This is a genomic window from Streptomyces sp. B21-105, from assembly GCF_036898465.1.
Classification (GTDB): Bacteria; Actinomycetota; Actinomycetes; order Streptomycetales; family Streptomycetaceae; genus Streptomyces.
On the sequence record NZ_JARUMJ010000001.1, the window covers coordinates 8,533,731 to 8,764,416 of the forward strand.

Annotated in this window: 180 protein-coding genes, 5 pseudogenes and 1 riboswitch (2 of these 186 only partly in view); of the genes and pseudogenes, 98 read left to right on the plus strand and 87 right to left on the minus strand. The window is 72.7% G+C overall.

From position 1 onward, the window contains the following. Window positions 1-361, plus strand: the 3' end of a protein-coding gene (locus QA802_RS38235; protein WP_334532850.1) for an aldehyde dehydrogenase family protein. The gene continues 1,094 nt to the left of window position 1, outside the view; 361 of the gene's 1,455 nt are visible here — the last part of the coding sequence; its start codon lies beyond the left edge, outside the window; its stop codon occupies window positions 359-361. A gap of 30 nt (window positions 362-391) precedes the next feature. Continuing rightward, window positions 392-1,510 (plus strand): NAD(P)-dependent alcohol dehydrogenase, encoded by a 1,119-nt coding sequence (locus QA802_RS38240; RefSeq protein WP_334532852.1) that lies wholly within the window; start codon window positions 392-394, stop codon window positions 1,508-1,510. An 84-nt stretch (window positions 1,511-1,594) separates the two neighbouring features. Here the strand turns inward: QA802_RS38240 and QA802_RS38245 are convergent, their stop codons facing one another. After that, a complete protein-coding gene (locus QA802_RS38245; RefSeq protein ID WP_334532854.1) occupies window positions 1,595-2,545 on the minus strand; it encodes an NADP-dependent oxidoreductase in 951 nt (316 codons plus the stop codon). 71 nt (window positions 2,546-2,616) lie between these two features. Between QA802_RS38245 and QA802_RS38250 the strand changes: the two genes are divergently transcribed. After that, window positions 2,617-3,570: a GlxA family transcriptional regulator gene (locus tag QA802_RS38250; RefSeq protein WP_334532856.1), complete on the plus strand. Its 954-nt coding sequence runs from the start codon at window positions 2,617-2,619 to the stop codon at window positions 3,568-3,570. A gap of 132 nt (window positions 3,571-3,702) precedes the next feature. Here QA802_RS38250 and QA802_RS38255 read toward each other — a convergent pair whose 3' ends face one another. Next, entirely contained in the window at window positions 3,703-4,266 is a 564-nt protein-coding gene (locus QA802_RS38255) for a TetR/AcrR family transcriptional regulator (RefSeq protein WP_334532859.1), read from the minus strand. Continuing rightward, window positions 4,263-4,625, minus strand: coding sequence for a DUF1304 domain-containing protein (locus QA802_RS38260; RefSeq protein ID WP_334532861.1), 363 nt, complete (start codon window positions 4,623-4,625; stop codon window positions 4,263-4,265). Before QA802_RS38260 ends, QA802_RS38255 begins: the two co-directional genes overlap by 4 nt. Window positions 4,626-4,788: 163 nt before the next feature. Here QA802_RS38260 and QA802_RS38265 point away from each other — a divergent pair, with 163 nt between their 5' ends. Then, window positions 4,789-5,181, plus strand: coding sequence for a VOC family protein (locus tag QA802_RS38265; RefSeq protein WP_334532864.1), 393 nt, complete (start codon window positions 4,789-4,791; stop codon window positions 5,179-5,181). 189 nt (window positions 5,182-5,370) lie between these two features. Here the strand turns inward: QA802_RS38265 and QA802_RS38270 are convergent, their stop codons facing one another. Then, entirely contained in the window at window positions 5,371-5,667 is a 297-nt protein-coding gene (locus QA802_RS38270) for a DUF4235 domain-containing protein (RefSeq protein ID WP_319169014.1), read from the minus strand. Window positions 5,668-5,675: 8 nt separating this feature from the next. Beyond that, entirely contained in the window at window positions 5,676-6,728 is a 1,053-nt protein-coding gene (locus QA802_RS38275; RefSeq protein WP_319169013.1) for a glutathione S-transferase family protein, read from the minus strand. 266 nt (window positions 6,729-6,994) lie between these two features. On the opposite strand from QA802_RS38275, the gene QA802_RS38280 reads away from it, so the two are divergent. Further along, complete coding sequence (locus QA802_RS38280) at window positions 6,995-7,912, plus strand: cation diffusion facilitator family transporter (protein ID WP_334532868.1); 918 nt, start codon at window positions 6,995-6,997, stop codon at window positions 7,910-7,912. A gap of 112 nt (window positions 7,913-8,024) precedes the next feature. Here QA802_RS38280 and QA802_RS38285 read toward each other — a convergent pair whose 3' ends face one another. The 3 genes from QA802_RS38285 to QA802_RS38295 form a co-directional block, all read right to left on the minus strand. Then, the gene (locus QA802_RS38285) at window positions 8,025-8,474 is read right to left on the minus strand and encodes a nitroreductase family deazaflavin-dependent oxidoreductase (RefSeq protein ID WP_334532872.1); all 450 of its coding nucleotides are present in this window, start codon (window positions 8,472-8,474) and stop codon (window positions 8,025-8,027) included. A gap of 161 nt (window positions 8,475-8,635) precedes the next feature. Next, window positions 8,636-9,259: a LysE family transporter gene (locus tag QA802_RS38290; RefSeq protein ID WP_334532875.1), complete on the minus strand. Its 624-nt coding sequence runs from the start codon at window positions 9,257-9,259 to the stop codon at window positions 8,636-8,638. Between the two features lie 169 nt (window positions 9,260-9,428). After that, the gene (locus tag QA802_RS38295; RefSeq protein WP_334532878.1) at window positions 9,429-10,253 is read right to left on the minus strand and encodes a phytanoyl-CoA dioxygenase family protein; all 825 of its coding nucleotides are present in this window, start codon (window positions 10,251-10,253) and stop codon (window positions 9,429-9,431) included. A gap of 494 nt (window positions 10,254-10,747) precedes the next feature. On the opposite strand from QA802_RS38295, the gene QA802_RS38300 reads away from it, so the two are divergent. Further along, the gene (locus QA802_RS38300) at window positions 10,748-12,841 is read left to right on the plus strand and encodes a ricin-type beta-trefoil lectin domain protein (protein WP_334532881.1); all 2,094 of its coding nucleotides are present in this window, start codon (window positions 10,748-10,750) and stop codon (window positions 12,839-12,841) included. 9 nt (window positions 12,842-12,850) lie between these two features. Here QA802_RS38300 and QA802_RS38305 read toward each other — a convergent pair whose 3' ends face one another. Together QA802_RS38305 and QA802_RS38310 are read right to left on the minus strand one after the other, a co-directional pair. Continuing rightward, window positions 12,851-14,107 carry an SLC13 family permease gene (locus QA802_RS38305; RefSeq protein ID WP_334535157.1) on the minus strand — a complete coding sequence of 419 codons (1,257 nt, stop codon included), beginning with the start codon at window positions 14,105-14,107 and terminating at the stop codon, window positions 12,851-12,853. A gap of 205 nt (window positions 14,108-14,312) precedes the next feature. Further along, window positions 14,313-16,679 carry a SpoIIE family protein phosphatase gene (locus tag QA802_RS38310; protein WP_334532883.1) on the minus strand — a complete coding sequence of 789 codons (2,367 nt, stop codon included), beginning with the start codon at window positions 16,677-16,679 and terminating at the stop codon, window positions 14,313-14,315. 339 nt (window positions 16,680-17,018) lie between these two features. Here QA802_RS38310 and QA802_RS38315 point away from each other — a divergent pair, with 339 nt between their 5' ends. Further along, window positions 17,019-20,132: a glycoside hydrolase family 2 TIM barrel-domain containing protein gene (locus QA802_RS38315; protein WP_334532886.1), complete on the plus strand. Its 3,114-nt coding sequence runs from the start codon at window positions 17,019-17,021 to the stop codon at window positions 20,130-20,132. Between the two features lie 109 nt (window positions 20,133-20,241). Here the strand turns inward: QA802_RS38315 and QA802_RS38320 are convergent, their stop codons facing one another. Continuing rightward, on the minus strand, window positions 20,242-20,808 hold the full coding sequence (locus tag QA802_RS38320) for a cysteine hydrolase family protein (protein WP_334532889.1): 567 nt from the start codon (window positions 20,806-20,808) through the stop codon (window positions 20,242-20,244). 212 nt (window positions 20,809-21,020) lie between these two features. On the opposite strand from QA802_RS38320, the gene QA802_RS38325 reads away from it, so the two are divergent. From QA802_RS38325 to QA802_RS38340, 4 genes are all read left to right on the plus strand, one after another. Beyond that, entirely contained in the window at window positions 21,021-23,261 is a 2,241-nt protein-coding gene (locus tag QA802_RS38325; protein WP_334532892.1) for a glycoside hydrolase family 9 protein, read from the plus strand. A gap of 111 nt (window positions 23,262-23,372) precedes the next feature. Beyond that, window positions 23,373-23,618: a hypothetical protein gene (locus QA802_RS38330; RefSeq protein ID WP_334532895.1), complete on the plus strand. Its 246-nt coding sequence runs from the start codon at window positions 23,373-23,375 to the stop codon at window positions 23,616-23,618. 3 nt (window positions 23,619-23,621) lie between these two features. Further along, complete coding sequence (locus QA802_RS38335; RefSeq protein ID WP_057577480.1) at window positions 23,622-23,999, plus strand: hypothetical protein; 378 nt, start codon at window positions 23,622-23,624, stop codon at window positions 23,997-23,999. 482 nt (window positions 24,000-24,481) lie between these two features. Beyond that, window positions 24,482-26,113, plus strand: coding sequence for an RICIN domain-containing protein (locus QA802_RS38340; protein WP_334532898.1), 1,632 nt, complete (start codon window positions 24,482-24,484; stop codon window positions 26,111-26,113). 127 nt (window positions 26,114-26,240) lie between these two features. On the opposite strand, the gene QA802_RS38345 is transcribed toward QA802_RS38340, so the two are convergent. Continuing rightward, on the minus strand, window positions 26,241-27,410 hold the full coding sequence (locus tag QA802_RS38345; RefSeq protein ID WP_334535159.1) for a lactate 2-monooxygenase: 1,170 nt from the start codon (window positions 27,408-27,410) through the stop codon (window positions 26,241-26,243). A gap of 421 nt (window positions 27,411-27,831) precedes the next feature. Between QA802_RS38345 and QA802_RS38350 the strand changes: the two genes are divergently transcribed. Further along, entirely contained in the window at window positions 27,832-28,266 is a 435-nt protein-coding gene (locus QA802_RS38350; RefSeq protein ID WP_334532901.1) for a subtilase-type protease inhibitor, read from the plus strand. Window positions 28,267-28,466: 200 nt separating this feature from the next. Here the strand turns inward: QA802_RS38350 and QA802_RS38355 are convergent, their stop codons facing one another. From QA802_RS38355 to QA802_RS38385, 7 genes are all read right to left on the minus strand, one after another. Next, complete coding sequence (locus tag QA802_RS38355) at window positions 28,467-28,670, minus strand: CDGSH iron-sulfur domain-containing protein (RefSeq protein WP_334532903.1); 204 nt, start codon at window positions 28,668-28,670, stop codon at window positions 28,467-28,469. 112 nt (window positions 28,671-28,782) lie between these two features. Beyond that, entirely contained in the window at window positions 28,783-29,799 is a 1,017-nt protein-coding gene (locus tag QA802_RS38360; RefSeq protein WP_334532906.1) for an iron-containing redox enzyme family protein, read from the minus strand. 185 nt (window positions 29,800-29,984) lie between these two features. Continuing rightward, on the minus strand, window positions 29,985-31,487 hold the full coding sequence (locus QA802_RS38365; RefSeq protein ID WP_334532909.1) for an MFS transporter: 1,503 nt from the start codon (window positions 31,485-31,487) through the stop codon (window positions 29,985-29,987). A gap of 205 nt (window positions 31,488-31,692) precedes the next feature. Next, window positions 31,693-34,515 carry an NHLP bacteriocin export ABC transporter permease/ATPase subunit gene (locus QA802_RS38370; RefSeq protein ID WP_334532912.1) on the minus strand — a complete coding sequence of 941 codons (2,823 nt, stop codon included), beginning with the start codon at window positions 34,513-34,515 and terminating at the stop codon, window positions 31,693-31,695. 58 nt (window positions 34,516-34,573) lie between these two features. Continuing rightward, the gene (locus QA802_RS38375; RefSeq protein ID WP_334535161.1) at window positions 34,574-36,796 is read right to left on the minus strand and encodes an NHLP family bacteriocin export ABC transporter peptidase/permease/ATPase subunit; all 2,223 of its coding nucleotides are present in this window, start codon (window positions 36,794-36,796) and stop codon (window positions 34,574-34,576) included. Beyond that, window positions 36,793-37,599 (minus strand): HlyD family efflux transporter periplasmic adaptor subunit, encoded by an 807-nt coding sequence (locus QA802_RS38380; RefSeq protein WP_334532915.1) that lies wholly within the window; start codon window positions 37,597-37,599, stop codon window positions 36,793-36,795. Before QA802_RS38380 ends, QA802_RS38375 begins: the two co-directional genes overlap by 4 nt. 84 nt (window positions 37,600-37,683) lie before the next feature. Next, window positions 37,684-37,899: a type A2 lantipeptide gene (locus QA802_RS38385; protein ID WP_319168994.1), complete on the minus strand. Its 216-nt coding sequence runs from the start codon at window positions 37,897-37,899 to the stop codon at window positions 37,684-37,686. Between the two features lie 969 nt (window positions 37,900-38,868). Between QA802_RS38385 and QA802_RS38390 the strand changes: the two genes are divergently transcribed. Continuing rightward, window positions 38,869-40,365: a S1 family peptidase gene (locus tag QA802_RS38390; RefSeq protein WP_334532917.1), complete on the plus strand. Its 1,497-nt coding sequence runs from the start codon at window positions 38,869-38,871 to the stop codon at window positions 40,363-40,365. Window positions 40,366-40,500: 135 nt separating this feature from the next. On the opposite strand, the gene QA802_RS38395 is transcribed toward QA802_RS38390, so the two are convergent. Then, window positions 40,501-42,651 (minus strand): SpoIIE family protein phosphatase, encoded by a 2,151-nt coding sequence (locus QA802_RS38395; RefSeq protein WP_334535163.1) that lies wholly within the window; start codon window positions 42,649-42,651, stop codon window positions 40,501-40,503. Between the two features lie 234 nt (window positions 42,652-42,885). Between QA802_RS38395 and QA802_RS38400 the strand changes: the two genes are divergently transcribed. The 3 genes from QA802_RS38400 to QA802_RS38410 all read left to right on the plus strand — a co-directional run bounded on the left by QA802_RS38400 (window position 42,886) and on the right by QA802_RS38410 (window position 46,024). After that, window positions 42,886-45,336 carry a SpoIIE family protein phosphatase gene (locus tag QA802_RS38400; RefSeq protein ID WP_334532919.1) on the plus strand — a complete coding sequence of 817 codons (2,451 nt, stop codon included), beginning with the start codon at window positions 42,886-42,888 and terminating at the stop codon, window positions 45,334-45,336. Between the two features lie 81 nt (window positions 45,337-45,417). After that, the gene (locus QA802_RS38405) at window positions 45,418-45,789 is read left to right on the plus strand and encodes a DUF6479 family protein (RefSeq protein WP_334532922.1); all 372 of its coding nucleotides are present in this window, start codon (window positions 45,418-45,420) and stop codon (window positions 45,787-45,789) included. A gap of 61 nt (window positions 45,790-45,850) precedes the next feature. Further along, a complete protein-coding gene (locus QA802_RS38410; RefSeq protein WP_334532925.1) occupies window positions 45,851-46,024 on the plus strand; it encodes a hypothetical protein in 174 nt (57 codons plus the stop codon). 413 nt (window positions 46,025-46,437) lie between these two features. On the opposite strand, the gene QA802_RS38415 is transcribed toward QA802_RS38410, so the two are convergent. Further along, on the minus strand, window positions 46,438-48,378 hold the full coding sequence (locus tag QA802_RS38415; RefSeq protein WP_334532928.1) for a glycosyltransferase family 2 protein: 1,941 nt from the start codon (window positions 48,376-48,378) through the stop codon (window positions 46,438-46,440). Between the two features lie 194 nt (window positions 48,379-48,572). Here QA802_RS38415 and QA802_RS38420 point away from each other — a divergent pair, with 194 nt between their 5' ends. Next, the gene (locus QA802_RS38420) at window positions 48,573-49,073 is read left to right on the plus strand and encodes a metallophosphoesterase family protein (RefSeq protein WP_334532931.1); all 501 of its coding nucleotides are present in this window, start codon (window positions 48,573-48,575) and stop codon (window positions 49,071-49,073) included. Between the two features lie 270 nt (window positions 49,074-49,343). Here the strand turns inward: QA802_RS38420 and QA802_RS38425 are convergent, their stop codons facing one another. Further along, window positions 49,344-50,492: an XdhC family protein gene (locus tag QA802_RS38425; RefSeq protein ID WP_334532934.1), complete on the minus strand. Its 1,149-nt coding sequence runs from the start codon at window positions 50,490-50,492 to the stop codon at window positions 49,344-49,346. 339 nt (window positions 50,493-50,831) lie between these two features. Between QA802_RS38425 and QA802_RS38430 the strand changes: the two genes are divergently transcribed. Next, complete coding sequence (locus QA802_RS38430; protein ID WP_334532937.1) at window positions 50,832-52,703, plus strand: cellulase family glycosylhydrolase; 1,872 nt, start codon at window positions 50,832-50,834, stop codon at window positions 52,701-52,703. A gap of 68 nt (window positions 52,704-52,771) precedes the next feature. Here QA802_RS38430 and QA802_RS38435 read toward each other — a convergent pair whose 3' ends face one another. Further along, window positions 52,772-54,055: a YncE family protein gene (locus QA802_RS38435; protein WP_334532940.1), complete on the minus strand. Its 1,284-nt coding sequence runs from the start codon at window positions 54,053-54,055 to the stop codon at window positions 52,772-52,774. A gap of 189 nt (window positions 54,056-54,244) precedes the next feature. Between QA802_RS38435 and QA802_RS38440 the strand changes: the two genes are divergently transcribed. After that, window positions 54,245-54,919, plus strand: a complete 675-nt coding sequence (locus tag QA802_RS38440) for a TetR/AcrR family transcriptional regulator (protein WP_319171972.1) — start codon at window positions 54,245-54,247, stop codon at window positions 54,917-54,919. 273 nt (window positions 54,920-55,192) lie between these two features. Next, window positions 55,193-57,151 (plus strand): RICIN domain-containing protein, encoded by a 1,959-nt coding sequence (locus QA802_RS38445; RefSeq protein WP_334532947.1) that lies wholly within the window; start codon window positions 55,193-55,195, stop codon window positions 57,149-57,151. 305 nt (window positions 57,152-57,456) lie between these two features. On the opposite strand, the gene QA802_RS38450 is transcribed toward QA802_RS38445, so the two are convergent. Then, entirely contained in the window at window positions 57,457-57,822 is a 366-nt protein-coding gene (locus tag QA802_RS38450) for a nuclear transport factor 2 family protein (RefSeq protein ID WP_319171975.1), read from the minus strand. Window positions 57,823-57,991: 169 nt separating this feature from the next. Here QA802_RS38450 and QA802_RS38455 point away from each other — a divergent pair, with 169 nt between their 5' ends. The 5 genes from QA802_RS38455 (at window position 57,992) to QA802_RS38475 (ending at window position 61,670) form a co-directional block, all read left to right on the plus strand. Next, window positions 57,992-58,279: a hypothetical protein gene (locus tag QA802_RS38455; protein WP_334532950.1), complete on the plus strand. Its 288-nt coding sequence runs from the start codon at window positions 57,992-57,994 to the stop codon at window positions 58,277-58,279. 175 nt (window positions 58,280-58,454) lie between these two features. Further along, a complete protein-coding gene (locus tag QA802_RS38460; protein ID WP_334532953.1) occupies window positions 58,455-59,540 on the plus strand; it encodes an S-(hydroxymethyl)mycothiol dehydrogenase in 1,086 nt (361 codons plus the stop codon). Further along, window positions 59,540-60,169 (plus strand): MBL fold metallo-hydrolase, encoded by a 630-nt coding sequence (locus QA802_RS38465; protein ID WP_334532956.1) that lies wholly within the window; start codon window positions 59,540-59,542, stop codon window positions 60,167-60,169. Before QA802_RS38460 ends, QA802_RS38465 begins: the two co-directional genes overlap by 1 nt. A gap of 47 nt (window positions 60,170-60,216) precedes the next feature. Beyond that, window positions 60,217-60,591 (plus strand): DUF4180 domain-containing protein, encoded by a 375-nt coding sequence (locus QA802_RS38470; RefSeq protein ID WP_334532958.1) that lies wholly within the window; start codon window positions 60,217-60,219, stop codon window positions 60,589-60,591. Window positions 60,592-60,755: 164 nt separating this feature from the next. Then, entirely contained in the window at window positions 60,756-61,670 is a 915-nt protein-coding gene (locus tag QA802_RS38475) for an SDR family oxidoreductase (RefSeq protein WP_334532960.1), read from the plus strand. Between the two features lie 4 nt (window positions 61,671-61,674). Here QA802_RS38475 and QA802_RS38480 read toward each other — a convergent pair whose 3' ends face one another. Next, on the minus strand, window positions 61,675-62,229 hold the full coding sequence (locus tag QA802_RS38480; RefSeq protein ID WP_334532963.1) for a hypothetical protein: 555 nt from the start codon (window positions 62,227-62,229) through the stop codon (window positions 61,675-61,677). Between the two features lie 191 nt (window positions 62,230-62,420). Between QA802_RS38480 and QA802_RS38485 the strand changes: the two genes are divergently transcribed. Both QA802_RS38485 and QA802_RS38490 read left to right on the plus strand, forming a co-directional pair. Then, window positions 62,421-63,116: a L,D-transpeptidase family protein gene (locus QA802_RS38485; protein WP_334532966.1), complete on the plus strand. Its 696-nt coding sequence runs from the start codon at window positions 62,421-62,423 to the stop codon at window positions 63,114-63,116. A 189-nt stretch (window positions 63,117-63,305) separates the two neighbouring features. Continuing rightward, entirely contained in the window at window positions 63,306-63,467 is a 162-nt protein-coding gene (locus tag QA802_RS38490) for a hypothetical protein (RefSeq protein WP_334532968.1), read from the plus strand. Window positions 63,468-63,684: 217 nt separating this feature from the next. On the opposite strand, the gene QA802_RS38495 is transcribed toward QA802_RS38490, so the two are convergent. Together QA802_RS38495 and QA802_RS38500 are read right to left on the minus strand one after the other, a co-directional pair. Next, a complete protein-coding gene (locus QA802_RS38495; RefSeq protein ID WP_334532971.1) occupies window positions 63,685-65,079 on the minus strand; it encodes a S1 family peptidase in 1,395 nt (464 codons plus the stop codon). Between the two features lie 189 nt (window positions 65,080-65,268). Beyond that, window positions 65,269-66,309, minus strand: a complete 1,041-nt coding sequence (locus QA802_RS38500) for a hypothetical protein (protein WP_334532974.1) — start codon at window positions 66,307-66,309, stop codon at window positions 65,269-65,271. A 39-nt stretch (window positions 66,310-66,348) separates the two neighbouring features. Here QA802_RS38500 and QA802_RS38505 point away from each other — a divergent pair, with 39 nt between their 5' ends. After that, the gene (locus QA802_RS38505; RefSeq protein WP_334532977.1) at window positions 66,349-67,527 is read left to right on the plus strand and encodes a MalY/PatB family protein; all 1,179 of its coding nucleotides are present in this window, start codon (window positions 66,349-66,351) and stop codon (window positions 67,525-67,527) included. An 85-nt stretch (window positions 67,528-67,612) separates the two neighbouring features. Further along, window positions 67,613-67,993, plus strand: a complete 381-nt coding sequence (locus tag QA802_RS38510) for a PPOX class F420-dependent oxidoreductase (RefSeq protein WP_334532980.1) — start codon at window positions 67,613-67,615, stop codon at window positions 67,991-67,993. Between the two features lie 39 nt (window positions 67,994-68,032). Here the strand turns inward: QA802_RS38510 and QA802_RS38515 are convergent, their stop codons facing one another. From QA802_RS38515 to QA802_RS38525, 3 genes are all read right to left on the minus strand, one after another. Further along, the gene (locus QA802_RS38515) at window positions 68,033-68,446 is read right to left on the minus strand and encodes a Zn-ribbon domain-containing OB-fold protein (RefSeq protein WP_334532983.1); all 414 of its coding nucleotides are present in this window, start codon (window positions 68,444-68,446) and stop codon (window positions 68,033-68,035) included. Between the two features lie 135 nt (window positions 68,447-68,581). After that, a complete protein-coding gene (locus QA802_RS38520) occupies window positions 68,582-69,298 on the minus strand; it encodes a TetR family transcriptional regulator (protein ID WP_443042320.1) in 717 nt (238 codons plus the stop codon). Between the two features lie 132 nt (window positions 69,299-69,430). After that, entirely contained in the window at window positions 69,431-70,279 is an 849-nt protein-coding gene (locus QA802_RS38525) for a bifunctional methylenetetrahydrofolate dehydrogenase/methenyltetrahydrofolate cyclohydrolase (protein WP_334532989.1), read from the minus strand. A gap of 169 nt (window positions 70,280-70,448) precedes the next feature. Between QA802_RS38525 and QA802_RS38530 the strand changes: the two genes are divergently transcribed. The 3 genes from QA802_RS38530 to QA802_RS41810 all read left to right on the plus strand — a co-directional run bounded on the left by QA802_RS38530 (window position 70,449) and on the right by QA802_RS41810 (window position 72,203). Then, the gene (locus tag QA802_RS38530) at window positions 70,449-71,276 is read left to right on the plus strand and encodes an ATP-grasp domain-containing protein (RefSeq protein ID WP_334532992.1); all 828 of its coding nucleotides are present in this window, start codon (window positions 70,449-70,451) and stop codon (window positions 71,274-71,276) included. A gap of 148 nt (window positions 71,277-71,424) precedes the next feature. Beyond that, on the plus strand, window positions 71,425-72,003 hold the full coding sequence (locus QA802_RS38535; RefSeq protein ID WP_443042236.1) for a peptidoglycan-binding protein: 579 nt from the start codon (window positions 71,425-71,427) through the stop codon (window positions 72,001-72,003). Then, window positions 72,000-72,203, plus strand: a complete 204-nt coding sequence (locus QA802_RS41810) for a peptidoglycan-binding domain-containing protein (RefSeq protein ID WP_443042237.1) — start codon at window positions 72,000-72,002, stop codon at window positions 72,201-72,203. Before QA802_RS38535 ends, QA802_RS41810 begins: the two co-directional genes overlap by 4 nt. Window positions 72,204-72,276: 73 nt before the next feature. On the opposite strand, the gene QA802_RS38540 is transcribed toward QA802_RS41810, so the two are convergent. The 5 genes from QA802_RS38540 to QA802_RS38560 all read right to left on the minus strand — a co-directional run bounded on the left by QA802_RS38540 (window position 72,277) and on the right by QA802_RS38560 (window position 80,141). Beyond that, the gene (locus QA802_RS38540) at window positions 72,277-74,607 is read right to left on the minus strand and encodes a SpoIIE family protein phosphatase (RefSeq protein ID WP_334535164.1); all 2,331 of its coding nucleotides are present in this window, start codon (window positions 74,605-74,607) and stop codon (window positions 72,277-72,279) included. Between the two features lie 148 nt (window positions 74,608-74,755). Next, window positions 74,756-75,136: a hypothetical protein gene (locus tag QA802_RS38545; RefSeq protein WP_173985727.1), complete on the minus strand. Its 381-nt coding sequence runs from the start codon at window positions 75,134-75,136 to the stop codon at window positions 74,756-74,758. A gap of 305 nt (window positions 75,137-75,441) precedes the next feature. Then, on the minus strand, window positions 75,442-76,386 hold the full coding sequence (locus tag QA802_RS38550; protein WP_266716517.1) for a MurR/RpiR family transcriptional regulator: 945 nt from the start codon (window positions 76,384-76,386) through the stop codon (window positions 75,442-75,444). Window positions 76,387-77,124: 738 nt separating this feature from the next. Continuing rightward, window positions 77,125-79,041 (minus strand): phosphatase PAP2 family protein, encoded by a 1,917-nt coding sequence (locus QA802_RS38555; protein WP_334532998.1) that lies wholly within the window; start codon window positions 79,039-79,041, stop codon window positions 77,125-77,127. Window positions 79,042-79,232: 191 nt separating this feature from the next. Beyond that, the gene (locus tag QA802_RS38560) at window positions 79,233-80,141 is read right to left on the minus strand and encodes a BadF/BadG/BcrA/BcrD ATPase family protein (RefSeq protein ID WP_334533001.1); all 909 of its coding nucleotides are present in this window, start codon (window positions 80,139-80,141) and stop codon (window positions 79,233-79,235) included. 323 nt (window positions 80,142-80,464) lie between these two features. On the opposite strand from QA802_RS38560, the gene QA802_RS38565 reads away from it, so the two are divergent. The 5 genes from QA802_RS38565 (at window position 80,465) to QA802_RS38585 (ending at window position 86,869) form a co-directional block, all read left to right on the plus strand. Next, window positions 80,465-81,598 carry an ROK family protein gene (locus tag QA802_RS38565; RefSeq protein ID WP_443042321.1) on the plus strand — a complete coding sequence of 378 codons (1,134 nt, stop codon included), beginning with the start codon at window positions 80,465-80,467 and terminating at the stop codon, window positions 81,596-81,598. A gap of 274 nt (window positions 81,599-81,872) precedes the next feature. Next, the gene (locus tag QA802_RS38570; protein WP_334533004.1) at window positions 81,873-83,201 is read left to right on the plus strand and encodes an ABC transporter substrate-binding protein; all 1,329 of its coding nucleotides are present in this window, start codon (window positions 81,873-81,875) and stop codon (window positions 83,199-83,201) included. A gap of 118 nt (window positions 83,202-83,319) precedes the next feature. After that, window positions 83,320-84,231, plus strand: a complete 912-nt coding sequence (locus tag QA802_RS38575) for a carbohydrate ABC transporter permease (RefSeq protein WP_334533007.1) — start codon at window positions 83,320-83,322, stop codon at window positions 84,229-84,231. An 11-nt stretch (window positions 84,232-84,242) separates the two neighbouring features. Further along, on the plus strand, window positions 84,243-85,148 hold the full coding sequence (locus QA802_RS38580; RefSeq protein ID WP_443042322.1) for a carbohydrate ABC transporter permease: 906 nt from the start codon (window positions 84,243-84,245) through the stop codon (window positions 85,146-85,148). 2 nt (window positions 85,149-85,150) lie between these two features. Beyond that, entirely contained in the window at window positions 85,151-86,869 is a 1,719-nt protein-coding gene (locus QA802_RS38585; protein WP_334533013.1) for a hypothetical protein, read from the plus strand. Window positions 86,870-86,997: 128 nt separating this feature from the next. On the opposite strand, the gene QA802_RS38590 is transcribed toward QA802_RS38585, so the two are convergent. Next, window positions 86,998-87,594: a hypothetical protein gene (locus QA802_RS38590; protein ID WP_334533016.1), complete on the minus strand. Its 597-nt coding sequence runs from the start codon at window positions 87,592-87,594 to the stop codon at window positions 86,998-87,000. Then, entirely contained in the window at window positions 87,584-88,237 is a 654-nt protein-coding gene (locus QA802_RS38595) for a nucleoside/nucleotide kinase family protein (RefSeq protein ID WP_334533018.1), read from the minus strand. The genes QA802_RS38590 and QA802_RS38595 overlap by 11 nt, the downstream gene beginning before the upstream one ends. 56 nt (window positions 88,238-88,293) lie before the next feature. Between QA802_RS38595 and QA802_RS38600 the strand changes: the two genes are divergently transcribed. The 3 genes from QA802_RS38600 (at window position 88,294) to QA802_RS38610 (ending at window position 91,882) form a co-directional block, all read left to right on the plus strand. Beyond that, complete coding sequence (locus tag QA802_RS38600) at window positions 88,294-88,689, plus strand: YybH family protein (protein WP_334533020.1); 396 nt, start codon at window positions 88,294-88,296, stop codon at window positions 88,687-88,689. Window positions 88,690-88,793: 104 nt separating this feature from the next. Next, window positions 88,794-89,543, plus strand: a complete 750-nt coding sequence (locus QA802_RS38605) for an HAD family hydrolase (protein ID WP_334533023.1) — start codon at window positions 88,794-88,796, stop codon at window positions 89,541-89,543. Further along, complete coding sequence (locus QA802_RS38610; protein ID WP_334533027.1) at window positions 89,540-91,882, plus strand: glycoside hydrolase family 65 protein; 2,343 nt, start codon at window positions 89,540-89,542, stop codon at window positions 91,880-91,882. Before QA802_RS38605 ends, QA802_RS38610 begins: the two co-directional genes overlap by 4 nt. A gap of 12 nt (window positions 91,883-91,894) precedes the next feature. On the opposite strand, the gene QA802_RS38615 is transcribed toward QA802_RS38610, so the two are convergent. Together QA802_RS38615 and QA802_RS38620 are read right to left on the minus strand one after the other, a co-directional pair. Next, a complete protein-coding gene (locus QA802_RS38615; protein ID WP_334533030.1) occupies window positions 91,895-92,854 on the minus strand; it encodes a hypothetical protein in 960 nt (319 codons plus the stop codon). Between the two features lie 11 nt (window positions 92,855-92,865). Next, entirely contained in the window at window positions 92,866-94,338 is a 1,473-nt protein-coding gene (locus tag QA802_RS38620) for an APC family permease (protein ID WP_334533033.1), read from the minus strand. Window positions 94,339-94,679: 341 nt separating this feature from the next. On the opposite strand from QA802_RS38620, the gene QA802_RS38625 reads away from it, so the two are divergent. Then, on the plus strand, window positions 94,680-95,141 hold the full coding sequence (locus QA802_RS38625) for a DUF5709 domain-containing protein (RefSeq protein ID WP_334533036.1): 462 nt from the start codon (window positions 94,680-94,682) through the stop codon (window positions 95,139-95,141). A 35-nt stretch (window positions 95,142-95,176) separates the two neighbouring features. Here the strand turns inward: QA802_RS38625 and sthA are convergent, their stop codons facing one another. Together sthA and QA802_RS38635 are read right to left on the minus strand one after the other, a co-directional pair. Beyond that, window positions 95,177-96,580, minus strand: coding sequence for a Si-specific NAD(P)(+) transhydrogenase (gene sthA / locus QA802_RS38630; protein ID WP_334533039.1), 1,404 nt, complete (start codon window positions 96,578-96,580; stop codon window positions 95,177-95,179). 98 nt (window positions 96,581-96,678) lie between these two features. Further along, window positions 96,679-96,885, minus strand: a complete 207-nt coding sequence (locus QA802_RS38635) for a hypothetical protein (RefSeq protein ID WP_057581840.1) — start codon at window positions 96,883-96,885, stop codon at window positions 96,679-96,681. Window positions 96,886-97,063: 178 nt separating this feature from the next. Between QA802_RS38635 and QA802_RS38640 the strand changes: the two genes are divergently transcribed. Then, window positions 97,064-99,310, plus strand: coding sequence for an MMPL family transporter (locus QA802_RS38640; RefSeq protein ID WP_334533041.1), 2,247 nt, complete (start codon window positions 97,064-97,066; stop codon window positions 99,308-99,310). On the opposite strand, the gene QA802_RS38645 is transcribed toward QA802_RS38640, so the two are convergent. After that, a complete protein-coding gene (locus QA802_RS38645) occupies window positions 99,267-100,358 on the minus strand; it encodes a PP2C family protein-serine/threonine phosphatase (RefSeq protein ID WP_334533043.1) in 1,092 nt (363 codons plus the stop codon). The two genes, QA802_RS38640 and QA802_RS38645, sit on opposite strands and share 44 nt — an antisense overlap. A gap of 229 nt (window positions 100,359-100,587) precedes the next feature. Between QA802_RS38645 and QA802_RS38650 the strand changes: the two genes are divergently transcribed. Then, window positions 100,588-101,475, plus strand: a complete 888-nt coding sequence (locus QA802_RS38650; protein WP_334533046.1) for a GNAT family N-acetyltransferase — start codon at window positions 100,588-100,590, stop codon at window positions 101,473-101,475. A 107-nt stretch (window positions 101,476-101,582) separates the two neighbouring features. Here QA802_RS38650 and QA802_RS38655 read toward each other — a convergent pair whose 3' ends face one another. Beyond that, entirely contained in the window at window positions 101,583-101,801 is a 219-nt protein-coding gene (locus QA802_RS38655) for a hypothetical protein (RefSeq protein WP_334533049.1), read from the minus strand. A gap of 101 nt (window positions 101,802-101,902) precedes the next feature. Continuing rightward, complete coding sequence (locus QA802_RS38660) at window positions 101,903-103,258, minus strand: type III PLP-dependent enzyme domain-containing protein (RefSeq protein WP_334533052.1); 1,356 nt, start codon at window positions 103,256-103,258, stop codon at window positions 101,903-101,905. Window positions 103,259-103,537: 279 nt separating this feature from the next. On the opposite strand from QA802_RS38660, the gene QA802_RS38665 reads away from it, so the two are divergent. From QA802_RS38665 to QA802_RS38695, 7 genes are all read left to right on the plus strand, one after another. Further along, complete coding sequence (locus QA802_RS38665) at window positions 103,538-104,920, plus strand: PucR family transcriptional regulator (protein WP_334533055.1); 1,383 nt, start codon at window positions 103,538-103,540, stop codon at window positions 104,918-104,920. A 484-nt stretch (window positions 104,921-105,404) separates the two neighbouring features. Next, on the plus strand, window positions 105,405-106,187 hold the full coding sequence (locus QA802_RS38670) for an ABC transporter ATP-binding protein (RefSeq protein ID WP_334533058.1): 783 nt from the start codon (window positions 105,405-105,407) through the stop codon (window positions 106,185-106,187). After that, window positions 106,184-107,008, plus strand: coding sequence for an ABC transporter ATP-binding protein (locus tag QA802_RS38675; RefSeq protein ID WP_443042238.1), 825 nt, complete (start codon window positions 106,184-106,186; stop codon window positions 107,006-107,008). The genes QA802_RS38670 and QA802_RS38675 overlap by 4 nt, the downstream gene beginning before the upstream one ends. Next, on the plus strand, window positions 107,005-107,901 hold the full coding sequence (locus QA802_RS38680) for a branched-chain amino acid ABC transporter permease (protein ID WP_057581849.1): 897 nt from the start codon (window positions 107,005-107,007) through the stop codon (window positions 107,899-107,901). The genes QA802_RS38675 and QA802_RS38680 overlap by 4 nt, the downstream gene beginning before the upstream one ends. Window positions 107,902-107,953: 52 nt before the next feature. After that, a complete protein-coding gene (locus tag QA802_RS38685) occupies window positions 107,954-109,060 on the plus strand; it encodes a branched-chain amino acid ABC transporter permease (protein WP_334535170.1) in 1,107 nt (368 codons plus the stop codon). Then, entirely contained in the window at window positions 109,057-110,340 is a 1,284-nt protein-coding gene (locus QA802_RS38690; RefSeq protein WP_334533060.1) for an ABC transporter substrate-binding protein, read from the plus strand. The genes QA802_RS38685 and QA802_RS38690 overlap by 4 nt, the downstream gene beginning before the upstream one ends. Window positions 110,341-110,445: 105 nt before the next feature. Beyond that, window positions 110,446-110,694 carry a DUF5133 domain-containing protein gene (locus QA802_RS38695; RefSeq protein ID WP_334533062.1) on the plus strand — a complete coding sequence of 83 codons (249 nt, stop codon included), beginning with the start codon at window positions 110,446-110,448 and terminating at the stop codon, window positions 110,692-110,694. Window positions 110,695-110,755: 61 nt separating this feature from the next. Here QA802_RS38695 and tgmB read toward each other — a convergent pair whose 3' ends face one another. From tgmB to QA802_RS38715, 4 genes are all read right to left on the minus strand, one after another. Next, window positions 110,756-111,742: an ATP-grasp ribosomal peptide maturase gene (gene tgmB, locus QA802_RS38700; RefSeq protein WP_334533064.1), complete on the minus strand. Its 987-nt coding sequence runs from the start codon at window positions 111,740-111,742 to the stop codon at window positions 110,756-110,758. A 16-nt stretch (window positions 111,743-111,758) separates the two neighbouring features. Next, complete coding sequence (tgmA, locus tag QA802_RS38705) at window positions 111,759-111,950, minus strand: putative ATP-grasp-modified RiPP (RefSeq protein ID WP_107445626.1); 192 nt, start codon at window positions 111,948-111,950, stop codon at window positions 111,759-111,761. 222 nt (window positions 111,951-112,172) lie between these two features. Continuing rightward, complete coding sequence (locus tag QA802_RS38710; RefSeq protein WP_334533069.1) at window positions 112,173-112,472, minus strand: YkvA family protein; 300 nt, start codon at window positions 112,470-112,472, stop codon at window positions 112,173-112,175. A 368-nt stretch (window positions 112,473-112,840) separates the two neighbouring features. Then, window positions 112,841-114,025: a hypothetical protein gene (locus QA802_RS38715; RefSeq protein WP_334533072.1), complete on the minus strand. Its 1,185-nt coding sequence runs from the start codon at window positions 114,023-114,025 to the stop codon at window positions 112,841-112,843. Between the two features lie 744 nt (window positions 114,026-114,769). Here QA802_RS38715 and QA802_RS38720 point away from each other — a divergent pair. Beyond that, window positions 114,770-115,258 carry a roadblock/LC7 domain-containing protein gene (locus QA802_RS38720; RefSeq protein ID WP_334533075.1) on the plus strand — a complete coding sequence of 163 codons (489 nt, stop codon included), beginning with the start codon at window positions 114,770-114,772 and terminating at the stop codon, window positions 115,256-115,258. A 28-nt stretch (window positions 115,259-115,286) separates the two neighbouring features. Here the strand turns inward: QA802_RS38720 and QA802_RS38725 are convergent, their stop codons facing one another. Then, window positions 115,287-115,961, minus strand: coding sequence for a hypothetical protein (locus QA802_RS38725; protein WP_334533078.1), 675 nt, complete (start codon window positions 115,959-115,961; stop codon window positions 115,287-115,289). A 190-nt stretch (window positions 115,962-116,151) separates the two neighbouring features. On the opposite strand from QA802_RS38725, the gene QA802_RS38730 reads away from it, so the two are divergent. The 3 genes from QA802_RS38730 to QA802_RS38740 all read left to right on the plus strand — a co-directional run bounded on the left by QA802_RS38730 (window position 116,152) and on the right by QA802_RS38740 (window position 119,313). Next, entirely contained in the window at window positions 116,152-117,843 is a 1,692-nt protein-coding gene (locus tag QA802_RS38730) for a serine/threonine-protein kinase (protein WP_334533081.1), read from the plus strand. A gap of 88 nt (window positions 117,844-117,931) precedes the next feature. Continuing rightward, the gene (locus tag QA802_RS38735) at window positions 117,932-118,300 is read left to right on the plus strand and encodes a PadR family transcriptional regulator (RefSeq protein ID WP_334535172.1); all 369 of its coding nucleotides are present in this window, start codon (window positions 117,932-117,934) and stop codon (window positions 118,298-118,300) included. Window positions 118,301-118,386: 86 nt separating this feature from the next. Further along, complete coding sequence (locus QA802_RS38740; protein WP_334533084.1) at window positions 118,387-119,313, plus strand: hypothetical protein; 927 nt, start codon at window positions 118,387-118,389, stop codon at window positions 119,311-119,313. A 183-nt stretch (window positions 119,314-119,496) separates the two neighbouring features. On the opposite strand, the gene QA802_RS38745 is transcribed toward QA802_RS38740, so the two are convergent. The 7 genes from QA802_RS38745 to QA802_RS38775 all read right to left on the minus strand — a co-directional run bounded on the left by QA802_RS38745 (window position 119,497) and on the right by QA802_RS38775 (window position 130,527). Beyond that, window positions 119,497-120,462 carry a DUF1152 domain-containing protein gene (locus tag QA802_RS38745; protein WP_334533087.1) on the minus strand — a complete coding sequence of 322 codons (966 nt, stop codon included), beginning with the start codon at window positions 120,460-120,462 and terminating at the stop codon, window positions 119,497-119,499. Between the two features lie 131 nt (window positions 120,463-120,593). Beyond that, window positions 120,594-121,958 carry an FAD-dependent oxidoreductase gene (locus tag QA802_RS38750; RefSeq protein WP_334533090.1) on the minus strand — a complete coding sequence of 455 codons (1,365 nt, stop codon included), beginning with the start codon at window positions 121,956-121,958 and terminating at the stop codon, window positions 120,594-120,596. A 200-nt stretch (window positions 121,959-122,158) separates the two neighbouring features. Continuing rightward, window positions 122,159-124,855, minus strand: a complete 2,697-nt coding sequence (locus QA802_RS38755) for a SpoIIE family protein phosphatase (protein WP_443042239.1) — start codon at window positions 124,853-124,855, stop codon at window positions 122,159-122,161. Window positions 124,856-125,010: 155 nt separating this feature from the next. After that, a complete protein-coding gene (locus tag QA802_RS38760; protein ID WP_334533096.1) occupies window positions 125,011-125,955 on the minus strand; it encodes a C45 family autoproteolytic acyltransferase/hydrolase in 945 nt (314 codons plus the stop codon). Between the two features lie 83 nt (window positions 125,956-126,038). Beyond that, window positions 126,039-126,755 (minus strand): Clp protease N-terminal domain-containing protein, encoded by a 717-nt coding sequence (locus QA802_RS38765; RefSeq protein WP_334533099.1) that lies wholly within the window; start codon window positions 126,753-126,755, stop codon window positions 126,039-126,041. 117 nt (window positions 126,756-126,872) lie between these two features. Next, a complete protein-coding gene (locus QA802_RS38770; RefSeq protein WP_334533102.1) occupies window positions 126,873-129,566 on the minus strand; it encodes a PP2C family protein-serine/threonine phosphatase in 2,694 nt (897 codons plus the stop codon). Between the two features lie 274 nt (window positions 129,567-129,840). After that, entirely contained in the window at window positions 129,841-130,527 is a 687-nt protein-coding gene (locus QA802_RS38775; protein WP_334533105.1) for a lipoprotein, read from the minus strand. 198 nt (window positions 130,528-130,725) lie between these two features. On the opposite strand from QA802_RS38775, the gene QA802_RS38780 reads away from it, so the two are divergent. Further along, window positions 130,726-131,262, plus strand: coding sequence for a cysteine hydrolase family protein (locus QA802_RS38780; protein ID WP_334533107.1), 537 nt, complete (start codon window positions 130,726-130,728; stop codon window positions 131,260-131,262). A gap of 346 nt (window positions 131,263-131,608) precedes the next feature. Here QA802_RS38780 and QA802_RS38785 read toward each other — a convergent pair whose 3' ends face one another. Continuing rightward, a complete protein-coding gene (locus tag QA802_RS38785; protein ID WP_334533109.1) occupies window positions 131,609-132,109 on the minus strand; it encodes a cupin domain-containing protein in 501 nt (166 codons plus the stop codon). A gap of 277 nt (window positions 132,110-132,386) precedes the next feature. Between QA802_RS38785 and QA802_RS38790 the strand changes: the two genes are divergently transcribed. The 4 genes from QA802_RS38790 (at window position 132,387) to QA802_RS38805 (ending at window position 137,668) form a co-directional block, all read left to right on the plus strand. Continuing rightward, on the plus strand, window positions 132,387-133,190 hold the full coding sequence (locus QA802_RS38790) for a hypothetical protein (RefSeq protein ID WP_334535174.1): 804 nt from the start codon (window positions 132,387-132,389) through the stop codon (window positions 133,188-133,190). Between the two features lie 218 nt (window positions 133,191-133,408). Further along, window positions 133,409-135,493, plus strand: a complete 2,085-nt coding sequence (locus QA802_RS38795; RefSeq protein ID WP_334533112.1) for a DUF1996 domain-containing protein — start codon at window positions 133,409-133,411, stop codon at window positions 135,491-135,493. Window positions 135,494-135,711: 218 nt separating this feature from the next. Next, window positions 135,712-137,103: a diacylglycerol/lipid kinase family protein gene (locus tag QA802_RS38800; protein ID WP_443042240.1), complete on the plus strand. Its 1,392-nt coding sequence runs from the start codon at window positions 135,712-135,714 to the stop codon at window positions 137,101-137,103. Further along, entirely contained in the window at window positions 137,096-137,668 is a 573-nt protein-coding gene (locus QA802_RS38805; protein WP_334533115.1) for a phosphatase PAP2 family protein, read from the plus strand. The genes QA802_RS38800 and QA802_RS38805 overlap by 8 nt, the downstream gene beginning before the upstream one ends. Window positions 137,669-137,703: 35 nt before the next feature. Here the strand turns inward: QA802_RS38805 and QA802_RS38810 are convergent, their stop codons facing one another. Then, window positions 137,704-138,339, minus strand: a complete 636-nt coding sequence (locus QA802_RS38810) for a class I SAM-dependent methyltransferase (RefSeq protein ID WP_334533118.1) — start codon at window positions 138,337-138,339, stop codon at window positions 137,704-137,706. 202 nt (window positions 138,340-138,541) lie between these two features. Here QA802_RS38810 and QA802_RS38815 point away from each other — a divergent pair, with 202 nt between their 5' ends. Next, entirely contained in the window at window positions 138,542-138,715 is a 174-nt protein-coding gene (locus QA802_RS38815) for a hypothetical protein (protein ID WP_334533121.1), read from the plus strand. A gap of 41 nt (window positions 138,716-138,756) precedes the next feature. Here QA802_RS38815 and QA802_RS41815 read toward each other — a convergent pair whose 3' ends face one another. Together QA802_RS41815 and QA802_RS38825 are read right to left on the minus strand one after the other, a co-directional pair. Further along, entirely contained in the window at window positions 138,757-140,574 is a 1,818-nt protein-coding gene (locus tag QA802_RS41815; protein ID WP_443042241.1) for a C40 family peptidase, read from the minus strand. Window positions 140,575-140,870: 296 nt separating this feature from the next. Then, on the minus strand, window positions 140,871-141,191 hold the full coding sequence (locus tag QA802_RS38825) for a helix-turn-helix transcriptional regulator (RefSeq protein ID WP_334533123.1): 321 nt from the start codon (window positions 141,189-141,191) through the stop codon (window positions 140,871-140,873). A gap of 126 nt (window positions 141,192-141,317) precedes the next feature. On the opposite strand from QA802_RS38825, the gene QA802_RS38830 reads away from it, so the two are divergent. The 3 genes from QA802_RS38830 (at window position 141,318) to QA802_RS38840 (ending at window position 143,182) form a co-directional block, all read left to right on the plus strand. Further along, on the plus strand, window positions 141,318-142,070 hold the full coding sequence (locus tag QA802_RS38830; protein WP_334533125.1) for an anti-sigma factor antagonist: 753 nt from the start codon (window positions 141,318-141,320) through the stop codon (window positions 142,068-142,070). Window positions 142,071-142,198: 128 nt separating this feature from the next. Continuing rightward, window positions 142,199-142,804: a flavin reductase family protein gene (locus QA802_RS38835; RefSeq protein WP_334533128.1), complete on the plus strand. Its 606-nt coding sequence runs from the start codon at window positions 142,199-142,201 to the stop codon at window positions 142,802-142,804. Between the two features lie 24 nt (window positions 142,805-142,828). After that, complete coding sequence (locus QA802_RS38840; protein WP_334533130.1) at window positions 142,829-143,182, plus strand: hypothetical protein; 354 nt, start codon at window positions 142,829-142,831, stop codon at window positions 143,180-143,182. Window position 143,183: 1 nt separating this feature from the next. Here the strand turns inward: QA802_RS38840 and QA802_RS38845 are convergent, their stop codons facing one another. Together QA802_RS38845 and QA802_RS38850 are read right to left on the minus strand one after the other, a co-directional pair. Beyond that, window positions 143,184-144,158, minus strand: coding sequence for a helix-turn-helix domain-containing protein (locus QA802_RS38845; protein WP_334533132.1), 975 nt, complete (start codon window positions 144,156-144,158; stop codon window positions 143,184-143,186). 358 nt (window positions 144,159-144,516) lie between these two features. Beyond that, the gene (locus QA802_RS38850; RefSeq protein WP_334533134.1) at window positions 144,517-146,772 is read right to left on the minus strand and encodes an ATP-binding protein; all 2,256 of its coding nucleotides are present in this window, start codon (window positions 146,770-146,772) and stop codon (window positions 144,517-144,519) included. A gap of 288 nt (window positions 146,773-147,060) precedes the next feature. Here QA802_RS38850 and QA802_RS38855 point away from each other — a divergent pair. The 5 genes and pseudogenes from QA802_RS38855 to QA802_RS38875 form a co-directional block, all read left to right on the plus strand. Further along, a pseudogene (locus tag QA802_RS38855) lies at window positions 147,061-147,525 on the plus strand (hypothetical protein); the annotation flags it as partial. 111 nt (window positions 147,526-147,636) lie between these two features. Continuing rightward, window positions 147,637-148,977 carry a hypothetical protein gene (locus QA802_RS38860; RefSeq protein WP_334535176.1) on the plus strand — a complete coding sequence of 447 codons (1,341 nt, stop codon included), beginning with the start codon at window positions 147,637-147,639 and terminating at the stop codon, window positions 148,975-148,977. An 8-nt stretch (window positions 148,978-148,985) separates the two neighbouring features. Further along, window positions 148,986-150,584 carry a VWA domain-containing protein gene (locus QA802_RS38865; RefSeq protein WP_443042323.1) on the plus strand — a complete coding sequence of 533 codons (1,599 nt, stop codon included), beginning with the start codon at window positions 148,986-148,988 and terminating at the stop codon, window positions 150,582-150,584. After that, window positions 150,581-151,705, plus strand: coding sequence for an ATP-binding protein (locus tag QA802_RS38870; protein ID WP_334533140.1), 1,125 nt, complete (start codon window positions 150,581-150,583; stop codon window positions 151,703-151,705). The genes QA802_RS38865 and QA802_RS38870 overlap by 4 nt, the downstream gene beginning before the upstream one ends. Further along, a pseudogene (locus tag QA802_RS38875) lies at window positions 151,702-154,541 on the plus strand (DUF5682 family protein). Before QA802_RS38870 ends, QA802_RS38875 begins: the two are co-directional and overlap by 4 nt. Here QA802_RS38875 and QA802_RS38880 read toward each other — a convergent pair. Then, complete coding sequence (locus tag QA802_RS38880; protein ID WP_334533143.1) at window positions 154,534-155,166, minus strand: hypothetical protein; 633 nt, start codon at window positions 155,164-155,166, stop codon at window positions 154,534-154,536. The pseudogene QA802_RS38875 and the gene QA802_RS38880 overlap by 8 nt on opposite strands. Before the next feature lie 53 nt (window positions 155,167-155,219). Between QA802_RS38880 and QA802_RS38885 the strand changes: the two genes are divergently transcribed. Further along, a complete protein-coding gene (locus QA802_RS38885; protein WP_334533146.1) occupies window positions 155,220-155,699 on the plus strand; it encodes a hypothetical protein in 480 nt (159 codons plus the stop codon). A gap of 548 nt (window positions 155,700-156,247) precedes the next feature. On the opposite strand, the gene QA802_RS38890 is transcribed toward QA802_RS38885, so the two are convergent. Further along, on the minus strand, window positions 156,248-161,425 hold the full coding sequence (locus QA802_RS38890) for a family 43 glycosylhydrolase (protein ID WP_334533149.1): 5,178 nt from the start codon (window positions 161,423-161,425) through the stop codon (window positions 156,248-156,250). 700 nt (window positions 161,426-162,125) lie between these two features. Here QA802_RS38890 and QA802_RS38895 point away from each other — a divergent pair. Continuing rightward, a complete protein-coding gene (locus tag QA802_RS38895) occupies window positions 162,126-165,500 on the plus strand; it encodes a pyruvate carboxylase (RefSeq protein WP_334533151.1) in 3,375 nt (1,124 codons plus the stop codon). 151 nt (window positions 165,501-165,651) lie between these two features. On the opposite strand, the gene QA802_RS38900 is transcribed toward QA802_RS38895, so the two are convergent. Then, window positions 165,652-166,578, minus strand: coding sequence for a GNAT family N-acetyltransferase (locus QA802_RS38900; protein ID WP_334533153.1), 927 nt, complete (start codon window positions 166,576-166,578; stop codon window positions 165,652-165,654). Between the two features lie 176 nt (window positions 166,579-166,754). On the opposite strand from QA802_RS38900, the gene QA802_RS38905 reads away from it, so the two are divergent. Then, window positions 166,755-167,492: an FAD binding domain-containing protein gene (locus QA802_RS38905; protein ID WP_334533156.1), complete on the plus strand. Its 738-nt coding sequence runs from the start codon at window positions 166,755-166,757 to the stop codon at window positions 167,490-167,492. Between the two features lie 223 nt (window positions 167,493-167,715). Next, window positions 167,716-167,856: pseudogene (locus tag QA802_RS38910) on the plus strand (STM4011 family radical SAM protein); the annotation flags it as partial. A gap of 116 nt (window positions 167,857-167,972) precedes the next feature. On the opposite strand, the gene QA802_RS38915 reads toward QA802_RS38910, so the two are convergent. From QA802_RS38915 to QA802_RS38935, 5 genes are all read right to left on the minus strand, one after another. Next, a complete protein-coding gene (locus QA802_RS38915; RefSeq protein WP_334533159.1) occupies window positions 167,973-170,000 on the minus strand; it encodes a glycoside hydrolase in 2,028 nt (675 codons plus the stop codon). A 221-nt stretch (window positions 170,001-170,221) separates the two neighbouring features. Further along, the gene (locus QA802_RS38920) at window positions 170,222-172,267 is read right to left on the minus strand and encodes a beta-galactosidase (protein ID WP_334533161.1); all 2,046 of its coding nucleotides are present in this window, start codon (window positions 172,265-172,267) and stop codon (window positions 170,222-170,224) included. 148 nt (window positions 172,268-172,415) lie between these two features. Beyond that, window positions 172,416-173,753, minus strand: coding sequence for an ABC transporter substrate-binding protein (locus QA802_RS38925; RefSeq protein WP_334533164.1), 1,338 nt, complete (start codon window positions 173,751-173,753; stop codon window positions 172,416-172,418). Window positions 173,754-173,842: 89 nt separating this feature from the next. Beyond that, on the minus strand, window positions 173,843-174,766 hold the full coding sequence (locus QA802_RS38930) for a carbohydrate ABC transporter permease (RefSeq protein WP_334533167.1): 924 nt from the start codon (window positions 174,764-174,766) through the stop codon (window positions 173,843-173,845). A gap of 4 nt (window positions 174,767-174,770) precedes the next feature. Beyond that, on the minus strand, window positions 174,771-175,697 hold the full coding sequence (locus tag QA802_RS38935) for a carbohydrate ABC transporter permease (RefSeq protein ID WP_334533169.1): 927 nt from the start codon (window positions 175,695-175,697) through the stop codon (window positions 174,771-174,773). A 292-nt stretch (window positions 175,698-175,989) separates the two neighbouring features. On the opposite strand from QA802_RS38935, the gene QA802_RS38940 reads away from it, so the two are divergent. After that, window positions 175,990-176,982 (plus strand): LacI family DNA-binding transcriptional regulator, encoded by a 993-nt coding sequence (locus QA802_RS38940; RefSeq protein ID WP_443042242.1) that lies wholly within the window; start codon window positions 175,990-175,992, stop codon window positions 176,980-176,982. Window positions 176,983-177,163: 181 nt separating this feature from the next. On the opposite strand, the gene QA802_RS38945 is transcribed toward QA802_RS38940, so the two are convergent. Beyond that, window positions 177,164-177,817, minus strand: coding sequence for a lysophospholipid acyltransferase family protein (locus QA802_RS38945; protein WP_334533173.1), 654 nt, complete (start codon window positions 177,815-177,817; stop codon window positions 177,164-177,166). A gap of 233 nt (window positions 177,818-178,050) precedes the next feature. Between QA802_RS38945 and QA802_RS38950 the strand changes: the two genes are divergently transcribed. From QA802_RS38950 to QA802_RS38970, 5 genes are all read left to right on the plus strand, one after another. Continuing rightward, the gene (locus tag QA802_RS38950) at window positions 178,051-178,227 is read left to right on the plus strand and encodes a hypothetical protein (RefSeq protein ID WP_334533175.1); all 177 of its coding nucleotides are present in this window, start codon (window positions 178,051-178,053) and stop codon (window positions 178,225-178,227) included. Between the two features lie 113 nt (window positions 178,228-178,340). Then, on the plus strand, window positions 178,341-179,981 hold the full coding sequence (gene pgm / locus QA802_RS38955; protein ID WP_334533177.1) for a phosphoglucomutase (alpha-D-glucose-1,6-bisphosphate-dependent): 1,641 nt from the start codon (window positions 178,341-178,343) through the stop codon (window positions 179,979-179,981). Window positions 179,982-180,409: 428 nt separating this feature from the next. Beyond that, entirely contained in the window at window positions 180,410-181,258 is an 849-nt protein-coding gene (locus QA802_RS38960) for a PP2C family protein-serine/threonine phosphatase (protein WP_334533180.1), read from the plus strand. Between the two features lie 88 nt (window positions 181,259-181,346). Continuing rightward, window positions 181,347-182,327, plus strand: a complete 981-nt coding sequence (locus QA802_RS38965; protein ID WP_334533183.1) for an MASE1 domain-containing protein — start codon at window positions 181,347-181,349, stop codon at window positions 182,325-182,327. A gap of 121 nt (window positions 182,328-182,448) precedes the next feature. Further along, a complete protein-coding gene (locus tag QA802_RS38970; RefSeq protein ID WP_334533186.1) occupies window positions 182,449-183,903 on the plus strand; it encodes a WGR domain-containing protein in 1,455 nt (484 codons plus the stop codon). A 98-nt stretch (window positions 183,904-184,001) separates the two neighbouring features. On the opposite strand, the gene QA802_RS38975 is transcribed toward QA802_RS38970, so the two are convergent. The 5 genes from QA802_RS38975 to QA802_RS38995 form a co-directional block, all read right to left on the minus strand. After that, window positions 184,002-184,817, minus strand: coding sequence for an SAM-dependent methyltransferase (locus tag QA802_RS38975; RefSeq protein WP_334533189.1), 816 nt, complete (start codon window positions 184,815-184,817; stop codon window positions 184,002-184,004). Between the two features lie 161 nt (window positions 184,818-184,978). After that, on the minus strand, window positions 184,979-186,013 hold the full coding sequence (locus tag QA802_RS38980; RefSeq protein WP_334533192.1) for a phosphotransferase enzyme family protein: 1,035 nt from the start codon (window positions 186,011-186,013) through the stop codon (window positions 184,979-184,981). A 61-nt stretch (window positions 186,014-186,074) separates the two neighbouring features. Next, the gene (locus QA802_RS38985; RefSeq protein WP_334533195.1) at window positions 186,075-186,881 is read right to left on the minus strand and encodes an SAM-dependent methyltransferase; all 807 of its coding nucleotides are present in this window, start codon (window positions 186,879-186,881) and stop codon (window positions 186,075-186,077) included. Window positions 186,882-186,965: 84 nt separating this feature from the next. After that, complete coding sequence (locus QA802_RS38990; protein WP_334533198.1) at window positions 186,966-187,238, minus strand: DUF397 domain-containing protein; 273 nt, start codon at window positions 187,236-187,238, stop codon at window positions 186,966-186,968. Continuing rightward, on the minus strand, window positions 187,235-188,110 hold the full coding sequence (locus QA802_RS38995) for a Sco1979 family transcriptional regulator (RefSeq protein ID WP_334533201.1): 876 nt from the start codon (window positions 188,108-188,110) through the stop codon (window positions 187,235-187,237). The genes QA802_RS38990 and QA802_RS38995 overlap by 4 nt, the downstream gene beginning before the upstream one ends. Window positions 188,111-188,419: 309 nt before the next feature. On the opposite strand from QA802_RS38995, the gene QA802_RS39000 reads away from it, so the two are divergent. The 4 genes from QA802_RS39000 (at window position 188,420) to QA802_RS39015 (ending at window position 192,446) form a co-directional block, all read left to right on the plus strand. After that, window positions 188,420-188,857 (plus strand): ATP-binding protein, encoded by a 438-nt coding sequence (locus QA802_RS39000; protein ID WP_334533204.1) that lies wholly within the window; start codon window positions 188,420-188,422, stop codon window positions 188,855-188,857. A 92-nt stretch (window positions 188,858-188,949) separates the two neighbouring features. Next, window positions 188,950-191,115, plus strand: a complete 2,166-nt coding sequence (ligA, locus tag QA802_RS39005; protein ID WP_334533207.1) for an NAD-dependent DNA ligase LigA — start codon at window positions 188,950-188,952, stop codon at window positions 191,113-191,115. A gap of 330 nt (window positions 191,116-191,445) precedes the next feature. Next, complete coding sequence (locus QA802_RS39010) at window positions 191,446-191,667, plus strand: CbtB domain-containing protein (protein ID WP_057576756.1); 222 nt, start codon at window positions 191,446-191,448, stop codon at window positions 191,665-191,667. Window positions 191,668-191,687: 20 nt separating this feature from the next. Further along, complete coding sequence (locus tag QA802_RS39015; RefSeq protein WP_334533210.1) at window positions 191,688-192,446, plus strand: CbtA family protein; 759 nt, start codon at window positions 191,688-191,690, stop codon at window positions 192,444-192,446. 48 nt (window positions 192,447-192,494) lie between these two features. Here the strand turns inward: QA802_RS39015 and QA802_RS39020 are convergent, their stop codons facing one another. From QA802_RS39020 to QA802_RS39035, 4 genes are all read right to left on the minus strand, one after another. Next, the gene (locus QA802_RS39020) at window positions 192,495-193,076 is read right to left on the minus strand and encodes a histidine phosphatase family protein (RefSeq protein WP_334533213.1); all 582 of its coding nucleotides are present in this window, start codon (window positions 193,074-193,076) and stop codon (window positions 192,495-192,497) included. 237 nt (window positions 193,077-193,313) lie between these two features. Beyond that, complete coding sequence (locus QA802_RS39025) at window positions 193,314-194,171, minus strand: ABC transporter ATP-binding protein (RefSeq protein ID WP_334533216.1); 858 nt, start codon at window positions 194,169-194,171, stop codon at window positions 193,314-193,316. Then, on the minus strand, window positions 194,168-195,241 hold the full coding sequence (locus QA802_RS39030; protein WP_334533219.1) for a FecCD family ABC transporter permease: 1,074 nt from the start codon (window positions 195,239-195,241) through the stop codon (window positions 194,168-194,170). The genes QA802_RS39025 and QA802_RS39030 overlap by 4 nt, the downstream gene beginning before the upstream one ends. Beyond that, entirely contained in the window at window positions 195,238-196,296 is a 1,059-nt protein-coding gene (locus tag QA802_RS39035) for an ABC transporter substrate-binding protein (protein ID WP_334533222.1), read from the minus strand. The genes QA802_RS39030 and QA802_RS39035 overlap by 4 nt, the downstream gene beginning before the upstream one ends. A gap of 90 nt (window positions 196,297-196,386) precedes the next feature. After that, window positions 196,387-196,517, minus strand: a riboswitch (cobalamin riboswitch). Window positions 196,518-196,901: 384 nt separating this feature from the next. Here QA802_RS39035 and QA802_RS39040 point away from each other — a divergent pair. Both QA802_RS39040 and QA802_RS39045 read left to right on the plus strand, forming a co-directional pair. Further along, window positions 196,902-199,655, plus strand: a complete 2,754-nt coding sequence (locus QA802_RS39040; protein ID WP_334533225.1) for a protein kinase domain-containing protein — start codon at window positions 196,902-196,904, stop codon at window positions 199,653-199,655. Window positions 199,656-199,797: 142 nt separating this feature from the next. Beyond that, window positions 199,798-200,591 (plus strand): annotated as a pseudogene (locus tag QA802_RS39045) (VOC family protein). Window positions 200,592-200,600: 9 nt separating this feature from the next. Here QA802_RS39045 and QA802_RS39050 read toward each other — a convergent pair. Next, window positions 200,601-201,320: a FadR/GntR family transcriptional regulator gene (locus tag QA802_RS39050; RefSeq protein ID WP_334533228.1), complete on the minus strand. Its 720-nt coding sequence runs from the start codon at window positions 201,318-201,320 to the stop codon at window positions 200,601-200,603. A gap of 141 nt (window positions 201,321-201,461) precedes the next feature. Further along, entirely contained in the window at window positions 201,462-201,785 is a 324-nt protein-coding gene (locus QA802_RS39055; protein ID WP_319169233.1) for an antibiotic biosynthesis monooxygenase family protein, read from the minus strand. A gap of 200 nt (window positions 201,786-201,985) precedes the next feature. On the opposite strand from QA802_RS39055, the gene QA802_RS39060 reads away from it, so the two are divergent. The 4 genes and pseudogenes from QA802_RS39060 to QA802_RS39075 all read left to right on the plus strand — a co-directional run bounded on the left by QA802_RS39060 (window position 201,986) and on the right by QA802_RS39075 (window position 207,275). Next, entirely contained in the window at window positions 201,986-204,166 is a 2,181-nt protein-coding gene (locus QA802_RS39060) for an ATP-binding SpoIIE family protein phosphatase (RefSeq protein WP_334533232.1), read from the plus strand. Window positions 204,167-204,356: 190 nt separating this feature from the next. Beyond that, a complete protein-coding gene (locus QA802_RS39065) occupies window positions 204,357-205,115 on the plus strand; it encodes an IclR family transcriptional regulator (RefSeq protein WP_334533235.1) in 759 nt (252 codons plus the stop codon). A gap of 113 nt (window positions 205,116-205,228) precedes the next feature. Next, window positions 205,229-206,386 (plus strand): PP2C family protein-serine/threonine phosphatase, encoded by a 1,158-nt coding sequence (locus QA802_RS39070; protein ID WP_334533238.1) that lies wholly within the window; start codon window positions 205,229-205,231, stop codon window positions 206,384-206,386. A 57-nt stretch (window positions 206,387-206,443) separates the two neighbouring features. Beyond that, window positions 206,444-207,275, plus strand: a pseudogene (locus QA802_RS39075) (hypothetical protein). Window positions 207,276-207,398: 123 nt separating this feature from the next. Here the strand turns inward: QA802_RS39075 and QA802_RS39080 are convergent. The 4 genes from QA802_RS39080 to QA802_RS39095 all read right to left on the minus strand — a co-directional run bounded on the left by QA802_RS39080 (window position 207,399) and on the right by QA802_RS39095 (window position 214,638). Next, a complete protein-coding gene (locus QA802_RS39080) occupies window positions 207,399-208,559 on the minus strand; it encodes an RICIN domain-containing protein (protein ID WP_334533241.1) in 1,161 nt (386 codons plus the stop codon). A gap of 4 nt (window positions 208,560-208,563) precedes the next feature. After that, window positions 208,564-210,066 (minus strand): family 43 glycosylhydrolase, encoded by a 1,503-nt coding sequence (locus QA802_RS39085; RefSeq protein WP_334533244.1) that lies wholly within the window; start codon window positions 210,064-210,066, stop codon window positions 208,564-208,566. Further along, a complete protein-coding gene (locus tag QA802_RS39090; RefSeq protein ID WP_334533247.1) occupies window positions 210,063-213,329 on the minus strand; it encodes a discoidin domain-containing protein in 3,267 nt (1,088 codons plus the stop codon). Before QA802_RS39090 ends, QA802_RS39085 begins: the two co-directional genes overlap by 4 nt. A gap of 280 nt (window positions 213,330-213,609) precedes the next feature. Beyond that, window positions 213,610-214,638, minus strand: coding sequence for a LacI family DNA-binding transcriptional regulator (locus QA802_RS39095; protein ID WP_334533250.1), 1,029 nt, complete (start codon window positions 214,636-214,638; stop codon window positions 213,610-213,612). Window positions 214,639-214,842: 204 nt separating this feature from the next. Here QA802_RS39095 and QA802_RS39100 point away from each other — a divergent pair, with 204 nt between their 5' ends. The 6 genes from QA802_RS39100 to QA802_RS39125 all read left to right on the plus strand — a co-directional run bounded on the left by QA802_RS39100 (window position 214,843) and on the right by QA802_RS39125 (window position 224,176). After that, window positions 214,843-216,156 carry an ABC transporter substrate-binding protein gene (locus QA802_RS39100; RefSeq protein WP_334533253.1) on the plus strand — a complete coding sequence of 438 codons (1,314 nt, stop codon included), beginning with the start codon at window positions 214,843-214,845 and terminating at the stop codon, window positions 216,154-216,156. A 301-nt stretch (window positions 216,157-216,457) separates the two neighbouring features. Next, on the plus strand, window positions 216,458-217,420 hold the full coding sequence (locus QA802_RS39105; protein WP_334533256.1) for a carbohydrate ABC transporter permease: 963 nt from the start codon (window positions 216,458-216,460) through the stop codon (window positions 217,418-217,420). A 29-nt stretch (window positions 217,421-217,449) separates the two neighbouring features. After that, complete coding sequence (locus QA802_RS39110; protein WP_319169323.1) at window positions 217,450-218,271, plus strand: carbohydrate ABC transporter permease; 822 nt, start codon at window positions 217,450-217,452, stop codon at window positions 218,269-218,271. A 63-nt stretch (window positions 218,272-218,334) separates the two neighbouring features. Then, window positions 218,335-220,419, plus strand: coding sequence for a glycoside hydrolase family 127 protein (locus QA802_RS39115; RefSeq protein ID WP_334533259.1), 2,085 nt, complete (start codon window positions 218,335-218,337; stop codon window positions 220,417-220,419). A 184-nt stretch (window positions 220,420-220,603) separates the two neighbouring features. Then, window positions 220,604-222,802, plus strand: coding sequence for a beta-L-arabinofuranosidase domain-containing protein (locus QA802_RS39120; RefSeq protein WP_334533261.1), 2,199 nt, complete (start codon window positions 220,604-220,606; stop codon window positions 222,800-222,802). Window positions 222,803-223,069: 267 nt separating this feature from the next. Beyond that, entirely contained in the window at window positions 223,070-224,176 is a 1,107-nt protein-coding gene (locus QA802_RS39125; RefSeq protein ID WP_334533263.1) for an NAD(P)/FAD-dependent oxidoreductase, read from the plus strand. Between the two features lie 37 nt (window positions 224,177-224,213). On the opposite strand, the gene QA802_RS39130 is transcribed toward QA802_RS39125, so the two are convergent. Further along, the gene (locus QA802_RS39130) at window positions 224,214-226,109 is read right to left on the minus strand and encodes an acyl-CoA dehydrogenase family protein (protein WP_334533265.1); all 1,896 of its coding nucleotides are present in this window, start codon (window positions 226,107-226,109) and stop codon (window positions 224,214-224,216) included. Between the two features lie 339 nt (window positions 226,110-226,448). On the opposite strand from QA802_RS39130, the gene QA802_RS39135 reads away from it, so the two are divergent. From QA802_RS39135 to QA802_RS39150, 4 genes are all read left to right on the plus strand, one after another. Beyond that, entirely contained in the window at window positions 226,449-227,132 is a 684-nt protein-coding gene (locus QA802_RS39135) for a ScbR family autoregulator-binding transcription factor (protein ID WP_319169218.1), read from the plus strand. A gap of 235 nt (window positions 227,133-227,367) precedes the next feature. Continuing rightward, window positions 227,368-228,603: a cytochrome P450 family protein gene (locus tag QA802_RS39140; RefSeq protein WP_334533268.1), complete on the plus strand. Its 1,236-nt coding sequence runs from the start codon at window positions 227,368-227,370 to the stop codon at window positions 228,601-228,603. 174 nt (window positions 228,604-228,777) lie between these two features. Continuing rightward, the gene (locus QA802_RS39145) at window positions 228,778-229,413 is read left to right on the plus strand and encodes a ScbR family autoregulator-binding transcription factor (RefSeq protein ID WP_334533270.1); all 636 of its coding nucleotides are present in this window, start codon (window positions 228,778-228,780) and stop codon (window positions 229,411-229,413) included. 756 nt (window positions 229,414-230,169) lie between these two features. After that, window positions 230,170-230,686 carry the beginning of a cation:proton antiporter gene (locus tag QA802_RS39150; protein ID WP_334533272.1) on the plus strand. The gene runs 746 nt beyond the window's last position, so 517 of the gene's 1,263 nt are visible here — the first part of the coding sequence; its start codon is at window positions 230,170-230,172; its stop codon lies off the right edge, out of view.

The window sequence follows — 230,686 nt, forward strand, 5'->3', positions numbered from 1 at the left end:
CGGCTACTACTACCGGCCGACCGTCATCGCCGACCTCGCCAACGACTCCCGTCTCGTGCAGGAGGAGATCTTCGGCCCGGTCCTCACCGTCCAGCCCTTCGACGACGAGGACGAGGCCGTCGCGCTCGCCAACTCCACGCCGTACGGCCTGGCTTCGGGCGTCCAGACCGGCAACCTGGCCCGCGCGCACCGCGTCGCCGACCGCCTCCAGGCCGGCATTGTCTGGGTCAACGACTGGGCGATGCTCGACCCGGCCGTCCCCTTCGGCGGCGTCAAGGACTCCGGCTTCGGCCGCGAGTACGGCCCCGAGGCGCTCGAGTCGTACACCAGGGTCAAGTCCGTCGTCGTCTCGCTCGACTGAACACGCCGCGAAACACAGGGAGCCGTACCCATGACCATCACCACACGCGCCGCCGTCGTCGAGTCCGCCGGAGCGCCCTTCACCCTCTCCGAGGTCGTCCTCGAGGACCCCGCTCCGCACGAGGCGGTCGTCCGGCTGGTGGCGGCCGGGCTGTGCCACACCGACCTCGGCGTGGCGAGCGGCGGACTGCCCTTCCCGCTGCCCGGAGTCCTCGGCCACGAGGGCGCGGGGATCGTCGAGGCGGTCGGCGCGGCCGTCACCGGCGTCGCCCCCGGCGACCATGTCGTGCTGTCCTTCACCTCCTGCGGGGACTGCCGCAACTGCGACGGCGGCCACCCCGCCTACTGCGCCTCCTGGCTGCCGCTGAACCTCCTCGGCGGCCGCCGCGCGGACGGCACCAGCACGCTCAGCCGGGGCGGCGAGCCGCTCGGCGGCCACTTCTTCGGCCAGTCCTCGTTCGCCGAGCGGGCCCTGGTCGACGAGCGCAGCCTCGTCAAGGTCGACCCCGACGTACCGCTGGCGTCGATCGCCCCCCTGGGCTGTGGCGTGCAGACGGGGGTCGGCGCGGTGTGGAACGTGCTCCGGCCCACGACGGGCAGCACCGTCGTCGTCCTCGGGGCCGGAGCCGTCGGCCTGTCGGCGGTCATGGCGGCCGCCCTCACCCCGGCCACCACGATCGTCGCCGTCGACCGGGTCGTCGAACGCCTGGAACTGGCCATGGAGTTGGGCGCCACGCACACCGTCGACGCCGGCCGGGACGCCCTCGGCGACGCCCTCGGCGACGCCCTCGCGGAGATCACCGGCGGCCAGGGCGCCGACGGCATCGTGGAGACCACGGGCAACACGGCAGTGCTGCGCCAGGGCGTCGACGCGCTCGCCGCCCGCGGCACCCTGGTGGTGGTCGGCGCACCGCCCTTCGGCAGTGAAGTCGCCCTGGACGTCAACGGGTTGCTCGGCGGCAAGCGGGTCGTGGGCCTCACCCTCGGCGACAGCGAGACGCAGAGCTTCATCCCGGCTCTGGTCGAACTGGTCAAGGCGGGGCGGCTGCCGCTGGACCGTCTGATCGGCACGTACCCTTTCGCGGACATCGACCGGGCGGTCCAGGACATGACCTCGGGCAAGACCATCAAGCCGGTCCTGACGTTCTGACCCACAGGCCCATCCACCCACAAAATCCTCTACACCCGCAAAATCCTCTTAAGAACCCGCTCCCACCCGTGTCCTGACGTCTCGTCAGTCGAGCGTCAGGACCAGCTTCCCGGTGGTCCGGCCGGTGTCGCCGAGCCTGTGCGCCTCGGCGGTGTCGGCCAGCGAGAACGTCCCCGCGATCGTGGCGCGCAACTGCCCCGCCTCGACCAGCCGGGCGATCTCCCGCATCCCCGCCCGATCGGCGTCCACCAGCATCCGCACCACCCGGACGCCGAGACGCCCGGCCTCGGCGTACAGTTCCCCGGAACCGACCGGCAGGATCGACACGACGATCCCGCCCGGGCGCAGGACGCGCAGGGAGTCGACTGAGGTGTCCCCGCCCAGGGTGTCCAGGACGACGTCGACGTCCTTCACCGTTTCGGTGAAGTCGGTCTCCCGGTAGTCGATCGTCTCGTCGGCGCCGAGTTCCCGCAGGAAGCCGTGCTTGCCCGCGCTGGCCGTGCCGATCACGTACGCCCCGCGCGCCTTGGCGATCTGCACCGCCACGTGCCCGACGCCGCCCGCGGCCGCGTGGATCAGCACCCGCTGCCCGGCTTCCAGACCGGCGGTCTCCACCAGCGCCTGCCAGGCGGTCAGCGAGACCAACGGCAGCGCGCCGGCCTGGACGTGGTCGATACCGGCCGGCTTGTGCCACAGGGCGCGGACCGGCGCGACGGCGTACTCGGCGTGCGAGCCGTGGCCGTAGGGGTACGGCAGCATGCCGAAGACCTCGTCCCCGGGGACGAAGGCGGCCACGCCGATGCCGACCGCCTCGACCGTTCCGGAGAGGTCCCAGCCCAGGACGAACGGCGGCTCGCCCAGGAAGCCGCCCGTGGCGCGGTGCTTCCAGTCGGTCGGGTTGACGCCCGCGGCGCGCACCCGCACCAGTACCTGGTTCGGACCCGGCGCGGGCCGCTCCACTTCCTCTTCCCTCAGGACCTCGGGACCGCCGAGGACGCTCTGACCGATGACGCGCATGGTGTTCACAGTGCTCATGATGAACCAGCCTGCCGGGCCGTGACCGGCCGGGAAATGGCACGATTGCCAACTTCCGATAGAATCGTGCCATGCATGCGAAGCACCGTGTCGTCGTCCTCGCCCTCGACGGCGTCTACCCCTTCGAACTCGGCATCCCGAGCCGTGTGTTCGGCGCGGCCGACGGCCACTACGAGGTGCTGACCTGCACGGTCGACGGCCGGCCGGTGCACACCAACGCCGACTTCACGGTCGGTGTCGAGCACGGTCCCGAGCTGCTGGAGACGGCCGACACGGTGGTGATCGCCCCGGTCGCACCCGACCGGATGACCGACCACCTGCCCGACGCGGTCGCCGCGGCCCTCGCCCGGATCCGTCCCGACGCGCGCCTGGTCTCCATCTGCACCGCCGCGTTCGTGCTCGCCGCCGCGGGCCTCCTCGACGGCCGCCGGGCCACCACCCACTGGTGCGTCGCGGAGGAGTTCCGCCGCAGGTACCCGCGCGTCGAGCTCGACCCGGACGTCCTCTTCGTCGACGAGGACCGTGTGCTGACCTCGGCGGGAGCCGCTTCCGGCGTCGACGTCTGCCTGCACCTCGTCCGCAAGGACCACGGCAGCGAACTCGCCAACAAGGTGGCCCGCCGATGTGTCGTCCCGCCCTTCCGGGACGGCGGCCAGGCCCAGTACATCGAGCAGCCGGTTCCCGAGGCCGGCGCGGCGAGCACGGCGGACACCCGAGCCTGGGCCCTGCGGCGGCTCGGCGAGCCGCTCACCCTGGCCGAGCTCGCCGCGCACGCCCGGATGAGTCTGCGTACCTTCGCCCGCCGGTTCCACGACGAGACGGGGATCAGTCCCGGCCGCTGGCTGATCCAGCAGCGCGTCGCGCACGCCCGGCGTCTGCTGGAGGCCAGCGACCTCTCCGTGGACCAGATCGCCGGCCGCGTCGGCTTCGCCACGGGCGCCTCGCTGCGTCAGCACCTGCACGCGGCCATCGGTGTCTCCCCGCAGGCGTACCGCAGGACGTTCCAGACGACGCCGCACCGCTGAACGACCCGTGCCGCTTGCCGCGGCTCTCGGCTGTTCGCTCGCCGCTCGTGCCGGCCCCTTTCCGGCTGCCGCTCGCCGCATGTCGCTCGGTGTCGGCTCGTCGCTCGGCGGGAGGCGTTCGGTCGGGCCTGCTCAGCGGCTCGCGTGCAGTGCGACCAGCAACTGCCACACCTGGTCGGCGATCTCGGCGGGTGAGCCGTCCAGGTCGCCGTGCAGCCAGTCCGCCAGGACGCCGGCGAAGGTCGCGGCTACGGCCGAGGCGACCAGGGGCGCGTCCGTCGCGCCCGCCCGCTGCCGCTCCCGCAGGCTGTAGGCGCGCAGGTCACGGTGGAGCACCCGGCCGAGCGGCCCGCCGCCGCCCGGCGTCAGCAGTGTGCGGTAGAGCGCGGTGTGCGGGGTCAGCGACGCGAAGAACCCCGCCAGAGCGGCCGGTGCCCGTACCGGGTCGGGGCGGCCCTGCCAGGCGTGCAACGCCACCACGGCTTCCCGCACGACGTCGGCGCAGGCGTCGACGGCGAGGGCCTGCAGATCCGGATAGTGCACATAGAAGGTGGCACGGCCGACACCCGCCCGCCGCACCAGGGCGGCCACGCCCACCTCCTCCAGCGGCCGCTCGGCGCACTCGGCGAGCAGCGCCGAACGCAGCCGCGCACGGGTGCGGGCCGCCCGCGGGTCCTCGGGCTCCGCGCGGGTCACTGCGCGACGAGGACGGCCACCAGGGCGAGGGCGCCCGGCAGGGCCTGCGCGAACAGGATCCGGCGGTTCGCGGTGAGCGCTCCGTACACGCCCGCGACGATCACGCAGGACAGGAAGAACACCTGGGCGCGGAAGCCGGTGGGGTCGGCCGCGATCAGCCCCCACACCAGGCCCGCCGCGAGGAAACCGTTGTAGAGCCCCTGGTTGGCGGCCATCGCGGCGGTCTTCTTCGCCATCTCGGCGTCGAAGCCGTGGAACGACAGCCCGGGCTTCTTCTGCCACAGGAACATCTCCATCACCAGGATGTAGAGATGCAGCGCGGCCACCAGGGCGACCAGAACGTTCGCCAGGATTTCCATGGTCTCCCTCAACTTCTTGGACAGGTGTCCACTATAGCGGGACACCTGTCCAAGAAGTCCAGGGGTGGTCGACCCGGCCCCGTGCGCGGCCGAAACGCGGGTATCCGCAGGGTTCGGAGGCGGGGCGCTCCGCCCGGCCGGATCTCGTGGAGGAGACGACGACATGGCACTGGTGAAAGCGGGCGTCGTGGTGCTCGACTGTGCCGAGCCCGAGAAGCTCGCCGAGTTCTACAAGGGGCTGCTGGAAGCCGAGGAGATCGACCGGACCGCGAACCGCGTGGAGATCAGGAGCGACGACGGCACCCGTCTGGCCTTCCGGCGCGACGTGAACGCGACCCCGCCGAGCTGGCCCCGCCCCGAGAACTCGCTCCAGGCCCACCTGGACTTCCTGGTCGACGACCTCGACGAGGTGGAGCGCAGGGTGGTCGGCCTGGGAGGTCGCCCCCTGGAGACCAAGGGCGCCCCCGGCCCTCACGAGGAACGGGGCTACGCCGATCCGGCGGGCCACTCCTTCACTCTCCGCCTGGCGCCTTCGGCCGCCCCGAAGCAGGGCTGACGCCCCGAGGCAGGGTTGACGCCCCGAGGCCGGACCGACCCGGCGCACGCCCGGAGCGCGGGCCCCGCCCATGGGCAGGCGCCCGGCGCTCCGGAGGGGAACCGGGCTCCCGTGTCACCGTGCCACCGCGACCGCTGAGCCCCCGCGCACCGCGCATGCGCGCCCTCGGTCCGTGACGGCGGGCGGGCGTCAGTCGCGGCCGCCCTTCTCCTTGGCCGGCCAGACACCGGTGGAGCGCTCGATCGCCTTGGCGCCGGTGCGGTCGGCGGCGCTGCGGACGGCCGCGAAGATGGCGCCCTGCACCGCGGCGGCCAGCAGGACCTCGCCCCAGCCGCGGTCCTGGTCGAGGGCGTCCGGGGCGTCGTCCTCGTGCCGGATCATTTTCCACGCCTTGCGGAACGCGAGCCCCGCCAGGGCGCCGCTCGCCCAGCCCAGCGCGAATCCGACGGGCTGGTAGACAAGGGGGAGTTTCCTCTTCTTGGCCATGGATCTCTTCACTCCTTCTCTGTCATGGGGGAGGGGCGGCGGGCCCGGCCGGCTGCCGGTACCTCCTCACCGGCCGGCACCGGGCCGGGCGGTGTGCCGTCGCCGAACGGGCGACCGCCGAGCTCCTCCCGGCGGTGCGGGGAGTGCCACCCGGCCAGGTCCGGACCGAGCGGGACGATCCCCGTCGGGTTGATGCCGGTGTGCACCCGGTAGTAGTGCCGCTTGATGTGGTCGAAGTCGACGGTGTCGCCGAAGCCGGGCGTCTGGAAGAGATCGCGGGCGTAGGCCCACAGGACCTGATTCTCCGTCAGCTTCCAGCGGTTGCACTTGAAGTGACCGTGATAGACGGCGTCGAAACGCACCAGCGTGGTGAACAGCCGGATGTCCGCCTCGGTCAGGGTGTCGCCCACCAGGTACCGCTGCCGCGCCAGCCGGGGCGTCAGCAGCTCCAGCCGGCGGAAGACTCCCGCGCACGCCTCCTCGTACACGTCCTGGCCGTCGGCGAACCCCGCCCGGTACACCCCGTTGTTGACGTCCTCGTACACGTCGGCCATGACCGCGTCGATCTCGTCGCGGAGCCGGTCCGGGTACAGGTCGGGCGCGCCGGCGCGGTGCAGGGCCGTCCACTCGGTGGCGAGGTCGAGGGTGAGCCGCTGGTAGTCGTTCGTCACCAGCTTCCCGCTCGGCACGTCGACGATCGCGGGCACACTGACCCCGCCCGGGTGACCGGGCTCGCGCCGCTCGTACGCCTCGGCGAGGTACCGGATGCCGAGGACGGGGTCGCGGCCGCCGGGGTCGAGGCCGAACCGCCAGCTGCGGTCGTCCTGGACCGGATCGGTGATCGCCATCGACAGCGGGCCCTCCAGACCGAGGAGCCGCCGGGAGATCACGGCCCGGCTCGCCCAGGGGCAGGCGCGGCTGACCACCAGCCGGTAGCGGTCCGCCGCCACGGGCCAGCCGTCCCGGCCGTCCGCGGTGATCCGGTCCGTGAAATGGCTCCTGGCGCGCTTGAAGGCCGTGTGCCCGTACGCGCTGTTGCCGTCGCCGCCCCCGTCGCCCATGGTTTCCTCCCGGTGGTGTCGCCTCTCCTGTTCCCCGCCTTCCCCCTTTTCGGCCGACGGCACGGTGTGATCGCGATCCGCGGGGGAATGCGGCGAAGGTGAGCACGACACCTTCAGAACGGAACGCGGATCAGCCGGCCGATACGAAGGCCCGAGCCAGTCAGGGGGCGGACGATTCCGGCACCGGCCGGACAGCGGGACAGACGGGTGAACGAGCAGGCCGGCCGAGCACATCCGGCGCAGCCGATCGCCGGACACGCGTCACCGTGCTCGTGGCGCTGGCCGCCAACCTGGTCATCGCCGTCGCCAAGGGGCTGGGCGGCGTCCTCGCCGGGTCGCCGGCGCTGCTGTCGGAGGCCGCCCACTCCGTGGCCGACAGCCTGAACGAGGTGTTCCTGCTCGCCGCCCTGCGCCGCAGCCGTCGCCCGGCCGACCGCCGGCATCCCTTCGGCTACGGCAAGGAGCGTTTCTTCTGGTCGCTCCTGGCAGCCGTCGGGATCTTCGTGATGGGCGGTTGCTTCTCCTTCTTCCAGGGCGTCGAGGCGCTGCGGACGGGAGCCGACGAGAAGCTCAGCGGCTATGTGGCGGGCCTGATCGTGCTCGGCGTCTCCTTCCTCGCCGAGGGCGCCTCACTGGCGCGGGCCCTGCACCAGGTGCGCCGGCAGGGCGGCAGCGCGGGCCTGCGGGACCCCGCCCTGCGCACGGTCGTAGCGGAGGACGGCACGGCGGTGCTGGGCGTCACCCTGGCCGTGATCGGCATGGCCCTGCACATGGTCACCGGGCAGGTCGTCTGGGAGGCCTCCGCGTCGCTGGCGATCGGCGTGCTGCTCGTCTACGTCGCCTTCCGGCTGGGCCGCGACGCCCGCGACCAGCTCATCGGCGAGGCCGCGGACCCCGAGACCGGTGCGCGGATCCGCGCGCTCCTCGACGCCCAGCCGGAGATCGACAGCGTGGAAGCGGTGTTCACGATGCAGATGGGACTGGACGCGGTCCTGGTGGCGGCCCGTGTGGATCTCATGCCGGGCCTGGACAGCGAGCGCGTCGAGGAGGTCGCCGTCCGCATCAAGCGGTCGATCGCCTCGACGATCCCCGAGGCGGGCCAGATCTTCCTCGACGTGACCGACCGGCCCGCGGGGGAGACGGCGGAAAGCCCCGCCGCGACGGGGGAGCGCGGCGGGGCCTGACGGTCGGATGCCCGGCGGGAACGCGCTCATGCGTTCCCGCCGCGGATTCTCTGCCCGGCTTCCCTGCCGGCTCTTCCCGGCAGGGGGCGCCGCCCGAGTGATCCCAAAGGGGTCAGCGGCTCCCGTCCGGTTCCACGACGAACACCGGGATCTCCCGGTCCGTCTTCGTCTGGTAATCCGCGTACGGCGGATACGCGGCGACGGCTCGGTCCCACCACTCGGCCTTCTCCGCGCCGGTGACCTCTCGGGCCGTCATGTCCTGTTTGACCGGCCCGTCCTGGAGCTCGACCTGGGGGAGAGCCTTGATGTTGTGGTACCAGACGGGGTGTTTGGGCGCCCCGCCCTGGGACGCGACCAGGGCGTACCGGCCGTCGTGCTCGACGCGCATCAGCGGGGTCTTGCGGATCCGGCCGCTCTTCGCTCCCAGGGTGGTCAGCAGGATGACGGGCAGGCCCGTGTCCCGAAGGGTCGTCCCCTCGGTACCGCCGGAGCTTTCGTAGAGCTCCACCTGTTCGCGCACCCACTGTGTCGGGCTGGGTTCGTACTCGCCTTTGAGAGGCATCTCTTCCGTCCCCTTCGTCATGTCGCTGTACCGTCATGCCGTCGCTCCGTCCGCGTGGTTCGCGTGGTTCGCGTCCGGCCCGCACAGAGCTGCAACACCGATGGCCGCGTGTTTCATCCGCACGTCCGACCGACTGCATCACCAGCGGGAGGTCCGGCCGCCTACGTCACCATCCGGACGGCGAGCACGGTCATCACCCCGCTCGACACGAGGGCCGTGACCAGGCGCCCACGGTGGCCGGTGAGCGCGCGGCCCAGCAGGGCGCCGCCACCGGCGAGCAGCACCTGCCAGCTCGCCGAGGCGACGAACGCCGCCAGCACGAACACGCCCTGCTCCAGGGGCCGTACCGGGTCGGCGCGGCCGGCGCCCAGGACCAGCGCGGCGAAGTAGACCACGGTCGTCGGGTTGAGGAGGGTGATGCCGAGGAAGCTCAGATAGGCCCGGGCCGGACCGGGCGGAGGCGGTGCGGACCGGGTGGCGAGCCGGCGCGCCCGGTACGTGCGTACGGCGCTCCGTGCACCCCGGACCGCCAGCACCAGCAGGACCAGGGCCGACGCCCAGCGCAGGGGCGTCAGCACCGGCCGCAGCACGGCCGCGACGGCGGAGCCGCCCACGGCCGCGACCAGGGCGTAGAGCCCGTCCGCGGTGGCGACGCCGAGCGCGGCGCACACCCCGGTGCGCAGGGAGGTGCGGGCGGTGAGCGAGACGAGGTAGGTCGCGACCGCGCCGACGGGCACGGCGATGCCGTAACCCGCGACCAGGCCCGCGACGAGCGCGGCCGTCACCGTCGGACGGCGTCGCGCCTCCGGGGACGGCCGGACTGCTGCTGGACCGGTGCCGTGGGAGCGGCGGCGGACGTCGGCGGCAGAGAGGCATCGAAAGTGAGCATGGCTGGATCCTGCGGGTGAGGAGCGCCCGAGGGCAACCGGATTTCACGCGCCCCCGAACCGAGGGTCAGTGCGGGCCCTGCGGCGCGAACTCCGTGCCGCAGGGCCCCGCCCCCTCGCTCACCGGCAGAGTCAGCCGCTCGCCGTTCATCGTCAGCGTCCGGTAGAACTCGCCGATCCGTTCCGTCGAGCGCCCGACGTAGTGCCCGATGAACGACCGGCGGAACCGGTCGCCGCTGCCGTTGGGCTGTGATCCGTGCACCAGACTGCCGTTGAAGAACAGCACGTCGCCCGCGGCCATGTCGACCGGCGTCGTCGTGAGTCCGGGCGGCGGCGGCACGTACTCCCGCGCGAACGACACCTGGGCGTCGGCCGTTTCCGGGCAGAACAGGTCCATCCGGTGCGTGCCGGGCACGACTTCCAGACCGCCGTTCTCACGGTCGATCTCGTCGCAGGCCAGCCAGGCGGCCACGCATGTGCCCGGTTCGACCCGTAGATAGAAGTTGTCCTGGTGCAGCGCCTGGCCCCGGGCGCCCGGCGGCTTGAAATAGAACATGCTCTGCGCGGCCAGCACCTCCTCGCCGAGCAACTGTTCCAGCACGCTCCGCAGTCGGGCGTCGAGGAGCACCCGGCGGGCGAGCGGACTGATCTCGTGAGGGTGCATCACTCTCGGATACACCGCGAGGGGGTCCACGGCGCCGGGGCGCGGCTCGAAATGCCCGGGCACCGGCCGCCCCGCCGCGTGCAGCGCTTCGAACTCGGCGCACAGCCGGTCGACTTCGTCCTGTGTGAACAGCCCGCGCACGACGGTGAAACCGTCCTCCCGGAACTGCCGCAGTCCCGCCTCGCCCGGGCGGGCAGCCCCGGCGCCGTCGATGTCCGTGACTGTCATGTGTGGCCTCCTCGGTCCCCGTGCCGCCTCGATCCGCTGCCGCCTCGGTCCGCTGCCGCGACTGGCACCGTAACCGCGGGCGGGGCGATGCGAAAGGCGGGGCACGAGGGGGTGCCGCGGGGTGAGGGAATGGCCCGCCATTTACGTCCGGAAAGGCGCCTCGAAAGGGCGTCAAAAGGGACTTGTGTACCGCGACCGCCCCACAGGGCGATGTCGTGTTGACATTTCGTCAATAAGTGGCGGCCGGTGCCCGTGTACGAAACCGTGTGATCTCTTGTTCGTCCTGGTCCGGTTGTGCGAAGGTGTGCCTTGTCGGCGCGCGGACAACGATTTTCCCATCGTGCGCACGAGACGCCTCCCGTCACACCTCCCATGCTTCACGAGAGCCGTCCCCCGCGGACGTCAGAGGCGTCGAACCCTGTGCGAGTCGTCCCGCCGCGCGGCGGAACCGCAAACCCGATGGTATGGACGTTATGCCGCATGCCCCGGAAGGAATGCAGCCCGTGAATGACGCAGGCCTGTCGAATTCCCCTTCGGCGCGCCGCTTCGACGCGACGGACGAACAGCTCAGCGCGGAGCTGAAGAAATGGACGGGGGCGTCGCCCGCGCTGCATCCCGTCGGTGAGCTGCTCGACCGGCACTGGGGGGCCGCCTTCACCTACGCCCGGCTGTGCACCGACGACGAGCGCGCGGCCGGCATGCTCACCACGGCCGCGTTCACCCGGCTGTTCGGTGAGACCCTGCGGCAGAACGGTCCGACCGCCGCCTGGCGGCCCCATCTGCTGGTCACCGTCCGCCGTATCGCGGCCGAGTGGGACACCGACGGCCGCCGCGATCTGCTGCATCCCACGCTGCGCTCCGAGGACGCCGGCGACGGCGCGGTCGCCGGCCGTGCGGACGCCCTCATGCTGCCGCCCGTGAACCGGCGCATGCTGTCCCGGGCGTTCCAGCGGCTGCCCGAGGCGGCTCGTTGCCTGCTCTGGCACGTCGAGGTCGAGGCCGAGCCCCTGGCGGTCCCGGCGGGCCTGCTCGGCCTCGAGGAGGACGGCGCCCGCGGCGAGTTGAGCCGGTCCCGCGAGCGGCTGCGGGAGGAGTGCCTCCAGGTCCACCGCGAACTCGCCACCGACGACGAGTGCCACCGCTACCACCGACTGCTGGACGTCACCTGCCGACGCGGCGGCGGCGACCTCGACCCCGACCTGCGCACCCACCTGGACGGCTGCCGGCACTGCACCCACACCGCCGATCAGTTGCTGCAGTTCGAGGGACTGCTCGGCACCGCCCTGGCCGACGGCATCCTGGGCTGGGCGGCCGCGGCCTACGTGGAGATCAGGGTGGCGGGCCACGGCGAGTCCGCCGACGCGCCCGGGGAGAAGTTCCGCGGCTACGCGGGCGAAGCCTTCACGGACGGGTCCTCCGCGACCGCCTCGGCCGAGGCCGCGGCCCGACCCGTGACCCGCGGCCGCCCGCGGTCCGGCCTGGCCTCCCGGATCGGAGCCCGCTTCGGCGACCTCTCCGCGGCCGCCACCGCCCAGGCCGGCCCCCGGGGAGGATCCGCGGCAGGGTCCGCGCCCGGCTTCGAGGCCGACGCACACCTCCGCCCCGGCTCCGCGGCCGACACCGACTCCCGCCCCGGCGCGAGCCGTTCGGCGCAGAAGGCGGCCCGTCGCGCCGCCCGTCGGCGCAACCTCGCCGCCGCGGTGGTGACCGTGAGCGGGCTCGTCGTCCTGCCGCTGCTGGTGTGGGCCGCCATCGACTCCGGCGACGGAGCCGCCCCGGCGGCGGGCAGCGGGGCCGCGGAGTCCGACGCCCCGGGCACGGACAGGGCCACCGGCGACCCGTCCTGGACCGGCGCGGACGCCGCCGCCCAGGGCACCGTGCGCGGCCGTCTGCACAACGTCGCCTCCGGGCTGTGCATCGCCGTCGAGGGGGCCAAGCCGGTCAGCGGCACCGAGGCCCGGCTCGCCGCCTGCACCTCCGCCGCAGGCCAGCAGTGGGCGTACGACCCGAACGGACTGCTGCGCAGCGCCGCGGCCCCCGACCTCTGCCTCGACTCCCGGCTCGGCTACTCGGTGCGGCTCGCCCCGTGCATCGGCGCCGCCCAGCCGGACGTCAAGAACGTCCAGTACGACTTCACCCTGCAGGGCACGCTCGTCCCGCGCTCGGGCCAGAACCTCGCTCTGGCGCCCGCCGCAACCGACGGCTCGGGCGCGCTCGTCCTGAAGAACCGGGTGGACGGCGCCGCCCAGCGGTGGGTCATCGACACCTCGCAGCCCGACCCGCAGATGCAGTTCGTCAACTGGGGCGCCTACAGCGACCCGTCCGACAGCCCGGCCCCGTCCGCCACGCCGAAGGCGGCGAAGCCGGCCCCGACACCGTCGCCCACGTCGACGCCGTCCGCCGCCCCGACGGCGTCCGGGGGCGCGTCCCCGAGTCCGGGCGACACGTCCTGCTGGTACGGGAACCCCTGCTCCGGCGGCCGGCCCGGCTCGCCCGGCGGCTACGGAAACGGCTCCGGCGGATATGGCTACGGCTACGGAGGGTACGGCGGTTACGGCTACGGGGGTTACGGCGGCGGGCAGCGCTGAACCGGGCGGTCAGGCGCCGATCACCTGGAGCGAGGCCCACAGCGCCACCACGGCCGGGATCAGCGCGGCCGGCACCGTCAGCAGGCCGAGCCGGGTGAACTCGCCGACCTCGACCTGCTCGTCGCGCTCCTGCACCACACGCCGCCACAGCAGCGTGGCGAGGGAACCGGCGTAGGTCAGGTTCGGGCCGATGTTCACCCCGAGCAGCACCGCGAGCACCGCCCCGGTCCCGGCCGGGGCGGCCAGCGGCACCAGGACCAGCACCGCGGGCAGGTTGTTGATCAGGTTCGCGAGGACGGCGGCCACCGCGGCGACGGCCAGCAGAGCGAGGAGACCCGAACCGCCGGGCAGCGCGTGCCGCAGCGCGGCGGCGAGACCGTTGTCGACCACCGCGCGCACCACGATCCCGAGCGCCAGCACGAACGCGAGGAACCCCAAAGTGGCCGCCCGCACCACGGCGAGGGGCGTCACGCGCCGGCGCGCCAGCGCGCGCCCGGCCATCACCAGGGCCCCGGCCAGCGCGGCCCAGGCCGGTTCGACCCCGAGGGCGGAGGCGACCACGAACCCCGCCAGCGTGCAGGCCACGGTGACCAGCGCGAACAGCGGCAGTTCGGGCTCCGGGCCGTCGTCGGCGGTGGGCTCGGCGGCGGGCAGGTCGGCGGCGAAGAACCGTCGCAGGACCAGGTACTCGGCACCGATCGCGACCACCCACGGCAGCGCCATCAGGGCGGCGAAGCGGGTGAAGGTCAGCCCGCTCGCGGTGAACGCCAGCAGGTTGGTGAGGTTGGAGACCGGCAGCAGCAGCGAGGCGGTGTTCGACAGGTGCGCGCACGCGTAGACGTGCGGCCTCGAGCGCACCCCCATCCGGGCGGCGGTGGCGAACACCACCGGCGTCAGCAGCACCACCGTGGCGTCCAGACTGAGCGCCGCCGTGACGGCCGACGCCAGCACGAACACCGCGACCAGCAGGCGCCGGGGCCGGCCGGCCGCCCGGCGGGCCATCCACGCGCCGCACGCGGTGAACAGCCCCTCGACGTCGCACAGGTGCGCCAGCACCAGCACCGCGGCGAGGAAGCCGACGACCGGCCCGAGCCGCTCGGCCTCCGTCAGGGCGTGCTCCGGCGACACCGCCCCCAGGGCGATCACCACCGCCGCCGCGGGGACGGCCACCAGGGCCTCCGACCGTCCGGCGGGACGCAGCACGGCCCACCCGAGAGCGGCGGCGAGCAGGAGGACGGACAGGCTTTCGGCGAGCGGGGTGTTCAGGGCGGATCTCCGGGACGGTGCAGGACGGGGAGCTGCCCGCGCATCGAGGGATCCGGGAGCCCGTCCATGAAAACATGTTCGGGTAAGAGCCCCGTGCGGCCGGGTCGGCGGGAGGAGCGCTTCACGCCTTCCGGAACAGCAGAACCGCCTCACGCCCAAGCGAACAGCAGAACCGCTTCACGCCTTCCGGAACAGCAGAACCGACTCACTCCTCCTCGAGGAGCGCCAGCTCCGCCCAGATCGTCTTGCCCTCGGTGGTGTGCCGGGTGCCCCAGCGCTGGGTGAGCTGGGCGACCAGGAGCAGGCCGCGGCCGCCCTCGTCCCAGGTCTTCGCCCGGCGCAGGTGCGGGGCGGTGTGGCTGTGGTCGGAGACCTCGCAGATCAGCGTCGTCGCGTCGTGGATGAGCCGGAGCCGGATCGGGCGGGAGCCGTACCGGATCGCGTTGGTGACGAGCTCGCTCACCACCAGCTCCGTGGTGAACGACGCGTCGCTCAGCTCCCAGCGCGACAGCTGCTCGACGGCCTGCTTGCGGATCGGCGCGACCAGCGACGGGTCGGCGGGGATGTCCCAGGTCGCGACCTGGGAGGCGGGCAGGCCCCGGGTGCGCGCGAGCAGCAGGGCCACGTCGTCGGCGGCGCCGCCGGCCGGCAGCAGGGTCTGCAGGATCCGGTCGCAGGTCTCGTCCAGGGAGTCCGACGGGTCCGCCAGCGCCGCCCTGAGCAGCCGCTGACCGGCGTCCGCGGCCCGTTCGCGGGACTCGACCAGGCCGTCGGTGTAGAAGGCGAACACACTGCCCTCGGCCACCTCAAGCTCGGCGGACTCGAACGGCAGCCCGCCCACGCCCAGCGGGGGGCCGGCGGGCAGCTCGATCCGCCGGGGCGCGCCGTCCGGCCGGAGCAGCACCGGCGGGGGATGCCCGGCGCGCGCCAGGGTGCAGCGCCGCGACACCGGGTCGTACACCGCGTACAGGCAGGTCGCGCCGACCTCACCGGGGCTGCCCTCGCCGCCGGCCTCCTCCGACAGCCGGACGACCAGGTCGTCCAGGTGGGTGAGCAGCTCGTCGGGGGCGAGGTCGATGTCGGCGAGGGTGCGCACGGCGGTGCGCAGCCGGCCCATCGTGGCCGAGGCCTGGACGCCGTGTCCGACGACGTCCCCGACGACCATGGCCACGCGCATTCCGGACAGCGGGATGACGTCGAACCAGTCGCCGCCGACCCCGGCGCGGGCGGCCGGCAGATAGCGGGAGGCGGCCTCGACGGCGGCCGTGCGCGGCAGGGTGCGCGGCAGCAGGCTGCGCTGCAGGGCGAGGGCCGTCTCGCGTTCGCGGGAGTAGCGGCGGGCGTTGTCGATGCAGACGGCGGCGCGGGTCGTGACCTCCTCCGCCAGCAGCACGTCGTCGGGGGAGAAGGGCTCGGGCCGCCGGAACCGGGTGAGGACGGCGACGCCGAGGGTGACGCCCCGCGCCTGGATCGGCACGGACATCGTGGAGTGGATGCCGATCTCCCGCACCCGGGCGGCGCGCGCCGGGTCCCAGGCCAGCCAGGAGTCCAGTCCGCCGTCGGCCACCGTGCCGACGACGGTGCGGCCCGCGGCCAGCGAGTCGGCCTGCGGCGAACCGGCCGGGTAGTCCTGCGCCTCGCCGGGCTTGGCCACCGCCTCGGGGCTGCCGGGGTTGACCGAATGGTGCGCCGCGCGCCGCAGGCTCACCGGCGGGACGAACCGGGCCGGGGGTTCGCCGTCCTGCGGGTCGAGCAGGTCGACGCTGACGAAGTCGGCGAGCGCGGGGACGCACACCTCGGCCAGTTCCTGGGCCGTGCGGGTCACGTCGAGGGTGCTGCCGATGCGCACGCTCGCCTCGTTGACCAGCTGGAGCCGCTCACGGGAGCGGTGGTTCTCGGTGAGGTCGTGGGCGGCCAGGCACACGCCCCGGATCCGGCCGGCCGGGTCGGTGACCGGCGCCATCCGGGCCAGCCAGGCGTGCGCGTGGTCCTCCCCGCCGGTCCGCATGAACGTCTCCACGTCCCGGGCCCGGCCGCTGTGGAGCACCCGCAGCATGTGCCGTTCCAGCTCGGCGCTCTGCGGGCGGCCGCCGATCTCGGAGAGCCGCAGTCCCTTGACGCGCTCCTCGGGGAGCCCGATCACCTCGCTCATCGCGTCGTTGATCCGGCGCAGCCGCAGCTGTTCGTCGTAGATCGCCACGGCGCAGGGGGACTGGACCAGCCCCGCCGCGGCGAGCAGGTCGTCCGAGCGGGCGGGGCCGCTCCCGGCGAGCGGGGTGACGACGAGCCACTGCCCGGGCCGGCCGTCCTCGGACCGGCTGTGGTGGGCGAGCAGCCAGGTGGACACCGGACGGCCGTCACGGTGGCGCAAAGTGACCGTTCCGTCCCAGCGGGAACCGGTGGGGAGGGGCAGGATTCCGGTCAGGAGTTCTGCCGCGGGCCGGCCCACGACCTCGTCCTGCGACCAGCCGAGGAGGGCACGGGCGCCCTCGTTCCACCCGATGAGCGTGCCGACGTCGTCGACGACGGCCCGGGCCGTCGCGGCCTCGTCGAACGGATACTCCGGGCTCATCTCGCCACTCCAACGCACCACTCACAGTGAACAGGCAGGTCACTTCCGTTCCAGCCTAGTGCGTTCCGCACGAGCGCGGACCGCAACCCCCGGGGGGTGGGGGATCAGCGGGCGGCCGCCGGCGTCAAGAGGCGGAACCGGCCGATCTTGCCGAAGGGTGTGCCAGGGGCTTCGGGAGGCCGCAGGGCACTTCCGCACCCTTGACGGGCAGGAGTGGCCCGTCGTCAGATTCTGTTAGTTAACGATGAGTTGTGAGCGCTTCTGGTTTTCGATGTCTACCTATGCCCGTTTCGTATCTGTCTTATGTCCGTCTGAAGTCCAGCTGAGGGAGAGTCGCCCATGACGGTCACGCGCAGATCGGTCCTCGCCGCCGCCTCCGCCGCCTCCGCCGCACCGGCCGCCGGAGCAGTCCTCGGCGGCGCCCCGCCGGCGCAGGCCGCCGCGCACTCCGCAGCACACGCCCCCGCCGCACCGGGGCGCCGTACGGTCCCGCTGCGCGACGGCTGGCGCTTCGCGCTGGTCGACCCCGGCGGGCTCACCGACCCGACCGGCCGGTACGCGGACGCCGCAGACCCCGGCCACGACGACTCGGCCTGGCGCGCGGTGGCGGTCCCGCACGACTGGAGCATCGAAGCGGCCCCCACCACGCAGTACGGCACGACCAGCGGCACCGGGTTCTTCCCCGGCGGCCTCGGCTGGTACCGGCTCGCCTTCACCCTGCCGCCCGCGCACACCGGCAAGCGGATCTCGGTGGAGTTCGACGGCGTCTACATGGACTCCACCGTCTACTGCAACGGCGTCGAGGTCGGCCGCCACCCGTACGGCTACACCGGGTTCGCCTTCGACCTCACCGACCTGCTGCACACGGACGGCGCCACCGACAACGTGATCGCGGTCAGGGTCCAGAACCAGCTCCCGAGCAGCCGCTGGTACTCCGGCAGCGGCATCTACCGCGAGGCCCGCCTGGTCGTCACGGAGCCGGTGCACGTGACCCGCTGGGGCACGCACGTCACCACCCCGGAGGTCACCGGGAAGCGGGCCGTGGTCCGGGTCGCCACCACCGTGGCTAACGCGTCCGGCGCGGGCGCGGACGTCGAGATCGTCTCGCGGGTCCGCGCCCCGAACGGCCGCACGGTCGCCCGTACGTCCTCCACGGTCGCCGTGACCGACCGGACCACCGAGACCCACGAGCTCTCCGTGGCCCGTCCTCGGCTGTGGGACTTCGCGACCCCCCAGCACCGCTACACCCTGGAGACCGAACTGCGCGTCGGCGGCCGGGTCGTCGACTCCTGCAGCACCCCGTTCGGCATCCGCACCTTCCGCTTCGACCCGGACGAGGGCTTCCACCTCAACGGCGTGCACGCCAAGATCAAGGGCGTCGACCTCCACCACGACCTCGGCGCGCTCGGTGCCGCCGTCAGCGTAGACGCGATCCGCAGACAGATGACGATCATGAAGTCGATGGGCGTCAACGCGTTCCGCACCTCGCACAACCCGCCCGCGCCGGAGATGATCCGGGTCTGCGAGGAACTCGGCATCGTGATGCTGGTCGAGGCGTTCGACTGCTGGAAGACCGGCAAGACGCGCTACGACTACGGCCGGTTCTTCGACGAGTGGTGCGAGCGGGACGCCACCGAGATGGTGCTCGCGGCCCGCAACTCGCCGGCCGTCGTGCTGTGGTCCATCGGCAACGAGATCCCCGACTCCACCTCCACCGCCGGTCTCGCCATGGCCGACCGGATCATCGCCGCGATCAGGGCAGCGGACGACACCCGCCCGCTCGTCATCGGCTCGGACAAGTACCGCAGACCGCCCGCCAGGGGCACCGCCGCCGACCTGATGCTGGCCAAGCTGGACGGCCTCGGCCTCAACTACAACACCGCCCAGTCCGTGGACGCCCTGCACGCCGCCTATCCGCACCTGTTCCTCTTCGAGTCGGAGTCGTCCTCGGAGACCTCGACCCGGGGCGCCTACCAGGAGCCCGAGCACCTCAACACCGGCGAGAACCACACCCCGGGCGGACGGGCCACCTCGTCCTACGACAACAACCTCGCCTCCTGGACGATGAGCGGCGAGTACGGGCACAAGAAGGACCGGGACCGGAAGTGGTTCACCGGGCAGTTCCTGTGGTCCGGCATCGACTACATCGGCGAGCCCACGCCGTACGACGTGTTCCCGGTCAAGGCGTCCTTCTTCGGAGCGGTCGACACGGCCGGCTTCCCCAAGGACATGTACCACCTGTTCCGCAGCCAGTGGGTCGACGAGCCCATGGTCCACCTGCTGCCCATGACCTGGAACCACGAGCCGGGCGACACGGTCGAGGTGTGGGCGTACTCCAACGTCGACACCGTCGAGCTCTACCTCGACGGAAAGTCCCTGGGCGTGCGCAGGTTCGACGCGAAGAGGACCGTCGACGGCCGTCCCTACCTGGAGACCACCGAGGCGACCGGCGACGACAAGACCTTCACCACCGGGCCCTACCCCGGCAGCTACACCAGCCCGGGCGGCAGCGCGGGCAAGCTGCACCTGACGTGGCGGGTGCCGTTCGCGCCGGGCGAGCTGAAGGCGGTGGCCCGCAGGAAGGGCAGGACGGTCGCCACCGACGTCCTGCGCACGGCGGGCGCCCCGCACGCCGTGCGCCTCACCGCCGACCGCGGGTCCCTCCCGGCGGACGGGCGGTCGCTGGTCTTCGTGACCGCCGACGTCGTCGACGCGCGCGGGACCGTGGTGCCCGACGCCGAGCACCTCATCTCCTTCGAGGTGCGCGGCGGTTCCCTCGCGGGCCTCGACAACGGCCGGCAGGAGAGCGCCGAGCGTTACCAGGCCAGTACCCGCACCGCCTTCCACGGCAAGGCGCTCGCCGTCGTGCGCTCCGGTGTCGAGGCCGGCGCGCTGAAGGTGACCGCACGGGCGGAGGGCCTGCGCAGGGGCACCGTCACGGTGCGCGCCACGCCTGCCCGCCCGGTCGCGACCACCCCGACCGCCGTCTTCACCGCGGACCTCCCCGCGCCGGTGAGCCACCCCTGGCCGGACGCCAGTTATTCCGGCCGCCCGGACACCCTGCCGGCCGCGATGCTGGACGGCGACCCGGCCACCGGGTGGTCCAACGCGTTCGTCAAGGCGGCCACCGCCCTGCTGCCCGCCTTCAGCGGGGCCAGGCCGAAGGACTGGGTGTCGGTGGACTACGGACGCGTCAGGGACTTCGACCGGGTGGAGGTGTCCTTCACCGTCGACGCCGCGCACAGCCTGCCCGCCTCGGTTACCGCCGAAGTCTGGGACGGTCGGCGCTACGTGCCGGTCACCGGGGCCGCCGTCGACTGGGCCACCGCCTCGAACACACCCACGGCGCTCACCTTCGATCCCGTGCGCGGCTCGAAGCTCCGGCTGCACCTCACCAGCGGCGCACCCGGCACGGCCCGCGGCGCGCTCCGCATCACCAGATGGGAGGCCTGACCGCCTGACCGGCCGGCCGACGGGCGGGGCGCCCCGGCGGGGACCCGCCGGTCGGGGCGCCACCGCGCGCCGGCCCCCTCGCGTGCGCGTCGCCCTCCCCGGAAGCGCCTCAGCCCGCGTCGGCCCCCTCGAACGTCACCTTCGCCGTGTCCACCGTGGCCGCGCTGCGGCCGGGCGCGCTCTGCCACGACCAGTACAGATTGGTGTGGGCGATGACCTCCTCAGGGGCGGGCGCACCGTACTCTCTGAGGTCCTCGGTGGTGTGCGCGTCGCCGACCAGCGTCACGTCGTAGCCCCGCACGAACGCGCCGTGCAGGGTCGAGCGGATGCACGCGTCCGTCTGCGCTCCCGTGACGACGACCCGGCCCACCCCTTGTTCGGCGAGCACCGACTCCAGCTCCGTGTCCTCGAAGGAGTCGAAGTACCTCTTGTGCACGAGCGGCTCCGGGTCGAGGCGGACCAGCTCCTCGACGTACTGCCAGTTTTCGCTGCCGCGCACCAGCTCGCCGTCCGAGTGCTGTACCCAGACGACCGGCACCTCCTGCGCGCGGGCGGTGTCGATCAGGGCGCCGATGTTGGCGATCACCTCATCGCGCCGGGGCGTGCCCGCCACCACGCCCTTCTGGACGTCGATGACGAGCAGGGCCGTACGCGACCGGTCGGGCAGAGTGGTCATGGATCCCCCCGTTCTCGAAGTTCTCGAACTGCTTCGCCGTGACGTCCACATTAGGACGCCCCACTGACAACGGCCCCGAGGGCATTTCGTCCGCACCGTTGACGGGGTGTCATGACTGCAACAAGCATGTCCTTCGACCCCTCCCTGGGAGCGCTCCCATCGGCCGGCCCGGTCCCGTGCGGAGCGTCCCGCGTCTTCCGAGGAGCCCGGACGTGAAACCACGCAGCACCGCCCTGTTGTCCCTCGCGGCCCTGCTGGGCGCGGCGCTCACCGCGCTGCCCGCCCAGCAGGCCGGCGCCGAGGAGGCCGAGCAGGTCAGGAACGGCACCTTCGACACGACCGCGGATCCGTGGTGGACCAGCAACGTCACCGCGGGCCTCGCCGACGGCCGGCTCTGCGCGGACGTGCCCGGCGGCACCGTCAACCGCTGGGACTCCGCCGTCGGCCAGAACGACATCACCCTGGAGAAGGGATCGACGTACCGGTTCTCCTTCAGTGCCTCCGGCGTCCCCGAGGGGCATGTGGTGCGCGCCGTCGTGGGCCTCGGGGCCGCGCCCTACGACACCTGGCACGAGGCGACGCCGGTGCTGAGCGCGTCGGGGGAGTCGTACACGTACACCTTCACCGCCCCCGTCGACAGCGCCCAGGGACAGGTCGCCTTCCAGGTCGGCGGCAGCGCCGACCCCTGGCGGTTCTGTCTCGACGACGTGTCGCTGCTGGGCGGGGTGCCGCCCGAGGTGTACGAGCCCGACACCGGACCGCGGGTGCGCGTCAACCAGGTCGCCTACCTGCCCGCCGGGCCGAAGAACGCCACGCTGGTGACGGACGCCGCCGGCAAGTTGCCCTGGCAGCTGAGGAACGCCGCCGGGGCGACGGTCGCGAGGGGCTGGAGCGTGCCGCGCGGCCTCGACGCCTCGTCCGGGCAGCGCGTGCACTCCATCGATTTCGGCGCTTTCCGCAAGGGCGGCACCGGCTTCACCCTGGTCGCCGACGGCGAGACCAGCCGCCCCTTCGACATCGGCACGGCCGCCTACCGGCGGCTGCGCGTCGACGCGGCGAAGTACTACTACACGCAGCGCAGCGGCATCGCGATCCGTGACGACCTGCGGCCCGGATACGGCCGTGCCGCCGGACACGTGGGCGTCGCGCCCAACCAGGGCGACGCGTCGGTGCCCTGTCAGCATGGGGTGTGCGACTACACCCTCGACGTCTCCGGCGGCTGGTACGACGCCGGGGACCACGGCAAGTACGTCGTCAACGGGGGCATCGCGGTCTGGGAGCTGATGAGCACCTACGAGCGTTCCCTGCACGCCCGCACCGGCCACCCGGCCGCGCTCGGCGACGGCACGCTCGCCCTGCCCGAGAGCGGCAACAAGACGCCGGACATCCTCGACGAGGCCCGCTGGGAGCTGGACTTCCTGCTGAGGATGCAGGTGCCGGCCGGACAGCCGTTTGCGGGCATGGCCCACCACAAGGTCCACGACGAGCAGTGGACGGGCCTGCCGCTGTTGCCGGACGACGACCCGCAAAAGCGCGAGCTGCACCCGCCGACGACCACCGCGACCCTCAACCTGGCCGCTGCCGCCGCCCAGGCGGCCCGGCTCTACAAGCCCTACGACAAGGCGTTCGCGGCGAAGGCGCTGCAGGCGGCGCGCACCGCCTGGGCGGCCGCCGTGGCGCACCCGAAGGTGTACGCCGACCCGGCCGACGCCACCGGCGGCGGCGCCTACAACGACGACGACGCGACCGACGAGTTCTACTGGGCGGCGGCCGAGCTGTACCTGACCACGGGGGAGAAGCAGTACGCCGACTTCGTCGCCGGCTCGCCCGTGCACACCGCCGACGTGTTCGTCCCCTACGGATTCGACTGGTCGCGCACGGCCGCCGCGGGGCGGCTCGACCTCGCCCTCGTGCCCAGCAAGCTGCCGGGACGGGACAAGGTGCGCCGGTCGGTGGTGCGCGGCGCGGACACGTATCTGGCCGCCCTGGCGGCACAGCCGTACGGCATGCCCTACGCACCCGACGGCAACCGCTACGACTGGGGCTCCAGTCACCAGGTCCTGAACAACGCCGTGGTCATCGCCACCGCCTACGACCTGACCGGCGCGTCCAAGTACCGTGACGGGGCCGTCGAGAGCATGGACTACGTCCTCGGCCGCAACGCCCTGAACATGTCGTACGTCACCGGCTACGGCGAGGTGAACTCCCACCGCCAGCACAGCCGTTGGTACGCCCACCAGCTCGACCCGAACCTGCCGGACCCGCCGGCCGGAACGCTTGCGGGCGGACCGAACTCGAGCATTCAGGACCCCTACGCGCAGGGCAAGCTCCAGGGGTGCGTCGGGCAGTTCTGCTACATCGACGACATTCAGTCCTGGTCGACGAACGAGACCGCGATCAACTGGAATGCGGCGCTGGCCCGGATGGCGTCCTTCGTGGCGGATCAGCAATAGGACGCGACCGGTCGGGAGCGAGCACGGACCGAACATCTTCTGGTACCGCGCGGTCGCCAGTTTGACCTGGGAATATTTACGAGTAAGTACCCGCGCGGTACCGTGAAGGACATGCCAGCCCTCAATGTGGAGTTCAGCGATCGCGAGCTGGAGGACCTGCGGCAGATCGCCAAGGAACGCGGTACGTCGATGAAGGCACTCGTGCGGGAGGCGGCCGCGGCCGACATCGCGCGGCACCGGGCGCTGCAGGAGGGCGCGGAGGAATTCCGCAGGTTCTTCGCGTCCCACGCCGACGAGTTCGCGGCCGCCTTCCCCGACGACGAGCGTGCCGCGACGAGCGTGGGGCGGGTCGCCTGACCGATGACAGCCGTCATCCACATCGACGTGCCCTGGCTGCTCCAGCGCCATGAAGAGGTCCTGCCCGAGCAGCCCACCGTCAACGACTTCTCGGCCCTCGTCGCCGCCGTCGCCCGGCACCGGGTCGATCCGCCCAAACTGGGCGTGGACTCCGACCCCGCCTGGCGGGCGGCAGCGCTGCTGCACACGCTCACCCTGCTCAGGCCACTGCCCTCGGCCAACGCCCGCTTCGCCTGTGCGACGGCGGTGGCGTACATGTTCACCAGCGGCGTCGGCATCGATCCGCCGTACGGCGCGCTCGTCGACCTCGCCCGGGATCTCCTCGACGGGAAGACCGACGTCTACGGCGCGGCCGACCGGCTGCGCTCCTGGCAGATATAGCGCGGGTCGCCACGGGACGCCTGGGACCCGTCCTGAGGAAGACCTTCCGGGCCGCCGGCCGAGGGCGGGAGGAACAGGGCCGGCGGCCGTTTCGCGCAGGAGAGCCGCCGTCCTGCGCGGGGCCTTTCGAGGAAGTGGCCGGTTCCAGCCAACTACCGGGGCCGGTGCGGCGGGAGCGTGCGCACGGCCCCGCCGCGTGCGCGCGTTTCGCACGGGGCGCAAGAAGGGATTCCGGCCGGGACGCCCGACTTCTCAAAAAGGCCGCCGTACGAGGTGGGAGCGAGGTGGGAGCCGCTTTTCGCTTATCGACTTTTCATCAACAAAGGGCCCTCCCGGCCTTCGCCTTGTTGTGCGCGACTTAGTTGTGCAATGGTGAACCACCCGTGCGGGTGGTCATGGCCGGACCCCCTGCGTTCGTCGGCGGAGGCGAATTGGCGCTCCCTGCCCGCACCGAACAGGTACGTACCAAAGGAACTCGCTCAGTGCCCACCCCTCAGCCTCCGCTTCCGCCTTACCCCCCGCCGGGCCAGGGCCCCGGAGAGTCCGACGAATCCCTCGCCGCCGGAATACGCGGCGGCGCGGACAGTGAGGTCGCCCAGTACACGGCGCTGCTGATCGCCCGGCACTGGCGGCCGGTGCACGAGTACGCGGTCATCTGCCTGGCCTCCTCCGGAAGCGTCGCGTCGATGATCACCGCCGCCGCCTTCCACCAGGTCTTCGACCGGCTCAAGCTGGGCGAGCCGGGCACCGCGCTGCGCCCCCGACTGCTGGTGACCGTACGGGACATGGCACGGCTGTGGTCCGCCGACGAGCAGCTGTCGGGCGTCCTGCCGGTGCTGCGCAAACCGGCCGGGGCCCGGGGCATGCGCACCGCGAAGTCCATGACGCCGGAGAACCGGGTACTGGCGGAACGCTCGTTCCAGGGCCTCCCCGCGGTCGCCCGCTGCGTGCTGTGGCACGTGGAGGTCGAGGCCGAACAGGTCACCGTCGCGGCCGGACTGCTCGGCATGGACACCGAGACCGTGTCCGCGGCCCTCGAACAGGCCCGCGACAAGCTCCGCGAGGGCGTCGTGCGCGCCCACCGGGAACTCGCGCCGAGCAAGGACTGCGGCTTCTACAACCGACTGCTGGACGTGCCGATCCGGCGCGGCGGCGAACTCCTGCCCGACGTGCGCAAGCATCTGGACGAGTGCCGCTACTGCCGTTCCGCGGCCGAACAGCTCGGCGGCTTCGAGAACGGCCTCGGCCTGCTGCTCGCCGAGGCCGTGCTCGGCTGGGGCGCCCGCCGCTACCACGACACCCGGCCGGGCCGGTCGCGTCAGCAGACCGTCCGTCTCAAGGGCTCGGCGCGGCACCGCGGCGGCGGAACCCGAGGCAGGGGCGGCGCCCTGCTCTCGAAAATCCCCTCGCCGCGCCGGCGCGCGTCCGACGGCCCGCGCTCACCGCGCAGGCTGTTCGCCGGCGTCGGACTGGCCTCGGCCGGCCTGGTGACCACCCTGCTCGCGGCCGGTCTGTGGACGGACGGCGGCAGCGCCGACCCCGCCTCTTCCACCAGCGGTGCTCCTGGCACCGACTCGCAGGCCGCCACCGCCTCGCCGACCGCCCCCGGCACCGCCCGCATGCCCGCCACGCCCCGGCAGACCAGGCTGCGCAACGCCGCCGCGGACCTGTGTCTGGACGTCCGCGGCGAGGCGAAGGCGGGCGCGTCGGTCGAGCTGGCGGGCTGCTCGTCCGAGGCGACCCAGCAGTGGTCGTACGACGACGACGGTCAGCTGCGCAGCGTGGCTCAGCCCGACCTGTGCGTGGACTCGCACGTGGACGCCGGCGTGGTCATCCTCGGCGGATGCGTCGACGCCACCGACGCCCGCGGTGAGGACGTCCGCTACGACCTCACCGTGCAGGGCGAGTTGCTGCCCCGCTGGGACGAGGCGCTCGCTCTCGCCCCGGCCGGTGAGAGCGCTGGCAGCGACCTGGTGGTGAAGGTGCGCGACCACTCGACGGGCCAGCGCTGGCTGACCGACGTCCCCGCGGCGAGCCCGGGCTCCCTCGCGGTCACCGGGACCGACGCGCCGCCCTCGGCCCGCCCCGTCGACCTGACGGACGGGGCCGTCTGAGGCTCGGTCCGTCCGAGGTTCGGTCCGTCCACGGCCAGGTCCGGTCTGGTCCCGTCTGTCCGGCCTCATGCCCTGCCGGCCCTGCCCGGTCGGTCCGGTCCGGGTCCGGGCGGGTGCGCGCGGGCCGTCAGCCGGAGTCCTCGACGAGGTCGTCGGGGCCGACGGTCGACGGGCGGCGGTGGCCGCAGAGAGCCAGTGTGAGGTCGAACTCGGCGAGCAGGCAGCGGATCACGTGCTCGACACCGGACTGCCCGTCCAGGCCGAGCCCGTAGACGTAGGGCCGGCCGAGCAGAACCGCCTGTGCGCCGAGGGCGAGGGCCTTGAAGACGTCGTCGCCGGTGCGCACCCCGCTGTCGAACAGCACGCTCAGCCGGTCGCCGACCGCCCGCGCCACCCGGGGCAGCGCGTCGGCGGCCGCCACCGAGCCGGCCACCTGCCGGCCGCCGTGGTTGGAGACCACCACGCCGTCCATCCCGGCGTCCGCCGCCAGCCGGGCGTCGTCCGGGTGCAGCACACCCTTGAGGACGATCGGGCCGTCCCAGTTCTCCCGCAGGAACGCCAGGTCCGGCCAGGTCTTGCCGGGGTCTGCGAACAGGTTCACGAAGTGCAGCACAGCCGCGTTGGGGTCCTCGTGCACGGGCTTGGCGAGGCCCGCGGTGAAGGCGGCGTCGGTGAAGTAGTTGGCCGTGCCCACGCCGTGCAGGAACGGCAGATAGGCCTGGTCGAGGTCGCGGGGCCGCCAGGCCAGCATCGGGGTGTCGAGGGTGACGACCAGCACCGTGAAGCCGCTCGCCCTCGCCCGGCTCAGAAAGCTGCGGGTGACCTCACGGTCCTTGGACCAGTACAGCTGGAACCAGCGCTCGGCGTCCCCCATCGCCTCGGCCACCTGCTCGATCGGCGTGCTGGACGCCGACGACAGGATGTACGGGACGCCGTGAGCCGCCGCCGCCCGGGCCGCAGCGGACTCCGCCTCCGGATGCATGATCGACAGCACGCCGACAGGCGCCAGCGCCAGCGGGGCGGGCAGTGCGCGGCCCAGCACCTCGACCGAGAGGTCCCGCTCGTGCACGTCGCGCAGCATGCGCGGCACGATCCGGCGGCGCTCCAGGGCCGTCCGGTTCGCCCGCGCCGTGCTGCCGTCGCCCGCGCTGCCCGCGACATAGCCGACCGGCCCCGGCCCCAGCCGCTGCTCGGTGAGCTCCTCCAGCCGGGTCAGGTCGGTGGGCAGCCGGGGGACCGCGCCGGTCATCCCGTTGAGATAGATCTCGTACTGGAAGTCCCCCCAGTGCTTGCCCATCCGTCCGTCCCGTCTCTCGTCGTCCCGTTGCGCGGGGTGTGGTGGTGCGCGGGTGCGGTGGTGCCGCAGGGGCGACCATACCGGCGGGTCGGTGCCGTGGTCCGGCCCGTGACGGCTCATGACGGCTCGCTTCGAAGAGATCGTCGGGCCCGTGAGGGCGTTAGCGGAATGTTTCAGGCCGATTAACGAAGCTATGAGAACCGGTCATCGAACCGATCGAAGGGATCATGAAGCGCTTGTTTTCGGCGTTGGAACGTTCGAAGTTGGTGACTTCGCGCCACTGATTCAATACGCAAGGTTACTGAAACCCATGGGGTCGATGTGAGTTTCGGCAGCGGACTCGGCAGACTCGCGCTCGCCGCGTTCGGCACCGACCGAGTCGGACCGGCACACCCCCGAATCGAGCGGAAGGATGCACACAATGCGGAACACCGCGCGCTGGGCAGCGACCCTCGGCCTCACGGCCGCAACCGTCTGCGGATCCCTCACCGGATCCGCGCTCGCCGCCCCGGCCGCAGCGCCGACCTCCCTGTACGCCCCGTCGGCACTCGTGCTGACCGTGGGGCACGGAGAGACCGCCGCCACCGCCGACGCGGCCCGGGCCGTCACCCTGAGCTGCGCTCCGACGCCCTCCGGCACGCACCCGGCCGCCGCCCTGGCCTGCGCCGAACTGCGCTCGGCCGGCGGCGACCCGGAGCTCCTGGCGGGCCCGGGCCATGCCGTGTGCACCCGGCAGTACGACCCGGTGGTCGTCACCGTGGACGGCGTGTGGCAGGGCAAGCGCGTCGTCTTCGCGCACACCTTCGCCAACGAGTGCGTGAAGAACGCTGCCGAGAGCAGCCTCTTCGCGTTCTGAGGACCGGGATCACGTGGTCCCCGTGGACACCGAGGCAGGCTCGTGAAGTGGGGAGTGCGAGCCCCTGACGCGGGACCGCCGTGATCTCGTACCCGGAGGCCGGACCGGTGGTGTGGGGCTGCCGCCGGCCTCCGGGCTTTCTCGTGCACCACCCGGCCGCACCCGCCTGCGCGGGTGCGGCCCTCGCACGCCATGACCTGTCAGGAACGCTCGCGGTCCCGGTGGCTGGTGTCGCACCAGGGATAGCGGCGGCTGCGCCGACAGGTGCACAGGGCCACCCGGAAGCGGTCGGAGGAGACGGTGGTGCCGTCCTCCAGTTCCACCTCCACCGGGCCCTCGACGAGCAGGGGCCCGCTGCGTCGGACGCTGATCCGGCAGGGCCTGTCGGCGGGGGAGTTCGACACGGGCGACCACCAGCTCCTCGTTCTCGTCGTTTGTCGTTGCTCCTCGTCGTTTCCCGTCCTCGGCTCCCGACGCCTCTCGACGCATCTCGTCGTCGTGGGGCGGCGGGGCCGGTCAGGAGACGCGGGCGGTCCCCCGCTCGGGCAGCGGGATCCGCAGGGAGGACCCGCCCGAGCGCCAGGCGGCCAGCAGCCGGTCGCCGAGGCGGTCCTCCAGCATCCCGGTCGCGTCGACGCCGAAGGCGATGTCGGCCGCGAGGTGGGGCTCCTCCTCGAGGAGGCCGGCGATGACCTCGTGGCGCACGACCTGTTCGTGGACGGCGTCCGCCTCGACGTGCTCGTCGTAGAAGTGCACGGCGGCGGGGCCGGCGTCCGCGCGGCGCATCGCCCGGGCGAGCCGCCGCGAGCCGGGCGAGGAGGTGATCTCCACCGCCGCGAAGTGTCCGACGAGTGCGCCCCGCAGGGACCTGTGCAGGCCGAACAGGGACATCATGTTGACCACGGCCAGTGTCTGCGCGCACGCCGCGTCCAGATAGCGGCCGTAGCCGGTGTCCAGCCCCAGGTCCGCCATCAGGTCCGCGAAGAGCCGGGCGTGCACGCGCTCGGGCCGGCCGCCGCCGTACTCGTCGAACTCCACCGCGGCCATGGCGGCCTTGGCCCGGCCCCACAGCCGAGGCAGCACCCACGCGTGCGGGTCCGCCTCCTTGAGGTGGTACAGGGAGCGCTGCGCCGCGTACTCGCGCAGCTGCCAGGCCTCGCCCTCGGCGGCCAGGAAGTGGCTGACCCCCGTGCCCTCGACGGGCTCCACGAGGATCTCCGCCAGCGCTTCGTCGAGGGAGGCGTGGACCGGTGTGTCCGTGCGCAGGGCGGTCAGGAAGCGGTGTTCCAGCGCGGCCCGGACCCGCAGCAGGGCCGGGTCCCACTCGAGGTCCGGGGACACCCCGGCGAAACCGCGGTAGTGCAGCTCGTAGCAGAGGTACAGGGCCAGCTGGAGGTCGTCGCCGTACGGGGAGGCGGACGCCGCCGCCTCGGTCGCCGGGAGGGGGCCCGCGTCCTCCAGGTACGCGCGGACGGCCGTGGAGAGCGGGCCTCGGGGGGCCGGCAGCGGCGGTCCGGCAAGGTCGTGTGCCATGCGGGCCGGGTACCCCGCGGGCGACGGAACACCCCCTCGGCCTGCGGTGGGACGGCGGTGGGTCCGCCCGGGGAATCCGGCACGGGGAGGGGCATCGGCACAGGGAAAGACGGGGGAGGCCGCCGTCCGGTGCGGACGGCGGCCTCCTCTCCCCGGTGGGCGGCTCCCGCGCCCGATACGGCACGTCACATGTGGATCACCGGCGCGGCGTCCGCGTCCTGCTCCGGCACTCCGCGGCGGAAGAGCGCGAAGGCGACGACCGCGCCCGCGGCGAAGAAGCCGGCCGACCACCAGAACGCGGTGGTGTAGCTCTCGATGGTGGCCTGCGCCTGGACCAGCTTGTCCGCCGGGTTCTTGCCGGCCAGGTAGTCCGTCGCGGCGCTCGTGGCGAGGGTGTTCAGAAGGGCCGTCCCGATCGATCCGCCCACCTGCTGCATCGCGTTGACGGTGGCCGAGGCCACGCCCGCGTCCTCGGCGGCGACCCCGCCGGTGGCCAGCTGCATGGCGGGCGGCATGACCAGACCGAGGCCGATGCCGATGACGACCAGCTGCGGCAGGACGGCGCTCAGGTAGTGCGAGCCGACGCCGATCCCGGTCAGCCAGGCCATGCCTGCCGCGGCGACGGCGAAGCCCAGCGGGATGACCGCCTTCGGGCCCAGCCGCGGCACCAGGGCCGTCGTGCCGAGCTGCGCCGCGATCATGAGCGCGGCGACCATCGGCAGGAACGCCACACCCGTCTTCGTCGGGCTGAAGCCGAGGTTCAGCTGCAGGTAGTAGGTGAGGAAGAGGAACACGCCGAACATGCCGGCGCCGGAGATCAGCACGGCGAAGAACGAGGCCGCGCGGTTGCGGTCGAGCAGGATGCGCAGCGGCAGCAGCGGGTGCGCGGCGCGGGTCTGCCACCAGGTGAAGGCGGCCAGCAGCAGGCCGCCCGCGATCAGGAAGCCCCAGGTCAGCGGCGAGGCCCAGTCGTGGGTCTCCGCGTTGGAGAAGCCGTAGACCAGGGCGAACAGACCGGTGGCCACCAGGACGGTGCCGGGCACGTCCAGCTTGGAGTTCGCGGCGTCGCGGTGGTGGGTGAGCAGGAGCCAGCCGCCCGCGAAGGCGAGGACGGCGATGACGACGTTGACATAGAGCGTCCAGCGCCAGTCGAACGCGTCGGTCAGGACGCCGCCGAGCAGCAGGCCCACCGCGCCGCCCGCGCCGGCGATGGCGCCGTAGACGCTGAACGCCCTGGCCCGCTCCTTGGCGTCGGTGAACGTGGTGTTGAGGAGGGAGAGCGCGGCCGGGGCGAGGAGCGCGCCGAAGGCGCCCTGCAGCGCGCGGGCGGTGACCAGCATCTCGAAGTTGGTGGCGGCGCCGCCGAGCGCCGAGACGGCGGCGAAGCCGACGACGCCGATCAGGAAGGCCGTCTTGCGGCCGAAGAGGTCGGCTATGCGGCCGCCGAGCAGCAGCAGCGAGGCGAACGCCAGGGCGTACGCGGTGACGATCCACTGCCGGCTGCCGTCGGAGAAACCGAGGTCGGCCTGGGCGGAGGGCAGGGCGATGTTCACGATGGTGGCGTCCAGCACCACCATCAGCTGGGCGAGGGCGACCACCGCGAGGATCCACCACTTCTTGGCGGAGGCCGCGGACGGATCCTGCTCGGCGCCCGTGCGGGCGTCTTCCGTCAAAGTTTTGGAGGCCATGGGGAACCACTCCAGGGACGTCGGCGAAGAACACGTAAACGAAACTGTTTCGTACACCTGGAGGCTAGACCAGTTTCTGCGAAACGGCAAAGTTTCGTTAGTGGGTATCGGATCGCTGGTCCCGGATCGCTGGTGCCGGGTGCCGGGTGCCGGGTAGTGGGGGTGAGCGGGGGGCGATCAGCCCGCCGGGCGCGTCCGGCGGGCTCTACGCCAGCTGTCGTCGCAACAGCTCGTGCAGTCGGCCGCCGGTGTCCGCGAGGAGCCGGGCCGGCGGACCCTGCTGGGTGATCCTGCCGTTCTCCATCACGACCACCCGGTCGGCGTCCATCACCGTCGACAGCCGGTGCGCGATGACCACGCGCGTCGCGTTGAGCTTGCGGGTGCTCTCGATGACCGTGCGCTGCGTCTCGTTGTCGAGGGCGCTGGTCGCCTCGTCGAAGAACAGGATGCGCGGCCGCCGGATCAGCGCCTGCGCGATCATCAGCCGCTGACGCTGACCGCCCGAGACGGACCCGCTGCCGGAGACGATCGTGTGCAGCCCCATCGGCATGCGTCTGACGTCCTCCGCGAGCCCCGCCAGTTCGGCCGCCGCCATCGCCTCCTCCGGCGTGTAGGCCCCCGTCCCGCAGATGACGTCCAGCAGCGAGCCGGTGAACGGCTGGGCGTGCTGGAGCACCACCCCGCACTGCCGGCGCACCGCCGCCTGGTCCAGCGCCGCCAGGTCCTGGCCGTCGTACAGCACACTGCCCGAGAGGGGCCTGTCGAAGCCGATTAGCAGCCGCAGCAGGGTCGACTTGCCGCACCCGCTCGGGCCGACGACCGCCACGAACTCGCCCGGCCGCACCTCGAAGGAGACGTCGTCGAGAACGAGGGGACCGTCGTCGGAGTAGCGGAACGAGAGCCGACGGGCCTCGAGCGCGCCGGTCAGCGGGCCGGGGCGGATGTTCGCGCTGCGCACCTCCGGGGTGGCCTCCAGCACCGGCCGGATCTCCTCGAACAGCGGCAGCGCGGCCACCGCCGAGACGAACGCGCCGGTCAACGAGGTGACCGAGGTGAGCAGCATCGTCATGGAGGTGTTGAAGGTGAGGAAGTCCGCCGCCGACAGCGCGCCCCGTGCGGGGCCGGCCAGCAGCATGAACATCAGCAGCGAGCACAGCGGCAGGTACACCGAGCCCAGCACCGCGCTGAGGTTCTTGATCCGGCCGAGCCGCTGCTGGAGCTCACGGCTGCGCGCGAACTGCGCCGCCCAGGCCGCGTACGCGTAGTTCTCGGCCGCCGCCACCCGCAGCTTCGGCAGCCCGCGCAACGTCTGGAACGCCTGGTTGTTCAGCTTGTTGGAGAGCACGACGAGCCGCCGCTGCCAGCGCACCTGCCACAGCCCGAGCGCCAGGAACACCGACGCGATCACGACCAGCATGCCGATCGCGGCCAACGCCATCGGCACGCTGTACCAGAGCAGCAGCCCCAGGTTCATCGCGCCGACCGTGACGGACTGGGCGACCGACGGACCGAGCCCCGCCAGCAGCCGGCGGATCGCGCTGACCCCCATCGCGGCACTGGCCAGCTCGCCCGTCGACCGCTCGGCGAAGAACGTCGTCGGCAGCCTGAGCAGCCGGTCCCACACCGCCGGCTGGAGCGTCGCCTCGACCCGGCCCTCCAGCCGCAGGATGGTCAGGTTCTGCAGCAGTGTGAACGCCGCCGCGACCACGCCGGCGACCATCACGGACAGGCACACCTGCACGATGAGCCCCTGCTGGGCCTTCGGCACGTACTCGCCCAGCACCTTGCCGGTGGCGATCGGCACCAGCGCCCCGATCGCCACCGTCACCAACCCGCTGAGCAGCAGGTTCGTCAGGTCCCCCGTGGTGCCGCGCATACAGAACCGCAGCAGACCGAGGGGGCTGAGCCGCCGCTCCGGCAACGGCCGGTAGAACATGACGGCCCGCGGCTCGAACTCCTCCGCGCCCGCCTTCTCCACCGGCGTCTCCCGACCGGTCGCCGGGTGCACGGCGACATAGCCGCCGCGCCGCCACAGCAGCGCGACCGGCGCCCCGGACAGCGCCCGGCGCCCGACCAGCGGCCCCACGTCGTCGCGCCACCAGCGCCCGTCGAGGCGGACGGCCCGGGCCCGTACCCGGGAGGCGAGGGCGACCCGCTCGACCGGGTCCAGCCGGTCGTCGTCGGGGCCCGTCCGGGCGGGCTCGGCAAGGGTGATCCCGGCGGCCCGCGCGACCAGGCGGCAGGCGGCGAAGGTCGCGTCGGCGTCGGCGGCCGTCGCACGCCGCCCGGACTTCCCGCCGATCGACGCGAGGAGCGTGCGGTCGGCCTCGGCGCGCACCGCCTCGCCGGCCTTGATCCCGGCTGCCGTACGCGTCTCATGGGTGCGTTCCAGCTGCTCGATCCAGCGGTCCAGGGTGGTCAGCAGCCGGTACTGCTGGTCGACCATGGACTGCCACACCGCAGGGTCCATCAGCAGGTCGGCGGCCGCCTCCGCGCCGTACAGCGAGCCGTACTGCACACTGCCCGGCGGGACCTGCATCCAGAACACGTCGTCGTCCTGGACCTGGGCGGACCCTTCCGTGGCCATCGGCGCCTGGAAGAGGACCGACAGACCGCGGCCGACGCCGAGGGCGAGCGCGTACTCCAGCGGGCTCGAAGTCGGCGGCACGTAAAGGGGGTTGCCGTACTCGTCGTACGACCAGGTCCGGGTGTCCGCGGGCTGGTACAGCTCGCGCAGCCCGACGCGGTGCACCACGCAGTCGCGCAACGGGCGCGCCACAAGGGTGTGCTGAGGCCCGGCGACCGGGCCCAGCAGCAGGGAACCCGCCTCCAGACGGCCCAAGTGATGCCAGTGGCCCTGCTGTTCGGCGTCCACCGCGAACAGGTCCAGCGCACCCGCCGCGACCAGCCACAGCACCTGCGGGCCCTCCAGATCGAGGCGGCCCGAACCCGCGCAGTCGATCCTCGAGCCCATCCGCCCCAGCGCGGCGAGAACGACGTCGAGCTCGCCCTCGGACACCGCAGTCATCTCATCGCTCCCTGACCAGCTCATCGCTTCCTGACCAGCTCATCGCGCCCCGAACAGTTCATCGCTCCCTGACCAGCGCCGCGTACGCGCCGCCGCGCGCCACCAGTTCCCCGTGCCGTCCGCGCTCCACGACCGAACCGTGCCGGAGCACGACGATCTCGTCGCTGTCGCGCACCGTGCTCAGCCGGTGGGCGATCACCACGCACGCGCAGCCGCGCCGGCGCAGGTTGTCCATCACCGTCTGCTCGGTCTCCGCGTCCAGCGCGCTGGTCACCTCGTCCAGCACCAGGATGCTGGGCCGGCGCACCAGCGCCCGCGCGATCTCGAGCCGCTGCCGCTGCCCGCCGGAGAAGTTGCGGCCGTCCTGCTCCACCCGGCTGCGGATGCCGCCGGGCCTGCCCAGGACGACGTCGAGGAGCGCCGCGTCGCGCAGCGCGTCCTCGACGGCGTCGTCCGGGATCGACGGGTCCCACAGCGCCACGTTGTCGCGGACCGACCCCTCGAACAGGAACACCTCCTGGTCGACGAAGGAGACGGACGCGGCCAGCGCCCCCCGCGGAATGTCCTCCAGCCGCTGCCCGTCGATCCGGATCACGCCCTCCCAGGGCGCGTACAGGCCCGAGATCAGCCGCGACACCGTCGACTTGCCGCTGCCCGAGCCGCCCACCAGCGCCACCTGCCGCCCCGGGCCGACGGTCAGGTCGAAGCCGGTCAGCAGCGGCTTGTCCAGCGGGCTGTAGCCGAACGAGATGTTCTCCAGCTCGACGTGACCGCGCAGCCGGCGCGTGGAGTCGGCGCCCTCACGGCGGTCGTAGAGCGGGTCGGCGCGGAAGTTCTCCACGTCCTTCAGCCGGGCCACGTCGGCCGCGAAGTCCTGGATGCGGCCCGCCACGCCGTTGAGCCGGGTCAGCGGCGCGGTGAAGCGGGCGACCAGGGCCTGGAAGGCGACCAGCAGACCCACCGAGACATGGCCCTCGATCGCGCGCATCCCGCCGATCCACAGGATCAGCGCGCTGTTGAACGTCGCCAGCGTCGGCGCCACCACGCCCAGCCAGGCGCTCGGCACCCCGAGCCGCTGCTGCTCCTCCAGGGTGGTCGCGTGCTGCCCGGCCCACTTGCGGAAATAGCCGTCCTCGCCGCCGGTCGCCTTCATCGTCTCGATCAACTGCAGCCCGGTGTACGCCGTGTTGGTGAGCCGCGCGTTGTCCGCGCGCAGCTTCGCCGTCCGGGTGGCCCGCATCCGGACGACGATCCGCATGGCGACGATGTTCAGCAGCGCCACCCCGACACCGACGTACGTCAACTGAGGGTCGTAGGTGTAGAGGAGGAAGGCGTACAGGACGACGACCACCGCGTCCACGCCCGCCGACGCCAGGTCGCGGGCCAGGGTCTCGGCGACGGCGTCGTTCGACTGCAGACGCTGGACCAGGTCGGCCGGGCTGCGCTGGGAGAAGAACGTCACCGGCAGCCGCAGCAGATGCCGCAGGAAGCGGGCGCTGGACAGCGTCGAGGAGATGATCCGGCCGTGGAGCAGGTTGGCCTGCTGGAGCCAGGTCAGCGCGACCGTGAGCGCCACGCATGTGCCCATCGACGCGAACAGCACGCCCAGCAGCGAGGTCTGACCGCCGATCAGGAACGTGTCGATCCAGGTCCGGCTCAACGCCGGCACCGCCGCCCCGACCAGCACCAGCAGCAGACTCGCCAGCACGGCGGCCGGCAGAGTCCCCGCGGTGCCGCGCAGCCGGGCCGGCATCGCGCCCAGCACCCCGGGGCTGCGCCCGCCCCGCTCGAAGTCCGCACCCGGCTCCAGCACCAGCACCACGCCGGTGAAGCTGCCGTCGAAGTCCTCCATGGGCACGAACCGGCGGCCCTTGCCGGGGTCGTTGACGTACACGCCGCGGCGGCCGAGGCGTCGGCCCAGGCCCTCGTAGACGACGTAGTGGTTGAACTCCCAGAAGAGGATCGCCGGCGTGCCGACCCCGGCGAGCGCGGCCAGGTCCATCTGCATGCCCTTGGCCGTCAGCCCGTAACCGCGGGCCGCCTTCAGCAGGTTGCTCGCGCGTGAGCCGTCCCGGGAGACCCCGCACGCGATGCGCAGCTCCTCCAGCGGGACGTGCCGGCCGTAGTGGGCGAGGACCATGGCGAGGGAGGCGGCCCCGCACTCCACGGCCTCCATCTGCAGCACCGTGGGCGTGCGGACGGTCTTCACCCGGCTCTTGGGGACCGGGCACCGGGGCGGCGCGGCGCGCCGTCGGCCACGGGTCTGCGCGGCGGCGGTCACGGGAGCAGCCAATCGACGGGATGCTGGTCGGCCAGCCGGATAGAGCCCGTGGCCAGGGTCATGGAGGAGAGCCCGTACGGCGGGCCGCTCGCGGACGACCACCGGTAGCCGCTCCGGGTCGCCGAGGACTTCTCGAGGCGGACCAGGACCGCCACCGGGCGGCCCTCCTCGGTGAACTGCTCGCCCAGTTGGCTGTCGCCGAGGAACGCGGCGATCTGCTGCGCCGACCGGGCGGTGCGGTCCACCGACTTCACCCGACCGCGCAGCACGCCGTACTGCTGCGACGGCACGGTCTGCACGGTGAGGTCGACGGCCGCGTCCTGCCGGATCGAGGCCGCGTTCGCCGCCGGGACGTACACCGTCGCGTACAGCGGATCGTCGGCTCCGGCGATCTTCTCGACGGCGGCCACGTTCGCGCCGGTGGAGATGATCTGCCCGATGGAGGCGGCGAGCGCGGTGATCCGGCCCGCGGCGACCGTCCGCACCACGGTGACGCCGTCGGCCGTGCGCACCTTCAGCACGGGGGCGTCGGCGGGCAGCCGCTCGCCCTCCTTCGCGAGGACGGCGACGACCTGGCCGGCGGCGGGGCTCTGCAGGAGGTAGCTGCCCTCGCCGTGGGTGAGGACGGCGGGTGCGTCCACCGTGGACGTGACCGAACCGGTCACCGCCCACACGGACGCGGCCGCCAGGACGACCACCGTCACGGACAGCACCAGCCAGCCCTGAGGGCGCGCGAAACGCACCGGCAGGTCGAGTTCCTCCGGTGACTGGAGCTTGGCGAGGGCCTGTTGGCGGAACTGCACAGGACTTCCCTGGGGTGTCTCGGCGCACCGACGAGTCCCGGAGCCGGGTGACGGCTCCGGGACTCAAAGGTCACAAGGGCGCGATCAGAGACCGGCGACCGTGTTGGTGAGCGGGGCGGTGTGCAGGCCGGTGAGGCCCTCGAGGTTGCCGACGACCGTGTCGACCAGGGGCGACACCGGGGCGACGCCGTCCACCAGCTCGGTGACCGTGCTGAGGGTGTTCAGCGACAGACCGCCGGAGACGTTGTCCAGCTCGGCGTCGGAGATCTCGACGGTCTCGACCTGGGGGGTGGAGTTCATGGGGGGACTTCCCTTCACATGGGTGTTCATCAGGGGGGAGCGGCCCCCTCTGAGGGACAGACGACGGCCGCGAACGCCGGCGCCGGGCCCCCGTCTCCGGGGACCGCGGCGGCCTGCGGTGCGTTGGACTAAAGCAGGTCCACGGCTCGGACATCCAATCAATCACCGCTCTCACCTGGGCACTTGCGTCACAGGAGCGTCAAACCGTGCAGGCTCGGCCACGCCTTGGAGCCGACTTCTTCACACCTCGGACGGGGTGCGCTCGGATGAGCGTTTCGCACCCTCGCGGCGAATCCGACACTCCGGCCCCAATGGACCGGGTGGAGCCGCCGAGATGTGCAGAACCCGCCCCGACGGTGACTCGCTTGGGCGTGCGCTGTGCAGATTTCCTGAAGCGGGGATTCCGCATCCACTTCTCGACGGAGAGTCGCCGGGCGACTACGGAAAGCCCGGTCGTCGGCGAGGCATCGGAATCGGCCACAGCGCGCGGATCCGGCCGACGTCCCGCAGCGCCTGACGCGCCGTCGGTCACCGGATCGCACCGCCCGGCCGGCCTCCCCGAAGGCCGCCGCCCCGATCGTCGGCCCCCGGCACGCGGCAACCGTGACGCCCGCCGCCGCGGCGCCCCGAAGTCCGGCACGCGCCGTTGACCAGTGCGGAAGCGGAACGGGTCGGTCCCTGTCCGGGGCCGGGACGGGCGGAACCGCGGCGAGTGCCGAGGGCGTGAACCCGCCGGAAAGGATCTTGTCGGCTTCGGCGGTCGTCATCGCCATATGGGCGATTGCTCCCCGACCCGCCGGACCGGACCCGGGTCATGGCCGATTCAGCGTTTCGCAAAGGAAGTTGGCAATCGCGATTGAACGCCCGGCGTGACGGCTGCGTACCCATGGCCAACCAGGCGCCGCTCTACGGATGTACGCAGCTGCCGACACGGCAGCCAGACCCCGTCCCCCCAGGAGGTCGAGTTTTTTGAGTCACAAGCGAGTTACGAAGCGCAAGGCCATCATCGCAGCAGGCGGTGTCGCGGCGCTCGGAGCAGCGGCCATCCTGCTGCCGCAGGCCAACGCCTCCCAGGACGGCGGCGCAGGCAATGCCGCCTCGGTGAAGACCCTGAAGGCGGGCGACGCCTCGGGACTCGCGTCCCAGCTCGAGAAGCTGCTCGGTGACGCCTTCGCCGGCGCCTACTACGACGACGCCGGCAAGCAGCTGGTCGTCAACGTCGTGAACGTCTCCGGCGACAAGAACAACGTGGTCGTGCAGGCCGAGAAGGCGGGCGCCAAGGTCCGCGAGGTGGAGAACAGCACGGCCGAACTCGAGGCGGCCGCGAAGACGCTGAAGACGAAGGCGACGGTCCCGGGCACCTCCTGGGCCGTCGACCCCAGGACGAACAAGATCCTCGTCACCGCCGACTCCACCGTCACCGGCAAGAAGTGGGACCGGGTCGAGTCCACCGTGCAGACACTCGGCTCGGGCATGGCGACCATCAGGAAGTCGGCCGGCACCCTCAAGCCCCTCGTCTCCGGCGGAGACGCGATATTCGGCGGCGGGGCGCGCTGCTCCCTCGGCTTCAACGTGACGGCGGGCGACGGCTCCCCGGCGTTCCTGACCGCCGGTCACTGCGGCGTCGCGGCCGAGCAGTGGGCCGACTCCGAGAACGGCGAGCCGATCGCCACCGTCGACCAGGCGACCTTCCCGGGCGACGGCGACTTCGCGCTTGTGAAGTACGACGACCCGAACACCCAGGCCCCCAGCGACGTCAACACCGGTCAGCAGAAGGTCGCGATCAGCCAGGCGGCCGAGGCGACCGTCGGCACGCAGGTCTTCCGGATGGGCAGCACCACCGGCCTCAAGGACGGTCAGGTGCTCGGCCTCGACGCCACGGTCAACTACCCCGAGGGCACCGTCACCGGCCTCATCCAGACCGACGTCTGCGCCGAGCCCGGCGACAGCGGCGGCTCGCTCTTCACCCAGGACGGACAGGCGATCGGTCTGACGTCGGGCGGCAGCGGTGACTGCACGGTCGGCGGCGAGACCTTCTTCCAGCCGGTGACCACCGCCCTGGCGGCGGTCGGCGCGACGCTCGGTGACGGCGGCGCAGGTGCCGGCGGCGCGGGTGCGGGCGCCGGTGCGGTGGACGAGAACGGTGACGGCATCGACGACAACACCGGTGAGGCCATCCAGGGCGGCGGCGGCGCGGGTGCCGGTGCCGGTGCGGTGGACGAGAACGGTGACGGCATCGACGACAACACCGGTGAGGCCATCCAGGGCGGCGGCGGCGCGGGTGCGGGCGCCGGTGCGGTGGACGAGAACGGTGACGGCATCGACGACAACACCGGTGAGGCCATCCAGGGCGGCGACCAGAACCAGAACGGCGGCCAGCAGAACGGCGGCAAGCAGAACGGCCGCCAGAACCAGAACCAGAACGACGACGGCCAGGACGGCTCGGGCGTGACCGAGTCGCACTGACCACAGCGACACCGCAACACCGCAACACCGCAACACCGCGGCCCAGCGACACCGCGTCATCCGAACGGTCCGGTCCTCCAGTGAGGGCCGGACCGTTCGCGTCCGCCCCCGGTGACGGATCCTCCCCGGTCCCCCTCAGCCGTCCTCGCGGGCCCGCAACAGCAGCAGGGCCACGTCGTCGATCCGGTCCTCGGCCTCCGCGTAGCGCCCCACCAGCTCGTCCGCCAGTTGCTCCAGCGGACGGTCCCCGTGCTCGGCGAGCCGCCGTCCCAGCTCGGCCACCGCGTCCTCGATGTCCACGCCGGGCTTCTCGATGAGCCCGTCCGTGTAGAGGGCGAGGACACAGCCGGGGGAGAGCTCCACCTCCGTCGTCGGGTACGTCGCCGAGGCGTCGATGCCCAGCAGCGGCCCGCCCGCCAGGTCCAGGACCCGGACACGGCCGTCCGCCCGGCGCAGCAGCGGCGGGGGATGGCCGGCCCGGGCCATCACCGCCCGGCCGCCGGCCGGGTCGAGCCGCAGGTACAGACAGCTCGCCAGCAGTTCGGAGCCGAGGTCGATCAGCAGCCGGTTGGTGCTGCGCATGACCTCCGCCGGCCCCTGGCCCACCGTCGTGTAGGCCCGGACGGCGGTGCGCAGCTGCCCCATCAGACCGGCCGCCGTCACGTTGTGCCCCTGCACGTCGCCGATCACGGCCGCGGCGAGCGGCGGCGAGGGCACCAGGTCGTAGAAGTCCCCGCCGATCTCCATGCCCCGCGTGGCGGGCAGATAGCGGGCGGTCGCCTCGACGCCGGCCAGCCGCGGCAGGGAGGGCGGCAGCAGCGCCGCCTGCAGTCCGTGCGCCAGCCGGTGCTTGGTGTCGTACAGCAGGGCACGGTCCAGGGCCTGCGCGATCAGCCCGGCCAGGCTGGACAGCACCGCGCGCTCATGGGTGGAGAACGGGTGCGGCTCGGCGTAGGCCAGCACACAGGCGCCCACCGGGCGGCCGGAGGCGATCAACGGCAGGTAGGCCCACGAGCCGAAGCCGTCGGGGGGGCCGGGCCGGGCCGGGTACAGGTGCTGCAACTGCTGCGGGGAGTCGAAGAACGCCGGCACGCTGTGGGAGACGGCGCGCGCCCCCGGCGTCGGAGCGGTCAGCGGCATCCCGTCGAACTGTTCCACCGCCCCAGGGTCGGGATAACCGTGGTGCCCGAGCACATGCAGCCGGCCGGCCCGCGCGCCCAGCAGCGCCAGCGCCCGGCTGCCCACCGCGGGCGCGATCTCGTCCGCGACCATCCCCACCACGTCCTGCACGCTCACCGTCTCGGTGAGCGCCCCGGCCAGGCTCAGCGCCTGCGACATCGACACCAGCCGGGTCGGCGCGTCCCCGGAGCGGGCCTCGGACGGCCCCATCTGCGACACGGACCTGGCCCGGCTGATCCGCACGCTGATGCCGGTGGTGCTCGGATACAGCCGGAACGACAGCCACTCGGAGGGCGGGCGCAGCGCGACGAAGGAGGTGGCGTCCTGGCCGATCAGCGCGGCCCGGTAGCGCTCCTCGTACATCGGGTCGTTGAGCCACGGCACGGCCGCCCACAACTGCGAGCCCAGCAGCCCGCTCACCGGTACGCCGAGCATCTCGGCCGCGGAGCCGTTCGCGAACCCCACCCGCCCGGACAGATCCAGCGAGCACATCCCGTACGGCAGCCGGGCCACCATCCGCGCCGCCTCCACCGTGCCCAGCGTGTCGGAGACGCCGCCCAGCGGTCCTGCGTTCAGCACATCGGCCTCGGTCCGCACCGCGCGGTGGTGCGCCGCCGCGCGCTCCAGTCGCAGCGCGAGCCGCTCGCAGGCCGACGTCAGCTCCTGCCGCTCCCGTTCGGACAGCTCCGGCGGGTGGGATCCGGGCCAGGTGACGAAGACCGCGCCGTACGCCCGGGTCGCGGTCGCCACCGGCAGCGCGGCCAGGGCGAAAGGGTACGGCAGGACGACCGCGATGCGCGGATACCGGCGGGCCATCTCCTCCTCGCCGCCCACCCACACCAGCCGGCGTTCGCGCACCGCTTCGGCGACCGGGATCGGCGCGCTCAGCCCGACGCGCTCCCAGGGCGCGGCGAAGGACCGGGGCAGCCCCGCCATCACCGCCATCTCCAGGACCGTCCCGTCACCGGGCCGCAGGTACACGGCGCCGGAGTGCGCGCCGACGGCGTCCATCATCGAGGTCAGCGCGAGGGAGAGCAGCGGGCGGCCGTCGGACGCCCAGTCGGCCGCCGGCGCCTGGCCGGACGTCTGCTCGGGCACGGCGACCACCTCCTCGCCCGGCGTCGCGCGGGTGTCCGGCTCCAAATCTGCCCTCTGACGGCGCGACGCGCACGGCGAACGGTCCCGCCGGGAGATCACCGCCCCGTACCCCGCCGAGCCGGACCCATGCCCTCGCGGGGGCAGCACGCGACGGCGTACGACTGTCCCCGGGTGCGCCCTCGTGGGGTCCGCGAATCGGTCCAGGGGCTGCGCGCGGCCCTCAATAGCGCTGTAATTGCGGACGTGGTCAGTGAGGGTGCCGCGGAGCGCAGAACGGGACCCCTGCGCGTCGAGACGGCCCTCAGGACCGTCACCGCCGATCCCGTCTCGCCCCACCGCGTGCGCCGCACCCTCGAACTGGCGCTCGTCTTCGCCGGTGCGGCCCTCGCCGCCGTCTACACGCCCGAACCGGAGGCCGGTCTGCTCTGCCTGGCCGAGTCGGCGGGCGTGCCGAGGACCCTGTACGGACTGCGCGAGAGCTATCCCCTCGACGGCGGCTCGCCGGCCGCGGACGCCCACCGCACCGGGCGGCCGGTCTGGCTCCGCCCGCAGGAGGTCGCCGAGGGCGCGGAAGCGCGGCGGATGCCCGCCCGAGACGTCCACCTGGCGGCGCTGCCCGTCCGGGACGGCGCGGGCGGCTGTCTGCTCGCCGTCAGCGAGCGTCCCGGCGGTTTCGACGCCGAGGACCGCGCCTGCCTGGAACTGGTCGCCGACGCCGTCGCCCTGCCCGCCCCGACCGCCCGCGCCGCGGGCGAGGAGCTCCTCGCGGGCGGCTTCAGCCTGGCCATGGACACCGGACGGGTCGAGGTGGGCGACGCGATCCTGGAGCTGTTCGCGATGGACCGGGCCGAGTTCGACGGCCGGGTGGAGACGCTGCTCGGGCTCACCGTCCCCGAGGACCTGCCCTCGCTGATGTCCGTCGTCGAGGCCGACCACATGTCGATCGGCGACCGCGAGCTGGAGTTCCGGGTGCTCCAGCCCACCGGGCCGCCGAAATGGCTCCGGCTCAACGGCCGGCTGCTGCCCGGCGGCGACGGCCGCCCCGCCCGGCTGGAGGGCACCGTCGCCGACGCCTCCACGCTGCGCGCCGAGATCACCGACGTCGCCCGCGTCCAGCGCCTGGCCGCCGCGCTCGCCACCGCCGGCACGGTCCGCGACGTCAGCCAGGCCGTTGTCGCCGCGCTGCGGGGGCCGCTGCGGGCCGACCGGATCGCCCTCGCCGAGCTGGAGAACGAGCGCCTCGTGGTCACCGTCCTCGATCCGCCCGAACCCGGCTCCTGGCCCGAGCTGTGGCAGCTGGAGTGGCGCGGCGAATGGCCCGACGCGCCCGTGCGCGCCATGCCCACGCTCGCCGCCGCGCTGCGCGAGGGCCGGGCCCGGATCTGGCCCGCCGGCACCGCCCTGGAACCGGCCCTCGCCGAGGTCGGCCCCGGCGGCCTGGCCGTCCTGCCGCTGTCCGCCGGCGGCCGGACGGCCGGCGCCTGTCTCATCGGCTGGGACGAGCCGCACCACTTCGGCCCCGACGAGCGCGCCCTGCTCACCGCCTCCGCCGGCCTCGCCGGACAGGCCCTGATGCGCGCCCACGCCTTCGACGCCGAGCATGAGCTCGTCGGCATGCTCCAGCGCCAGCTGCTCCCGCGCCGGCTGCCCGACCTTCCCGGAGGGTTCGCGGTCGCCCGCTACCTGCCCGCGACAGCGGGCCTGGAGGTCGGCGGCGACTGGTACGACGTGATCCCGATGCCCGACCACCACGTCGCCCTCGTCATCGGCGACGTCCAGGGCCACAGCGCGGCCGCCGCCACCCTCATGGGTCAGATGCGCACGGCCCTGCGCGCCTACGCGGCCGAGGGCCACCCGCCGGACGTGGTGGTCTCGCACGCCAACCGGCTGCTGATGGAGCTGGAGACCGACCTCTTCGTGACCTGCTGCTACGTCGAGGTCGACATGGAGGACGGCACCGCCTGGTGCGTACGGGCCGGGCACCCGCCGCCCGTCCTGCGCCACCCGGACGGCCCGGCCGAGGTCGCCGACGCGGACGGCGGCCCGCCCCTCGGGGTCCTGACGCAGGCCGAGTTCCCGATGACGTCGCTGCGGCTCACGCCGGGGGCTGTCCTCGCCCTCACCACGGACGGTCTCGTGGAGTCCGCCGACCTCGACATCGGGGCCGGCCTGGACCGCCTCGCCCGCGAACTGTCCGCCGCCGACCCCGCCCAGCTGGGCCTCGTCGCCGACGCACTGCTCGACGGCGCCCACCGCGGCGACGACATCGCCCTGCTCCTGCTGCGCTACGACGGCATGGCCGTCAAACCCCGGCGCGAGGGCTGGACGGTGTGGCGGGTGCCCGAGGCGGCCCGGCACGCCCGCCGCTTCACCCGCCGCAGCCTGCGGGCCTGGGGCGTCGCCGACACCGCCATGGACGCGGTGCTGCTCGTCGTCTCCGAGCTCGTCACCAACGCGCTGGTGCACACCGACGGGCCGGTCCGTCTCGACCTGACCCTCATCGACCGCCGGCTCCGTGCCGCCGTCACCGACGCCTCGCCCCGCACGCCCGTCAAACCGACCGACCCCGGCTGGGAGGCCACCGGGGGGCGCGGCATCCTCCTGGTGGAGGCCGTGTCCGACACCTGGGGGACGGTGCCGGTCAGCGGCGGCAAACAGGTCTGGAGCGAGCTGCTGCTGCAGGAGCAGCGCTGAACAGCCGGACGGCCACGTGTCCGGACCCACGTGTCCGGGGCGGCGACGTGTCCGGGGCGGCGGGTAGGGTACCCGCCGCTCATGGACACCTTCGCCTCCGCATTCCTCGCGGCATCCGGAAGGTCCGCACTGGCCTCCGTAGCGTTCATCGTCGTCGGGCTCGTCCTGGTCGGCGGGCTGATCTTCGCTTTCCGGCTCGGGTTCAAGATCCGCAGCCAGGAGCCCGCACCGCCGCAGCCGCACGAACAGCCCCGGATGCCCGCGTCGGGCCCGACCCACGAGAGCCGTTCGCGTGAACCCAACGAGATGCCCCGTGCGGCCGACGGCGAGCGCCTGACCCCGCACGAGCTGCGGCCCACCGGCAGCCGGGACAGCGGCGGCGGCGGCAGGCTGCGCTGGGACGAGGGCACGGGCGGCTCGTCGTTCGGCAGCGGCGGCCCAGGCGCGCGCTGACCGGCTCTCGGGGGCGATCGTGCCCTTCGGGGCGACCGTGACAGAAGGGTGATGAACCGTCGTGACCTCGCAGCTCGAGGACAAACCCGTGATCCGCCGGCCCGAGACGGGCTGGGCCCGGGCGCGCCGCACACGTCGCGGCTCCGCCGCACCGCGCACCTGCCTGCCGGCGGTGGCCGCGCCCGGCACGCCGCCGTCCGGCCCGGAGGGGAACATCGTCCGAGGCGACGACTGACCGCCGACCGTCGCGCAGGACCCACATCGCCGGCCACCGGCCCGTCCGTACGACCGCGTCGTCGGTCACCGGCCTGTTCCGTACGACCGCGTCGTCGGTCACCGGCCCGCGCGTCGCTCACCGGCCGTCGCGGACGGCCCGGTTTGCCGGCCGCCGGCCGCCCGCCGTTCCGTACGGCCCGCGCCGTCGGCCAGGGGGTTCCTGACCGCCGTCGGCCGTGGCGACGGCCCGCCCGCGGATCCGAGCCGTCGCGCTCGCCTTCGCACAACCTCGAGCCGCCCCACATCGGCGACGTCGGCGTGCCCTCCTCTCCGGGAGGCCCCCGGGCGGAACCGAGACCCTCCGGACCACCACCGTCGGGCCCCACAGGAGGGGGCTCCGAGCTCGGGTGCCTGCCTCCTGGGGGCGCGCCGTCACTTCCCGCGTACGGTCAGCCGGCCGAGGGCCCGGTATGCGGCCCGGCGCGCCCGGCGGGCGGTGCGGCGCAGGCCGCCGGGCTGCGGGGCCGGCACCACGAGGACGCCGTCCGGCCCCACATGCAGGGCGAAGGGCAGCGGATGGAACCGTGCCCCGTCCGCGTCCGGCGTCAGGCACACCGTCGTGAGCCAGGTCCGGCCCCCCAGATCGCCCACCGGCAGGACGGCGTCGAGCCGACCGCCCGGAGCGAGCGTCCCGAAGATCTCGTGGGAGCTCCCCGACTTCGCCTCCGTCAGCCGCAGCAGCACCGCGGCGGCCTCGGGCACGTGGAGCGGCAGGATCACATGGAACCGCTCCCCGCGGTCCCCGCCGAGGGTGACGTCACCGGCCGCCACCCGGCCCAGGCCCAGCCGCTCGCTCGCGTGGCCGACGTCCAGCGCCAGGCCGGCGTGCCGGTCGGTCCAGTAGGGCAGCACCACCCGGTCCGCGACGACCCCCGCGGGCGGGGCGGGGCTGCCGTGCCGAGGCGCGGGACCCAGCCGATGCTCCTTCGTCCAGCCGCCGAGACCCACCCTCACCCACACGTCCCACAGGCCCTCGGGGGGCGGACTGCCGCTGACCGCGGTGGCGGGATCGACGACGGCCGTGCCGTGCAGCACCAGACGGACCCGGTTCCCGTCGGCGGACGCGATCCGCTCCCGCTCCGTCCGCACCGGCTGGAAGTACCGCGCCGCGCCGCCCCGCTCCCGCAGCAGCAGGTCCGGCGAGGCCCGGTCGAAGCGTTCCGCGGTGTCCAGGCCGAGCCAGCGCACCGCCTCGGCGACGTCCCGCGGCGGCCACTGCGGACGGTCCCCGGCGGCGGGGAAGGCCATCGGCCCGCCGTCGTGCGTCAGCTCCGCCGCGAAGACGATCCGCAGCAGCCCGCCCCGCCACTCGACGTCCCGCGGCTCGACGGCGAGCCCGACGCCCGCCTCCCACCGCGCGAACGCGACGACGTCGTCGTAACGCCCGTCCGCCACCAGCGCCGCCACCACCCGCTGGGTGGGCTGCAGCGCCGCCGCCACGCCCGGCCCGAACCGTTCGACGACGAGTGTGCGGATCTCCTCGAACAGCTCCCGGCGGTAGTCCTCGGGCAGGTCCAGAAAGCGCGTCCCGCGCAGCCGCTCGACCATCTCCACCCGCAGCCAGCGCCGGAACAGCCGGTCGCGCAGGGGGCCAGGCTCGGTGTACCGCTCGACGACGTCGAGCGCCTCGCGGAGATTCTTGAAGTAGCCGACCGGGTCGAACCGCTGGAGGCTCACGTTCGCGGCATCGTCGCGCCGGACGTGGTAGTAGCAGACGTAGTCGCTGAGCACGGAGACGTTGTCCGCGCGCAGATACGCCTCGATGACGAAGACGTGGTCCTCGAGGCGGCGGCGCCCCTCGGGGAAACGCAGACCGGTGCGGTCCAGGAACGCCCGCCGGACCATCTTGTGCGGGGTGAGACTGTCGATGAGCGGCGCGTTCTCGACCGTGGCGCGCGGGCGGTTCGTGCGGAACAGCTCCACCGGCACGGCGCCCCCCTTGCCGGCCATCCTGCCGACGACGATGTCCGCGTCGTTGGCGACGCCGTAGTCGTACATCCGCTCCAGGGCCTCGGCGCCGAGCTGGTCGTCGGCGTCCACGAACATCACGTACTCGCCCCGGGCGGCCTCGATGCCGACGTTGCGCGGCTTGCCGGGCCAGCCGGAGTTCTCCTGGTGGACGACACGGACCCGGGGGTCCTCCGCGGCGAGCGCGTCGAGGAGCGCCGGGGTGGCGTCGGTGCAGCCGTCGTCGACGAAGACGATCTCGTAGGCGTCCGGCGGGAGCGACTGCCCGAGCAGCGAGGCGACGCAGTCCTCGATGTAGCGGCCGGGGTCGTAGACCGGGACGATGACGCTGACCTTGATCGGCATCGGGCTCCTGGCCCCCTCGTCGGATCGCCCGACGTGCGGACACGTGCGGACGGCGTGCGGACGGCGGGTGGACGGCGGGTGGGCGGTGTGCGGACGGCGGGCGCCCGGCGGGTGCGTGCAGCCCGATGCTAACCCCGCCGCCGTCGCCCCACCTGTCCTGATTCATCCCGATCCGGATTCTGTACGCTGACGCTGTGCGCCTGCTGCTGATGTCCGACACCCACCTGCCCAAGCGCGCCAGGGCGCTCCCCGCCCCGCTGCTCGACGCGATCCCGGAGGCGGACCTGGTCGTCCACGCGGGCGACTGGGTCGACGCGGCCACCCTCGACCTGCTGGAGAGCCGCAGCCGCCGGCTGCTCGCCGTGTACGGCAACAACGACGGGCCCGAGCTGCGCGCCCGGTTGCCCGAGGTCGCCCGCGCCGAACTGGGCGGACTGCGGTTCGGCGTGATCCATGAGACGGGTGCGGCCCAGGGGCGGGAGGCGCGCTGCGCGGCCCGCTTCCCCGACCTGGACGTCCTGGTCTTCGGTCACAGCCACATTCCCTGGGACACCGTGGCGCCCGGCGGCCTGCGCCTGCTCAACCCGGGCTCCCCGACGGACCGCCGACGGCAGCCGTACTGCACCTACCTGACGGCCACCGCCGCGGGCGGGCGGCTCACGGACGTCGCCTTGCACCGGCTGCCGCCGCGCTGAGCGTGCTCGCGCACGCGGCGGGGGAGCGGAGGGCGGTGAGCACGGGGCGGGGGAGCGCGGGGTGGGACGGACGAACCGGGCCGCTTCCGGCCGATGAGGTCGGAGGCGGCCCGGAACTTGCGAGTGTGCGTTGCGTCAAAGGGGCCTCCTTCCACCGTGAGACGACGGGGGACATGCATGCGTGTCCGTTATGGACGCGTACCCCGTGCCGAGCCTCCCTACACACCGCCGGTCCGGTGATTCCGCCGGACGCCTCGCGCGCCGGCCGGACTATCCGGCGGGCGGGGCCGTACCGTCGGCCGGTGGGCGGATCGCGTCGGTCGTCGGCGGGTGGATCGCACCGGTCGTCGCCGTCAGCGGGGCGCCGCTGCCGCCCCACCGCAGCGCGACGATCTCGGCCGCCACCGACACGGCGACCTCCTCGGGCGTACGGGCTCCCAGGTCAAGCCCCACCGGCGAGCGCAGCCGGGACAGCTCGGCGTCGGTGACCCCGGCCTCCAGCAGCAGCGCACGGCGTTCGTCGTGGGTGCGGCGGCTGCCCATGGCTCCGATGTACGCGGCAGGCCGGCGCAGGGCCGCCGCCAGCAGCGGCACGTCGAACTTCGGGTCGTGGGTGAGCACGCAGATCACCGTGCGCCCGTCGGTCCGCGTGCCGTCGAGGTACCGGTGCGGCCAGTCCACGACCACGTCGACGCCCGACGGGAAGCGTGTAGGCGTGGCGAAGGCCGGACGGGCGTCGCAGACGGTGACCCGGTAGCCGAGGAAGTCGCCGATGCGGGCCACGGCGGCGGCGTAGTCGATCGCGCCGAAGACCAGCATGCGGGGCGGCGGGGCGAAAGACTGCAGGAACACCGAGACGGCGCCCTCCCGCCGTCGGCCGTCCGGGCCGTAGTGCCGCAGCCCGGTGGCGCCCCGCGCCAGTTCTCCGCGCGCGTCGGCGGTGACGGCCGCGTCCAGTCCCCCGGAGCCCAGCGTGCCGGCGGTCCGGTCCGGCCAGACGGCGAGCACGGCCCCGAGGGGTGCGGGGCCGTCGGCGACCGTGGCCACGGTCACCGGTTCGCCCGCGGCGACCGTCCGGGCGACCGCCCCGAACGACGGGTCGAGGTCCGGTGTCACCGGACGCACCAGCAGGGTGAGCTCTCCGCCGCAGGTCAGCCCCACCGCGAAGGCGTCGTCGTCGCTGTATCCGAAGGTCGCGGGCCGGGCCGTCCCGTCCGCGAGGACCTCCTGGGTCAGTTCGCACACCGCGCTCTCCACGCAGCCCCCGGACACACTGCCCACGACCTCGCCGCCCGGGCCCACCGCCATGGCGGCGCCCGGACCGCGCGGCGCGCTGCCGCGGACGGCGACCACGGTCGCGAGCCCGAACGGCGCACCGGCCTCGTACCACCCGTTCAGCACCGGGAGAATTTCACGCACGGTTGCACGGTAATCCGTCGCCGCCGCGCCTGCCGGGCGTCTCGGCCGCGCCTGCCGCGCCTGCCGCGCCTGCCGGGCGCCCTGTGCCCGCTGTGCCCGCTGTGCCCGTCGTGCCCCCTGTGCCCGTGTCGTGCCCGCGCGCTGATCCACCCCGGTGCTATCCGGTGCTCCCTGGTCTGGTCCTCCCGAGCGCCTCCGCACGGACGGTAAACCGCCGAACCGGCGGGAGTACCTGGTGCGCATGGCCGACAGGGTGGCCAACTGGGTTGACTGTGCAGGAACTTACTCGGGGGTCAGAAGGTATTGACGGTGTACGGAAATCACCGGACTGTAGTGGACATGCCGAATATCCGGGCTCGTCTGCTCGCTGTTCTGGTGGTCCTCTGCGGACTCTGCGGCTTCCTGACGGCGGCGGGCGCCTCGCCCGCTGCCGCGGACGCCACGCTTCCCGGCTCGCTCCCCTTCGACGGCACGGCGCTCACCGTGTCGAACGGCCGCTTCGTCGACGGCAACGGCCGCGAGGTCGTGCTGCGCGGTTACAACGTCTCCGGCGAGACCAAGCTCGACGAGAACAAGGGCCTGCCCTTCGCCTCCGTCGCCGACGCCAGGAAGTCGGCGAACGCGCTGCGCGCCCTCGGCGGCGGCAACTCCATCCGCTTCCTGCTCTCCTGGGCCTACGCCGAGCCCGTGCGCGGTCAGGTCGACACCGGCTACCTCGCCGCTGCCACCGAGCAGATACGCGCTTTCCTCGACGCCGGCATCCGCGTCTACCCCGACTTCCACCAGGACCTCTACTCCCGCCACCTGTTCAACCAGGGCAGCTGGTACACCGGTGACGGCGCCCCCAAGTGGGCGGTGGACCTGGGCGGTTACCCCGCCGAGTCCTGCGGCATCTGCTTCTTCTGGGGCCAGAACATCACCCAGAACGGGGCGGTGAAGGCCGCCCAGTACGACTTCTGGCACAACGCCCACGGCGTCCAGGACAACTTCCTCGCCACCGCTCAGCAGACCATGGCGTACGTCAAGCAGCACCTGAGCGCCGAGGAGTTCGCCGGCGTCCTCGGCTTGGACCCCTACAACGAGCCCTACGCCGGGACCTACGACTCCGGCCAGACCAGCCGCACCTGGGAACGCGACCTCCTGTGGCCCTTCTACGTGAAGTTCCGGGCCCGGATGGACGCGGCGGGCTGGCAGGACAAGCCCGCCTTCGTCGAGCCGAACATGTTCTGGAACGGCAACATCGACTCCCAGCGGCAGGAGGGCGGACTCCTCGACGTGGGCACGCTCGGCTCCCGTTACGTCTTCAACACCCACTTCTACGACCAGAAGGCCATCTCCGGCATCCTGATGTGGGGCAAGGCGGCGGACGGCCAGTACGTCACCGACTTCGGCACCGTCCGCGACCGGGCCGCGGCGACCGGGACCACGGCGATCGTCAGCGAGTTCGGCCATCCGCTGGCCGGCAACGTCTCCGACAAGGCGCCGACCGTCCTCAAGGCCATGTACCAGGCCCTCGACTCCCGGGTGAAGGGCGCCAGTTGGTGGACCACCCCGGCCGCCTCCGGCCCGGTCCTCTCCGGCAGCCAGTGGCAGTGGGACATCTACTGGGGCCGCCACCACGAGCTGATGAACGGCAACCCCGACAAGGTGCTCACCGGCGGCGACGCCTGGAACGACGAGGACCTGTCGGCCGTGCGCCTCGACGACGCCGGCAACGCCACGCTCCGGCAGGACGCGCGGCTCCTCGACCGGGTCTACCCGAGCGCCACCTCCGGCACGACCGTCGCCTTCACCTACGAGGACCGCTCCCGCGACGGCTCCACCACCCTCACCTGGAACCCGGTCCCCGCCTCCCTGCCCACCACGAAGCAGCTCGTCGGCTCCGGCCAGTACGCGCTGCTCGTGTGGCGCTCGACAGGCGGCGAGGCCCCCACTGAAATGCACCTGCCCGCCTCCTTCCCGACCGCCACGACCACCGTCGTCTCCGACCTCGGCGCCGTGTACGGGCCCCCCGCGTACACGGCCGGCACGAAGATCGCGGCGGCCGTCGAACCGGGCGGCACGGGCAGCCGGCGCCTGCTGCTCAGCACGTCCGACTCGGGCACGGTGCACTACGCACTGGTCACCAACGGGGCGAGCGCGCCGTCCGCGACCCAGCTGGCCGCGGCCCGCACCGAACTGTCGACGTGGGTGGCCCAGAAGGCGGGCTAGCAAGACCGGCACGACGAAGGGGTGGGCGGCGGTCACCGTCACCCACCCCTGGTACCGGGACGCCCCCGTCAGCTGCCGGTGCCGGTCCAGCCCGCCGCCACATGGCCGAGCCGGACCCGCTGCGGATGGTCGCCCACGGGAACCGACACGACCTTCTGTCCGGTGGCGAAGTCGATCGCGGTCACCTGGTCGGAGCCGCTCTCGGAGATCACGCAGTCCTTGCCGTCGCCGCTGACCGTGGCCCAGTAGGGCTTGGAGGCGGTGACCAGCGGGCCCTCCTCGAGGGTGGCGCGGTTGACGACCGTCGCGTAGTCGTCCATGGTGCCCGCGACGCACAGCTTGCTGCCGTCCGGACTCATCGACAGGCCGTGGTGGCGCGAGTCGTTGACGTACGAGCTGCGTTCGTCGCTGGTCGCGGGGTTCTTCGGCAGGGTCTTCGTCCGGGTGATCTTGTCCGTGGCGAGGTCGTACTCGAAGAAGCCGTTGAAGAACGACACCTGGAAGTACAGCTTGGACTCGTCCGGAGAGAATACCGCGGGGCGCACGGCGTCCGAGTAGTCCTTGAGGCCGATCGCGTCCAGCCGCTGCCGCATGTCGATGATCTTGACCTGCTGGTACGTGTTCGCGTCGACGACGGTGATGCGCCGGTCGCCCTTCGTGAAGTCCTGCCACGGGGCGTCCTGGGACGTGTTCACGTCGCCGATCGCCATGTTGTAGATGTACTTGCCGTCCTTGGTGAAGATGTTCTCGTGCGGCTTGTCGCCGGTCTTGAACGAACCCACCTGCTTGCCGGTGGCGATGTCCAACACGTGCACGGTGTTCGAGATCGACGCGGAGACCGCCACCCGCTTGCCGTCGGGGGAGACGGCCATGTGGTCGGAGCGGTAACCCGACACCGGGAAACGCCAGTTGATGTTCCCGGTGGACAGGTCGATGGAGACGACGTCGGCGAAGCTCGGCCGGGAGACGACCACCGAGGCGCCGTCCGGCGTGGTGTACATGTCGTCGACGAACTGGTCGTGCCCCTCGCCGACGCCGTTGCGGATGGCCATGAAGTAGATCCACTTGATCAGGTCGCCGTTGATCTCCTTCATCCGGGCGTCCTTGTCGGGGATCACGTTGATGCGGCCGATCTTCGCGTAGTCGCCGCTGGACTTGATGACGTCCGCCGTGCCCTCCCAGTTGTTGCCGACGAAGAGCACCTCGCGCAGTGCGGCGGCGGCCCGGGAGTCCGCGGAGGTCGAGGAGTCCGAAGCGGCCGAGGCGGCGGTCGCGACGGCGGCGGGGGCGGTGACGGTCAGGGCGACGGCGGCGGCGATGGAGCAAAGGTGCCTGGATCGGAAGGCAGGCATGGCTGCTCTCTCCTCTGGGGGGCGGAAGGTCAGGGGCAGGGGTGTGAAGGCGGGTGAACCCCGCCGGAAAACTGAACACGGGCCCGTTCAGAATGTGCTTACTGGAAAGTAAGGAAGGGGTGGCCTTCGCCACAAGAGTCGTACACGACAAAATTGAACGTGGAGGACACCGAGAGACGAGGGAGGGTCATGGCGGGCAGACTCAAGGCGCCGACCGGCCGCTACGGCGGCAAGTCCGCCGAGCAGCGGCAGGCCGAGCGACGCGACAGGTTCCTGGACGCGGCGCTGCGGCTGTTCGGGGGCGCGCCCGGCTACCGGGGCACCACCGTCGCCTCGCTCAGCGAGGCGGCCGGCCTGTCGACCCGCCAGTTCTACGAGGAGTTCCGCACCCTCGAGGACGTCCTGGCGGAGCTGCACCTCCAGGTGAACGCCTGGGCCGAGGAGGCGGTCGTGGCCGCCGCCGTCGCCGCCGAGGGCAGACCGCTCGCCGAACGTGCCACCGCGATCTTCCGCGCCTACGCCGCCAACGTCACCTCCGACCCCTGCCGTATCCGGATCACCTTCGTCGAGATCGTCGGCGTCAGTCCCCGTCTGGACGAGCAGCGGCTGGCCCGCCGGGCCCGCTGGATCGACCTGATCTGCGCCGAGGCGACGGCGGCCGCCGTCCGTGGCGAGGGCGCCCCGCGTGACTACCGCCTCGCGGCCACGGCGTTCATCGGCAGCGTCAACGGCCTTCTGCACGACTGGAGCGCCGGCTGGGTGGACGCGACCCTGGACGAGGTGGTCGACGAACTGGTCCGGCAGCTGCTGTCCATACTGCGGCCGACGCAATGGGAGCCCGGCGGGCCCGGGAGTGAGCGGTAGGCGGCCACCTTTCGATGTGTCCGCCCGTCGTCCGGCCGCCCTTCGCCCCGTCCGCCCTCCGTCCGGCCCACCTTTCGCCCTTCGTCGCGAGTCACCGGCCGTGGGTGAAGGACCGTGTGTTACGGCCGGTCCTCTCTTGAGAACGGTCACAAAACTTCTGTCGCAGCCGTTGACTTCACTCCCGGGGGGTTCTACTTTCGGCGCGCAATACGTTCGGTTTGCCGACCCGTATTCGATATATCGAACCTTGTCATCCGAAGGTGGAGCCGCCGTATGTTTCCCTCAACCCCCGAGTACCTCGCCCGGCGCGGGAGATCCGTCGCCGCGCGGGTGCTCGCCCTGCTGCTGACGGTCACCGCCGCGCTGCTGTTCGTCCAGCCCGGTGGCGCCCAGGCCGCGACCTCGCGTCAGATCGCCGTGCCGGCCGCCCCGATGGGCTGGGCCTCCTGGAACAGCTTCGCGGCCAAGATCGACTACAACGTCATCAAGCAGCAGGTCGACGCGTTCGTCGCCGCGGGCCTGCCGGCGGCCGGATACCAGTACATCAACATCGACGAGGGCTGGTGGCAGGGCACCCGTGACGGCGCGGGCAACATCACCGTGGACGAGTCGGAGTGGCCCGGCGGCATGAAGGCCATCGCCGACTACATCCACGGCAAGGGCCTCAAGGCCGGCATCTACACCGACGCCGGCAAGGACGGCTGCGGCTACTACTTCCCGACCGGCCGCCCCGCCGCCCCGGGCAGCGGCAGCGAAGGCCACTACGACCAGGACATGCTCCAGTTCTCCCGGTGGGGCTTCGACTTCGTGAAGGTCGACTGGTGCGGCGGCGACAAGGAGGGCCTCGACGCGAAGACGACGTACCAGGCCGTCAGCGACGCCATCGCGACGGCCACGGCGACGACCGGCCGTCCGATGACCCTGTCGCTGTGCAACTGGGGCCGGCAGAACCCGTGGAACTGGGCGCCGGGGCAGGGCGCGATGTGGCGGACCAACGACGACATCATCCTGTTCGGCAACAACCCGTCCATGACCAATCTGCTGACCAACTACGACCGCAACGTGCACCCCACCGCCCAGCACACCGGCTACTACAACGACGCGGACATGCTGATGGTCGGCATGAACGGCTTCACCGCCGCCCAGAACCGCACCCACATGAACCTGTGGGCCGTCTCCGGCGCACCGCTCCTCGCCGGCAACAACCTGGCCACCATGACGACGGAGACGGCGAACATCCTCAAGAACCCCGAGGTCATCGCCGTCGACCAGGACCCGCGCGGGCTGCAGGGCGTCAAGGTCGCCGAGGACGGCAGCGGGCTGCAGGTGTACGGCAAGGTCCTCGCCGGCAGCGGCAAGCGCGCCGTCGTCCTGCTCAACCGGACCTCCGCCGCCGCGAACATCACCGCCCGCTGGGCCGACCTGGGCCTGACCGGCGCCTCCGCGACCGTGCGCGACCCGTGGGCCCGCGCCGACCTCGGAGCGTTCGCCACCGGCTACACCGCGAACGTCCCGGCGGGCGGCTCGGTCATGCTCACCGTCAGCGGCGGCACCGAAGCGGCCGGCAGCACCTACACCGGCACGTCGAGCTTCTCCGGCGTGGTCGCCGGCAACACCGGCCTGAAGGTCGTCGACGTCGCCTACACCAACACCGCCGCCACCGCCCGCACCGCGACCCTCAAGGTCAACGGGCAGACCGCGACGACCGTCTCCTTCCCGCCGACGGGCTCCACGCAGGGCACGATCACCCTTCAGGTCGCCCTGTCGAAGGGCTCCGCCAACACCCTCGCCTTCACGGGCGCCCCGAGCCTCGCGGACATCACGGTCAGGCCCCTGCCCGGCGCGAACGGCAGCCTCGTCGTGGGCAAGCAGTCCGGCCGCTGCCTGGACATGTTCGACTCCACCATCTCCAACGGCACCCAAGCGGAGCTCTGGGACTGCAACGGCGGCTCCAACCAGGCCTGGACGTACACCTCCCGCAAGGAACTCGTGGTGTACGGCAACAAGTGCCTGGACGCCTACAACCACGGCACCGCCAACGGCACCAAGGTCGTGATCTGGGACTGCACCGGCCAGAACAACCAGAAGTGGAACGTCAACAGCGACGGCACCGTCACCAACGTCAACGCGGGCCTGTGCCTGGACGCGTACGGCGCGGCCACGGCCAACCGCACCCCGATCGTGCTGTGGTCGTGCGGCACCGGGGACAACCAGAAATGGACCCTGAACTGACGTGACGCACCAGGGGGCCTGACATGACGTCAGGCCCCCTGCTCACCGGCGCCGCCCGTGGTGTCGCGCGGGGCGCCGCCCGTGTCGTCGGCGGGCCGTGGCGGGCGCCGGTGAAGCCGGCGGCAGCGGACGCGGCCGGGCCGCGCCCAGCGCCGTCCGCAGCAGAGCGAAGGTCACCCGTCGGCCCACCGCGAAGACCGGCTCCGACAGCACGGGGCGGGCCGCCCGCGACCGGCCCGCCCCGGCCCGGACCGAAAAGGTCCAGGTCAACCGGGAGGTGACCTGGACCCCGGCGGTCTTCCTCCCTACTCGTCCCATGCCTGGATCATCGTCTGCTCGACGATCTTGCCGTCGCGCAGGGTGATCATCGACTCGGAGAGCACGCGCACGCCGTCGGCGTACCGGCAGGACTCGCTGTACGCGGCACGGTCGCCCTGGACGACGCACTCCTCCAGCTTGTGGGTCATGTCCCGGCTGTAGACGTCGTCGAGCAGCTGGGCGATCTCGTCCCGGCCGTGCAGCACACGAGGCTTGCTCGGCTGGGTGTTGTGGTCGACGAGCCGCAGTTCCGCGTCGTCGGCGTAGAGCGACAGAAGCGTCGCCGGGGTCTGTCCTTCCACGCCCCGGCGCAGCGTCTCGGTGGTGAATGCGGAGCCTGCCGCAGTGCCCATGGTGACCTCCTCGGAGGGCAGCGGCCGAGGGGAGAGGCGCCGCCGGGCCCTCACCTTCGAGGCTCCTCCGCCCGGCCGGGCTCGGCAAGCGCAGCCGCCCGCTCCACCCGTCGGGTGAGGGCGCCCGCCCGCCCGTGTCCGCCGGACCGGTCAGGGCGTTCCTGAGGGCATGATCTCCACTCGACGCATCGCCGCCATCGCCGTTCTCGCCGCCGGGGTCACGGGCCTCGCGGCGCCCATGGCGATCGCGGCCGACGCCCCCACCGCCGGCCGGATCAACCCGATGACCGCGCTGGACTCGCTCGCGACCTCCCAGATCCCGGCGGAGCACCGCTCCGAGCTCCCGCCCGTCTCCCGGCAGCTGGGCGAGCTCAACAAGGTGACCCGGCTCCAGCCGTTGAACGCACTGCACCAGGTCACCGACCTCGTCGCTCCCGTCACCGGACTGCTGGGCTGAGCACCGCGTCTCTCCCCGCGGGGGCCGTCCGGACGACCGGGCGGCCCCCGCACCCGTTCTCGCCGTTCCCGCCGTCCCGCCGTTCCGCCCGCTCCCGGCGCCCGTGCCCTGCGACGATCAGTCGAGCGTAGGGTCGGCACAGGGACGGACGACCGCCGAGGAAAGGGGCAGCTCCATGCCGCAGGAAGTACGCGCAGTGATCGCACCGGGCCGGGACGAGCCGGTGCGTGTGGAGACGATCGTGATCCCGGACCCGGGGCCGGGCGAGGCGGTGGTGCAGATCCAGGCCTGCGGGGTGTGTCACACCGACCTGCACTACAAGCAGGGCGGCATCAACGACGAGTTCCCGTTCCTGCTCGGGCACGAGGCGGCGGGCGTCGTCGAGTCGGTCGGCGAGGGCGTCACGGACGTCGCGCCGGGCGACTTCGTGATCCTGAACTGGCGGGCGGTGTGCGGCCAGTGCCGGGCCTGCCTGCGGGGCCGCCCGTGGTACTGCTTCGCCACGCACAACGCGACACAGCGGATGACCCTGCTGGACGGCAGGGAGCTGTCGCCGGCCCTCGGGATCGGCGCCTTCGCCGAGAAGACGCTGGTGGCGGCCGGCCAGTGCACCAAGGTGGACGCCTCGGTGTCGGCGTCCGTGGCGGGGCTGCTCGGCTGCGGGGTGATGGCGGGCATCGGCGCGGCGATCAACACCGGCAACGTCGGGCGCGGTGACAGCGTGGCCGTCATCGGATGCGGCGGGGTCGGCGACGCGGCGGTCGCCGGGTCGCGGCTGGCCGGCGCGGCGAGGATCATCGCGGTGGACATCGACGACCGCAAGCTGGCCAAGGCCCGTGAGATGGGCGCCACTCACACCGTGAACTCCAAGGAGACCGACCCGGTCGAGGCGATCCGGGAGCTGACCGGTGGCTTCGGCGCCGACGTCGTCATCGAGGCGGTCGGCCGCCCGGAGACGTACAAGCAGGCCTTCTACGCCCGCGACCTGGCCGGCACGGTCGTCCTCGTCGGCGTCCCCACCCCCGAGATGAAACTCGAACTCCCGCTGCTGGACGTGTTCGGCCGCGGCGGGGCGCTGAAGTCGTCCTGGTACGGCGACTGTCTGCCCTCGCGTGACTTCCCGATGCTGATCGACCTGCATCTGCAGGGCCGCCTGGACCTGGGCGCGTTCGTCACCGAGACCATCCGACTGGACGAGGTGGAGAAGGCGTTCGAGCGGATGCACCACGGTGACGTCCTGCGTTCGGTGGTGGTGCTGTGATGGCCGCGCGCATCGAACACCTCGTCACGTCCGGTCGGTTCAGCCTCGACGGCGGTACCTGGGACGTCGACAACAACGTGTGGATCGTCGGCGACGACCACGAGGCGATCGTCATCGACGCCGCACACGACGCCGACGCGATCCTCGCCGCGCTCGGCGGGCGGCGGCTGACGGGCATCGTGTGCACCCACGCCCACAACGACCACGTCTCCGCCGCGCCGGCCCTCGCCGACGCGACCGGCGCCACGATCTGGCTGCACCCCGACGACCTGCCGCTGTGGAAGCTCACCCACCCGGACCGCGAGCCGGACGCCCATCTGACCGACGGCCAGGTCATCGAGGCCGCCGGCGCCGACCTCACCGTGCTGCACACCCCCGGGCACGCACCCGGCGCGGTCTGCCTCCACGACCCGGGACTGGGCGTGCTGTTCACCGGCGACACCCTCTTCCAGGGCGGTCCCGGCGCCACCGGCCGTTCCTACTCCCACTTCCCGACGATCATCGCCTCCATCAGGGACCGGCTGCTCTCCCTCCCGCCCGAGACGAAGGTGCTGACCGGGCACGGCGACGCGACCACCATCGGCGCCGAGGCGCCCCACCTCCAGGAGTGGATCGCCCGGGGCCACTGACGCGAAAGGCCGGGCGCCGCCGCGCGGACGGCCGTACGCTCACGGTCATGACCGGCACCCTCCTGAACCTGCACGGCACCCGCGTCCTGCGGTGCGCCCCCGACGGCCCGCCGCTCGACGGGGAACGCGCCGCACTGGACCTGATCGGCGACGCGTACGGCCACGACGCCCAGCTCGTGGCCGTGCCCGCGGAACGGATCGGGGACGACTTCTTCCGGCTGCGGTCCGGGGTGGCCGGCGACGTCGTGCAGAAGTTCGTGAACTACCGGGTACGGCTGGCCGTCGTCGGAGACGTCTCGCGGCAGCTCGCTGAGAGCTCCGCGCTGCGGGACTTCGTGCGTGAGGCGAACCGCGGCAGCCAGCTGTGGTTCCTCGCGGACGACGGCGAACTGGACGACCGGCTGAAGCCGGCCGCCGGTTGAGCACGGGCACTGGTCGAACCCGGGCACCGGCGGAGCGCCATCACCGGCCGGCGCCTGTCCGCTGAGTCCGGTCGGGTGAGGTTCGCCGAAAGGCGACAGAAGACGTCCGGATTTCCCGAGATCCTCGTAGTGACACCCCACACCGAGGAGCCGGGAGGCAGGACATGTCAGGACCGCTGGAGGGCAGGGTCGCTCTGGTCGCGGGAGCGACCCGGGGCGCCGGACGGGGCATCGCCGTCGAGCTGGGCGCGGCCGGCGCCACCGTCTACGTGACCGGGCGCACCACCCGCGACCGGCGCTCCGAGTACGACCGCGCCGAGACCGTGGAGGACACCGCCGACCTGGTCACCGAGGCCGGCGGGCGGGGCGTCGCCGTGCCCACCGATCACCTCGACCAGGCGCAGGTGCGGGCCCTCGTCGAACGCATCGCGGACGAGCAGGGCCGCCTCGACGTCCTGGTCAACGACATCTGGGGCGGCGAGAAGCTCTTCGAGTGGGACACCCCCGTCTGGGAGCACGACCTCGACAACGGACTGCGGCTGCTGCGGCTCGCCGTGGAGACCCACGCCGTCACCAGCCACCACGCTCTGCCGCTGCTGTTGCGCACGCCGGGCGGACTGGTCGTCGAGATGACCGACGGCACCGCCGAGTACAACCGCGACACCTACCGCGTGAACTTCTTCTACGACCTCGCCAAGGCCTCCGTCCTGCGCATGGCCTTCGCTCTCGCCCACGAGATCGGGCCCCGGGGGGCCACCGCCGTGGCGCTCACCCCGGGCTGGATGCGCTCGGAGCTGATGCTCGAGCAGTTCGGCGTCCGCGAGGACAACTGGCGCGACGCCCTCGACCGGGTCCCGCACTTCGCCATCTCGGAGACGCCCCGCTACGTCGGCCGGGCCGTCGCCGCGCTCGCCGCCGACCCGGACGTCGCCCGTCGCAACGGACAGTCGCTCTCCAGCGGCGGCCTCGCCCCGGAGTACGGCTTCACCGACCTCGACGGCAGCCGTCCGGACGCCTGGCGGTACCTCGTCGAGGTGCAGGACGCGGGCAAGCCGGCCGACACGACCGGCTACCGCTGAGCCGTCACGCCGACGGCGGCGCAGGCACCGTCGGCGCAGGCATCGTCGACCAGCGCGCCGGGTGCCCCGGGGGCAGGTCGAGGTCCTCGCGCACGGCCGCGTAGTAGCCCTCGCGGCCGGCGCGCTGCCGCTCCAGCAGCCCCTGCCAGGCCTGCGGATCGTGGGTTCCCTCCCGTAGGAAGGCCTCCATGTCCATCACCACGGTCACCCACGTCCGCGCCCGTTCCACCACGTCGCGGCTGCCCAGCATGACCAGCGCCTCCCCGGCCGGGTCGCGTGCGTCGGTGGCCTGCGCCAGCTGAGGCTCCGCCTCCTGCGGGGACAGCGGGTAGGGGTGCGGGTCGTTGCCCAGGTGTGAGGCGACGCGGTACGTCAGGTTGACCGACCGCTTGACCGCCCTCGCGTACTCGGCGTACACCGCCAGCCGCCGTTCCTCCCACCGTGCCGACCGCTCGCGCGCGAACCGGGCCCGGTCGCTGCGCGCCAGGGCGAGATACGAGCCGAGGGCGCCGACGACAACGCCCAGAAGGGCGGGAAGTTGCTGGAGGAACGCGGACATATCCGCACGAGATCCTTCCTGGTGATGCGGTGGCGCGGTGACGCTCAACGGACCGTCAGATCATTTCATTTGATCTGACGGTCCGGAAGTTCACTGTTTCGTCACAGACCGGTGCTCACCACAACCGCGGCCCCCGTCGGCGGGTCTACCTTGACGACATCGCGAGAACAGTGGCAGGGAGAGGTCAGGTCATGGGGGACATACGCAGACGAGGGGCGGTCGCGCTCGGGATCACCGGGCTCATCGCGCCGTTGACGCTCGCGTTGGGCGCGGCGCCGGCCCAGGCCGCGAGTTGCACGACGTCGGCCGGGCCGTACCAGAAGCAGGTGGAGAAGTTCCTCGGCCGGCCCGTCGACGGCAAGCAGTCGAGCGCCGACTGCTCGGCGATCCGGGCGTTCCAGACCAAGCACGGCATCACGCCGAACATCGGTTACGCCGGGCCCGTCACCTGGGGCGTGATGGACCTGATGAACAAGCAGAAGGCGGTGGGCAACAAGCCCAACAAGGCGGGCAAGTGCCCGACCAACAAGGGCCGCATCGCCTGTGTCGACCTGACCCTCCAGATCAGCTGGATCCAGGACGGGAGCAAGCTGGTCTACGGGCCGGTCCCGGTCCGTACCGGCCGCAACGGCTACGAGACCCGCACGGGTCTGAAGAAGATCTACTGGCGGCACATCGACCACGTGTCGACCATCTACAACGTGCCCATGCCCTACAGCCAGTTCTTCGACGGCGGCCAGGCGTTCCACTCGGTCGGCGTCAGCATGTGGAACCCGCCGGGCTCGCACGGCTGCGTCAACATGACGAAGACGGCCGCCAAGACGTACTGGTCGCTGCTGAAGAACGGCGACGACGTCTTCGTGTACGGGCGCAAGCCGGGCACGTGAGCCGTGAGGCGGGCGTCGTGAGCTGCGCCTGAGCCGTGCCGTGTGACGCGGCTCAGGCGACCGTGTCGGTGATCCGCTCGGTTTCCAGGAGCGTTGACAGAAGGACGTGATCAGTAACACGTCCGGTATGTCTGGTTCGTTCGCGGTGACTCACGCGGCCTTCACCTCGGACGCCGTAAGATTCACACCATGTCCACCACTGTTGAAACCCTCTCCGAGCGATCGGCCGCGGAGGTCAACGAGGAGATCAGGGCCCTGTGGCTCCGGTCCGGCGGGACACTGAGCGGCGAGCAGCGTGAGGAGTACCAGCGGCTCGTCCTGGAGTGGGCCGCCGCACCGCAGCCCGTCTGAGCGACCTGACCGCCTCCCGACCGCGAGGCCGTCCCCGCCCGAGCGCCCGGCTTCCCGGCGCCCGCCGGCGCACTGGCGTCCTTCGTGCACCGGCGTCCCGCGTGTGTCGGCCTCGCCCGCAATTTCACCGTCTCAGCGCCCCCCGGCTCGGACTCCGTCCGAGCCGGGGGGCGCCCCTGTGACCGGGGGGCGCCCTTTGCGGCGCTCGGCGGCCTGGTCATCCCCAGGTCGCCGAGTAGTACCGCTGATAGGCCTTGCGGTCCTGTTCGGCGCGGATGTACCGGGTCGCGACCAGGGCGACCATGCTGCCCGCCAGGACCAGCAGACCGGGGCCGATGTTCTTCGGGTCGGTGAGCCGGGAGGCGAGGGTCGCACTGTCGCCGACACCGGTCACCGGGGCGGTCGAGCCCGGCGAGGCGGAACCCGGGGAGGCCGCCGCCGTGTTGGAGGCGGCCGGCGCGGGCTCGGAGGACGAGGTGGGCGTCCCGCCCTGGGCGTTGTCGGAAGGCGCCGCCACGATCAGCTGGACGCCCAGCTGGGCCAGCGCGTTGTCCACCGGCTGGAAGAACGTCGTACCGCCGGTCCTGCAGTCGCCGCTGCCGCCCGAGGTGATGCCGAGGGCGATCCCCTCGGAGAACATCGGGCCGCCGCTGTCGCCGGGTTCGGCGCACACGGTCGTCTCGATGAGTCCGCCGACCGTGCCCTCCGGGTAGTTCACCGTCGCGTCCAGGCCGGTCACCTCGCCTTCACGCAGTCCGCTGGTGCTGCCGCTGCGGAACACCCGCTGGCCCACGGCCGCGTCGCCCGTGCCCGTGATCCGCACCCCGTTGCCGTTGCCGATGGCGACCACGTCGGCGCTCGCCCCCGCCTTGCCGCTCGCGTACTGCACCAGCGAGAAGTCGTTTCCGGGGAAGGAGGAGTTGACGGTCTGGCCCACCTGCTGCTTGGCCTGGTTGTCGGCGAACCAGGTCGACCCGGTGGGGCCGCAGTGCCCGGCGGTGAGGATGAAGTCGCTGGTCCCGTTGGTCACGTTGAAGCCGGCCGAACAGCGCCCGCCGGTCGACAGGATGGGCTGCGCCCCGTTGATCCGGGTGGTGAACGCGCCGGTGGTGCGCTCCATGCGCACAAAGCCGCCGATACCGCCGGCCGTGCGCGTCAGCCTCGACCAGTCCGCGGACGACACGGTGCTGTCGCCCTGCACGACGATCTGGTTGGACCGGTAGTCCATCACCCACGCCGTGCCGGCCACCCGCGGAGCCGAACGCAGCGCCGCCGTGGCCGACTTGAGCTCGTTCATGCTGTGCGACACGACCTTGGCGACGGCGCCCGCCGCCCGTACGGCCTCGGCGGTCTTCTCGTCGGTGACCCCGACGACCGGTCGTCCCTCGGAGTCCAGCCAGGTGCCGGCGGTGCGCGCGGTGCCGAACCTCTCGACGAGCGCCGCCCCCGGGTTCGTCACGACCGACTCCGCCGCGCTGCGCGGAACCGCCGCCGTGCCGGGCGGCTCGCTCGCCATGGCGGCCTGCGCGACCATGGCTCCTCCCAGGAGAAGTCCGCCGACCGCCGCCAGCCGTGTCACTCGCCGGACGGTCCGTCGTCGTACGTGCCTCATGCCTGGCTCCCGAAACCCTGAACGCGCGGACTCAACACCGCGGGGCCCTCCGGTCGTTGAGCACCCTCACCTCCATACGCGCCGCAGCCCGCAAGTGTTCAGCCGCCGCGCGTACGGAAGTGAGCGCGGCGGGGATCCGCGCGCCGGGGAGGCAGTGCGTCACACCGGGACGTGTGCGGGGACGTCCGCCTACGAAAGGCCCGGGATGCGGGAGTCGACCGGAGTGGACGGTCCACCGGGTTCCCGCGCGGGCCCCAGCCGCGCCCAACTACGCTCGTCGCCCCACACGGCCGCAGCGCCGGTGTACGGGCGCAGCAGCGCGGAGAGGGCGGGGTCGCCGTGGCCGCCCAGCTCGTCCGAGGCGATGCGGCGGGCGATGCCGGCGAGGAAGTCGGCGAGCTGCACCCGGGCGTCGAACCGCGAGACGACCAGCCGGAGCCCGGCGAGCCCGATGCCGCGTCGCCGCGCCTCGCCCTCGATCCAGGCGATCCGCTGCGGGGTGAGCATGTTCTGGCGGTCGTGCGCCAACCGGACCGGACGTCCGCCGTCGCTCCAGTGTGCCGCGGTGTGCAGGATCGAGGGGAGCAGCGGATTGAGGACCGGGGCGAGCACGAACGGCCCGTCCTGAATTCCGGCGCGATAGGAAAGGGCGCGCGGGCGTTCCTCCGAGAGCCGCGCCAGAACGTCCGCCGCAGGCGTTCCCGGATGCCGCCGCCGCAGGGTGTCGACCAGGTGGAAGAAGTGCGCCACAGGCGCGTGCGGCGTGTCCGGCGGCTCGTCGTGACGCACCCACAGCAAGTGGTTGGCCGCCTCCAGGAACGACGTCCATTCCTCCCCGGTGAACGTCCGCCGCCCTTCCCCGAAGAGGGCGACGGCCGCCGCGGGATCGTCCAGCAACAGATCGACGGCCCGGTCCACGATGTAGAAGGGCTTCTCCACCAGATGCACATGGGCACGTCCGTACAGCGGCCCCGACGGCGAGAGCAGCCATTCCAGAACGGCCCGGTGCTTCTCCCGGAGCAGATGGTTCGCCTTGTACTCCTCCGCGGGCGAACGGATCCGGTCGCGGATCTCCTGTACGTGCCCGGCGGCGGATTCGACCGACAGCAGCACACTGGCGTGCGCGAACACATCCGTGTTGCCGCCGGTGAGGTTCTCGCCGTCCGAGCCGGATTCGTCGCAGGCGATCTCCCGGACGCCCGCCGCGTCCGCCACGACTGTCCCGTTCACACGATCCCACGTCACACCACGACCCCCTATCTTGTGCCCATGACCAGCATCCCGCACGACGCGCCAGGTGAACCGAATCCGCTGAACGCGCTCACTCTCGATCTGCTGCGCCGCCGCACGAGCATGAAGTGGCGCACCTATCCGGCCGATGTCCTGCCGCTGTGGGTCGCCGAGATGGACGTGCCGCTCGCCGAGCCGGTCGTCCACGCGGTGACGCGGGCCCTCACGCTCGGCGACACCGGCTATCCGACGGGCACGGCGTATGCGCAGGCACTGGTCGAGTTCGCCGCCAAGCGCTGGGGCTGGGACGGGCTCGCGGTCGAGCGGACGGCGATCGTGCCGGACGTGATGCTGGGCGTCGTCGAGATGCTGAAGCTGGTGACCGCCCCCGGCGACGCCGTGGTGGTCAACCCGCCGGTCTACCCGCCGTTCTTCGCGTTCGTCGCGCACATGGACCGGCGCATCGCCGAGGCGCCCCTCGGTGCCGACGGCCGACTCGACCTCGAGGTGCTGGAGCAGGCCTACCGGCGGGCCGTCGCGGACGGCGGGCGCGCCGCACACCTGCTGTGCAGCCCGCACAATCCGACCGGGACCGTGCACACGGCCCGGGAACTGGCCGCCGTAGCCGCGCTCGCCGACCGGTACGGCGTACGGGTGGTCGCCGACGAGATCCACGCACCGCTCGCCGCGCCGGACGGCGGCTTCGTGCCCTACCTCGCCGTCCCGGGCACACAGAACGGTCTGTCGCTGATGTCGGCCTCGAAGGGCTGGAACCTGGCCGGCCTCAAGGCGGCCCTGGCCGTCGCGGGCCCCGACGCGGCAGCCGACCTCGCCCGGATGCCGGAGGAGGTCGGCCACGGGCCGAGCCATGTCGGCGTCCTCGCCCACACCGCCGCCCTGTCCGAGGGCACGGACTGGCTGGACGCCCTGCTCGCCGGCCTCGACGACAACCGCCGTCTGCTCACCGCTCTCCTCGCCGAGCACCTGCCCGGCGTCGGGTACCGGCCGGGCGAGGCGACCTACCTGGCCTGGCTCGACTGCCGGGCCGTGGACCTCGGGGACGATCCGGCCGCGGTCTTCCTGGAGCGGGGCAGGGTGGCTCTCAGCCCCGGAACCGACTTCGGCACGGGCGGAGCCGGGCACGTACGGCTGAATCTGGCCACCTCGCCGGAGATCCTCACCGAGGGGGTGCGGCGGATGGCCGCCGCCGTCCGCTGAGCCCGGTCCGGCGCGGGCCCGCGACGGGCCGTCCCGCGCGAACCGCCTGGGTGGCGAACGGGCCGGGATGCCTAGACTGCGGGACATGGATGACAAGTCGCTCGACCGGCTGGCAGCGGGAAAGTATCTGCTGATCACCAGCTACCGCAAGAACGGGACGCCGGTCGCCACCCCCGTGTGGGTGGTGCGCGACGGCGACGCGCTCGGGGCCTGGTCGGCCGCCGACGCCTGGAAGGTGAAGCGCATCAGAGCACGCGGGGACGTCCTAGTCGGCCCGTGCGACGTGCGGGGCAATCCGACCGGCGACCAGATCCCGGCCACCGCCGAGATCTGCGACGCGCAGACCACCGCCCGCTATCGCACGCTGCTCGCCCGCAAGTACGGCGTCCTCGGCCGGCTCACCCTGCTGGGCAGCCGGCTGCGCCGGGGACTGGACGGGACCGTGGGCATCCGCATCACGCTGTGAGCGGATGCGGGCGGCGCGTCCACGACTCGCGTGCGGTGTTCAGTGCCAGGCGCGGTACGGCTCGTCGAGTAGCTGGAACACCGGCTCGCCGCGCACCGGGTCCTCGGCCGTGGACAGCCGGACGCGGGCGCCGCTGTGGATGCCGATGAGCGGGCCCATGACCCGGCCGCGCACGACGAACCCCTCGGCCATCTCGACCAGCGACACATTGCGCGCGGCCGGGGTGTTGCGGTGCACGACCGTGGCGTGACGGACCGTCCCGGTGCCCTCGCTGCGCTCGGTGCGCAGGTCGCTGCCCTGGCACACCGGACAGAGCAGCCGGTGGTACATGGCGGTGGCGCACCAGGTGCAGCGCTGGAAGAGGATCGTGTCACCGTCGGCGCGGGGGCGCTCGAGGACGCCCGCCGCGGAGCGGACGGACTGCTGTACGGCGGTTCCTGAGTGGTGGTACACGCGGGTCAACTCCCTGCACTCGGCCGGAATCCACGTGCGCGGTTCACCCGTGCACGCACGTGCCCGGTCGACCGTGCCGCCGTGCACGGCCACAGCGTATGGCACTCAGTGTCACTGGTAAAGGCACTGCGTACCCTAATCTCCCCGGGTCCGGTCAGCCTCGAGCGTCGTCTCGATCTCCCGCACCACACGCCACAGGGGCGCCCCGCGCCGGGCGACCACCACCACGACGTCCTCCGGGCCCTCGACGGCGGGCGACGGGGCCGGGGCCGGAGTCGAGGTCGGGGCAGGGGCCGGGGGAGCGCCGAAGGCCGACTGCACGAAGCCGAGGGCGTGGTCCACGGTCGCGGTCGCGTCGCCCCGGCCGTCCGAACGCAGCCAGGAGCGCAGGGCGTTGTTGTGGGCGGCCACCACCGCGGCCGCGATGACGTCGGCGTGCAGGGCGCCGTGCGTCCGGTCGGTGAAACGGCCGCGCAGATAATCGGCGAGGGCCCGCTCGTAACGCCAGACCACCGACAACTCGTACGCCCGCAGCCCGGGGACCTGCTTGGTGAGCCGGTAGCGCTGCACGGAGAAGGAGGGGTTCTCCGCGTACATCAGCAGGACCAGCCGGGCGGCCTCGCAGACGCGTCGTACCGGCTCGTGCCGATCGCCGCTCGCCGCGAGGAAGGCGGTCAGGTCGGCCAGGCACCGCTCGTGGTCGGGGAAGACCACGTCCTCCTTGGAAGGGAAGTAGCGGAAGAAGGACCGCCGGCCGACCCCCGCGAGCGCCACGATGTCGTCGACGGTGGTCTGTTCGTAGCCGCGCTCCAGGAACAGCCGGAAGGCCGCCGCGACCAGCGCGTCCCGCATGGGCGGCTTGGCCTGCGCCTTGTCAGTCGCGCTCATGGACGGGAACGTAACACCTGGGCCGCGCCCATGGCACTCGGTTCCCTCGTACGGGGAACCGAGTGCCATGCGAGTGCCGGGCGGGTGCCGGGCGGGTCAGAGCCGCTCCGCCGCCTCGACGACGTTGGTGAGCAGCATCGCCCGCGTCATCGGTCCGACACCGCCGATCGGCGGCGCGAAGGAGCCGGCCACGTCGCTCACGTCGGGGTGGACGTCGCCGAGGATGCCCTCTACCGTGCGCGTGAGGCCCACGGACAGCACAGTGGCACCCGGCTTGATCCAGTCGGGACGGACCATGTGGGCCACTCCGGCCGCGGCCACCACCACGTCCGCCTCGCGGGCGTGCGCGGCCGTGTCCTGGGTGGCCTCGTGGCACAGGGTCACGGTGGCGTGCTCGGTGGCGCGGGTCAGCATCAGACCCAGCGGCCGGCCCACGGTGACACCGCAGCCGATCACACAGAACTGCTGGCCCGTGATCTCCACGCGGTTGCGGCGCAGCAGGTCGATGATGCCGCGCGGGGTGCAGGGCAGTGGGCCCGGGATGCCCAGCACCAGCCGGCCCAGGTTCGTCGGGTGCAGACCGTCGGCGTCCTTGACCGGGTCGATCAGCTCCAGCACCGCGTGGGTGTCGATGTGGGCGGGGAGCGGGAGCTGCACGATGAACCCGGTGCACGCCGGATCGGCGTTCAGCCGGAGCACGGCGGCCTCCACGTCGGCCTGGGAGGCGTCGGCGGGCAGCTCCACCCGGATCGAGGCGATGCCGACCTGGGCGCAGTCGCGGTGCTTGCCGCCCACGTAGGAACGGCTGCCCGCGTCGTCGCCGACGAGGATCGTACCCAGCCCGGGAGTGACCCCGCGTTCCTTCAGCGCCTGGACGCGCAGGGCGAGTTCGCTCTTGATGTCGGCCGCGGCGGCCTTGCCGTCGAGAAGTGTTGCGGTGGTCACGGGATCGGCGAGCCCTTCAGGAGAAAGAACGACGGTCCTGTCATCGTACGACCCCTTCGTCCGTCGCCGACCACGAGTCCCGCCCGTCGCAGCCGTACCGCCAGGTCAGCCGCAGTTTCGCTGACGTAACCTTTGCGCACCGCTTCGCCGCCCATCGGGGAGACCTCGCATGCCCGCCGCCCGACCCCGTCTCCTCTACGTCACCGACCTGGCCTACCCGGCCCGCGGGCGCCGCTACGGCGACGAGGACGTCTTCCTCTCCTCCCGGCTGCGCGCGGACTTCGATCTCGCCCTGTGCCATCCGCTGGACGCGACGGCGCTGATGCACTCCTTCGACGCCGTCGTCGTCCGCAACAGCGGACCCGTCCTCGGCTACCCGGCGCAGTACCAGGCCTTCCGGGAGCACGCGCTGCACGACGGCGTGCGCGTCTACAACCCGCTCACCGGCCGCGCCGACATGGCGGGCAAGCAGTACCTCCTCGAGCTGAGCGCCGAGGGCTTCCCGGTGATCCCCACCGTCGACCGCGCCGAGGACCTGCACCGGCTGCCCGAGGCCGAGCGGTACGTCGTCAAGCCCCGGCTCGGCGCCGACTCGCTGGGCCTGCGGATCGTCGCGCCCGACGCCGTGCCCGCCCTCGCCGACGGCTCGCTCCTCCTGCAGCCGTGCGTCGACTTCGTCCACGAGGTCTCCTTCTACTACGTCGACCACGACTTCCAGTACGCCCTGTACGCCCCGCGCCCCGACCGCCGCTGGGAGCTCGAGCCGTACCGGCCCACCGTGCGGGACCTGGAGTTCGCCCACCGCTTCGTCGACTGGAACGGCCTCGCGCACGGCATCCAGCGCGTCGACGCGTGCCGCACCCCGGACGGCGAGCTGCTGCTGGTGGAACTGGAGGACCTCAACCCCTACCTCTCCCTGGACGCCCTCGACGAGGACGCACGGGACGCCTTCGTCGCCGCGACGACCCGCTCCCTGCACCACTTCCTCGCCGCGTAGCCCTGCTCGCGGGGCGCCTTCCTTGCTGTGCGGCCCCGCCCGCGGCCCGTGTGGCCCCGCCCGCGCCGGCCACGCGCGGCGGGGCGCCGGTGAACCAGGCGGGCCGCGCGCCCGTATCCCTTCCGGGGACCCACGGGAGGGAGACCAGGTGCCGACACCGGAGGAACCCGGACAACCGCACGACCGCCAGGTCCTGGAGCCCATCCGGGTCCTGCGGCCACGCAACACCGACGCCCTCGCGGAGCTGTTCCGCGAGCTGACCGAGGACGCCGCCGACGACTACGAGGCCGTTCCGCTGCCGGGGAGGGCACCGGGCGACGAGGCGCAGACCCGGGAACTGCCCCCGGCGCCCGCCGTCGGCGCGCGCGCCCGGCGCACCCGCGGGCCGGCCCCCGGGCGCGAGGCCAGGCCGGCCCCTCGAACGGCCCCCGGCCGTGCCGTGCGGCCCGCGCCCGGCCGAGCCGTCCGGCCCGCCCCCGGCCGTGCCGTGCGGCCCGCGCCCCGCCGGGCCGACGGGCCGCCCCGCGCCGCGGTCGCCGTCGTCGCCGTGCTCGCGGCTGCGCTGCTCGGCTTCGCCGGCGCGCTGTTCCTGCCCGGCCGCGACGGTGGGGCCGCCGCCGCGGCGCAGCCGCCCGCTTCTGCTCCCACGCCGACCGCCGCCGCGAGCGCGTCCGCCGATCCCGACGGCGCGGGCACCCTCAGGGAAGGGGACAGCGGCCCGGGGTGACCGAGCTCCAGCAGCGTCTGCTGAGGATTCCGAACGTCTACGACAACGGCCCCACCGACGGCCGCTACAGCGGCGTCCTCACCGAGGCCGTGGCCCGCTTCCAGCTCTGGTACGGAATCCGCGGTGACGAGAGCGGCGTGTACGGCGACGACACGCGCCGCGATCTGGAGTCCCGGACCGCGGCGGCCGCCACCCGGTGAACAGAGTGAACAGGGGACGGCCGGCCGCGCGCCGGGCGGGGCCGCCGATGCGGGCACCGCCCGGCGGCCGGTCCTACTCCTCGCCGTCCCGCGGCAGCCGGATGTCGAGAACACACACGTCGTCACGGCCGTCGGGCTCCAGCACCGCGCCGAGCAGGTGTTCCAGGGGCACCGGACCGGCCGGGCCGCCGCGGGCGCCGGCCCGGGCGAGCCGTTCCAGTCCCTGGTCGATGCTCTCCGTGGGCCGCTCCACCAGACCGTCGGTGTACAGCAGCAGCCGGTCGCCGGGTTCCAGCAGGACGTCCGTCTCCTCGTAGCGGGGCGCGTCCGTCGCGCCGAGGAGCATCCCGTACGGGCGCTCGAGGTAGCGCGCCTCACCGGCGCGCAGCAGCAGCGGCGGGGGATGGCCGGCCTGCGCCCAGACGAGCCGGTGCTCACGCGGGTTGTAGCGGGCCAGCACCAGGGTCGCCGAGCCGTGCGGATCACGGGAGTGCAGCAGCAGCGCGTTGAGCCGGCTGAGCGCCCCGGTCAGCGACGACCCCGTGATGATCATGCCTTTGGCGGTGAACCGCAGCAGCGCCATCGCGGCGACGGCCCCCAGACCGTGCCCCGCCACGTCGCCCACCACGAACAGGGCGTCCCCGTCGGGCAGTTCGATGGCGCTGAACCAGTCGCCGCCGACGCTGAGATCCGACTGCGCGGGCAGGTACGCGATGTCCACCCGCAGCCCGGCCAGCCGGACGGGCTGCTTCGGCAGCGGGAGCAGCGCGTCCTGCAGGCGGGCGGCGGCCGTGCGTTCGGCCTGCAGCACGCCGTGCTGGGTGAGCATCGCCCGCTCGCTGGCGACGAGGGCGAGTTCGGCACTGCGCTGCGCGGTGAGGTCCTGCACGAAGCCGTGCACCTCGACGGGCGTGCCCTCGGCGTCCGGCACGGCCTCCGCGACCACCCGCAGATGGCGGACGCCGTCCCGGGTGGGGAGCCGGAACGGCACGTCGCACGGCTGCCCGTGGCGCACCAGCTCCCCGACGGAGCGGGCCAGCACCGGCACGTCGTCGGGCAGGGCGAGCCGCGGCAGACTCGCCAGCGGGACGACGCCCCGGGCGGGGTCGCGTTCGAGGATGGCGAAGACCTGGGAGGACCAGTTCCCCTCGCCCGTCGCCAGGTTCCAGGTGACCCAGCCGAGGTTGCCCAGCCGCTGCACGTCCGCCAGTCGCTGCTCCTGGCGCTCAAAGGGGTCGTGCCGGACCCAGCTGACGACCAGTCCGTCGCCCACCCGCGCGGCCCTCGCCGAGTAGGTGGACAGCTCGCCGGCCCCGGCGACCGTCCGCTGCCGGACGAACGGCTCACCCTCGAACGGCTCGCCGCCCGCCAGAGCCTCCAGGCAGCCCTGCCACAGCGGCTCGCCGGAGATCTCCGGCCAGCACTCCAGGAAGCGCCGCCCGACCAGTTCGTGGCCGCTGCGGCCTCCGGCGTCGGAGGTCGCCCGGGTGGCGGCGTCGATACGGAAGTCCTCGACGTGCCCCGACGCGGAACGCAGGGGCGCGAGAAACACCGCGGACACAGGCAGCGGATCGAACATCGTCTGCACGGCGCTTGCGGCGGCCCCGACGGCGGGCCGGCGGGTGTCGAAGGTGCGCAGCGGGCCCGCGCAGAGCTGGGCGACGGCCAGGAGATGCTCTCGGACGCGCGGGGTGAAGGGACCCGTCCAGCGCCGCAGGACGCCCAGCGCGACGTCGGCCGACGCTCCTGTGACCACCGGCAGCCACGCCCGGGTCGGCCAGCGCCGAGCCGGGGCGCCGATCAGCGGATACCGCTGCGCGTCCTTGTCGGGGTCCTCCAGCCAGCACGGCCTGCCGGACTCGAGGGCGTCGTGTGCGGGGATCCCGCTCACCGACGGAACCCGGCCCCACTGGTCGGCCAGCGTCTCGTCGATCCCGGCGTGCCCCACGAGGTCGAGCCCGCCGCCGGGCGACTGCGCGTAGATCATGACGGCGTCGGCGCCCACGTCCGGCGCGAGGTGGTCGAGCAGCCGGCGGGCGAGATCCTGTGTGCCGCCGACCCGGACCAGGGCCCGGCTGAGCCGGCCGAGGGCCGCGGCGTCGATCTCGTCGACGGCGGACTGCGGCGCGCTCTGCCCCTCCGGGGCGTCGGTGAAAGGGGCCGCGGGCTTGGTCTGCGACGGTGCGGCGAGGGCGCCGAGGGTGATCCAGCACTCCTCCAGCAGCGTCCGCCGCGCGATCTGTGCTCGTCGGTGCAGTTCCTCCTGGGCGGCGTCGGGGGTGCAGCCGCGCTGTGCCATCAGCGCGCCCTTGGCGCGCTCCAGCACGGCCGCGGTGGCCGCGAGGTCCTGCAGCCGGTCCATCTCGGCGCGCTGGCGGGCCACGACGCGGGTCAGCGCGGCCATGTCGGGGACGCCGCCGGACTCCGAGGGCAGGGCGGGTTCGCTCGTCACGCCTCGAGCATGGCACATGGGCGCGGATCGGATCGAGGTCTTGCGGCAACCCCTCCGCCAGGCGCGACTACCTGCGCGGACATCGGTCGCAACGGCCTGTTCAGCGCCCGGCGTTGTGCTCCGTCAGGGCCTGGGTGACGGCGCGGACGCTGCGGGCGATGTGCTGGAGCTGCATGACCTCGGCGGCGTACATCTTGATGGTGTGCTCGATGACGGACTCGGCCAGTCCGAGCCGGGGCAGGTCGGCGCGAGCGGTCTGCAGAGCGGTGCGGGCGACCCGGACCTCGTTCTGGACCTGGATCTGCGCGTGACGGGCGAGCAGTACCGGGTGGCGCAGCAGGGCGGGGTAGCTCGCGTAGCGCGCGGGCACCAGTTCGCGCAGCCACTTGGCGGCCGAGCGCTCCCAGTCGTAGCTGCCGGGTGTCTTGACCTGGCACGGCCAGTCCGAGCTGATGCGCGTCGTCGTCAGAGTCATGATCATCGCTTCCGGTATGTGGCGTCGTGACGGTGGTCCGACGGTTCGGGGCGGCCCCGGTCCAGGGGATGACCGGGGCCGCCTAGGGCACTCGCGCAAGCGATGCCCCGGGCACCCCGAGCGCCGACGCGGGTAGGGGACGGCGGTCTTCGGGTGCCCGTACAGGAGCCCTTCGCGGGCGGGTGCGGCCGTGAGCAGTATTTATATATGCCGACGGCTTTGCAAGACGTATGAAAACATTCATGCGTGAAATGCCCGTAGTGATCCCCTTTGGTCTTTTCTGGGGGAGGGGGTGGTCCGGGGCGAACCGGTCATTCCCGGAGGAAGAACTGGTGCTGCTCGGCGATCTGCTCGTATTCCTCGAGCCGCGCCTGGGTGCGCTCCGGGCCCGCGTCGGTCATGGCCTGGAGCAGTGCCGCGGCCATCACACCCGGGGCGGCGTACGAGTCGAAGACCAGGCGGGAGCCGGTGCCGCTGGCGAAGGTGGCGTCGGCCTCGTCGGCCACCGGCCCCAGCGCGAGGTCGGTGATCAGCGCGACCTTGAGGCCGGCGCTGCGCGCGACCCGCACGGCGGTCAGGGTCTCCTGTGCGTGCCGGGGCATCGAGAACGCCAGCACCCAGGTCCCGCCCGCCTCCCGGGACTGCAGCAGCGCGTCGTAGGCGACGCTCCCGCCCCGGGTCACCAGCCGTACGTCGGGGTGGACGCGGCGGGCGGCGTAGGCGAAGTACTCCGCCAGCGAGGCGGAGATGCGCAGCCCGAGGATGGTCAGCGGCGTGGACTGGGAGAGCTGCCGGCCGACGTCGATGACATGGTCGGGATCGGCGAAGTCGCGCCGCAGGTTCTCCAGGTTCTCGATCTCCGCGTCGACCGCCGCCTGCAGTTCGTTGCTGCGGTTCACCTCCGCCGCCGGACCGCCGGCCAGCGCGCCGAGCGCGATCGACTGGAGTTTCTCCCGCAGTGCGGGATACCCGCTGAAGCCCACCGCCGCGGCGAACCGGGTCACCGAGGGCTGACTGACGCCGACCCGGTCCGCGAGGTCGGTGATCGACAGGAACGCCGCCTCGGTGATGTGCTCGATCAGATACTGGGCGATACGCCGTTGCCCCGGGGACAGTTGGGGCCCGTCGAAGAGCGCCCGCAGCCGCGAGGTCGGGGAGACCTCCGTCTCCGGTCCGGTTCTGCCCGAGGTGATCGCGGATGCCTGTGCGCGTGCCTGCTGCGGCGATGGCGCCGGTGCGCCTCCCTTGTCTTCCACGAAGCTCAACATAGCTCAGCGCCACGGCGGGCAAGGGCGGGCCGAGGGCGCCTCAGGGCGCCGTCCGCACCCCCGGTGATCGCGGCTTACCGCCGGTACGGCATGCCCCGGGCCCGACGTGGTACCGGCCGCCCCGGCGTCGACGCCGTCTCCGGCTGCCCCGGGCCTGAGGTGTTTTCTGGCCCTCCCGGGGCCGAGGTGGTCACTGGCCGCCGCCGGGCCCGACGTAGTAACTGACTGCGCCGGGGCCGACGTCGTCTGCGGCTGCCCCGGGCCTGAGGTGTTTTCTGGCCCTCCCGGGGCCGAGGTGGTCACTGGCCGCCGCCGGGCCCGACGTAGTAACTGACTGCGCCGGGGCCGACGTGGTCTGCGGCTGCCCCGGGCCCGAGGTGGTCTGGGGCTGCCTCTGGCCTGAGTTGGCTTCTGGCCCTCCCGGGGCCTGGTGTGGTCACCGGCTGTCTCGGGCTCGAGCCGTCGCGGGGGCCGGCGTCGTCTCCAGGTGCCCCGGGCCCCGACGCCGGCTCCGGCCGCTCCGGGCCCCAGGCGGTCACCGGCCGCACCGGCCCCGGCGTCGTCGCCGGACCGCGCCGCATCGTCGGGCGGGCCCGCGCCCCGGGTGCCGCTCGTCGGGCCCGAGAGTGACGCCGGCCCCCGGGCGACACCGGGGGCCGGGTGGCGGCGGGAGCGAACCCGGCGGGCGCACGGGCCTGCCCGGGTCGGCTCCCGCCACGACGGGCGTTACCGCTTCAGCAGGCGTACCGACAGGCCGTGGGCCGTGTACACCGGTACGGCCCGCAGGTGAGCGCAGTCCAGCTCGACACGGTCGAACTGACCGCGCAGCGCCGACGCCGAGATCACCGGCACGGTCGTCCCCGCGGCCGGCGGCTTTTCGGCGTCGAGACGCAGCGACAGCACCGAGCCCCGGTCGAGCCGTACCCGTCCGGACACCGTCAGAACCGGACCGTGGTGCCCGCGCAGCGTCAGATCCAGCACCGCGCCGGCCCCCTGGGCCCACGCGCCGCGCACCCGCACCGGCCCGCCCGCGCGCAGCGTGCCGCCGGCCAGTCGCACGTCGCCCTGGCCGAGGGCGCCTGCGTGCCCGGCCACGAGCACGCCCCCCTCGACCACGGTGCCGCCGTGGTAGCGGTTGTGCCCGGTCAGGGTGAGCGTGCCGGAACCGCGCTTGGTCAGACCGCCTTCGCCCGCGATGTCGTTGCGCCAGGCGTCGGCCGCCTGGAAGCCGCCCTTGGAGGCGTCCAGGGTGACCGTGACGTCGTGGTCGAAGGCGCCGTAACCGTCCGCGGCCGCGAACAGGTTGAGCCGGCCCCACTGCTCGAAGCCGTCCAGCATCACGTACCCGGAGGGCAGCGCGGTCGTCCGCAGCACGTCCCGGCGCTGGGCTGCGGTGAGATACGGCTGGCGGGTCTCCAGCAGCACCTCGGCGCCCTTGGGCACCGTCAGCGGCTCCTTGCGGCCCTCCCTGGGGAGGACGTAGGTCAGCCGGGGCTCGACGGCACGGGCGTTGGCCTCGCGGTCGGCGTACTCGTCGTCGGCGTCGGAGTGCGCGTGGGCGAACAGGGTGTCGGCGGTCGTGCCGGTCTTCTCGGTGAAGTAGGCCAGGGCCTGGGCGCGGGCGGCCGCCTTGAGCTCGGCGTTGGCCGGGTCGGCGAGCGTGGCGGCGGCGAGCGCGGTGGCCATGATGCGGCCGCCGAGGACGTCGACGGTGGAGTGCATGCCGGACACGATCCTGGTGTGGCTCAGCTGCAGGGCACGCGTCACCAGCTCCTGGAACCGCTCGGGGACGGCGTACGCGTACGCCAGCGACGCCAGGTGGAAGGCGTTGGTGTGGCCGCTCGGGAACCCGCCGTCGTCCGTCGGCGAGGTGCTGCGCTGGCGCAGCAGCTGCGGCACGACGACCACCTTGGAGTCGTAGACGGGGTAGCCGAGCGCGTCGGTCTTCCCGGTGTCGACGACCTCGCTGTTCTCGTTCATGCGCCAGGGCCGCGGGTACTGGAAGGCGTACTTGCCCGGGTTGCCGGAGGCGAACGGGCCGCGCACGGTGTCCACGAGCTTGGCGATCAGGCCGAGGTCGGAGGTGTACGAACCGGCGCCGAGCGCGGAGCCGGCCGGCGCGTCGGCGGGCACGGCGTCGTCGATCTTGGTGGCGGGGACGGTGTCCGGCGCGGCGGTGATCGAGGTGACCGCCTTGGCGCCGGCCTTGTACAGGTCCGTCAGCGGTCCCAGGCCGGCGATCATCGCGTAGCTCTGGTGCTGGCGGTCGTAGACGAAGGCCTCCCGGCCCTGCGCCTCCGTGCGGGCCCGGGTCACCGCGACGCAGTAGCGCACGTTGGCGCGCAGGATGTCGGGCCGCACGGGCGTGCCGGTGTTCCAGGCGCCGCCGGTCTTCCACACCTTCGCGAAGCCGCCGAGGACGCGGACCACCGCGTTGGTCTCGGGCGTGAGGTTCGCGATGACGTTCGTCTTGTAGTCGTCGACGAAGGGAAGCGGACCGGTGGCGGCCTTGGCGTCCGCGGCGGCCAGCCAGGAGGCCAGCGTGGGGGCGGCCACCAGGGCCGCCGACCCACCCACGGAGAACTTGAGGAAACGCCTTCTGTTCACGGCCGATGGAGAGCTGAGCCCGGCGGATGACGGCATGGATGTGCCTTCCTGGAATGGCCTCGGCCGAGGGGCCCGAGGCAGGAGCTGCGCGCCTGCGGTTCGCGGGTCTTGCGACGACCCGTGAGCCGGGGGACGCGTCTGGGCGAAGATCTACGGCCGGGTCGTGTCGCTTGCGCGAGGGCCCGGCGACCGGTGCGTGTCCAGCGGGTGAAGGTGCGGCCGGCGGCTCACAGCAGCGAGCGCGCCAGCGCCACCGCGCCCTCGACCGGCGGCACGGTGAGCGGGCGCGGCCGGGCTCCCGGCACGGCGGCCCCGAGCGCGTCGGCGAACGCCTCGTACAGCGCGGGCTGCCCGAGCACCGTGCCGCCCGCCACGACCACGTCGTCGACCACGACCCCGCGCGCCGCGAGCCGCGCGACGAGCGCCGCGAGGTCCTCGCCGGCCCCGGCGATCACGGACCGGGCGAGGGCGGAGCCGTCGGCGGCGGCCGCGAAGACCACGGGAGCGTGCCGCCCCCACTCGGCGGAGACGTCGGCCGCGCCCTCCAGCGCCGCGCCGAGCGCCGGCACCTCCGGCACACCGAAGGAGCGGAGCAGACCGAGCGCGAGGGCGTCGGGGGCCTCGCCCCGGTCGTGCGCGGCCCATACGGCGCGGGCGGCCTCCCGGACGAGACCGGCGGCGCCGCCCTCGTCGCCGAGGACCGCGCCCCAGCCGCCCACCTGGACCGGGGCGCCGTCGGGCAGTCGTCCCACCGCGACCGAGCCGGTACCGGCCACCAGGCCGACGCCCTTGTCCAGACCGGCGGCCGGAACGAGCAACTCGGCGTCGCCCACGAGGTGCGCGGGCGCGCCGAGAAGTTCTTGCAGCGCGACACGGATCCGCGCGCACTGGAAGGGGGTCTCGCAGCCGTGCGCCCCCACGGCGAACGCGGCGGGACGTGCGCCCGCCGGCAGCGCCTCACGCAGGAGGGCGGCCAGCCAGTGCGCGGCGGCGACCGGGTCGTGCGGCCCCCAGCCGCTGCTGGCGCGCACATGGTCGGCCACGACGCGGTCGCCCGCGAGCGCGCGCAGCTGCGTCTTGGTGCCGCCCACGTCGACGCCGACCACGAGGGGGATCGAAGGGGGAGAGTCCTGCACGGATCCTCTTTCGTCGTTGCGCTTGACGGGCTGCGACGGCGGGCGAACCGTGACCGGGGGAACAGGCATGAAAGAACTAGGGAAGCCCCGGGACGGGCCTCTGACGAGACACGGCAGGCGAGTACCGTGAAGTTCGTTAGGAAGTTAACTAACGAAGTACAGTGCGTCAAGAGGAATCGCGCACTCGACCACCGTGCGGCCCGGCCGGGCCGCACGGGGCGGGAACGCGCGACGTCGGTGCATCCCATCGCCGCAGCCCGCCGAGACGAACTCGTCAGCGCGCGCGGCCCTGTACCCGTGTGGGGGAAACTGTGGAACTCGACGTGGTGGAAGCCCCCCGCCTGACCGAGAGCGCCAGCGCCGTGTTCGCCGTGCTGGCCCAGGCGGGCAGCGCGACCCGGCCGCAGCTCGCGAGCCTTGCGGGACTGTCCAAACCGACGGTGTCCTCCGCCGTGGCGGAGCTCGAGGCCGCCCGGCTCGCCGCGCACTCCGGGACCGCCTCCAGCGGCACCGGCCGCTCCGCCGCCGTCTACTGCCTCGGCCCGGCCGCGGGCGCGGTGCTGGCCGTCGATCTCGGCCCGGCCGTCACCCGGGTCAGGGGCTGCGCCCTGGACGGCGCGCTGCTCGCCGAGGCCACCGCCTCCCGCAGGGACGCCGCCGACGCCGTGCGTGAGGCGCTCGACGTGCTCCCGGGCGGTGTGCCGCTGCGCTCCATCGTGGTCGCCGTCGGCGACGTGGCCGCCCGGGACCGGCTGGGCAGCGGCATGCGCCCGGCGACCGCCAAGGCAGGGCCCGTCTTCGACGCCATGGCGGTCGCCCTGCCCCCGGGCGTGCCCGTCCACCTGGAGAACAACGTCAACTGCGCGGCACTCGCGGAACTGCACGAGGGAGCCGCCCGGGGCCGGCACACCTTCGGCTATCTGCGGATCGGCGTGGGCATCGGCCTCGGCATCGTGGTCGGGGGACAGGTGCTGCGCGGCTCGAACGGGGCCGCCGGAGAGCTCGCGCGGCTGCCCTATCCCTGGGACGTCGGCCGTGAGCCGCGCCAGGAGGCCCTGGAGGAGTACATCGGCGCCCGCTCCCTGCTGCGCCGGGCCAGGGAGGCCTGGGAGGCCGCGGACGGGCCCTGCCCACGCACCACCGAGCGGCTGTTCGCCCTCGCCGGGGCGGGCAGGGCCGCGGCCGGCGAGATCGTCGGCCGGCACGCCGTGGACGTGGGGCGGCTCGCCGCCGCGGTGACGGCCGTGCTGGACCCGGGTCTCATCGTGCTCGGCGGCAGCACCGGCGCGGATCCCCAGCTCCTGCCCGGGGTGCGGGCCGAGCTGGCGCGGCTGAGCTGGCCCACCGAGGTGGTCAGCAGCACGGTCGGCGATTCCGGCACCGTCGTGGGCGCCGCACGGCTCGCGGTCGCCCGGGGAGTCCAAACCGTGACCGAGACCGCGCGGGCCAAGGATTGACGGCCCGCGACTCGGTCTGCCAATGTCCGGACAAGCGCTTTCTAAGTCGGCCGGGACGCCGGCTTGGGTTGAGCATCCCGCCCGTACGCGAAGTACGGCAGCCGCACGAGGGCGCGCTTGTGCGACGACGGCCCTCATGGCCGGGGATCCCACCCGACAAGGCGATGCGGCCGGGCGAGGCCGTGCCCCCGGAAAGCGAAATCTCCTGCAAACTGCACCCGTGCCGCCTCGTTCGGCGCCGTGCTCCGTCCCCTACGACGAAAAGGGATCGAAGATGACCAGTGTGGGTGTGCGGCGCTCCCGCCGACTCGGCCTGGGCGGCATAGGCCGCATGGTTCCCCTCGCTGCCGTGGCCACGGCAGGTGCCCTGTTGCTCTCCGCCTGCGGGTCGGACGGCGACTCGGGCGGGACCTCCAAGTCGCTGACGTTCTGGATCTCCACCGTTCCGGGGCAGGACGCGGGCTGGAAGAAGATGGTGGCGCAGTACAAGAAGGACGCCGGTGTCGACGTCAAGCTCGTCAACATCCCTTACGACGGGTACGCGACGAAGCTGAAGAGCGCCGCGCAGGCGAACTCGCTGCCCGACGTGGCGACGGTGCCGGCGCTGGACCCGATCTGGTCGGGAAAGCTGATCGACCTCGGATCCATCGCCAACAACAAGACCAACAAGATCAACTCCAACTTCATCGCCAAGGACTCGTCGGGGAAGGTGCTGGCCATCCCCTCGGACGTCACCGCGTCCGGCCTGTTCATCAACAAGTCGCTCTTCGACAGGGCCGGCGTCGCCTACCCGGCCTCGCCCCAGAAGACCTGGACCTGGACCGACTTCATCAAGGCGGCGGACACGGTCCGCGAGAAGACCAAGGCCAAGTACTCCCTGACCTTCGACCAGTCGCCGTCCCGGCTCCGCGCCATGGTGTACGAGATGGGCGGGAAGTACGTCCACGCGGACGACTCCGGCAAGTTCTCGGCGGACGAGGCGACCAAGAAGGCCGTGAACTACTTCGTCGGACTGAACGACGACAAGACCATCCCGAAGTCGGTGTGGACCAGCGGCGCCGACCCGTCGGCCATGTTCCAGAGCGGTGACGTGGTCGCCTACTGGTCCGGCGTGTGGCAGGTTCCCGCCTTCTCGGACAGCATCAAGAAGTTCGAGTGGGCGAGCGTCCCGACTCCCGCCCAGCCGGTGCAGGCCAGCGACGTCAACAGCGGCGGCCTGACGGTGGGCTTCAACAACAACGCCGACGCGGCCACCGCCGCGACGAAGTTCCTGTCCTGGCTGTACGAGCCGGCCCACTACCAGGCGCTGTGCGAGGCGTCCGGGTTCCTTCCGGTCGAGAGCGGTCTGAGCCCGAAGTACCCCTTCAAGTCCGAGGCGGCACAGGCGGCGTTCAAGCTGTACAACGAGTCGATCCCGATGTACGCACCGATCTCCGGCTACTTCAACGGCGCGCAGACGAACTGGGTGCTGAAGGGCAAGAGCCTCACCGAGGACCCGACCAAGACGGAGATCGGCAAGGCGATCAACGGCCAGCAGTCGGCCGACAAGGCCCTGGAGAACATCGTGGCCGGCTACAACCAGCAGGTCGGCGGCGGATCGTAGGCCGTCAGGGCCGGGCGGCGGAGTCGAGACACCGCCGCCCGGCCCCGCCCGCACACGTGATGCCGGGCTCATGGCGTGAGCCCACGGCAATCCCATCCACCAGCACGGAGTCAGGAAGATGACAAAACGCGCCTCGGACGTGTCCGTGAGCCCGCCCCGGAGACGCAGTAAGTACATCCTTGCGCCGCTCGTCCTCATCGCGGCCAACGTCGTGCTCTTCTCGCTGTTCTTCGTCTGGCCGGCGGTGCTCGGGCTCATCTACTCCTTCACGAACTACACGGGCGTGGGCGCGTTCCAGTTCGTCGGCCTGGACAACTACCACAACCTGGTCGGGGACTCCACCTTCTACGACGCGCTGACCCGGACGCTGCTGTACGCCGTGCTCTTCGTCCCGCTGAACTTCGGGCTCTCACTGCTCGCCGCCAACCTGGTGGTGAACAAGCACGCCAAGGGCGCGTCGGTGGCCCGCGTCATCTTCTTCATCCCGTGGCTGCTGTCGCCCATCGTGGTGGGCGTCCTGTGGCGGTGGCTCTTCGGTGAGAACTTCGGACTCGTCAACTACGTCATCGAGCAGTTCGGCGGAAGCGCCGTCCCGTGGCAGTCGAACGCCGACCTGTCGCTCATCGTGGTGGTGATGGCGGCGTCCTGGGCCTGGACGGGCTTCTCGATGCTGCTGTTCATCGCCGCGATCAAGAACGTGCCGGTGTCGTACTACGAGGCGGCCGCGCTCGACGGCGCCGGCCCGTGGCGCCAGTTCATCAGCATCACGCTGCCGAGCATCGCGCCCACCTCGTTCATCGTCATCCTGCTCAACACGATCAACGCGATGAAGGAATACCCGGTGTTCGTCGCCCTCAACAACGGCGGCCCCGGCACCTCGAACAACCTGCTCGTCCAGTACATCTACGAGACCGGCTTCAAACGGGGCCAGATCGGCTACGCGAGCGCCGCGTCGTTCGTGCTCATGCTCATCCTGATGGCCGTCGCGATCATCCAGCTGATCGTCAACCGACGGGTGGAGAACCGATGAAGACCACAGACATCCCGCGCCCGGCCGACGCCGGTCCGGGAGGGACCGTCTCCAAGAGCTCCAAGAACTCCAATAAGCGGTCCCGCGGCGCGGCCGGCGGCGGAATCCGCCGGGCGGTGTCCGCGACGACACTGCTGTGGATCATGGCGTGCCTGTACGGGCTGCCGGTGCTGTGGTTCATCCTCAGCTCCCTGAAGCCGTCCAGCGACCTGTTCTCCTATCCGCTGACGCTGGTTCCGCGCAACCCCACCCTGTCGGGTTTCAAGACAGCGTGGGAGAGCGCCAACTTCTCCCAGTACTTCATCAACACGGCCATCGTGTGCGTGATCACGACGATCGTCACGGTGGGCGTCAGCTGTTGCACCGGGTACGCGCTGGCCAAGTACGACAACCGCTGGCTCAAGGCGTTCTTCCTGTGCATCCTGGCCACCACGATGCTGCCGTCCGAGGTCATGCTCGCCCCCGAGTTCCTGGTCGTCCGCAACCTCGGCCTGTACAACTCCTTCGCCGGCATCATCCTCCCGGCCGTGCTCACCGCGACCGGCTGCTTCATGTTCCGCCAGTTCTTCCTGACGGTTCCCGACGAACTCGTGGAAGCGGCACGCATCGACGGCGCCCGCGAACTGTCGATCTTCCTGCGGATCATGGTGCCGCTCTCCCGGCCCATCATGCTGACCCTCGCCATCCTGTCCTTCCAGTGGCGGTGGAACGACTACATCTGGCCCCTGCTGATGCTGAACGACCCCAACAAGTTCACCGTGCAGATCGGCATCCAGAGCATCGTCGGCGCACAGAACATCAACTGGTCGGTACTGCTCGGCGCCTCGGTCATCTCCATGATCCCGCTGATCCTCGTCTTCCTCGTCTTCCAGCGCTACGTCATGGGCGCCGACATCAACGCCGGACTGAAGGACTGACCGTGCCCACCCCGCTCGACCACGACTTCGTCCGCGCGGTGGCCCGCGCCGCCGACCGGGAGGCCGCCCCGCCGGCGGCCGCCCCCGACGAGGAACCCACCGGCCTGCCCCACCGCGCCCTGGCCCGCCGGGTGAAGACCCTGGTCGCGGCGTACCGCTCCCCGGAATCGGCACTGCACGGCAGCGCTCGGGCCGTGGCCGCCGCGACGACCCACCTGCGCGCGCTGCGGGCCACGCAGACGTCCACCGGCCTCTTCGCCGGCGGCGACAACGTGCAGTCACCGCCGGACTCCGCCTTCACCGTCAACGACGTGTGCGACGCGCACGTCCTCGCCGCGGGCGGGGGGACGGAACTGCGCGAGGTCACGGCCGCGCTCGCCGACATCGCCGGCGCGGCCTGCGGCGCTCTCCTGACCGGTGGGGTGCACACCCCCAACCACCGCTGGGAGCTGTGCGCGGCGCTGGCCCGGCTGCACCGGTCGTTCCCCGACCACCGGCTCCTCGACCGCGTCGAGGACTGGCTCGCCGAGGGCGTCGACATCGACGCGGAGGGCCTGTACTCGGAACGCAGCGCCAACTACGCGGCCCACGTGTCCAACCCGTCGCTGCTGCTGCTGGCCGGCGTCCTCGGCCGCGACGACCTGCTGGACGCCGTCGAACGCAATCTCACCGCCACCCTGGACCTCATCAGGCCGGACGGCACGGTGGAGACCGTCCACTCGCGACGGCAGGACCAGCACCACCCGTTCCCGCTGGCGCCCTACCTGCCGCACTACCGGCTGCTCGCGGTCCGCACCGGCCGGGGCGACTTCGCCCGCGCGGCGCGGCTGGCGGCCGCCGGCGGCATCGACGACCCCGACCTGCTCGCCGAGACCCTCCTCACCCCGGACCTGCGCCGCGCACTGCCCGCACCGGCCGAGGAGACACTGCCCCGCGCGCGGTACCTCACCACCGTGCGCCTCGCCGCACGCGCCTCGGCCACCGCGCACACGGTGCTGTACGGCGGCTCCGACGTGCCCGAACACCGGCGCATCCGCTCGGGGCTCGCCTGCAACCCCACCTTCCTGCGCCTGTTCGCCGGCGACGCCGTCCTCGACGCGGTCCGTCTGACGCGGGGGTTCTTCGACCTCGGCCCGTTCCGCGCCGCCGACATGACACAGCTCGCCGACCACCGTTACCGGCTCACCCAGACCCTCACGGCCGCCTACTACCAGCCGCTCCCCAAGGACCGACGGCAGGACGACGGCGCCTACCGGATGGCGGACGAGGGACGCTTCTCCGCCGCCATGGCCTTCCCCGACCGGCCCCGGGACGAGGTCTCGCACACCACCCGCGTCGAGGTGGACCTGCGGGAGGACGGCGCCGACCTGCGCATCGACCTCAGCGGCCCGCGCGTGCCCTGGTCGCTCGAACTGACCTTCCGGCCGGGCGGCGTGACGCAGGGCGCCCTACCGCTCGGCGACGGACGCTGGTGCCTGACGCCGGGGCCGATGACCTACCGGGTCGGTGACGACGAGATCCGGGTCGAGACCGACGTCGAGGCAGGCGAACCGCTCGCCGGGCCGGACCGCAGCGACGTACTGCGGTACGACCCCGGTCAGGACCACACCGTGGTGGGCGGCACCGACGCGACGACGGGCAACCGCGTCTACCTCGGCGGACTCGGCCCGCACACACTGACCGTCGCGCTGCGCGCCGGCCGGCCCGCACCCGCCGGGTGACGGGACGCCCGCCCCGCCGACCTCGGACCGGCGGCCCGGACGACGCCCCCGACGAGCCGGTACGGGCGGGCCGACGCTGACGCCGCGTGCGGCGGGGTCGGGCGGCGGAGGGCGGCCGAGGCAGGCCGTCAGACCGGCAGCCCGAGCAGTCCCCAGCCGCGCCGTGCCGCCTCGTCGACCACCACCGCCCACTCGCTCAGCAGCACCGTGAACGCGTCGAAGTCAGCGATCCACCCGCCCGGACGCGCCGCGTGCCGGTCGTACTCCGTGCGCAGCCCCACCAGCAGGGGCTGCGCATGCGCCCAGTGGGCGGCGAGCCCGGGCACCCGGGCGGGCGGCACGGCGAGGAGCAGCCGCGTGCGCCACGGAGTGCGGTCCGAGGGGAAGAGGCCGGACCCCGGCACGTCGTCCTCGGCCCGGACCAGGGGGAGGAGGAAGCCGTCCAGGGCGTCCCGCAGCGCGGGGGCGGCGAACCCCCGGGCGCGGTCCCAGCCTTCGCCCGCCCAGAAGTGCGGCGCGTAGGACCCGGTGGTGCAGGCAAACTCGTAACGGCCGCACCAGGGCACCTCCGGCGAGGCGGGGAACACCCAGCCGGCCTCGGGCGCCGCGTACGGGTCCAGGTCCTCGGGGCACGCCGCCTCGTGCAGCAGCTCCAGCCGCCCGGCCACGGGCGTGCGCTCCAACCGCCCCCAGTCCAGCGCCAGCACGGTGAGGTCAAGCCCCATCCGGTCCGCCCACCCGGACCACCAGGTCCGCCCGGTCCCGCGTCGTCGCCACCAGCTCGGCGTTGCGCCGGTCGCTGCGATCCACCCAGGCCACCGCCTCCTCGTGCCCCTTGCCGAACTCCTCGTGCCGGGCCACCAGCCGGCGGACGCGTTCGTCCTCGTCCGTCTCGCAGAACCACACCTCGTCCAGCGCGGCCCGCACCCGCGCCCACGCGCCCGTGCCGAGAAGCAGGTAGTTCCCCTCGGTGACGACCAGCCGCACCCGCGGCCCGACGGGCACGGCCCCCGCGAGCGGCTGCTCCAGCAGCCGCTCGAAGCCCGGCGCGTACACGACGTCCCCGCCCTCCGACTCCTCCCGCAGCCGGCGCAGCAGAGCCGCGTAACCGGCCGCGTCGAAGGTGTCCGGCGCGCCCTTGCGGTCCCTGAGGCCGAGGCGGTCCAGCTCGACGTCGGCGAGATGGAAGCCGTCCATCGGGACCTGCGCGACCCATGGTTCCCCGGCGCCGTTCAGCTCCCGCACCAGGCGCTCGGCGAGAGTCGACTTGCCCGCGCCGGGACTGCCGGCGATGCCGAGCAGCCTGCGCCGGCCGCCGTCCCCGGCGAGGGAACGGGCCCGCAGGACCAGATCGTCGAAAGTGAGCACACAGCAGAGTGTCGCAGTCTCCTGGAAGGAGACCCGAGAAGGAGAGGAGGACGCCCGTGTCCGACGACGAGACACAGATCCGCACCCTGATCACCCGCTGGGCCGACGCCGTCCACCGGGGCGACCTCGACACGGTCGTCGACCACCACGCGGAGGACCTGGTGATGTACGACGTGCCCGCGCCCCACGAAGGCATCCGCGGCCTTGCCGCCTACCGGGCCGCCTGGCCGCCGTTCTTCGTCTGGCAGTCCCAGGGCGCCCGCTTCGACATCGACACCCTCGACGTCACCGCCGGTCACGACGTCGCCTACGCCCACGCCCTGCTGCGCTGCGGCACACCCGAGGAGCTCGCGGACTGCCCCGGTCTGCGGCTGCGGCTCACGTTCGGCCTGCGCAAGGAGCGCGGCCGCTGGCTGATCGCGCACGAGCACCACTCCTTCCCCCACGACTGAGCCCCGACCGAGTCCCGACTGGCTCACGCCTGACTCACGACCCCTTCGTACGTGTGGCGTGCGCCACACCGTTGGAACGGGCGTTGTGGGGGAACCGGGCTTGTATGACGACGACGCTCGGTCTTCCCGACGACATCCAGGCCTGCCTCTTCGACCTCGACGGGGTCGTCACCCGGACGGCGGTGGTGCACGCGGCCGCCTGGAAGGAGACCTTCGACGCGTTCCTGCATGCGCGCGAGGGCGCGCACCACCGCCCGTTCGACCCGGGCGACTACGACGAGTACGTGGACGGCCGGCCCCGCGCCGACGGCGTCCGCACCTTCCTCGCCTCCCGGGGCATCGAACTGCCCGAGGGCGACCCCGCCGATCCGCCCGACGCGCAGACCGTCCACGGCCTCGGCAACCGCAAGAACGAGCTGCTTCTCGAGCGGATCCGCACCGGCGGCGTCCAGCCCTACGACGGCACCCTGCGCTACGTCGAGGCGGCACGCGCGCGTGGCCTGCGCACGGCGATCGTCTCCTCCAGCGCCAACACCCGCGACGTGCTGCGCTCCATCCACGCCGAGCATCTCTTCGAGGTCCGCGTCGACGGCGTCGTGGCGGCCGAGCGGGGCCTGCCCGGCAAACCGCGCCCCGACACGTTCCTGGCCGCCGCCCACGACCTGGGCGTGGAGCCCGCCCGCGCGGCCGTCTTCGAGGACGCGCTGGCCGGCATGGACGCGGGCCGCGCCGGGAACTTCGGGCACGTCGTCGGCGTTGACCGGGTCGGACAGACCGACGCGCTGTACGCGCACGGCGCCGACGTCGTCGTCAAGGATCTGGACGACCTTCTCGGGCCGGGAGGGGACGCGTGATCACCGACCGGTCCTACACCGTCGAGCCGTGGTGCGTGCGCGAGACACAGCTCGATCTGGACGTCCTGGCCCAGAGCGAGTCCGTGTTCGCGCTCTCCAACGGCCACGTCGGCTGGCGCGGCAACCTCGACGAGGGCGAGCCGCACGGCCTGCCCGGCGCCTACCTCAACGGCGTGCACGAACTGCACCCCCTGCCCTACGCCGAGGCGGGCTACGGCTACCCGGAGTCGGGGCAGACGGTCATCAACGTCACCAACGGCAAGATCCTGCGGCTGCTGGTCGACGACGAGCCCTTCGACCTGCGCTACGGGCGGCTCGTCGCGCACGAGCGCGTGCTCGACCTGCGGCGCGGCGTGCTGGAGCGCACCTGCGAGTGGACCTCGCCGGCCGGCTCCACGGTCCGGGTGCGCTCCACCCGGCTGGTCTCGCTCGCCCAGCGGGCCGTCGCCGCCGTCGCCTACGAGGTGGAGGCCGTCGGCAGCCGCTCCCGGGTGGTGATCCAGTCCGAGCTGGTCACGAACGAGAGCCTGCCCGACTTCGACGGCGACCCGCGCGCTGCCCGCGCCCTGAAGTCGCCGCTGGAACCCGAGGAGGACGTCGCGGTGGGCCGCCGGCTGCGGCTGGTCCACCGCACGAAGCGCAGCGGACTGCGCGTCGCCGTGGCCGCCGACCACGAGGTGAGCGGCCCCGAGCGGACCACCCTCAGCAGCGAGAGCAACGTCGACGTGGCCCGGCTCACCGTCACCTCGGTGCTGGAGCCGGGCCAGCGGCTGCGGGTGGAGAAGCTCGTCGCCCACGGCTGGTCCGGGGTCCGCTCCCGGCCCGCGATGAGCGATCAGGTGGAGGCCGCCCTCGCCGCCGCCGGGCACAGCGGCTGGGCGGGCCTCCTCGACGAACAGCGCGCCTACCTGGACGACTTCTGGACCCGCGCGGACGTCGAGGTGGACGGCGACGAGGAGATCCAGCAGGCCGTCCGCTTCGCCCTCTTCCACGTCCTGCAGGCCGGCGCCCGCGCCGAGCAGCGCGCCATCCCCGCCAAGGGGCTGACCGGCTCCGGCTACGACGGCCACGCCTTCTGGGACACCGAGACGTTCGTGCTGCCCCTGCTCACCTACACCGCGCCCGTGGCGGTCGCCGAGGCCCTGCGCTGGCGGCAGAACACCCTCCCGGCGGCCCGGGAGCGCGCGGCCCAGCTCGGGCTGCGCGGCGCGGCCTTCCCCTGGCGGACCATCGAGGGGTCCGAGGGCTCGGCCTACTGGCCGGCCGGGACGGCGGCCTTCCACGTCAACGCCGACATCGCCGACGCCGTGGTGCGGTACGTGGCGGCCACCGGCGACCGCGACTTCGAACGGACCACGGGCGTCGAGCTGTTGACCGAGACGGCCCGGCTGTGGCGTGCGCTCGGCCACCACGACGCGCACGGCTGCTTCCACATCGACGGGGTCACCGGCCCCGACGAGTACAGCGCGGTCGCCGACGACAACGTGTACACCAACCTCATGGCCCGGGCGAACCTCCTCGCCGCCGCCGACGCCGTCGAACGCCACCCGCGGGAGGCCGCCCGGCTGGGCGTCGACGACGAGGAGAGCGCGGCCTGGCGGGACGCCGCCGAGGCGATGTCCGTGCCCTACAACCACGATCTCGGCGTCCACGAACAGCACGCCGGCTTCACCCGCTACCAGCACTGGGACTTCGACGGCACCTGCCCCGACCAGTACCCCCTGCTGCTGCACTTCCCGTACTTCGACCTCTACCGCAAGCAGGTGGTCAAACAGGCGGACCTCGTCCTGGCGATGTACACCTGCGACAGTCACTTCGACGACGAGCAGCTCGCCCGCAACTTCGCCTACTACGAGCCGCTCACCGTCCGCGACTCCTCACTGTCCGCCTGCTGCCAGGCGGTCATCGCCGCGCAGGCGGGCCATCTGCAGCTGGCCTACGAGTACACGGCCGAGGCCGCGCTGATGGACCTGGCCGACCTCGAGCACAACACCCGGGACGGACTGCACATCGCGTCCCTGGCCGGCACCTGGACGGCACTGGTCGCCGGGTTCGGGGGACTTCGCAGGGACGCGGACAGCCTGCGGTTCGCGCCCCGGCTGCCGGAGCGGTTCAGCCGCCTCGCCTTCAGCGTGCAACTGCTCGGCCGCTGCCTGCGGGTGGAGATCGGCCCGGAGAAGACCGCGTACACCCTGCTGTCCGGGGCGCCGCTGACGATCCGCCACCACGGGGAGCCCGTGCATGTGAACGGGGACGGCCCGGTGGTGCGCCCGGTGCCGCCGGTCCCGACGCGTCCGGCGCCCCGCCAGCCCACGCACCGGGGCCCCGACCCCCGCTGATCCCGCACCACCTCAGTCACGCACTTTGTGATCCCTGCGGTACCTGACGATCTGCTGGGCGGGGTCGCCCGTGCAGGACCACGGCGTGCGGGTCGCCCGGCGCCCGAGGAGGGCCAGGAGCGGCGCCGCCACGTCGCCGACCCGCGCCGCGCACGCCGCGTGGGCCAGGTGGTTGACGTCGCGCAGCTCACCCGGGGCGACGGCGCCCTCACGGCGGCCGGCGATCCAGCGTTCCCAGGTGCGGCGGACGTCGCTGACCGCGCCGTCGTTGTTCCAGTGCTGGGCGAGGGACACCGAGGTGGAACTCCCGTGCGCGGTGTCGACGGCGTGCCGGAACTCCTCCACGCGCGCGTACTGCACCAGCACCGGCAGCGGACAGCCCGGCGGGGCCACCCCCGCCGCATCCCGGGCGAAGTCGTACATCAGCCCGTGCGAGCCGTGCCAGCGCGCGGAGTAGTAGTGCAGGACCTGGAGATGCCCCTCCATGCTGTACGGGTCGCGCCGGTGCAACTCGTCCCACCAGCGCGCCAGTTCCTGCCGCCGCACCCCGGCCGGGTAGAGACGGGCGACCGAGATCAGCGAGGTCCACGGCGTCGGGTCGTCCAGGTAGGCCTCGGTCGCGGTCAGACACGCCAGGACCGCGGCGTCGACCCGGGTCAGGTCGATCGGCGCGCCCCGGCCCGCGGAGATGGCCAGGTCGAACGCCCGGGCCGTCTCCGTGGCCGCCCTCAGCACCAGCGCGTCGGCGCTGTGCGGCTCGGCGGCCAGCCAGGTCTCCACCGTGGAACTTCTCGCGCAGGCCTGCGCGAGCATCCGCATCCGGTGGCCTCGGGCGAGCCAGTCGGGCCCGGTCGACCGCAGCAGCTCCCGCAGACCCTGCCAGCGCCCGATGACGATGTCGTGCTTGACGGTGGAAAGGGGGGCGTCCCCGCAGTCGGGGTCGAAATCGGGAGCGAAGCGGTCCCGCGCCATCACGTTCCTTCTCAGAAGTCGGTGGAGAGGCCTTCGTGGACGGCCGTTCGCTCGTCCGGGCGCACGTCGGGCAGGTAGCCGGTCTCGACGGTCTGTGCGGCGTCCAGCGGGGCGGGCCGGTAGTACTCACTGCCCTGCCGCCAGTACCAGAGCATCGGCACGAGTCCCACGGCGAGCCCGCCGATGCCGATGGCGATCGCGGTCGGGGCCAGTTCGCCGAGCGACTCCACGAACACCCAGAACATGAACAGGGAACCGAACAGCGGCCACAGCCCGCCGAGGACGAAGTCCGACGCCGACTCGAGCAGCGTCCTGCGGTACGCGACGACGGCCGCCAGACCCGCGAGGCCGTAGTAGACGGCGATCTGCAGGCCGATCGCCGAGATCGCGTCGGCGACGATGTCGCCCACCGAGCCCAGCGCGTTGGAGGCGACGAACAGCACCAGCGCCACGCCGCCCACCACCACGATCGCCACCCAGGGCGTGTTCCAGGTGCGGTGCACCCGGCCCAGCGCGGACGGCATCGTACGGTCACGGCCCATCGCGAACAGCGAGCGCGTCACCTGGATCAGGGTCGTCTCCAGGGTGGCGACCGTGGACAGCATCACGGCCACGATCAGCAGCTTGCCGCCCCAGCCGGGCCACACCTCTTCCCCCAGCGCGGCCAGCACGTTCGCGCCGTTGTCGTCGATCTGCTGCGAGGTGAGGACGACGTTCACGGCGACGGTGAAGACCTCGAAGAGGAGGAAGACGATCGCCACGCCGATCAGCCCTGCCAGACCGGTCGTGCGCCGGCTGTTGCGGGTCTCCTCACTGAGGTTGCTGGTGACGTCCCAGCCCCAGTAGTAGAACGCGGCGACCAGCGCGCCCGCGGCGAAGCCGGAGACCCCGTCGAAGTGGCCGAAGCCGAACCAGGACCAGTCGAACGGCAGGGAGTTGTTTGTGTGGAACAGGCAGAGCACCGCGAACAGAGCCAGGATCGTCAGCTCGACCCCCGACATGATCAGCTGTGCGCGCACGGTGAGCCGGGCCCCGCCCAGCACCACCGCCAGCATCACCAGGAACCAGGCGGCACCCACCACGGTCGACAGCGCGGTGTTCGCGGCGAGGTCCTCGTCGAACAGGGCGAGCGTCATCGACCCGGCCGGCAGCGACCCCGCCACCATGAAGATGGTCGCCGAGATCACCAGCGCCCAGCCGCTGATGAAGCCGAGGAAGGGGTGGAGCGTGCGCCCCACCCAGGAGTAACTGGCGCCCGCGTTGACGTCGATCCGGCTGAGCCGGCTGAACGCCAGCGCGATGCCCAGCATGGGTATCGCGCAGTACAGCAGGGCGGCCGGGCCGGCCAGGCCCACGGCGCCCGCCAGGACCGCCGTGGTGGCGGCGATGGAGTACGCGGGGGCACTGCCCGCGACCGCCATCACCACTGTGTCGAAGGTGCTCAGCACATTCGCCTGAAGCCCTCTTCCGGTGCTGTTGCTCATGGTCGGCGCTGCTTTCGTCGTGCACGCCGGAGGGGGAAGGGTCCGGCGGTGAATGGGGGTGAGGGTGGGGCGTGGAGCTGCGTGGAGCGCCGCCGCGCGAAGAGGGATGGCCTCGGGAACGTCGGCGGAGGGGCGCGCAAGGACACTGACTTCAGCACTGCGTCGGCGGACGGTTACACCGAGTGTGCGAGTGACTATAGCCGCAACTATTGAGGTTTCAAGATTGACGGCTGGGTAATGTTCGGGGCCGCTCGTGCAGGTGGCATGTGTCGCGATTGGACCGGGCCGCACGGGAAACGCGGACGGGGAGAACAGCAGTCCGCCCAGTGAGGAGGCACCCCATGGGTACGGAGTCCGAGGCGAGGGGCGACGACGTCTACCAGCCCACCGGATCCGACGAGGAGCAGGAGGACGGGGCCCCGCTCGACCTTCAGGACGCCGTCGACGAACGCACCTACGACGACGCGCTGGACGAGGGTTACTCCCCGCCGGAGAAACCGCTGGGCGTCACCAGGTACGGCACCACCGCGGCCGAGCAGCACGACGGCGAGAGCCTCGACCAGCGTCTCGCCCAGGAGGTCCCGGACGTGTCCGCGCCGGTCGGGGACGGCGTCGGCGACCTGCAGGGCGGCGAGGGCGAGCCGGTCGACGCCGAGGCCGGCGACCGGCGCGCGGGCCGGCTCGTGGCCCCCGACGAGGGCGCCCACCCGGACGCCGTCAAGGAGGCGATCGCCGAGGACGTGGGCATCGACGGCGGGGCGGCGGCCGCCGAGGAGGCCGCCGTCCACATCGTCGAGGAGTAGACCGGCACGCGGGGGAGCGGGGGGGCGCGGTCCGGTCAGTCGTCCATCCGCTCCAACTGCCGCAGCCGGTTGGTGGCGTCGAGGGCGGCGACCTTGTACGACTCCGCCAGCGTCGGGTAGTTGAACACCGCGTCGACCAGGTAGTCGACGGTGCCGCCGCAGCCCATCACCGTCTGCCCGATGTGGATCAGCTCGGTGGCCCCGGAACCGAAGCAGTGCACGCCCAGCAGCGTGCGGTCCTCGGGGGAGACCAGCAGCTTGAGCACCCCGTGCGCGTCGCCGACGATCTGGCCGCGGGCCAGTTCGCGGTACCGGGCCACGCCCACCTCGAACGGCACGCGCTCCTCGGTGAGCTGGTCCTCCGTCCGCCCGACGAAGCTGATCTCCGGGATGGTGTAGATGCCGATCGGCTGCAGGTGGTGCATCCGCCCGACGGGCTCGCCGCAGGCGTGGTACGCGGCCGCCCGGCCCTGCTCCATCGCCGTGGCCGCGAGGGCCGGGAAACCGATCACGTCACCGACGGCGTAGATGTGCCCGACCGGCGTGCGATAGTACTCGTCGACCTCGATCCGCCCGCGCCGGTCCGCCGTCAACCCGGCCTTGTCCAGGTCGAGTTCGTCGGTGAGCCCCTGCCGGCCCGCCGAGTACATCACCGCGTCCGCCGGTATCTTCTTGCCGCTCTCGAGGATGGTCAGCGCGCCCCGCTGGTGCCGTTCCACGGCGGCCACCGTCTCCCCGAACCGGAAGGCCACCGCCAGGTCCCGCAGGTGGTACTTGAGCGACTCGACGACCTCGACGTCGCACATGTCGAGCATCCCGGACCGCTTCTCCACCACCGTCACCTTGCTGCCGAGCGCGGCGAAAACGCTTGCGTACTCCATTCCGATCACTCCGGCGCCGACGATGACCATCGACTGCGGCACCCGCTCGATCGTCAGGACGTTGTCGGAGTCGAGGATGGTCCGGCCGTCGAACTCGACGCTGTCCGGGCGGGCCGGCCGGGTGCCGGTGGCGATCACGATGTGCTCGGCGCTGATCAGCCGCTCCTGGCCGGTGACCTCCCGCAGGGCGATCGTGTGGTCGTCCGTGAAGCGGCCGGTGCCGGCGAAGAGGGCGATGTGGTTGCGGGACAACTGGCTGCGGATGACGTCGATCTCACGCCCCACCACGTGCTGGGTGCGGGCGGTCAGGTCGGCGACGGTGATGTTCTCCTTCAGCCGATAGCTCTGACCGTACAGATCGCGCTGGGTGAGGCCGGTGAGATAGAGCACCGCCTCGCGCAGGGTCTTGGAGGGAATGGTGCCGGTGTGGAGGGAGACCCCGCCGACCATGTCGGGGCGGTCTACGACGGCGACCCGGCGGCCCAGTTTGGCCGCGGCGATGGCGGCCTTCTGTCCGCCGGGACCTGATCCGAGGACGAGCATGTCGAAGTCGGGCACCCTCCGCAGTGTGGCAGGGCGGGGGCGCCCGGGGAAAGGCCGGCGGAGGTTGCGCGGCCCGGGTTCTGTGACAGGTTCGGCCCGGGTTCCAGGAGACCCTAGGGGAGCACCTTCTCGATCGCGCCGGGACCCTCCTCGTCGAGCTTGCGCCGGGCCCACGCGAGATTGCGCGGGGTGAGGTCGCGGCCGGTGGCGAGGACCATGTCCTCCGGCGAGACCTCCGTACCGGTACGGGTGTGGAGCAGGCTGTCCGGGGTGGTGCGGTCCGGCGAGGGCCGGGCGGCGCCGGGCTGTGACGTCGGCATGATGTCTGCTCCTCGCGTCCGAAGGAATGTACTAACACCATTCATCCTGCGGCCGCGCCCCGCAATCCCGATCACCCCGGTCCGAGATGCCGCGATGATCCGGCGGAGGTCTAATGGGCGGTGTCGGGGCGACCCAACCACTGTGCGGTGACGCCGCACGGCATGGAAGGCCCAGCTCATGGAACCCACCACTGCCGGGAAACCCCGACGGGGGGCACTGCGCAGGCTCGGCGCCTGGTGCGCCCGTCACTTCCTCGTCGTGATCATCGCCTGGCTGGTGGCCCTGGTCGCCCTCCAGGTGATCGACCGAGCCGTCGGCGGCACCTTCGAGGACGACTTCGCACTCTCGGACACGCAGTCGCAGAAGGGCCTCGACGTCCTCGAGGCGCACGACCCGCAGGCCGGCGGCTACAGCGCGCAGATCGTCCTGCACGACGACCGGCAGGCCCTGAGCGCGCTCAGCTCGCAGATGTCCACCACGGTCGGCGACCTGCAGAAACTGCCCCACGTCCTGTCGGTGCAGAACCCCCTCACACAGACCCCCACCAAGGTCGGCCCGGTGTCGAGCGACGGCAAGACCGGGTACCTCACCATCCGCTTCGACCAGCAGCCCAACACCCTCGGCGACGCCTACCTGAACGGCGTGGACCAGGCCGTCCAGCCGCTGCGGGCGGCCGGCGCCGACGTCGAGTACGGCGGCTCGCTCGGCGAACTGGCCCGCCCCAAGGCCAACGACTTCATCAGCGAGGGGATCGGCTTCGCGGTAGCGATCGTGGTCCTGCTCGTCGGCTTCGGCAGCGTCCTCGCGGCCGGACTACCGCTGATCACCGCGCTGATCGGGGTGGTCGGAGGACTCGCCGTCCTCGGACTGCTGGCCGCCGCGTTCACCTTCGCGACCGTCTCCCCCACCCTCGCCACCATGATCGGCCTGGGCGTCGGCATCGACTACGCGCTGTTCCTGATCACCCGGCACCGGCAGAACCTGATCGACGGAGCCGATCCCGCCGAGGCCGCCGGACACGCCACCGCCACCAGCGGCCGCGCCGTCCTCGTCTCCGGCACCACCGTGATCATCGCGCTGGCCGGGCTGTACGCGTCCGGGGTGTCCTTCATCGGCAAACTCGGCGTCGCCGCCGCCGTCACCGTCGTCTCCGCCGTGATCGCGGCCCTCACGCTCGTGCCCGCCATGCTCGGGCTCATCGGCCGCCACATCGACCGCTGGCACGTGCGCCGACCCGTCGCCGAGACCGACGCCGAACCCGGCGCCACCCCGCACGGCACCTGGCACCGCTACGCCAAACGCGTCGAACGCCGGCCCTGGCGGTACCTCGGCGCAGGGGTCGCCGTCATCGCGATCCTCGCCGTCCCCGTCTTCTCCATCCAGCTCGGTCACATCGGCGACGGCGCCGACCCGACCTCCTTCACCGACCGGCGCGCCTACGACCTGATGACCGACGCCTTCGGGCCCGGCTCCAACGGCCCCCTCACGATCGTCGTCGACCAGACGTCCGTCCCCTCGGACAAGCGTTCCGACCTGCAGTCCCAGGCGCAGAAGACGCTGAACGCCGTGCCGGACGCGGCCACCGTCACCCCGCTGACGCCCACCCAGGACGGCGACGTCCTGATCGCCACCGTCTACTCCACCCAGGCCCCGCAGGACGCCGTCACCACCGACCTGACCAACCGGCTCAAGGACACGACCCTGCCGGGCGCGGTCTCCGGCTACGACGCCAAGGGCTATGTCACCGGCACCACGGCTGCCCAGGTCGACTTCCGCGACATCGTCGCCAGCCGGCTCCCGCTGATCATCTGCGTGGTCGTCGGCCTCGCCTTCCTGATCATCCTCGCCGTGTTCCGCGGCCTGCTCGTCGCCGTCAAGGCCGCCGTCCTCAACGTCCTGTCCATCACCGCCTCCTACGGCGTCGTCGTCGCCGTCTTCCAGTGGGGCTGGGGCGGTCCCGCGCTTGGCGTCAACGGGGACGTGCCCATCGAGAGCTATGTGCCGATGATGATGTTCGCGATCATCTTCGGCCTCAGCATGGACTACGAGATCTTCCTGCTGTCCCGTGTGCACGAGGCGTGGCTGCGCACCGGCGACGCCAAGGACTCCGTCGCCCACGCCCTGGAGATCACCGCGCGCGTCATCACCTGCGCCGCCCTGATCATGGTGAGCGTGTTCGCGGCGTTCATCATCAGCGACAACATCGTCGTCAAGATGCTGGGCCTGGGCCTCGCCGTCAGCGTGCTGATCGACGCCACCGTGGTGCGACTGCTCATGGTGCCCGCCGTGATGACCCTGCTCGGGTCGCACGCCTGGTGGACGCCGCGGTGGCTGGACCGGCTCCTGCCGCACATCGACGCCGAGGGCGACGCGGAGAACCTCAGCGGTCCGCCGTCGGCGTCGGCGCGAGGACCAGCATCGTGACGTCGTCGCGGACGTCGGGGCAGTGGCGCCGCACGTCCGTCCAGACCCGGCCGGCCGTGGTGGCCGGGTCGGCGCCGGCCGCCAGCGCGGGCAGCCGGTCCAGGAGCGGGTAGAACACACCCGCGGCGTTCCTGGCCTCCGAGACGCCGTCGGAGGCGAGGAACAGCCGGTCGCCGGGGCGCAGCGGCACGACGCGGGCGCTGACCGGAGCGCCCCCGGGCAGGCCCAGCCCCAGCGGCGTCCACGGCACTACGTCCACCTCGCTGACCGTGCCGTCGCGCAGCAGCATCGGCGGCGGATGCCCGCAGACGACGACGCGCACGGCGTCCGCGTCCGGGGTGAACTCCACCAGCACGGCCGTCGCGAACAGTTCGGCGTGCGCGACCCGCGCCGAGTCCACCACCAGCCTGCGGTCCAGACGGGCCGCCACCGACGCAAGGTCCGGCTGGTCGAGCACCGCCTCCCGGAACGCCCCGAGGAGCGAGGACACCGTCGCCACCGCCGCCAGCCCGTGCCCCTGCACGTCTCCCAGCACCGCCCGCACCCCGTGGACGCTCTCCCGGACGTCGAAGAAGTCCCCGCCCACCAGCGTTCCGCGCTGCGCCGCCCGGTACAGACCGGCGCACCGCACCGGCCCCACCCGCTCGGGCACCGGCGGCGCCACTGCCCGCTGAGCCGCCTCCGCGATGGTGCGCTCGGTGTCCAGCTGTACGTCCCGGCGGCGGCGCACGAACGCCACGAACACACTCAGCGCCGCGACGAAGAACACCGTCAGCACGTCGGTCTGCCCCGGCCGGTCGAGCTGGAACGCGGGCATGCCGAGCATGACGAGCACGGCCGCGCCGAGTACCGCGGTCACCGCGGGACCGTACGACAACACAGCCAGCGGCGGGATCGCGCCCAGCAGGAAGCCGATGTCCAGCGGGCCGGGACTGACCAGCGTGGCCACGCAGATGCCCGCCACCAGCAGCAGCGGCAGCGCCCGCACCCAGTGAGGCGGCGGCGCGCCCCGCAACCAGCCCCGCCGGTCCCCGTCCTGTGCTCCCACACCCCCACGCTCCCCCTCGGCGCCGGCCGGCGCATGCCGGGAAAAGCAGTGGACGCCGTCGAACGCCGCCCCCTAGCGTGTGAGCGCACGCCCGGACGCCCACGGAAGGAGGCGAGCGCCATGCAGTCGACACCCGACCCGCGCTCCCGCCCCGTGACCCCGGCGTGCCGCGTCTGACGACCGTCCGACGCCCCGGGAGCGCCCTGCCGTACGCGACCCGGAGGAATCCATGACCGATCTGGTCATCCGCGCTCTCGACGAGAGCGACGTCCATCTCTTCGACACCCTGCCCGACCCGCTGCGCGCCGCCGAGGCGTTCGCCCATGCCACCTACCGGCCGCACTGGAAGCGGGTCGCCCTGCGCGACGGCCTCGTCGTCGCCCGCGCCGCCTGGTGGGGCGGCCCCGACGACACGGAGCCGCTGACGGTCGAGTGGTTCGACTTCGCCGACGGCGAGGAGGAGGCGGGCGCGGAACTCCTGCGCACCGCGCCCTGGCGGGTAGGCCTGGATCTCGTCCTGCCCGGAGACTGGCGTGCGGATCCCGCCGTGCGGGCCGCCGCCGAGGCCCGGCACGCGGCGGCCCGCGCGGCCGGACACACCCCGCTGGTGGAACGCTTCGTCTACCGCTGGACCCCGTCGTGCGGGCTGCCCGAACGCCCCGGACGGCTGCGCTTCGCGTCCGAGCCCGAGGACGCGGTCTTCTTCGACGCTCTGCGCCGCATCCACTCCGACACCCTCGACGCCCACGCGCTGAAGGCCATCGCCGAGGGCGGGCTCGACCGGGCCGCCCAGCAGGAGATCGACTTCTTCCGCTGGTGCCCGTCCCCACGCGAGTGGTGGCAGGTCGCCCGTACCGCGGACGGCGCACTGGCCGGCATCCACGTCCCGGCCCACAATCCGTCCGGTCCGTGCGTCGGCTTCATCGGCGTGCTGCCGGAACACCGCGGCCACGGCTACGCCTACGACCTGCTCGCCGAGTGCACGCACCATCTCGCCGAGCAGGGCGCGGAGTTCATCGCCGCGGCCACCGACCGGACCAACCATCCGATGGCGGCCCACTTCGCGAAGGCCGGCTACCCGGTCGTCCGCGAGCGCGTCAACTTCCAGCTCGACTGACGGGCGCGGGGCGCGGGGCGCCGCCGCCGGGCGCCGCTGACGGTCGTGGCGCCCCGGTCGCGCCGCCTGGGGAGAGCCGTCGCTGAGCGTCAGGGCGCTCCGCGAGGTCAGGCGGCCCGGGTCTGTGACCCGGGGAGGTCCTCGGTCGCGCGGGCGCCCGGCGGCGGGGCGTCGGACGCCCCGCCGCGGATCAGGCGCAGCCGCCGTCGGGGCGAGGCGTGACGCCGGTGGGCGGGAGCCGGGGCGAGCAGGCGTGTCTCGACGCGGTCCATCACCGCCAGCAGGACGGACAGCAGCGGCAGAAGCAGTACGGCGACCCAGAGCACGGTTCTCTCCTCGGCAGACGACTCCTGCCGAGTGCTCCGATTCGGGCCGCTGATGCGTGCCGGACTGCCGGACTGCCGGACTGCCGGACTGCCGGACGCCGTCAGCGGCGAAACGGCGCGTCGAAACCCGTGAGGAGGGCGTCGGCCTGCGCCAGGCCGCTCTCCGCGGAGATCTCCCGCACCGACTGGGCCGGACGGATCACGGCGAACACGACACGGCCCGCGTCGAGCAGAGCGCCGTACACCGCGGGCCGCGGCAGGCTGTTGTACGCCCAGTGCGCCGAGAAGTAGTAGCCGCCCGTGTCGTGGAGCACCACCAGGTCCCCCTCGGCGAGCGCGGGCAGCGGCCGGTCGTGCGCCACCACGTCCCCCGCGAAGCAGAGCGGCCCGGCGACGTCCTGCCGCACGAGCGGCGTCCGCTTGGGCAGGCCGTCCGGGCCGAACGCGGAGATCCGCAGCGGCCAGGCGTCCGGCATCAGTACGGTCCGGGTGGCGACCTGTCCGCCCGCGTGGGTGAGCGCGATCCGGCGCCCGCCGGCGTCCTTGACGTACTCGACGACGGCGGCGGTGAACCCGTTCTTGGCGATCAGGGACCGGCCGAACTCGGTGACCACCTGGTAGCGGCCGTCCAGCAGCGCCGGCTCCGCCGCGGTGAGCGCGGCTACGTAGTCGGCGTAGGTGGGCGTGACCCTGTCGTCGGCGAAGTTCACCGGCAGCCCGCCGCCGAGGTCGACACTGGTCACCTGACGGCGGCCTACCCGGTCGTCGACGTCCTCGGCGAGCCGGTGAACGTCGGCGAGGCCTTCCGCGATCAGCGGCAGCGGGCAGCCCTGCGAGCCCACGTGCGCGTGCAGCCGGGTCAGCCACGGCCGCCGCGCGAACGCCTCGACGACACGGGCGCGGGCCCCCGGGTCGCGCAGCGCCACGCCGAACTTCGAAGTCGCGGTCGCCGTACTCATCGCGCCGATGGACCCGCCGCCGACCTGCGGATTGACCCGCAGGCCGAGCACGGACCCGCAGCCGGCGGGGCGCAGGGCGTCGATCCGGTCGAGCTCGTCGAGGTTGTCCGCGTTGAGCGCGACGCCCAGTTCGAGAGCTTCGCGGATCTCGGCGCGGGTCTTGGCGGGCGAGTCCAGCACGATGCGCGCAGGGGTGAAGCCCGCGTCCAGCGCGAGCCGCAGCTCGCCGGGGCTGGCCACCTCGCAGCCCATGCCCGCGTCGGCGAGCAGGCGCAGCACCGGCACCAGTGGACAGGCCTTGGCGGCGAAGGTGTGCAGCACGTCCGGCGTGCGGGCGAACGCCTCGTGCAACGCGGCGACGCTGCTCCGCACGCCCCGGACGTCCACGAAACCGGCCACCGGCCGGCCCTCGCCGATCAGGCCGTCCGCGACGGCCTGGCGGACGGCGAGCGCGACGGGGGTGACGTCGCTCTGCTGGTTCTCGGTGGGGGGCGGCATGTCGGCGGTCTCCTTCGGGCGGGGCGGGGCGGGGCGGGGGCGTGGGGCGGGGTGCGCGGGGGAAGCCTTCCCCTCTGCTACCCCCTGGGGGATGCCTTCCCGGCGCAGGGCGTGTGCCCGCGCGTCCAATCGCGCCGAATCGGCCCGTACGGGCACCGGGACGGCTGAGCGGGCCGAAAAGAAGATGACTGCACACCCCTAGGGACCGACCGGACGGTATGTCATCCTTCGGGGCAGGACGAGTCGGACGGCGGGGCGGCGCCCCGGGGGAGGACCGCGATGCATCACGCCCTACGGTCACGGACCGCTTTCCCTCCGGCGGCGGACGCCCCCGCGGCGGCGCCCGTCCACCGGCCGCGTCCGCAGCCAGTCCGGTCACTGATCGACGCCGACGCCCTGCGGGTCCTGCACCGGGCCGCCCGGGTGCTGCTGGAGGACCTGGCCGGTCTCACCGACCGGCTGGTCGCCGTGCTGCAGGAGCAGGAGCCCGCCTACCGCGCCGCGGTGACGTGCGACCCGACCGAGACCTGGCAGGAGGTGCACCGGTCGCTGCGGCACAGCGTGTCCTCGCTGCTGGACCCGCGCGGCAGCCGGGACGCGGCCCGCCGGTGCTCGTGGCGGATCGGCGCGACCCGCGTGGAACAGGGCCTGCCGCTGGACGCACTGCTGCACGCGTTCCGGCTGGGCGGGTCCCTGGTGTGGCAGGGCCTCATCGACGAGACCGCCCGGACCGCCCCCGAGGACGTACGGCTGCTCGTGCACGTCGCTACCGACGTGTGGAACTTCGTCGACGAGCACTGCACCCTCGTCGCGGACGCCTACCGGCAGGTCGAACGGCAGCTCGCCTGGCGGCGCGAGAACCGGCTGCGGGTGCTGGCCGGCGCGCTGCTGGACGGCGCCAGCCGCATCGCCGACCTGCCGGAGACCGCGCAGGCGCTGGACCTCCCCGAGGAGGGGCGGTACGTCGTGGCGGCGGTGGCGGCCGGCTGCCCCTCCGACGGCGCCGGAGTGCGGGCCGCCCTCGCGCGGGGCGCCCGCGTGTACTGGCACACCGGCGTCGAGGTCGACTACGGCATCATGCTGCTGGACGACGACGTCGACGCCGGGGCACTCGGCCGCTCAGGCCACGAGCGGCCACCGCCCGCCGGAACCGGACCCAGGACCGGAGCCAGGACCCGAACCGGGACCGGGGGCGGTACCGGAGCCGGGTCGTCCGTCGTCGCACCGGTCGCGGGCGGCGCGCGGACGGGCGTCAGCACGGCCGTGACGGGACTCGCCGCGGTCGGCGACGCCCGCCGGCTCGCGGACGTCGCGCTGGGCCTGTGCCCGCGGGCCGGCGGCGCGATCCGGCTGACCGAACACCTCCCGGCCGCCCTCGTGGTCTCCGCCCCCGACCTGGGCGCGGCGCTGGTCGAGCGCGCGCTCGGCCCGCTGGGGAACCTGGAGCCCGCCGACGAGGCCGTCCTGCTCGACACCCTCGCCGCCTGGCTGGCCTGCGACGGCTCCGCCCAACGGGCGGGGGAGCGGCTGTACTGCCACCGCAACACCGTCCTCAACCGCCTGCGCCGCTACGAGCAGCTGACGGGCCGGTCGCTGGCCCGTCCGGCCGACCTGATGGAGGTCAGCCTCGCCCTGACGGCGCGGGGTCTCTACCCCCGCTGACCCCGCGTGAGGCCTGCCTCCCGTCGGCCTCGCGCGGCAAGGCCTGTGGCTCCGCAGGCCTTGCACGATGGCCGTGTCTCCGCCGGTCTTGCGTGGCGGCTGGTGTTTTCGCCCGGCCTCGCGTGGGCTACCCGGAGCGCTGCCGGCCTCGCGTGAGGCGTGGCTTGCGCCGGCCTCGCATGGGGCCCGTGTCTCCGCCGGTCTTGCGTGGCGGCTGGTGTTTTTCGCCGGTCTCGCGTGGGCCGTCCGGAGCCCCGCCGGCTCGCCCGGGGCGCTGCCGGCCTCGCCCGGAGCCCGCCGCGCAGGCCCCGGCGGGCCGCCCGGACCCGCCGCCCTCTGGGCAGCCGCACAAGCCGTCCCGGCCTCTGTTGGTTGTGCGCAGCGACCCCGGCGCCGTGCCTGTACCGCTCCTCGCCCGCCGTGCTGTCGTGAGCTCCCTTGCCCCCGAACGCCGTGCCCACGGGCACGGTTCTGAGGAGCCGCGATGCCCCAGGCGCCCCCGCAGGAGCGGCCCGCCCTGCACGTCGAACGCCTCGACGTGACGTACGGGCGGGCCCTGTCGGCCCTGCGCTCCGTGTCCCTGACCGTCCCGCACGGCGCGGTGGTGGCCCTGCTGGGCGCCAACGGCGCCGGCAAGTCCACGCTGCTGCGGGCCGTCTCGGGCACCCTCCGGCTGCACCGCGGCGCCGTCACCGCCGGCCTGATCCGCTACGGGAGCACGATCCTGGACGGCCGTGACCCGGTCGCGGCGGTGCGGGCCGGCGTCGTCCAGGTCCCGGAGGGCCGCCGGGTCTTCGCAGGACTGACCGTCGAGGAGAACCTGCGCGCCGGAGACCTCGGCCCCGGACGGCGCACCGCCGGACAGCTTCACGCGGCACGGGAGCGGGTGCACACACTCTTCCCCGTGCTCGCCGAACGGGGGCGGCAGGCGGCCGGGCTGCTGTCCGGCGGCGAGCAGCAGATGCTGGCCATCGGCCGGGCCCTGATGGCCGCGCCCCGGCTGCTGCTGCTCGACGAGCCCTCCCTCGGCCTCGCCCCGCGCATGGTGCACCGGATCGCCGAGGTGATCCGCGAGATCAACGCCCAGGGCACGGCGGTCCTGCTGGTCGAGCAGAACGCGGGCATGGCGCTGTCCCTCGCCGGCCAGGCCCACGTCCTCGAGGTGGGCGAGGTCCGGCTGTCCGGCCCCGCCGACGAGCTCGCGCGCACGGACGCGGTGCGCCGCCTCTACCTCGGCGACCCGGCCGACGACCAGGGGGCCGCGTGAACATCCGCACCGCCCGGATAACCGCGGGCGACCGTCCCGCGGCGCCGCCCCCCGCCCTGCACGTCGAGGACGTCACCGTGCGCTTCGCGGGCCTGACCGCTCTCGGCGCCGTCTCCCTCACCGTCGCGCCGGGCTCCGTGCACGCCCTCATCGGACCGAACGGCGCCGGGAAGTCGACCTGCTTCAACGTCCTGTCCGGCCTGTGCCGCCCGGAGTCCGGACGGGTCCGGCTCGGGGACACCGAACTGACCGGACTCGCCCCGCACCGGATCGCCGCCCTCGGCGTCGCCCGCACCTTCCAGAACATCGTCACCACCGAGGGCACCGTCGCCGACAACCTGATGCTCGGCCGGCACGCCCTGTCGCGGGCCGGTTTCGCCGCCAGCGCGCTGCACCTGCCCCGGGCGGTGCGCGAACAGCGGGCGCACCGCGACCGGGCCGGCGAGATCGCCGAACTCACCGGCCTCGCCGCCCACTTCGACACCCACGTCGCGCTGCTGTCCTACGGCGACCGCAAACGCGTGGAGTTCGCCCGTGCCCTGTGCCTGGAGCCGCGCGTGCTGCTCCTCGACGAGCCGGTCGCCGGCATGAACGGCGCCGAACGCGCCCGCACGGCCGAGGCGATCGCCGCCGTCCGCGCGCGACTCGGCCTGTCCGTACTGCTCGTGGAGCACGACATGGGCCTGGTGATGCGTCTCGCCGACGAGGTCACGGTCCTCGACTTCGGCCGGACCCTCGCCCACGGCTCACCCGACGAGGTGCGCGCCCACCCCGAGGTGCTGCGCGCCTACCTCGGCGTCCCCGGAGAGGACCCCGCATGACCGCCTTCCTCGACAGCGTCCTCGCAGGTCTCGCCCTCGGCGCGGTCTACGCCCTGGTCGCGCTCGGCTTCGTCGTCATCTTCAAGGCGTCGGGCGTGCTCAACTTCGCCCACGGGTCCCTGCTGCTGTTCGGCGGCTACCTGACCGCCGTCCTCCACGACGACCTGGGATTCGCCGGCGCGCTCGCGGTGTCCGTCCTGGCGACCGCGGCGCTCGCCGGCGCACTGGACCGGCTGCTGCTGCAACGCGGCGACCCCGACCCCGGGGCGGCCCATGTGCAGACCATCGTCACCATCGGCGTCGACATCGTGCTGCTGACCGACCTGTCCCGGCGCATCGGCGGCGACCTGCTCACCCTCGGCGACCCCTGGGGCGACTCGGTGACCCGGCTCGGCTCCGTGACCGTCGCCGACAGCCGGATCGCCGCGATCGTCGTGTCCGCGCTGGCCATCGGCGGCGTCTTCGCCCTGTTCCGCTTCACACCCTGGGGCCTCGCCCTGCGGGCCGCCGCCGAGGACACGGAAGCCGCGGCCCTGATGGGGGTGCGGCTGAGCCGGGTGCGGATGCTCGCCTGGTGCCTGGCCGGCGCCCTCGCCGCCCTGGCGGCCGTGTTCCTCGCCGCCTTCCCCGCCCCCGGACTGGAGCGGACAACCGGCCAGATCGCCCTCAACGCCTTCCCGGCGGCGATCCTCGGCGGACTGGCCTCGCCGCCCGGCGCCCTCGCGGGCAGCCTCCTCATCGGCCTGACCGAGGCCCTCGCCGCGGGCTACCAGTCCGAACTGCACGTGCTGGGCGAAGGGTTCGGCGACGTCGCCCCGTACGCGGTGATGGTCGCCGTCCTGCTGGTGCGTCCCACCGGGCTGTTCGGCGCGAAGGGAGCGGCTCGTGTCTGAGCGCACCCCCGAGCGGCCCGTGTCCGCGCGCGTCCTCGAGCGGTTCGTACCCGTGCGCGTCCCCAAGGGCGCGGGCGTGCTCCTGACGGCACTCCTGCTGTGCGCGCCGCCTTTCTACGTCGACGCCTTCTGGCTGCGCATCGGCCTGTTCTCGATGGCCGCCGCCATCGGCGCCGTCGGCCTCGGCCTGCTCACCGGCGCCGCAGGACAGCTCTCCCTGGGCCACGCCTTCTTCCTCGCCGTGGGCGCGTACGGCTACACCTGGCTGGCCGGCGAACCCGGCCCCGGGCTGCCGACCACGCTCGCCGCGCTCCTCGCGGTGCTGCTGGCGGGGGCGGCCGGCGGGCTCTTCAGTCCCGTCGCGGGCCGGGTGCGCGGCATCTACCTGGGCGTCGCCACGCTCGCCCTGGTCTTCCTGGGCCACCATGTGCTGCTCACCGCCGACTCCGTCACCGGCGGCTTCAACGGCCGATCGGTGCCCCCGCTGACCTTCGGCGGGTTCTCCTTCGCCGGCGACGGCTCCTCGCTCGTCGTCCTCGGCGTGCCGTTCGGCGGCGAGGAACGCCTGTGGTACCTCGGGCTGGTGCTGCTGGCCGGCACCTGGTGGACCGCGCGCGGCCTGCTGCGCGGACGCCCGGGACGTGCCCTGACGGCGCTGCGCGACAGCGAGACCGCGGCCGCGGTGATGGGCGTCGACGTCGCCCGCCACCGCTCGGCGGCCTTCGTCGTGTCGTCGATGTACGCGGGCCTGGCCGGGGTCCTGCTCGCGCTGGCCTTCCGCCGGGTGGTCCCCGACTACTTCGGGCTGGCCCTCTCGGTCGACTACCTGGCGATGATCGTCATAGGCGGACTGGGATCCGTCGCCGGAGCCGCCGCGGGCGCCGTGTTCGTCACCGCGCTGCCCCTGCTGATGACCCGTTACGCCGACCAGTTGCCGCTGGTGACCGCCCCCGGCGCCGGCGACGGCGGGATCGGCCCGACCGAGGCGGCCCGCTACCTGTACGGCGCGGCCATCGTCCTCGTCCTGCTGTACGCCCCCGACGGACTGCGTGGCCTCGTCCGCCGCGTCCACGCCCGTCTGCGACCCGCCGCCCCGTCCCCGGCGGCCGCGAACCGTCCACCCGCCTCCGCAGTCCGAGCCAAGGAGCCCACCCCGTGAACCGCACGCAGCGCAGACACCGCACTCCCGTCCCCGTCCTCGCCGCCGCGCTCGCGGCGCTGCTCGTCACGGCCACCGGCTGCAGCTCCAAGGCCGGGGGCGGCGGCGGTGGTTCCGAAGGCGCCGACGGCGTCAAGGCGGGCCCGGGAGTGACCGACAAGACGATCCGGCTGGGCGCTCTCACCGACCTGACCGGCCCCTACGCCACCCTCGGCAAGTCCATCGTGCAGGCCCAGCAGATGTGGGCCGACGAGACCAACGCGGCCGGCGGGGTCTGCGGCCGCAAGGTCGAGATCGTGGTCAAGGACCATGGCTACGACGTGCAGAAGGCGGTCACCGCGTACGCCGACCTCGCCCCGGACGTCGTCGCCCTGCCGCAGGTCGTCGGATCGCCGGTGGTCGCCGCCCTCCTCGACGACATCGAACGCGACCGCCTGCTGACCTTCCCGCAGGCGTGGGCGGCCTCCCTGCTCGGCAAGGACGCCGTCCAGGTCGTCGGCACCACCTACGACGTCGACATGATCGCCGCCGTCGACCTGCTCACCCGGACCAAGGGCCTGGCCAAGGGCGACTCCGTCGGCCATGTCTACTTCGAGGGCGACTACGGCGCCAACGCCCTGGAAGGGTCCACCTGGGCGGCCGGGCGGGCGGGGCTCACGATCGTGCCGCAGAAGATCAAGGCGACCGACACGGATCTGTCGGCGCAGGTGTCGGCGCTGCGCAAGGCGGGCGTGAAGGCCGTCCTGATCAGCGCGGGTCCGGCGCAGACGGCTTCGCTGGTCGGGGTCGCCGCCTCGCGCGGGCTGCGGGTGCCCGTCGTCAGCAGCGCGCCCGGCTTCGCGCCCCAGCTGATGAAGACCCCCGCCGCACCCGCCCTGCTCGCCATGCTGAACGTGGTGAGCGCGGTGCCAGCCGTGAGCTCCGACCTGCCCGGCGTCCGGCGGATGGCGGCCGCCTACGGCAAGAAGTACCCGGACTCCCCGGTGGACGCCGGCACGCTGTCCGGCTACAACGCCGCGCAACTGCTCGGCGCCGACCTCAAGAAGGCCTGCGCGGCCGGCAGCCTGGCCCGGGAGGACGTCGTGAAGGCGCACCGCTCGCAGAAGAACGCCGACACCGGCCTCGGCTCGCCGCAGGACTTCTCCGACGTCGCCAAGCCCGCCGCCCTGTCCACCTATGTGCTCAAGCCGGACGCCAAGGCGCTCGGCGGTGTGGTGGTCGTGGAGGACGCGCACCAGGCGCCGGGCGTCACCGAGTACCTGGCCGACCGTGCGCAGTGACCGTGCGTGGCCGGATCGTGCCCCTGGAGAGTGACAAGTCCGTGTGACATGCATGATTCGCCGGAGTCCGGGCACACGCAGCGCACAACAGAGAGAGGGGCGCTCGTGATCGTTCCGGACCCGAAAATCGCCAGGACGTTGCTGACCCGCTACGCGACGCTGAAGATCGCTCAGGCGGAGAGGGAGACGCCGCAGGCGGCTCGTGAACTCCAGGACGTGACGTACACCTTGTGCGTGCTCATGGGCACCGCCGACGTCCGCGAGGCGGTCGCCGCGGCGGACGCCCTGCTGGAGTCCGCTCCGGTGACGCGCACGCATGCCGAGGGCTCGGACGGCCTGTCGCTGGCCGTCTGAGGCGGCGGGCGGACGGACCCGGCGCGGCGGAGCTCTCCGAGTTCCCGCCGCGTCGGGGCGTTCATTGGGCCGTGGAACCGCACCGGTCGGCGCGCCGGGCATCGCGCTCGGTCGGCGGCCCGGCCAGCCACTCGGCGATGGTGCGGGCGATCGGCTGACCGGTGTCCACCTCCACGAAGCCGAACTGTCCCGACTGGTTGCACTCCAGGAACCACCAGGTGCCGTCGGCGTCCTCCGCGAAGTCGAAGGCCCCGTAGGCGAGTTCCGCCTCCCGTAGATACGTCCGCACCGCCTCGGCCAGGCGCGGCGGCACGTCGACGGGGCACCAGGGCGTCGCGGAGGGCGAGTAGCGCACGTCCACCACGTCGGGGTCGCCGCCGGGGACGGTCTCCTTGCGGGCGGCGAGGATGCGCTCGCCGACCGCGGTCAGCCGGATGTCGGCCCGCTTGGCCACCCGGCGCTGCAGCAGCGTCGGACCGTAGGCGACGGCGGCGAAGTCGGCGTCCGGCGGGACCCGGGTGGTGGGCACCGCCCGGGGCGGATCCTGCGGATGCGCCCCGGACACCGGCTTGACCACCAGGTCCGGATAGCGGTCCGCGAACGCACGGGCCGCCTGCGGGAACGTCGTGACGATCGTGGCCGGCACCGGCAGGCCGCTGCGCTGTGCGAGCCGTAGCTGCCAGGGCTTGTGCCGGGCCCGTACGGACGCGTCCGGATGGTTCATCCAGCGCGCCCCGGTCGCTCGGAGCATGCCGTACAGCGCCTGCGAGGCCTCCTCCGTCAGCCACGCGGACGGCTGGGGCGCCCGGGCAGCCGGGGAGCCGGGCCGGCGGACCCACACCGATCGCAGCCCCTCGAGGCTCACCAGCCGCCCGGCGGAGGACAGATGGCCACGAAAGGCTCCGTGCACGTACTCGCCGGAGAGTGCGACGGTATGGGTCAGATCGGCCGGATCGAGCCGGACGACGGGGACGCCCGCGGCGTTCAGGTGCACGACCACCATGTCCGCCGTGACGTCCTCTTCACAGGTCAGGATGAGCACGGTCATTTTCGTCGGCCTGTGTTCAGTCGTCGAAGTGGGTCTTGGAGCCCGCTGTCGAGGTGGTGGTCGCCAGTTCTCTCAGGAGGGCGTGGTCGCGAGCGGCGATCCGGCCGTCGAAAAGTACGTTCAACTGCATTCCGGGGTCGTAGGCATACGGAGTGGCAAACTCCAACTCAGCCGCGGGGCGTGCGTAGTTGAGCGTGAACGGTTGCATCGTCTCTCCCTCGTCGGTACTGCCTCGATCAAGCGGTGCCGCTGTGCGACGTCACTCGGGCCCGCTGCGTGGTGCTGGATTGGTGCGCCTTCAGTCACTTATACGAATCGAACGGGTGGTTGGTTTCCTTACTCTCCGTGATCGTCGGGGAGTTGGGCGCCGAGCAGGGCGTGGAGCAGGGGAGATCGGGTCGAGCGTTGGTGAAAACGTTCTTCGGAGCGGTCAGTCGGGGAGCCGCTCGGACAGGTGCCCGGTGGTGCGGTCGGGGGCGCGACGCAGCGAACGGAGGGCCAGCACCAGGATGCCGATGTCGTCGAGGTAGACCGGATCCGGCAGCAGATCGGCCGGAAACACGAAGTACAGGACCGCCCCCCAGAACACCCAGCGCGGGCCGGTGGGCAGTCCGGCCCGTCTGAGACCCCGGCGGGTTCTGACCAGCCGGGTCAGCACCGCGGCGGCCGCGGCGAACAGCGCGACGGCCGCCACCGCCACGACGACGACGAGCGTGGTTGGCGCATCCACGGGCCCTCCCCTGTGGTCCGTCGCGCTACGTCCGGCCGTGCTCCGCGCTTGCGGTCCGGACCCCGAGTCGCGGTCCCTGTCTGTCGATTTCCCCGCTTCGGGTGCTCGAATGCCCGTTTCCGGCAGGAATACCGCATCGGACGCCGGCGCAGGGGTGCCGCGATCGAGTCACGCGACCGGCCGGACGGCCTCACAAGGGGGAGGGCCACGCGCGCGGGACGAGGCGAGGGTGCGGGACGAGGCGCGCGCGGGGGACGAGGCGCGCGGGGGACGTCGCGCGCACGCCGTGCGATGCGCGCGCGGGGCGATCGCTGTCGGCGTCCCCCGCGCGCCGGGTGATGTGGTGCGCGCGGGACGCCGGCCCGTGCCTACGGGTGCGGCGTCGCCCCGGGCTCTTCGCCGTCGGCCTCGGGCGCGCGGCCCTGCTCCGGCCCCTCGGCAGAGGTGCTCGCCGGCACCGGCCGCAGGCTCTTGGTGGACTCCTTGAACCGCTCCAGGGTGCGGCCCAGCTGCTGGAACGGCGAGCTGCTCCGCTTGGCAGGCGCCTGCCGCGGCACTCCTGCCTCGGCTGCGGCCTCCCGGTACGCGGCCAGCGCCTCGTGGGCGTGCTCGGCGGCCTCCCGGTACAGATCCCGGGACTCGGTCATCGCCTCCAGCGCGTCCTTGTACATCACCACCAGCGCACGCTCGCGGGCGAGTTCCTCCTCCAGGGTCAGCAGCTGCCACTCCTCGCGCAGCACGGTGAGCGCGGTGTCGCCGCCCTCCGGCAGCGGGCGGGGCAGGGCGGCGAAGCGCTGGACGGCGTCCAGCAGTTCGGTGGGGTGCGTGCCGTCCAGGAACACGTTGCGCACCGAGAAGGCGACGGGGTCGTAGTCGGCCGGAGCGGGCACGCCGGGCAGTACCAGCGCCCCGCCGCGCGACACCTCCGCCCCGGACTCCTTCAGGGCCCAGTTCACCGTGCGCAGCTGGTGCGGGGCAGCCCGGTGTTCGACGACCCGGTGATGCAGCCCGGGCGGGAGCAGCGGGACCAGCGAGCGGCTGCCCTGCTCGTCGGGTGTCATCGCCTCGTGGACGACGAAGTGCACGGCCCAGGTGTCGCGCAGGGCGGCCCGGAGTGTGCGCCTCAGCTCCTTCTCGTCCGCGGGCAGCGGGTTGACGTCGAGGAAACGTTCACCGTTGACGGTCTCGTGGCCCCACGGGGCGTTCTCGTCCCAGGGCCAGAAGACGCCGGCGGGCGACGGCCAGCGCTGGTCCCAGGGTCGCTCCGCCTCCGCCGTCAGCGTCCACTCCTGGCCCCGGCCCGACCACTCGGCGAGGGTGAGCCGGGCCCGGACCGTCACGTCCTCCTCGGGCTGCCACCTGGCCTCGAAGGCGGTCTCTCCGTCGGGCGTGTCGGCTTCGGGAAGCTCGGCGAAATCCTGCACGGCGCCGGCGTCCTCGAGCGTCTGGAGGTTCTTGCGCAGGACGTCCGGCGCGGTCGGTCCGGTGTGGCGGCCACGGGCCTGCCACACCGTGGAGGGCGTCATGGGCGAATCGGTCGCGGCGATGTGCATGGGTCCGTTCATGAGGGGTGGGCGGCCGGGCGGCGGCGCGGCGACGACAGGGCGACGACGTGCGAAGGCCAGTATCGCCCGCCGCGGGGGTGGGTGGTCCGACAGGTGGCGGCGAGGGCGCCCGAAGACGCCCCGTCCAGGAGCCCCTTCCCCGGCGCGACGCCCGCCACGCGTCCGGATCCGCCCGGTCGGCCGTCTCCACCGGGTCCCCCGCGCCCGCGCCGCGTTCACCGGGGCTGCCGAGTCCTCCGCGTCCGCCGGATCCGTCGCATTCGCCGCAGACGCGCGCAGTGTGTGCGCCGCCCGCCCGGGGTGTGCGCCGTGCACCACGGCGGACGCCCCGCACCCAGGGGTTCGCCAGGGTTCGGGTCGGGAGAATGGGACCCGGCGGACGGGGCTCGCCCACCATCCGCGTCGGGGCGGACCCCGTCCGCGTCGGGGCGGACCCCGTCCGCGTCGGGGCGGACCCCGTCCGCGCCGCCCGCCGCGCGACGGCCCGCCCGCCCGTCTCCGCCGGTGTCCGGCGCGCGAGCCGGGCGGCTTCTCCTTTTGCCGGGCGCCCGTCGCGTGCGGACCGGCGGACGGGCCCGGCCCTCGCCGTCGGGCGAACGGGCGGGCATGCCAAAGGAATGTGCCAAAGCCGTCGCCTTCGGCTGCCGCGTTCCGTAACCTCTGGGGCACCCGAACCATCCCGCGCCGCACTTGCACCGCACCAGTCGCCAACGCGCCGAAGGGACACCGGTCATGGCCGTCGAGGTCGAGGTCGCGAACGAACTGCTCCGGCTGCGCGCCCGCATGCCGCAGCTGACGGGGGCGTTGGCGGCCGGCGCCGACGGTCTCGTCCTGGCCCAGGACATGCCGGACGTCCAACCGGAGGGGCTGGCCGCGCTCACCGCGGCGGCGCTCGGCGTCGGCCGCCGCATGGTCGACCTGGCGGCCCGCGGCGACTTCCGCGAACTCCTGGTGCGCGGCGCCGACGGCTACCTCGCGACCTACGCGGCCGGGCCGACCGCCGTACTGACCCTGCTCGCCGACGACCGGGTCGACGTCGGTCGACTGCACATGGAGGGACGGCGCTGCGGCGCACGCATCGCCGAACTCGTGGCCGCCCGGTCCGCGGACGAGCGGCCTCTCGGCACCGGGAGCGGCCGGTTTCCTCCACCGCAGGTCCGCGGACCGATCCAGGGCACGCTGCCGGTCCGCATCCCGCCGCAGTCCCGCCGTCGGCCCTGAATCCAGCGCGCCCCCTTCAGGGCGCCGGTCACCCCGCGCCGCCACCCGCTCCCGGGCGCCCGCGCCGCCCCCCGACGGGGCGCCGCCGCACACCACCGCGTTCCGGGCCGGCGCCGGAGGCGGGTGCGCTGAAGCCGCCGGGGACGAGCCGAGCCGGTCCGGCGGCGGGCATCGCGGGCCCCGACGGAGCCGGCCCGCCGTGCGCCTCCCGTCCCGCACCGGAACCCGGAACTCCCGCCGGGCCGCCGCCCGTACGGGGGTTCGCCTCCGGCTCCGCGTCCCGGGCCGCCGCCGGGTCCGGCACGCGGGGCCGCGGCGGAGCCCCCCGGCTCAGCACGCGCGTGTGGGGCATCAACGACGCGCACGCGGAGCACACTTCGCTGAGCGTCCACACCTGACCCACCGACGGGTCGTGCCGCAGGACGAGGACGACCGTGCCCGCGCAGGAGACCCGGACGTCCTCGTGCGGCGCGCACCGCTGACGGCGGCACCAGCAGGCGGCGTCGTGATGCACCGCCGCGGCCCGGGCGTGCGCGGCGGCGTGGGCCTCGGCGAAACGGCGCAGCGCCGCGAGGTCCCGGGAGCGCGGCGGCATCGCGCACGCGGAGGAGCAGGTGACCGACGCGGTGCGGTCCCGGTGCCCGACCACGCGGATCGTCCAGCAGCGGCCCGGACGGCGGGCCGACGGGGCGTCAGGGTGCATGAGAGCCAAAGCACACGTCCTTCGTGGGGAGGGCGAGAGGAGAGGGAGAGGGAGCGGACCGGGAGCGGTTTCGGCACGCCCCGGCGGAAGTGACCTCGCTCACAGCATGCCCGTGGGCGGCCGGACCATTCGCGCTGTGCCCCCTCCGGCCGACGGACCGCGTGTCGGACGCTGCCTCTAAGCTCCCCCCATGAGCACAGGGGGAACCCACGGACGCGTCGTCGACGGACGCTTCGAACTGGTCGAGCGACTCGGCGGCGGAGGCATGGGTCTGGTGTGGCGGGCCCACGACCTGGTCCTGCACCGCGCGGTGGCGGTGAAGGAGGTGCGGCACGCGGACCCCGACCTCGCCGAGCACGACCCGGCGGCCGCCCGCGTACTGCGCGAGCGCGTCCTGCGCGAGGCCCGTGCGCTGGCGCGCGTCCACCATCCCAACGTCGTCACCATCCATCACATCGTCGACGGCGGCGAGCACACCTATCCGTGGATCGTGATGGAGCTCGTCGAGGGCGGCTCCCTGCAGGACCGGCTGGAACGGGGCGTGATGCCCCCGGTCGAGGCCGCCCGGCTGGGCCGCGAGGTACTGGCCGCGCTGCGCGCCGCGCACGCCGTCGGCATCGAGCACCGTGACGTGAAGCCCGCCAACGTCCTGCTGCGCCCCGACGGACGGCCCGTGCTCACCGACTTCGGCATCGCCGCCGTCCGGGAGTCCGTCTCGCTCACCGCCACCGGCTCGGTCATCGGTTCGCCCGACTTCATGGCGCCGGAACGGGTCAGCGGGAAGGAGGGCGGCCCCGCCTCCGACCTCTGGTCGCTGGCGATGCTGCTGTACGTCGCCGTCGAGGGGCACCATCCGCTGCGCAGGGGCAGCACGCTCGCCACCCTGGCCGCCGTGCTGAGCGAGGACGTGCCCCCGCCGCGCGGCGGGGGACCGCTGACAGCCGTTCTCACGGCGCTCCTCGTGCGCGACCCGCAGGCCCGCCCCGACGCGGCACGGGTCGACCTGATGCTCGCCGCCGTGACCGCCGCCGCGCCGGGGCCGGCCGGGGCCTCCCCGTCCGCTCCCGTCCCGCCGCAGGTCCCCGCTCCGCAGTCCGCGACGACCTCCTACTCGCTCGCCCCGCCCGCGGCCCCGCCGGCCGCCGGCACGGTCGTCCCGCCTGCCGACGCCCGGCCCCCCGCCGGCCGCGGTCGTGGCGCGGCCGTCGCCGTCGCCGTGCTGGCCACCGCTCTGGCCGGCGTCCTGGCGTGGACGCTGCTCCCGTACCTCCAGGACGGCGGGGACGACGGCGGAAGCGGCGCCGCCTCACCGCTCCCCGGCGTGTCCGCGTCGCAGAGCACCCGGCAGGCGGCCTCCGACGCCTCCGGGGCTGCCTCCGACGACGCCTCGGGCGCGGCTGCCGGTGACGCGTCCGGCGGGCAGAAGGTCGACCTGCTCAGCGGGAACGGCGTCAAGAACGTGGTCGCCAAGCTGTCGGCGGCCACGGGCGGGGCGAAGGTGACGAAACTCGCGGTGTACGAGGAGTACGCCATCGCCGAAGTCTCCGTGAAGGGCCGCCCGAAGCTCTACGACCGGTACATGTACCGCGGCGGCGACGTGGCGGTGAAGGACGGCCCGGGCGGCACCGTGATGAACGGCGCGGTCCCGGTCGACCTGGACGTCTACGACTGGGACGCGGTGCCCGCGCTGCTGGCCCGGGCCGCGAAGACCCTCGGCGTCCCCCAGCCCACCAGCCGCTACCTGTTGGTCGACCCGGGGTCCACCGTCTTCGACACCGGACCGTCGATGAGCGTCTACCTGTCCGACGACTACGGCAGCGCCTACCTCCGGGCCGACGTCAAGGGCCGGGTGATCGCGACCTACCCGCGCGACGACGGCTGACGGCTGACGGCTGACGTGTGCCGTGTGGCGTTTCGTCGTGCTGAATATATCGGGAGCCGATATATTCAGTTCCATGGCATCGAGGAGCATGACCCAGCCCGCCTTCTTCGTGCTGACGGCCCTCGCCGACCAGCCGCGGCACGGCTACGGCATCCTGCGGGAGATAGAGGAACTCTCGGACGGCGAGGTGCAGTTGCGGGTGGGCACGCTCTACGGCGTGCTCGACCGGCTCACCGCCGACGGACTCATCGCCCTGGACCGCGAGGAGGTCCAGCAGGGCAGGCTCAGGCGCTACTACCGCGTCACCGACGAGGGCGTCCGGGCCCTCGCGGCGGAAGCCGACCGTATGGCGGCCGGCGCCGACGCGGCCAGACGCCGCATCACCGAGGGCCGCCGCGCCCCCGGAACCGTCATCCCGCCGGCCCCCGGGCCCGGACTCGCCGGAGGTCTGGCATGACCGGTACGACGACCCTTCTCGAAGCGCGCTACCGCGCCGTGCTGCGACTGCTGCCCGCGTAATACCGCGAGGAACGGGAGGAGGAGATGGTCGAGGTCTTCCTCGGGGAGACCGACCGCGACCTCCAGGACCAGAGCCGGCCCACCCTCGGTGAGGCGGCCAGCGTCGCCGCGCTCGCCCTGCGCACCCGCCTGGGCACCGCCGCCGCGCCGCGCCGCTACGCACTGCTCGGCTCGTCGGTCCGGCTCTTCGCGCTCTTCGCCGTACTGCTGCAGGCGGCCGCCGCGGTCGCCGACCGGGCGCTGGAGCTGACCTGGACGTCCACGCACGGCGCCTTCGCCCGGGACATGTTCCTGTCGGGGCTCACCGGGCCGGGGCCGGTCGTCGCCACGGCGGCCGTCGCCGGATGGGTGCTGCCGCTGCTGTGGACGGCCGGCTACTTCGCCCTGCTGCGCGACCGCCGCAGGACCGCGCGGATCGGCGTGCTGCTCGCCGCCCTGCCCAGCCTGTGGCCGTTCCTCGCGCCCTTCGTGACCGACTTCCCCCCGCCGGAGCCGGCCTACGCCACCGCCGTCGCGGCCTTCGCCTGGCTGCCGGCGCTGGCCCTGTGCGCCGCCTGCCACCGCGACGCGCCCCCGGCGGCGCTGCCCGTCGGCACTCCCGGCAAGGTCTGTCTCGGCTGCTGCGTCGTGATGGGCGCCTCCGTCGTCGTCATGCCCGCAGCGGCCGACTCCGTGTGGGCGCCGACCACCTGCTTCGTCCTCGGCGCAGTCGGCTGGCTGGCGCGACGCGGCCGCCGGGGCCGCACCGCGGGCGGGGAGGGGGCGCTCGCCCTGGCCGTGCTCGGGCTGCTCGTCCTCACGCTGCGCCTGGCCGCCGCGTACACCTGGATCGACGTGTCCGTGCCCCTGCCCGCCGTGATGGTGGCCGGCTTGGCCGTCCAGACGGCGGCGCTGCTGCTCCTGACCGCCGTCCTCGCGGTCGTCGGCGGCCGTGACGTCGCGGCCCGCTGACCCCCCGAACGGCGTCCCGCGCCACACGTCCTGTGTGACGCGCCCCGCGGGACGTGTGCCGTGCGGTTCAGCGGTTGAACAGGGCGAGTGGCGCCAAATTCGCTCCTACGGCATCACCACGTTGGGCGGAACGCTCTTCAACGCATGGGCTCGATAACCAAGCGGAGTCGTTGAACGACAAGCTCAGTGCGGGAAGGCGCGCGGCTGCCGGAGCCGGGGGAGCTCGTCGCGGAACTCCACTGTGCGGGAGCTGATCTGCCGCATCAGGACGGTGTCGGCCAGCCGGTCCAGGTAGAGGTTGCGGCGGGCCAGGCCGGGCGCGTCGACGCAGAAGTACAGCGCCATGAGGGGGTTGATGAACAGCTCGCCGTCTTTCGTCCGCTCGGTGAACCGGACGTCGCCGAAGTCGCCGCGCACCGCGGCGGCGACGGAGCCGTTGACGATGCTGGGGTGGCCCGGCGTGCACGCCTGGGCGTCGGCCACGGCGTCGAGGTAGAGCGCGCCCTCCGGGCTGTGCCGCGACAGGGAGAACGCGCCGAGGTAGGCGCCCGCCCGGTCCAGCTCGGCCAGGTTCTCCAGCACCAGCGAGTGGCTGATCCCGTGATAGGCGTCCACGCCGAACCCCAGACAGGCCACCAGCCGCTCGGGGACGTCGTCGAGGCCCTGTACGGCCGCCAGACTCGCCATGTCCTCCTCGGGCGTGCCCAGGCCGTGCTCGTCGCCGCGCATCAGGATGTCGGTCCCGCCGTCCACCAGGACCACGGCGTCGACCCCGCCCAGGTGGTCCAGGAGCGCCCGGTAGGCGGCGCGCAGCGGCCGCACGCCGGTGCGCGGGAAGGCGTACACCGTGGCGGGCATGCCCTGCCGGTCGAGCCAGCGGGCCAGCGTGTGTTCGGGGAAGTAGTCGCCCCGTACGGCGAGATCGGGGCCGACGGCCGCGACGTCGGGCTGCAGCCAGACGTCCGAGGGCAGCCCGTACAGATCGGCGAACGAGAGGTTCGCCAGGTGGACCTCCTTGCCCGCCGCCCGCAGGGCGAACGCCAGCGGAAGCCCCGCGTACACGTCGAAGCCGCCGCCCGCGCCGGCGACGAGCACCCGGCGCGCGTCGCGGAGCCGGGCGAAGAGGAGAGGTTCCTGAAGGGAGAACACCCCGGGACGCTAACAGCCGGCGATCTTGCCGACCAACGGATTCGCCGAGTGCGCACGCCCCGCGTGCGCGCTGAGCGTGTGCGCGGGGGGAAGGGCCCGGAGGCGTCCGCCCCCGAGCCCCGTCGCCGTGCTTACGCGCCGCTCTCGCGCAGCATGTCCTCGCGCTCGACGATCTTCACGCGCTCGCGGCCCTGCGGCTCGCCCAGCGCCTTCTCGGCGGCGTCCAGCCGGTGCCAGCCTTCCCAGGTGGTGAAGCGGACCTCGCGCTCGGCGAGGAACGCCTCCACGGCCTCCGGCTCGGGCGCGTCGGGCGTGTGCAGACGGCCGTTCGCGTGGTCGTCCAGCAGGTTCGACACCGTCTCGTTGGCGTCTCCCTTGGTGTGGCCGATCAGGCCGACCGGACCGCGGCGGATCCAGCCGGTGACGTACGTGGACTGCAGGTGCGCGCCGGACTCCTCGATGACCCGGCCGCCCTCGTCCGGCACGGTGCCCGAGTCGAGGTCCCAGGGCAGCTTCGGCAGCTTCTCGGACAGGTAGCCGACGGCGCGGTAGACCGCCTGGACGTCCCAGTCCTTGAACTCGCCGGTGCCCTTGACGTTGCCGGTGCCGTCGAGGACGGTGCGCTCGGTGCGCAGGCCGACGACGCTGCCGTCCTCGCCGAGGATCTCGGTCGGCGACTCGAAGAAGTGCAGGAACAGTTTGTGCGGGCGGTCGCCCACATCGCGTATCGCCCAGTTCTCCAGCGTCTTGGCGACCATGTCGGCCTGCTTGTTGCCGCGCCGCGTCGCGATCGAGCCGTCGTCGTAGTCGATGTCCTCGGGGTCGACGATGACCTCGATGGTGGGGGAGTGGTCCAGTTCCCGCAGTTCCATCGGCGAGAACTTCGCCTGCGCGGGCCCGCGCCGGCCGAAGACGTGGATCTCCAGCGCCTTGTTGGCCTTGAGGCCCTCGTAGACGTTGGCCGGGATCTCCGTCGGCAGCAGCTCGTCCGCCGTCTTGGCCAGCACCCGCGCCACGTCGAGAGCGACGTTGCCGACGCCGAGGACCGCGACCTTCTCGGCCTCCAGCGGCCAGGTGCGCGGCACGTCCGGGTGGCCGTCGTACCAGGAGACGAAGTCCGCGGCGCCGTAGGAGCCGTCGAGGTCGATGCCCGGGATCGACATCTCGCGGTCGGCCATGGCGCCGGTGGAGAAGATCACGCCGTCGTAGAAGGCGCGCAGGTCGTCCAGGCTGATGTCGGTCGGGTAGTCGACGTTGCCGAAGAGACGGATCTGCGGCTTGTCGAGGACCTGGTGCAGGGCGGTGATGATGCCCTTGATGCGGGGGTGGTCCGGGGCGACGCCGTAGCGGATCAGGCCGAACGGGGCCGGCATGCGCTCGAAGAGGTCGACGGAGACACCCGGGTCGGCGGCCACGGCGGACTTGAGCAGCGCGTCGGCGGCGTAGATCCCGGCGGGGCCGGCTCCGACAATGGCTACCCGCAGGGGGCGGGGCATGATCAGGTTCCCTTCGAGCGGTGACAGATCGACTCGGGGGAAGCCTAAACTAAGGCAAACCTAACTCGGTACGCGGGTCCACTCTATGAGCTCATAAACGTCATTTATGAGCGGATGCCCGTCCCGGCCCTCTGCCTGCGGCGTTCCCGGGCCCCTGCGTGCGGCGGCCCCGCGCCCTCCCGCCGGCGGTGCCCGCGGCTTCAGGGCAGCGGCTGTTCCGCCCAGATGACCTTGCCCTTGGGCGTGTACCGGGTGCCCCAGCGTTCGGTGAGCTGCGCCACCAGGAACAGCCCGCGCCCGCCCTCGTCGGTCATCGCCGCGTACCGCAGGTGCGGCGAGGTGCTGCTGCCGTCCGAGACCTCGCAGATCAGCGTGCGGTCGCGCAGCAGACGCACCCGCACGGGCGCACTGCCGTAGCGGATCGCGTTGGTGACCAGCTCGCTGAGGATCAGCTCCGTCGCGAAGGACAGCTCGTCCAGATCCCAGTGCGCCAGCTGCCGCAACGCCGCCGACCGCACCTCGCCGACCGCCGCCGGGTCCAGCGGCACGTTCCACTCGGCGACCCGGTCGGCGCCCAGAGCCCGGGTGTGCGCGACGATCAGCGCGATGTCGTCGCCCTGCCGGGCCGGCAGCAGCGCGTCCAGGACCGACTGGCAGGTCTCCTCCGGTGAGCCGTCGGCGCTGCGCTCCAGCGCCGTGCGCAGCAACTCCAGACCGGTGTCGATGTCCCGCTCCCGGTCCTCCACCAGCCCGTCCGTGTACAGCGCCAGCCGGCTGCCCTCGGCCAGCTCCAGCTCGACCGTCTCGAACGGCAGACCGCCCAGCCCGAGCGGGAGCCCGGCCGGCACGTCGGCGTACTCGACCCGGCCGTCGGGATGCACCACCGCCGGCGGCGGATGGCCGGCGCGGGCCATCGTGCACCGCCGGGACACCGGGTCGTAGATGGCGTACAGACAGGTCGCGCCGGAGACGGCCGCGTTGCCCCGGTCGCCCGCCTCGTCCTGGTCGATGCGCGCCACCAACTCGTCCAGCAGACCCAGCAGTTCCTCGGGGGACAGATCCAGCGCGGAGAAGTTGTGCACCGCGGTGCGCAGCCGCCCCATGGTGGCCGCCGCGTGCAGCCCGTGTCCCACGACGTCGCCGACGACCAGGGCGACCCGGGCTCCCGACAGCGGCAGCACGTCGAACCAGTCGCCCCCCACGCCCGCCTGCGCGGGCAGATACCGGTAGGCGATGTCCAGGGCGTTCTGCTCCGGCAGCGTCCGCGGCAGCAGACTCCGCTGCAGGGTGACGGCCATGCCGTGCTCGCGGGTGAATCGGCGCGCGTTGTCGATGGAGATCGCCGCCCGCGCCACCAGCTCCTCGGCGAGCGCCACCTCGTCCGGATCGAACGGGTCGGGCCGCTCCGAACGCCAGAAACTGACCACGCCCAGGATCAGCGCGCCGGCCCGCACCGGCACCGTGATCAGCGAGTGGATGCCGAACTCCACGACCTGCTCGGTCCGTTCCAGATCCTGGGCCCGCCAGCCCGGTGCCCGGGACAGCCGGGCCTCCAGGACGGCCCGTGCGGTGTCCAGGCTGCGGGCCTGCGGCGCCGAGTCGACGAACCGGATCCGATCACCCACCGCGTACAGCGGAGCGCCCTTGCGGATCCCGCCGACCGCCGTGCGCCGCAGCGCGCCCTGCGCCTGCGGCTCCTCGCCGTCCAGGACGGCGTCGAACAGGTCGACGGTCGCGAAGTCCGCGAACCTCGGCACGGCCAGCGCCGTCAGCTCCTCGGCCGTCCGGGTCACGTCCAGGCTCGTCCCGATGCCCACCCCGGCCGCGTACAGCATGTCGAGTCGCTCGCGGGCCGCCTCCGCCCGCCCCGACAGGGCGCGCAGCTCGGTGGAGTCGCGCAGCGTCGCGACGCTGCCGGCCGGACCGCCCGCCAGGTGGGTGGGCCGCTGGTTGATCGCCAGCAGCCGTTCCCCGACCAGGTGCACCTCGTCCGTGACCATCCGCCCGGACGCCAGCAATTGGGCGGTGTCCCGGTCGAGCCCCAGGTCGAGGACCTGCCGCCGCTCGGCGTCCGGGGGCAGGCCCAGCAGCCGCTGCGCCTCGTCGTTGGCGAGCAGCAGATCGCCGTCGGCGCCGACGATGATCACGCCCTCCCGCACGGCGTGCAGGACGGCGTCGTGGTGCTCGTACATCCGGGTCATCTCGCGGGGCCCGAGACCGTGTGTCTGGCGCTGCAGCCGGCGGCTGACCAGCGCGGTGCTCGCCGTGGCCAGCACCATGGCGAGAGCCGCGCTGCCGAGGACGAGCGGCAGCTGCCGGTCGGCGTTCCCGCCCACGTGCTCGGTCGTGATGCCGGACGACACCAGCCCGACCACCTGCCCGTCGGACGCCTTCACCGGGACCACGGCCTGGACCAGGCGGCCGATGGTCCCGTCGACCTCCTCGACCACGACGCCGCCGTCCAGCGCCGGTTGGAGGGTCCCGACGAACTTCTTGCCGATGCGGTCCGGCTTGGGATGCGTGTAACGGATGCCGTCGGTGTTCAGGACGACGATGAAGTCCACGTCCGCGGCCTTGCGGGCGGCCTCGGCCCTGGGCTGCAGCACGGCCGTCGGATCCGGGCTGTCCAGCGCCTCCACCATGCCCGGCGAGTTCGCGAAGGTCTGCGCGACGGCCAGGGAGCGGTTGCGGGCCTCCTGCGTACTGTCGTGCCGCACCTGCAGCAGCAGCGCCACCACGGCCGCCACGACCAGCAGCAGCACGATGACCACCTGCAGCACGAACACCTGCGCGGCGAGACTGCGCCCGCCCAGTGTTGTCTCGGGAGCACGCCGACCCCGCGGGCCCCGGGGACCACGGGCCTGACGGGCAGCCGTGCGCCCCAGGAGTCGGACCATGTGCTCATGTCTACACTGCCCGGCCCCCTGAGGCGAGAGCCGTCACCCAGGGTGACACCCCGCGCCACCCGGACCCGCAGCGGCGACTCCGGCCGGCCCTCGATCCGGGGCATACGGCGGGACCCCGCCGCACCGAGGCCGGTGCCGTGCCCGACTCAGTCGGCCCGGCCGATGGTCACGGTGCGGGATCCCGGGGCGAAGGCGTCGAAGGACTGTTCCCAGGACTCACCCGGCCAGTGGTAGACCACGCGGCCCTCCGAAGGCCGGTAACGGGCGGTGTAAACGGTTCCCAGCCGTTCCTCGTACGCGGATTGGTACAGCGGAGGCTCCAGCATCGCCGCCACGTCCGTGCCGGCCGCGCGAACGGCGTTCAGTCGCTCCTGGGTCCTGGAGGACTTCTCCTGCTCGTCGGGTACCGGCAGGTGCTGGTGGTTGGCGGCGCAGGCGTCAGGCGCCTCGGTCAGTGGGATGTCCGGCCCCACGAACACCGTCCGTGCCTGCTCGGGGTCGATGAGGGTGACGTTCTGCGGGATGGCGACCGGTAGGGACTTCAGCCTGGCGACCGCCTCGTCGACGGTGGTGCACGTCTCCAGCAGGTAGCGCAGGACGATGAGGATGGCGAAACCCGGGCCGTGGACCAAGCGCCCGCCGAAGGTGAGTGAGACCGCGAGCCCCGCGTCGTTCATCCCGTCCAGCAAGCCCCAGGCGGCGTCCTGCATGCCGATCACCGGTCGCAGGAAGTGGGAGGAGACGATGGTGCCCTCACACTCGTCGGGGCTGAAGTCGTAGTTGCGCAGCAGAGTGCCCCCGCCGCCGATCTGGGTGCAGCCCGAGAAGAACGGGCGTAAGGCCGCGAGGGTGAGAAAGGTTTCCCCTTCGGGCCGGTCGAGCTGACCGGCGAGGCGATCGAGCACGGGGACCAGCTCCGGCATGTGCGTCTCGAACAGCCTCCGCGCGCGGTCCGCGCCCTTCGGGGTGCGGCTCTCCGCGGTCATCCACCCCTCGGCGAGCGGCCACAGAGCCTGTGTGTGGCCGGCCCACCGCCCGTCGCTCCCGTCGCCGACCTCGATGGCACGGAAGGTCTTCTGCTGTCGGCTCATGGCTGCCGCTCCCTTGTGGATGTCCGTGTGAATGTCCGGTGGGGTGTCGGCAACCTGGCCAATTCCGCAGGTGGTTCACCAGATCAGGCGGGATCGGGGTCCGTGAGCCGTGACGAGGTGTCGTCGAGGGTCGCGGCGTCCAGTCCCGCGTCGCCGAGGACGGAGGCGGCCACCCCGCGACCGATCTGGGCGAGACCGAGGAGCAAGTGGTCGCAGCCGATGCGGTCCGAGCCCGCTGTCCGGGCGCGTTCTTCCGCGATGGCGATGGCTTTGCGCGAGTACGGGGTCCACGCGATCCGCTCCGCTGCCTGTGACGCGCCCATGCTCAGGCGCTTGCCGACGGCCTGGTGCAGATCTCCGGGCGATGCGCCGGCGGCCCGCAGGAGTCGTGTGGCGTCGTTGTCCTCGGCGGTCAGGCCCCACAGGAGATGTTCGGTTCCGATGTAGTTGTTGCGATGCTGCACCGCGGCCCGCTTGACGTGGGTCATTGCCTGACGGAGGTCGTCGGTCATCGACTCGGGCCCGTATCGCTTGTGGGGGGCGTGAAAGCGCTGTTGCACCGCTTGGCGGGTCACGCCGAGCGCCGCTCCGATTTCCGTCCACGAGGAGCCGTGCATGCGACAGTGCTCGACGTAGTCCTCGACCAAGTCGTCGGCCAGGGCTTGCAGTTGACCGGCCAGCGCCGCTGCCACGGTCAGCAGTGCGAGCCAGTCGGGCTGTTCGTGTCCGCCGTGGCGGTGTGCGGCATCGCAGGTCCTGTCCACTTCCGCGATGAGGTCGTCCAGGTCTGGAAGAGGCATGAGGCAAGTACTCCTTGACAATTTGGATTTGTCAAGGAGTGCTTGCGTTTTTGTCTGTATCTGCGTCCCCCTGCTGCGAGCGCGGGTCGAGGTTCGGCGCGTCCGTGACAACACGTCCTAGCCGCGTCGGGTGGCCAGGAGCAGTGCGATGTCGTCGAACCGGTCCGCCGACCGGCGGGCCGCCGCGGTCAGCCGGTCCGCCACGCCGGCGAGCGAGCGGCCGGCGCCGCCGGTGGGGCCTGGGGCCTCCGGCGGGGTGACGGGGTTCCCTGCGGCCGGGCGGCGTCCTGCTCCGCCGGCCTCGGCCAGCGCACTGCGCAGCGTGGCGATGCCGTCGTCGATGTCGTGGCCGGGCTGCTCGACCAGTCCGTCCGTGTAGAGGGCGAGGATCGCGCCCGGCTCCAGCAGCAGCTCGGTCACCGGATAGTGGGCGCGCGGATCCACCCCCAGGACCACCCCGCCGGGCAGGTCCACGACCTCGGTCCGGCCGTCGGGATGGCGCAGCAAAGGGGGCAGATGCCCGGCGCGGACCGCCCGGGCCCGGCCCGTGGACGGATCCAGCCGGACGTAGCAACAGCTCGCGAACAGGCCGGGGTCCAGGCCGATGAGGAGGTGGTTCGTACCGCCCATGACCTCCTCGGGCGGCCGGTCCCCGAGCGCGAACGCGCGCACCGCGCTGCGCAGTTGCCCCATGGTCGCCGCGGCCTGCACCCCGTGGCCCTGGACGTCCCCGATGACCAGGGCGAGCCCGTCCCCGGCCTCCACCACGTCGTACCAGTCGCCGCCCACGTCCATGCCCTCGGTGCCCGGCAGATAGCGCCCCGCTGTCTCCACGCGCGCGTGCTGCGACAGCCGGCGGGGGAGCAGGGCCTGCTGCAGGCCGCGCGCGAGGGCCGCCTCGGTGTCGTAGCGCTGGGCTTTCTCCATCGCGTGGGCGATCAGCCCAGCCAGCGCGGTCAGCACCGTGCGCTCCTTGGAGCCGAAGCTGCGCGGCCGGTCGAAGCCGAGGATGCACGAGCCCACCGGGCGGCCGGAGGCGATCAGCGGCAGGAAGGCGCGGGCGCCCTCCTCCGCGTCGAGTTCGATGCCGGGGTAGGCGTCGGCCAGCTGCTGCATCGAGTCGAAGAACAGCGGCCGGCCCGTGGTGAGCGTCTCCACGCCGGGCAGCCGGGCGTCCAGCGCGACCCCCTCGAAGGGCGCGAGGAAGCCCTCGGGGAACCCGGACTCCCATGCCAGGTACAGATGCCGCTCCTGAAGCAGGTAGATGGCCAGCCGGCGGCCGCCGAACGCGGGCAGCAGCTCCTGCATGACCACCGCCGACACCTGCCGGGCGGTGACCGCCTCGGTCAGCGCGATGGCCAGCACGATCGGCCGGTACAGCGGGGCCGCCGAGGCGGCGGCGTCCGGTGCGGCGGCGTCCGGTGCGGGAGCGTCCGGGCCGGCGGCCTCGGGGACGTCGTCGTGCGGCACGCGGTCGGCGGGCACGGCCTTGCAGGTGACGAGATCCGCGCCCGGGTACAGCGACATCCGCAGCCAGTCGCCCTCGTACGGCCGGGGCGTCGTGGGCTCCTTCGGCGCGGCGGGCAGCCGCACGTCGAAGTGGGCGGGCTCGGGCGACAGCAGGACGCCCCGCAGGTGCTCCTCGTACGGGGGCTGGTTCAGCCACGGCACGGCCTCCCACAGCGGCCGGCCGACCAGCAGCTTCCGGGGTACGCCCAGGAGGTGGCCGGCCCGGGGGTTGGCGTACACGACGAGGCCCGTCCGGTCGAGGCAGAAGACACCCTCCGGGAGCAGATCGGCCGCCCCGTCGGCGAGCGCGCCCGGCCCCGGGTCCAGGACGACCCCGGCGACGGGGCGCGGTGCGTCGGGAGAGGATTCTCGGTGTGCATGACCGGGGTGCAGGGGGGTCGGCCTTTCGGTCGGCCCTGGCTCCGGTGTCTCCCCGGTGGGGACGGAGGGCTGCCCGGGTTCGGCGGTCCGGCCGATGCTGCCGGCTTCCGCGTCCGTCGCCTGCCACAGGTCCAGCAGCCGCAGGCCGCCCGTGGCGGTCCGCACCTGGATCGGCAGCGGCGGGGGGCGGCCCCGGGCCGTCCGGTGCAGCAGGTCGGGCAGCCGGTGGGCGTCCGCCGGGTCGAGGGCCCGGGCCAGTGCGTCCAGGGTGTCGGCGAATTCGTCCGGCGGCAGACCGAGGAGGGCGCAGGCCTGCGCGTCCACGGCCAGGGCGGCGGTCGCCGGGGACCACGAGAGCCGTCCGACCCGCCCCGGGGCAGGTCCGGCGGCCGGCGGACGCACGCACAGCGGCGCGTCGTCCCAGGTGACGCTCCCGCCGTCCGCGCCCAGCCAGAGCAGGTTCGCGGCCAGGGCGTCCGCGACGACCGACAACCGCTCGCCCTCCGCCTGCACCTCCGCCGCGTCGGCCGCCGCCGCCCGCAGCACGGTCAGCACCCCGAAGGCCCGGTCCCCCGCCACGACGGGCACATGCAGCGAACCGAACTGGAAGGGGAGTCCGGCCGCGAACTGCGGATAGCGCCGCATCACCTCCGTGGCGTTCGCCAGCACCACCGGAACGCCCGTCCGGTGCACGTCGGCCACCGGGAACGGCCGGTCCACGTTCACCCGCCACCAGGGGCGGAACAGCTGGCCGGGCAGCCCGGAGAGGACCGCGAGGCGCAGCAGAGCGGAGTTCCCCGAGGGCAGGTAGACGCCCGCCGCGCGGCCGGCCGTGGTCCGCAACGCGTCCGCGACAGTCCCGGTCAGCAGCGCGGGCGGCGGTCCGGACGGCTTCCGCTCGTCCCTGGCGCTCCCAGTCATCGGCCCTACCTCGTCCGTGCGCCGCCGCGTGGGGCGACACAGCAAGAATGCGCCACATGTGACCGGATGTGCATCCGCGCGCCGGGAGAAATGAGAGCCGGACGGGGTAACCGGCCGCCCAGAGGTGAGCTTCTGGTGGGCGTGCTCATGGACGGACCGGGCGCTGGCCTCCGGCGGCCGGTATCCGGCCGCCGGGGCACGCGCACGCTGCTGACCGGCTGACCGGCTGACCGGCTGACCGGCTGACCGGCTCCCGGAGGCCGGCGGGCGGGCGTCAGCCGGCGAGGTGCAGGGTGCTCTTGGCGAGCTCGAAGGCGGGGAGCATCGCGTTGTGCTCGCCGGTGTCCATGCCACCGAGGTGCAGGACGACGGGGCCCTTCGACGTGGCGACGGCGAAGGCGTGCTCCTGCTTGCTCTCCTCGAGGAGCTTGCTCGTGGTGGTGTACGCGACCTCGACGCCTGTGACGTCACCCGTTTCGACCTCGCGGTACACGGCCCCGCTCGCCTCCTGCTCGGCGGCCACGAACTCCTTCAGGACGGTCCGCGCGTCGGCCTTGCCGGGCGCACCGGTCCACACCCGGAGGAACCCGATCTTGCCGGCCGGTTTCGCGTCGATCTCGCAGGCCATGGTGACCGGGCCCTGATGCGCGAACGCGTCCACGAGCTCGGCCAGGTCGCCGCCGGCCGAGGACGAGTCTTCGGCGTCGACGGCCTCGGCCTTCCAGAACTCCGCGATGTCGAAGGCGACCGGAAGCTCACACGCGGACCCGGCCTCGCCGACCGACCCCCCGCGCTTCGCGACCTTAGGGCTCCCCTCGGCGCTCCCCTTCGCCGACGTCCCGGTCACGGAGTCCGATCCCTGCCGCTCGGCCGCGCACCCCGTCACGAGCACCGCCATGAGGGCCGTCGTCAGTCCTGTCGCCAGGGCCGCAGACGTCGTCCTCCGCCGCAGCTTCCCCATGTCCCCCACGTTCCCCACCCCAAAGCGCACTGCTGTGTCTCCTCTCCGGGCCGGCGCGTTGCCGGCGGAGAACTGTAACCGAGGGGTCGGCCTTCCTCGCCACCGAGATTCGGTCCACCGGGCCGCAGCCCGTGGGGCGCACGAGTGACGTGCCGTCATATCGGCGTTCGCAGGGGACGAACGGGAACCCATAGCCGCATGGGCAAGACCGCACTGATCGTCATCGACATGATCAACACCTACGACCATCCGGACGCGGAGCTGCTGCTGCCGTCCGCCGACAGGGTGGTCCCGGTGATCGCCGGTCTCCTCGCACGGGCCCGCGACGCAGGCGTCACCGTCGTCTACGTCAACGACAACTTCGGCCAGTGGCGCTCCCACCACGGCGAACTCCTCGACAGGGCGCTCGCCGGCCGGCACGCCGGGCTCGTCGAGCCGCTGGTGCCGGACGAGGGGTCCCTCTTCGTCGTCAAGGCGCGGCACTCGATCTTCTTCGAGACCCCGCTGTCGTACCTGCTCGACCAGGAGGGAATCGACCACGTCGTGCTGTGCGGGCAGGTCACGGAACAGTGCGTGCTCTATTCGGCCCTCGACGCCCACATCCGCCATCTCGAGGTGACCGTCCCGCGGGACGCCGTGGCCCACATCCACGCCGAACTGGCGGACGCCGCGCTGACCATGATGCGGCGCAACATGGGCGCCCGGGTGTGCGACAGCGACGAGCTGTGGACCTGAACGGCCCGGCGCGGCACGCCGGTCGACTCCACCGTCGACCGGCGCGGCACGACCCCGCGGCATCCGCCGGCCGCCAGGAGCCCAGCGACCAGCAGCCAGCGACCCTCTCCGCCTCACCGGCCCGGGCGGAGGCGAGCGGTGAACCGCCCCGTGGGGGCACGGGGGCCGGCCTCCCCCCACAGACTTCTGGGCTCGGCCGCGGGCGCGCTGGGCGCGCAGCGGCCCTCGCCCTGCTCCCGCCGAGCGTCCAGCGGGCCGTCGCGGCCGGACAGCCCCTCGGGGCTCCCGGGCGCCGACCAGACCTTCCCCGTCCAGGAGACGGTCCGCCGCCCGCAGGGTTGACGCGTCAGCCGGGGCGTACGGGCGAATCGGTCGCGTTCGACCGTCCCCCCGTCCCCGTCCCGTCCGTGCTCGCGTTCGTGGACCGAGCGGGGTCCGGTCGGTCGCGCGCTGCCGCGGGCGGGGGTTCTGCGCGCGTAGACAGCGCACAGTCCAGGGGGAGGAAGAACAGGGCGCAGATGCGCAGGGGTCCGGACTCGCGGTTCTCCGCCATGTGGACGCCCTGCGGCCCCACCGGCTCCACGATGCAGCCCCCCGCGGGCGTCACGCACTCGGAGCCGTCGGCCAGGGTCCGGGTCAGCACCCCGGCCCTCACGACGGCGACGACCCGGCCGTCGTGGTAATGCCAGGGCAGCGAGCCGCCCGGCGGAATCTCGTAGTCGGCGACCACCACCCTGGTGCCCTCCGGCGCGGCCAGGGCGAGCCGTTCGGTGAGGAGGCCGTCGGCGAGCAGAACCGGTGAGGGTTCGGCAGCGGGCCCGGTTCCGACGGGCGCCCGCCGGTTCACGAGGCGGTCGCCGGGAACGGCAGGGGGTCCGGGGCACCGGGCCCGCCGGGGCACGCAGGGTCGGGGGTCCGTGTCCGGTAACTCGCCCGGGTTCATGTTCCGCTGGTCAGTGCGTTCCACAGCGGCGACCCTACCCACCTGAGTCACGCCGGGGTCACACCGGGGTGACCGGGAGTCAACGTCGCCCCTCCGAGTGATCCCGGCACCCGTTCTCTGCGTCTCCCAAGGCGGGACTCGCACATACCTCGTGCGACGAGTGGTTGGGGAGAGCATGAGCATGCTGCGCCTGCGTCCTGAAGTGGAGCGGCCTCACGAGGGCCGCGCCGGTGGGGAGCCTCGCGCCGACGGCGCCGCGGAGAAGCCGCCCGGCAACCCGCTCCGCCGAGCCGCCGCATTCGTCGGCCGCGCGCTGCGGGGCGAGTGGCACGGCATCGTCGTCGACCCCGTGCGGCAGCTCAGGCGGCGCGGACCCGCCGCGCTGCTGCTGGCGGTCGTCGCCTGCGTGGGCGTGATCTTCTTCCACGGCATCGCCCAGCACCCCGTGGGCGCGGCGGCGGTGCGTCTCCTCGGCGGGGTCCAGGGCGACCTGCCCCTGTGGCTGGCCCTGCTGCGCACCCCGGTCTCCCTGTACGTCCCGGCCCTCGACCTGCCGGTGTGGGCCGGCATCACCCAGCTGTTCCTCGCCTTCGCCCTGGCGGAGCTCGCCCTCGGACGTCGCAGGACCCTGCTGATCGCCTACGCCTCCACCCTGGCAGGCACCCTCACCGTGCGGGTGATGCTGGCGATCGGACCCGGCCCGTGGGGCCTCGGACTGCCGCCCGAGGCCGGACAGGTGCTCGACACCGGTCCGTCCGCCGCGGTCGTCGGGCTCTTCACCTATCTGTCCGTGGTCCGCCGCGCGCCCATCGTGTTCACGCTCACCGGCGGCTCGATGGTGTGGGAGTCGATCGCCAGGCCCAACCTGGCCGGCCGCGAGCATCTGATCGCCGTGGCCGCCGCCGTCGTCATGGGTCTGCTGCAGGTGTGCGCGGACCGCAGGCGGCAGGCCCGGCCCGGTCTCGGGGACGCTCCGGCGGGATGACGGCGCGTGGTGCCCGGTGCGCGCGGTGAAGCCTCGGGACGCGCGGCTTGCCTGAGAACTTGCTGTGAATCCGGCGCGCCGTTGAACGCTTCCGCGTCCGGCAGCGTATGAGGCCGGGGGATCTCATGTCCGTGGCCGCCGACGACGCGTAGGAGCATTCCTTGGTACAGAACAGGCGCAGACGACCGACGGGCGGACGGCGAGCCGGTTTCGCCGCGATGGCGCTCATTATCGGTGGCGGCGGGCTGATGGCGGCGAATGTCTACGCCTCGGCGACCGAGGACGGCACCGAGGGCAACTCCGTACGCAAGGGCGGCAACAGCGCCGTCACCATCGACTGCCCGGACGTGGGCGCCAAGCTGACGACCGTCCCGGACCAGGCCTCCGCGGAGGTCGACCGCGAACTCGCCGCGCTCGACGAGCAGGTCGCCGCGGCCTACAGACAACTCCAGCAGTCGGCGCGGTCCGTGCGAGAGGACACGGGCTTCGCCGACAACGCCGTGATGAACCCGCTCAAGGAGAAGCGCGGCGCGACGATCGAACGGATCGCGGTCGCCATCGACCGGGTCGGCGACCGCCCCGAGGGCCTCGAGTCCTTGGCCTCCTGCGCGCTGCGCGCCTCCGACGACCAGGCTGACGAGGGCGCCGACGGCAAGGGCGACGAAAACCAGGGCGGCGACCAGCGGGGCGGGCAGAACCAGGGCGACAATGGTCAAGGCGGTCAGGACGGTCAGGGCGGCCAGGGCGGTCAAGGCGGTCAGGGCGACGATCAGCAGGGTGGGCAGGGTCAGCAGGGCAACGGGGGACAGGCCGGGAACGGTCCGGTCGCCGCGGACTTCGCGGACATCACCTCCGTCCAGCCGGCGCAACAGGGCCCCGATCCCCGCTCCGGCCCCTCCCGGGGGGTCTTCGTGACCAGTTGCGGCGTCAACGCCAACGGTTTGTTCAACTCGGACAACGTGATCGTGGCGCCGGGCGTCAGCAACGGCGCCCACCACTTCCACGACTACGTCGGCAACCAGTCGAACAGCGCCTTCGCTTCGGACGACGACCTGGCGAAGGCCGAGACGAGCTGCGTGGACCAGGGCGACAAGTCGACCTACTACTGGCCCGTGCTGCGCCTGCAGAACGGCTCCCAGGAACGGGACGCGCAGAGCCCGGGCGGCGGCGTCGAGGGCAACGCGGGCAAGATCATCACTCCGAAGGACGTCACGCTGACCTTCGTCGGCAACCCGCGCTCCAAGGTCACGGCCATGCCGCGGCTGCTGCGCATCATCACCGGCGACGCGAAGGCCTTCGTCAACGGCACGGCGAACGCCAACGCGTCGTGGAGCTGCACCGGGTTCGAGGACCGGCAACTCAAGGACAAGTACCCGCTCTGCCCGTCCGGCAGCGACGTGGTGCGCACCTTCCGCTTCCAGAGCTGCTGGGACGGTTCCAACATCGACAGCGCCAACCACCGCACCCACGTGGCGTTCTCCGGCGCCGACGGTTCCTGCCCGGCCGGCTTCGAGGCCGTGCCGCAGTTGGTGCAGCGCATCGTGTACGACGTCGACGCGCCGAGCGTGCAGGACGGCGGCAAGACGACTCCGCTGTTCGCGGTGGACTCCTTCCCCGAGCAGCTGCACAAGGCGGTCACCGACCACGGCGACTTCATCAACGTCTTCGACGAGTCCCTGATGCGGGAGATGGTCGACTGCATCAACGGCGGCCGCCAGTGCGGAGCCGGCCAGAACGGCGGCGGCAACGGAAACAACGGGGACGGCGACAACAACGGTGGTAACGATTCCGGTAACGGGGACAACGGAAACGTCGGCGACAACGGTTCCGGAAACGCCGGGGGCAGCGGTGCCGGCAACGGTGACGACAACGGTTCCGGCAACGCCGGGGGCGGCAACGGCGGCAACGCCGATGACAACGGTTCCGGAAACGCCGACGACAACGGTCAGGGCACACAGCCGTCCGCAGGCAAGCCCGCTCGGGAGGCGCCGGTCAAGAACGCTCCCCGCGTCGTCGTGAAGCCGTCGGCGAAGGCGGCCGCCTCGGCGCCTCCGGCGGGATCGGGCGGCGAGATCGGCGACCCCGCCACCGCTCCGCCGACCGCGTCCGCCCCGGAGCAGTCCCGGTCGGAGCCGCAGGCGCAGCCTCCGGCCGACACGGGCGCCGTCATCGGCGGCACCGAGCAGCAGGCGGTTCAGGGCGGCCTCGCCGAGACCGGCGCCAACCTGTGGCCGGGGGCGCTCGGCGCCCTGCTCGTGATCGGCGGCTTCGTCGTCCTGCGCCGCAACGCCCGGCGCAACTGAGCTGCTGAGTCCGCTCGGACGTCCGAACGGCGAACGACCGGGGGCCCGTCGCACCCGACGGGCCCCCGGTCGTGAAACGCCGCCCCGGACCGAAACGCCGACGCGGGCTCCGCATCCCGGGGGCGCGGTCACGCCAGGGCGCCGCGCCATGGACAATTGACCGAGATCGTTGGTGCTGTCACGCACGACAAGGAGCCTCGGAGCATGGCGGGCGCACGGTGAACGAAACAGGCAGATCGAAGTGGGCGCTGCCACACGTCGGCCCGGCGCAGCAGGACGCCGTCGCCCGCGCGCGAAGCTGGGCGCGGCTGGCCCTGGTGCTGGTGGCCGCATGCGTGGCGGTGGTCATGGCCGGCGCCGGTTCCGGCGGCTGGCTGGTGCTGCTCGCCGGGTTCGCCCTGCTCGCGCTCGCCGCGGCGGGCGTGTGGTGGATGCTGGCGCACCGAGGAGGGCCCCGGCTGCTCGGCGGTCTGCTGGCGGTGGCCGCGCCCGTGGGCGTGCTGGTGCTGTACGCGACGTCGGGGCTGTGGCCGGTGGCGGTGGGCGCGCTCGCGCTGTGGGCGGGGGCGCTGGCGTCGGCCCGGGCCGCGTTGCGCAGCGTGCGCCGTCCAAAGGGCACCCACGGCCGCAGGACCCCGCCGCCGCGCCGACCCGTCCTGATCATGAACGTGCGCTCGGGCGGCGGCAAGGTCGTCAAGCACGACCTCGTGGCGCGCGCCGAGGCGCTCGGCGCGCGGGTGATCCTGCTCGGCGTCGACGACCGGTACGTCGACCCGGCCGCGGAGGCCCGCCGGGCCGTCGCCGAAGGCGCGGACCTGATCGGCGTCGCGGGCGGCGACGGCACCCAGGCGCTGGTGGCCGGCGTGGCCGCCGAACTCGACGTGCCGTTCCTGGTCGTCGCCGCCGGCACGCGCAACCACTTCGCCATGGACCTCGGCCTCGACCGCACCGACCCGGTGCGCAGCCTCGACGCCCTCACGAGCGGCGTCGAACTGCGCGTGGACCTCGGGGACGTCAGCGGACGGCCGTTCGTCAACACCGTCTCCTTCGGGGCGTACGCGGAGATAGTGCAGAGTCCCGACTACCGCGATGCCAAGGCCGCCACGGCCCTCGACCACCTGCCCGAACTGCTGCAGGGCGCCTCCGGCCCGGTTCTGGACGTGCGCACGGACGACACCGCGGTCCGCGCGCCGCAGGCCCTGCTGGTCAGCAACAACGCCTACGCACGCGCCGACCCGCTGGGCGGCGGCCGTCGCCCCCGGCTGGACTCCGGGCTGCTCGGGGTCATCGGGGTGCGGGTGGAGAGCGCGGCCCAGGCCGCCGAACTCGCCCTGCTCGGTGAGCGCGCGGGCAGCATCACCTCGGTGACGTCCAAGCGCGTCGTCGTCGAGGCCGACCGGGAGCGCATCGCGGTGGCCGTCGACGGCGAGGCCCTCGAACTCGACATTCCCGTGGTGTGCACGGTACGGCCCGCCGCGCTGCGGGTCCGGGTGCCGCGGCACCGCCCGGGCGCGACCTACGCGCCCCCCACGGTCGACTGGCGGCGCGTCGCCCGTCTCGCACTCGGCCATCCCGACCCCCGCACGATCAAGGAGGCCTACGATGTCTGACCGCCCAGCGAAGCTGACCGCCCGGCGACTGGTCGGCGACCTCGCCACTTTGGATCAGGCTCTGTACGAGGCGGTCACCGTGACCAGGACGCCCACCCTGGACACCGCGCTGCGCCGGCTGTCGGCGGCCGCCGACCACTCCAAGATCTCCTTCGCGGTCGCCGCCGCGCTCGCCCTGCGCGGCGGCCGCCCGCGCCGCGCGGCGGTGCTCGGCGTCGCGGCCATCGGCGTGGCCTCGGCCAGCGCCAACCTGCTCGGCAAGCAGCTCGTGCGCCGGCCCCGGCCGCACCGCGCGGACGACTCGCCGTACCCGGGCCGGCACGTGCCGATGCCGCACTCGGCGTCGTTCCCGTCCGGACACACCGCCTCGGCCGTCGCCTTCGCGGCCGCCGTCGGCCCGACGCTGCCGGTCTCCGCGGTCCCGCTCGGCGCGCTGGCCTGTGCGGTGGGCTATTCGAGGATCCACACCGGTGTGCACTATCCGGGCGACGTGGTGGCCGGCGCGGTCCTCGGCACGGGCGCGGCCGCGCTGGTCCTGGCTCTCACCGCCCGCGTCAAGGACTGAACGCCGCCGGCGGCGGGCCTGGTCCGCCGCCGGGCCTACGGCTTGCCGCAGTGCAGGAACAGATGGGGTTCGGGCCCGGCCTCGGGGTGGTCGGGGGTGAACAGGACGCTCTCCTCGTCCAGCACGGTGAGTCCGGCGGCGGTGACGACGTCGACGAGGCCGTCCCGGGCGTAGCTGGTCACCCGCACCGGCTGCCCCATGAACACGGCGTCGACTCCCTCCACGTCCACCGGCACGGTCGCCAGGGCGAGACTGCCGCCCGGCAGCAGCGCCCCCGCCAGTCTGCCGATGAGCTCGGCCTGCTGCGCCCGTTCCATCTGCAGCAGGGAGAAGTACGCGCAGGCGGCGTGCAAGGAGCGCTCCCGCAGCGGGAGCCGGCGTACGTCCACGCACCGGAACGTGGCGTTCGGCACCTGGCGCGCGGCGAGGTCGACCATGACGGGGGAGACGTCGACGCCCAGCACGCGATGACCCGCGGCCGCCAGGGTCGCCGCCGTCGGCCGTCCGGTTCCGCTGCCGACGTCCAGCACGTCGCTGTCCGGGGTGAGCCGTCCGAGCAGCCAGTCCAGGGATCGGCGGTGCGCCTCGGAGTGCGCGAAGGCCTTCTCGTACGCGGGACCCAGTGCGTCGAACACCCGCGCCGCGCGCTGTCCGTCGTCCTCGCTCGTCACGTCGGCTCCTCCTCGTGGGGGTGCGGGTCCCGGAGGCCTCGCACGGATCGGTTCACGCCAGGTGAGCGGAAAGACTTCCCGAAACGGGCCGGAATCATGTTTTCCACTACCGTAAGTAACATGATCCAATCCTCCTGACGCGAAGCTACTGGCGAGTAGTCGTGGCTGTCGCGGACCGTCGTCTCGTTCGGAGGACCCCCCCATGACCTCATCCGAGGAAGCCTTGCAGGAGACCCGCGCGGCATACGAGGAGCATGCCCGCACATGCCGTCAGTGCCATTACGACGGGGCGCCGTGCGCCGTCAACAAGCTCCTTCTGCGCGCCTACAACAACGCCAGAAGGGCACAGGCGCGCTCCCGTCCCGCCATGCGCTGAGGGGACGGTGTCGAGGGCGACGGCGCGCTGAGGGGCCGGCCTCAGCCGGGGCGGACGGCGCCGCGCAGCGCGCCCTCGCCGTAGGGGAGGATCGCCTCTTCGCGAATGGCGGCGCCCGGACCCGGGGCGTGGATCATCATGCCGTTCCCCGTGCACAGGCCGACATGGCTGAGGTCGTCGAAGAAGAAGACGAGGTCGCCGGCGCGCAGGTCGGCCAGGCTGACCCGGGTGAAGGCCTTGGCCTGGTCGATGGCGGCCCGCGGCAGGCTCACCCCGGCGGCCCTCCAGGCGGCCTGGGTGAGGCTGGAGCAGTCGTAGGACTCCGGTCCCGTGGCTCCCCACACGCAGGGCCGTCCGGTCTGGGCCCGGGCGAAGGCGAGCGCCTTGTCCGCCTTGCCCAGGTAGGCCGTCCCGGTCGTGCCGACGGTGACGTCGGAGGGGGTGGGGGCGGGGGCGGCCGGCCGGACGGGCTCGGGAAGCGTGGCCACGGGCGCGGCGAGGCCGACGGAGGTCTGATGGCCGTGACCGGTGGTGAACGTGTCCGGCGTGGGCGCCGGGAGGCCGAGTCCGGACGTGGGGTAGGCCTGGGCGGGCGCGGCACCGGACGCGGCGTAGCCGAACTCGGGTGCCGTGACCGGGACTCCGGGGTACGCGTAACCCGCGGACGGCGGCACCGGCCCCAGTTCGTCCACGAGGTGGCCCGGTGCGACCGCATCCGTCGGGAAGGCCGGGAAGGTCGCTGAGGTCGCGAAGCCCGACTCCGGTGCGGCGCCGAGGCCGGGTATCGGGTAGCCGAACGACGGTGTGCCGGCGCCGGGTTCCTCCGCGACGCCGAGGTCGGGCGCTGGTTCCACCAGGGCGATGTCGGACGCCGAGAACGCCGACGCCGGTGCGGCGAACGAGAATCCGCCGGTGTCGAGGATGCTCTGCGGGCCGGCCGCCGGTGCGGCGGCGGGAGCTGTGGCGGGCTTTCCCGCCCACGCGGCGGTGATCTCCGCACGGAACGCCTGCTGTTCCGCGGTGCCCCAGGGCTGCTGGACCGGCTGTTGCGCCGGCGGTTGGACCGGTTGCGGGCCGGTCGCCTGCTGCGGTCCGGCGGCGGGCGGATAGCCCAGCGGCGCGGTCGTCACGGGCAGGGGCTGCGTCGACGGTGAGGGTGTGGGCTGCGCGGGGATGAACGCGGTGAGCATGGGCTGCTGGGAGGGCGCGGGCTGGGCGCCGGCCCGGGCCAGCACCTCACGGGCCGTGGCGAGTTTGCGCCCGATCCGTTCCTTGGTGCTCTTGAGCGACGCCTGCCGGTCCGCGGGAGCGGCAGCAGCGGCGGCGGGCGAGGTCGCGGTGGCGGGAGCGGCAGGGAGCGCGGCCGCTGCGGGGAGGGCGGCGAGGGGTGCGGAAAGCGCGGCCGGTGCGGCGGCCTCCAGAGCCCTGGGCTCGCTGCGGCGCGGCTCGATCGCTGCGGGCGGCGCGGCCACGGGGGTTCCGGTGAGTTCCGGGATCCGTCTCGCCGCCGCTTCGAGTTCACGGATCGTCGCACTGTCGGCGGAGGATACGGGCCGGGCCGGACGGGGCGGTCGGCGATCGTCCGGCAGCACGGCGGGAGTCGTCGGCCCGATCTTGTCGCGTGCCACGTCGAACCACTGCTTGGCCACCGCCTCGAGCGACGGATCGGCCGATCCGCGGCCGCTGTTGGCGACGGAGCCGACCGTGCGGCGCGAGAGGTTCGACATGGCGCGCGTGGCGTTGTACGTGCCCGTGTCGGTCTCGGCCCGGTCGTACAGCGAGTTGACACGCTGCTGGATCTCTGCCCGGCTCGGCTCGTTGCTGCCGCCTGGGGACCGAGGGCTGCGATCCGTCGCCATGGAAGACGTTCTCCTTCCGTGCTCCGCCGGTCTGTTGCGGCGGAATCCGGGCGACCCCTGTTGCGGGTGACCCAAGCCCCCTGCCCTGACGGGCAGTCGAACGGCCTGGCGTCAACTTAGCCAACTTGTGTGCCTGGTGTGAAGATTGAGGTGTTAAATGTCCGATACGTATTCGTGACCTTCGTCTCTTGTTCTCGACGTCCCGACGTCGTGCCGATGTCGTGGCTCATCCTGGCGTCCGACCGTGCGCGGTCGATGCCTGTCGGTCACGGGTGACGGATCGGTCCGCCCCGGTCCTACGGCGGCCGGAGGCGGCCCGCCTCGTCGTGGGCCAGCAGCGACAGCAGGGCCGCCACGCTCAGTCCCGCTTCGGCGGGATGGCGCAGGGCCTGGCCGGGTTCGATCCGGTAGATGTTGCTGCGCCCTTCCTTCGTGTGGGACAGATAGCCGTCCTGCTCGAGGTCGGCGATGATCTTCTGCACCGCCCGCTCGGTGAGCCGGCAGTGCGCGGCGATGTCCCGGATGCGCGCGCTGTGGTTGTCGGCGATGACCGCGAGTACGCGCGCGTGATTGGTCAGAAACGTCCATCCGCTGTGTGGCTCGGGCACTCCCTCCATGGGGTCATCTTAGGTCCGAGCTTTCATGTACACAAAGGCCGGAACTTCATTTCGTGTATCTATTGACGTATGACCGCCGGAGGGTGAGTCTTGAGGGGACATGTGGAGTGACCGAGGGAGGCGGTCATGCCGGAACCGGTATACGACGCGGACGCCGGAGGCGAGGACGCGCGCACGGGCGCGGAGTCCCGCGACGCGCGCCCCGTTCGGGCGACGCCCGGGCCTGACATCGGAGTCCGTACCGACGGGGAGCGGGTCGTCGTGACGGTACGGGGGGAGCTCGACCTCGACTCGGCCGAGCGCCTCGGACGTGCCCTGCGCGCCGCGCTCGAGGCGGCGGAGGACGGGATCGATCTGGCGCTGGACGGTGTCGTGTTCTGCGACTGCTCCGCCCTGAACGTGCTGCTGGGCGTGCGCGAGGAAGGCCTGCGGCAGGGCAGGACGGTCGTCCTGCGCTCCGTCGGTCCGGCGGTGGACCGGCTGTTGACGCTGACCGGCACGGGGGCGCTGTTCGCCGCCGCCCCCGGTCCGGACAGCGCCACCCACAGCGCCGGCGACGCCGCCGAGGGCAGCGCCGCCGACGAGGCGCTCGACCGGAGCCTCCCGCCGCACCTGCGCCTCGAGCTCGTACGACTGCGACGCGCACTGCGGACCCGTCCGGTGATCGACCTGGCCCGCGGCGTCCTCATGGCGTCCTTCGGGCTGAGCGCGGACGAGGCATGGCGGGTCCTGGTCCTGGCCGCCCGCAACACCGACGGCACGGTGCGAGGGCTCGCCCGGGACCTGGTCGGCGCCGTCCAGGGGAACCCGCCGCCGGGCGCGCGGCCGGGCGCCCTGCCGGACGCGGTGACCGCGGCGGTCGCTGAGGTCAGGTCCTAGGGCGGAAGCGAGCGCGGGCGGCGGTCGCCGCGGTGGCCGCCGCCCGGGCCGGTTCCACCCGCACGGGCCCGTTTTCGCTGTCCGGGCCGGTTCCGCCGTCCGGGGTGTTCTGGGGTAGAACTGGCGTCATGCGCGTCGACCACGATCCCGAAGCCCTGGGCGCGGGCGCCTTCTACCGGCTGCTCACCGCCGTCGTCGTACCCCGGCCGATCGCGTGGGTGTCGACCCTCGCGGCGGACGGCACCGCCAATCTGGCCCCGCACTCGTTCTTCACCGTGGCCTGCACCGACCCGCCGATCGTCCAGTTCACGTCCGTCGGACGAAAGGACTCGTTGCGCAACGTCGAGGCCACCGGCGAGTTCGTCGTCAATTTCGCACCCGAGGAGCTCTTCGAGCAGATCAACGCCACCGCCACCGACTTCCCCGCGCACGAGAGCGAGTTCGACGCGGTCGGCATCGAGCGGGAGCCCTCCCTGCGGGTGCGGCCACCCCGGGTGGCGGCCTCCCCCGTGGCGCTGGAGTGCCGTCTGCACTCCACCCTCGTCCTCGGCGACTGCACCCTGGTCCTCGGTGAGGTCGTGCACGCCGCCGTGCACGAGGACGCCGTCGTCGACGGCCACCCCGACATCCGACGGCTGCGGCCCCTGTCGAGGCTGGGCGGCAACGAGTGGGGCACCGTCGGCGAGGTGCACGACCTGGCCCGCGTCCGCTACCGCGACTGGCCGCCGTCCTGACCGGTCCGCCTCTAGGATCGGCTCATGACGAGACGGGTGACGAAGGGCGACGGGGCCGGCGGGTCCTGGTGTTCGCTGTGGTCGAAGAACTCGGCCTTGTCGATCGGCTCCGTCAACTCCTTCCTCTCCGTCGGCTCGGTGGGCAGTTCCCTGTCCGTCGCCTCTGTCGGCAGTTTCCTGTCCGTGGGGTCCGTCGGGTCCGCCCTGTCCGTCGCCTCCGCCGGATCCTGGCTCAGCGCGGGCTCGGTGCTGTCCGCCCGCTCCACCGGTTCGGTGCTCACCCGCGGTTCGCGCGGGACGGTGGCCGCGGCGACGGTCGCCGGGCCGGCGTTGGCGGCGTGCACCTGGAAGTACGGCCGCGGCCGCACCGCTTCGTGAGTCAGCCGGTCGGCAGCAGTGCCCCCCGCGTTCCGCGCCACTCGCGCGGGGACAGCCCGTAGGCGGCCCTGAAGACCCGGCTGAAGTGAGCCGGATCGGCGAAGCCCCAGCGCTGGGCGACCGCCGACACCGTGGGCGCCGAGGCGTCGGACCGGGTCAGTTCCCGGGCGCACCGCGCCAGCCGGCGCTGCTGGATCAGCCGGGCGACCGTGACGCCCTCCTTCTCGAACAGGCGGTGCAGATAGCGCACGGAGATGTGGTGCGCCGCCGCGACGGTCTGCGGGGAGAGGCCGGGATCCCCGAGGTTCTCGTCGATGTGGCCGCGCACGCGCAGCACCAGGTGTTCCCCGGGTCGGGTCTCCCGCGCCGACGCCCGCCGTATCCGCTCGTCGGCCAGGGTGCCGAAGAGATCCACCATTCCCATGGCCAGCCGGGTGGCGGCGGCCGGGGCCCAGGGCGGGGCCGAGACGGTCACCGAGGTCAGGAAGTTCGCCATCAACGCGCCCAGGCCCTCCCGCCCGGGGATCGCGGTCCCCGTCACCCGTCCCAGTTCCTCCTGCGGCAGACCCACCGCCCGCCGGGGCAGATGCACCACGCGCAGGGCGAAACGCCGAGGGAAGTCCAGCGAGAAGGACCGTGCCGTGTCGTAGACCATCAGGTCGCCCTCGTCGACGAACACGCGTCGGCCGCCCTGGACCAGCGTCGCCGTGCCCGCCGTCTGGACGCCGACCGCCACGCCGTCGTCGGCCGGCACCGTGTCCGTGCGGCGCGGGTTCGTGCGGCGCACCTGCTGCGCGTCGGCCTCGATCGTGGCGATCCGCAGATATCCCAGCCGCCCGGTGGTGACCCGGCCGTCGAACGGGCCGTCGTGCCTCGGACTCACGGCTGTCGACGCCAGTGCTCCCCCCAGCGCGTCCTGCCAGGACGCGAGCCTCTCCCCGACGGGAACCGAAGCAGTCGTCAGCACCAGGGCCACCTGGCTCTCCTCTCCCTCTGTGCGCTACCGACGGGGAGCGCGGGCCGACAAAGGGCGCCGCATCCCGCCGTCATCAGCCAAGCAGCGCTCCACGACGGGCTCCAGGCAGGAAGCAGGCAGAAACGGGACGGGTCATGGCGCGGCCGCCCGCAGTGCGCGCAGAGAACAGCGCGGTGCGCTCAGGGACAAGACACGAAGACTTCCGGCGGCGCAGGATGGGCGGCACGACGAGGGGGCCTCGCCCGCCGATGCGCAGCCTCCCGTCCCGTGCCACGGCGGACCGGGGACGAGGCACGGGCCGGAACAACGGGCTGGACCACGGGCCGAGCAACGGCCGGAAGAGGGGCCGGAGCACGGGTCAGGGCGCGTCGAGGCGGGCGAGGCGGTCGCGTGCCTCGGCGACGATGCGCGGGTCGGCGTGGACGCCGAGGGAGAGACAGCGCGCGAAGACCGCGCGTGCCTCCGCCGGACGCCCCGCGGACAGCAGCGCGTCACCGAGGAGGCCGAGATGGCGGCTCTCCAGGCCCGTGTTGCAGCTCGCGCGGCAGATCGCGACGGCGGTCGTCAACTGCTCCACCGCCTCCGGCCAGCGCTCCAGCAGGCCGAAGCAGTTGCCCAGACCCGCGTGCGCCCCGATCCGGGAGATCTCGGCGATGTGCGGTTCCAGCCGGTCGCCGGCCCGCTCCAGGAACACGAGCGTGTCCTCGTACAGCGCCAGTGCCTCTTCGGCCAGACCCAGCCTCTCCAGGACGACGGACCGAGCCTGCCGCGCCTGCAGCCCGCCGTGCAGGTCGCCGACGGTCGTGAAGAGACGGCCGGCGTGGTGCAGATGGTCGGCGGCCGGGCCGAAATCGCCCATCTCCCGGAACGCCCAGGCACGGTACATGTGGGCCCACGCCTGCTGGCCGGCGTCGCCCGCCCGTTCCGCGGCGGCCATCGCCTCGGCCGAGCGCCGCAAGCTGTCGTGGTGGCGGCCCTCGCACAACAGGAGCGCCCACGCGTGGTAGTTGAGCTGGGTGGCCTCGACGAGCGGATCAGCGAGGGCCTGCGCGCAGCGGACCGCCGTCCCGAACACCTCGGGCCAGTGCCCCCAGAAGATCCACTGGTCGGAGAACCAGTGCAGGGCCTCGGCCACCTCCACCACCCGCGCGTGCTCGCCGGCCGCGTCGGCCGCCCGCAGGGCGGCCAGCCAGTTGGCGCCCTCCGCCTGGAGCCAGGCGCGGGCCCTGGCCGCGGTCGACAGGTCCACCGTGCCCTGCCACCCGGGCGGCGGCGCGCCGTGGTCCGGCTCGAACCAGCGGCCCGCGACGACCGCGGTCTCCAGCAGCCACCGGAAGAGAGCCGTACGGGCCCGGTCCACGTCCTGGGCGCTCTCCTCGGCTTCCAGCCGGGTGCGGGCGTACAGCCGCAGCAGGTCGTGCAGACGGTAGCGGTCGCCGTCCGCCCCCAGCAGCCCGGTCTCGACCAGCTCCTCCAGCGTGTCCTCGGCGTCGAACAGCGACTGACCGGTGAGCCGGGCGGCGCCCGGCGCCGCCGTGTCCTGCCCGGGCACCAGGGCCAGGCGCCGGAACAGCCGGGCGGCCCCGGGCGTCAACTGGCGGTAGGACAGATCGAAGGCCGCCGACACCCGTACGTCCCCGGCGGCCAGCGCGTCCAGCCGCCGCTCCTCGCCCGCGAGCCGCTCCGCGAGCCGGCCGACGCTCCAACCCGTGCGTGCGGCCAGCCAGTTGCCCGCCACCCGCAGGGCGAGCGGCAGATGCCCGCACCGCTCGACGACCTCGCGCAGGGCGGCCGGCTCGGCGGCGGCCCGTTCGACGCCGACGAGGGAGGTCAGCAGCTCCGCCGCAGCCCCGGGCTCCAGCTCGCCGAGCGGCAGCCGGTGCACACTGTCCAGCCCCGTCAGCATGCGACGGCTCGTCACCACCACCAGGCCCGCGCCCGCGGCCGGCAGCAACGGACGCACCTGCCCCTCGTCGCGCGCGTCGTCCAGGACCAGCAGACAGCGCCGCTCCGCCAACAGCCGCCGGTACAGCGCCGGATGCCCCTGCGGGCCGGCCTGGGCCAGGTCGCGGTCGGCGACCTGGAACGCTTTGAGAACCCGCAGCACGAGCTCGGCCGGACCCGGCGCGTCCTCGTGCGTGCCGCGCAGGTCCAACACCAACTGCCCGTCGGGGAACCGGTCGGCGACAGCGCGCGCCGCGTGCAGCGCCAGCGTCGTCTTGCCCGTGCCCGGCGGCCCGGACACCGCCACCACCACCGGCTGGACGGCCGCCTCGTGCTCGGCGAGCTCCACCAGCCGCGCCAGCTCCTCCCGCCGGCCGACGAAGTCGTCCACGCCCCGCGGGAACGCCCGCACCCCCGCCGGGCTGTAGCCGCGGCCGCGCCCGGCCCGTGCGGCCGTCAGCAACCGCCCCCTGAGCGCTTCGTCCAGACCCAGACCGTCCGCCAGGGCGGCGACCGTCCGGCGCTGCGGAGCCGCCCGCCGCCCGCGTTCCAGGTCCCCGATGCCCCGTACGCTCACCCCCGACGCCTCCGCGAGGCCCTCGATGGTCTGCGACGCGGCCAGCCGTAACTCCCGCAGCAGCGACCCGAACGCCGCCTGCTCCCCGCTCAATCCCGCCCCTTGAAGTCGTCGTGCCCCTGCCGTCACCCCCGGGCATGATCACGACATTCTAGGAGGGCGGGGAACGCCCGAGCCCGCGCCGCCCGGCATACGGACCGCGGCCTGCCTCCCGTCGCGCACGGCATTGTCAGTGGTCGCCGCTAAGTTCGTTCGTGTCGTGCCGCTCAGGTGCGACGACCCCCCTTGTGCTGCGCCGAGTCGGCGTGTGCAGCCGCGTGCCGCAAAGGAGATGGTGTGTTCTCGGACCGGGAGAACTGGGAGAGGGCGAGCACGGCCCGGGTGGTGCCGCCCGCCCGGCCGCGCAAACTCGCCAAGGTCCCCTTCGTCGAACTGGCCGACGGACGCCTGCAGGGCGTCGTCTCCAGCGGCTCGGACATCGAGCGGGTGTACGTCTCGTCGGTCGCCGCCGGCACCTACGCCTTCGCGTGCAGCACCAACAACAACCGGCCCTGCGGCGGCGCGCGCGGCTCGTTCTGCAACCACATCCGCGCCCTGATCACGGAGGCCGTGCTGCAGTACGGCGCCGACCGCGTCGCCCGCTACCTGCGCGTGGAGCCCGCCGGCCCGGAGACCGACGCCGGAGCGCTCGCCGTCGCGATGACCGGCGCCCGCCCGCCCCAGGCGGACGGCAAGGCGACCGCCGCCCCCGTCTTCAGCAGGTTCCTGCGGCACCTGGCCTACCTGGAGCTCGCCCCCGTCACCGTGCCGCTGCCGGAACTGCAGTGGTTCCCGCCGACCCGCGCGCAGACCGCCCCGGCGGCGACGGCCCCGGCGGCGACCGCGCACGATCCCGAGGCCGGTCAGGCGGCGCGAACCGAGCGTACCGCCGCACCCGTCGAAGGGCTCGACGAGGCGCTGACCGCGGTCGACGCCTTCGACCACGCCCTCGCCGCCGGTCTGCTGCGCCCCCGCCCCGACCGGGTCGGCGGACTCGACGGCCTCGCCCGCGCCGTCTGCGGCAGCCCGCTGGCCGCACGGGTGGCGGAGGCGGCCGAGAAGGCCGCGGCGGGCTCCGCGAGCGAGGACCACCTTCTCGCCCTCGCCGCCGCCCGCGCGGCCCTGCTGGGCGCCGTGCACGACGCTCTCGTCGTGTGCGCCGACGAACTGAGCGGCCGCCTCCGCGAGGAGCCCGCGCAGACGACCGCCGGCCCGCGCACGACGGTGAACCTGATGGCGGCGGCCCGCACCTGGCTCGCGGACCTCGCCCGCACCGGCTGGCAGGGCATCGACCACGAACTGGCCGGCGGAGCCGCCCCCATCGTCTCCGCCATGCTGCCGGAACCCGGACTGCGCCGACTGGCCACCCTGCTCGACGGATTCGCCGCGGAACTCGCCGCCTCGTGCCCCGGTGCGGCCCTCGAACACGTCCCGGAGCGCCGCTGGGCCGACCTGTGGTCCCGCGCCCTGCTGCTCACCGCCCCCGGTACGGCCGACACCCCCGTGGCCCGCGCCGCCACCGGCCGGCTCCTGCCGCTCGGCGTCGACCTGCACGAACACGCCACCGCCGCGCAGGCCCAGGTCCACGCGGTCTTCGAACCGGCCGACGGCAGCGCGCCGTTGCTGGTCCGCGCGAGCGTCTCGGCGCCGAAGCCGGACACCGTCGTCGCAGCCGGCGTCTGGCAACTGCTGCGGCCGCACCTCTCGCTGCTCACCGCCCTCGGCGAGGGCCGGTCGATGGAACTCGACGCCATGCCCCTCACCGACGAGGGCGACCTCCTCTGGGACGACACCCGGGCCCGCCCGGGGGACCCCGCCGACGCCCTCGCCACTGCCCGGGTCGTCCTGCCGGCCGCCGTCGCGCTGCCCACCGCGCCCCTGAACCGGCATCCGGCGCGCCTCGCGGAGCCGGTGTTCCTGGAGGGCTACGACCGGCGCCAGGAGGGCGACGCCGTCATCTTCACCGTCGCCGGCCGCGATCTTCCCGTCGACACCGACCGCATCCCGGCCGCGGGGCCGCTCACCCCCGAGGCCGTGGCCGGCTCCCGCGCCTGCGTGGGCCTGCTCCGCTGGGACGACGGGGGGCTGCGTCTTCAGCCGTTCGCCGTCGAGACCACCGTGCGCAGGAAAGCCGTCGCCCTGCACGCGGGCGCGTGGGCCGGCGGCACCGCCGACAAGGCCGGCGCCCGGGCCGAGAAGGCCGCCACCGACGCCGTCACCGTCCTGCGCGAACGGGCGGGAAGGCTGCTGCGGAAATGAGCGACGACATGCCGGAAACGGTCCACCCGGTCCCCCCGGTCCCCCCGGTTCCCCCGGTTCCCCCGGTTCCTCCAGTTCCCACGGTCATCGCAGACACCGTGGTCCCCGACGACAACCGCCGCCAGGTTCTCTACTGGCGGCTGCTGGCCCGGCTCTTCGACCCCGAGGAGCAGATCGCGCTGGAGTCCGCGAGCCTCGCCGTCGTCGAGGACATCGGCCTGCCGGCCGCCCTGCTGGACCCGCAGTCCTCGGTGGACTCCCTCGTGCAGCGTCACCCGGAACTCGCCTCGGAGTTCGACGGGTTGATTGTCCCCGAAGCCGAAGCCGAAGCCGAAGCCGAAGCCGAAGCCGAAGCCGAAGCCGAAGCCGAAGCCGAAGCCGTAGCCGTAGCGGTAAGCGAAACCGAACCCCAAGCCCAAGCCCAAGGAGAGGCCGGAGCCGGAGCCGGAGACGTCGGCGGCGACGGCCGTGACCGTGGCGACGAGGTGCGGCGGGCCGCGCTCGTGTCCAAGGTGCTGCTCAACGTCTTCGCGACGGGCGCCGGAGCCGTCAGCGCCGAGCAACTGTCGCGCTGGCAGAGTGACGCCGGCTGGCTGGAGCGCGCCCTCGGATGCCGCCCGGGCGAGCTGCGCGGCGGCCGGGGCCCGGCCCCCGGCGCGGGCGGCCTCGTCCCCGGCATAGGTCCGGAACTGGCCGACGTGGAAGCCGACCTGGTGCGGCGCATGCACCTGCGGGAAGTGCTCGCCGACCCCGCACTGGCCGCGCGGCTCACCCCGAGCATGTCGCTCGTCGAGCAACTGCTCCGCGACAAGAACAACCTCTCCGGTGTCGCTCTGGCCAACGCCAAGGCGCTCATCCGCCGTTTCGTCGACGAGGTCGCCGACGTGCTGCGCACCCAGGTGGAGAAGTCCACGGCCGGCGCGATCGACCGCTCGGTGCCGCCCAAGCGCGTTTACCGCAACCTCGACCTCGACCGGACCGTCTGGAAGAACCTCACCAACTACAGCCCCGAGGAGGAACGCCTCTACGTCGACCGCCTCTACTACCGGCACACCGCCCGCAGGACGACGCCACAGCGGCTCGTCGTGGTCGTGGACCAGTCGGGCTCGATGGTCGACTCCATGGTCAACTGCACCATCCTGGCGTCGATCTTCGCCGGACTGCCCAAGGTGGACGTGCACCTGATCGCGTACGACACCCGGGCGCTCGACCTCACCCCCTGGGTCCGTGACCCGTTCGAGGTGCTGCTGCGCACCAAACTCGGCGGGGGGAACGACGGCCCGGTCGCCATGGCCATGGCTCGCCCGAAGATCGCCGAGCCCAAGAACACCGTCATGGTGTGGATCTCCGACTTCTACGAGTTCGACCGCTCCCAGCCGCTGTTCGAGGGCATCGAGGAAGTCCACCGCTCCGGCGTCAAGTTCATTCCCGTCGGCTCGGTCACCAGCTCCGGCCGGCAGGAGGTCAACCCCTGGTTCCGGGAGCGGTTCAAGGCGCTCGGCACACCCGTGATCTCCGGCCGCATCGACAAGCTCGTCCACGAGCTCAAGACGTTCCTCACCCGATCCGCACCCGCACACCCCGCATCCCGAAAGGCCTCCCGATGACCGACCTGCTGCGCGCCCCCGCCGAACTCAAGTACGCCGAGGAACTCGACTGGCTGGAGTCGATCGACGACAACCCCAAGCCGTTCTGCTGGCGGCTCTCGCCGAAGATGGTCCGGCTGTTCGTCCTCGGCTCCGAGCGCGCCGACGGCCTCGACCGGGAGATCGCCCAGAAGTGGTTCGGCGACCGCAGCTTCGTCGAGCGCTCCATCGTCACCCTCGCCTCCGACCGCGGCCTGCTCCTCATCGGCGACCCGGGCACCGGGAAGAGCTGGCTGGCCGAACTGCTGTCGGCCGCGATCTCCCGCAACTCCACCCTGGTCGTGCAGGGCACCGCGGGCACCACCGAGGACCACATCAAGTACTCGTGGAACGTCTCGATGGTCATCGCCAAGGGCCAGTCGAGGGAGTCGATGATCCCCTCGCCGATCATGACCGCCATGGAGACCGGCGCGATCGGCCGCTTCGAAGAGCTCACCCGCTCCACCAGCGACGTCCAGGACGCGCTGATCTCGATCCTCTCCGAGAAGTACATCTCCGTCCCGGAGCTGGGCAGCGACCGGGACAGCGACAACATCGTGTTCGCCAAGCCCGGCTTCTCCGTCATCGCCACCGCCAACAGCCGCGACCGCGGCGTCAACGACCTGTCCTCGGCGCTCAAGCGCCGCTTCAACTTCGTCCGCATCCCCGTCGTCACCAACAAGAAGAGCGAGGCGGAGATCGTCCGCTTCCGCACCGAGGAACTGCTGCGCCGCCACCGCATCGAGCTGGACGTCCCGCCGACCCTGCTCGACGTGCTGCTGCAGAGCTTCGCCGACCTGCGGGCCTCCTCGGCGGCCGCCGGCAGCGACGACGAGAAGCTGGAGTCCGCCCTGTCCACCGCCGAACAGATCGGCGTCCTCGAGGACGCCGTCCTGCACAGCAACTTCTTCGGCGAGCGCGCCCTCACCGCCCGCACCCTCGCCTCCTCCCTCGTCGGTTCGCTGGCCCGGCGCGCGCCCGAGGACCTCGCCATCCTCAACAAGTACCTGCATGGCGTCGTCGAACCGCGCAGCAAGGAGCAGGGCGGCTCCTGGCCCGAGTTCCTCGAGGGCGGCCGCGACGCCATCGCGACCCTGTCATGAGCGGCGCCTTCGACGCCCTGCGCGGTCAACTGCACGAGGCCGCCACGGCGTTCGCCGACGGACCCGGAGCCCTGGAGGGCATCCTGCGGGGGATCGTCGACGACGTCGAGCGTGCCGTGCGCGAGCCGCTGGAGATCTTCCCGGTCTGCCACCACTCGCCGGCCTCGGCGATCGCCATGGCGCGCCGGCTGCGCGAGAAGCAGCCGAAGGTGGTCTACCTCGAGCTGTGCGAGGACATGGCGCCGCTCCTCACCGAGCTGCGCAACTGCCGTCTGCCGGTGGCGGTGCAGTCCTTCGCCACCGAGATCGAGGGGTTCCCCGCCGACTGGTCGCCGCTGTCGGTGGTCGCGCCGGTCACCGAGGCCTCCGCCGAGTACCAGGCCATCGCCTACGCCCTCGACACGCCGGGCGTCGAACTGATCCTCGTCGACCGCTCCTCCGACCACGTCTTCCAGTGGGAGGCCGACACCGGCACCGACGCCGAGGCCGACACCGGGGCCGACGCCGAAGCCGGCGCCGGCGCCGACCTGCCCGAGACGCAGGAGCAGCCGGCGGCCCTGCACGGCGACGCCGTCGGGGTGGAGATCGGCGACCTGCGCCCGCGGTTCGCCGAGCTGGAGGAGCACCTGCTGCGTCACGGCAGGGTGCGGCACTGGTCGGAGTGGTGGCACCAGTACGTGGAGCTGCCCCTCGGCGACAGCGACCACGACACCTACCGTCAGGTGATGCTGCTCATCGGCAGCCTCTTCCGGCGTCTCGCCCCCGGCGACCCCGGCAGGGTGCGGGTCGACGAGGACCGCGAACGGTACATGTGGACGAGGATGCGCGAGCACCTCGCCGCCACCGGCGCCGACCCCGCCGACTGCCTCTACGTCTGCGGCGCCTTCCACGCGGCCAGCCGCGTCGCTGAGTTCGGCGTGCACGGCAGCGACGGCTTCGTCATCAGCCCGCCGAGCGGCACCCGATGGCGGCACGGCCTCATCCCGTCCAGCCACGCGGCGATCGAGGCGCAGTTCGGCCTCGCAGCAGGCTCGGTGTCCATCGCGGCGGCGGAATGGGCGAAGAACGTCAAGCGCACCGGCGTCCCCCCCTACCGCCTGGACGGCCAGGCGGGCACGAAGAAGACCACCAGGAAGACCACGCAGCCGAAGAAGGCCCCGCCCGCCGCCGCCCCGGAACCCGCGCCCCCGCCCGCCGACCGGCTCACCGGCTTCCTCCGGCGCCCGCCCGCCCTCGACGCCCTCGACGAGGCGGAACTGCTGGGCTGGTCGGTGGAGATCGTGCGGGCCGCCCGCCGGGGCGGCTACCTCGCCTCCACCGCCGACGCCATCGCCGTCTTCGAGACGTCCATCCTGCTCGCCGGGATGCGCGACCGCGCCAAGCCCACTCCGTACGACTTCCAGGACGCGGCCGTCACCTGCATAGAGAAGGACGCCGTGCCGGCCGCCGGGACGTGGGCCGGCTCGTCGAGATCATGATGGGCGGCGACCGCCTCGGCCAGGTCGGCTACGACGCGCTGCCGCCGCTCGCCCGCGAGGTGCACGACCGCCTCGCCCCGCTGAACCTCAGGCTCGAGCAGCGCGGAGTGCAGCGCGCCCTGCTGGACATCGCCTCCCAGCCGGACCTGGCGCACTGCTCCGACCTGCTGTGGATGCTGCGCCGGCTGCTGCCGCAGGGCGCCGCCCGGCCGATCATGGGCGAACTGCGGCTCGGCGAGCGCTCCGTCCAGGAGTCCTGGGACCTGGCGCTGGGCACCCATCAGCGCGCCCTGATCGAACTCGGCTACGAGGGCGTCAGCATCGAGCAGGTCCTCGAACAGCGGCTGCGGCGCGCCGCGTACGCCCCGCAGGCCACCGCGGCAGAGGTCCTCGAGGCCGTCGAGGACGCCACTCTCTACCTGCGCAGCCGCCGCCTCGCCGACGAACTGGGCACCCGCGCCCTGGAGGTGCTGGCCCACGAACGCTCCGTCGACGGGGCGCCGGAGGTGCTGCGCCGCGTCCGGCGGCTGCTGGCGTACTACCGCACCGCCGAACCGGTCCTGCCGCCCTGGATCGAGTCCTTCGTCAAGGCGGGCTACGCGCACTACTGCACCCTGCTGCCGACGGCGTTCACCGACGAGGACGCGACCGTCCGTCAGGTCGCCGCGATGCTGGGCTTCCTGTTCGGCATGGAGAGCCTCGCGCTGTCACTCGGCTGCGACCGGGCCCAGCTGGAACTGTCCCTCGCCCAGTCCCATCCGACGGACCCCGCGCGCACCGCACTGCTGTGGGCGGCCCAGACCCACCTGGGCACACTGCCGAGGCCGCAGCTGCGGGCGCGCTGCGACGAGCTGCTCGGCAATCCGCTGGTGGTCCCCTCCTACCCTCGCTACCTCAGCGGGTTCGTGCACGCCCTGGAACCGGTGCCGGGCCTGGCCGACTTCGTCGTCGAGGCCGTGTCGAACGCGTTCGCCCGCCTTCCCGACCGGGTGCTGCTGCCCTGGCTGCCGACGCTGATCGGCACGCTGCGCGCCGGCGGCGCCGAGCAGGCGCCGCTGCTGATCCGCGAGGCCGGCCGGGTCTTCCCCGCCCGGCTGCCGGAGCTGGACGCCTGGGTGCCGCCGTGGCGGCTGCCGCAGGACCCGCCGGGCGTGCGTCCGCGGGTCGGCGAGGAAGCCGGAGGCGGCGCCGTGCTGCCGCTCCTGGCCGCCCACCCGGCGGTCTGCGACGCCCTGGCGGACCTGCTGGGCTGCGAAGCGGAGTGGGAGACCGCGGGGCCCGCCTCGTCCGGAGCGGTCCTCCTCGGCCGCCATCCGGCCACCGCCACCGCGCTGGAGGAGCTGCTGGCCGTCAGCTGACAGGCAGGGACGACGTGACCAGGCGGCGGATCGCGGAGGCGGTCAACGCCGGGTTCGCGGCGGCGTGGTGGACCAGCTCCTCGTCCTCGAGGAGCTGTGTCAGCCGAGGCCCGGGGAGGTTCGGGTGGCGGGCGAAGGCGGCCCGCACGGCGGGGTCGGGGTCCCGGGTGAGCCGCTCCACGGTGTGCGGTGCGGTCCCGGGATCGCGGGCGGCCAGCCGGCGGACGGCAGGGTCCGCGTCGTCGGCGTGGGCGGCGAGGCCCTCGCTCGGGAAGCCCGGCCGGGTCAGGAGACGCTCGCGTTCGTCGCCGGTGTACTCGAGGAAGCAGCGCAGCAGCAGTCCGGCCGGGGGGTGCGGGTGGTTCTGGGCCAGCAGCACACGGACGCCGAGGTCGTCGTCGGCGGCCAGCAGGGCCACCAGGTCGGAAGGCAGCGTGCGCTCCGTAGCGGCGTCCCGCCGCAGCAGCGGGTGGCCGGAGAGCGCGTCCCGGCGGACGGCCCCGGCGTCCCGCGGCGTCGCGGAGCAGTAGCGGAAGCCGAAGTCGCCGTGCTGGGACACCTGGTAGTCGATGGCGGACCGTTCCCGCTCGCTCCAGGCGGGATGGACGGAGACGGACAGGCGCACTCGGGGATCGGGGTCCGCGGCGAGGGCGGCACGCTCGTCGGGCCGAGGCCGGGGTGCCGGGCGATCGTCCGGCGTACCCCCGGGTCGGCATCCTCGACGAGGGCCCGGCGTTCGGCGGGCTCGAGGTCTTGCCGGCCCGCGATCTCCCGCCGGACCTCCGGATCCGCGTCGCGGGACAGCAGGGCCACGACGTCGGGCGGAAGACCGGGTTCCTCGCGATCATCGACCGGTCGTCGGGGCCGGCCGGGGCGGTGAGGACGCCGTCCACCACGGCTCTGCTGAGCGCGCGGTGGAGCAGGGCGTCGGTGCGGGCGTGGCAGGAGTGCGGGGGCAGGACGCTCTCCACCCACGCCGGATCCTCCTCCCGCGCGTTGCGCTCGGCTCTCTCCCGCACCTCGTCGTCGGGGTCGGCCAGCAGGGCGGCCCGCGTCCGGGCGGGGAGAGAGCTCCAGGGCCCGGTTCCCCAGAGCCGGACCTTCGCCACCGGGTGCGTGGACATCGACCTTTCGAACGCGGCGGACATCTGCCGGTAGAAGAAGCCGCCGAGGAGTTCGTTCTCGTAGGTGGTGATCATGTGCACGACTGCGTCGTCGGGCAGTGGTGCGACGTCGTCGAGACCGGTCACCCGTGGCCCGTCGGCGAGGTGGGCGCGGACGATCCAGTCCGGGTCCGTCAGCAGCCGTGCCCGTGTGCGCGGCTCGACATGGGGGTTGCGGGCGAAGAAGCTGCGCGTGTACGCGTCGGGATGCTCGACGACGGCGTCCACGACGGCGTCGGGCAGGAACCGGTCCCGGCACAGCACCATCCGTACCGCGAGCGGTGCGTCCGCCAGCAGCCGCAGCAAGAGGTCGACCGGCGTGGACGGATTGAGCGCGAGCCCGGCCAGCCGCCGGGTCGGCAGATCGGTCCCGGCCCAGATGTCGTCGGGCGTGGGCATGCGCGGTCCCCCTGGAGAGGTGTGGGCCCCCTGCGTGGGCATGGTCCCCTGGACAGGCGGGCCCTTGCACAGTCATGGGCCCCCTGCGGTGGCAGGGGGCCCATGACCCTAACCGTCCGGCACCACGAGGTGCCAGGCGTTTCTCTAGCGGTGTCGCAGTCCGACCGTGATGACGCCGGCGACCCTCGTCATGATGCCGGTGTCATAGGTGACCTTCCCGTCGGACGTCTTCCAGATCCTGATGTGGAAGGTGTCCGGGCCGTCCGTGACGGTGACGCGGAAGCGGTAGCCGCTCTTGCCGTTGACCGTGCCGGATCCCTCCACGACGGCCCGGTTGCCGGTCACGACGAGCCAGTCGAGGCGAGCGGACCGGAACTTCGTGAGAGGCGACCGCAGATCGAGCGTGACCACGCCGGCCGGGGCGGAGGCCCCGGGCAGGTAGCCGGCCGACAGGGAGAACTTCGGCTTGCCGCGGGACGCGGACAGACCCGCGCCGACCGCCGGGCCGGCGGCCCGGTTGTACACGACCAGTTCGGGCAGCGTCGTGGTGGCCTTGCCGCCGTCGTCGTCGGTGACCGTGACCACGGGGCGGAGCAGACCGGCCGAGGTGTACGTGTGCTCGGCCCGGCAGTCGGACGCCGTGACGGCGCCCTTGACGGGCTTGCTGCCGTCCTTGAAGTCGACGACGCAGGTGTGCGTGTCACGGGCGCCCGCGTCGGCGAACTTGACGGTGACGACCGCCGGCCGGCCGACCGACACCGGGGACTTGGGACCGGTGGCGGAGGTGATCGAGGGAGCCGCGTTCGTCACCGTGACCACGGCCGTGTCGGTGCTGCGTCCGGCGGTCAGGGTGAGGGTGAACGTGCCGTCGTCGGTGCAGGTGACCGTCGTCCGGGTGGCCGTCGGGTCGGCGACCGTGCAGGGCGCGCCCTTCTCGGCCGTCCACTTCGGGCTGCCCGCCCCGGAGAGCGTGCCGTTCAGGGCGATCCGGTCGCCCTCCACGCCCTTGGCGTCCGGACCGGCGTGCACGACGCCCACCGGGTCGATGCTCGTGAGCGTGGGCACGACCTTCTTGATCAGTTTGTCGGCGTCGAACTCCAGCTTGTCGACGGTGGTCTCGCGGTGCGTGCCGTCGCCGCCGGGGATCGCGAACCGGTGGTAGGCGATGTACCAGTCGTCGGTGCCGGGCACATTCACGACCGAGTGGTGCCCGGTGCCGAGGATGCCCTGGGAGGCGTCCTTCTCCAGGATCACGCCCTGCTTGGTCCACGGGCCGGTGGGCGAGTCTCCGGTGGCGTAGGCGACCCGGTAGTTCTCGTCCCGGGTGTCGTTCTCCGACCACATGAAGTAGTAGACGCCCTTGCGCTTGATGACGAAGGCGCCCTCGTTGTAGCCGCTCGGGGTGATGTCCTGGACCTTCGAGGTGTCGATCGAGGTCATGTCGGCGTTCAGCGGGACGACGTACCCGTGGCCGTTGCCGAAGTACAGGTACGACTGGCCGTCGTCGTCGGTGAAGGCCGCCGGGTCGATCATCTGGCCGGGGAACTGGCCCGCCTTCAGCAGCGGCTTGCCGAGGGCGTCCTTGAAGGGGCCGGTGGGGGAGTCGGAGACGGCGACGCCGATGTTGGCGTCGGCGCAGAAGTAGAAGTAGTACTTACCGTTCTTCTCGGCGATGGTGGGCGCCCAGGCCCTGCTGTCCGCCCAGCTCACGTCGGGACCCAGGTCGAGGATGACCCCGTGGTCCGTCCAGTGCACCAGGTCGGTGGAGGACCAGGCCTTGAACTGTGTACCGCTCCAGCCCTCGAAGCCGTCGGTGGTCGGGTACATGTAGAAGGTGTCGCCGAAGCGGACGATGTTCGGGTCGGCGTTCAGCCCCGGCAGGACCGGGCTCTTCATGATCAGGGCGGACACCGTCCAGGTGCGCTTCGCGCCGTCGGAGCCGGTCACCTCGTACGTCAGCGGCTTGCTGAAGTCGCGCAGGGTGCCGGAGGCCGGGCTGATGCCCGCGCCGTGGGCCAGGGTGAACTGCGGTGCCAGAGCGGTGACGTCGCTGCCCTCGGTCAGCGGCAGGACGATCGTGCTGTTCTTGTCGTTGATCAGCGCGTCCACCTTGAGCGCCGGGTGGGTCGCCGCGGCGATGCCGGTGGTGTTGCCGGCGAGCTCCAGGACCTCGGCGGGCGTCAGGGCCCGGTTGTAGATCCGGAAGTCGTCGACCTCGCCCGCGAAGTACGGGTCCGGGGAGTACAGGGACTTGCCGATGTAGCCCGAGGCGTCCTTCGCCGCGTCGTACAGCTCGGACGGCTTGACGGTGACGCCGTTCACGCGGGCGACCTCGGCGCCGTCCACGTAGAGGACCGCCGTCTGGGTCGCGCCGTCCAGGGTGACGGTGACGTGCTTCCACTCGCCCGGGGTGAGCTGCGCGCCGCCGATCATCTGCTTCTCACCGGACCAGGTGGCCTTGGTGATCGCGGAGAACAGCTTGCCGCTGCCGTTGGAGGGGGTGGCGAAAAGGTACTTGTTGTTGTCCGGGCCGAGCCCGAACAGCCACTGGAAGTTGTCGCCGCCCTTCCACTTGACGTAGGTGGAGACGGTGACGCTGTCGACGTTCTTGAGCACTCCGTTCGGAATCTTCACGTACGGCGAGTCGGAGGTGCTGGAGCCGCCGGACATCTTGAACGAGCCGCCGTCGACGCCGGTCCCGAAGGCGGGCGTACGGACGTAGGTGCCGTGGAAGCCGTGGCCGCTGGAGTCACGGACGATGTTGCCGCCGCTCTCGTCGAAGCCGTAGTGCAGGAGCAGGTCGGCCGGGACGTCCGGGCCCTCGGCGGAGACCGTGACGTCGGCGTGGACCTCGATGGCCGCGTCGCCCGGCAGGTCGCCCTTCACCGCGAAGGAGCCGGCCTGCGCGTACTGCGAGGCGTCGATGTCCGCCCAGGTGACGGTGACGGGCCGCTTCGCGCCGTCCGCGTACGTGGCGATCACGGTGGCCGGCAGCACCGGCGCCTCACCGATCCGCGTCTTCACCGACACGTCCTCGACGCCGGTGATGATCTGGTCCGGCTGGTAGGCCTGCAGCAGCCGGTCGTACTCGGCCTGGGTGACCGGCAGCACCGTTCCGTGGCGCGGCTTCGACGGCAGGTCGTAGCCGGTGGACGGGGTCCAGTTGCCCCCCGCGAGGTCCTTCGTCTCGAACGGGATGTAGCCGCGGCCGCCGAACTCGTCGAGGAAGGCGTACCACTTCTCCTCGGTGTTGGACTTGAACACCAGCGGCCCCTCGGCCGCGTTCATCGCGCCCTTGCCGATGCCCTCGGCGACCGCGGTCCAGGAGAGGTTCAGCAGCGAGTTGCTCTTCTCCTCGAAGACGAACTTGCTGTTGGGGGTGGAGGAGGAGTTGTTGCGCTCGTCCTTCGACAGGCGGAAGTACGTGCCGTCGTGCTGGATCACCGTGGAGTCGATGACCGAGTAGCCGCGGTCGATCCAGACCTTGGGCTCGCTGAACGTGTAGAAGTCGCGGGTGGTGGCGTACATCATCCGGTTGTAGGTGTCGCCGGAGTGCGAGGCGTTGTCGTACAGCTTCGACGCCCAGAACACCACGTACTGGCCGAGCTGGGAGTCGTAGTACGCCTCCGGCGCCCAGGTGTTGCCGGCGCTGTCCGGGGAGACCTTCACCAGGCGCTGGTTCGTCCAGTGCACGAGGTCGGTGGACTCCCACACCATGATGGACTTGCTGCCGGAGCGCTGCGAGCGGTCCCAGTCGCCGTTGCCGTAGATCCTGAGGTCGGTGGCGATCTGGTAGAACTTGTCGCCCTCGGGGGAGCGGATGATGAACGGGTCGCGCAGGCCCTTCTCACCGAGCGTGGAGGTCAGGACGGGCTTGCCGTCGTTCAGCTCCCGCCACTTCAGCGGGTCGTTGCCCTTGCTGAGAGCCGCGTAGAGCTGCTCGCCGTCCGCGGTGCCCTCGCCGGTGAAGTAGCTGAACATGTAGCCCTTGAGGGCTTCCTTCACGGGGAGTTCGGGGACCTTTGCGGTGAACGTGCGGGTCGTCTTCGCGTCGCCCTTGGCGACGGTGGCGGTCAGGTCGGCCGTGGTGGCGCCGGCGCCGTGCGCGGGGCGGTGCACCACGCCGTCGGCGGAGACGACGTCCTCCTTGGCGGAGGACCAGGTCACGGTGGTGCCGAACGCGCCCGTCGCGGGAAGGGTGAGGTTGCCGCGGGCGTCGTCCAGGTTGTGGACGGCGAGGGCCTCGGCGGCCTGCTCGGTGGCGGCCTTGTCGTCGAGGGCCGGCAGGACCGTGACGTCGAAGGTCCGGGTGGCGGAGACGGAGCCCTTCTTCAGGGTCGCGGTGAGCGTGGCGTGGCCGTCGGGCTCACCCGCGGCCGGCCGGGTCACCTTGCCCGCGTCGGACACCACGTCGGTGTGGTCGCTCGACCAGGTGATGAGGGAGCCGCCGGCCGGGCCGGTCTTGGGCAGGGTCAGATCGGCGGTGACGGCGCTCGTGTCGCCGAGGTCCAGCGCGGCCTTGTCGTCCGCGACGCCCTGGGTGGCCACCGGCAGGGAGAGCTGCTCGACCTCGCCGGCGTCCAGGGCGCGGTTGTACACGCGGAAGTCGCGCATGTTGCCCTTGAACAGCCGGTCGCCCGAGTAGACGGACTTGCCGACGGCGTTGGCGGTGGTCGTGCCCGAGCCGATCGCGCCGGGGGTGATGGTCACCGACGTGTTGCGGGCGACCTCGACGCCGTCCTCGTACAGCACGCCGGTGGTCCCGGACTGGGTGTACGTGAGGTGCTTCCACACGCCGCGGGCCAGGTTGTGGGAGTCGGCGGGCTTGGTGTTCTGCTCGGTCGACCAGTTGCCGGTCGCGATCGAGGTGCGCAGGGAGTTGCCCGTGGTGAACAGGTAACCGTTCCCGTTGCCCCCGCTGGTGTTGCCGAATCCGTAGAGGAAGTACGGCGTGGCCTGGGCGGCGTCCATCTTCACGTCCATCGCGACGCTGATCGACGACATGCCCTTCATCACGTCGTTCGGCACCTTGACGTAGGTGTCCGAGCCGTTGAAGGAGAGGCCCTGGCCGGACGAGGAGAAGTCGGCGGTTCCGTTGACCGTGCCGTTCAGTCCGTGGCCGGAGGCGTCGGCGACCGTGGTGCCGGATGCGGCGTCGAATTTGTACCAGAGGGCCAGGCCGTCGGTGACATCGGCGGCCTCCGTCGCCTGGACCGGAGTCGTGGCCACGGCCAGGCCGGCGATCAGGGACACGGCGGTCAGTGCGGCCAGTCGTCCTGCCCCCCGTCCTGCCCGGCCTCGGAGTCGATGTCTGTGCGCCATGGGGGACCGCCGTTTCAACCGTGTGACGTGATGTTGCAGGAGTGTCAAACGTTGTGCATGGTCGCGTCAAGGCGTATCGAACGATGTCCGACAGGTCGAACGGTGGGAGTTGTGTCCAGGGAGCGGGCCGACGGTCGAGTCGAGGATCGCAGCCGGGCGGTCAGCGCCCGCCACCAGGGCGGCGAGGCCCGCGGGGCTCTCGCTCGCGACCAGAAGGACCGAGGCGATCCACCGGACTCCGCCGAGCCGGTGCCCGACGCTGTGGGGGAGGGTGGATCGGCGCGGCGGCCGCCTGGCCGAGACACCATCCGCCGTCCCGCCTCCTCCATCAGTACACGGCCGGAAGGCGCCGGTCTCGGCGGAGGTGTGGCAGCCACGGGCGAGGCGAGGCAATCTCGGCGGAGGTGCGCCGGGCCACGGCCGAGGTGCGGCCGGTCTCGGCGGCGCTGCGGCGGGAACGGTCCGGGGGAGCCGGTCTCGGCGGAGGCGTGGCAGCCGATGTCGAGGCGAGGCAATGTCGGCTGGGGCGCGCCGGTCACGGTCGACGTGTGCCGGTCACGGTCGGGGTGGGCCCGTCCGGCGGTCTCGCGGGGCACGGTCCAATCGAGCGAGACATGCGATGAGTGGCCCGACTCACATGGCCAACAAGGTCACTCACCGACACGATGGGTCCGTCACCGTCAGGCTGAAGGGGTCGAGGATGTTCCGCAAGGTGCTGGTCGCCAACCGCGGCGAGATCGCGATCCGTGCATTCCGCGCCGGCTACGAGCTGGGCGCGCGCACGGTCGCCGTCTTCCCGCACGAGGACCGCAACTCGCTCCACCGGCTGAAAGCCGACGAGGCGTACGAGATCGGCGAACCGGGACACCCGGTGCGCGCCTACCTCTCAGTGGAGGAGGTCGTCGGCGCCGCGCGCCGGGCCGGCGCCGACGCCGTCTACCCCGGCTACGGGTTCCTCTCGGAGAACCCCGAACTCGCCCGCGCCTGCGAGGAGGCGGGCATCACCTTCGTGGGCCCCGACGCCCGCACCCTCGAGCTGACCGGCAACAAGGCGAGCGCGGTGGCCGCGGCGCGCGCCGCGGGCGTCCCCGTGCTCGGCTCGTCCGCGCCCTCCAACGACGTCGACGAACTCGTCCGGGCCGCAGAGGAGATCGGCTTCCCGGTGTTCGTGAAGGCGGTCGCCGGCGGCGGCGGACGCGGCATGCGCCGGGTGGAGAACCCGGCCGCCCTGCGCGAGTCCATCGAGGCTGCCTCCCGCGAGGCGGCCTCCGCGTTCGGCGACCCCACCGTCTTCCTCGAGAAGGCCGTCGTGGACCCCCGCCACATCGAGGTTCAGATCCTCGCCGACGGCGAGGGCAACGTCATCCACCTCTTCGAGCGCGACTGCTCCCTCCAGCGCCGCCACCAGAAGGTCATCGAGATGGCGCCCGCGCCCGATCTCGCCCCGGAGCTGCGCGACCGGATCTGCGCCGACGCGGTCCGCTTCGCCCGGCAGATCGGCTACCGCAACGCCGGCACCGTCGAGTTCCTCCTCGACCCCGCCGGCAACCACGTCTTCATCGAGATGAACCCCCGCATCCAGGTCGAGCACACGGTGACCGAGGAGGTCACCGACGTCGACCTGGTCCAGGCCCAGCTGCGCATCGCCGCCGGGGAGACCCTCGCCGACCTCGGCCTGTCGCAGGAGACCGTCACCCTGCACGGCGCGGCCCTGCAGTGCCGCATCACCACCGAGGACCCCGCCAACGGCTTCCGCCCCGACACCGGCCGGATCAGCGCCTACCGCTCCCCGGGCGGCTCCGGCATCCGCCTCGACGGCGGCACCACCCACGCCGGCACCGAGATCAGCGCGCACTTCGACTCCATGCTGGTCAAACTCACCTGCCGCGGACGGGACTTCCCGACCGCGATCGGACGCGCCCGGCGCGCCGTCGCCGAGTTCCGCATCCGCGGCGTCGCCACCAACATCCCGTTCCTGCAGGCCGTCCTGGACGACGCCGACTTCCAGGCCGGACGGGTCACCACGTCCTTCATCGAACAGCGCCCGCACCTGCTCACGGCGCGCCACTCGGCCGACCGTGGCACCAAGCTGCTGACCTACCTCGCCGACGTCACCGTGAACAAGCCGCACGGCGACCGGCCCGACCTGATCGACCCGGTCGCCAAACTGCCGGCGACACCCGGCGGCGAGCCGCCCGCAGGCTCCCGCCAGCGACTGGTCCACCTCGGCCCCGAGGGCTTCGCCCGCTGGCTGCGCGAGTCGCCGACCATCGGCGTCACCGACACCACCTTCCGCGACGCCCACCAGTCCCTTCTGGCCACCCGGGTGCGCACCAAGGACCTCCTCGCCTCCGCCCCGCTGGTCGCCCGCACCCTGCCGAACCTGCTCTCCCTGGAGTGCTGGGGCGGCGCCACGTACGACGTCGCGCTGCGCTTCCTCGCCGAGGACCCCTGGGAGCGGCTGGCGGCCCTGCGCGAGGCCGTCCCCAACATCTGCCTCCAGATGCTGCTGCGCGGCCGCAACACCGTCGGCTACACCCCGTACCCGACGGAGGTCACCGACGCGTTCGTGCAGGAGGCCGCCGCCACCGGCATCGACGTCTTCCGCATCTTCGACGCCCTCAACGACGTCGGCCAGATGCGGCCCGCCATCGACGCCGTACGGGAGACGGGCACGGCGGTCGCCGAGGTCGCCCTGTGCTACACCTCCGACCTGTCCGACCCGAACGAGCGCCTGTACACCCTCGACTACTACCTCCGTCTCGCCGAGCAGATCGTCGAGGCCGGCGCCCATGTCCTGGCCGTCAAGGACATGGCCGGCCTGCTGCGCGCCCCGGCCGCCGCCAAGCTCGTCTCCGCGCTGCGCCGCGAGTTCGACCTGCCGGTGCACCTGCACACCCATGACACCGCGGGCGGCCAGCTCGCCACTTACCTGGCCGCGATCCAGGCCGGCGCGGACGCCGTCGACGGCGCCGTCGCCTCCATGGCGGGCACCACCTCGCAGCCCTCGCTGTCGGCGATCGTCGCCGCGACCGACCACTCCGAGCGGCCCACCGGCCTCGACCTCCAGGCCGTCGGCGACCTCGAGCCGTACTGGGAGGGCGTCCGCAGGATCTACGCCCCCTTCGAGGCCGGCCTCGCCTCCCCGACGGGGCGCGTCTACCACCACGAGATCCCCGGCGGCCAGCTGTCCAACCTGCGCACCCAGGCCGTCGCGCTCGGCCTCGGTGACCGCTTCGAGGACATCGAGGCGATGTATGCGGCCGCCGACCGCATCCTCGGCCACCTGGTCAAGGTCACTCCCTCGTCCAAGGTCGTCGGCGACCTCGCCCTGCACCTCGTCGGCGCGGGCGTGTCCCCCGACGACTTCGAGGCGGCGCCGGACCGTTTCGACATCCCCGACTCCGTCATCGGCTTCCTGCGCGGTGAGCTCGGCACGCCGCCCGGCGGCTGGCCCGAGCCGTTCCGCAGCAAGGCCCTGAGGGGCCGCGGCGAGGCCAAGCCGGTCCAGGAGCTGAGCGCCGAGGACCGCGAGGGCCTGGAGAAGACCCGCCGCGCCACCCTCAACCGGCTGCTCTTCCCCGGCCCGACGCGTGACTTCGAGACCCACCGGCAGGCGTACGGCGACACCAGCGTTCTCGACAGCAAGGACTTCTTCTACGGTCTGCGCCAGGCCAAGGAGTACGCCGTCGACCTCGAGCCGGGCGTGCGTCTGCTGATCGAACTGCAGGCCGTCGGCGAGGCCGACGAACGCGGTATGCGCACCGTCATGTCGACCCTGAACGGCCAGCTGCGGCCCATCCAGGTCCGCGACAAGGCGGCCGCCTCCGACGCCCCCGTGACCGAGAAGGCCGACCGCACCGACCCCGGGCATGTCGCGGCCCCGTTCGCGGGCGTCGTCACCCTGGCGGTCGCCGAGGGCGACGACGTGGAGGCCGGCGCGACCGTCGCCACCATCGAGGCGATGAAGATGGAGGCCACGATCACCGCGCCGAAGGCCGGCCGGGTGAGCAGGCTCGCCATCAACCGCATCCAGCAGGTGGAGGGCGGCGACCTGCTCGTCGTCGTCGGCTGACGCGACGGTCGCCGGCGCCCACCCGCCGGCGACCGCCTGCCGCCCCGCGGCCGCCGCCGCCCTGTCCACCGCGCTCGCGGCCACCGCGGGCCTTGCGGGTGTTCGCGGCGGTGGTCACCGCGGGGCGGCCTTCCGGGTGTTCACGGCCGTGTCACCGCAGGACGGCCTCCCAGGTGTCCACGGCGTAGTGCAGGGTCATGCCGTGACGGGCGTACAGCGCGGGCGCGCCGGTCGCGTTGGAGGTGTCCACGCCCAGCCCGACGGTGTCCCGCCCCCGGGCGGCGAACGCCGCGAACGCGTGCCGCAGCAGCAGCCCTGCGAGACCGCGCCCCCGGGCCTCGCGCAGGACGCCGATGGCCGGTATCCACCCCATGGCCTCACGGTCGTCACGGGCCATCAGGAACCCGCAGTCCCCGGCGTCGTGGGTGCCGGCGATCCACACCAGCGACCAGTCGAGCCCGGCGGCGTCCACGTCGTGCAGCCACTGCTCGTAGCGGCGCGGGTGGAAGTCGAAGTGCTCGGCGAACGTGGCCTGGAACAGCTCGTGGACGCGCCGCCGGTCCGCCTCCTCGGCGCAGGGCCGCAGCCGCACCCCGGCGGGCACCCGGGGCGGCAGGTCGGCGGCCCGGTCCAGACCCCGGCGCAGCACGTGATGCCGCCGCACCACGGACCAACCCCGCCCCCGCAGCAGCGAGACGTCCGTCGTGGGCCGTGCGTTGAGGTTCAGGTGCACCACGGCCCGCTCGGCGCCGTTCTCCCGGGCCTTCTCCAGCGCCCGCGCCTCCATCGCGGCCAGGACGAGCAGCCCTGCCTCCTGCCGGTCGGGCAGCACGTAGTGGTCCATGTCGACGCGCTCGCCGCCCGACTCGTCCCACAACAGGCCGTAGACCACCGGCCGGTCCCCGTCGAGGGCGAGCCAGGAGTCCCGTCGCAGGTCGACCTCGGGATGCTTCAGCTCCGCCTCGACGGAGTGCAGATCCGTCTCGGGACGGCCGATCTCGACCAGGTCGATCTCATTGAGGAGTCCGGCGATCGCCGGAGCGTCGGCGAGGGCGGCGGGGCGCAGGAAGGAGAACATGCGCCCAGGGTCCAAGGGTGCCAAGCCGGGCCGCAACACGTTTCCCGTGGCGCACGGTGCGGCGATGAGCTCTGTATGCGCCCCCGTGAGCCTGGGCAGAATCGTTCTGCCATTGATCACGCCGGGGACGACACGCGGTCGCCCCGCCGATTCCACGGGAAGGCAGGTCGGTCGTCGTGCAGTTGCGTCTTCCCTCCTCCGTATCCGAAGCGCAGCGCTGTCTCGCCGAGGGCGCGGTACCGGTCGGCGGAGCCACGCTGGTGTGGGCGGGCTGGCAGCGGGACGGCTTTCCCGAGCAGGCCGTGTCGCTGCGCCGGCTGCCGGAGGCGAACGCGGTCGGCCCCGAGGAGCTCGGCGGGGCCGTGCTGCTGCACCGCGTCGACGCGACCGTGCCCGAGGTGCTGCACCGGGCGGCCGGCGCGGTGGGCACCGGCGCCGTCCGCCGGGCGGCCACGGTCGGCGGCAACATCGTCGGCAGCACCCTGCGCTGTCTGCTCCCCGCCGCCCTCGTCCTCGACGCCCGGGCCACGGTCCTGACCGCCGACGGCGTCTACGAGACCGACCTGGCCGAGCTGCTGGCCAAACGCCTCGTGCTGCTCGCCCTGCGCTGGCGCACACCGCTGGCCAGCGGCTACCGCAAGCTGGAGGGCGAGGCGGGCGGCGCGCCGCCCCTCGTCGTCGCCGTCGCGCTGCACGCCGGGGACGAGGGCCGCGCCCACCTGCGCGTGGCCGTCCGCGACGGTTACGACGTGCTCAGCGGGAACGCCCCCTACGAGCCCGGCGCCGGCGCCGGAACCGGCGCCGGGGAGGTGTTGCACGCCCTGGAGGGCACGGAGCTCGGCGAGTTGCCCGCCGACGCCCGGGACGCCGTACACGACCAGGTCGCCGACGTGCTGGCCCGCGCCGCCGGCTGAGGGGCGGGCGCCGCGCGGGAGACCGGTGCCGCCGGGGCGGGCGCGCGGAGCCGTCGGCCGGGACGCACGCCCTCGCCGGGCCGTCACGCGGCAGGCCCGTCGCGCGCCCGTCGACGCGGGGCCCGTCCGTCCCACGTCCGCCCGTCGTGGGGAACGCGGCAGGCGCCCGCGTGGCGTGCCGGCCCGGCACGGGGGTTCCCGCCCCCGGACCCGGCACGGCCTATCGTGCCGCGCCGCGCTGCGGCCGCGGGCGTGTCCGCTCGCCGTCTGCGACTGCCGCATCGGCTACGTCCACCTGGAGACGCTGCCGCTGTACGACGTCGTCGCCGGCGGCGTCCTGGAACGCATCCCGGCGGCCGCTCCCCGTGGCACTCGGCACCGCCACACAGCGGCCCGGCCCCGCACAGCACTCCGCCCGCGTCACGAGGATCGCGACGCGGGCGGGGACGACGGACTGACGGATGTGCGGACGCGCAGGCGTTACGGCGTCACGTCCGTGACCCTCCAGCGCTGGTTGGAGCCGGAGTTGGCCTGCCAGGTGGTGACGGCCGAGCCCTCGTTGGTCGCCTGGCCGCCGACCTCGAGGAGACGTCCGGTCGCCACGTTGATCAGCGTCCAAGTGCTGTCACCGGTGGTCGACATGATCCACTCGGTGGCGGGGTCCCGCTCGCCGGTGTCCGGCTCGACCACCGGCACGTTGTCGCGGACGGCGAGACGCTTGCCCTCGGCCGGGTTGGCGAAGACGTACCGCTGGCGCGCGCCCTTGTCGCCGTGCCGTGCGTCGAGCTGCCACTGCTGCGCGGTGCTGCCGTTGGCCGACCCGATGACCAGGCTCTTGCCGTTGGCCGCGACGGTCACCGCCTTGCCGCTCTGCACGCCGGTCAGCGTGTACGAGTGGCCCTTGCTGAACAGGCCCGCGTTCTTCGCGACGCCCGAGACGCCCTTGACGGCGAACGAGGTCACGGACTGGGCGGGGACGGTGTAGGTGGCCTTGCCGTCGACGACCTTGACCGGGGCCTGCTGCTTCAGCTTGCCGTCGGCACTGGTCACGGTCGGGGTGACCGTCGCGCCCCGCTTGACGGTGCGGAACTTCGACAGGTCGATGGTGACCGTGCGGGCCGCGGTGGTGGAGTTGACGTGGACGAGGGAGACGCCCTTGCCGTTCTTCGTCACGGCGGCGGCGCTGGAGGTGTCGTCCACCTTGATGAGCTTGTCGCCGGGCTTGATGAAGTGCGTGAAGTTGCGGGCCGTGTCGAACTTGGTGTTCGTGTAGATCGGGCACGACTTCAGGGTGTCCGACTTGGTGCAGCTGAACGGGAGCTGGATCTCGCCCCAGTTGCCGCCCTTGGCGGATTCGCCGCCCGGCTTCATGTTGTCGTAGTCCTCGACCGGCTGCCAGAACACCCAGGCGCTGGGCTCCAGTTCACGCAGGTCGTTCACCATCTGCTGGGCGAGCCCGAGGCCCGGACGCATATCGGTGAAGCTCTGCCCGTCGCCCCAGTCGCCCTCGACCTCGCTCATCCACAGCGGCTTGTCGGCGGCCTTGGCGAGGTCGCGGACGGTGGTGCGCTGGCCGGTGCCGTAGGTGTGGACGTTCATCTGGTCCACGAGGTCCTTGGAGGCCTGCGAGTAGGAGTTCCAGTTCGTCGCGAAGATGGACGGGTTGGTCTCGTCCATCGCCGATATCTTCGCCTTGGTCTTCGCCTTCTTCAGCGCGGGCGCCAGCGCGGCGAGCACCTTCTCCTGGAGCGCGGGACCGATGTGGGCGCCCTCCTGGCGGCCGCCGACCGGTTGGCCGTTCGCGTCGAGACGGGTGCCCCAGTAGCCGGTGTTGGGCTCGTTGAACGGGTCGACGGTGTCGACCTTGATGCCCTCGGCCTTCTCCAGCCGCTTGGTCGCGCCCGCGATGTACGCTGCGAAGTCGTCGACCGAGTCGGCCTTCAGCTGGTCGGTGTTGGCGTTGAACCCGCCCGAGACGTAACCGCTTTCCGTCATGAACCACGGCGGGGAGTTGCTGAACGTCTCCCAGTGGGTGATGTCCTTCTTGATGCGGTCGACCCACCAGCGCTGGGTGGCGTCGGCGTTCTTGTTCCAGTCCGCCGGGTCGTCCGCGCTCCACCAGTCGGTGTCCTCGCGGGTGGTGCCCGCGGGCGCCTTCCACCAGCCCTCGACTGCGCCGCCCGCGCGCAGGTAGTCCTTCACGTCCGGCGCGTTGCCGCCGCCGATGTTGTAGCGGGCGATGTTCAGCGCGAGCCCGTCGTCGCCGAAGAGCAGCTTGGCGAGCTTCTCGCGGACCGCCGGCGGGTAGTCGCCGGTGGCGTTCGCGAACCAGACCAGGCTGGTGCCCCAGCCCTCGAACTTCTCCTGCTGGTACGACGGGTCCGGCGTCACGGTGACGGCGGCCTCGGCGTGCGCCTGCACGGGAACGCTGAGAAGCGCGGCCCCGGTGGCCAGTGCGGTGAGTGCGGCGGCCCCGAGGGTCCGTCCGCTGCGGATACGGCGTGCCATCTGTGCTCCCAACTGCGGTGCGGTCGCTGTGGTGGGCCCCGGCCGCCGCGCGGGCGGCAGGGGATGGCCCCCGGCCTCGGGCGCATGCCGTGCCGTGCCGGGGAGTCGTGTGTGTTGGCGGATTGCGGGTGCGGTGACGACGGCGGGCTGCGCGGGGTGTGCCGCCCGGCGCCGTGACCGGAAGGGTTCGCCGAGCCGGTGAACCCTTCCGGAGACCCGCCCTAGCGCGCGGGCTGTCGCAGGACGGCGACGTCCCGCGGGCCGAGCACCGGCGCGCCGTCCGTGCCGCCGGAGCCGATCAGGATCTCTCCCTCCAGCCCGGCCACCGGCACCGTCGCGTCGGTCCGGTTGACGAGGAACAGGAACCGTTCCCCGGCGCCGCGGCGGACGGTCAGCTCGACCTTGCCCCGCACGTCGGCGGGGAGTTCGCTGCCGACGCCGGCCGGCTCCAGCAGCCTCGGCAGCAGCGAGCGGAGCCCGTCGACGCCGAGCCGGGTGGAGACGTACGAGGCGGAGCCGGTGCCGGTGGACCGCCGGGTGACGGCGGGGCGGCCGGCGTGCACTCCGGTGCGGTAGTGCGCCAGCACCTCGGTGTCGTCGTCGGTCACGGTGATCCGGTCCGTCCACAGGGTGCCCCAGGTGGAGTCGTCCAGCTCCACGCTCTCCCCGGCGAGCAGCGGGCCGAACTCCTCGATGCGCACGCCGAGCAGGTCGCGCAGGGCGCCCGGGTAGCCGCCGAGCCACACGTGGTCGTTCTCGTCGACGATCCCGGAGAAGTACGTGGTGACGAGGTGGCCGCCCTGCTCGGCGTACCGCGTGAGCTCCTTGGCGAGCTCGGCGGGGACGACGTGCAGCACGGGCGCGACGAGCACCTGGTGCCGGGAGAGGTCGGCGCTGGTGGTGACGAGGTCGGCGCGCACGCCGAGGGCGAGCAGGGCCGAGTACCAGTCGAGCGCCTCCTGCCGGTAGTCCAGCAGGGCCGTGGGGTGCGAGTCCTGCTCGCTCGCCCACCACGACTGCCAGTCGTAGAGGATGCCGACAGCGGCCGGTTCGCGCTCCGAACCCGCCACCGGGGCCAGCGTCTTGAGCTGGGCGCCGAGGTCGGCGACCGCGCGGAAGAGGTCGCTGTCGGGGCCGGCGTGCGGAACCATCGCCGAGTGGTACTTCTCGGCGCCCGCCGCGGACTGCCGCCACTGGAAGAAGCACACCGCGTCCGCGCCGTGCGCCACGTGCAGCAGCGAGTCACGGGCCAGGTCGCCGGGCCGCTTCGCCACGTTGACGGGCTGCCAGTTGACCGCGCTGGTGGAGTGCTCCATCAGGAACCACGGCCGGCCGCCCGCGATGCCGCTGACGAGGTTCGCGGAGAACGACAGCTCGTCGCGGTCCTGCGGGCCGGGGTGCACGTAGTGGTCGTTGGAGACGAAGTCGATCTCGCTCGCCCAGTCCGGGTAGTCCATGCCCTTGGTGCCGCCCATCACCATGAAGTTGGTGGTGACGGGGATCTCGGGGGTGATCTCGCGCAGGATCTCCCGCTCGGCGACCAGGTGGTCCTTGAGCGCGTCCGAGGAGAACCGCTTGAAGTCCAGCTGCTGGGTCGGGTTGGGGTGCGAGGCGGCCAGCCGGGGCGGCAGGATCTGCTCCCAGTCGCTGTAGCGCTGCGACCAGAACGCCGTTCCCCAGGCGTGGTTGAGCGCGTCGAGGCTGCCGTAGCGGGCGCGCAGCCAGACCCGGAAGGCGCGGGCGGCGTCGTCGGAGTGGTCGTAGACGTTGTGGCAGCCCAGCTCGTTGGAGACGTGCCAGGCGACGAGGGCCGGGTGGTCCTTGTAACGTCCGGCGATCTCCCGGACCAGCCGCAGGGCGTGCTCGCGGAAGACCGGCGAGGTGGGCCGCCAGTGCTGGCGCGCCCCCGGCCACAGGGTCTCGCCGTTCGCCGTGACCGGCAGGATCTCGGGGTGGGCGGTGGTCAGCCACGGCGGCGGGGACGCGGTGGCGGTGGCCAGGTCGACGCCGATCCCGCCCGCGTGCAGCAAATCCATGACCTCGTCGAGCCAGCCGAAGTCCCAGGTGTCCGGGCCCGGCTGGATGCGGGCCCAGGAGAAGATCCCCACGGAGACGACGGTGACGCCGGCCTCCCGCATCAGCCGGACGTCCTCCTCCCACACGTCCCGGGGCCACTGCTCGGGGTTGTAGTCGGCGCCGTAGGCCAGACGCGGAGCGGGGTCACCGTCCGCCCCGCGCAGCATGCGGGACTGGAGGGTGGAGATCATGGCGGTCCTTCCGAAGGCAGGCGGTGCACGGGGGTGGCCCGAAGGCGGTGCACGGGGGCGGCGCGGCCCGGGTGCCGCGCCGCCCGGCGTCTACTGCTGTGCTGGTGCTGTGCCGACTGCTTCCGCTGCCGGCGGCTTCAGGTGTCGACTACTTCTCGATGGTGAAGCCCTGCTCCTCGCCGTACTTGACCGAGGCGTTCTGCCAGGCCTTCAGGCCGTCCGCCAGCTTGGTGCTGGAGACGTACGCCTTGCCGACCGTGTCGTTGAAGATCGAGTTGGCGTACGGCTGGAACGGGAGGTACGACCAGTCGCTCGCCACGTTCGCGGCGGAGTCGGCGAAGATCTTGTTCGCCTCCTGGCCGTCGAAGTAGTCGAACTTCTTGCTCTGGAACGCGGGCGACTCGAGCTCCGCCTTGGTGGCGGGGAAGGCGCCCTCGCTGACGCGGGTGGCGACACCGGCGCCGGAGTTGGCGTACTCGGTGAAGGCGTAGGCGAGTTCCTTGTTCTTGGCCAGCGACGGGACGGCCAGCGAGCTGCCGCCGTTCTCCGCGCTCGCCTTGTCGCCCTTGGTCCAGGCCGGCATCGGCGCCGCGCGCCACTGGCCCTTGGCGTTCGGCACGCCGGTGCTGAAGTTGGCGGGCATCCAGGCGCCGGTGGCCAGGGTGGCGATGGTGCCGTCGCCCAGGCCCTTGTACCAGTCGTCGGTCCAGCCGTTGACCGGGGCGAGCAGCTTCTCGCTGATCAGCTGCTGCCAGACCGTCTCGAACTTCTTGGCGCCCGCGTCGTCGAAGTTGACGCCGAGCTTGGTGCCGTCGACCTTGTAGGGGCGCGAACCGGCCTGCCACAGCAGGGAGGTGGTGAGGCCCGCGTCACCGAGGTCGCTGGTGATGTACGCCTTCGGGTCGGCCTTGTGGAGCTTGCGGGCCGCGTCCAGGTACTCGTCCCAGGTGGTGGGGACGGCGATCTTGTACTTGTCGAAGACCGTCTTGTTGTAGAACAGCGCCATCGGACCCGAGTCCATCGGCAGGCCGTAGACCTTGTCGCCGTCGCTGACCGCGTTCCACGGGCCCGGCGTGTACTTCGACGCCAGCTTGTCGGCGCCGTAGGGGGCCAGGTCGGTCAGGCCCTTGGTGAGGGAGTACTGGCCGAGCGCGAAGTACTCGACCTGGGCGACGTCCGGGACGCCCTTGCCGGCCGAGATCGCGTTGGACAGCGCGGTGTAGTGCTTGTCGCCGGAGCGCTCGCTGACCAGGTTGACCTTGACCTTGGGGTACTTCTTCTGGAAGTCGGCGGCCACGGTCTTCAGGGTGGGCTCCCACGCCCAGACCGTGATGTCGCCGCCCTTGTCCAGGGCTGCCTGGAGGTCGCCGGCGGAGACGGCCTTGGTGTCGGAGTCGTCGTCCGAGCCGCCGCAGGCGGTGACGCCCAGGGCCAGGGTGGAGACGAGGGCGATGCCGCGCAGGATGCGGCTCGTTGTTCTGCGCATGGGGCTTCCACTTCTTCGTGGGTGGGACAGGTGAGGGTGGGGGTGGTGCTGGTAAGGCTTAAATGTGGGGCTTGTGGGGGCCGTCCACGTCACTCCTTGACGCTTCCGGCGGCGAGGCCGGACTGCCAGTACTTCTGGAGGAACAGGAAGGCGGCGATCAGCGGAAGGATCGTCAGCAGGGACCCCGTGATCACCAGGTTGAAGATCACGTCACCGCCGATGGTCTGCGCCTGGGAGCTCCAGGCGCTCAGACCCAGCGTCAGCGGGTACCAGTCGGGGTCCTTCAGCATGATCAGGGGGAGGAAGTAGTTGTTCCAGGTGGCGACCGTGGTGAACAGCAGGACGGTCACGATCCCGGGGGCCAGCAGCGGCAGCGCCACCTGGAAGAAGGTCCGCACCTCGCTCGCCCCGTCCATCCGGGCCGCCTCCAGCAGCTCGGTCGGGATCGCCTCGGCGGCGAACACCCACATCAGATAGAGGCCGAACGGCGACACCAGCGACGGGATGATGACCGCCCACGGGGTGTCGGTCAGCCCCATCTTGCTGAACATCAGGAAGGTGGGCACCGCCAGCGCCGTACCCGGCACGGCCACCGCGCCGATCACCACGGCGAACACGGCGCGCCTGCCGGGGAACTGGAACTTCGCCAGCGCGTACCCGCCGAGCACGGCCAGCAGCGTCGCGCCGCCCGCGCCGAGCCCCACGTACAGCAGGGTGTTCAGCAGCCAGCGGCCGAAGATGCCGTCGTGGTAGGTGAAGGTGTCCCGGACGTTGTCCCACAGGGCGAAGTCGTGGGCGAACCAGAGGCCGCCTGAGTCGGCCAGGCCGGCCTGGGTCTTCGTCGAGTTGATGACCAGCCAGATCAGCGGCACCACGGTGTAGAGGACCATCAGGGCCATCAGCACCGTCAGCAGCACGTTGCGCCTCGGCTTGCCGGGGGTGTGCTTCTTACGGGGGGTGCGCAGTCCGGGCGCGGCGCTCTTCGCGGGGGAGGCGGTGACAGAGGTGCTCATCGGGTCACGCTTCCTTACGCATGCCGCGCAGCTGGACGGCGTAGGCGACGATCATCGTGATGACGCCCATGATGATGGCCACCGTCGCGGAGTAGTTGTGCTGCTGGCCGTTGAACGACAGCGAGTACGTGTAGAAGTTCGGCGTGAAGTCCGTGGTGATGGAGTTCAGCGCCAGTGGACGCAGGATGCTCGGCTCGTTGAAGAGCTGGAAGCTGCCGATGATGGAGAAGATCGTGGCGATGACGATCGCTCCCCGGATCGCGGGCAGCTTGATCGAGCGGATGATCCGCCACTGCCCGGCGCCGTCGATCTCCGCCGCCTCGTACAGCGAGGTCGGGACGACGCGCAGCGCCGAGTAGAAGATCAGCATGTTGTACCCGACGAACTCCCAGGTCACGATGTTGCCGATGGAGGCGAGCACCCAGCCGGGGGAGAGCAGGTCGGGCAGCGTGACACCGAAAGCGGAGTTGATGTCGCCCACCAGGCCGTACTTGGTGCCGTACATGAAGCCCCACATCAGGGTGGCGACCACGGCGGGCACGGCGTACGGGAGGAAGATCGTGATCCGGAAGAAGCTCTTGCCGTACAGCCGGCCGCTGTCCAGCGCCAGCGCCACCAGCAGGGCGATGCCGAGCATGAGCGGCACCTGGACGGCCAGGAAGAGCGCCACCCGGCCGACGGCGCCCCAGAAGGCGTCGTCCTGCAGGGCCCGGGTGTAGTTGTCCAGGCCGACGAACCGGTTTCCGCCGATGAGCTGGTTCCGGAAGAGGCTGAGGTAGATCGAGTACACGATCGGGGCCAGGAAGACCAGCGCGAACACGGCCACGAACGGACCGAGGAAACCCCACCCGGTCCAGGAGCGGCGGTCCCGTTTCGCCGGAGGCGGTGCCGGCCGCGGCTCGGCGGCCACCGGCGGTTGCAGCGTCGTCATGTAGTTCCTCGCTCGTCCAGTCCTGGAACCGGCGGTGATGCGCGGAGATTTCCGGTCGCCTCACCGCCACCATGATGTTTGCGTAAACATCAGCCACGCAAGGGGGCTGTACAAGCTGTTATGTTTACGTAAACATCTGATGGCGGCATGTTTACACTGCCCCGATAACGATGGTCAAGGGCCCTCCGGGGAGACTGTGACAGCTGAGCCGACAGAGAGGTGGGCACACGGGGTGGACATGGCCGAAAGAACACCGGCGAGAGGGTCACGGCGGCCGCGGGCCACGGCCTCCATGGCGGACGTCGCGCGGCTCGCGGGGGTGTCCTCGCAGACGGTGTCCCGGGTCTCCAACGGGTATGCCGGGGTGAACGAGGGGACCCGGCGGCAGGTGCTCGAGGCCATGAAGGAACTCGGCTACCGGCCCAACAGCGCCGCCCGGGCCCTCAAGCGCGGGGAGTTCCGCACCATAGGCGTCATCACGTTCACGCTGTCCACCACCGGCAATGTGCGCACCCTGGAGGCGATCGCCACCTCGGCCGCCGAAGAGGGCTACGCGGTGACGCTGCTCCCGGTGGCCGTGCCCACCTCCGACGAGGTGCGCGGCGCCTTCTCCCGGCTGGAGGAACTGGCCGTCGACGCGGTGATCGTCATCATGGAGGTGCACCTGCTCGACGCGGCGACCGTCAAACTCCCGCCGCACGTCCAGGTCGTCGTGGTGGACTCCGACGCCGGCGACCACTACACCGTCGTCGACACCGACCAGGCCGGCGGCACCCGCACCGCCGTCCAGCACCTCCTCGACCTCGGCCACCGCACCGTCTGGCACCTCGGCGGGCCCGAGGGCTCGTTCGCCGCGCAACGCCGCGCGGACGCCTGGCGCGCCGCCCTCACCGAGGCGGGCCGCCCGGCCCCGCCCCTGGTCCGCGGCGACTGGTCGGCGGAGTCCGGCTACCGGGCCGGCCTCGAACTCGCGGCCCATGGGGAGTGCACGGCCGTCTTCGCGGCCAACGACCAGATGGCCCTGGGTCTGCTGCGCGCCCTGCACGAAAGCGGCCGCCGGGTGCCCGAGGACGTCAGCGTCATCGGTTTCGACGACATCCCCGAGGCGAGCTCCTTCCTGCCCCCGCTCACCACCCTGCACCAGGACTTCGCCGAGGTGGGCCGGCTGTGCGTCCGGGCCGTGCTGCGCAAGATGCGCCCGGACGGCGCCGAACACGGCACCACGCTCGTGCCGACGCGGCTCGTGCACCGGCAGAGCACGGCCCCGCCGCCCGGGTCGGACTGACACCGGGCGGCGCCGACCGCGCCGTCCCGGGGCAAGGGGGCTGTGCGGTCGTCCGCGCAGAGCACGGCGGCTCTACGACAACACGGCGCGCAAGACGACTGGGGGGCCGGCGTCCGGGAGCCTCCGGTCACCTCGGGTGCGCGCACGCGGTCCGCGTCCGGGAGTCTCTGGTCACCGGTCATCACCTCGGGTGCTCGCCCACGGCCCGGGCCGCGGTGCGCCAGGCCGTCGTGACGGCGAGCCGGGCGGCCGTCGTACCGCGCTCCGTCTCCGCGGGCAGCCGCAGCGGCGCGCCCAGGTGGACGTGGCAGTGCGGGCGCCGCACCGGCGCCGTCAACGTGCCCGCCAGCTGCTTCGCGGCCGAGCCGGAGGCGATGCGCCGGGCACCCGCGTGGCCCACCGGCACCACCAGGGCGCCGGTCGCCTGCGCCAGCCGGGCCAGCCCGGTGCGGAACGGTTCGGGCGCGGTCGCCGCGGCGTCCCTGCGGCGCGGCAGCCCGCCCTCGCCGTACAGCAGCACGTGTCGCCCGCCCGCCAGCGCCTCCGCGGCGGCGTCGAGAGCCAGCGCCGCGTGCGCCGTGCGGCGGTGTACCGGGATGTGCCCCGCCCGGGACAGCGCCCGGCCGAGCAGCGGTACGCGCCACAGCCCCGCGGTCGCCATGACCACCGGCTCCAGTTCGAACCGCCGCAGGGCGGCCATGACGACGGCGGGGTCGGCGAGGGAGTCGTGGTTGGCCACGAAGATGCTGCCCGCGGGCAGCCGCAGCTTGATCTCGCTGGTGACGGTGAGCCGCCCGAAGAGCGGCGTCAGGGCGATGACGGCACGGCTGAACACGAGGGTGCCTCTCCGTAGGGGCGGTCGGAGCCTCAGTGTCGTGGGTCCCGGCCGGCCGCGCCTGAGTACCGCTACTCAGATCCCTGCGCCGAACGCCTCCCGGAATCAGCCGAACGTCTCCCGGCAACAGCCGAACACCGCACGGAATCACCGGTGTTCAGCGCCCCGTCGGGGGCATCCGCACAGCAGCGGCTCGCCCGGGAGGCGGGCCCCACCCCGAAAGGACGGACCCCGTGCTCGCCATCGTCTCGGCAGTGCTGTTCTTCATCGCCTTCCTGATCAACGCGGCGGACATCTCCACCAACGACACCTTCACCTCCACCAACGTCATGCTCCTCGGCCTGACCGCGCTCGCCCTTCACGTCGCGGGCATCGGCAGCGGCTGGTCGGTGCGCGGCCGCCGACGCTGAGCGCGCCGCCCGGCGACCCGCGGGAAAAGCCGGCCCGTACTCGCGGACAGCCGCTCCCACGAGGGAAGATGGGGCCGCAGGTCAATGGTCAACCGATGTGGAGGAGCGGGCACATGCAGCACGAGCGAGCGGGCCAGGCGGCCGGCCCCGAGGATCTCGTCGACGTCGCCCGGCTGGTCACCGCGTACTACGCGCTGCACCCCGACCCGGCCGATCCGGCGCAGCGCGTAACGTTCGGCACCTCCGGGCACCGCGGGTCGTCGCTGAACACCGCGTTCAACGAGGACCACATCGCGGCCACCAGCCAGGCCATCTGCGAGTACCGGGCCGCGCAGGGCACCGACGGTCCCCTCTTCCTCGGCGCCGACAGCCACGCCCTGTCGGAGCCGGCCCGGGTCACCGCTCTCGAGGTGTTCGCGGCGAACGGCGTGACCGTGCTCATCGACAGCGCCGACGGCTACACGCCCACGCCCGCCGTCTCGCACGCCATCCTGACCCACAACCGGGGGCGCACCGCCGCTCTCGCCGACGGCGTCGTGGTCACCCCCTCGCACAACCCGCCCGCCGACGGCGGCTTCAAGTACAACCCGCCGAGCGGCGGGCCCGCGGGCTCCGACGCCACCTCCTGGATCCAGGACCGGGCCAACGAGATCATCGGCGCCGGCCTGAAGGACGTCCGGCGCGTCCCCTACACGCGGGCCCTCGCCGCACCCACGACGCAGCGGTACGACTTCCTCGGCGCGTACGTCGCCGATCTGCCCGGCGTCCTCGACCTGGACGCGATCCGCGCCGCCGGCGTGCGCATCGGCGCCGACCCGCTGGGCGGGGCCTCGGTCGCCTACTGGGGCAGGATCGCCGAGCAGCACCGCCTCGACCTCACCGTGGTCAATCCGCTCACCGACCCGACCTGGCGATTCATGACGCTGGACTGGGACGGCAAGATCCGCATGGACTGCTCGTCGCCGTACGCGATGGCCTCCCTCATCGGCCGCCGCGACCGCTTCGACATCGCCACAGGCAACGACGCGGACGCCGACCGGCACGGGATCGTCACCCCCGACGCGGGCCTGATGAACCCCAACCACTATCTGGCCGCGGCCATCGCCTACCTCTACGCGCACCGCGAGCAGTGGCCCGCGAGTGCGGGCATCGGCAAGACGCTGGTGTCGTCCTCCATGATCGACCGCGTCGCCGGCGACCTCGGACGCCGGCTGGTCGAGGTGCCCGTCGGCTTCAAGTGGTTCGTGGACGGCCTGGTGGACGGTTCACTCGGCTTCGGCGGAGAGGAGTCCGCGGGCGCGTCCTTCCTGCGCCGCGACGGCTCCGTCTGGACGACCGACAAGGACGGCCTCATCCTCGCCCTGCTGGCCTCCGAGATCACGGCGGTGACCGGCAAGACCCCTTCCGAGCACTACGCCGCGCTCACCGACCGCTTCGGCGCTCCCGCCTACGCCCGCATCGACGCCCCGGCCACCCGGGAGGAGAAGGCGCTGCTCGGCAGGCTGTCGCCCGCCCAGGTCGCCGCCGACTCTCTGGCCGGCGAGGCGGTCACCGGCGTGCTCACCGAGGCGCCCGGCAACGGCGCGTCCATCGGCGGCATCAAGGTGACCACCGAGAACGCCTGGTTCGCGGCCCGCCCGTCGGGGACCGAGGACGTCTACAAGATCTACGCCGAGTCCTTCCTCGGCCCCGACCACCTGCGCCGGGTCCAGGAGGAGGCCAAGGACGTGGTCGACGCGGCACTGGGCGGCTGAGCAGCGGCGGCGGGGCGCGGGGGGTCGGTGACCGGCGCGCTTGCCGGGGCTCCCGCGCCCGTGGCGACGCTCGCACCGTGCCCGCGCCTGCCTGCGCGCCTGCTTCCGTGCCGCGCCTGTGCCGCGCCCGCGCCTGTGCCGCGCCCGCGCCTGTGCCGCGCCCGCGCCTGTGCCGGCGCTCGCACCCGTGCCCGCGCCTGCCTGCGCGCCTCCTCCCGCGTCCGGGGCCGCGTCCGTCGGCGCTCCCGCTGTCGCGTGCGTCGGTTTTCCGCGGCGGCGGGCGGCTGCGCCGGGCTCGGCGGGCCCACTCCTGCGCGGTGTGCCTGTCGGGCCCCACCTCAGGGCCGGTATCATCCTCTAAAGGTAAAATCTGAGGTTTGCCCGACAGGGCCGTCCTCCCGACGAGCTGCCGTCCCGCCGGAGTGATCATGTCCCGCAAGCGCACCACGGACGACGGCGACGAGCTGCTGGCCAGGCTCGGTTCGCTGACCGCCCAGGCGCGTGAGCGCGCGGAGCAGCAACGCTCACGCGTCGAGCTGGCCCTCGCCCTCCAGCGCGGCATGCTGCCCCGGGACCTGCCCACCGGCCCCGGATTCCGGCTGGCCGTGCAGTACGCGCCCGCCTGCCACGGCCTCAACGTGGGCGGCGACTGGTACGACGCGTTCACCATGCCCGACGGGCGCGTCGGCCTGTCCATCGGCGACGTCCAGGGCCACAACATAGAGGCGACCGCCTTCATGGGTCAGGTCCGGGCCGGACTGCGGGCCCTCGCCTCCGTGACCGGCGAGCCGGGCGAGCTGCTCGCCCGGACCAACGACCTGCTGCTCTCCCTCGGCAGCGACCTCTTCGCCACCTGCACGTTCATGCGGCTCGATCCCGCCACCGGAGTGCTCGAGAGCGCCCGGGCCGGGCACATCCCGTGCGTGTGGGCCACCGCGGACGGCAAGTCCGGCGTCGCCGAGGACGAGGGCGGACCGCCGCTGGGGGTCCAGGAGGGTTCGGACTATCCCGTCACCCGCTACCGGCTCACCAAGGGCGGAGTGTTCGTCCTCCTCACGGACGGTGTGGTCGAAGGACCGACGCTGAGCGTCGAGGAGGGCCTCGACCAGGTCGTACGGCTCGCGGGCATAGCAGCCGTCGCGCAGATGGAGGCGGACGCGCTCGCCGCCGCGGTGATCAAGCGCGCCGAGCGGGTCGGACACGAGGACGACGCGGCGGTGCTGGTGGTGGGACACGACGGGCTGGGGGCGCCGGAAGTGCCCCGCGTTCAGCCGTAGGCCGGACGGCGGGCAGGCCTCAGCCGACGGAAGGGAGGCGGGGGCGCTCGCCTCGCCGACAGTGTGCCGCCGGTGTCTGATGGCTGCTGTGGTGGGTACCGAGGATCTGCGCCGGCCGGCCGGCTTCGTCGTGCTGACGTCGGCCGTCGCCCTCTGCTACTACGCGGCGGGGCGGCTGGGCCTCATGCGGGAGCTCGTCGTCGAGGGCGCGGTGTTCACTCCCATCTGGCCGCCCACCGGCGTGGCGGTGGCCTGTCTGCTGCTCTTCGGGCTCCGCTGCGCGCCGGGCATCGCCCTCGGCGCCCTGTTCGTCATCATGTCCCTGACCTCGCTGCGTCCCGTGGTGATCGGCAACCTGGTGGGCAACACCGCCGCCCCGGTCTGCGCGTACCTCCTGCTGCGCCGCGTGGGCTTCCGCAACGACCTGGCCCGATGGCGCGACGGCCTCGCACTGGTGTTCCTGGGGGCGCTCACCGCGATGCTGGTGAGCGCGACCGTGGGCGTCGGTCTGCTGCTGCTCACCGACCGCCTCGGCGCGCACAGCTTCTGGCCCGTCTGGCTCGCCTGGTGGGTCGGCGACGCGATGGGCGTGCTGCTCGTCACCCCCCTGCTGCTCGTGCTGTTCGCGGTGCGCCTGCCCCTGGACCTGTCGCGCTGGAAGGAGGCCACGGTGCTGGCCCTCTGCGCCTGCGCCCTGGTCCCGCCGGCCACGCGCAGTTCCGTCAGCCTCCTGTTCCTGGTCTACCCGCTGCTCATCTGGGCGGCGCTGCGCTTCCAGCTCGCCGGCAGCATGCTGTGCGCGCTGTTCACCTCGGTGCTGGCCACCATCGCCGCGACGGACGCCGTCGGGCCCTTCGAGCGACTCACCCGGATCGAGGTGATGATCAAGCTCCAGGCCTTCAACGGGACGATGGCCCTCACCGCCCTGCTGCTCTCCGCGCTGATCGCCGAGCAGCGCAACACCCGCCGTTCCGTGGAACGCGCCTGCCAGGAACTGGTCGAGGTTCTGGAACACCTCACCGCAGGCGAGGCCCCGCCCGGCCGCCCGCCGAAGGACCCCGAGGACTGACGCCGCCGCCCGGACCACCGCCGGGACCTGCGGGTCGCCGTCGATGTCAGTGGCTGCGCCTACGGTTCGATCAGTGGGACCCGCCGGAACGGCCGCGGGCCCGCCTGGGGAGGGGTGTGTCATGTCTAGCGGTTCCAGCACGCTGTCCACGACGTATCTGGAGCTGTCGCAGGACGACGGCGGTGCACACAAGTTCTACGAAGTCACCGTCGAGGGCACGGTGGTGACCGTGCGGTACGGGCGGATCGGCGCCACGGGGCAGGTGCAGACGACCGCGTTCCCCACCGTCGAGAAGGCGCGCGCCGCCGCCGCGAAGAAGGTCGGGGAGAAGGTCCGCAAGGGCTATGCGCCGGCCGTCGCCGGGCAGCGCGCCCCTCGTGCGGTCACGCGCCGTCAGGTGGCGTCGGCGCCGTCGACGGCGCGCGCGGTGGCGCCGGTGCTGTGGCGGTTCCGCACCGGATCCTCCGCGTTCGGCATCCATGTGGACGACGACCACTGCTGGGTCGGCAATCAGGCGGGCGACGTCTACACCCTGGACCACGACGGCGGCGTCCTCGCCCGCTTCACCCTGCCTGACGGCGTGAAGTGCCTGGTCGCCGACGACTTCTGGATCTACGCCGGCTGTGACGACGGCAAGGTGTACGACCTGTCCTCGAAGCTGCCGTTCGCGGCGTACGACATCACCGCCGACGTCGACATCTTCTGGCTGGACATCCACGAGGGCGTGCTGAACGTCTCCGACCGGGCCGGCCGGCTCACCGTCATCGACCACGAGGACGAGCACCAGTGGGCCCGTCGCAGCCAGGGCGAGCACGCGTGGATGGTCCGCGCCGACGACGGCGGCGTCTATCACGGCCACCACCGGGGCGTCACCGCCTACGCGCCCGACGGCGGCGGCGAACTCTGGCACACGCCCACCCGCGGCGGCGTCCTCTTCGGCTGGCAGGAGGACGACGCCGTGTACGCGGGCACCGCCCACCGGGTGGTCCAGCGGCTGTCGAAGGCGACGGGCGCGATCGAGGCCACGTACGGCTGCGACAGCGCCGTGTACTCGTGCGCCACCTCGCCCGGCGGCCGGTTCGTGTTCGCGGGTGACGCGTCGTCGTCCGTCTACTGCTTCGACCGGGACGGCACCCGCCTGTGGAAGCTCGGCACCGGCGGCGGCTCGGCCCTGTCGATGCAGTACCACGACGAACGGCTGTATCTGGTGACCACCGACGGCTCGCTGGTCTGCGTGGACGCGAGCGAGACGGCTGTCTCCGCGGCGCAGCAGGGCACGGTGCCGGTGGCGCGGGACGTGAAGCTCGCCGCGGTGCTGCCGACCTACGCCCCGGCCACCGCCATGAGCGCGGTGGCGACGGTCGCCCAGGCGCCCGCCGGCGCCGTCGTCGTCGAGTGCGTCCGGGAAGGCGGCCGGGTCCGGGTGCACGTGGTCTCCGAGGGCTACGACACGTCGTGGAACGTGCAGTTCCCGCGCGAGATACGCGAGCCCGGGGCGCGGTACGCGGTGGACGCCCTGCACTCGGCGGCCGGCGGCTTCTACCGGGTCCGCGGCGACATCCGACGACTGCTGTGAGCGGCGGAGGGGGCGCGTCCGCGACGCGGCTGCCGGTGGGGGCGACGGCACGTCGCCCCCAAGGAGGTCCGTTCGTCAGGTCGCGGTCCGGCCGGCGGCTAGGGCTTGCGGGCGAGGCCGCCGTGCTCGCCGATCACGGCCGGGGCCGGGGCGGCGGCCTCCGGACGCCACAGCGGGACCGGGACGACTCCGGGCTCCAGCAGTTCCAGACCGTCGAAGTACGCCGTGATCTCGTCGACCGTGCGCAGGTTGTACGGGACCGCGCCGCTCTCGTTGTAGGCGTCCTGGGCCTGCTCGAAGACCGGGTCCACGCCCCGCGAGCCGTCGTTGACGGACAGATAGCTCCCGGAGGGCAGGGCGGCCATCAGCCGGGTGACGACGGAACGGGCCTCGTCGTAGTCGGCGACATGCCCCAGGATGTTGCTGAGGATGAGCGCCGTGGGGCGGGTGAAGTCCAGCGTCTCGGCGGCGGCCGCCAGGATGCGCTCGGGGTCCAGCACGTTGGCGTCGACGTAGGCGGTCGCGCCCTGCGGGGTGGAGGTGAGCAGGGCGCGGGCGTGGGCGAGGACCAGCGGGTCGTTGTCGACGTAGACGATCCGCGTCTCGGGCGCGAGCCCCTGGGCGACCTCGTGGGTGTTCTCGGCGGTCGGCAGGCCGGTCCCCACGTCGAGGAACTGGCGGATGCCGGCCTCGGCGACGAGGAACGTGATGTTGCGGCGCAGGAAGGCACGGCTGCTGCGGGCGATGGTGACGATGCCGGGGAAGACGGCGGTGTACGCGTCGCCGGCCTGCTCGTCGACGGGGTAGTTGTCCTTCCCGCCCAGCCAGTAGTTCCAGATGCGGGCCGAGTGCGGCACCGTCGTGTCGATCTTCTGAGGGGCCGCCGGTCCGGGCGTGGTGACATGGTCGGTCATGAAGGGCGTCCGTCTTTCAGCCGTGGCATGAGCAGGTCGAGCACAACTTACGTCCCAACGGCCATGTTACGGACACCAGTTAACATTTTCGGTCGGATCCAGCGGCCTATCGGCACAATTGCCCGGTGTGGCGCCAAGGTGTCTCCAGGCGCGACGAACCGTCACCATGCGGTCTCCAGGCACTCCGCCAGCCGTGCGACGGCCGTCGGATCCGGCAGATTCCGCAGCGAGGCGACGACCTGACCGCTCGCGAACTCCCTCAGCGCCGGCGTCACCGTCGGGTCGATCGCGCACTCGGCCTGCACGTGGACGTAGTTCAGGGTGGTGGCGAAGAGCATCGAGAACGAGTCCAGGCCCTTGAGGACGGGCCGGCCGCCGGCTTCCCGGTACGCGCGCACCAGCCGCCGGGCGGACCCGGCGTGGAAGTCGTTCCCGCCGGACCACACGAACACGACCTGCGCGAGTTCGCGCCCCGCCGACGTCGGCCCGGCGTTGTCCCAGTCGAGGAGAACCGGCCCGTGCGGTCCCACCAGCACGTTCTGGGGCTGCACATCGAGATGCGACATCACCACGTCCGCACCGGCCGCCGGAACGCCGTCGGCGACGGACGCGGTGACATGGCGGGCGAGCTCCCCGGCCGACGAGGCGACGAACCGGCCCAGGGCGTCGCCCCACGGCACGCCGGCCCGCCGCACCCGCGCGTGCAGCCCCGCCCACTCGGCGGGCGAAGGGCACCGTTCGTACCAGGGACCAGGCGTCCCGGCCGTGTCCGCCCCCGCCCGGTGCAGGACGGCGAGCGTGCGGCCGCACCAGCTGAGGAGCTCCGGATCGGACGCGTCCGCACGGGCTCCCTCGACCCACTCGTACAGCTTCACGCAGGGCCCGTCGGGCGAGCCGCCGAGCCGTGTGAGGTAGGCGCCGGCCCGGTCGGGAAGGAGCCGCGGAGAGGCGATGCCCAGCCCCTCCGCGGCGTCGCGCAGCGCGGCCTCCCGCAGAACCTGCTCTTCGTCACCGTCGAAGAGCAGCTCCTTCACCGCCCATGCGGGCCCGCCCGACAGGCCGTTCGGCGCGTGCTTCCGCGTCAGCTTCCAGATCTGCCCGAGCGCGCCACGCGCGACCGGCGCCATGGCCCACTCACCGGAGCCCAGCGCGTACGCGTCCGCGACGGCGTCACCCGGGCCGTCCGTGTCGTGCATGTGTGACTCCCGTCGAGCAGTCGGTGCGCCGGTGCGCCGGTGTGCCGGTGTGACGGGCCGGTCAAGGCTTGATGCCGACGCCCGTCCAGAGGCTGACCGTGGCGTCCGTGGCCTCGACGGCGGCGTCCGGACGCCAGCGGTGGCCGACCGTGACGCCGGGGTCGAGGAGGTCGAGCCCGTCGAAGAATCGGGTGACGTCCTGCCGCGAGCGGAACCGCACCGGCGTGCCCGCGTTCGTGTAGATGTCGGTGACCTTCTGCCAGGTGGCCGGGTCGAAGTCGGGCGTGCAGTGGCTGAGGGCCAGCGCGCTGCCCGACGGCAGGGCGTCCAGCAGCCGTCCCACGATGCCGTACGGGTCCTGCGCGTCGGTGACGAAGTGCATGAGCGCGTTGAGGGACAGGGCAACCGGCCGGTCCAGGTCGAGCACCTCGGCCAGCGCGGGCGCTTCGAGCAGTGCGCCGGGGTCGTTCACGTCACCGTGGACGTAGGCCGTGCGGCCCTGGGGCGTGCTGCGCATCAGCCGCTCCGCGTACTTCAGGACGAGCGGGTCGTTGTCGGCGTAGACGACGCGCGCGTCGGGGACCACGGACTGGGCGACCTGGTGCAGGTTGGGCTCGGTGGGGATGCCGGTACCGATGTCCAGCCACTGGCGGATGCCGTGCTCACGCGCGAGGACCCGGGTGGCCCGGTGCATGAACGCGCGGTTCTCCCGGGCGCACACGAAGATGCCCGGGTAGACCGACGCCACGGTCTCCGCGGCCTGCTTGTCCACGTCGAAGTGGTCCTTGCCGCCGAGGTAGTAGTCGTACATCCGGGCGGAATGCGGCCTGCTGGTGTCGATGTCCCGCGGGGCGTTCGAGGTGGTCATCCTGTGCCTTTCGGTGGTGTGCGTGGGGGGTGTCCGGCGGATCACGCCGGTGGGCGGACGTCTTGCGCCGTCCGTGCCCGGGTCTCAGCCGGCCGCGAGATGGTCGGCGAGACCCCGTTTGACGCCCGCGACGAACGCGGCGATCTCCTCGGGGGTGTAGATCAGCGCGGGGCCGGCGGGATCGGTCGACTGCCGCATCGCCACACGTCCGTCGGCCAGTTGCTTCGTCTGTACGCACTGGCCGCCGTTGGGGCCGCTCCACGGCGACTCCCAGCCGTGCTCGCCGAGATCGGAGGCGGGCATCCCGTTGTAGACATGGTGGTGGGCACGCCCGTCCATGCCTTGTACACCGGTCATGAGTACTCCTTGCGCATCCGGTTCAGCAGCGCCCTGCTGGCGTTGTCCGAGGTCAGCAGGGACATGCGGTTGTGCGCCTCCAGATGGGCCGCGACATCGGAGCGCTGGTCCAGATAGACGGCGCCGGAGAGGATCTCGGTGTAGACGATGTCCGGCAGCTCCGGCTCCTCGAACCGGAAGTACGTGAACGGGGCGCACGCGCCGAAGTGGGCGCCCGCCGCGAACGGCACCACGTCCACGCTGACATGCTCCAGCTCCGACACCTCCAGCAGCCGCTCGATCTGCTCCCGCATCACCTCGGCGCCGCCTACCACCCGGTGCAGCACGGCCTCCTCCAGCACCACCCACAGCGTGGGCGCGTCGGCTCTCTCCAGCAGGCTCTGTCGGCGCAGCCGCAGGTCGACGCGGCGCCGCAGATCGTCGTCCCCGTCGTTCGGGAAACCACCGCTGAGGACGGCGCGGGCGTAACGCGCGCTCTGCAGCAGCCCGGTGACGTAGTGGGGCTCGTACGCGCGCAGGGTCCGGGCCGCGGTCTCCAGGCTGACGTAGGCGCTGAACCAGCTCGGCAGCACGTCGCGGTACGGGTGCCACCAGCCCGGCTCGTTGGCCCGCTCGGCGAGAGCGACGAACTCCTCGATCTCCTGCCGGCCGGCCCCGTACGTCTCCAGCAGGATCTCCACGTACAGCGGCCGCAGTCCGACCTCCGCCTTCTCCAGGCGGCGCACGGTCAGCGGCTTCACCCGCAGCGCCCTGGCCGCGTCCTCCAGCGAGACTCCCGCGCCCCGGCGCCGCTCCTGGAGGCGCCGGCCGAGGATCATGCGCAGCACGGTGGGCGCACTGGCGCCGCCCGCGCCCGAACGGCCTTCGCTCACGCCTACCTCCTGGAAGAAGACACCGCCACGAGTCCGGCGACGGCGTGCCGGAGCGGCCGGACGGATATCGGCTTGCTGAAATTATCAGGCAGTCAGTTGCAGCTTGAACTTCAGTGCGAGCATAGTTACTTGTGTGAACTGCGCCGACGAACTCGACCGTTCCCCCGTCAAACTCCGTCATCCTCACGCGAGTTGGACTGCTCGGGAGTTCGCCGACGCAGGGCCCGTCCGGAACACCCCCTCCTCCTGGGCCCCTTGCACACCTTCCCCGGCCTCTGGCCGCTCCCGCCCCCACGGAAGGCGACCACCGTGTCCCCCCACACGACCTCCCCTCAGTTCTTAGACACCTGGAGCCCGGACCGGACGCACTGGCTCGAACTCCCCGCGCACCGCTCCAGCGTGTCGATCGCCCGCCGCTCCATGACCATGTGGCTGACCGCCTGGCGCATGCCGGGCGAGTTGTGCGCGGACGCCGTCCTGCTCGTCTCGGAACTGGCCACCAACGCCGTACGGCACACCCTCGGCACCCGGTTCCTGTGCGGGGTCGGCCTCGTCACCGAGGGATGCCTGCGTCTGGAGGTGCACGACCACGACCGCACGGGCCGCGGCCTGCCGCGCTGCGAACCCGGCCCCGACGACGAGGGCGGCCGCGGGCTGCTCCTCGTCGAGCAGCTCTCCCAGGCCTGGGGAGTGGACCGGTCCAGACTCACCGGCGGCAACGCGGTGTGGGCGACCCTGGCGAGCTGAGCGCAGCCCCGGGGGGTCCGCCGCGCATTCGAGCCCTCCGAAGGACGTCCCGCAGGCGGCGCCCGAGGGCGTTGTCAGTGGTGGCGGGCAGGATGACAGGCATGACAACACGTGGTGCAGTGATCGGGGACGCCGCCGCCTACGCGCAGGCGGTCGAGGACGCGGTGAAGGCGTCGGCGGCGTACTACGCGGCCGGCACGTCGGGGCTGGACGACGACGACTACGACCGGCTGGTGCGGTCCATCGCGGCCTGGGAGGCCGAGCACCCGGAGCAGACCCTGGCCGACTCCCCGACGGGGAAGGTCGCCGGCGGGGCCGTGGTGGGCGACGTGCCGCACACCACGGCGATGCTGAGCCTGGACAACGTGTTCTCGCCCGAGGAGTTCACGGCGTGGACCGTCTCGCTGACAAGACGCATCGGCCGCGAGGTCACCCGGTACAGCGTGGAGCCGAAGCTCGACGGCCTGGCGATCGCGGCCCGCTACCGGCAGGGCCGGCTGACACAGCTCGTCACCCGCGGCGACGGGACGGCCGGGGAGGACGTCTCGCACGCGATCGGCACCGTGGAGGGTCTGCCGGCCGAACTGGCACAGCCCGTCACTGTGGAGGTGCGCGGCGAAGTCCTCATGACGAACGCCCAGTTCGAGCACGCCAACGAGGTGCGCACCGCACACGGCGGAGCACCGTTCGCCAACCCCCGCAACGCCGCCGCGGGCACCCTGCGCGCCCGGGAACGCGCCTACACCGTGCCGATGACGTTCTTCGCCTATGGCCTGCTGCCTCTCCCCGACACCGACCCGGCACTCGCCGAGCAGCTGAGCAGGAGCGCCCACAGCGACCTCATGACCGAGGCCGCCGCGCTCGGCGTGCACACCACGGCCGCCACCGCCGTGCCCGGCATCACCGCGGCCACCGTCGAGGAGGTCCTGGCCCGGGTGGCGGAGACGGCGGCTCTGCGCGCGGCGTTGCCGTTCGGGATCGACGGGATCGTCGTCAAGGCCGACCTGGCCGCCGACCAGACGGCAGCCGGATCCGGGTCCCGCGCCCCGCGCTGGGCGATCGCGTTCAAGCTGCGTGCCGTGGAGAAGATCACCCGGCTGCTGGCGGTGGAGTGGAACGTGGGCCGCACCGGAGTCATCGCCCCGCGCGCCGTCCTGGAGCCGGTCGAGATCGAGGGCTCCACCATCACCTACGCCACCCTCCACAACCCGGCCGACATCACCCGCCGCGACCTGCGCCTCGGCGACCGGGTCATGGTCCACCGAGCCGGTGACGTCATCCCGCGCATCGAGGCCCCGGTCGCCCATCTGCGCACCGGCGAGGAACAGCCCATCGTCTTCCCCGAGTCCTGTCCGCGGTGCGGGTCGGGCATCGACACCAGCGAGCAGCGCTGGCGCTGCGAGAACGGCCGCGACTGCCATCTCGTCGCCTCCCTGTCCTACGCCGCCGGGCGCGACCAGCTCGACATCGAGGGCCTCGGCCAAACCCGCGTCGTCCAGCTCGTCGACGCCCGACTGGTCGGGGACCTCGCCGACCTGTTCACCCTGACCCGAGACCAACTGCTGGGCCTGGAGCGGATGGGGGAGACCAGCACGGACAACCTGCTGGCAGCGCTCGCCGCCGCCCGGTCGCAGCCGCTGTCGAGGGTGCTGTGCGCGCTCGGCGTCCGCGGCACCGGCCGTTCGATGTCGCGGCGCATCGCCCGGCACTTCGCCACCATGGACCACCTCAGGGCCGCCGACGCCGAGGCGATCCGGCAGGTCGAGGGCATCGGCGCCGAGAAGGCCCCGTCGATCGTCGCCGAACTCGCCGAACTGGCCCCGCTCATCGACAGACTCGCCGCGGCCGGGGTCAACATGACCGAGCCGGGCGCCACCCCGCCCCTGCCCCGGACAGCCGCGGCAGCGGACGGGGACGGGGACTACGGCGCGGAGGGCGCGAGGGGCACGGACGGAGCGGAAGGCGCCGGTGCGGCGGGCGGGCCGCTGGCCGGGATGACCGTGGTCGTCACCGGCGCGATGACCGGAGCGCTGGAGAAGCTGAGCCGCAATCAGATGAACGAGCTCATCGAACGGGCCGGCGGCCGCTCCTCCTCCAGCGTCTCCGGGAAGACCTCGCTCGTGGTGGCCGGGGAGGGCGCCGGATCCAAGCGCGCCAAGGCCGAGACCCTCGGCGTCCGCCTTGCCGCGCCCGACGAGTTCGCCGTCCTGGTCGCCGACTTCCTCGCCCCGGCCACCGGAGCCCGGCCGCCGGCGTGACCCTCACCGCGGCGGCCGACCGCCGCTCCCGGACCGGCGATCAGCACCCGGTCCGGGCGGCGATCAGCAGCCGATCCGGCCGGTGATCCGCACCACTCGGCCTCGGAGAGCGACGTCACGCCAGGTGGTGCGGTATTGGCCGGGCGCGCGACACGCGGTACCGTCGCTCTGATATCGACGACGTCAGCACGGAAGCCGGTGGAAATCCGGCACGGTCGCGCCACTGTGAACGGTGCGCCCCTCACCGAGGGGCACATCGAGAGTCAGACCCGGAGCCGTCGTCCTGTGCACCACCGAGATGGGACGCGAACTCCCAGAGGAGGCCCTGCCATGGCGCAGCATGTCGCCCAGCCGACCCCCACCACCCCTGTGGTCCCCGCAAAGCTGCCGCTGAAGGACATCGCCCCCTGGGCGGTCTTCTTCGGCGTCCTGATGCTGGTCCTGCTGTACTTCGTCGGCGCCGAACAGGGCGCCACCTCCGTCGTCTCCGGCGAGGGAGTCCACGAGTGGGTGCACGACGCACGCCACCTTCTCGGCTTCCCGTGCCACTGACGAGGGACGCCGCACACTCGATGAACTCCGCAACGGTAAGAAACCTGCTCGTCCGCGGCATGCTCGCCGGCCTCGCGGCCGGCGTGCTCGCCCTGGTCGTCGCCTACTTCCTCGGTGAGCCGAACGTCGACAGCGCGATCGGCTTCGAGGAGTCCCACGCGCCCGCGCACGAGCACGAGGTCGAACTCGTCTCCCGCGGCCTCCAGTCCACCGCGGGCCTCGCCACCGGCGTCCTGGTGTACGGGGTCGCCCTGGGCGGCATCGCCGCCCTCGCCTACTGCTTCGCGCTCGGCCGCGTCGGCCGCTTCACCCCCCGGGCCACGGCGCTCCTGCTCTCGGGAGCGGCGCTGCTCACCGTGTACGTCGTCCCGTTCCTCAAGTACCCGGCCAATCCGCCCGCCGTCGGTGACCACGACACCATCGCCAAGCGGACCACCCTGTTCTTCCTGATGATGGTGCTCGGCGTGCTCCTCGCGGTCGCCGCCGTGATCGCGGGCAAACGCCTCGCGCCGGGACTGGGCGCCTGGTACGCCACGGTCGTCGCCGTTGTCGGCTTCACCGCCGCCATCGGTCTGGCCTACGCGTTCCTGCCCGCCGTCAACGAGGTGCCGGCGGACTTCCCGGCGGCCCTGCTGTGGCGGTTCCGGCTCTCCTCGCTCGCCCTGCAGATCACGATGTGGGCAGGCTTCGGCCTGGCCTTCGGGGAACTGGCCGAACGGCTGCTGAACCCGAAGCCCGCCGCGATCCCGACGGGAACGACGGTGACCACCTCGCGGTGAGCCGCGGACTCCGTCCCGGCGCCCGACGACGATCGGGCGGACGCGGCCTCAGGCCGTCTCCGCCCGGTCCAGCGGGAGTCCCAGCCGCAGGTTCCAGCGGCCGCCGCGCCCGCCGACGGAGGTGGCCGTCAGCGGCGGGACGTCCAGCCGCCAGAAGGCCGCCGCGGGCGCTCCCAGCACATGCACCACCGCGGCCCGTACGACCTCCGGCTCGACGACGGCCAGGGTGCGTCCCGCGCCGTCCGGGATCTCCTCCAGCCAGCGGGCCACCCGTTCGCACAGATCCCGCACGGACTCGCCGCCGTGCGGCGCCGACGCGGGATCGGTGAGCCAGCGGGCCACCGCCTCCGGCTCGGCGGCGCCGACCTCGGCGAGCGTCAGACCCCGCCACCGGCCCACCTGAAGCCCCGCCAACTCCGCCGTCTCCAGCGCGTCGAGACCGAGCGCCTGCGCCGTCCCACCGCAGCGCACGCCCGGCGAGACGAGGACCCGAGCGGCTGCGGGCAGGGTCCCGGCCGCGGCGCGGGCGAGCGCCTCCCCGGCGGCGTCGATCGGGGCCCCGTCGTCGAAACGGGCCTGCCGCAGCGACGAACTCGTCGCGGGCGAGACGAGAACGACCCGGATGGTCATGTGGCGGCTCCTCGTGGTCCGGTCATGAACGTACCCGGGCTTCCGACGCGAGCGCGGAGGGCACGGCAGTACGGAAGGCGCACGGACGGAGGGCGGACGGACTGAGGGCGCGGCCGCGCGGAGAACGGCGTTCCGTGCTGCGCCGGGCTGCGCAGGACCGCGCCGGGCCGCCGCTGAACGGTCAGCCCGCCGGCCGTCGCTCGCCGCCCGGCCGTCCCTCGGTCAGCTGCTCTCCGATCAGCTGCTCTCCGTCCCTTGCCCCACGTTCGTCCGCGCCACGTTCCTCCGCTCCCCGTTCCGCTCGGCGGGCAGGGTGCCCAGGAAGCGTATGTGCGGGCGGCCGTCGGGGCCGTCGCGGGTGAGGCTGGCCCGCACCCCGTAGACGTCGGCGATCAGCGCCTCGGTGAGCACCTCCTGCGGCGTGCCGTCGGCCACCGCCCGGCCCTGCTTGAGGACGACCACCCGGTCGCAGTACATCGCGGCCAGGTTCAGATCGTGCAGTGCGACGACGCTGGTCAGCCCGAGCTCCGTGATCAGGTCCAGCAGCGCGAGCTGGTGCTGGATGTCGAGGTGGTTGGTGGGCTCGTCCAGCAGCAGCTCCCGCGGTTGCTGGGCGAGTGCGCGGGCGACCTGGACACGCTGACGCTCCCCGCCGGAGAGGGTGTGCCACAGCCGGCCGGCCTGGTCGCCGAGACCGGTCCGCTCCAGCGCGGCACGCACCGCCGCCTCGTCCTCGGCCGACGCCGCGCCCCAGGCCCGGCGGTGCGGGACACGGCCGAGACGTACGACGTCCAGAACGCTCAACGCGACCTGGGAGTCGGCCTGTTGCTCCACGACGGCGACCCGCCGGGCGAGCGCCCGCCGCCCGACCCGCTTCAGCGGACGGCCGTCGAGGGTGACGACGCCCGAGGCGGGGGCGAGGACGCCGGCGAGCAGACGCAGCAGCGTGGACTTGCCGGAACCGTTGGGACCGAGCAGACCGGTGACGGTCCCCGGGCGCGGCGCGAGGTCGACCCCGTCCAGGATCAGCGAGCCGCCCGCCGCGTAGGCGAGCCGGTCGCCGCGCAAGCCGTTGTCCTTGGCGGGCCCGGTCATCGCGCGCTCCTGGTCCGGTACAGCACGAGAACGAACGCCGGGACGCCGATCAGCGAGGTCACCACGCCCACCGGCACCTCCTGCGGGTCCAGCACGGTGCGGGCGAGGGTGTCCACCCACACCAGGAACACCGCCCCCGCCAGAGCGGTGGCCGGCAGCAGCCGGGTGTGTCCTGGACCGGTCAGAGCGCGGGCCGCGTGCGGAAGCACCAGGCCGACGAAGCCGATCGCCCCCGCGGAACTGACCAGAGTGGCCGTCAGCAGGGCGGTGGCGCAGAGCAGGACCAGCCGGGTGCGGGCCACGTGCACGCCCAGCGACGCGGCCGCGTCCTGCCCGAACGCGAAGGCGTCCAGCGTCGTCGCGTACCCCGTGCACACCAGCAGCACCGCGACCAGCACCGCCAGACCCACGCCCACGTCCGCCCAGTCGGCTCCGCTGAGCGAGCCGAGCAGCCAGAACAGGACCCCGCGAGTGGTCTCCGCGTCGGCGGCAGTCATGACGACGAACGAGGTGAGCGCCGAGAACAACTGCATCGCCGCCACCCCGGCGAGCACCACGCGGTCCGTGGCGCCGCCCAGCGTGTGACTGAGCAGCAGTACCAGTGCGAAGGAGACCGCCGCGCCCAGGAACGCGCCCCCGGACACCGACAGGGCGCCGCCGCCCGCCCCGAGCACGACCACCACGACCGCGCCCGTCGAGGCGCCGGAGGAGATCCCGAGGACGAACGGGTCGGCGAGCGGGTTGCGCAGCAGGGACTGCATCACCGCGCCGCACACGGCGAGGCCCGCGCCGCACACCGCCGCCAGCAGGGTGCGCGGCAGCCGCAGATTCCACACGATGCCGTCCCTCAGCGGCGTCAACCCGGCCTCGCCGAAGCCGAGATGGGAGGCCACTGTCGACCACACGTCCCCGACGGCGATGTCCGCCGGGCCGATGGTGATCGCCATGGCGACGGACGCGCACAGCAGCACGAGGCCGGCCGCCCACAGCGGCCCGTGGCGCACCCTGTGGCGCGGCTCCCGTGCCGCCACCGCGGGCGCGGCGGCGGCCGCCGGGTCGGCGACAGTCATCCCGCGAGGCCGTACGCGCGCAGTGCCGCGGCCACCTTCTCCACGCCCTCGACCGTGCGCACGGTCGGGTTCATCGCCTGCCCGGACAGCAGCACGTACCGCTTCTTCCGCACGGCGGTCATGTTCCTGGTGACCGGATCGGACTCCAGGAACGCGATCTTCCTGGCCGCGGTCTCGGCCGTCTGCTGCTTACGGGTCAGATCGCCGATGACGAGGACGTCCGGGTCGCGGTCGGCGACCGTCTCCCAGTTGACCTGCGGCCACTCCTCCTCGGTGTCGTCGAAGACGTTCTTCGCACCGACTTCGCGGGTGATGACGCCGGGGGCGCCGCAGCAGCCGGCCAGGTAGGGGGACTGGGAGTTGGCGAACCAGTAGAGGAGGGTGACGTCCTTTGCGTCGAGTCCCGAAGCGGCCCTGCTCACCCGGGACTTCAGGTCGGCCACCAGGATCTCCCCCCGCTTCTCGACACCGAAGACCCGGGCCAGGTCGCGTACTTCGCCGTACACCGCGTCCATGGTGAGCGGCTCGGTGCGGACGCCGTCGCCGTCGCCGCTGTTGTCCTTGCCGGCGCAGTCGGCGGGGGAGAGATAGGCCGGCACCCCGAGCTTCTCGAACTGCTCGCGGGTGGCCACCCCGCCCTTGCCGAGCGTGGAGGCGAACGAGGCGGCCACGAAGTCGGGTTCGACGTCCAGGACCTTCTCGAAGGAGGGTGCGTTGTCGGCCAGCCGCGGCACCCGGGCGTTTGCCTTCTCCAGGCTCTCGGGCAGCGGTTCGGTCCAGGTGGCGGTGCCCGCCATCCGGTCGCCGAGCCCGAGGGAGAGCATGATCTCCGTCGTACCCTGGTTGAGGGAGACCGCCCGCCGCGGGGGCGTGTCGATCCGGACCCGCTGTCCGCAGTTGTCGAGCGTGACCGGATGGCCGGCCGCCTGCCCCCCGGCGGGACCGTCGGTGGCGGCCGAGGAGGCGGGGGAGGTGGCGGATCCGCCGCAGCCGGTCGACAGGAGGGCGCCTGCCAGGAACAGGACGGCAGAGCGGACGGGACGTGCGAACGGCACGGAGTTTCCTTCGTCGTCGAGGGCTCAAGCGCGAAGCCCGGTCGTACGGTGCGCTCCTCCGGCCGGTCTGCGGCACCGGAGGCCGCCAGCAGGTCTTCGGACTCGGGGTCACCCGGGCGAGGCGCCTTCCCGGAGCGCGCGCGTGCGCGCCCCAGTGGCCGAAAGCCCCGCCCGTCGCCCTTACCGCTGCGCGTCAGCTCCGGAGTCTCACCGGATTCCCTGACCCCTGCGCGCCCGGGGGCGCGCACGAGTACGACTGGCTTCGGCAAGCTACCACAGGCGTCGAGGGTCCTGACGGGGGTGACCTTCGACACATCGGAGGTCTCCGGGCCACTACGTGCTTTCATCGTGCACCTGTTGCTCAGCACGCACTGTTCCCGCAGGGAAAGCACGTGTCACCCGACCTTTGACATGGCGTCATATCGGCGTGAAAGGGCCGGAGTGCGGCCGGGTACTTACTTTCAGGTGCGTGGACCGGCATGCAATGACCCGCTCCCGAACCGCCGTTCGAGCGCCTAGTCTGTCGTCCGGACCCCCACCGGGCCTTCCCCCGCAGCGTGGGCGGGATCTTTGCCCGTCCCCACCGAGAACAGGCGGCCGAGGGCATGCAGTCACTGCGCCCAGAAGACCCCGAGCAGCTCGGGCCGTACCGGCTCGTGGCCCGGCTCGGCGCAGGCGGCATGGGCCGGGTCTATCTGGCACGGTCGTCGGCCGGCCGTGTCGTCGCGGTCAAGGTGATCCGTCCCGAGATGGCGGACGACAACAACTTCCGTATCCGCTTCCGGCGGGAGGTGGCGGCCGCGGCCGCAGTCGGCGGTGCCTACACGGCACACGTCGTCGACGCCGCACCGGACGACGAGACGCCCTGGCTCGCCACCGACCACGTACCCGGCCCCACCCTGGCCGAGGCGGTCGCCGCGCACGGGCCGCTGCCGGCGGAGACGGTCCTCGCACTGGGCGCGGGCATCGCCGAGGCGCTGATGGCGGTGCACGCCGAAGGGCTCGTGCACCGTGACCTCAAACCGTCCAACGTGCTGCTCGCGGCGGACGGCCCGCGGGTCATCGACTTCGGCATCGTGCGCGCCCGTGACGGCTATGAACTCACCGGTTCCGGCACCCTGTTCGGCTCCCTCGACTACATGTGCCCGGAGCAGGCAACCGGAGATCCGATGGGCCCCGAGGGCGACGTCTTCTGCCTCGGCTCGGTGCTCGCGTTCGCCGCGTCCGGACGCTCGCCGTTCGGCGGGGCGGTGGGCGCGGCGCTGCTCTACCAGGTGGCCCACGGGGCGCCCGACCTGAGTCTGGTGCCCGAACCGCTGGACAAGATCATCGGTCTGTGTCACGCCAAGGACCCCGTCCTGAGGATCCACCCCGACCGGCTCTCCGCGGCCTGCGCACCCGGCGGCGCCGAACAGGTGCTGACGGAGGGCTGGCTGCCGGCGCCCGTGGCCGCCATGGTCGACGCCCACCGGGCCGCCGTGCGGGACCTGGACCGCCTCGCCCCGCCGGCCGCGGATCCGCGGCCCGGGGCTGCCTTCGCGCCGCCCGCGCCGCCCGAGGGGCCCGTCGCCGAGCGGTCTGAGCTCACCGGCCAGTCGGCATACGGCGCCCCCGAAAGCGGCAGCAGCGACGGGAACAGCTACGGAAACGGCAACAGCTGCGGAAACGGGAACAGATACGGAAGCGGATACGGAAGCGGAGCCAGAAACGGCATCACCAGCAGAAACGAAGACCGAAACGGCTACGCAAACCGCAGCGGAAACCAGGGCGTCGCAAGCCGCGGTGAGGGCGCCACAGCCGTCGGCGGCGCGGAGCCCCCCACGGCACTGGCGCGAGCCGAGTCGTTCGTCTCACCGGACGTGCCGGCCCAGGTGCGGAGGCAGCCCCAGGCGCAGGCGCTCACGCGGGCCGAGTCCCGGGCAGAAACCCGAGCCCGATCCGAAACGGGCTACGAAACGGGCTACGAAACCCGATCCGAAACCGGCTACGAAAACCGGTCCGCAGCCCAGCCCGACGCCCGGTCCGCAGCCCAGGCCGAGACACGAGGACAGGCCGCGGAACCGGCCAAGGGGCGTTCGCAGAGGCCGGGTTCGACGCCGTTGCCGCAATCGGCGTCGAAACGTTCCGCCGCACCCGCACCCGCACCCGCACCCGCACCGTCGCCCGCGCACCACCGGGCTCCCGCACGCACCGGAGTCGCCCGGCGCGCGGTCCTGGGGGCCACCGCCGGCGCGGCGCTCGTCGCGGGAGCGACACTCGCCGTCCGCGGAACGCCGGGCGCAGAACCGGGTACGGAAGCCGCGCGTCCGCTCGGCCGGGCACCGGAGCCGACCTGGGTCTACCGGGGCGGACCGCTGTTGCAGGCCCCGGCCGTCTTCCACGACGGCGCAGCCCTGGTGAAGACCCGCCCGGGGGACATGATCGGCCTCGACGTGAAGAACGGTTCGCGGCCCCGGTGGGTGTATCAGGGCATCAGCCTCTCGCCCGGCCCCGTCCTGCTGATCAACGGCGCGGCGGTCGCGCTGGGCACGGGCGCGACGGTGATCGGCGTGGACCCGGTCGGCGGCGCGGAGCAGTTCACCCTCGACTTCGGCGAGGACTACCGGTTCGACCAGTTGCTCGGCGGCTACGACGATCACACCGTCTCGGTGCTCGGCGCCAAGCTGCAGCGCCGGCCGGGGGAGCAAGGGGTGGCGACCTCCACCGACTCCGTCTTCGGCGTCGACATCGAGGCGCGTCAGGCCGTCGTCATACCGATCGATCCGCAGGACGTCGGCATCGCCCTGCAGCCAGTCCTCACCGGCGAGTACTTCGTCTACGCCGACGGACTGCGCAACGTGGCCGTCCGCGGCACCCGTGACGGCGGCGCGCTGCGCTGGCGGCACCCGGTGGGCTACGACCTCAGGCCGGGCCTGGCCGTGCTCGGGCAGACCGTCTTCGCGGTCGGTTCCGAGGTCATCGCCCTCGAGCTGAGCACCGGCAGGCTCCGGTGGAACACGAAGGCGGAACGGGGCATGTACGCCTCCCTCGGAGCCGTCGGCAACACCGTCTACGTCACCGGCACCGACCCCACCGGCGTGTACGCCTTCGACGCGGCGAACGGCTCCCGGCGCTGGTTCTGCGAGACTCCCCGCCTCGACGTGGACAGTCCCGTCGTGGTGGGCGGGCGCGCCGTGTACGTGACGGCCTTCGAGAGCAAGGACGGCTTCTACGCGATCGACATCGCCTCGGGCCGTCTGCTGTGGAACTTCACCGACGGCCGCGAGACCGGCGTCAACCGGTGGCAGGTCGCCTGCGACGCCGCCGGACATCTGGTGGCCCACCACTTCGACCGGGTCTACGGGCTGTCCGTCACCTGAGGGCGACGCGTTCGAGGCGGGCGGAGCGCGCTTCAGAAGCGGGGACCACCCGTTCGGACCGCGGCCCGCGGCGGCCGACGCGCGAGCACCGCGGCGCGGTGCCACGCTGAGGGCGTTGACGGATCTGCGAAAGGGCAACGTCGTGATGACCACCGATCCCACCCCCGGCGTCCCCTGCTGGCTGGACCTCGGGGCCCCCGACGTCCCGGCCGCCGCGGCCTTCTACGGCGCCGTGCTGGGCTGGCGGTACGAGCCCATGGAGGGGCAGGGCGCGGAGGGCGGGATGTTCCAGAAGGACGGCAAAACCGTCGCCGGCCTCGGCAAGCTGACCGAGGAGGGCGCCCGCTCCGCGTGGATGATCTACTACACGGTCACCGACGCGGACGCCACGACCCGGGCCGTCGAGAGGGAGGCACCGTGCGGCTGGCGTCTAGGGACCTCGGCGACTGGGGCCGGATGGCGCAGTACAGCGACCCGCTGGGCGGCCAGTTCGCGGTCTGGCAGCCGGGGAAGAACGCCGGCTTCGAGCTCGTCGACGAGCCGGGCTCGCTGTGCTGGACCGAGCTGTACACGACCGACGCCCCGGCGGCGAAGGAGTTCTACGGCGGGGTGTTCGGCTGGCGGTTCAGCTCGATGGAGCTGGCGGGCGGCGGAGGCGAGTACTCCCTCATCACGCCGGAGGGGCTGCCCGAGGAGCGCATGCAGGGCGGCGTCATGCAGCTCCGCGCGCAGGACCTCGCCCTGACGGAGGGACGTCCGTACTGGCACCCGGTCTTCGCCGTCGCCGACTGCGACGCCGCGGTCGCCGCCGTCACCGAGAACGGCGGCAGTGTGCAGATGGGCCCTCAGGACGCGCCGGGCGTCGGCCGGCTGGCGGTCTGTCTCGACCCGTCGAACGCGGACTTCGTGGTGCTCACCCCGACCACCGACCGCTGAGCCGGGGCCTCAGGCGACAAAACCGTCACGGCCGCGGGCCGTGTCCGTGCGCAGGTGCTCTCTCAGCCACGCTTCGGTGGTGCTCACGTGCAACAGGGCGGCGGCCTGGCTGAGGGCGGCGTCGCGGGTGGTCAGCGCCTTGAAGATCGCCTCGTGCTCGGCGAGGGTGCGGCCCGCGGCCTGGTCGTCGACCAGGCCGCGCCAGATGCGGGCGCGCAGAGTACGGCCGGAGACGCCCTCGAGCAGGGCGAGCAGTGACTCGTTGCCGGTGGCGACCACGACGGCGCGGTGGAAGGCCGCGTCGTGCGCGTTGAGCAGTTCGACGTCGTCGCGGGCCTCCCGCATGGCGTCCAAGTGCCGCTCCACCTCGGCCAGTTGGGCGTCGGAGATCCGGGTCGCGGCCAGCGCGGTGGCGACCGGTTCGAGCAGCCTGCGCACCTCCATGAGGTCCTGCAGCGCGGCCGAGTCGCCCTGCAGCAGTTCCACCGCCCCGCCGAGCCCCTCCAGGAGCAGACTCGGCTGCAGGCTGGTCACGTACGTGCCGTCGCCGCGCCGGACCTCCAGGATCCGGGCCACGGCCAGCGCCTTGACCGCCTCGCGGGCGAGATTGCGGGAGAGGCCGAGCTGGGCGGCCAGGTCCGATTCCGGCGGGAGCTTCGACCCCGGGGGCAGAGCGCCGGTGCGAATGAGCTCACGGATCTGCTCGATGGCTTTGTCCGTCAGAGACAACGCGAGCTCCTCCTTCCCGAGGGTGACCTCGATGGTACTCGGCCGACCGGACCGGCCGAGCCCCCGACGGCGGCACCGCCCACCCGGCACCGCCGCCGACCGGGCCCGCCGTCCACCCGGGACCGCGGGCCGTGTGGTGCGCTAAGCGCCCTTGGGCGTCACCTGCTGGGCGACCTCGAACGACCAGAGGGTGGACGCCGAGGCGGCGGGCTTGGGACGCTCCCCTTCCGCGCCGCCCTGGTGCGCCGCCCTCATCGGGCCCTCGGCCCACGCCCGGAACGACTCCTCGTCACGCCAGCGCGTGTAGACGAGGTAGGTGTCGGTGCCCTCCACCGGCCGGAGCAGCTCGAACCACTCGAAGCCGTCGGAGCTCTCGACGGAGTGGCCGCGTGCGGCGAAGCGCTGCTCGAGAGTCTCCCGCTGCTCCGCCGGGACGGTCAGTACGTTGATCTTGACTACGCTCATGCCCCCATACTGCCTCCGCGGCCGCCCGGGCCGACGGCCGCCCCACCCGTTCGGCGCCCCTGGAGCCACCGTGCGGCGGGGCGCGACGCGGTGGGTCGGGCACCCGCCGACCCCCCTGGCCGGGCCTCGCCCCCCCGGCCGGCCACTCCGCCGGTCCGCCCGGCGGGGCCCGCGCCCGCATCCGGCGTACCGTCGACAGTGTGGACGACCAGGCCGACCGTCTCGTGTCCCGCGTCGCGCGCGAGCTGGGCGCGCGGGCGGACGAGCTGGTCGCCGACGTGGAGAAGGCCCTGCGGCGGGAGCTTCCCGCACTCTGGGAGACCCCCGAGATCGCCGACACGGTGTCGCAGAACGTCGCCGAGTACATCGGGACCGGGCTGTCCGGCCTGGCCCGCTCGGCCGATCCGCAGCTGATCGAACCGCCGCCGGCCGCCCTGGAGCGCGCCCGCCGCCTGGCCCGGCACGGCATCGCCCTGGACACCATGCTGCGGGCCTTCCGGCTGGCCCAGGGAGTCGTCCTCGACCGGCTGATCGCCGAGCTGCCCCGGTACACCGCCGACGCGCCCCTGGTCAGCAGGGCGACCCGGTATGTGATCGCGACGTCGACCAGGTACGTCGACCGCACCTCGCAGCAGGACGTCGTCGCCTTCCAGGAGGAGCGCGACCGCCGGCGCCAGTGGCGGCTGGCGATGGTGAACGAGGCGGGCCTGCGCATCGGGACCACGCTGGACGTCGCCCGCACCGCCCAGGAGCTCGCCGACCTCGCCGCGGAGCGGTTCGCGGACCTCGTCACCGTCGACCTGCTCGACTCCGCGCTGCACGCTGACGACGCCCCGGGCCCGGACCAACTCGCCGTGCGCCGGATCGCCCGGGCGCCCGCGGCCGCCAGCGACGCGCGGCCCCCCACCGTCGCCGGGTGGCCGCTGGACACCTGCGTCGACGGATCACCCGCGGCACACGCCCTGGCCACCGGGCGGCCCTCACTGCACCACGGCGAGCGAAGCGCGGACGGCCACCGCGTCCACTCCACGATGGTGGTGCCGCTGCGCGCCCGCGGCAGCACACTCGGCGTCGCCGAGTTCTGCCGGCACCGCAACCCCGACCTCTACGACGACGAGGACCTGCTGCTCGCCCAGGAGATCGCCGCCCGGGCGGCGATCGCCGTCGACAACGCCCGCCGCTACACGCACGCCCGCGCCACCGCACTCACCCTGCAGCGCAGTCTGCTCCCGCGCCCTGCCCCCCGGCAGTCGGCGGTGGAGGTCGCCTACCGCTATCAGCCGGCCGGCGGCCAGGCCGGGGTGGGCGGCGACTGGTACGACGTCATCCCCCTGTCCGGGGCCCGGGTGGCCCTGGTGGTGGGTGACGTGGTCGGCCACGGCATCCACGCCGCCGCCGCCATGGGCCGGCTGCGGACCGCGGTGCGCACCCTCGCCGACATCGACCTGCCGCCCGACGAACTGCTCACCCATCTCGACGACGTGGTCCTGCGCCCCTCCGGCGAGGCCTCCGACGACCCGGACGGTCACCCGGGCGGCGACGGGGACGGCGACGGGGACGACCACCCGGTGGGCGACCCGGGCGAGACGGGCGCCACCTGCCTGTACGCCGTCTACGACCCCGTCTCCCGCCGCTGCACCCTGGCCCGCGCCGGTCACGTCCCGCCGGCCGTGACGAGCCGGGACAAAACGGTCGAGCTGCTGGAACTGCCGCCCGGGCCGCCGCTGGGCCTGGGCGGCCTGCCCTTCGAGGCGACGGAGGTGGAACTGCCCGGGGGCACCCTGATCGCCCTGTTCACCGACGGCCTGATCGAGGCCCGAGACCACGACGTCGACGCGGGTCTCACCCGGCTGCGCCACGCCCTGGCCCGGCCGGAGACGTCCCTGGAGGCGATCTGCGACACCGTCCTCGAAGCCATGCTGCCGGACCGTCCGGACGACGACGTCGCCCTCCTCCTGGCCCGCACCCACGCCCTAGGCGCACGGCAGGTCGCCACCTGGGATCTGGACGCCGACCCGGCCGCCGTCGCGCGGGCCCGGTCGCACGTCTCCCGGCAGCTGGCCGACTGGCGTCTGGAGGACCTCGCCTTCACCGCCGAGCTGGTGGTCAGCGAACTGGTCACCAACGCCATCCGCTACGGCAGGCCCCCGATCAGGCTGCGCCTCATCCACGACCGCGGACTGCTGTGCGAGGTCTCCGACGGCACCAACACCACCCCGCACCTGCGCCGCGCCCGGGTCCTCGACGAGGGCGGACGCGGCCTGCTGCTGGTCGCCCGGCTGGCGGAGCGCTGGGGCACCCGCCACGCCCGCCGCGGCAAGACGGTCTGGGCCGAACTGAGCGAGTCGGCGCAGGTCCCGTCGTCGGCGCTCTCCGTGTGACGGCGACGGCCGGCGCGCGTCGGAAGAACCCCGCGGCACCACGGAACCCCGCGGCACCACGCAACCCCGCGGCACCACGGAACCCCGCGCGGCACCACGGAACCCCGCGCGGCACCACGGAACCCCGCGGCACCACGGGGCCGGCGGCGCGTGTCTTGCCTGCCCCGCCGGCCGGGCGCACGCTGGTCGTATGAGTGCGCGGGACGGCCCCACGCTCATCACGTCCGTGCAGCGGGCCTTCCGCCTGCTGGAGGTGGTGAGCGAGCACGAGAACGGCGCGCCGGCCAAGCAGCTGGCGCGGGAGGCGGGGCTGCCCCTGGCCACCGCCTACCACCTGCTGCGGACCCTGGTTTACGACGGCTACCTGCTGAAACTCCAGGACGGCGGGTTCATCCTGGGCGACAGACTCCGGACGCTGCACACCGGGGGCCGCGGCCAGGCGCTGCTCAGCCGCGTCCGTCCGACGCTGGCCGCGCTGCGGGACGAGCTCACGACCGCCGCCTACCTCACGTTCTACGAGGAGGGGGAGATCCGGGTCGCCGAGATCGTCGACGGGCCCCGGACGCCCCGCGTGGACCTGTGGGTCGGTTTCGAGGACGCGGGGCACGCCACCGCCCTCGGCAAGTCCGTCCTGCGGGAAATGGACGACGACGCCCGCCGCGACTACCTCTCCCGTCACCGACTGGCCGACCTCACCCCGAGGACCATCACCAGCGCTCCGGAACTGATCCGGCGCCTGGACACCTCGCCCGTGGCCCCGGCCGTCACCGACCTGGAGGAGTACGCCCTCGGCACCGTCTGCGTCGCCGTCCCCGTCTACAGCGGCGACGTGATCGGCTCGCTCGGCGTCTCCCTGCCCGCCGACCGGCTGTCGCGGATCGAGCAGGTCCGGGACCGGCTGATCCCCACGGCGAACCGTGTGACCAGGACGCTTTCCCTGCACGTCTGATCGTTCATTATCTGAAAAGCTGCTCCTTGTGAGCGGCGGCGGCCCTCCCGTTTCCTGGAGGAGACGGACAGGTGCGATGTGCCCGAGCGCACGGTGAGGACTGCATACCCAGCATGAGTCAGGCCCGGAACCATGGCGGTGCCCCCCAGCCGACACGGCTGTTCGGACACCGGTCGGCAGGCCCCCTCCTGCCCGTCCTGATCGTCCTCACGGTCGTGCTCGTCGATCTCGTCGGCGCAACGGGGACGACCTGGCTCTCCCTGCTGGTGGCCGGCCCCGCATTGGCCGCCACCACCAACGGGCCGCGCGGCGTTCTCTGCGTCGGGCTCCTGGCCGCCGTGCTCGGCACGGCACTCGGCGCCCGGGACGGCGTGCCCGGCCCGGAACTGGCGGCGGTGCCGGCCGCCCTGCTGGCCGTCACCCTGGCGAGCGCCCTCGCCGGCGCCCTGCGCTCGCGCCGGGAACAGGTGCTCGCCGACGTCCGCTCCGTCGCGGAGGCCGCCCAGCACGCGCTGCTGAAGCCGGTGCCCGCCACGGTCGGCCCCTTCGAGGTCGCCGTGTGCTACAGCGCCGCCGCCGCGGAGGCGAGGATCGGCGGGGACCTCTACGCCCTCGTGCCCACCCCGTACGGCGTCCGGATGATCGTCGGCGATGTGCGGGGCAAGGGGCTGCCGGCCGTGGGCACCGCCGCCCTCGTGGTCGGAGTCTTCCGCGAGGCCGCCTACGACGAGCCCGATCTCCTCGCCGTCGTCGACCGGATCGAGCGGAGCCTGGCACGCAATCTCGGCGCGGACGACTTCGTCACCGCCGTCGTCGCCGGACACCCGCGGCCCGGGGAGCTGGAAGTGGTCAACTGCGGACACGCGCCGCCGCTGCTGGTGCGCACGCCCGAAGAGGTGCTCGCCGTCGAGAGCCCGCACCCGGTCCCGCCCCTCGGCCTGCGCGCCCTCACCGACCAGCGACCCGACCTGACGGTGCTGCCGTTCGCCGACGGGGACCAACTGCTGCTCTACACGGACGGCGTCATCGAGGCCCGTGACCGCCACCGGGAGTTCTACCCGCTCGCCGAAGGGCTGGCGCGCCACCTCTGCGACGAGCCGGCGCGCACGCTCGGCTCGATCCACGAGGAACTGCTGGCGCACGTCGGCGGACGACTGCACGACGACGCCGCGCTGGTGCTGATCCGCAAACCGACGGCCGGTGTGCCCGGTGCGCCCGTGCTGCCCCAACCGGCCCTCGAAAGCAGGGCGTTGGGGGAGCAGGCGGTGTGATCACGGTGACGTGTGCGGCCTCTGTGACAGCGCCGCCGAATGTCGCAGACTGTGCTCATGACACGCATGAGGAAGATCGCGGCCGCGCTGCTGGCCGCATCGGGCGCACTGCTCGCGCTACCCCCCCACCGCCTCTGCCGGCCCCACCGACCCCACCGCCTCCGTCAGCGGTCCCCACCGTGCCGCCGGCGACACCTACTCCCGCAAGACCTTCGTCCGCGAGAGCTTCGACCGTCTCCCGCTCGGCCCGGTCACCGCCGGCCACGGCTGGACCACCGACGTCTCGAACGGCTCCCTCACCGTAGAACGCAGCCGCACCGGCCACGGCCGCGAACTGCGACTCCACACGGAGGGCAACGGCCGCGCCTTCCTCGTCCTGTCCGACCTCGCACCCGCCGGAAACAGTTTCTGGGCCCGGCTGCGGCTGCGCGTCGACGCGTTCCCGACCGCCCCCGACTGGGCGCACTGGACGGTCGCCGAGGCGTCCGGCTCCGACGCGCCCACGCTGGTACGCCCGTTGGGCGGCCAGTACGTGCCCACCGAGCAGGCGAACTTCTGGGGTGTCGGCTCCGACCTCGGCTCCACCGGGGACTGGACCGCGTGGCGTACCTCCTCGCCCGCCACGGCCGGGACCTGGAGCTGTGTGGAGTTCCACCTCGACGCCACCGACAACCGCGTCACCGTCTACCAGGACGGGGTGGAGCGCTCCGATCTGACCGTCTCCACGAAGGAGCACGGCGGCAGCGCGGGCGACTTCGTCTTCCCGCGCTTCGACACGCTCAAGCTGGGCTGGCAGCTGTACCAGGCCGGACCGACGCCCTCGTCGTACGACGTCCGCATGGACGACGTGGAGCTCAGCACCCGGCGCGTCGGCGGGTGCGCCTCCTGAGACCGGGGCGGGACGCCACCGCACCCGCCGTCCCGGCCGCCGGGTGACGACGTGGATCGGCGGGGCGTCGCGACGACGCCCCGCCGATGACGGCCGGCCCCTCGCCGGAGGGGCCGGCCGGTGTCAGGACAGGAAACTCCCGTAGGGGCCGTTCAGGATCTGGTTCTTCTGGCTCTGGCTGAAATGGGTGTTGGGGTAGTCGTAGAAGGACGCCGACATCGGTGTGCCGTCGGTCGAGGACGAGTCGGGCAGGCCGAACGCGTGCCCGAGCTCATGGACCATTCCGCCGTACCAGCGGTTCATGGACTGTCCGCTGGTGCCCGCGGCGCCGTCGGCGTCATGCCCGCTCAGGATGACCCAGCCGGTGCTCGCGCCGCCGCCCGCGCCTTCTCCCTCGGCGCTGATCTCGCCCACGTTGAGCCAACGGCTGTCGGGGCGGTTCAGGCCGAACTTCCTGACGAGTTCGTTCTGCATGTTCGTGACCGCCCACCAGTAGCGGTCACCGCCGTTGGGCGTGTTCTCGTACCAGCTCCGCGGCTGGTCGCCGTTGACGACCTCGACCACGGTGTCGTTCAGCTTGAAGGTCTTGCCGAGCTCCTGCTGGTAGTAGCGCTGTGCCTCGCGCATCACCTTGGCGATGCCGTCGGGGTACCGCTGGTCGAACGGGACGTCGGAGGGCTTAAGCCAGTACACCCGGACGGTCTTCGTCGGCGGTGTGGTCGGACCGCCGCCGCCGCCTCCGCCGAAGCCGGCCAGCCGCCAGGTCCGGGACGCCGTGCCGGTGCAGGGCAGTTGGACGAGGCCGGTGTTCGAGGCCGAGGAGTCGCCCGCGGGAGTGACGCACTTGCCGGAGGACACCGACTGCAGGCCGAAGACGTCGGTCGTGCCGCTGACCGTCACCGGCACGAGACGGAACTTCTGACTGGCGCCCGAGCCGCAGGCCCGCTGGACGATCGTGGCGTTGTCGGCGCCGGACGCTCCGTTGACGTCCACGCACCGCCCGCCCGAGGTGCGGGCGGTGTACTGGTCGGCGGTCCCGCCGACCGGGGTGAAGGTGAAGGTCTGGTTGGGTTCGCCGTGGCAGGTCCACTGGATGAGCTGGAGGCCGTCGGCGGTGGAACTGCCCGGGACGTCCAGGCAGTTGCCGCCGCCGCGGTTGACCGCGGTGGAGGTGAACGCCGTCGCGGCGTGGGCCTGCGGTGCGATCGCGACGGCGCCCATGACCGCACCGAACATCACCGTGAGCAGGATCGCCCACAGGGGCTGGAACCTCGATCGTGACATCCGACTACTCCCCCGAGGGTGCGGGCAGGGTGACGCCGAGTGCCACGGGGGCGCCGAAGTTCGGCGTGCCGTCGGCGTTCCAGGTGAACTTCTGCGCTCTGGTGCTCCTGTTCATGTCGCAACCGCCGCTCGTCGAGTTGTTGGCGTGGTAGACGATCCAGTCCTCGGTGCCGTCCGGCGACTTGAAGAAGCCGTTGTGCCCGGGGGCGTACACCCCGTTGGCGTTGGACCGCTGGAAGACCGGGTTCGGCGACTTGACCCACGAGGAGGAGTTGAGCGGGTCGCCGCCGTTGTAGGTGAGCATGCCCAGCTTGTAGTCGGGCGTGGAGCAGTGACTTGCCGAGTAGACGATGAACGTCTTCCCGCCCCGCTGGAGGACCTCTGCGCCCTCGTTGACCGCGCCGCCCACCGTCTCCCAGCTGTAGGTCGGCGTGGACAGCACGCGACGGGTGCCGCTCGCCGTCCAGGGGTTGGACAGCGGCCGGATGAACATCGGCTGCGAGCCGTTGTAGAAGGTGCCCAGCAGGTAGAGCTGCCCGCCCAGCTGGAGGATGCCCGGGTCCAGCTCCCAGGTGTTGTCCTGGGTCGGGTCGAGCAGGTCGGCCTTGAAACTGTACGGGCCCATCGGGTCGAGGCCGGCGCTCTCCAGCACGTGGATCCGCTGGGTGCCCAGGTCGTACGGCTCCCGCCCGGCGGTGTAGTAGAAGTACCACCGTTTCCCGTTCGGACCGTCGAGCAGATGGAACTCGGGCGCCCACATGGTGCCCGCGCCGTTGGGCCGGGTGAGGTTGAAGATCACCTGGTCGGAGGCGGAGGCGAGGCCGGCGAGGGTGCTCGCCTTGCGCATGGTGACCGTCGAGTTCCAGGTCGTGGTGGCGAGGTAGTAGTAACCGTTGTAGTACGTCAGCCAGGGGTCGGGCCCGTGCTGGGACAGCGGGTTGGTGAAGGTCTTCGTCCCCGTGCCGCCGCCGCCGGCGAAGGCGGGCAGCCGCCAGACCCTGCCGCCCGCCGTGCTGCAGGGCAGCTGCACCAGGTTGGTGTTCGAGGCGGACGAACCGCCGCTCGGCGCCACGCACTTGCCCGAGCTCACGGAGACCAGGTTGAAGGTCTTGTCGGTGCCGCTCACCGACACCGGCACGAGCCGCCACTGCTGGTTGGTCCCGCCGTGGCAGGGCCACTGGATGATCGCCGCGTTGTCCCCGGTGGACGCCCCGTAGACGTCGACGCACTGGCCGGACTGCCCGGTGACCGTGTAGGTGTCGGCGGTGCCGGAGACCAGGGTGTACCCGAAGTTCTGGTTGCCGGCGCCGGCGGAGCACGCGAAGGCACGCAGCTGGGCTCCCGCGGTCGTCGAACCGCCGGGCAGGTCCAGGCAGTTGCCGCCGTTCTGGTTGACCCCCGTCGAGGTGAACGCGACGGCGGCGGAGGCGGTGGGCGGCGCCACCAGGAAGGCGACCGCCGCAAGGAGAGCCGCGACGAGCGCGGACAGGCATCTGGAACGGGTCACGGTCCGTACACCTTTGCTTCGAGGAGGCCGACGGAGCTGGAGCCGTTGCCGGTGAGCAGCACCCGCAGCCGGGTGGTGTTCACGCCGGTGAAGGAGACGGTGTTGTACTGGTTCTCGGCCAGCGGGTAGCCGCTCGCGCCGGGCACGTCGGCGTAGGCGCTGCCGTTCCAGTACTGGAGCTTCCAGGAGGCCGGCATGTCGATGCCCTGGTCGTCGTCGAAGAAGTACACGTCGGCCTTGTTGACGTTCTGCGCCGACGGCCAGGTCAGTTCGGCCCACTGCTGCCCGGTCTCCGGCCAGGTGCCCCAGCGCGGGTTCACCGTGTCGTTGGACGACGGCGGGTCGACCCCGTCGTTGACCGCGGCGACGCTCTCCCAGGCGGAGGTGTAGGACGCGGTCGGCGTCGCGGACGCGGCCAGGTTGGCCGGTGGCTGGGGCGGCTGGACCCCGCCCCGGTTGTACGCCTTGACCTCGGTGAGGCCGGTCTTGGCGCCGGCGGCGTTGGTGGCCAGGATCCGCACGCGCTGGGCGGTGACCGCCGGGAACTGCACCAGGTTGTAGTTGGCCCGTGGCGCTGCCGGACTCTTGGTCTGCCCCGGCACGTTCACCCAGGAACTGCCGTTGTAGTACTGGACGGCGTACGCGGACGGCGCCCGGTAGGTCCCCGAGGCGGGGCGGCTGTCCTTGAAGTACAGACGCATCTCGTTCAGCGTGCGGGCGGCGCCGAAGTTGAGTTCGTACCAGTCCTGGCTGTTGGGGGATCCGCCGGCGCCCCAGAAGGGTTCGTTGGTGGGATAGCCGTCCACCGCGCCGGAGACGGCGCTGCCGGAGCCGGTGTGGGAGGCGGAGGCCGTCGCCCCGGCCGCCAGGTTGGTCATGCCGGACTCGGCCGTGAGGTCGACGCCGGCCTTGGCGAGCATGTCGACCATCCGCGGGCTGTTCTGCACGACCTGCTGGGGCGCCTGCAGTCCGGACATGGCCGTGTGGTGGGTGACCGTGCCGCTCGTGGTGACGTCACCGGTGGCGGGGTCCCAGGTGAAGGGCACGAGTGAGCTGACGGTGGCCGCCCGGGCGCCGTTGACGTAGATCGAGTAACCCTCCGGGACGCCGGGATAGCGCACCACCCCGTCGGCCGGGTCGTCCCAGACGATCGACAGGTCGGCGTTGCGGTAGCGGAGGTTGTTGACGGTGAAGTGGCTCCAGCCGATGTTGATCGGCGAGACCTCCACCTTGGCGTCGTTGCGCGGCCGCAGCCCCGCGACGTCCTCGATCACCGTCCAGTTGCTGCTGCCCAGGATGTTGTGGTGGATCCACGAGCGGTAGTCGATGTTGCTGCCGTTCCAGTCGGCCCAGAACTCGTTGGCGTCGGGCCACTGGGTGTTGCCGCCGACGTACTGCGCCCAGGTGTTCCAGTAGAGCAGCTTCTTGTAGTCGGTGGCGTTCATCCACGAGTTGGGATAGTTGCGCAGCACGGAGGAGTAGAGCCGGAACTGCACGGTGGAGTTGATGGTGGAGAAGTTGTTGGAGCCGGGGTTGCCCGCGTCGGCCGCCGCCTTCTTGTCGATCTGGTTGGCCGTGTAGAAGGGGAAGACCGGGTACTGGGCGGGGTCGTCGTAGAGGCGCAGGGCCTGCTTGTACGTCGACGTGTTGGGGACGGCGCCGACCGCGAACGGGTAGTAGTTGTTGATCTCCTTCCAGGGAACCCACTCGTTGGTCGACTTCAGCCGGTGCTCGAACAGCTGCCGGTTCGGGTTCCACAGGACGTTGACGATGGCGTCCTTGATCTGCGTCGCCAAGTTGCGCATCTCGGCGGCCTTGGCCGTGTTGCCGGTGGCCTCGTAGGCCTGGGCGGCGGCGAGCGCGCCGCTGTACTGGTAGGCGGACTCGGCGCGGTCCATGTTGCCGGGCTTCCAGTGGAAGGAGACCGCGTCGGCGTCGTTGCCGGTGAGGGCGCCCCAGTCGTACTCGATCAGCTTGTTGTTGTCGTGGTCGTAGTAGGCGAGCTGGCCCTTGACGTCGCCTTCGGCGTACTTGGCCAGGTTGCCGGCGATGGCCGGCTGCCCGCCGTGGATCTGGTAGCTCTTCCAGGCGGCTTCGGCGATGTACTGGGTGTAGCTGTTGGACCAGTTCTCCGGGTCGCCGGGATTGTCGAGGAACCGGCCGCCCTTGGAGGTCTGGCCGACGCTGAGCCAGTCGCCGTAGGCGTAGGACGGGTCGCGCAGGTACTTGAGGTCGTCGATGTGCATGGGCTGGGTGAGCGCGATCGCGTTGTTGTACCCGAGGACGCCTTCGGTCGACGTCGGGAACTGGAAGGTCTGCCCGGGGATGTCGGCGTCGAGGTTGTTGAAGCGCATCAGCCACCAGCGGTAGTAGATGTTCTTCTTGATCGCCGGCTCGGGGACGTCGATGTAGGGCACGTTCTTGGCCCACCACAGGTTGTAGGCCTTGACGTGGGTGGCGAACGCGGTGGCGTCGGTGTAGCCCGCGTAGGCGTTGTACTCGGTGAGGGAGGCGGGGATCTCGTCGGTGACGAAGCCCATCACCACCTTCGTGGTCACCGTGGCTCCGGCGCCGACGGTGACGGACCGGTTCAGGCCGCCGCCGGAGACGCTGAAACCGTCGCCGGTGAGCCGCGGTCGGAGGGTGGTGAGGTTGTTGTAGGCGTTGACCTGGCCGGTCAACTCGCTGCCGCTGCCCGAGGTGGCGTACGGGGAGGTCGCCCGCAGCTGCAGGGTGGTGGAGCTGCTGCCGTTGTTCTTGATCGACAGGTTGGTGACGGCGACGTTGTTCTCGGTGATGAACTTGGTCTGGGTGACCGCGATCGAGCCGCTGGTGTGCACGCTCTTCCAGTGGCTCGGGACCTGCCGGCGCTGGGAGACCTGCTCGGTGAAGGTGCCCGGGGTGATCGCGACGGTGTAGGCGTTGTTGTCGTTGACGCTCTCCCAGTAGGCGACATGGCCGCCGAACCCGAGGACCCCCGGATTGTGGGTCTTCATGAAGAGCGCACGCCCGCGGCTCATCAGCCAGGGCCCGGCGGGGTCGTCGCCGGAGCGGGCGAGCAGCCGGTCCATCCAGAAGTCGGTGCCGGAACTCTCGGCGTCGTAGACGCTGCGCATCATGTCGCCGGGCGTGTAGGCGACGGGCGGTGCCGGGATCGCGGGCCCGTTGAAGACGGGGAACCCGATGGTCTGCGCGGCGGAGGCAGGGCTGATGGAGCAGACGGAACAGAGGATGAGCACGAGGGCGACGAGGAGGCGCTTCATGGGCTCCCTCTCCGGTTGGCGGTAAACGGGGGTGTCATGCGCCTGACATACGTGCGAGGAAACTCACCTAAAAGGTTTTCGCAACGTAGGAGCGGGCTGATGATGTGTCAAGGGAAAGCGCTTGAGCCCGAGTTCACGGACGGCCGTCGCCCCGACGGCCGGACGCGCGACTGTCCCGCCGGACGCGCGACTGCCGCGGCGGTCGGACGCCCCACGCCCCGTGGCCCCGCCGTCCCCGGCCCCGCCGTCCTGCGGCCGTGCGTCGCCGAGGGCCCGCCGCTCAGGACAGCGGTGCCGTCGACTCCCGGATGACCACCCGGCCGCGCGCCGTCTCGATCCCCGAGCGCCGCGCCCCGCCGATCGCGAGGAACAGGGCGTGCGCGGCCGCCCGCCCCACCTGTTCCAGGTTCATGTCGACGCTGGTCAGCGGCGGGCGTGAAGAGGCCGTCAGGACCTGCCAGTTGTCGAAGCCCATCACCGCCACGTCCTCCGGCACCCGATGGCCGCGCTCCCGCAGGACGTCCATGACGCCACGGGCTATCTGGTCGCTGCCGCACAGCACGGCGTCGAGATCGGGATGCCGGTCCAGCAGGAGTGCGGTCGCCGCCCGACCCCAGCCCTCCGACCAGGCGCCGAACCGCGGTTCGCCGACCGGCGCGAGACCGGCGTCGGCCAGCGCGGCCAGCGCGCCCTCGGCCCGCTCCCGCGCCGCGAGGTACCCGGGGTCGCCGGTGATGTGCGCGATCCGGGTCCGCCCGCAGGCCAGCAGGTGCTCCACCGCGATCCGGCCGGCGCCGACGCTGTCCGGGACGATGGACAGATCGGCCGGATCGTCCGACGGCGCGTACGCGTAGACCACGGGAACGGGCAGCTCGCGCCCCAGCGACGGGCGCGGGTCGGTCCGGCTGCCCACCACGATGAGGCCGTCGACCCGGCGCCCCAGGAGCGCCCGGACATGGTGCTGCTCGCGGATCGCGTCGCCGCGGGCGTCGCACAGGAACACGGCGACCTCGCCCGCGCCGAAGGCGTCCTCCGCACCCATCAGTATCGGGATGCTGAAACGGCCCTCGAGGTCGCTGGTGAGCAGCCCCACGGTGCCCGACCGCCCCACGAGCAGTCCGCGGGCCAGCTGGTTGGGCCGGAAGGCCAGCCGCTCGGCGGCCTCGATCACCCGCTGCCGGGTCTCGGCGCGCACCTGGCTGCGGCCGTTGAGCGCCTTGGACGCGGTGGCGATGGACACCCCGGCCAGCCGGGCGACGTCGCTGAGCGTGGCGGGGTGCGAACGAGAGGTGCCGGGGGCCGGTGTCATGGGGATCTCCTGTCGCGCGGCGCGTGAGTAAACCGTACGCGAGTTGTTTCGGCCCGGGCCCCGCCGGAACGATGTCACAGGTTTCGGCGGATCCCCCAATACCGCTTGCTGCAGGGGGATTGACGAGCTGTCAGTCCGGTCTTAGCTTTCAGAAAGCCTTTTCGGTTCCTTTCCGTTCGAAGAGCCCACATTAGGGGGATCGTCATGGGGAGCACGACCGGACCACGTGGACCCGTTCGCAGACTCGCCGTCGGCGCCGTCGCGTTCCTCGCCGCCGCGAGCCTGATCACGGCCTGCGGATCGGGGGACGGCGACTCCGCCGGCGGATCCGACCGGCCGGCCGACGCCAAGGGCCTCGACGACGGCGCCACGCTGACGATGTGGACGCGGGCGGCCACCCGGCCGCAGAGCGAGGCCCTGGTCAAGGCCTACAACGCCAGTCACAAGAACAAGATCGAGCTGACCGTCGTCCCCACCGACGACTACCAGGCCAAGGTGGGTGCCGCGGCCGGCTCCCACGACCTCCCCGACCTCTTCGCCTCCGACGTGGTGTTCGTGCCGAACTACACCACCAGCAAGCTCTTCGCCGACCTCACCGAACGCATCGACGCCCTGCCGTTCGCCGCGAGCCTGGCCCAGTCGCACATCAAGGCCGGCACGTACGAGGGCAAGAAGTACGTCGTGCCGCACACGCTGGATCTGTCGGTGCTCTTCTACAACAAGGATCTCTACCGGAAGGCCAAGCTCGACCCCGAGAAGCCGCCCGCCACCCTCGCCGACTGGGACCGGCAAGCGCGGGCCGTGGACGCGCTGGGCGGCGGCGTCGACGGCACCTTCTTCGGCGGCAACTGCGGCGGCTGCGGCGTCTTCACCTGGTGGCCGTCCATCTGGGCCGGGGGAGAGGAGGTCCTGAACAAGGAGGGCACCGGGGCCAACCTCGACTCCGCCACCGCGAAGAAGGTCTACGACACCTACCGCGGATGGGTGAAGGACGACATCGTGGCCCCCGGCGCACGCGACGAGACCGGCGCCACCTGGACCGGCGTCTTCCCCAAGGGCAGGGTCGGGGTCATGCCCATGCCGTCGACCACGCTGGGCCTGATGCCCAAGAACCTGGACCTCGGCGTCGCACCCATCCCCGGACCCGACGGCGGCAAGTCGACCTTCGTCGGCGGCGACGCCGTCGGCGTCTCGGCCACCAGCAAGAAGGTCGACCAGGCCTGGAACTTCCTCGCCTGGTCACTGGGCGACGACGCCCAGGTGAACGTGGTCGCCGCGCACAAGGACGTCGTGGCCCGCACCGACCTCGCCGCCAACAAGCACTCCGCCGCCGACCCGCGTCTTGTCGCCATCAACCAGCTCGTCGCCGACGGTCGCACCCCGTACGCCCTGAAGTTCGGCCAGACCTTCAACGACCCCAACGGGCCCTGGCTGTCCCTGATGCGCGACGCGGTCTTCGGCGACGGGGCGTCCCTCGAGAAGGACAACAAGGCCGTCAGCGCCTCCCTGGCCGACTGACCCGGCACGACGACCCACGACATCCGACGCGCCCCACGGCATCCCACGGCACACCACGACGCGAGCGCACGGAACCCGGCACGACACGACGGGCGCACGGAACCGGCACAGCACACGCGGACGAACGGCCGCGGACGAACGGCGCGGGCGCACGGCACGGACGAACGGCACGGGCGCACGGCGCGGGTGCACGGCACGGACGAACGGCGCAGGCGCACGGCCGACCGGTACGGCGCGGGTGCACGGCCGGACGCCGCGCGCCCGCACGACCCCTCCCCACCGCACACGGCAGAGGAGAGCCATGCAGGTCAAGGCGCCCGACCGGGCGACCGCCGAGCACCCGCCCCCGACGCAGCGCCCCGCCCGCCGCCCCCGGACCGCCGCACCGCGCCGGCACTCCCGAAGGATCCAGGGCCTCGGGTACGCCGCCCCCACGGCCGTCTTCGTCACCGTGTTCTTCCTGCTGCCCCTGCTGCTGGTCGGGCAGATGTCCCTCGAGGACTGGCCGCTGCTCGCGGGGGACCAGGGCGCCAACGCCCCCGAGAACTACACCGACGTCATGGACAGCACGCTGTTCTGGCCCGCCGTCCGCTTCACCCTCCTCTACACGACCATCGTCACCGTCGTCCTCCTGGGGCTGGCCCTCCTGCTGGCCCTGCTCGTCCAGGAGTCCCGCCCCGGCGCCGGCTTCTTCCGCACGGTGTACTTCCTGCCGGGAGCCGTCGGCCTGGCCTCGGCCTCCCTGCTCTTCTGGGGCCTGTACAGCCCCACCACCGGACCGCTCAGCAGCATCCTCGAACGCCTAGGCCTCGTCGACGACCCGGTGTCCTTCCTCGGCACCCCCACCTCCGCCCTGCTGTCGACGGTCTTCCTCGTCGTCTGGAAGTTCGCCGGCTTCTACATGCTGATCCTCCTCGTCGGCCTCCAGCGCATCCCGCACGAGGTGTACGAGGCGGCCCGGATGGACGGCGCGAGCCGCGGCCAGACCTTCCGCTCCATCACCCTGCCGCTGCTGCGCCCGTCCCTCGCCCTGTCCCTGCTGCTCTGCGTCACCGGGTCACTGCTGGCGTTCGACCAGTTCTTCGTCCTCACCAAGGGCGGACCCGACAACAGCACCGTCACCGTCGTGCAGCTCATCTACCGCGAGGCGTTCCAGCGGCTGAACCTCGGCACCGCGGCCGCCCTGTCGATCCTCGTGCTGGGCGCGCTGCTCCTGCTGAACGCCGTGCAGTTCCGCGGTCTGCGCCGCTCCGACGAGTCATGACCCCCGCCGCCTGGAGAAGGGACACCACGGTGCTCACCCGAGCGCTCGGCCGGACGCCCTATTACGTCGTCGCCGGAGGACTGGCCGTCATCTTCCTCTTTCCTCTGCTGTGGAACGCCTGGGCGTCGGTCAGCGCCCAGCCCGGCACCGCGCAGGAGTCCGGCTACGGCCTCGGCAACTACCGCACGCTGCTCGACTACGACGCCGGGCTGTGGCGCTACCTCGGCAACAGCACCCTCGTCTCCCTGCTCACGGTCGCCCTGACACTCGGGGTCTCCCTGCTCGGCGGCTACGCCTTCGCACGCTTCGAGTTCCCGGGCAAGAACCTGCTGTTCCTGCTGACGCTGGCGATCCTCATGGTTCCGTACGCCACCCTGCTCATCCCGCTCTACGTGCTGCTCGGCAGGCTCCATCTGCAGAACTCGCTGCTCGGGCTGAGCCTGGTGCTGGCGATGTTCCAACTGCCGTTCGCCACCTTCATGATGCGGATCTCCTTCGAGGCGGTGCCGCGCGAACTGGAGGAGTCCGCTCTCGTGGACGGCTGCGGCACGGCGGGGGCACTGCGCCGCATCCTGCTTCCCGCGGTGCGGCCCGGGCTGATCACCGTGGGTCTCTTCGCCTTCCTGGCGGCCTGGAACGACTTCATCGCGCCGCTGATCCTCATCTCCGACAGCCAGAAGGCCCCGCTGCCGCTCGCCGTCGCGAACCTGCGGCAGCAGAGCATGGGCGCGGTCGACTACGGCGCCACCGAGGCCGGGGTGGTGGTCCTCGCCGTCCCCTGCCTCCTGCTCTTCCTGCTGCTGCAACGGCACTACGTACGGGGCTTCATGTCCGGCGCGCTCAAGGGCTGAGGCGCCGCCCACCCCGAACATTCTTGACGGGCAACCGAAAGGACGAACCGAAGGCATGAACTGGTGAGGGAGAACACGACGCGGTCAGCCGTCCTGCCGGTGGCCCCGAGCCGGGGCCGGCTGCGGCCACTGGGTCTCGACGAGGTCCGGATCACCGGGGGCTTCTGGGCCCGGCGCCGACAGATCAACCGGGCCGCGACACTCGATCACTGCCGCGACTGGATGGAACGCGTCGGCTGGACCGGCAACTTCCGCGCCGCCGTCGAAGGCCGGATCCACCGGGACCGGCGCGGCCGCGAGTTCGCCGACTCCGACGTCTACAAACTGATCGAGGCCATGGCCTGGGAAGCCGGCCACGGCTCCGGCGCCGCCCTCGACGCGCAGATCGCCGCACTCACCGACACCATCGCCCCCGCCCAGGAACCGGACGGCTACCTCAACACCGCCTTCGGCCGTCCCGGTCAGCAACCCCGGTACAGCGACCTCGAATGGGGCCACGAGCTGTACTGCTACGGGCATCTGATCCAGGCGGGCGTGGCCCAGATGCGGGCCCGCGGCGAGGGCGAGCTGGCGAAGATCGCCCGGCGCGCCGCCGACCACGTGTGCACGGCCTTCGGTCCCGGCGGCATCGAACGCGTCTGCGGACACCCGGAGATAGAGACGGCCCTGGTCGAACTGGCCCGGGCCACCGGCGAGCAGCGCTATCTCGACCAGGCCGCGCTGTTCGTCGACCGCCGCGGCCGGCACACCCTCGCGGAGACGGAGTTCGGCCGCGCCTACCACCAGGACGACGTGCCCGTCCGGGAGGCAACCGCGCTGCGCGGCCACGCCGTACGCGCCCTCTACCTCGCGGCCGGCGCCGTCGACGTGGCGGTGGAGACCGGCGACGACGCCCTGCTCACCGCCGTCGTCCGGCAGTGGGACGCCGCGGTCGCCCGGCGTACCTACCTCACCGGCGGCATGGGCTCCCACCACCGGGACGAGGCCTTCGGCGACGACTTCGTGCTGCCCCCCGACCGCGCCTACTCGGAGACCTGCGCGGGCGTCGCCTCCGTGATGCTCAGCTGGCGGCTGCTGCTCGCCACCGGCGAACCGCGCTACGCCGACCTCGCCGAGCGGACCCTGTTCAACGTGGTGGCGACCTCCCCGTCCGAGGACGGCCGGTCCTTCTTCTACGCCAACACCCTGCACCGACGCCGCCGCGGCACGGTGCCCGCCGCCGACGCGCAGAGCCCGCGCGCCGAATCGAGCCTGCGCGCCCCCTGGTTCGCGGTGTCCTGCTGTCCGACCAACGTGGCGCGGACCCTGGCCCTGCTGCCGGCCTACCTGGCGACGGCCGACGACGACGGCGTCCAACTGCACCAGTACGCCGACGCCGAGCTCGCCACCTCCCTCGCCGGCGGCCGGGACGTCGCCCTGCGCGTGCGCACCGACTACCCGTCCGGCGGCAGTGTGACCGTACGGATCGACAGGTCCCCGGAGCATCCCTGGACCCTGTCGCTGCGCGTGCCCGCATGGGCGGCGGGCGCCGATGCCGCACTGGTCGACCCGGACGGGGTGCGCCGTGCCGTCACGCCGGGCACGGCCGCCGTCACCCGGCGTTTTCGGCCCGGCGACGAGATACGGCTGGACCTGCCCGTGACCCCGCGGTGGATCGCGCCCGACCCCCGCATCGACGCCGTACGCGGCACCGCCGCCGTGCAGCGCGGGCCGCTCGTGTACTGCGCCGAGTCCGTCGACCTCCCGCCGGGGCACGAGGTCGACGCCGTCCGGGTGAACCCGTCCGTCCCACCGCAGGACGGGCCGGAAGGCACCGTCGTGGCGTCCGGCGCGCTGGTCGCGGCGCCGGACGCACCGGCGGCGGAGTCCGGCAGGGCCGGGGAGGCGGTCGATCCCGCAGCCGCAGACACAGCCGGTCCCGCAGCAGCAGGCGCGGCCGCAGACACGGACCCGGACGGCGGCGGGCAGGCCGAGTCCGACGCCGACACGCGGTGGCCGTACGCACCGCTGGAGGAGGCCGCCGCACCGGCCGGCGAGCGTGCCGACATCGTCCTCGTGCCCTACCACTCCTGGGCCAACCGCGGCCCCTCGACGATGCGCGTGTGGCTGCCGACGACGCGACCGCCGACCGAACCGCCCGGGAGGTAGACGTGCGCGGGCCGGGCACAGTCGTGCGCCGCGGGACCTGCCGCGCCGGCGCGCGACCCCGGCGCGCACCGAACCGGCGTCGGCACCGACACGACGCGCCCCCGTTCCCGGCGACCTCCGCGCCGGCCATGACGTCCCCACCGTCCGAACCGACCACCCACGCCCCCACGATGGGAGTCCGAGCATGTCCCAACCCCCCTCTCGCCGCGGTCTGTTGAGACTGGCCGCCGGGACCGCCGCCGCGGCGCCGCTGCTGCACGCGACACCCGCGGCGGCCCGTACCGCCGCCCGGCCCGCCTCGGCGACGACCGCGTCCCACGCGCCCGTCGGCGGCATCGTCCCCGCGGCCGCCCCCACCGCGGCCCCGGCGCCCGTGCCGCCGACCTGGGCCGTCCAGCCCTTCGCCCTGGACCGGGTGACACTCGGCGACGGCCTCTTCCGGCGCAAGCGCGACCTGATGCTCGGCTACGCCCGGTCCTACCCGGCCGACCGGATCCTCGCCGTCTTCCGGGCCAACGCGGGGCTCGACACCCGCGGCGCCCGGCCACCGGGCGGCTGGGAGACCTCCGACGGCAATCTGCGAGGCCACTACGGGGGTCACTTCCTCACGCTCATCGCCCAGGCGTACGCCGACACCCGTGAGGCCGCGCTCAAGACCAAGCTCGACTACCTGGTGACCGCGCTGGGCGAGTGCCAGGCGGCGCTGGCCGACCACGGCTCGCCGAAGCCGAGTCACCCAGGCTTTCTGGCGGCCTACCCGGAGACCCAGTTCATCCTGCTGGAGAGCTACACGACCTACCCCACCATCTGGGCGCCCTACTACACCTGCCACAAGATCATGCGCGGGCTGCTCGACGCGCACACCCTGGCGGGGAACGCGCAGGCGCTGACCATCGCCTCGAAGATGGGCGACTGGGTGCACAGCCGCCTCGGCCGGCTGCCGAAGGCGCAGCTGGAGCGCATGTGGTCGATCTACATCGCCGGCGAGTACGGCGGGATGAACGAGGTGATGGCGGACCTGTACGCGCTCACCGGCCGGACCGAGCACCTCGCCGCCGCCCGCTGCTTCGACAACACCACCCTGCTGGACGCCTGCGCCGACGACCGGGACGTCCTGGACGGCCGGCACGCCAACCAGCACATCCCCCAGTTCACCGGGTACGTACGGCTCTTCGACCACACCGGTGAACAGGAGTACGCGGCCGCGGCACGCAACTTCTGGGGCATGGTCGTGGGTCCGCGCACCTACAGCCACGGAGGCGCCGGCAAAGGGGAGATCTTCCGGGCCCGCGGTGCGATCACGGCCACCCTCGGCGACGACAACGCCGAGACCTGCGCGACGTACAACATGCTCAAACTGAGCCGTCAGTTGTTCTTCCACGCGCCGGACGCCGCCTACATGGACTACTACGAGCGCGGCCTGACCAACCACATCCTGGCCTCCCGCCGGGACACGTCCAGTACGACCAGCCCGGAGGTCACCTACTTCGTCGGCATGGGCCCGGGGACGGTGCGCCAGTACGACAACACCGGCACCTGCTGCGGCGGAACCGGCATGGAGAACCACACCAAGTACCAGGACTCGGTGTACTTCCGCTCGGCCTTCGGGGACGCGCTGTACGTCAATCTCTACCTCGCCTCGACACTGCGGTGGCCGGAGCGGGGGCTGGTCCTGGAGCAGACGAGCGCCTACCCGGCCGAAGGCGTCCGCACGCTGACGTTCCGCGAGGGCGGCGGCGGCCTCGATCTGAAGCTCAGGGTCCCCTCCTGGGCCACGGCGGGCTTCACCGTCGCCGTGAACGGGGTCGCGCAGCAGGTGCAGGCGGTCCCCGGGAGTTACCTCACGCTGCGCAGGGAGTGGCGGCGCGGCGACCGGGTCACCGTCTCCGCGCCCTACCGTCTGCGCGTCGAACGGACGGGGGACGATCCGTCCGTGCAGTCGCTCTTCCACGGGCCGGTCCTGCTGGTCGCGCGGAGTCAGGCGACGGACTTCCGGCAGTTCTCCTTCTACAAGGACTTCACGCTGCGGGGCGATCTGGCCGACGCGGTCCGCCCCGAGGGCCGTCCGCAGTACTTCACCACGCACGGGCTGACCCTGGCCCCGTTCCATGTCGCGGACGGCGCCCGCTACCACGCCTACTTCAGGCGCGTGGAGCCGGTCGTCGTCTTCGGCACGTCCGACTCGGGGGTGCCGAACCGCTCCCGCGGCGACGGCCTGACCTTCCTCGACGTCCTGTGGCAGCAGGCGCCGTTCGCGACCTCCGCCGAGTTCCTGGCGGCGGTGCGGTCCCTGGCCGACGTCTGGCAGGCCGAAGGCCGGTTCACGGGGGCCGAACGGGACCGCGTCGTCGCGGCCGCGACCGCCGCGAACCTGCGCCGCTGACGGCACAGCCCACCGCGCAGGGCCGGCCGATGGCACGCCTGTGGCTCGAGGGACGGCCTGTCCCTCGAGCCACAGGCGTGCCTGCCCACCGCCTCACCGCCCACCTCCTCGCCACCTGTCACACCCTCCGCCCCCACCCCTGGCTTCACGGAACGTACACAACCCCTTCGGCGAACTTTAGGTTTCAAGCGCTACTCTCGTCGGCAGTCCGAGCGACCGGATCCCCCGACCGTGGCGCTCGTATCCCCCCATGCTCAGGAGACTCGCGTGCGCGACGGCGACGTAGTGGTGATCGGCGGCGGCTATGCGGGCGTCCGCCTGGCGAAACGGCTGGACGCCACGGCCCGGGTCACGCTGGTCGACCGCAAGGACGTGTTCTTCCACCGCATCGCCTCGCTCCGCGCCGGCGTGCGCCCGGAGTGGTCGCTCACCCCGTTCATCCCGTACGACCGGCTGCTGCGCGACGGCCGGATCGTGGTCGGCAAGGCGGTCCGCATCGACACCGCCGAACGGCAGGTCGTCCTGGCCACGGGCGAGCGACTGCCCTACGACGTGGTGGTGATCGCCACCGGCGCCGACTACCCCGAGCCGGCCCGCTTCACCGGGACCACCGCAGAGGAGACGCTGAAGACGTTCGCCGGGCACCAGCGTGACGTCGCCACCGCCGACCATGTCCTCGTGGTGGGCGGCGGCCCCTCCGGCGTCGAGCTCAGCGCCGAGATACGCCTGGCCCGCCCGGACGCCCGGGTCACCCTCGCGCACTCCGGGCCCGCGCTGCTGCACGCCACGGGCAGCGAACGGGCCGGCCGCAAGGCGCAGGCCTGGCTCGAGTCGCACGACGTGGAGGTGCGTCTGGACTCGTTCATGTCCCGTGGCAACGACTTCGGCACCTACCGCGACGCGCACGGCGGCGTTCTCGAAGCCGACCTCTCCTTCTGGGCGACCGGCACCACCCCCAACACGCTGTGGCTGCGCCTGGCCGGACTCGGCGACTGGCTGAACCCGGCCGGACACGTCAAGGTCGACCGCAGGCTGCGGGTCGACGGGTGGCCCGACGTGTTCGCCGTCGGCGACGTCAACGACGCGACCGAACTCAAGATCACCCCTGCCGCGCTCGCCCAGGCCGACCTCGCCGCCCACAACATCCGCGGCTATCTGCAGAGTCCGGGCAGGCACCGCCGTGAGCCCCGCATGTACCGGCCGCTCCAGCGCACGCCGCTGATCGTGCCCTTCGGCCCGACCGACGGGCTGACGCTGCTGCCCGTGCCGGGCGGCGAGAGCGCGGTGCTCGGCGGCCGTACCTCCGTCCTGGCCAAGGCGAAGACCCTCATGACCCCGTACATGCGCCGGCAACTCGGCTACACCGCCACCTGACGGCCGTCCACCGGCACCGCCGCACGGTCCCGGCTCCCTACGTCTCGCCGTCCACGTCCCCTCGCGGCGGTGCGGGCTCCTGCAGGAGAGGCAGGGCGTCGAGGTACTCGGGCGGGTGGTCGAACGCCCGGGTCAGGGTGCCGAGTCGGGGCTGGAGACTGTGGGTGAGGGCGTCGACGGCGGCCGGGAACCCGTGCACGTGCTGCGGTTCGATGTGGCCGTCGGCGAGGAGTATGCCGGTGTGCGGGGCGAGGTGGGTGAGCAGGTACAGCGAGGTGACCTCGGTGAGGAGGCGGCGGGCCGGCTCGTGGGTGGCGCCGGCCAGGGCGGCGAGGAGGGCGTCCGCGGCCTGCAGCCTGATGTGGGTCTGAGCCTTCAGCAGGGCGGGAGCGGACGCGGTGTTCCAGCGGGCCTGCGGGTCGTGCGAGGGCCCGTGGCGCAGGGCCAGGTGTGCCTGGTCGTGGAAGGCCTGTTCGGCGCGGGCGAGCAGGTCGCGCAGGTGATGGGGGTCGGTGAGGACCGGCGGGCCGGCGTCGGGGGCCGGCCGGGTCGGCGGGTGGTGGAGCAGTTCCGCGGCCGCCTTGGTGGTGATGAGGAGGTTGTCGCCCTCCGCCGTGATGGTCCCCTCGATGTAGTCGGAGAAGCCGGCGAGGTGGTTCGCGGGGAGCAGCCCCTGCGCGCCGCAGCGCTCCCGCGCCTCGAGCGCGATGGTGCGCGCCTCCCAGGTGATCCAGGCCTTGGCGAGCGCGATGAGACGTTCGAGGTGGGTACGGTCCGCGGTGTCGGAGCTGTTCCATCGCGCGGTGAGCGAGCGGTGCAGCAGTGTCATCGCGTAGACGGTCGCGACGCCCTGGAGCAGCCTGCTGTGGTGGGTGCGATGCGTGTTGATGGGCAGCCGCTGACCGGGCCGGGCTCCGCTGACGTGCCGCTGGTCGCCGTAGCGTACGGCGATGGCCAGTGCCGCGCGTGAGGCGCCGACGGCCGCGGCGCTCATGCACAGCTTGCCGACGGTGACCCGGGAGATGGAGGTGAGGAACCGTTTGCGGCGGTTGCCGAGGCTGCTGGTGAGGACGCCGTCGGGACCCAGTCGTCCGTGGTCGCCCTGGAGGAGGGCCCGGCGCGGCAGGGGGAGGTGGTCGAAGGAGGTGAGGCAGTGGTCGACGGGGGCGTTGGGACGCAAGGGGAGCGGCGTGACGGTGATGTGGGGGAGCGGCCCGTCATGGTCGGTGAGCGGGGTCAGGAAGAGGAACACCCCGTGGTCGCGGTCCCCGACGAGGAGGCGTGCGGCGACCACGGCGCTCTTGGGGCCGCCCAGCGAGCTGGTGTTGGGCATGAACTTGGCGGCGCCGGGGTGCGGGGTGTGCAGGAGGAACCCACCGGTCTCGGGGTCGAGACGAGCGGTGGTCTCGAGCGCGAAGGCGTCGTTGCCGTGGTCGACCTCGGTGCACAGGAAGGTTCCGGTGCGTCGCAGCGCCGTGAACTCGGTCAGGTCCCTCGACGGTTCGTCGTCGTGGTCGAGGAGGCTGCCGAGGAAGAGGTTGTAGTGGATGCTGGCGACGGTGGTGAGGCCGCCGCCCCCGTCGACGATGGCGGCCCACTCGTGCAGCGCGGTGAGCAGGGCGGGGTCGGTCGCGAGTGACGCGGGGTCGGCCAGCAGGTCGTTGACCAGACGCAGCCAGGCGTAGGACTGGGCGGCCCGCTCCTCGGGGGTGACGCCGGGCCGGTGACGGAAGTCGTCCCGGGCGATGAGACGGCGCCACGGGGTGTGCACGCGCTCCCGTTCGCCGTCCTGGTCGAACAGCAGCCGGGTCAGCTCGCGGACGGTCGCCGCGTCGCCGGGACCGGGGCCGTCGGCCGCGCCGGGGAGGGGGCGGGGATCACTGCGGTGCGGCCCTGCGGGGCGCTCTGCGCCGTGGAATGCCAGAAGCGCCATGACCACTCCCCGTTGTCGCGGATCCGCACACTGGTACGTCTGGTTGCGCCGTCCGCAAAAAGATACGGACCTACCGGTTTTCTCATCAAGTCGGAAACCGGCAATCCGACCGGCCGCCGATGGCGTGTTTTGAGGGGTGGGTGGCCGGGGGAGCGCGCTCGTGGGGGGCGGGGCGAACTCACCGTGCAGGTCCGGCCGTTGTGGGTTCGAGGGCCGCGCAGGACGGATTGTCGGCCGGGCGCGGGTGCGGCGGTGGACAGGTGGTGGCGAGGTGGCAGCAGTCAGACCTGTCGGTATATTTTCGAGCCGGATTCGCCGGAGCTACCTCGGAGGTGGAGCGTGGCGCTGCAGGAACGGGCCGTCCGGACGAGGCGGGCCGTCCTCGTCGCGGCCGCGGCGGTGTTCGCCGAGGTGGGGTACGAGGCTGCGACGATCTCTGAGATCCTCGCCCGGGCCGGCGTGACCAAGGGGGCGCTCTACTTCCACTTCTCCTCCAAGGAAGAGCTTGCGCAGGCCGTGCTGGCCAGCCAGCTGGACGCCGTCCCGGCCGTGCCCGCACGGGAGTTGCTGCTGCAGCAGGGGCTGGACGAGGCGTTCGTCCTGGCGCATCTGCTGTCGGTGGGCGATCCGCTGGTCCAGGGAAGCATCAGACTGACCGTGGACCAGGGGGCGCCGACGGACGGGCTGGACCGGCGCGCGCCGATGAACGGCTGGATCGCGCACAACGCGGATCTGCTGGGGCGGGCGAAGGAGCGCGGCGAACTGCTGCCGCACGTCGATGTGGCGGCCGCCGCGCGGATGTTCGTGGGCGCGTTCACCGGGGTCCAGGTGCTCTCCAAGATCATGACGGGGCACGCGGACCTGCCGGAGCGAGTGGCGGACCTTCAGCGGCATCTGCTGGCCGGGGTCGCCGTGCCGGCCGTCCTGTTGCAGCTGGACACGTCCGCCGACCGGGGCGCCCGAGTGTACGAGGAGGCCGCGCAGGCCAGTTGGCCGACGGGGCAGCCCCGGGCCGCCGGATGACCGGTGCCGCCCGGTCCCGGTGAGGGCCGTCCGGCGGGGCGGGCGTGAGCGGGTGGGCTCCGGTAGGGCAGGCGCATGCGGGACGGTGGTTGAGGGCGGGGCGGCAGGGGGAGGGGTCCGGGCGAACGGTTGTCCAAGGGTGTGGTCCCGCGTCCCCGGCCGAGAGGTGGGGCAGCGCCCCTGTCTTCCGACCACGCGTATGCCCACAGTGCAGGACCGACCCCGGGAGTTCGAGATGGATACGAAGGCCTGCCCCTACGCCCTGGACGTGACCGGGCGCGATCTCGCCGGCGAGGCGGCGATGCTCCGGGCCGAAGGCCCGGCCGTGCGGGTGGAGTTGCCCGGGGGTGTGATCGCCTGGGCGGTGCTGCGGCAGCGCGAGGTGGAGCGGCTGCTGACCGATCCCCGGGTGTCGAAGGACGCCCGCCGGCACTGGCCGGAGCTGATCGAGGGGCGCATCACCGAGGAGTGGCCGCTGTACCCCTGGGTGATCAACGAGAACATGCTCTTCGCCTACGGCGCCTCGCACACCCGGCTGCGCCGGCTGGTGGCGGGGGCGTTCACCACGCGGCGTTCGGAGGCCATGCGGCCACGGGTGGCGCAGATCGCGGCCGAACTCGTCGACGGGCTCGCGGCGAACCGGCCGGGGGAGCCCGTGGACCTGCGAACCTCGTTCGCGGAGCTGCTGCCGATGCGGGTGATCTGCGAACTGTTCGGGGTGGCGCAGGGCGAGGACACCGACGCCCTGTGCGCGGCCCTGCACACGGTCTTCGGGACGACGATCAGCGGCCGGGAGATCGAGGCGGCCCGTCTGGAGGCCTTCGTACGGCTGTCGGAACTGGTGAAGGCCAAGCGCGCCGAACCGGGCGACGACCTCACGTCGTTGCTGATCCAGGCCCGTGACCAGGAGGACCGGCTCACCGAGGAGGAGCTGCTGGGCACCCTCTTCCTCATGATCGCCGGCGGGCAGGACACCACGGCCGCCCTGATCACCAACGCGGTCGGCGCGCTGCTGCGGTGGCCCGAGCAGCTGGAGCACGTCCGGACCGGCCGGGCGACCTGGCAGGACGTGGCCGCCGAGACCATGCGGGTCCACACCCCCGGGGCCTACTCGCCGATGAGGTTCGCCGTCGAGGACATCGATCTCGACGGCGTGCTGATCCGCAAGGGCGAGGCCATCCTCGTCAACTTCGCGGCGGGGGGCCGGGATCCGGAACGCTACGGGCCGCACGCCGAGCGGTTCGACGTCCTGCGCAAGGACCGCGACGGCCTCGGCTTCGGCCACGGGCCGCACCGCTGCCTGGGGGCGCCGCTGGCGGCAGTGGAGGCGGAGAGCGCCTTCGCCGCGCTCTTCGAGCGCTTCCCCCGTATGGAACTCGCCTGCGCGCCGGACGAACTCCTGCCGTTGCCCAGCTTCCTGATGAACAGTTACCGATCGCTTCCCGTCCGGCTCGCTCCCGGCCAGGCCTGAACCGGACATCGTCCCTTCGGTGTCGACGGCCGACGGGCAGGGGCCGTGGGCCGTGGGCCGAAGATACCGAACGCACGGTTTACTTCGGCGGCGCTCCGGTGGGATGCTCTCCCCGTTTTGCCGGACGCAGGACGCGGACCCCCGTCGTCCATGCAGGCTGGGGAGGAAGACCTGATGGTCAAGCAGGCTCGGGCGGTCCGCACCCGCCAGGCCCTTGTCCTGGCGGCGGCCGAGGTGTTCGCCGCCGAGGGGTACGCCGGAGCGTCCCTGCCCGCCATCAGCGAACGGGCGGGGGTGAGCAACGGCGCCCTGCATTTTCACTTCGCCAGCAAGCACGACCTGGCGTCGGAGGTGGAGAGAGCGGCGGCGGACGGTGCGCAGCGCCTCGCGGAACGGTGCCGCGGCCGTGCCGACACGTTGCTGCAGTCGCTCGCGCACACGGCTTGCGGACTGCTGCTGGCGGTGGTCGCCGACCCCGTGATCCGGGCGGGGTTCCGGCTGAGCGGTGATCCCTCGCGCAAGGACGGAACGCGGCTGCTGCGCTGGTGGCAGGCGTGGGTGCGCGAGCTCGTCGCGCAGGCGCAGCGCGAGGGGGAACTCGCGCGGGGCGTCTCGGCCGACGTGGCGACGACCGTGATCGTGGCCGCGACGGCGGGCTTCGAGGTGATGGGGGCGGCGGACCGCGACATGCTCTCCGTGGAGCGCGTGACGCAGCTGTGGACGTTCGTCATGCCCCGGCTGGCGGACTCGCCGGACCACGCCACGACGACACCGCAACCGCGGACGCCGAGGGAGCAGCCGGTCGACTGACGGGGTCAGGCACGCTCCGCCGGCAGACCCTCACACGTGCACCGCCCCGGGGGGAGCGGAGTCGGCATACGCCCTGGTCGTCACCGGCATCGGCGGGCAGCTCCTCGACGCGCACCGGGCCCGCACGGGCTGCCGTCGCCTGACTCTCCGGTGAGGCGATAGCCATGCCTGCGCTAATATTCTTTACCGAGTGCTTACATTTGGCCGGGCGTCGACGCGTTCGGCCGTGGAGCGACGGCCGGCGGTCCGGCCACCGACGTGAGGGAGGGCGTGCCATGGGTCGAGTCATCCCCGTGCGCGTCGACAACGCCGCTCGCGACCGCGTTCCCGATATCGGCGGTACCGGCCCGGGCGACGCCCCGCAGCGCTGACGCGTACGTCCGTCCGCCCGCACGCCGGGGTCCGCACCACCCGCGGCCGGTACTGCCCGCACGCGAAGCCGCTCTCCGCCCGGCGCGCCCTTCGGCCGCCAGGACGAACCGCGCACCCCGATCCCGCACACCGGCCGCCCCCCTCGGCGTCCCGGCAAGGAACCGCCTCGACGCCGCCGGCGCCGGCCCGCCCGATCCGTGCGGCGCCCGGGGCGGCGAGCGCACCGTCCGCGAAGTCCGCGCTCCTCACGGGCACCCGAACGATCCGCCCTGCTCCCGCAGGCCCGGGGCGCCGCCGCGCGCCCCGCGACCACAGCACACACGCACACCGCCGATCCCGACCGACGCGCCACCACCGATCCCGACCGACGGAGGACAGACGCCCGTGCATGACACCACCGCCCTGCTCATCGAACTCGGGGCGATCATCCTCGCCCTGGGCCTGCTGGGACGCCTGGCGGGCCGGGTGGGCTTCTCGCCCATACCGCTGTACCTGCTCGCCGGGCTGGCCTTCGGCCAGGGCGGCATCCTGCCCCTGGAAGCGAGCGAGGAGTTCATCGCGACCGGCGCCGAGATAGGGGTCATCCTCCTGCTGCTTCTGCTCGGCCTGGAGTACAGCGCCTCCGAACTCGTCACCAGCCTGAAGACCCAATACCCCTCCGGCGCGGTCGACTTCGTGCTCAACGCCGTCCCCGGAGCGGTCGCGGCCCTGCTGCTCGGCTGGGGGCCGGTCGCCGCCGTGGCGCTGGCCGGCGTCACCTGGATCTCCTCCTCCGGAGTCATCGCCAAGGTCCTCGGAGACCTGAGCCGGCTGGGCAACCGCGAAACCCCGGTCGTCCTCGGCATCCTGGTCATGGAGGACCTCTCCATGGCCGTCTACCTGCCGATCCTCACCGCCCTGC

What these genes read in the sequence shown, in the direction of transcription:
- QA802_RS38240 (WP_334532852.1), top strand. Translation starts at nt 392, where the DNA reads ATGACCATCACCACACGCGCCGCCGTCGTCGAGTCCGCCGGAGCGCCC.
- QA802_RS38245 (WP_334532854.1), bottom strand. Translation starts at nt 2,545, where the DNA reads ATGAGCACTGTGAACACCATGCGCGTCATCGGTCAGAGCGTCCTCGGC.
- QA802_RS38250 (WP_334532856.1), top strand. Translation starts at nt 2,617, where the DNA reads ATGCATGCGAAGCACCGTGTCGTCGTCCTCGCCCTCGACGGCGTCTAC.
- QA802_RS38260 (WP_334532861.1), bottom strand. Translation starts at nt 4,625, where the DNA reads ATGGAAATCCTGGCGAACGTTCTGGTCGCCCTGGTGGCCGCGCTGCAT.
- QA802_RS38265 (WP_334532864.1), top strand. Translation starts at nt 4,789, where the DNA reads ATGGCACTGGTGAAAGCGGGCGTCGTGGTGCTCGACTGTGCCGAGCCC.
- QA802_RS38270 (WP_319169014.1), bottom strand. Translation starts at nt 5,667, where the DNA reads ATGGCCAAGAAGAGGAAACTCCCCCTTGTCTACCAGCCCGTCGGATTC.
- QA802_RS38275 (WP_319169013.1), bottom strand. Translation starts at nt 6,728, where the DNA reads ATGGGCGACGGGGGCGGCGACGGCAACAGCGCGTACGGGCACACGGCC.
- QA802_RS38285 (WP_334532872.1), bottom strand. Translation starts at nt 8,474, where the DNA reads ATGCCTCTCAAAGGCGAGTACGAACCCAGCCCGACACAGTGGGTGCGC.
- QA802_RS38295 (WP_334532878.1), bottom strand. Translation starts at nt 10,253, where the DNA reads ATGACAGTCACGGACATCGACGGCGCCGGGGCTGCCCGCCCGGGCGAG.
- QA802_RS38300 (WP_334532881.1), top strand. Translation starts at nt 10,748, where the DNA reads ATGCAGCCCGTGAATGACGCAGGCCTGTCGAATTCCCCTTCGGCGCGC.
- QA802_RS38310 (WP_334532883.1), bottom strand. Translation starts at nt 16,679, where the DNA reads ATGAGCCCGGAGTATCCGTTCGACGAGGCCGCGACGGCCCGGGCCGTC.
- QA802_RS38315 (WP_334532886.1), top strand. Translation starts at nt 17,019, where the DNA reads ATGACGGTCACGCGCAGATCGGTCCTCGCCGCCGCCTCCGCCGCCTCC.
- QA802_RS38320 (WP_334532889.1), bottom strand. Translation starts at nt 20,808, where the DNA reads ATGACCACTCTGCCCGACCGGTCGCGTACGGCCCTGCTCGTCATCGAC.
- QA802_RS38330 (WP_334532895.1), top strand. Translation starts at nt 23,373, where the DNA reads ATGCCAGCCCTCAATGTGGAGTTCAGCGATCGCGAGCTGGAGGACCTG.
- QA802_RS38335 (WP_057577480.1), top strand. Translation starts at nt 23,622, where the DNA reads ATGACAGCCGTCATCCACATCGACGTGCCCTGGCTGCTCCAGCGCCAT.
- QA802_RS38345 (WP_334535159.1), bottom strand. Translation starts at nt 27,410, where the DNA reads ATGGGCAAGCACTGGGGGGACTTCCAGTACGAGATCTATCTCAACGGG.
- QA802_RS38350 (WP_334532901.1), top strand. Translation starts at nt 27,832, where the DNA reads ATGCGGAACACCGCGCGCTGGGCAGCGACCCTCGGCCTCACGGCCGCA.
- QA802_RS38360 (WP_334532906.1), bottom strand. Translation starts at nt 29,799, where the DNA reads ATGGCACACGACCTTGCCGGACCGCCGCTGCCGGCCCCCCGAGGCCCG.
- QA802_RS38365 (WP_334532909.1), bottom strand. Translation starts at nt 31,487, where the DNA reads ATGGCCTCCAAAACTTTGACGGAAGACGCCCGCACGGGCGCCGAGCAG.
- QA802_RS38370 (WP_334532912.1), bottom strand. Translation starts at nt 34,515, where the DNA reads ATGACTGCGGTGTCCGAGGGCGAGCTCGACGTCGTTCTCGCCGCGCTG.
- QA802_RS38385 (WP_319168994.1), bottom strand. Translation starts at nt 37,899, where the DNA reads ATGAACTCCACCCCCCAGGTCGAGACCGTCGAGATCTCCGACGCCGAG.
- QA802_RS38405 (WP_334532922.1), top strand. Translation starts at nt 45,418, where the DNA reads ATGGACACCTTCGCCTCCGCATTCCTCGCGGCATCCGGAAGGTCCGCA.
- QA802_RS38415 (WP_334532928.1), bottom strand. Translation starts at nt 48,378, where the DNA reads ATGCCGATCAAGGTCAGCGTCATCGTCCCGGTCTACGACCCCGGCCGC.
- QA802_RS38430 (WP_334532937.1), top strand. Translation starts at nt 50,832, where the DNA reads ATGCCGAATATCCGGGCTCGTCTGCTCGCTGTTCTGGTGGTCCTCTGC.
- QA802_RS38435 (WP_334532940.1), bottom strand. Translation starts at nt 54,055, where the DNA reads ATGCCTGCCTTCCGATCCAGGCACCTTTGCTCCATCGCCGCCGCCGTC.
- QA802_RS38440 (WP_319171972.1), top strand. Translation starts at nt 54,245, where the DNA reads ATGGCGGGCAGACTCAAGGCGCCGACCGGCCGCTACGGCGGCAAGTCC.
- QA802_RS38445 (WP_334532947.1), top strand. Translation starts at nt 55,193, where the DNA reads ATGTTTCCCTCAACCCCCGAGTACCTCGCCCGGCGCGGGAGATCCGTC.
- QA802_RS38450 (WP_319171975.1), bottom strand. Translation starts at nt 57,822, where the DNA reads ATGGGCACTGCGGCAGGCTCCGCATTCACCACCGAGACGCTGCGCCGG.
- QA802_RS38455 (WP_334532950.1), top strand. Translation starts at nt 57,992, where the DNA reads ATGATCTCCACTCGACGCATCGCCGCCATCGCCGTTCTCGCCGCCGGG.
- QA802_RS38460 (WP_334532953.1), top strand. Translation starts at nt 58,455, where the DNA reads ATGCCGCAGGAAGTACGCGCAGTGATCGCACCGGGCCGGGACGAGCCG.
- QA802_RS38465 (WP_334532956.1), top strand. Translation starts at nt 59,540, where the DNA reads ATGGCCGCGCGCATCGAACACCTCGTCACGTCCGGTCGGTTCAGCCTC.
- QA802_RS38470 (WP_334532958.1), top strand. Translation starts at nt 60,217, where the DNA reads ATGACCGGCACCCTCCTGAACCTGCACGGCACCCGCGTCCTGCGGTGC.
- QA802_RS38475 (WP_334532960.1), top strand. Translation starts at nt 60,756, where the DNA reads ATGTCAGGACCGCTGGAGGGCAGGGTCGCTCTGGTCGCGGGAGCGACC.
- QA802_RS38480 (WP_334532963.1), bottom strand. Translation starts at nt 62,229, where the DNA reads ATGTCCGCGTTCCTCCAGCAACTTCCCGCCCTTCTGGGCGTTGTCGTC.
- QA802_RS38485 (WP_334532966.1), top strand. Translation starts at nt 62,421, where the DNA reads ATGGGGGACATACGCAGACGAGGGGCGGTCGCGCTCGGGATCACCGGG.
- QA802_RS38490 (WP_334532968.1), top strand. Translation starts at nt 63,306, where the DNA reads ATGTCCACCACTGTTGAAACCCTCTCCGAGCGATCGGCCGCGGAGGTC.
- QA802_RS38495 (WP_334532971.1), bottom strand. Translation starts at nt 65,079, where the DNA reads ATGAGGCACGTACGACGACGGACCGTCCGGCGAGTGACACGGCTGGCG.
- QA802_RS38505 (WP_334532977.1), top strand. Translation starts at nt 66,349, where the DNA reads ATGACCAGCATCCCGCACGACGCGCCAGGTGAACCGAATCCGCTGAAC.
- QA802_RS38510 (WP_334532980.1), top strand. Translation starts at nt 67,613, where the DNA reads ATGGATGACAAGTCGCTCGACCGGCTGGCAGCGGGAAAGTATCTGCTG.
- QA802_RS38520 (WP_443042320.1), bottom strand. Translation starts at nt 69,298, where the DNA reads ATGCGGGACGCGCTGGTCGCGGCGGCCTTCCGGCTGTTCCTGGAGCGC.
- QA802_RS38530 (WP_334532992.1), top strand. Translation starts at nt 70,449, where the DNA reads ATGCCCGCCGCCCGACCCCGTCTCCTCTACGTCACCGACCTGGCCTAC.
- QA802_RS38540 (WP_334535164.1), bottom strand. Translation starts at nt 74,607, where the DNA reads ATGGCCGCGCTGACCCGCGTCGTGGCCCGCCAGCGCGCCGAGATGGAC.
- QA802_RS38545 (WP_173985727.1), bottom strand. Translation starts at nt 75,136, where the DNA reads ATGATCATGACTCTGACGACGACGCGCATCAGCTCGGACTGGCCGTGC.
- QA802_RS38555 (WP_334532998.1), bottom strand. Translation starts at nt 79,041, where the DNA reads ATGCCGTCATCCGCCGGGCTCAGCTCTCCATCGGCCGTGAACAGAAGG.
- QA802_RS38570 (WP_334533004.1), top strand. Translation starts at nt 81,873, where the DNA reads ATGACCAGTGTGGGTGTGCGGCGCTCCCGCCGACTCGGCCTGGGCGGC.
- QA802_RS38575 (WP_334533007.1), top strand. Translation starts at nt 83,320, where the DNA reads ATGACAAAACGCGCCTCGGACGTGTCCGTGAGCCCGCCCCGGAGACGC.
- QA802_RS38590 (WP_334533016.1), bottom strand. Translation starts at nt 87,594, where the DNA reads ATGGGGCTTGACCTCACCGTGCTGGCGCTGGACTGGGGGCGGTTGGAG.
- QA802_RS38605 (WP_334533023.1), top strand. Translation starts at nt 88,794, where the DNA reads ATGACGACGACGCTCGGTCTTCCCGACGACATCCAGGCCTGCCTCTTC.
- QA802_RS38615 (WP_334533030.1), bottom strand. Translation starts at nt 92,854, where the DNA reads ATGGCGCGGGACCGCTTCGCTCCCGATTTCGACCCCGACTGCGGGGAC.
- QA802_RS38620 (WP_334533033.1), bottom strand. Translation starts at nt 94,338, where the DNA reads ATGAGCAACAGCACCGGAAGAGGGCTTCAGGCGAATGTGCTGAGCACC.
- QA802_RS38625 (WP_334533036.1), top strand. Translation starts at nt 94,680, where the DNA reads ATGGGTACGGAGTCCGAGGCGAGGGGCGACGACGTCTACCAGCCCACC.
- QA802_RS38635 (WP_057581840.1), bottom strand. Translation starts at nt 96,885, where the DNA reads ATGCCGACGTCACAGCCCGGCGCCGCCCGGCCCTCGCCGGACCGCACC.
- QA802_RS38640 (WP_334533041.1), top strand. Translation starts at nt 97,064, where the DNA reads ATGGAACCCACCACTGCCGGGAAACCCCGACGGGGGGCACTGCGCAGG.
- QA802_RS38650 (WP_334533046.1), top strand. Translation starts at nt 100,588, where the DNA reads ATGACCGATCTGGTCATCCGCGCTCTCGACGAGAGCGACGTCCATCTC.
- QA802_RS38660 (WP_334533052.1), bottom strand. Translation starts at nt 103,258, where the DNA reads ATGCCGCCCCCCACCGAGAACCAGCAGAGCGACGTCACCCCCGTCGCG.
- QA802_RS38665 (WP_334533055.1), top strand. Translation starts at nt 103,538, where the DNA reads ATGCATCACGCCCTACGGTCACGGACCGCTTTCCCTCCGGCGGCGGAC.
- QA802_RS38670 (WP_334533058.1), top strand. Translation starts at nt 105,405, where the DNA reads ATGCCCCAGGCGCCCCCGCAGGAGCGGCCCGCCCTGCACGTCGAACGC.
- QA802_RS38680 (WP_057581849.1), top strand. Translation starts at nt 107,005, where the DNA reads ATGACCGCCTTCCTCGACAGCGTCCTCGCAGGTCTCGCCCTCGGCGCG.
- tgmB (WP_334533064.1), bottom strand. Translation starts at nt 111,742, where the DNA reads ATGACCGTGCTCATCCTGACCTGTGAAGAGGACGTCACGGCGGACATG.
- tgmA (WP_107445626.1), bottom strand. Translation starts at nt 111,950, where the DNA reads ATGCAACCGTTCACGCTCAACTACGCACGCCCCGCGGCTGAGTTGGAG.
- QA802_RS38715 (WP_334533072.1), bottom strand. Translation starts at nt 114,025, where the DNA reads ATGCACATCGCCGCGACCGATTCGCCCATGACGCCCTCCACGGTGTGG.
- QA802_RS38720 (WP_334533075.1), top strand. Translation starts at nt 114,770, where the DNA reads ATGGCCGTCGAGGTCGAGGTCGCGAACGAACTGCTCCGGCTGCGCGCC.
- QA802_RS38725 (WP_334533078.1), bottom strand. Translation starts at nt 115,961, where the DNA reads ATGCACCCTGACGCCCCGTCGGCCCGCCGTCCGGGCCGCTGCTGGACG.
- QA802_RS38730 (WP_334533081.1), top strand. Translation starts at nt 116,152, where the DNA reads ATGAGCACAGGGGGAACCCACGGACGCGTCGTCGACGGACGCTTCGAA.
- QA802_RS38735 (WP_334535172.1), top strand. Translation starts at nt 117,932, where the DNA reads ATGACCCAGCCCGCCTTCTTCGTGCTGACGGCCCTCGCCGACCAGCCG.
- QA802_RS38740 (WP_334533084.1), top strand. Translation starts at nt 118,387, where the DNA reads ATGGTCGAGGTCTTCCTCGGGGAGACCGACCGCGACCTCCAGGACCAG.
- QA802_RS38750 (WP_334533090.1), bottom strand. Translation starts at nt 121,958, where the DNA reads ATGCCCCGCCCCCTGCGGGTAGCCATTGTCGGAGCCGGCCCCGCCGGG.
- QA802_RS38755 (WP_443042239.1), bottom strand. Translation starts at nt 124,855, where the DNA reads ATGGTCCGACTCCTGGGGCGCACGGCTGCCCGTCAGGCCCGTGGTCCC.
- QA802_RS38760 (WP_334533096.1), bottom strand. Translation starts at nt 125,955, where the DNA reads ATGAGCCGACAGCAGAAGACCTTCCGTGCCATCGAGGTCGGCGACGGG.
- QA802_RS38765 (WP_334533099.1), bottom strand. Translation starts at nt 126,755, where the DNA reads ATGCCTCTTCCAGACCTGGACGACCTCATCGCGGAAGTGGACAGGACC.
- QA802_RS38770 (WP_334533102.1), bottom strand. Translation starts at nt 129,566, where the DNA reads ATGACTGGGAGCGCCAGGGACGAGCGGAAGCCGTCCGGACCGCCGCCC.
- QA802_RS38775 (WP_334533105.1), bottom strand. Translation starts at nt 130,527, where the DNA reads ATGGGGAAGCTGCGGCGGAGGACGACGTCTGCGGCCCTGGCGACAGGA.
- QA802_RS38780 (WP_334533107.1), top strand. Translation starts at nt 130,726, where the DNA reads ATGGGCAAGACCGCACTGATCGTCATCGACATGATCAACACCTACGAC.
- QA802_RS38790 (WP_334535174.1), top strand. Translation starts at nt 132,387, where the DNA reads ATGCTGCGCCTGCGTCCTGAAGTGGAGCGGCCTCACGAGGGCCGCGCC.
- QA802_RS38795 (WP_334533112.1), top strand. Translation starts at nt 133,409, where the DNA reads ATGGCGCTCATTATCGGTGGCGGCGGGCTGATGGCGGCGAATGTCTAC.
- QA802_RS38805 (WP_334533115.1), top strand. Translation starts at nt 137,096, where the DNA reads ATGTCTGACCGCCCAGCGAAGCTGACCGCCCGGCGACTGGTCGGCGAC.
- QA802_RS38815 (WP_334533121.1), top strand. Translation starts at nt 138,542, where the DNA reads ATGACCTCATCCGAGGAAGCCTTGCAGGAGACCCGCGCGGCATACGAG.
- QA802_RS41815 (WP_443042241.1), bottom strand. Translation starts at nt 140,574, where the DNA reads ATGGCGACGGATCGCAGCCCTCGGTCCCCAGGCGGCAGCAACGAGCCG.
- QA802_RS38825 (WP_334533123.1), bottom strand. Translation starts at nt 141,191, where the DNA reads ATGGAGGGAGTGCCCGAGCCACACAGCGGATGGACGTTTCTGACCAAT.
- QA802_RS38830 (WP_334533125.1), top strand. Translation starts at nt 141,318, where the DNA reads ATGCCGGAACCGGTATACGACGCGGACGCCGGAGGCGAGGACGCGCGC.
- QA802_RS38835 (WP_334533128.1), top strand. Translation starts at nt 142,199, where the DNA reads ATGCGCGTCGACCACGATCCCGAAGCCCTGGGCGCGGGCGCCTTCTAC.
- QA802_RS38840 (WP_334533130.1), top strand. Translation starts at nt 142,829, where the DNA reads ATGACGAGACGGGTGACGAAGGGCGACGGGGCCGGCGGGTCCTGGTGT.
- QA802_RS38865 (WP_443042323.1), top strand. Translation starts at nt 148,986, where the DNA reads ATGCCGGAAACGGTCCACCCGGTCCCCCCGGTCCCCCCGGTTCCCCCG.
- QA802_RS38870 (WP_334533140.1), top strand. Translation starts at nt 150,581, where the DNA reads ATGACCGACCTGCTGCGCGCCCCCGCCGAACTCAAGTACGCCGAGGAA.
- QA802_RS38890 (WP_334533149.1), bottom strand. Translation starts at nt 161,425, where the DNA reads ATGGCGCACAGACATCGACTCCGAGGCCGGGCAGGACGGGGGGCAGGA.
- QA802_RS38895 (WP_334533151.1), top strand. Translation starts at nt 162,126, where the DNA reads ATGTTCCGCAAGGTGCTGGTCGCCAACCGCGGCGAGATCGCGATCCGT.
- QA802_RS38900 (WP_334533153.1), bottom strand. Translation starts at nt 166,578, where the DNA reads ATGTTCTCCTTCCTGCGCCCCGCCGCCCTCGCCGACGCTCCGGCGATC.
- QA802_RS38915 (WP_334533159.1), bottom strand. Translation starts at nt 170,000, where the DNA reads ATGGCACGCCGTATCCGCAGCGGACGGACCCTCGGGGCCGCCGCACTC.
- QA802_RS38920 (WP_334533161.1), bottom strand. Translation starts at nt 172,267, where the DNA reads ATGATCTCCACCCTCCAGTCCCGCATGCTGCGCGGGGCGGACGGTGAC.
- QA802_RS38925 (WP_334533164.1), bottom strand. Translation starts at nt 173,753, where the DNA reads ATGCGCAGAACAACGAGCCGCATCCTGCGCGGCATCGCCCTCGTCTCC.
- QA802_RS38930 (WP_334533167.1), bottom strand. Translation starts at nt 174,766, where the DNA reads ATGAGCACCTCTGTCACCGCCTCCCCCGCGAAGAGCGCCGCGCCCGGA.
- QA802_RS38935 (WP_334533169.1), bottom strand. Translation starts at nt 175,697, where the DNA reads ATGACGACGCTGCAACCGCCGGTGGCCGCCGAGCCGCGGCCGGCACCG.
- QA802_RS38940 (WP_443042242.1), top strand. Translation starts at nt 175,990, where the DNA reads ATGGCGGACGTCGCGCGGCTCGCGGGGGTGTCCTCGCAGACGGTGTCC.
- pgm (WP_334533177.1), top strand. Translation starts at nt 178,341, where the DNA reads ATGCAGCACGAGCGAGCGGGCCAGGCGGCCGGCCCCGAGGATCTCGTC.
- QA802_RS38960 (WP_334533180.1), top strand. Translation starts at nt 180,410, where the DNA reads ATGTCCCGCAAGCGCACCACGGACGACGGCGACGAGCTGCTGGCCAGG.
- QA802_RS38970 (WP_334533186.1), top strand. Translation starts at nt 182,449, where the DNA reads ATGTCTAGCGGTTCCAGCACGCTGTCCACGACGTATCTGGAGCTGTCG.
- QA802_RS38975 (WP_334533189.1), bottom strand. Translation starts at nt 184,817, where the DNA reads ATGACCGACCATGTCACCACGCCCGGACCGGCGGCCCCTCAGAAGATC.
- QA802_RS38980 (WP_334533192.1), bottom strand. Translation starts at nt 186,013, where the DNA reads ATGCACGACACGGACGGCCCGGGTGACGCCGTCGCGGACGCGTACGCG.
- QA802_RS38985 (WP_334533195.1), bottom strand. Translation starts at nt 186,881, where the DNA reads ATGACCACCTCGAACGCCCCGCGGGACATCGACACCAGCAGGCCGCAT.
- QA802_RS38990 (WP_334533198.1), bottom strand. Translation starts at nt 187,238, where the DNA reads ATGACCGGTGTACAAGGCATGGACGGGCGTGCCCACCACCATGTCTAC.
- ligA (WP_334533207.1), top strand. Translation starts at nt 188,950, where the DNA reads ATGACAGGCATGACAACACGTGGTGCAGTGATCGGGGACGCCGCCGCC.
- QA802_RS39010 (WP_057576756.1), top strand. Translation starts at nt 191,446, where the DNA reads ATGGCGCAGCATGTCGCCCAGCCGACCCCCACCACCCCTGTGGTCCCC.
- QA802_RS39015 (WP_334533210.1), top strand. Translation starts at nt 191,688, where the DNA reads ATGAACTCCGCAACGGTAAGAAACCTGCTCGTCCGCGGCATGCTCGCC.
- QA802_RS39020 (WP_334533213.1), bottom strand. Translation starts at nt 193,076, where the DNA reads ATGACCATCCGGGTCGTTCTCGTCTCGCCCGCGACGAGTTCGTCGCTG.
- QA802_RS39025 (WP_334533216.1), bottom strand. Translation starts at nt 194,171, where the DNA reads ATGACCGGGCCCGCCAAGGACAACGGCTTGCGCGGCGACCGGCTCGCC.
- QA802_RS39030 (WP_334533219.1), bottom strand. Translation starts at nt 195,241, where the DNA reads ATGACTGTCGCCGACCCGGCGGCCGCCGCCGCGCCCGCGGTGGCGGCA.
- QA802_RS39040 (WP_334533225.1), top strand. Translation starts at nt 196,902, where the DNA reads ATGCAGTCACTGCGCCCAGAAGACCCCGAGCAGCTCGGGCCGTACCGG.
- QA802_RS39055 (WP_319169233.1), bottom strand. Translation starts at nt 201,785, where the DNA reads ATGAGCGTAGTCAAGATCAACGTACTGACCGTCCCGGCGGAGCAGCGG.
- QA802_RS39065 (WP_334533235.1), top strand. Translation starts at nt 204,357, where the DNA reads ATGAGTGCGCGGGACGGCCCCACGCTCATCACGTCCGTGCAGCGGGCC.
- QA802_RS39070 (WP_334533238.1), top strand. Translation starts at nt 205,229, where the DNA reads ATGAGTCAGGCCCGGAACCATGGCGGTGCCCCCCAGCCGACACGGCTG.
- QA802_RS39080 (WP_334533241.1), bottom strand. Translation starts at nt 208,559, where the DNA reads ATGTCACGATCGAGGTTCCAGCCCCTGTGGGCGATCCTGCTCACGGTG.
- QA802_RS39090 (WP_334533247.1), bottom strand. Translation starts at nt 213,329, where the DNA reads ATGAAGCGCCTCCTCGTCGCCCTCGTGCTCATCCTCTGTTCCGTCTGC.
- QA802_RS39095 (WP_334533250.1), bottom strand. Translation starts at nt 214,638, where the DNA reads ATGACACCGGCCCCCGGCACCTCTCGTTCGCACCCCGCCACGCTCAGC.
- QA802_RS39100 (WP_334533253.1), top strand. Translation starts at nt 214,843, where the DNA reads ATGGGGAGCACGACCGGACCACGTGGACCCGTTCGCAGACTCGCCGTC.
- QA802_RS39105 (WP_334533256.1), top strand. Translation starts at nt 216,458, where the DNA reads ATGCAGGTCAAGGCGCCCGACCGGGCGACCGCCGAGCACCCGCCCCCG.
- QA802_RS39120 (WP_334533261.1), top strand. Translation starts at nt 220,604, where the DNA reads ATGTCCCAACCCCCCTCTCGCCGCGGTCTGTTGAGACTGGCCGCCGGG.
- QA802_RS39130 (WP_334533265.1), bottom strand. Translation starts at nt 226,109, where the DNA reads ATGGCGCTTCTGGCATTCCACGGCGCAGAGCGCCCCGCAGGGCCGCAC.
- QA802_RS39140 (WP_334533268.1), top strand. Translation starts at nt 227,368, where the DNA reads ATGGATACGAAGGCCTGCCCCTACGCCCTGGACGTGACCGGGCGCGAT.
- QA802_RS39145 (WP_334533270.1), top strand. Translation starts at nt 228,778, where the DNA reads ATGGTCAAGCAGGCTCGGGCGGTCCGCACCCGCCAGGCCCTTGTCCTG.